We start from the raw sequence: 175,107 nt of genomic DNA, 5'->3' as shown, positions 1-175,107 counted from the left end.
GAAGCCCCCCTCAAGATGAGATTTCCCATTCCGCAAGGAAGTAAGATCCCTGAAAGATGATCAGGTTGATAGGTCTGAGGTGGAAGTGTGGCGACACATGGAGCTGACAGATACTAATCGATCGAGGGCTTAACCTAAATACTTTTGTGAATCGTCTGACCGTTATCTAGTTTTGAGAGAATAATTTCTCGAAAAATGCTCTTGCATTTTTTCAAATACATAGTATAATGATCTTTGTCACTAAATTGTCTGGTGATGATGGCGAAGAGGTCACACCCGTTCCCATGCCGAACACGGAAGTTAAGCTCTTCAGCGCCGATGGTAGTTGGGGGATTCCCCCTGCGAGAGTAGGACATCGCCAGGCAGGCATTATTCCGCAGTAGCTCAGTGGTAGAGCTATCGGCTGTTAACCGATCGGTCGCAGGTTCGAATCCTGCCTGCGGAGCCATTTATTGGAGAGCTGTCCGAGTGGTCGAAGGAGCACGATTGGAAATCGTGTAGGCGGCCAACGCCGTCTCAAGGGTTCGAATCCCTTGCTCTCCGCCACTTTAAATACATCTGGCCCGTTGGTCAAGTGGTTAAGACACCGCCCTTTCACGGCGGTAACACGGGTTCGAATCCCGTACGGGTCACCATTCTTTTTGGACAGCACGCTAAAAAGCATCAGGTTTACACCGAAGCTTTTTAAAGGAAGGCATGCTAAGATCGCAACGTCCTGTTGCAACGCATGCACTTGTACGTCCTGTACTTCGGAGGATTAGCTCAGCTGGGAGAGCATCTGCCTTACAAGCAGAGGGTCGGCGGTTCGATCCCGTCATCCTCCACCATTTCTATGAAAATCATATTATCGCGGGGTGGAGCAGTTCGGTAGCTCGTCGGGCTCATAACCCGAAGGTCGCAGGTTCAAATCCTGCCCCCGCAACCAAATTTAAATTCATTGCCAAAATGGTCCGGTAGTTCAGTTGGTTAGAATGCCTGCCTGTCACGCAGGAGGTCGCGGGTTCGAGTCCCGTCCGGACCGCCATTTAATAAAGGCTCGGTAGCTCAGTTGGTAGAGCAACGGACTGAAAATCCGTGTGTCGGCGGTTCGATTCCGTCCCGAGCCACCATTTGCCGGTCTAGCTCAATTGGTAGAGCAACTGACTTGTAATCAGTAGGTTGGGGGTTCAAGTCCTCTGGCCGGCACTGTTTTGGAGGGGTAGCGAAGTGGCTAAACGCGGCGGACTGTAAATCCGCTCCCTCAGGGTTCGGCGGTTCGAATCCGTCCCCCTCCACCATGTTTTTAGGGGCATAGTTTAACGGTAGAACAGAGGTCTCCAAAACCTCCGGTGTGGGTTCGATTCCTACTGCCCCTGCCAATTTCAATTCACAATTTATGGCGGTTGTGGCGAAGTGGTTAACGCACCAGATTGTGGCTCTGGCACTCGTGGGTTCGATTCCCATCAATCGCCCTTCATATTGGGCTATAGCCAAGCGGTAAGGCAACGGACTTTGACTCCGTCATGCGCTGGTTCGAATCCAGCTAGCCCAGTTTTCATCTTTCTTTATCATCCTGCATATGATAAGATGAATATTAGTTAAAATGCGGAAGTAGTTCAGTGGTAGAACACCACCTTGCCAAGGTGGGGGTCGCGGGTTCGAATCCCGTCTTCCGCTCCAATTCTTAAAATGATGGCGGCATAGCCAAGTGGTAAGGCAGAGGTCTGCAAAACCTTTATCCCCGGTTCGAATCCGGGTGTCGCCTTATTTGCCTCGTGCCGGGGTGGTGGAATTGGCAGACACACAGGACTTAAAATCCTGCGGTAGGTGACTACCGTGCCGGTTCAAGTCCGGCCCTCGGCACCATTGATCACACACATGCCGGTGTGGCGGAATTGGCAGACGCGCACGACTCAAAATCGTGTTCCTTCGGGAGTGTCGGTTCGACCCCGACCACCGGTATCCTTAGCTCTTTTTAAGAGCCGATAAGATTTTTCGAAACGCTCATAAACGTTGATATATCAACATTTATGGGCGTTTTGTGTTTTATAAGAACTGGATAGAAAACGGTACGTTTTGAAACTTTTTTGCACAAATTTTGCACAAGCACCTCCTCAATTTCCTATGCAATTTCAGCTTCCTCGATAGCCATTTCCTCAAAAATGTTTACAGTCTCATTTTCATCTCTTTCCCGAAGCTCTTTAATTAAGTGAGCATATGTGCTTGAGGTGGTTTCTATATCAGCGTGTCCTAACCTTGCACTTACATAATAAATTGACACCTTTCGATAAAGCAGCACGCTTGCATGAGTGTGCCTTAATCCATGAACTGTAATCGGTTGAATATTCAATTCAGTTAAAACTTTTTTAAGTAGCTTATTTACATTTGTATTGCTGATGATTTTATATTTTGATGAGGGACTGTAAAAAACGAGTCCATGGATATTGTTTGGCGTTTTTTCGAATAAATTGCGAAAAGCCATCATTGTATGCTTGTCCATTTTTATTACTCGGTTTGATTGTTCATTCTTAGTTGGTCCGAATCCTGATTGATGCCTTTTCGCATAGCCCCATGTCTTATTGACAGTAATTGTGTTATTAAAAAAATTAAAATCTTTTCTTGTGAGGCCGACCAACTCCCCGAAGCGAAGGCCTGAGGTTAATCCTAATAATAAAAGGTAATAGCCCAGGCCGCTGTCTAATCTTTTATATAATTCCCTGGTTAGTCTTATTGAATCTGAATAATTCAAATATTTTTCTTCATCTTTTTTGGCTGGGACAGTCCATGTCTTTACAGCTTTTCGTGTAAAGTTTATTTTTATAATGCCTTCTTCAATGGCATCCTCAACACAGGCTTTAATGTGCGAATGTAGTTTTTCAACGCTTTCTTGTCCTTTTGTCGATCCATAATTATTCAAAAATTCCTGATAATCATGCCGCTTTATTTCCTGTATCGGCTTACTCCCGAAATAGTCTCTAATTTCTTGTAGGGTGTAGCCGTAATGTGATAGCGTAGGACCTTTTAAGTGTGATCTATAGAGATTTACCCATTTTTCAAAGTATTCATCAAATGGAATTGCTTTTTTAACAGTGGAATTGTCGCCTTTGCTTAATTTAGCCTCAACCTCAGCAGCAGCTATCATAGCTTCTTTTTTTGTTGCAAATCCGCCTTTACGGATTGGTTTCGGTTTTGCACTTACACAATACTGCCATGTCTTTCCTCTCTTTTGGAAACTTGCCATAAAACTTTCTCTCCTTATCCAACACGAAGGGGGTCAAAAAATAAGCGGTATCCATTAACGAAAGTGTAAATTCCATACTTCTCTTTATAACGCTCAAGAGCATTTTGAAGAAAATCCTCTGTAACCCCAAGATATTCAGCAAGTTCAAACCGGTTTGTTATTCCTTCTCTTTGTGCTTGTACTATTTTATTTAGGGGAACAAGCCGTTCATAAGCCCACCAGCGTGCCCTTAATTCTTGTTTTTTCTTGGGAAGATCAGATTGATCCAATATGTCTCCGAAGGTAGTATGGTGGTGTCCTAGTTCTTCAGCTAAAATACAGCTTTTTTCAGCCTGATTTCTTAGCCTTTTGTTAATCCATATCACATTATTTGAATAGAGGCCCTTTATTGACCCTTTTATAAATTTTTCTTCTACAATGATTCTCTCTCTGTTGCATTCATTAAGAAGAGCCTCGTACATTAATCACTTCTCCTTATTTCTAATTGATCTTACATAGGCTTTAAATTTTTCTATGTCCTTAAGTTCTTCTTCTGTCCAATCTTCATCATCATGGTGTGCTGCAATTGTGATAGGTTCTTGTTTAACTTCATGACCAATTAAATAATCAAGAGAAACATTAAAAAATAAAGCAAGGTAACGAGCAGATTCAAGGCTAGGGTCACCTAACTCGTTTTCCCATTTTGAAATCATCCCTTTATTTAAATTAGTTTTAAATTTTTTGTTCATTCTTTCGGCTAGTTCGGATTGCGAAAGTTTTTCCTTATCTCTCAGCTCTCTTATTTTTTTTCCTATTCCTTTACCCATCTTTTTTTCCTCCGATTATATTTTAGATATGACTAAATTCTAACCTATTGGTTTCTATTTCGCAACTTTTTTATGAATTTCTAACAAAATGTTATTGACTTTGAAACCTAAGGTGCTATACTGAAGTTAAGTTTCAAAAACGAAACCACAAAAAGAAGGTGAAAAGCTGTGAAAGACATCAAACGTAGACACACGCCGTATTCTAAGTTCAAAGCTTTCCTTGTTGAAAACAATATCCATCAAAGAGAAGTGGCTGAAATGCTAGGTAAATCAGTATCTGCATTAAATCAGAATTTAAATGGAACGGGTGGAGATTTCTCTTTAGACGAATTAAGAGTATTGTGTAGAAATTTCAATATTAGTGCAGATGATTATTTTTTATATCCTGGGGTTTCTAAAAAGAAACCTTATAAACTTTGATAAGGGAGGAATCAAAGTGCAACAACTCAATGTTAGCTTGAGTATTCCAGTTCCGGAAAATATGGTTCTTGTTCATAAAGTGGAATTGGAGGAATTAAAAGCGAATGAACTAAAGGGCGTTTACTGGAGCATGAAAGACTTGGAAGAGAAGATAGCAAAAAAGAGCGAGTGGATAAAAGAAAATATCTTGTATCCAAGCCGTTTCCGTAGGCTGCTTGATACTGAAAATGGCGGGTTTGTATTTTATCCAAAATGCAAAGGGCAAACATGGAGCTTTCAAGCAACGAAGATGGCTGACTTCTTAGATAAGCACTTTGCTGATATTTTTAACAAGTGAAAATTGGAGGTCTTACCAATGGAAAACCAATTAGTTTTCAATAAAGAAAATATTGCTGTCACAGACAGTTTGATAATCGCTGAAACGTTTGATAAACAGCATAAAGACGTTTTGAGAGATATCCGTATTCAAATGGACTATGCAGGTGAAGAGTTTTCACAGCGCAATTTTGCGCCGTCAAATTATGAAGTACGTGGTAAACAATATCCAAAATATGACCTAACCGAAGAGGCATTCACATTGGTTGTGTTCGGTTACAACACGAAAGAAGCTGTTCAAACCAAAATTAAATTCATTCAAGAATTTAAGAGGATGAAAGAATACATCCAGAAACAGCAGCAACCAAAAGCGATGAACGCAAAAGAAAGCATTATCGCTAATATGAAACTAACCATCCAGCTCAACGAAGATGTTGGCGAAATGAAAGAAGACATAAAGCAACTTCGGCATGATCTTGATAAAAAATTAACGCTCGATTACTCTCAGCAGCAAGCTATGAGGAACGCAGTGAACAAACGTGTGCATAAGCTCTGGAATGAAAATAAGGTCGACAAAACATTCTATGAAACGACCAGAAGAGTTTATGCAGCATTATGGAAGAACCTAAAAGATGCGTACAGAGTCAATGCCTATCCGAACATTCTGCAAAAAGACTTTGAAGAAGCGATGAGCTTCATTGAAGGATGGAGACCGATTTTTAACGGAAGTCAATCGGCATAAGTGCCGCGGATTCCCCAAAGGCGGGGAAAGGAAGTCGATAAAACTGGACACTCATGGGAGGTAATAAAATGGAAAACAAAATAACTCAACCTCTGCTGCAACAGAGGTTGAAAAAGTTCGGAGGTGATCCTATGAACGATAGAAAATTTCATTTAATTGGAATAATCCTTAGCATCATTTGTGTCATTCTGTCTGTTACAGCATTAATTCTGTCGCTTTTATAAAATCGCTTCTTCTCGCTTTTACAGGAATTGTATAGTCTTTTCTTGATGTTTTAATTGTTAATTCTCCATCAATTTCGTTCGTTGTATTACTCAAGTAAGGAATGGTTAAAAAGATTATTAGTCCATATTCAGAAGAGTAAGGGCTCAAATTTACAGGTGGTTTTAAATTTTTAAACTCAGCTATTTCAATTGATGCTTCTTCATCACCAATTTGAGAAATAATATATTTTTCTCCCGGTCTATGATGTCCTTTGTAAAAGACAGGGTTCTCAAATTCTGAAGAGGTAAATTGGTATTCGTAAATGGATATAGGTTGTTCACTTTTATTCACGAGACTAAGTTCAAGTATTAATCTGTAAGGTTTCCCATAGCGGTCGTTACCTTTGATGACTTTAAATAAAAAAGCATCTAACACATTTATTTCTAGTTTCGGAAAAGTAGAGAAGTATTTTAGTAAGTGAACAGCCAATGTAAATAAGGAAATGACTACTGCAAATATTGAAAGAATTGTTGAGATCTCCAAATGAATACACTCCTATCTTAGATGATAGGAACATTATACCAAAAAGGAGGGACAAGCATGTTTTTTGTCAGCTATGTATGGCTACATAACCAAATTCATGCTGTAATCAGTGAATCTGTCAAGACACACAATCAGGCTTTGAACAAACTAAAACAGCAGGGCGGAGCAATCATTAAAGGTGAATGCAAAAACAATGTTTTCGGCTCTGTGATCGTGAACGGAAAAAAATCAGTTTGGCCTTTGACTAAGTCGGAAGGGCTGAAAGCAAATGGCTGAGGTTAAGTGGATTAAGCTAAGTACCCAGATGTTTGAAGACGAGAAAATTAAACTGATCGAGCAGATGCCGGAGGCCGACACCATTTTAATTATATGGGTCAAGTTGCTGGCACAGGCCGGTAAAACGAATGCCTCAGGCTATATCTACCTGAGTCAAAATATCCCGTATACGGATGAAATGCTGGCGACGATTTTCAATCGGCCGTTACCGATCGTAAGAATGGCCTTACAGACATTTCAGCGGTTCGGCATGATTGAGATAGATGAACACAATTTCATTAGTATTTTGAACTGGGAAAAGCATCAAAATGTCGAAGGCATGGACCGGGTGCGAAAACTCAACGCCGAACGAAACAAGAGATACAGAGAAAGAAAAAAGCAATTGCAGCTTTCTTCTCCACAAAACGAAAGTGACGTTAGCGTGACGTCACGTGACGGTACAGATATAGATAAAGAATTAGATAAAGATATAGATAAAGAAAATAATATATTGTCCGGCAAGCCCGACGATGCAGCTTCTAAAAAAGATACCGATGAAATTCCTTACAAACTAATCATTGACCTTTTAAACAAAGTCGCTGGAACAAAGTACCGTCATACTACACCAAAAACCAAGACCTTAATAAAGGCGCGATGGAACGAAGGTTTTAGATTTGATGATTTCAAACATGTCATTCTAGTCAAATGCGAAGAATGGCGCGGTACTGATCTGGACAAGTATTTAAGACCTGAAACGCTGTTCGGTACTAAGTTTGAGAACTATCGTAATCAAAAGCCAAAAGGGGGAAGCCGCATTGATCCAAGAACAGAAGACCAATACTCGGGCCTCTTTTAAAACGATTAGCCCTAAGTTTAAAAGCCTGGCTCATTTTATTCCCGAGAAGATCGGCACGCGCATATGCCCTGATTGCGGGACTGAAGTTCCTATTTACCGCAAGGGAGAAAAAGAAATCAGCCATTGTTTGACCTGTGATAACAAAGGGCTTGAAAAAGAAATGAATGAGTTCAAGCGGCAATCCGAGGCGGAAGCTTTCTTCTGGAATAACAGTCTAATCCCGCCGGACACAAGAGATAAAACATTCGAAAATTACCCTTTAAAAACTGCTACGGAATCACAAATTGCCGCCTTTTCTAAAATCAAATGGTATGCGGAGAATTTTGGACAATGGGAGGGCTTTGATTCTCTCATGCTACAGGGGTCTTACGGAGTCGGCAAAAGCCATTTAGCCCACAGCGCTGCCATGCATATAAAATCTCTCGGTAAAAAGGTGGCATTCATCAATACGAAAATGCTGCTGCGCCGGATACGAAACGCTTACGGCGAACGATCAAAAGAAACAGAGGAAGGCATTTTGCAAAACATTGAAAAAGCGGATTTTCTCGTCATTGATGATTTGGGCGCGGAGTATGTCAAAAAGGACAAAGGCGGCGAGGAATCCTGGGGTGCTGATCTGATGCTGTCTATTGTGGAATCACGGGAACACGCGCCGACGATCATCACAACCAACTACAACAGCCAGGATTTAAAAAATAAGTATGGGCAGCACGGCGGGCGAATTGTTTCACGCTCTTTAACCGGCGCCAAAGTCATTAAAATTCAAGGACCAGATAATCGTTTGGAGGTGGCGACAAGTGGATGGTAAGGAATTAAAACCGATCATGCCTGGGGTGTGGGGGCATCTTGAAACCAACAAAACACCAGAGGAACTTAAACAAGGATTGAAGGAGCTTGAAACAAAGCTCGAAAATCTACTGGCCTATTGGTCAAATGTACGGAGGGATAAAGCATGAAACACGGAAAGCGGCCAACACGCGCGCAAAAGAAAATCATCAAAAAGAACGGTTTAAACCCTGAGAACTGGCTTATATCAAAGAATCTACAGCATGAAAAAAGATTAGTAGTTGTTCACCGTCATACCGGGACCGTGCGGGAGTGTTGGGCGTGAAAATGGCTGTCCGCACTGATCGTTTAGAAATTGCCCTGGATAACTTGAATTATGAATGGTCATATGTCCAGCTTTGTAAATTGATAGATTACTGGTATGACGGCAAATCGTTATATGACGCTGCCGATCTTCTGAGAAGAAAACCGGACGAGCTTTTGATTCTGATTGTGGACCTTGCAAAAAGAAGGATTCTGCCTCACAGGCCTTACGGTATAGCCGCGAATCCGAGAATATGGATCGGTCCCCAAAGGATGACTACTAAAAAGAACGGAGTAAGACAGCTATTCTGTGAAAGCCCTGTTTATATCCCGTTCCTTGAAAATAATTTTATTTGGTATGAGCAGGAGCTTTATAAGTTTAAAGATTTGTGGAATCGGGGTCAGTCCATTATCAAAATCGCAAAATCCTTCAAAAGAGAAATAGAAGAATTATTATTTCTCGTCATTGATCAGGGAAACAAGGGAATGATTCAGCCACGAAATGGGGGACTTTTAGGTGAGGAAGCATCTGAACAAGAAAAAAGGCGGTTCAAGATTATCGTTTGAAAAAGCATCCTTACAGCAGCTTTTAGTGATTATCAGGTTTGAACATTGTCCAAAGCGTTACAAAAATGCCGCTTTGAAAAATCTTTTAAAGAGGTGAAATCTTTATGACAGAACAAGAGCGAATGGAAAAAATCGAATGGATCAATTTGATTGAAAGATACGGGAAGGAGTCGCTTAAAAGCAAAAGTGATGAAGAAATTGAAAAGCTTTATAACCTGGCCATGCTCAGGCAGACGGATGAAATCTTTGCATAAAAAAACCAGAGCTATTAAAAGCCCCGGAAATAAAAACTCGACATTTTTATTTTAACACGGGGGTGCGGCTGGTGAACAGTCCTAAAGAAATCAAAGACAAACAAGATTTATTAAGCAAAATTCAAGACGGGAAGGTCACTGTCATTGTTTTAGATGGCCTAAATGGAAAGGCTTATGAAGCACAGGCCCCGGAACACGGCAGAACGATCATCGAAACATTTAAAGGTGAATTTTCACGGATTAATCTTGAATCATCACACAAATTCAATTAATTTGCAGGGGCTTTCCCCTGCGGAGGAGGAACGGAATGTTTAAAGCAAAGTCAATAACCTTTAATTCTGAAACTTATATGCTTGGTCAAAAATATAAGCCGCCAGGCTTCACAAGGATGGCGACTGTCACAAATATTGTAGATAATCGGAATACTTTTTCACATAACGAGGGCGGTTTTGAGGTCCGCTTTGATTCAGGGGATTTCTTACGGATTTATTCAAACGATGTTGTCATCCATTGGGAACAGACGAGCGGTGATGCGAAATGAAAGTATGGCATACTTCTTCAACGGACAGAAAGCCATGTGCTATGTGTAACCGAAAAACAGGGACTTATAAAACCTATGAGCAAGCAAACATGAATATAAAAATTCCGTTGTGCGATACCGACGAAAGGGATTGTTACCGGAAAGTGGACGTCAAAAAAATCGCAGATCAAGCGTTGCGATCTATCAAAAAATCCATTCAGGAGGTATAGGGATGAGCGGCTTTAAATATGCAGTATTCGACACAGTCTGGAACGAAATGGAGTTTTACAAAGATGAAGAAGCAGCAAAACGAGACTACGAGAGAGGTAAAAAGGCCGTTCAGAACGTAATACGGGCGAACCCGAGATAATTTATCTACTTGAGATTGTCAAAAAGGAGGAAATCAAATAATGAAAACAATTCCAGTGATAGCATTTAAAGCGAAAGGCAAAGAAAAAAGGTATTTGTGTGATGGGCCAGATTGCGGCGACTGGTCAGATGAAAACTTGGACGTTACAAACATAGAGGACGCCTTATGTTTGGTGAGAAAAGACAAAGAAAGGCCGACAGATGATGACGTAGATAGCTTTTTTCATATGCTGCAGTTTTTAGATTGGGTAGATGCTATGGACATCAAAGAACATTATGAGTCTGTTCATATCGACCTGACCGAAGCGCAATACAACGTCATGAAAGAGCGGAATAAATGGGAGGCGGCGGAATGACACTTTTGCAATCTACTTTTCTTCACACAATCAAGGCACAGCGGGACAATATGATGACCATTGAAGAGCTGGCAGAGAAGTACGAACTTCACCCGGATTACGTGAGATCAATTATAGAGCGCACTGAAGGGCTGGCGATTAAGGGCAACGTTGCCTATGTACCGAAACAGCCCTTCCTGCTGCCGATGCTTGGGGTTGTCGGGCTGTTCTTTGCAATTGTTATCCTGCCGCAGTTGATAAATTAAAATTTATAGGCGCGACGGGCGCCGCAAGGAGAATGAAGGATGAAAAAATTCGGTGGTAATAAAAAACTAGATGATGTTGTATTAAAGGCAAAAATGCAAGGATGGGTAGTCGATACAGAAAAGTTTGATAAAACGGGAAGCGATTGGATTTATTTAAGAGATATGTATGGTCAAGTCGAAAGTAATGACGGCATGCCTAGACAAATTGCTTATAACACAACAAACGGGCACTTCTTTGTATATGAACCGTTATCAGAAGAACCAGTAGCAACTCATTTATCAACAGATTTTGATAACGAATATTGGTATAACGAAATACTGAATATGGTGTATGAGCCAATCACTAATTAAAACAGCGGCCGGAGCCGGGAAGGAGATATACATGCTTAAAAAATTCACAGAAGACGGACTTCAAAATAAATCAAGAAATGCTCTTATCAAGTTACTTGATCTGATCAACTTTAGTGATTCTGATTATGCGAAGTCTCTTAGGGATACCTGGACTTTCCGCCATGCGGAAGAAGTCGTTAAACAAGAAGCAGGGGAAGTTGTTTACCACATAAGGGAAGAGCAGAGGGGGGAGACGGCGGAATGATTAACCACATGGCAGATGTAATAGAATGCCCTCACTGCAAATGGAAAATATTAAACATTCACGATTATTTAGAGGTTGGCGATGAGGCCGGAGAGTTTGAAATGAAATGCGAAAGTTGCAAAAAGCCTTTTAAAGTTGATTTTTATAGTGTGTTTTATTTTGCAACCGAAAAAATATGATTGGTCGGCGCCAGGAAGGGGGAAACGCTATGAAACAGGATTACAAGGCTGTTTTGCAGCAAGCCATTGATATTTTTGATCGAAAGTATGGGGAGAACGGCAGATTATACCTCATGTTCTGGCTGCAAGACAATTTGATGAAAACCGTCGGCGGACGGAAATAAAGAAAGGGGAATAAACGATGAAATACTATGAAATCCATGAACCATATTACGCGTTGCTTGCGGCAGAGGAGGAGAAGAAGGCGTTGGAGGTATATGTTGAAGTGGTCGCCGATGATGATGGAACATTAAAAGATAGCATCAAAGAAGTCAGTCGACAATATGCGCTTGGATGCGTTGGGGATTTAGCTTTAAAAAATAAGCCTGAACTAAGTGTCGACAAGCTTGTGAGAGACTTTAACAAAAGAGAAAATGATTGGCTAATAATTGACGGGGCTTTGGCATGATTATAGCAGTTGGGAAGAAAAATAACTGAATATGTCCTAGATGGAATACCTGCGGACACTGAACTTACAGCTTTTACGCTGTTGGTTTGGTGTCCGTTTTTTATTTGTCCCGGCTGCAGTCTAGCGAAAGGAGAAATAGACATGAAACCTACTAAAAGAAAACTCCGTGAAAAAGCGCAGGAGTACTCTGAGCGTTTTTGGCGAGAGATTATGGGGCAAAACAAGCAGATTCTTAAACGAGGCAAAGGCGGCGCTTATAAGCGAAAATAAAAGGAGGAATAAACTATGCTGTTTCAATTACCCGAAATCGATAGAGAAGCGACGAAAAAGAAAATTGAAGCCATACTGGACAATTACAGGGTGGTTCTCTTGCAAGTCCCGGATGATCTGCTGCCAAAGGTTACGGCAGGATTTAATCTCGTCCCGCCGTCAAATACAAACGCGTTTCATTCATCTACCGAGGATACGGCCATCAAAAGAATTGAAATGGAACAGGAACGACATGCCTTTCTTTTAAAAATTCAAAAGGCTGTGAATCGATTGCCGGCCAATGAACGGCAGATCATCATCATGAGGTATATGTCACAGGATCACCGTTTTGATTATGAGGTTTACAACGAAATCGGGTTAAGCCCGCGCACATACTTCCGGATAAAATCGCGCGCTTTTTACAATCTGGCTTTTGCATTGAAAGAAGAAGTGTATGTGAAGGGAAGTGCTTCATAATGAATTTTGTGCAGCCTATCCGGGATATGGACCAGATTTATTATATAAAGAAATTCCTGAGAGAACGGAGTGAAAGAAACTATCTGCTTTTCGTCACCGGTATAAACTCAGGCTTGCGTATATCCGATTTACTTCGTTTAAGAGTCCGCGACGCCAAACGAATGTACATCGATTTACGCGAGAAGAAAACCGGCAAGCAGAAACGGATCAAAATAAATAAGGCCCTAAAAAAAGCCCTGGCTGATTACATTAAAGACAAGGATGACCAGGAATTTTTGTTTAAGAGCCGTGAAGGGCTTAACAAACCAATCAGCAGAAGCACGGCATACAACATATTGAAAGAGGCGGCGGAATACGTCGGGCTTGATGGTATCGGTACCCACACCATGAGGAAAACGTTTGGTTACTGGCATTATAAAAAATTTAAAGATGTGGCTCTGCTGCAAGAGATATTCAACCATTCCAGCCCTGACGTCACGCTTCGATATATCGGGATCACTCAAGACACAATGGATCAAACAATGGACGCATTCAGCTTATAAGCTCATCTGTCTTCAAAACGGATGAGTCTTTTTCTACCTATTTTAACGAACTAACCATAACGAGAAAGTGTCCAACTCATTTTGACAAAATGGCTTAAAACTATGCAGGACAAAGGGTTCAGCGATTATGTGAATTGGACACAATATAAGATATGGTTAATTCGTGGATAATGTGGATAAATAAAAACTTTTGCATGGTATAATGTAGAAAAAAACAAAGGAGCCAATCAAATATGTCTGACTTCTTAACTGAAAAAGAAATGGATTCTATTAGAAAAATTCAGCTTTCAGGCAGCCAGTACAAGCTTTATTCAGGTTTAAAAAAGGAATTGAAACTTGCTGATCATCAGGTCATGAATTTGACATGGGGCGAATTAAAAGAGAATTTGCAGAGGAGACAAAGCAGAGGCATGACAGCAAAATGATTTTGGCACAATTTTGGCGCAACGTTGGCACTCTGTTTTTGTTTAGATCGAGTATTATGGTATTAAGCGAGTAGACAAGTTTATTTTTTGTGATTTATTGCATAAAATAAAATACATCGAGAATTACCCCTTTTTTCAAGAGGTATCCTGAAGGATGCTTCTTGTTTTTTTGAATGAATTCGAATAGACAAGCTGCAAATATGGATCGAAATCATAATAATAAATATATTTACTTCTCTCCTTTCAGTTTAAGTATCCTTAAAAAAATTTTGAGGATACTTTTTTTGGTTTTAGGCTGTGGATAGTACGTGATCGGACAAATATGGGTGATTGTAATGGTACATGTATACACTGTTTATCATAGTTTGATAATGAATATGATAAATGAATGAAAGGGGAGCTTAGTCATGTTTCATTGCAAACCAAATGTGATGTCGCCAATTGTACACCCGACTAATTGTTGTCAAACTCATACTTTTTCAAAAACAATTGTGCCGCATATTCATCCGCAGCATATAACAAATGTGCATCATAAGCATTTCCAGCATGTGCATCAATATCCACACACTTATTCTAGTTACGATCCTGTTACACACTCTCATACTCATTGTGGTAAACCATGTTGTAACTAGTGGGATTAAACAATGTCTGTATAGTTTACAGTGCATCATATATAGCACCCAAATGAAGGGTGCTTTTTTATGTTCTCTGTAAACCGGGTCCAGTAAATCTCAGAATAAACGATTGGCGGCTAATGAGAGCCTCTGAGTGTGGGTCCGGTTTAGAAAGAATATATTTTTAATTGTTCGACAAAATTCGTAATGTGTTCTATCATTTTCCTTGATAATAACGTGTTGCAAAAAAGAAGGGAGGTTTATTGGTGTTTTGTTTGAATCTATTCTAGGTGAGGTAAAAAACTTCATTCTTAGTGAATCTAAAAACTTTGCTTTGGTTTTACTTTCACTTTGTACGGTGTTATATGCAAGAAAAACATATCTTGCTACTAACACACCAAGAATTGTAGTGAAAAAAATAAAACATATCTGGTCAAGAGGTAAAGACCCAATTTTTGAATGCAATATTAAGAATTACGGAAAAGGTATAGCTGTGAAGACTTTTTTGGTTCTTGAATTTAAAGAAGGTTTGTTTAAAACAACTAGTTTTTTATCAAAACCTGAGGTTACAATTGCAACTGATGAAGAGAGAGTAATACGTATTATCTTTAATACAGCGAAGGTAAATTTGAGAGAATTATCTGGTTTTATAATTTCACAAGATTTTTCTGGTGGATATTACTATGTAAAGCTGAAATCGAATAAAAAAATTAACAATCAACATCTCATAGAATTTGATAAACCTGTTCGACCTATTAACCCTTTTTTAAATCCTTTTAAATTTATTAAAATGAAATATTCGATTAGACGAGCTGTTAAACAAGGAAATACTTATATAGATTCGAAAGGAAAAAAACATCGTCAATTGCTTGAAGCATTAAATGATGAAAAAATTTTAGAGCAATTAGAACAATTGGAAAAGAAAAGCCAAAATACATGAAATGTTAAAAATAAACTATTTAAAAGTCCCCCGTAATTATCAGTGGGACTTTTTTATTTTCAGGAGATGAATCAGATGGAATCAAAATGCGAGCATTGCGGCGAGGTTCACGGGGTTTTATTGCGGGAGGAGAAAAGGGAGAATGGCGTTGAAATTGGGTATGTTCAATGCCCCGCCTGCCAGCATAGGGCCGTGTTTTCTGTGACTACCCCACAAATTAGAGTCCTACAAAAGCGTATTAGAGGTGTAAAGAACCAATATGCGAAAGCCAAGAGGCTAAAGAAATCCGAGCGCCTTTTGACAGAGTATTTCAATTTAAAAGAGCGTATAGGTCTACTTATGCAGCCTTTAGTAGAGCAAGCAAATGAAGAGCTGAACCAATAAGTGTTTGGCACTGAAGGAGGATTATAATGCCGCCTAAGCCATTAAGGGAGTGTAAGGCCCACGGGTGTAAGGCTCTTACCCGAGAGGGCTACTGCCCTGACCATAAGCACGTCAAGCAGGAGGAAACGAAACATTACAACAAACATTCAAGAAACAAAACAATAACAAGTTTTTATAAATCAACTGAATGGAAACGAACAAGAGAACTTGTTTTGCTTCGAGACAATCGTCTTTGCCAGCGATGCTTGAGAGAACATCGATTCACGCCGGCCGACATGGTCCATCATATTGTGGAAGTAAAACAGGACTGGTCCAAGCGTTTAGACCTTTCTAATCTCGAAAGTCTTTGCAATGCTTGCCATAACAAGGTTCACGGCAACCGGAGTGAGCCGATCAAGTAGGGATACCCCCCTATGAAAATCTTTGGAAAGCAACCGCCGCGGGAACGGCGCCCCCTCTTCTGCAAACAAACACCGCTTTTCAAAGTTCCCGAAAACAAAAAGAACCCTCCCGGCAAATTCGCCGAGAGGGCTTGATATGACTGGTTTTGTTGTTGCTTTCATCATAGCATGAGACTGAGAAAAAACAAGCACAAAATTGCAATTCTTTTAAAGAAATGAGGTGAGAAAACATGCCGAGACCTGCAAAATCCGCAGCCCTTCAATTAATACAGGGCAATCCAAATAAAAAGAATACGAAAGAGCTTGCAGCCAGGGCCAAACATGAAAAAAAGTTGAAAATGCGCTCTGAAAATATCAAACCGCCTACCTGGCTGGATAAGGTGGCTAAAAAAGAATTTAAGCGGATTGCTGCTTTATTATCTGAGGTGGAAATTATGACGGAGGCGGATATCAGCATGTTAGCCGCCTATTGTAACGCCTATTCTCAGTACATCTCTATTACCAAAATTATTGAAGAAGACGGCATCATGATTCATACAGAGGGTCAAGGTGAAAACGGGGAGCCGGTCAAGTTGATTGGAGAAGAACATCCCCTCCTGAAACGGCAGAAAAACTTCTATGATCAAATGAAATCGGCTGCTAATGATTTCGGACTCACACCGTCTGCACGTGCCAAGCTCGCGATTACCAAGACCCAAGAAGAACGCGAAAAAACAGCAGCGGAAAAGGAGTTCAATAATGTATGAATACAATTAAACAGTTTATGATTGACTACTCGCGCGATGTGGTATCGGGCGAGATTGTTGCGTGTCAAAAGCATATTTGGGCTTGTGAGCGATTCTTAAAAGACATCAAAAGGGAAGGGACAAGAGAATTTCCCTACGTATTCGATGACGAGAAGGCTCGACGTTTTCTCTTTTGGATGACTCAATTTAAACATACCAAGGGGCCGTTACAAGGACAAAATATTGTACCTGAACCAATACAGATTTTTATTTTCGGTAATGTTTACGGATGGGTTCACAAAGATACGGGATTCCGCCGTTTCAGGAAAGTGTATTGGCAGGTTGGCCGTAAAAATGCAAAAACTCAGAGTTTGGCCTGTGTCGCTTCATATGAGGCTATGGCAAGCGGTGAAAACATGTCAGAGGTATACATTGGAGCCACAAAAACTGAACAGGCTCAAATATGTTGGAAGGAGATAAAAGCCCAGATAGAAGGGTGCGAACTTTTAAACAAACCGGAGCAAAAATACAGGATTGCATACAGTACCATTGAGCACCCAAAAACAAATTCAATTATCAAAGCTTTATCTAAGGATGCTGGTAAAACAGGGGACGGTTTCAACCCTCAATGTGGCATTATTGACGAATATCACGCGCATAAAACATCCGAAATTTATGACGTCCTTGCTTCTGGAATGGGAGCAAGAAACCAGCCATTGATGATTATTATCACGACTGCTGGCTTTGAGTTAAACAATCCAGCTTACCGGGTGGAATATGATTACGTCTCTCGGATTTTAGACCCAAACAAAGTAGAAACCAATGAACAGTATTTTGTGATGATCAATGAACTGGATAAGGGCGATGACATCAAGGATGAGCGTAACTGGATAAAAGCAAACCCTATTGTGGCTGCTAATGAACACGGGTTAGAGTATTTGCGCGGCGAGCTTGAAGTAGCTCTCGCGGTTCCTGAAAAAATGCGTAATTTCCTCACTAAAAATATGAATATCTGGGTCAATATGCGCGAAAACGGCTATATGGATATGCAGGCCTGGAAAGATTGCGGATCTGATCAATTCCCTAATCTAACCGGCCGCGAGTGTTATGTTGGGATTGACTTATCAAAACGAATTGACCTGACAGCTGTATCCTTTATTTTTCCGTTGGATAACGGGAGCTTTGCTGTAGAGAGTCACGGTTTTATGCCAGAAGATACATTTTATGAGCGCATGAAGACAGATAATGTACCTTATGATTTGTGGAGGAAAAAGAATTGGTTAACCGTCACCGATGGCGCTGTTGTCGATTATGACTATATCAGAACCTACATTAAAAAAATGGAGAAAGAGAAAGGGTGGCGAATCAAAGAAATTGGTTACGATCCGTATAATGCTACTCAATTTGCCCAACAGATGGAGGCGGACGGATATGTCATGATTGAAATTCGGCAGGGTGTTGCCACATTATCTGAACCAACGAAAGACTTCCGTGAAAAAGTAAAAGCGAAAAAGATCATTCACAATAAAAATGATCTGCTGACATGGGCCATGGGGAATGCCGTTACAAAAGTAGATGCCCAAGAAAACATAATGCTGGACAAGTCAAAGTCAACACAACGGATTGACCCGGCGGCTGCGCTTATCAATGCACACGTGCGGGCATCTCAAATTGATACGGCCGTTGACTTAAACGCTTATATACAATCCGGATCGTTCAGCCTGTAGGGGGTGGGAATGCTGAAGTTTTTAAGATTCTTGCAGTTGATTTTAGAGGATATCTTGCTCATCGCAGGCATGGTATTCATTTCAATAGCCATATATCGGATGAACGTAAACGCGGGTTTAATTGCAACCGGTGTTTTTTTATTTTCTCTTGCCAGCTTGGCAGGATTTGTTCGTCAAAAAAATAAGGATGAGGGAGGGAAATAGATGCTATTAAGCAGTTTAAAGAGCGGAATAAAAAATGAAATTGCTGAAGAGGATAGCGGATCCCTTCTCCATCCGGCCAATTGGTTTAGAAATATTTTTGCTGGGACAGAGAGTTCATCTGGTGAAAGAGTATCAACAAAAACGGCCGTTTTGCATCCGGATGTATATGCTTGCGTGATTGTTTTGGCTGATGATATTGCGAAACTACCGATTAAACTTTTTCAGAATCAAAACGGAAACATACAACAGATTCAAAATGAAGTAAGCGACATTATTCTGAACAAAGTCAATGACTACATGACAAGCTTTGTGTGGAAACGGTTGTTGGTTACGAGACTTTGCACATGGGGAAACAGCTATAATCTTTTGCTTTTTGATAAAGACGGGAATGTGGCTGGGATCAGACCATTAGATCCTGAAGCGACAAATACGAATATTGATCCAAATAACGGCCGGGTATGGTATTCAACCACACTTGACGGCAAGTACCGTGAATTTTTTTACGAAGAGGTACTGCATTTTAAAAACCTGTCTCTTGACGGATTTGTAGGTCAAACCCCGATTTCAGTTATTCGGGACAATATAGGGTCAAATAGAGCTGCCACAAAGTTTAACGCGAAATTTTACAAGAATGGCGGCGCACCGTTTGGCGTTGTAAAAGCGCCGACCCTTTTAGACCGAAAAAGTAAACAAATTCTTAGGGAAGATTGGGAGCGGGTGAATGCGGGGCAGTCTATTGCAGTTTTAGACGCCGGACTTGATTATTCACAAGTAACAATGCCCATGAAAGATGCACAGTTTATTGAGTCAATGAAATGGAACCGCCAACAGATTGCATCGATTTACAAGGTGCCACCTCATAAAATAGGGGAACTTGATCGGGCGACATTTTCAAATATAGAGCAACAATCCTTAGATTATGTCAAAACCACTTTACAGCCAATCGTCACAAATATTGAACAAGAGTTAAACGATAAGGTTTTGACAGAGAAGCAGCGGGGAGCTGGCTATTACTTTAAATTTAACCTGGAATCAGAGCTGCGTGGGGATAGTAAATCACGTGCTGAATTTTATAAAACGATGCAAAGCGTAGGCGCCTTTAGCGTCAATACTATTCTTCAAAAAGAGGACATGACAGGTATCGGGGAGATCGGCGATGAGCATTATGGAAACTTAAACCTTGTTCCCCTTTCAATTATGAAAGAGTATCAACTTAGCAAGGTCAAACGGTCTTCAAATCGCCTGAAAGGGGGTGATGGCAACGGAACAGAAGAAGAAAAACAAGTATTGGAACATGAAGGTTCTGGATGATTCGTCCGCTGAAATCACGCTTTACGGTTCGATAACTGGCGAAGGCTGGTTCAGTGAAAGTTCATCTAAAGCCTTTCAGTCTGAATTGAAAAGTTTAGGTGATGTGAGCTTTATTGATTTGTACATCAATTCGCCTGGTGGGGATGTTTTTGAGGGGCAGGCTATTCATTCGATGCTTCAGCGTCACAAGGCAAAAATCAATGTCTATGTGGATGCACTGGCTGGAAGTATTGCTTCTGTCATTGCAATGGCCGGCGATAAAATTACCATGCCAAGTAACGCCATGATGATGATTCACAACCCATACATGGGGATGGTCGGGAATGCCGCGGAATTCCGGAAGGCTGCCGATGATCTGGACAAAATTACTGAAAGTATCGTTTCCACATATCTTGCGAAAGCAGGAGACAAACTGGACGACGGGACTTTACGCCAGCTTCTGGATGAGGAAACCTGGCTCACCGCCGATGAAGCTTTAAATTATGGCTTGATCGATATGGTTTCAGAATCAAAGGATGTAGCAGCCTGCATTGATCATCAGGTACTGGCACATTTTAAACATGTTCCAGGCAAAATTGTTGCTCAATCCGCTGCTGGAAGTCCGGCTGAAGAAACTAAACCGGATGAATTATTAAAACAAAAGATCAATATGAAACTTGAACTCTTAAATCTTTAAGGGTTCTTTTTTTATGCCATTTTTAAGGAGGACAAGCATTTGAAACAGAAAAAGTTATTGAGACTTGATATTCAATTTTTTGCCGGGGGCGGGATGTCCAAAAAAGAACGAGAATTGCGCCAGACCTTGGCGGAAAAACGTACAAAAATTGAAGCGCTGACCGATGAAGGGAAAATGGACGAAGCCAAAAAACTGCTTGCTGAGGCTCAACAAATTAAAGATCAAATTCAAACATATGAGGATTTACGAAACATGCAGGTTTCATATGCACAAGAAGAGCCGCAGCATGATCCAGAGACAAAGACACCGCAACAGGCAACGGATGATATCGCTGAAACAGAAGTGAAGAATCATGTTCAACTTTTTGCTCACGCTCTTAGAACAGGCAAAGTACCGCAGCCTCTTGCCGCGATGAAAGAAGGTGTGGATGAGGATGGTGGGCTTATTGTACCGCAGGATATCTCCACGAAAATTAATGAAAAACGTCGCCAATTTGATACCCTGGCAAATCTCGTCGATGTCATTCCGGTATCAACAAACAAAGGTTCACGGGTTCTTGAAAAATTATCAGATATCACCCCGTTGGCAAATCTTGAGGAATTAGAAAATATTGAAGAGTTAGAGAACCCTAAATTTGAAAACATTAAATATAACATCAAAGACTATGCCGGGATTTTGGTTCTTTCAAACGATTTGCTTGCAGATACAAAGGAAGCGCTCTTGCAGTATCTAACGACTTGGTTGGCGAAAAAATCAGCCGTAACCCGCAATACGTTGATTCTTAATCAATTAGGAACCCTTGCAAAAACAACGGTTTCAAAACAGGACGACATTAAAGACATTCTTAATGTCAAACTCGATCCAGCTATTAATGCGACAACTAAAGTTGTCACAAACCAATCCGGCTTTAATATGTTGGATAAACTGAAAGACGCGTTCGGCCGCTACCTACTTCAGCCGAATCATACAGACCCGACGAAAAAGTTGTTGTTTGGAAAGCCGGTTTCTGTGATTTCTGATAAATATTTGCCGAGCAGCGGCACAAAAACTCCAAAACATCCGTTGATCATCGGAGACCTTAAAGAAGCCGTTAAACTGTTTGACCGCCAGCAGTATTCCATTTTAACGACAAATGTCGGTGGTAAAGCATTCTACCGTAACTCTACAGATGTGCGAATCATTGAACGTGAGGACGTTGTACTTTGGGACACGGATGCGGTGGTTTACGCGGAATTTACATCTATTAAAGACGCTGTTCCCGACAATGAAACTCCAAGTACTGGCGACACAGAAGATAAATCAGTTGACGTAGGAAAATAAAAAATAGTAAAGGATGATGAAAAATGACAAAACAATATCTGAACGAAGATGACGGAATATTTACTTCCTCAAGAGACAATGGACAAGGTGAACCTATTACAGATGTTTTTCTTGCAGGCATGGCTGGAGGCCTCATTCCTCCCCGGGTTATTTCAGAAACCTACCTTGAAAATACAACTGTAAAAGCTGGAGAATCGGTTTATTTGAATTTAGACGCCAAAGGGAGCGGCCTAGGGATCGGCATTTATACTAATGAAAAGGGCAACCTTACAGTCAAGCTCACTTATATTATTCCTGGAACAAGCAATTTCACAATTAAAGAATATGAAGACGTTTTGACACTTGAAAACAATGATCGGGGTCTTAAAAAGGTAGATGTTCTCTCTTCATCACCGCGTATCATGCTCACAAACAGCGGAGATGCTGATGTGAGCATTAAGAGCCTCGTTATCACGCATTTTTCATAAGATGGTGCTGTCAAATGACTGAAACCGAACAAAAAGAGCTTGAAGAAGCAAAAAAATTCCTCCGGATCGATGGCGATCTGGAGGATGATTTAATTCTTAGCTTTATTGCATCTGCAAAAGAATACATTACGACCGCAACTGGCCTGAAATTCCCTAATAATTCAGCTCGCGCGGACCTGTGTGTAAAGGCTTTTGTAACTCACTGGTATGAAAACCGTGAAATAGCTGGCACAACTTCAAACCTTGATGGAGTTTTGACAACGTTGATCAATCAATTAAAATACACAGTTCCGGAGACTGATGCCGATGCTGAATGACATGCGATATCGAATCAAGTTTCAAAAGAAAAAAGAAGGCGGCCGTCTCCCTGTGGAAGGTGAATATGAAACTATCGTTGAATGCTGGGCAAAAGCTGAAGGATTAAAAGGACGGGAATACTATGCAGCGGCGGCTGTACAAAAAGAACATACAGTAAAATTTACGATCCGACACCGAGAGGATATCGACAAACATATGCGGATTCTGTTTCAGAACCAATCATATGAGATCGAATCAATTCTTCCGAACTATTCCCGAAGAAATTTCACCACAATCAGGGCAAAGGCGGTGGAATAATGAAAATCGAAATGGAAATGCAGGGCTTTAAAGAATTAGATTCATATTTATCTTCACTTGCAAGAAAGGACGAAAAAATAAATAAAGCCACTGTGAAAGCCGGCGGCGCGATTCTTGCGAAGGAAATTAACAAGAATGCTCCCCGTTCCAATATTGGGGGGAGCCATCCTCACATTGATGAAGATATCATAGTCGGTAATCGTACGAGAAAGGACCCCGATGGTGAGATATATGCAGTGGTCGGCCCCACAAAAGATACAAAATACCGTGTCCACTTACCGGAGTTCGGTACGATCCATCAACCGGCTAACCCGTTTATTCAGCAGAGTATGAAAAGTGCAAATGATCGAATGCTTGAAGCGATGGTAGCCGTTATCAGGAAAGGGTACAAGCTATGAATGTGGCAGAGAGAGCATTACAACTAAAAAACAGAGTATTTGAAGCGCTGGAAACTGATCCGGCGCTTTTATTATTGGCTGATCCTGCAAACATTTTTGAACTTGCGGTACCGATTGGTATCAAAAGCAAACCGCCTTATATTGTCGTACAGGAATTGGACTACAGAACAACCAAATGGGCTGATGGAAAGCCGATCAAGGACAGTGCTGTATATCAAATCGATGTATACAACGCTTCTTCCTGCGATCAGATTTTGGCTGCAGTAGTTGGGGTCATGAATCGATTAGATTTTCAAACAGGAATTTTAATCAATGACTTTTTAAAAGATGAGGGCCTTATCCGGAAAGGCTACCGGTTTGAGTCCAATATTTTACTATAATTGGAGGTTTTAGAATGCCTGAATTTAGTTCCGTTACCGGGTTGGAAGGCGTTAGATTTGCGCCTTTAAAAAAGGTGAATGGTCTTTATGTAGCTTCAAAAATTATTGAATATCCCTATGCAATCAACGCGAAGGTTAATACGGAAACATCAACCGAAAAACAATATGCAGACAACAAATTAGTTGATATGGCCGTCACAACAGGTTCCACAAAGTTGGAGCTTGAAATGCGAGATTTACCTATGGAAATCTTGGCCGAACTGTTAGGAATTGAGGAAACAGACGGCCTCTATTTATTTAAGAAAAATATAATTCCGCCGTGGGTTGCTATGTCCTTCTTTGGGCCAAAGGCAAACGGTAAGAATCGTCATGTGGGACTTGTAAAAGGGCGTTTTTCTTTGCCGGATGATGAATGGAAAACAAAAGAAGAAAAGACAGATTTTCAGACGGTCAAACTTTCTGCTGAATTTATGGAGCGCGAACAAGACAACGCCTATAAAGTATTGGCTGATGAGGACGCACCGAATTTCAATTTGGACAAGTTTTATGAAAAAGTGTTTGGCAATGCTTATAAAAATCCGGACTCAGGCTCTGATAATAAATCCAGCGTAGACATTGGAAAGACGGTATAAAGGGAAGCTCCGTGCTTCCTTTTTAAATCTAGAAAAATAAAGGAGGAGTCAACATGGCTCAAAAACATATATCGGTAAAATTGTGGTTTGAAAAAGAAGAAAAATATAAAACGTTTATTGCACCTCGTACAAATACAAAAACTTTGTATGAAGCTCTGGAGCTAGATGAGGCAGCCGCTAAAAATACCAACAGTATTAAGGCAGTGCTTAAAAGCCTTGAAGATCGTATGAAATTCATTGTGCGTGTATTCCATAATCAATTTACTTTAGAGGAATTTCAAGAAGGCCTACAGTCCTTTGAAGTTTCAGACGAAGTAAGGCGAATCATGGGCGAAATTATGGGTTATGAGGAAGTTAAGGAGGAAGAAGATTTTTTGTCGGCAGCGGAAGCGGAAGCCTTTCAGCAGAAAAAGGAATAGAACAGCTCAATGATATATATGCGGCCCTTTTAAAACAGGGATGGACCATGACAGAAATTGACGAGATGGATATTTACCATTACTTAGAAGTTTTGGCTCATGAAAATAAACCAAAAGTTGTTCCAATTGATCAAGTGTTTTTCTAAGACTGGCTTTATCGCCGGTCTTTTTTCGTTGAGTTTATGCCAGGGAAGCGGGGTGGATACATATGGCGCAACCTATCGGAAATATGATTGTTAAAGTAGGCCTTGATGATACCGGCTTTAATCGTGGAATCGAAGGTTTAAAGCGGCAAATGCGTTTAGCGAATTCGGAAATGAAAGCATCCGGTGCAGTTTATAAAGCTGCGGGAAATCAGTCAAAGTTTCTTCAATCGCAAGTAGAAGGACTCAATAACAAATACCGCATACAAGGCCGTTTAGTAGATGAGCATCGAACAAAATACAATAAGTTAGTCAGAGAAAAAGGGCTGGACAACCGAGAAACGCAGATACAAGGTCGCCGGCTGAATGATGCCATTGCCGTTCATCAAAGCCTTGGAAATGAACTGCAACGAGTAACAAAACTATTTGAAAATACCACAAACAGCACCCGGCGAGCAGCGGGTGTTTTTTCTGTGTTTAAGCGCAATTCAGGAGAAGTATCTAAAGAGCTAAACGCGGTGTATCAATCAGCCACAACCGCCGGAAAGGCTCTTTCTGCAATCGGTGCAGCGGGATCGTTTGGGATTGGAATGACTGTTAAAGCTGCCGCTGATTTTGAGAAAGCGATGAGCCGTGTCGGTGCTTTGGCAAATGCGACAAATGATCAAATGGGTGAGCTTACAAAAACAGCCCGTCATTTGGGTGCAACAACTCAATATACAGATGGGCAAGTAGCAGAAGGTATGCAGTACCTTGCGATGGCCGGATATAAAACAAATCAAATTATCGGGGCTATGCCTGGCCTTCTCGCGACTGCCGCAGCTGGTCAAACAGACCTTGGAGTTACGGCCGATATCGTTTCTGACATTTTGACTGAATTTCATATCAAGGCTGAAGATACAAACCGTGTTGCGGATGCAATGACATATACTTTTACGAATTCAAACGCCACCCTGCAAGAAATCGGGCAAACAATGAAATATGCAGCGCCGGCCGCAAAAACAGCGGGAGTCAGTATGGAGGAATTGGCGGCGGCAACCGGTATCATGGCAAACAGCGGGATTAAAGCCGATATGGCAGGAACGGCTTTAAGGTCTACCTTGACGCGACTCTCTGCACCACCAAAACCAGCTGCATCAGCGATTGAAGAGTTGGGTCTAAAAGTTACAGATTCAACCGGTAGAATGCGTCCGCTTGCTGATATTATCGGACAAATCAATGAGAAAACAAAAGATTATACCGAAACTGAGCAAATTCGTATTGCCAAACAGCTGGCGGGGCAACATGCGCTTTCCGGGTTTATTACCTTAATGCACGCCGGGAAAGATAAGCTTCAAGAATTCACAAAAGAAGTTGAAGGAAGCGGCGGTACAGCTGAAAGAGTAGCCAAAAAGCAAATGGACAACCTGGCTGGATCTATTGAGTATCTAAAATCTGCTACAAACAATGCTGTTATCACTTTTGGAAATCAGTTCTTGCCTGTTATCCGGGCTACAGCTGACGGACTAACAAAGCTTGTAACCTGGTTTGATTCATTGCCCCCTTCTGTGGCGAGTACCATTGCGATTACTGGCGGTGCAGTCACTGTATTTTCCCTCTTAGGCGGCGCGTTCTTACTGTTGTTGGGCTCTTTGCCAAAAGTAGCAGCAGGCTGGAATATGCTTCGGACCGCGGGCGGCTATTTAACGCGGAATGTAAATCAAGCATCGGTCAGTCTTGGCGTTTATTCTACGGAAGCCATTGCAGCGGGCGCAGCTTCCAGGACAGCGGCTGCAGGAATGACAACAACATCTGCGGCAGCGGCAGCAGCATCCACACGAATGGGGCGTTTTCATCAGTCAGCCAATCTGGCAACAACCAGAGTCGGGAGGCTTGAACAATCATCCAGCAGAAGTGCTAAAGCCATGCGAGGTCTAGGCGGTGCTTCACGTGTTGCCGGCGTTGGTCTTGGATTGTTTGGTGGGCCAGTTGGTTCAATTGCCGGGCTAATTCTTTCATTTGCTCCTGAGCTCTTAAAATTCGGTGGGAATATTTTAAAGGTTGGAGCCAATGCAATTAAAGGCGCTGGCGGCTTTATGAAATTAGCAAAAAGCGGTTTTGGTCTATTCAACATTCTCAAAAAAGGAGCAGGAGTCGTCGGCCTTTTACGTGGCGGATTGAGCTTGTTAGGTGGTCCTGTTGGTCTTGCCGTGACAGGAGTGACACTTTTAACGGAAGCCGGTACAAAGTATTATGACAATCTGAAGAAAAGGGTTCTTCCATCGACTATTGACTTTGGTGAGGGCGTATCGAAGTCAACGGCAAAAGCTGTGAATGCTTATGAAGATATGAATATCAAAGTTACGGCAAAGCTCAATACCCTTCGAGCGACAAATACAAAGATCACCAAGGATATTGCTAATGATGTGACAAAACAGTTCACTGAAATGGGAGACTCGTTGAAAAAGGGATTTCAAACAAGTGCCGATTCAGCCACCAAAGTGTTACAGGATTTTTATGCTTCAAATGATAAAACCTCAGATAAAGAAGCAGCTAAAATCCTCAATAAAATCAAAAGTGGAAATGATAAGAAACAGAAGGAAATACAAGGTTATGTGGATCGGGTAAATGAAATTTACAGAACCGCGGCTGAAGAAAATCGAAAAACAACAGCGAAGGAAAACAGAGAAATAGCAGAGATACAGGGGAAAATGTTGGCTCAAATGGAGACGGCTCTTACTCGAAGCAAGGACGAACAAATTAAAATTTCAAGGAAGCTGAAGGAAGAATCCTCTAACTTATCTGCTAAACAGGCTGCTGCTGTTGTGAAAAATAGTAATAAAGCAAAAGAAAAAACAATAAAAGCAGCCGAAAAGCAACGCGATTCCGTTATTGCTGCTGCTGATGATCAGTATTATGTAAAAGGCACAATTTCAAAGGAAGAGCACGATGACACTGTTGGAAAAGCAAAAAGCCAAGCCAAAAAAACAATCAAACAAGCAGAAAAGACGCATCAAGGTGTAGTCAAGGAGGCAAAGCTTCAAGCTTATGGACATCTTGATCAAGTTGATTTTGAGACAGGCGAAGTCCTTGGAAAATGGGATATTTTTGTTCTCGATTTAGCTGGTGTTGTTAATAAGATTACCGGTGGAATTAACACGGTTCTTGAATTTATGCATATCCCAACCATTCCAGAGTGGAAGCCTAAAGGTTACAATGGCCGGTCTGAAAAAATGCAAATGGCGCCAGGAGCTGCATATGCGAAAGGTACAGACTTTCACCCTGGAGGAAAAGCGCTTGTTGGTGAAGAAGGATGGGAACTGGCCCATACACCAGGCATCGGAACGTATGTTGTCGGGATGGGCGGCCCGCAAGTTTGGGATCTGCCGCGTGGCACATCTGTGCTCCCCCATGATCAATCAAAAGAGTTAGCGGCTTCAGGTCTTCCTGGATATGCCGGCGGTGTCGGAGACTTTTTTAAAAAAGCCGCTGAAGGCTCTAAGAAAATGGTCAACGGAGCTATTTCGTTCGGAAAAGGTGTCGTTGATAAAGTCGGGGATGTTAGTTCAAGCGCTATGGATTTGATAATCAACGGCCCAGGAAAATTAATTAAAAAACTGTTTAGTGGGCTGATCCCGTATAAATCGGGAAAAGGCATTGATTCGTTTGGTACCGGCATACTCAAGACTTTAAAAAATGGTGCAGCTCAATTTTTGAAAGGAGTCATGCCAGAGCCGTCCACATTTAAAGGGACTGGCGGAACGAAAGCCGTAAACCAATGGGTTACAGAGGCTGTTGGTATAGCGGGGGTGCCTCTTTCATGGATTCCAGGGCTTGTGACCATCGCCATGAAGGAAAGCGGCGGAAATCCAAATGCTATCAACTTATGGGATTCCAATGCGAAAGCAGGCCATCCCTCACAGGGGTTAATGCAGACGATCCCGGGTACTTTTAACGCCAACAAGTTTCCTGGACATAATAACATTTTGAATCCAATAGATAATACGTTGGCTGCAATTAACTATATCAAGCGCAGATATGGCGACATTAGCAATCATCCAGGTTTAAAATCAATGGCCCGGGGTGGCGGCTATGTTGGTTATGCAAAAGGCGGTATCTCACCTGGTCAAGGCGGTTCAAAATGGGCCATTTTAAATGAACGAGGGTATGATGAAACAACGATCACGGAAGACCCTTCATACAGGGAGCGTAATATTGGACTATGGGCTCGTATCGGTAGCAAGCTTGGCGTACTTCCGGATTTGCAGGATGGGATGATTTCAAAAGCACTTCTCCTGCTTCAAAAAGTTTCGGCAAAGCCTGAACAGGAGCTGCCACCCCCTAATGATCTTTCTGTAGACATCAGCCGTGTTGTAAAGAATCAAGAAAAACAAATCAGTATGATGGCAAAGCAGATTGATTTTCTAAATAAAAATGTGCAGCTCTTGCAGCAGCTTTTACTAAAAGACAGCAACACATATCTTGATGGCAGGAAAATTGACCAATCAGCCGGTGATCGGTTTAATCGAACTTCATTCATAAACGGGGTGAGATAGTGAAATTATTCCTAGATTACGATAATGGACTTGGGGAGCAGAGTTTAAAAAGCCTGCTTCCTTTTTTTGAACCTTTAAGCTTCACACCTGAAGCACCTGGGATTGATCGTGAAACGGTTAGCATACCCAGAATAAACGGAGTTATCCTTCCGCAGCATCCTCGGGATGTCACATATACAGAACGAAAAATAACCGTTGAATTTTATTTGAATTCAGTCATCGCTGAAAACTTTTATCAATTTAGGCGGGAACTTTACGCGCTTTTAGTCAAGCCGTTTCCCTATTATATCTCGACCGATTTATTGCCGAATCTCCGTTTTCGTGTAACTTGTGATGGGAAATTTAGTATTCCAAAAGAAAAGGAGAAAAACTTTGTAACGTTCACAGTTGAATTTAACAACATCACTGGACTGGCAGAATCCAAATTCACTTCTTTGACAAAGCAGAATTTTGATGGAGAACATTGGAGTCCGGGAATGAATATTCACATGCGTGACGATCTGGAATACAGGTTCAAAAATCGAAAGAGGTTTCAGGTTTATAACACCGGTGATGCCTATATCAATCCTCTGGAACATGCCTATAATGTGACCTTATGGGCGGCCGGAAAAAATGTGACGATCATCAACCATACAAATGGTGAGAAACTGAAAATTGAACAGGAATTAAAAAAATCACAGCGCGTTTCTTTTATCAAGCAATACACGGTGATCAATAAAACACCTATCAAAACATCCGGCAGGCTCCCGGGACTCGATATAGGAATGAATGATTTTGAAATCCAGAATACCAATGATTTTGAAATCATATTCGATACCCGTTTCTACTACGCGTAAGGAGCATGCAATATGGCAAATACAGATTTTATAAAGGAAATTGCACCGGACGCCCAAAGGGTCTATAAAAAGTATGATATTCTCGCGTCTCTCATTATTGCTCAAGCCTGTTTAGAGAGCGGATGGGGTACAAGTGAGCTGGCGCAGAAAGGAAAAAACTTATTCGGCATCAAGGGGACTTATAACGGTCAATATGTTCTTATGTGGACGACTGAATATGATAAGAACGAGAATCCAACTCGTGTACAAGCCAAGTTTCGGAAATATCCATCTTGGACTGAATCAATTCAAGACCTAGCTAATTTGTATGTGAACGGAACGAGCTGGAACCCGAATCAGTATAAAGCTGTGGTCGGGGAAAAAGACTACAAAAAAGCAACAGCAGCACTTATTAAAGCTGGTTATGCTTCCGATCCCAACTATGCAACAAAGTTGAATAACCTCATCCAAACCTACAATCTAACACAATATGACACTGTGGATGGGGTGCCAGATGGACCTGACGAGCCTACAAACCCGAATCCTACCCCGGGGTATCCAAGCAAGGAATATGACGGGAAAGATATAACACTCAATCAGAATCTGCCGACAGATGTTGATTTTCCACAGTTGCATGTCTCAACGAAAGACGGAAAGAGCGTTGTGGAAATAACGGGCGTTTCCGTCGATCTGATGGACGATACGACTGGCAAAAAGAGTTTTACCTTTACGATCACAAAAACGCAGGAAAACGGTACAGAATTTGATTTATTGGTGGATGACAATATTCTTTATTTGGACGAGAAAAAATTCAATCACCAAAAATATTACATTACGGGTGTCCAACTTCATCAAGAGAAAAATGTCATAAGGAAAACCGTTACAGCAAGCCACATATTCACTGTGCTGCTTATTAACAACAGGATTCATGAAACTGTATCAAAGAAATTAAGATTGAGAGATGCGCTTGATTTTGCTCTGAAGAATACAGACTTCAAATATATTTTTAAGACGCCGGAGAGTGAATTTGAATCAGCAGATCAAGAAAATTTCGGTGATAAAAACTCGACAGAGCTAATGGATGAAATCATTGAGGATTATGGGATTGAAATAGACGTGGATAATTACAAAATTTATATCTACAAAAAGATGGGGAAACGGATTAATTTCACCCTAGATTCGCGCTATAATATGCCCGGCATTTCAATTACAACAAACTCGCAAAACAGTACAACACGTGCCTGGGGATACGGGGCCTTAAAAAAGGGGAGCAGTACTGATGACAAAAACCCTCAGTACGAGTTTGAGCCTATTTTATACATTCATCCAGACGAAAAGAAATTCTTGATTGAAGGGAAGCCACGCTGGGCTGAACCGATCAGGGATGAGCGCTATAAAAAAGCCAGCAGTATGATTTCTGCATTAAAAAGGCATGTGAATCCATATCCGGAAATGACGGTAGAAGCAGATTTCCAAAAAATCTATGAGCCGAAGCTTTTAGAGATCGAGCAAGATTTCTGGAAAGGCGACACCATCCATGTCTTGGCTGTTACAGCATCAGGGATCATGTTTGAAGACGATGTTCGGCTGATTTCAATTCAGTACAATCCGTTGAACCCATACAGCAGCCCAAAATTGACGTTTGCGAACTTCCGCAAAGATATCCAAAGCATAAATGTGGATCAAGCGAAAAGGCTTAGAGATCAAAAACGATATATTGACCAGCTTTTTAAAACGCTCAGGTAGGCGTTTTTTTATTTTGCCAAAAAGGGAGTGATGGACATGTTGCGGCTGATTAAGCACTACAATAAAACTCGTAATTCACTTTATGAATCCCAGCTAAGTGAAGATATGCAATCCATAGAAAATGCCTTGAATGATCACGATTATAATTTGAAAAGACATGAGTCTTCCAGAGCCGCCCACACGTCGGAACAAATCGACCACGGCGGCTTTACTGTTGGAAACCGTCTGAAAAATTTATCAGCACGCTTTGCCAACCTAGTCACAAATCACGACGGTTCAGATGTCAAAGAAGTAGTGGACGCCCGGGTGACAACTGACGGAGAAATTGCTCAAACATTGAAAGATCGCCTGGACTTAGAATTTAATAGACTCGCACAAAAAATAAAGCGCACTGTGTATGTAGATGACTTTGGGGCCGTTCCGGACGGAAAAACCGACAGCACTGAGGCTTTCAAACAGGCTTTAGGAAATGGCCGGGTGCGAATTGAGTTAAGTGCCGGTACTTATATTGTGAAAGGCATCAAGCTCCCATCTTGGACCTACTTGAATGGAAAGGGAAAAGGTATCACCACCATCAAGCTTCATGAGGATACGCCCGCAAGTGAATGGGTGATTACAAATGCAGACTATGAGAAGGGAAACAGAAATATTTTTGTACAGGGGATGTCGCTTGATTGGAACCCGAATAGACAAGGCGGAGTTCGGGCGACTGGCGGGCAACATTCCAGCTGCTTAACACTTGCCAATGTGAAATATGGCTGGGTGAAAGATGTTGAGGCGATAAACCCAGGGCTGCACGGTTTTGATATTACAGCTCCTACTTATGATCATTTGCCAACAACCGATTATACGAAGAACGGGAGCCGTTATATATGGCTTGATAATTGTGTTGCCTATGGATATGGGGATGACGGGATTACCACACATTACAGTGAATATATTTTCATCTCCAATTCACATTGTGTTTATCCAAGCGGCAAAGCTCATAAACAGGGGGAGTCCAATTCCAACGGTATTGAAATTGACGACGGTTCAAAGCACGCCTGGATACTGAATTGCTATTCTGAGGGAAATGTCAGGGGCGTGGAGGTTAAAGCTCATGCCAAATGGCCGGCTGCTCAAAATGTCCATGTTATCGGTCATGTGTCTTATCGTGATGTGCGGTCATACGATATCCGTCATATCGGCCATCATTTAGCATCTGACCCTGAAAGCACGACAGCTTACGGTGTCACATTAACAGATTGCACGGCGATTGAACCGGTATTTAATTCCTTGTATAAGGACCTTTCACCGCGTGCGCTTGTCATTTCTGCCTATAAAAATGTCGTGGTAAGCGGCTTTACAGCCATCGGTGATCCTTCATACGATTATAAAAATTATCCCGCTATCGCACTGCAATATCGCAGCCGAAACATCTCACTCAATGGAATTCAAGTGCGTGGGTTTAAGAAAGCTGAAGCGGATATCCGTCTTTTTGGTGGCAACCAGCGGACTGACAATGTTAATATCTCGAACTTCACTTTTTATAAATCGGCCAAAAGCGGCATCGTGATTGGCGGGGGAGTATATAACGTTAACATCAACAATGGGATCATGACAGGGGACAAGGGTGCTTATGGCATCACCTCACCAAACAGCCAAGCCAATATTGTGGGTGTTTATGCAGAGGGTTATGATTACTCGGCGATGATTAAAGGCCAAAAGTATAACTATGTGCCAAACAACTTAAAAGGCGGAACGAGGGTTGCCACAACTTCAGGATATGCGACATCAGAGACTGGTTTTCTTGCGGCTTCTTCCGGTGATCCTGTCGCTTCCGGAGAGGCTTCAGCTGTCATCGGATCAACCGGCGGATGTAAGGCACAGGGTACGCGGAATGTGGTGATCGGTTCTTCTGAAAGATCGACCGCAACAAAAGACGGAAGCCGGTCTGTCATCGGATCATCAAATAATGTCAGGATTGAGGGGGACGGAGTATCCCGGACAATTTTATCCTCACAAGCTGTCATAAATAATAAGAGCTATACAGTGGCGCTTGGATATGGCACCGGGAGCCCATCGGCTTCAAATAAAAAAGTAGAGCTAAACGCAAAGGCTGGCAATGTTTTAGGAACCGGTCGTATTGAAAGTGTTTCCGACTTAAAGGACTTGGCTGAATACTTTGAATCCAAAGACGGCAGCAAGATTGATTCCGGTTACCTGGTAACGTTGGACGGCGATAAAATTAGGAAAGCAGAAAAAGGTGAAAAGGTTTTAGGCGTTATTTCAGAGACGGCTGGCGTCATTATGGGCGGCGCAGCTTTTTATTGGAATGATCGCTATTTAAGAAATGAGTTCGGCGGGATCATCTATGAAGAAATCGACGTTGAATCAGAAGACAAAGACGGTAATGTGGTGATTCAAAAAGAACTCGTTCCGAAAGAAAACCCACATTACGATCCGGATGTAGAATATATTCCGCGAGAAGAGCGGGACGAGTGGCATGTTGTAGGGCTGGTCGGCCAGGTCTATGTCAGGATTGATGATACGGTCCAGGCAGGGGACAGCATCGTTCCTTCAGGCGGCATTGGCACTAAATCAGAAGACGGAACAGGCTTTTATGTGATGCGTATCAAGCAGCCTTACTCTCATCATAAAGGATATGGTGTTGCCCTGGTCTTTATGTATCCGCAGCTGTAAAGGAGGCTCATTGATGATTTATAAACAAGGTGGTATATCACTTGATATAAACGCGCGGAAATCGAACGCGCAATCAACCAATATCCAATTTTTCACCCAGGATACGGGCAGCGCAAAGCTGTCCTTTTCTTTTACAAAAGACGGCGTTCCATTGCCCCTTTCGGCCGTAGACGCCAAAATTGTCCTTCTGTATGCGGATGACTCGTTTTATAAACGCAGCCTGACGCTGACGGACAAGGTAAACGGGAAAGCAGAATATGTGTTGTCTGACGAAGAACTCAAGCATTACGGCCAAGTTAAGGCCGAAATCAAGCTTTATTATACGAATGGTCAGGCGCTTGCGACGGTCTTTTTTACCTTCCACATTGAGAAAACTCTTGAAGATCAAAACATCGTGCCTGTTGCGGAGTATTATATTGATGATTTTGAAACGCTCCGGGCTGGCATTAACAAAACGGTGGCGGAGATCAGCCAAACTCTTGATGAGATCAAAGCAAAATTTGCGGAGTTTGAAAATATTGAAACAAAAGACGGGGCGACGGAAAAGGCGAATAAGGCTGAAGCGAGCGCGAAAGAATACACTGACAAAGCGGCAGTAAGCGCAAAGGAATACACAGACATTCATGCTAAAAATACGGATATTCATATCACGGCAGCGGAGCGGGATAAATGGAATGAGGCGGAGTCCCGGGCAAAGTCTCATATCAATAATCAGTCGAACCCTCATCAAGTAACGACAAAGCAGGTTACACTCATTAATGATTCAGCATTTCAAGATGCTTCTTATGAGGGAGATAATTATCCTGATGGAATCTCAACTTTTCCGCTTTTAGCTAATGAAGCCACAGGATACCCGAGTTCATATGGCGGTATTTTAAATGTGAAATCAACTCAATATCGGTTTGCCCAAGTTTTCTTTCCAGCAGGAAATTCGAAGGACCCGAGAATCTACATTCGTCATTGGTATCATAGTCTAGGTTGGACAGACTTTAGCATGATTCCAACTTCAAATGATCTAAAGCCTGCCTGGACTGAGGTTCCTTTGAAAAACGGCGCGAAACATGGGGCTAGAAAAGTTATGTGTGCGGTGGTTGGCGGTTTTCTGTGTTTAAAAGGCGAGATTATCACCAATAGAGGCGTGATTTTTGGGACGCTACCAGCTTCATATAGACCTGACCAGCTCCGCAGCAGACTTGTTCCTATATTCGGTACAACAGGGATGACTAAATTGTATATCGAAACAAACGGAAATATGAGGTTGGAGGGGCAAATCGCTGATAAATCCGAGAACATAACTTCTTATGGTTTGGACGAAATTATTCCCCTGTAGGAGAGATAAGTCATGAAAAACATTTTTAAATATGACAAAGAGACGTTCTTGTTGATTGATAATGATATCATTCAGCCTGATGATCAAGGGAACTATGAAATTCCGGATGGATGGACAGATATTCCATTTGACCCGGGTTTATATCTTCCGAAGTTTTTTCCGGACGAAAAGGTGTGGAAGGAGACGGCTACAAAAGATTACATTGAAAGCTTGCAGCCTCCGGAGCCTGAGCCAGACATAACTGATCTATTGAAAAAACAAAATGCCTTGCTCTCATTGCAAATTGCACGCCTTCAGGCCGATGTTGAAGCATTAAAAGGGGGCGGGGCATCATGAAGTATCCCACGCTTGCGGATATAAAACAATTCTATGATTGGGGGTGTTACACGGATGATGAGATGAGAGAGTATGTAAAAATCGACTGGATCACCCCGGCAGAGTATGAACAGATAACGGGGAGGAGCTATGATAAGCCCGCCGTCTGTGTGGATTTAGGAATGCCAAGCGCCCAATAAGGGTGTTTTTATTTTGCCTCAAAGGAGGTGAAAACGATGTGAGAACAGGAGGATTTCAGGACATGCCACAACCGAATGATTATGATGTTTTACAAAAAGAAATCGCAGAAATTAAAGCAGATCAAAAAACACAAGATCAGCGGATCACTACCCTCGAAAGAACGACTGACCGACATGATCAGCAGATCATTTCAATTAATGAAAAACTGAACAAGATCGAGGAAAACACAACTTGGATCAAGCGCAGCATCACCGGCGCGATCATTACAGCGGTTAGCACCGGCATCATCGGCGGCGCAATCGCTATCTTTTATAATCTATTGCAGAAATAAGGAGGAAAACACGAAATGAAAAACTTAGACAAAGGCACGGTCGTCCGGACGGTGCTTCTTTTTATTGCATTGGTAAACCAGACTTTGATTATGTTTGGAAAGGCAGCTTTGCCGATCAGCGAGGACCAGGTCAATACGCTGGCCGACGCCTTGTATTTGGCCGGCTCTGCGGCATTCACCATCATTACGTCTTTGGTCGCTTGGTATAAAAACAACTATGTCACCGGTAAAGGTAAGCAGCAAAAAGAAGTTCTGAAACAAAAAGGATTAACAAAATGAGGTTGCCGGCTGGCAGCCTTTTAATAATTTAAAGGAGGATTTTAATAATGGGAATCAAAGGAATCGACGTATCACACTGGCAAGGTAATATCAATTGGAAGAAAGTTGCGGGGGACGGTATTAAATTCGCTTTTATCAAAGCAACAGAAGGGACAACATTAAAGGACAATAAATTTGAAACGAATGTTTCAGGTGCTAACGCTGTGGGGATTAAAACGGGAGCCTACCACTTTGCAAGATTCGGTTCCAAGTCAGAAGCATTGGCAGAAGCCAAGTTTTTTCTGTCAGTTGTTAATAAGGTCCGTCTCACATATCCGCTTGTGCTTGATCTTGAAGTCAATCAGCGGAATGTCAGTAAATCAGTTTTGACAGATGCAGCAATTGCCTTCTTACGAGAGATTGAAAAGGCCGGCTATTTCACTATGATTTACAGCGGCAAATCCTTCCTTGAGAACTGTCTTTATGAATCTAAACTGAAGCCTTTTGCATTATGGGTTGCTCGTTACAGCAGCAAACTTGGCCGGGATGCAGATATCTGGCAGTATTCTGATCGTGGAAGGGTCGCCGGTATTTCTGGGAATGTTGATATGAATATTTGTTATCGTGACGGGTTACGGGCACAGGTGGCCGTGACAACAGAAAAAGCTGCTACTGTAAAACCTGTTTCAAACAAAAAGCCAGTTAAAACGGAGACAGTTTACACTGTTAAAAAAGGGGATGCACTTTCAGTTATCGCGAAGAAATACAACACGACTGTCAAAGCTCTTCAGAGTTTGAATAATATTAAAGATCCTAATAAAATTTATGTTGGCCAAAAATTAAAGATTAGCAGCAGTGCTTCAACAGCATCGAATAAAAAACAGTATTACACAATCAAATCCGGCGATACTTTATCCGGAATCTCCAAAAGATTCAACACATCAATAAAGACGCTGCAGAATTGGAATGGCATCAAGAATGCAAACAAGATTTATGCTGGACAAAAGATCCGTGTTAAATAAGACTGTTTGCCGACGGTATTTACGGGCCGAAGACAAAGGCGAAACTTGAAGCGTTGTTGAAGTAATATAAAAAGGCCCTCTATAAAAAGAGGGCTAACTGTTATTCGTTACTGTCCAATTCCCATACTGTCTGACCATCTACTAAAATTTTATTTGGAGGATCATCATAAAGGGAGATTTCAACCAAGGAGCTTTCCCCTTGCCTTAACCAATCATATACACTGCCTTCGTTATTAGTAGGGTGGGATATAATGTTATTCACTCTAAACGCAACTGCATAATATTCTGTGTAATTGATATCGTCATCTTCTAATCCATTATCTGTTTCGTAAAGTGTGTCTGGATTTCCGATAATTTTTAATCCATTTTTCCATTCTAATCGCAGTTCTTTACCACCATATTCATCTAATGTTTTTATTAAAGAGTTATATTCCATGAGTATCAATCCTTTTCTTATGGTTCTAATGGTTTTGCAGGAACTATATGAGCACCGTCTTTTGAATAATGTATTGTTCCTCTGGTAGTTTCAATATATTTACCAGTTTTCATGTCATATGCTTTACCTATTTTTTGGCCGAAGTCAACAACTTCCCTTCCCTTCCTTGGGAATTCTCCCGTGCCAGCATATTTATCAAGCAACTCTTGAGCTTTTTTATTATCCCCATAGAAGATACTCTTGGTTCTGCCATTTGCAATTTCTTGTTTATAATTTGGTGTTCCAGGAATATGTTTTTCTTGAGCTCCTGGTTTAACTTTTGCAGGGAAACCATTTACTTCACGGTACGGACCTTTTGGTACGGATTGTTTGCCGTAGGAAGGTGTTTTATCTACCTTCGCAACTTTCTTTCCAGCTTCTTCACCTTTAAATAACTTGAAGCCGCGCTTTCCGTACTTAAATGCCTTTCCGAAAGGGGTGACACTCAATCCGGCCATCAAACGATCACCATTATCTTTAACGATTTCGCCTGTCGCAAGGTCGTATCCAAACGCTGCTCTTACTGCATCATACACACCTGTAAATTCCATCGCCGTATCGAAATATTTAGCAAAGTCGCTTTTTTCCACATTCTCTGGAAGGGTGTAGGCGGGTTCTATCTTGACGATTGTATCACCATCTATGTATGCCCGGTAAAGCGTATCGTTAAATACCCTATAATCTTTTTTCAGTTCATTCAATTCCTCTTGAGTGTACTCTTTTTTGGAAACCTTTTGTGTCGCCAATTTTTTAAAACGATCTGGATCGGCGAGAGTGTTTACGTCAGCATCTTCTTTGTCTCCGACTTTTTTCAGCATGGCACCCATGGCTGTTTCTTGATTTCCACTCAAGGTATCCATCTCATCCGGCTTTAAAATCGCGCCTTTTTGATAACTGGTGATTTCAATTTTGGGCCCGGTATACATCTTTTCGAGCCGCGCGATGTATTTTTGCATCGTCTCAAGATCGTTTTCAGCCGTTTTGAGGGCGTTGGTTTGCTCACGGTCAAACGCATGCAGCTTTTCAAGAGTCGTGCTGATTTCCTTTAACGCTTTCTGATTTTGTTCATGAAAACCGCTGTCATTCAAATCCGGTAAATCAACGATATGACTGACTTTTGCGATCGTGGCGTTGGTTTTAGAAACCAAATGTTTCGTTGTGCGATCAGCGGCATTTAAGCCGTTCTCCAACTCGTGTTCGAGAAAGGCCTGTGAAATAAATCCGTTATGGTTGGGTTCCAGAGAATTTAGCGCGCTTTTCATTTTCTTCAGCGTGGAACTGTATTCCTCTATGAAAGCATCATAGAACTGTAGAAAAGGGGTGTGACATTCCTCGTAAAAGGCGCGGATCGCGTCGCCGCCTTTTCCTTTTAAAGCATCATCAAGTGATGTGATCCCTTCAACGGCCTTTTTGACCTTGGCGAATTCGTCTGATTGTTGTTTTAATTGTTCGAGCGTTTGATCAATTGCATGGTGCAGCGCTTGAACATCCAGCGTCTTCATGGCATTCTCCTCTAATCCTTTTCGTTAAATCAGTATAAAGTTTACCACTATACGGAAACCAATTGGGGAAAAAATCCTGTGGATCTCTGAAAATGAATCATAATGATTAGGTCAAAAAAACCAAAAGATAGTGTCGTTAGATTGTTGTTGTCAAGAATTGATGTTTTCTGTAAAATGATTACCATGAAGAAAAAGGAAATAACCTTGATTGATTTTTCTGAAAAATTACAATCTTGAGAGAAAGGAAGAGGATATGTGAGCGTCATACCTTATGATTTGGTTGCGACAAAAATGAATTTTTGGTACACCGCTTTAAAAAACAATTGGCCTGGTCAGGCAGAAGATACTAGAAAAGAAGTTGAAAAAGAAATAGCTCAAATGGAAGAGAACCAAGACGTGCTTGTCTATTATAACTTATTGAAGTTTCGGCATGATCTTCAGTTTGATTACATGTACTCTGATCCAGGTGCGAATTTAGATGCACGCTTTGATGAATTTAAGAAAATTAGGGATCAGAATAATCTAGAAGGAATGTTGGAGTATTATTATCAATTCTTTGCAGGGATGTACCATTTCAGACAAAAGGAATTGATACTAGCACTGAATTTTTATAGAAATGCTGAGAAACAACTTGATTCTTTTGAGTGCGACGAATTGGAGAAAGCCGAATTTTATTTCAAAGCATCAGAAGTGTATTATCATATGAAACAAACGTTTTTTTCGATGAATTATGCCACCCGTGCATATAATATATACAAAAAATATGACACATACGGAGAACGTAGAGTCCAATGTCAGTTCATTTTAACGGGGAATTTAATTGACAAAATGTATCCAGAAAAAGCATTAATCAATTTACATAAAGCGCTTGAGGAATCAAATGATATCGGTGCTGATCATTTAATTGGCTCATCGCATTTGAATCTTGGAATATGTTATAATCAGCTTGAAGAACTTGAAAAGTCATCCAATCATCTCAAAAAAGCCCTGGAAGTGTATAAAGAGGGAAATCACAGCTTTATACCGAAAACTTTGTTTAACCTTGCCCATGTTAAAGCAAAGCAGGCTGAATGGAGAGCAGTCGATGACCTTTATTTTGAGGGGAAAGAATTGGCTGAAAAAAATCGCAACACATACGATCTTGCAAAACTTGAAATGCTAAAGGGGCTTTATTTGATTCATGATGTAGACTTAATCAGGGAGTCCTTTAAGTTCTTCAAAGACAATGGTCTGTATGCTGATATGGAAGACTATGGTATCATCGCTGCAGAAGTTTTAGAGGGTAAAGAAAAAGTTCGCGATGCCTGTGAGTTCTACCGAATTGCATACGACGGAAGAAGACAAATTCAAAGGAGTGGGATTGTAGATGAAATCTAAGTTATTGATTTGTGCCGTTCTTTTATTAAGTGCAGTTGGCGCGATTGGTTCCTCATACGTCCAAGCTGACTATGCTTCTTATAAAGTTGCGGAGAGGTTAGCATCCTAATAACATAAATATTAAGTAGCTATTGAAGGAATAATTAATTTGATATACATTCAGTGCACGTTTCATCACATCAATGATACAGAAGAAAAGCCCTTCACATTTTTCAGAAGGGCTTATTTCATTTCTACGCCAACAATATCCTTAAATTTAATAAGGTTGGTGTCTCCTTTAGAATCCACAACATGGAAAGTGTTGTGCAGCTGGTTTATGTAATGGATATGGCCCTCTATTTGAACAATCTCCCCGGTTTCCGGTCCGTTAAGCATTGGCAGCGGCTTAAATACAGAAAACTGAACTGGATAATTAAACTCCATTGCTTCACTTATGACCATTTCCATATCCTCGATCTGAGACATGTCAAGAACCGGCCTTTTTACTTTGTCCTGGCTGCTTTCTAACTCGCGAAGCAGGCCGACATGCTCTGGTAGCATCATGGCCGTCCATTTGATTGATCCCCGATCTTTCAAGTTGTCATCTCTCATGGTGTTCATCTCCTTGAGATGATTATAAGGGAACGTTTGTTCTGCTTTCAACAAGAAATAAAACCCATCCTTTCGAATGGGGTCATAATTTAATTTAAGAGTTGAGAATAATTTTTTTCACTGGTCACCATTTTTTCACCAGATCTTTTATAAGAGAATTTGGCTAAAGTTTCGTCTTCATCTATATAGGGTGCTTTCCAAAATACAGAAAGTTCACTAATACTTCTGTCTTCCTCAGCAAGGCGAGCAGCCAAATCTTCACTATACAGTTCAATCATCTTTTTTGTTGTTGCTGATGAGTTTTTAAGATCAAATGATAAGTGAACTAACGCAATGTATTGATCTTTTTTATCATTTCCAAAATCTTGATTGACTTCAATGTCTTCAACAGAAACGTTCTTTAAATGTTCATCGACCAAACCTTCGATTTTATTTCTAATATGGCTTGTCTCATTCTCAGAAGATGCGTCATTTAATTCTGATTGATCACTTTTAGTAATTAACCCATATTCACTTTTGACACTTAATTTATCAGCAACAAAATGAAGGGATACAGCTGCATGACTTTCTAAGCCATCCTCTCCGTCGAAATCATAATCTGTTGATGAGTAGTCACCAATTTTTTCTTCAGATTTTGCTTTGCCCCCAACAATTTTTTTGACTTCATCATAAGTCATGCCTTCTTTTATTTTTTTATATTCTTCTGGAGTAATGGTGGCAACTGGTTCGTTTTCGTACTTTAGAAAAAGTTTATTAATTAGTGCTATTGAAAGTAAAGTAATAATACAAAAAAGAGCCAGTCGAAGTCCAGCTTTTCTTGTTTTACCTAGGATTAGCATTAATACACCTATAAGTGTTCCTATAATCATAAAAGCAGCAAATAATGAAATAAATAAAGCCATAATAACCCCCCACTTGTTTTAAAACGACCATTTACATTTTAAAACAAGTGAGGGGGATTTTCTATATAGACTCGTTCGAACTGCTTGATTAATGGTTGTTTTTCAGGAGCTCTTCTCACTCTCACTACGCTTTCTTCTAATTATACGAAAGTATGTTCTTATTTTGATAAGTGTTTGGTATAATTGTCATAGGTAAAACAAACCAATGAAGGGGGATACTATGAAAAAATCCGAACAAATATTAGAAGCTATAGACGAATTAACTAAAGAAAAAGGATTTCCGCCCTCTGTTAGGGAAATAGGCGAAAGGGTTGGTTTAAAATCTTCAAGCACAACAAAAGGTCACCTTGACCGGTTGCGAAAAAAGGGGCTTGTTGATTGGGAAGAAGGTAAGACAAGAACGTTACATTTATTATATAAAGAAAAAGCCACCATTTAGATATGCAATGTGTAAAGCCCAACTCTAATGAGAAGGGCTTTTCTCTTTAAATTCTTCGTAAATATGTATCACACCGGATGAGCTTGTATAAATTGTAGTTTTTTCGAAATTTGTTTTCATCTTACGTGTGATAAATTTCTTGATTTCTGCTTTTCTCACAGGTCTTTCACGATTTGATACACTTCCGTGTTGTCCTTTTGAATGAGTCTGAAGAATAAACATAGTATCTGTTCCCTGAATCATATACACTTTTATGTCGCTTTCATCATTTGTGTTTTGTGTCATTTTCATTTTTGCTACAACTTCTGGATGGTCAAGAGTAACGTCTATAAATTTCAAGTTATCGCCTCCTCTGTAAACCAATCATAAGGAACGTGTGTTCTCTTGTCAATTCTAAAAAGACCCACCAAATGGCGGGCTACTTGAATAGTTTACCTAATAATTTTCCAGTCGTTTTCCCGGCAGCACGTCGGGCTATACACTTTCCGATAGTTCCGTTTTTCACCGCGTTAACATCCCTAAAAATCTTTTCCGGTTTGTATAAAGTTGATCTGATTTTACTCATTTTCTTCTTCCCTTTTGTGTTGGTGATTTTATTATAAAAAAATTTGATATACGGCTGTCCGTAATACAGAAAAAACCTCCGAAAATTTTTTTGCACAAATTTTGCACAAAGGTAAACAAAAACCTTGATAAATCAATAGTTTAAAGGGTATGTTCGACCCCGACCACCGGTATCCTAGAACGCAAAAGCGACGGTATTTCGGCGTATTATTCGCTGATTTATCGTCGCTTTTTTGCGTTAAACGTCACGGCAAATGGTCGTGTGCCTATCGCTTTCCTTTAAACAGAAGGGAGGCGATTTTTTTTATGTCTAAACGAAGAAGTAATCGTTTAAATGCCCGCGAGGTGGATATCGCGGTTGAGCCGATCGAATACAACACTTTAACAATAGACGGTGCGATTAGGCTTTTCTTGGCTGACGCAAAGCGGAAGAGTTTGCGTAAGGATACGATCACATATTACCATCGCGAGAATAATCATTTTCGTAATTGGATTATGCAGCAGGAAAAGGGTGACTTAATTTCGGGGATCGTGCGCGCTGATATCGATGAGTACGTTGATTATTTGAAAGAATCCGGTAGGCAAAATGGGTCTATAAATACACGTTTGCGATCTATGAGAGCCTTATTTGGGTATCTGGAAGAGAATAAATATATCGCGAATAATCCAATGAAGAAATATCCGCTACTAAGGGAACGGAAGGGCAATATAGAGACGTTTTCTTTAAAACAGCTTCGGCAGCTATTGAACGCTCCTGACAAACGTACTTTTACCGGTCTTCGTGATTACACATATATGCTGTTGTTATTGGAAACAGGAATACGACTAAGTGAAGCTGCGGGGATTTTGCTTGAAGATGTAAAGCTAAGTGAAGGAACCATCTTTATTAGAGAGACAAAAAACCACTTTCATAGGTATGTACCTATACAAGCAAGGATGAAGGAGCAATTAAGAAGGTATTTAAAGATACGTGGAACATGTGAAACAGATCATTTATTTGTAACAATCGATGGGACTCCAATGAAGAGGGGCGCTTTACAAAAGTTAGTTGGGAAATACGGTAAGAAGGCGAAAATTAAAGGCGTAAGATGCAGCCCGCATACTTTGAGGCATACATTCGCTAAAATGTCAGTTATGAATGGAGCTGGCGTGTTTGAACTACAGAAGATACTCGGGCACTCAACGATGGAAATGGTTCGAGTATACGTTAATCTTTATGCTTCTGATGTTTACGATCGTCACAAAGAATTTTCGCCGCTCAACAACTTATAAAAACAAAAAAAAAGACGACCACCCGTCGGAAATAAATCCGATAGATAGCACGCCACACCCTACGTCTATCCTATCGAAAAAAAGCGTTCTAGTCAACGTTTATTTGAGTGCGCCTAATTTTCCGATATGGGTCGGTATGTCTCCGAGGAGAGAAAACCGAATGTACACGAAAGAATCCGCTAAAATGGCGTCTTTCCGTTCTGTGGACGAGCTTAACGACGCCATCCGCACGCATATCTACCGCAATAAATCCGACCTAACACCGGCCGCAATCGAGGTTCTCAAGGTGCTGTCGCGTCATGCCTGCAAAACGCCGGGTGTGGCGTATTTGAAGCTGCAATCGATCGCGGACTTGATCGGCCGGCACCGCGTCACAGTCATCCGGGCAATTAAACGACTAATAGACTGCGGCATCATCCGCAAGGAAACGAAATTCCGGCCGGTTTCCGGCGGCAACGGCGCCAATATGTACGTGATTTTGCCGGCTGATAATAGCGCTGTGAACCCGAATAAACCCGCTGACAACAACGATGCTACTCTGCAAATGCAACCCCGTTCGACATCGGACAAGCCAACGGAGACAACGGCCGCCGCGCCGAAAAACGCAAGCGAAACTGTTATTCCTAAAAGCGTAAATAAATTACTACGTAATACGTATAGTGCGTTCAAAGCTGTGGTCGAATCGTTTGTAAGCGATCGGAAGCTGACGAACCGGCTATACGGTATTTACCTTGCGCATACGTCGTATTTAAAGGGCGCATATGATTCCGAGACGCTAGAAGAAATTGGGCGGGAAGCCGTGCGTCAGACGTTCGTTGCGACAAAGCGCAAGCACATTCGGAATCTTGCCGGCTATTATAACGGCGTTCTGGACCGGATGTTAGATCGGTTATATGAAATGCGATTCGAGACGCTTTAATTACCGAAATTTGCGGTGAATCAGAAGGACAGAGTGTATCTCTGTAGGCGTTAGTGAGACGGGAAGGTCTTCGAGGAGAGACGCTTGTTCGTCGCAATTTGCGACAATCAATTCGTACCGTTGTATTAGTCGGTAGACGTTCCTCGAGGTGTAATTTAATCGCCCCAAATTGGGGCGATTGCTGGAAGACGCGGATTTTAAAAGGCGTTGACATACCGTTTAAGGAGATCGTTTGGGTGGCGTTGGAGGACGTTTAATTACGACAATTTGTCGCAAACAAAAAAAGAGGCGGAGGTTGATCCTATTGTCCACTTTGTGGACGATTGGCGGTGCGCACGATTTTTATTTTGATTGTCCGAATTTCGGAGGAACACAATCGCGTCTTCTTCTCGTCACAATTTGTGACGACTACCTATACGCTAGCTTCCGTCAAGCCGCATGGACGGTAAAAGCCCGTGAAAATCGTGGACTATTGGCGGAGTTCGAATCGTTCCTACAAGCGGAATAGATTGAACGTCGCAATTTGCGAAGACCAAACAGTACACACCAGCTGAAACCCCCTTGCGCGCGACCCCTCAAACACTTTACGATTCTTGACGTTTTGACCGCGTTGTAACATCGAAAGGGCCGCAGACAATATAATAGAAGAAAAGCGGAATAATTACGATTTATCATGTATCGAAATGTTACGCGTGTAAAGTTTCGGTAGCTTTCGCGTTCACGACGGACAGCCCGTCAAAACTCCGACCTATCAAACGAATGTACGTTTTTAGATATTTTCGTACATTCAAAACGTTGATTTTAAAGAACCGATGTGATAACGTATAAATGAAGATACGTTTTCGTACATTGGAGGTATTAAAATGGATGAAAAGAACGTGCAGCCACTACGCACGATCGGCGAAATAAACGATATGAAATGGGCGCTTAGAAGGTTCGGAAAAGAGCGAGATCGATTCCTTTTTGTATTTGGCATTAATACGGGATTGAGGGCGAGTGATATTGTATCGCGAAAAGTTGGGGATGTCCGCGGGAAACAGCATGTTATAATTCGTGAGAAGAAGACCGGAAAAATAAAAAGGTTCTATTTAAATAAGGCGTTGCAGGACGAGATAAACGAATATACATACGGCATGGAAGATGATGATTTCCTATTTCCTAGCCGCAAGGGTAACAGCCATATAACAACAACACAGGCATATCGATTACTGACAAAGGCTGCGTCAATGCTAGGTCGGGATGATGTTGGTACGCACACGATGCGCAAGACGTTTGGATACCACCATTACAAGCGCAACAAAGATGTCGCAACACTTCAGACTCTATTCAATCACTCCGCGCCATCTATAACGCTCAAATATATCGGAATAACAGACGATGAGGTACAAGCGACATTAGAAGACTTCTCATTATAGTCGGTCATATGGCCGGCTTTTTTTGTTGCGTTATGAGGGCGGGGGTGAATCGAAAGGGAAAGCGCCTCCGGACTACCGATCATTTCTTGCAAAATTTTAAAGTCGGGGGATAAAAAAGAGGGGCGGGGGAGGTCAGAGCCAAGCCGGCGCTCCAGGCACATTTTAAACGCACATATCAAAAAATCACTTTGGCTTTTGATATAACGGGATAAAATTCGGAGGGTCATGACGGTTTAGGACGTCAAAATCAACGTTTGAATATGAATATAGTGGCACCTTCGATTCTGCATGTTAAAAGCCCGTTAAATCAGCGTTTCCGGGTGTTTAAATCGTCACGGAGTCCGTGCTGTTGCGCAAAAAGAAAGACGCCTATTTTGGCGCCTCTATCTCGTCTCGACGAAGACGAGGTAAGTAAAGTTTACCTCACCGATTCATTAGGGCGTCATTTGAAATGACACACCCTCAATCACCGACATCGTGACGCCCTTATCCAGACTGGATGATGATGAAAAGGGTGTGTCACCTGTGACTACCCCTGGCGGATCGCAACAAATGACTGTAGTGAATGAGTCGGGGCTGTACTCTCTTTTGTTCACTATGCAACCACAGAAAAAATCACATATGACGGAAGAAAAATTCCAACACCGCGTGGAAACACTTAAAAATTTAAAACGCTGGATCACTCACGAAGTCATCCCGACAATCAGAAAAACGGGCGGCTATGTTGCGAATGACGATCTATTCATTCAAACGTATCTGCCGTTTGCAGACGACCAAACAAAACTTTTTGATGAAGTTATCTATCGTATCCATTTACTACACTCCTATAGCTTTAGCCATCTTGCCAGCATCTTGTCCTTTGATTTGAAATCTTTTGCGATTTGCCCGAGATAGCCGCTGATTTCCTCTAAATCTGAAATCGTGTCCTGTAGTGATGCGATATAGGCCGCTTCGGCATCAACATCGTAAAACAGCGGATTTCCTTTTTTATCAAACGACTGCGCCAAATCATTCAGCGTATTGTTCACATCCTCAAGTGAAAGCTGATCGTATAAGCCGTGGCCGACCTGGCGATAGGTATCGTATTTCAGATCGTTTATCGCGGCATCATGTTCCTGATAGGCGTTTTCCGCTTCTCGTTTCATCGTGCGAAGGTCGTTTATGATCGCATTTACTTTTTCCGCAAGCTGTTTAGCGACTTCGGGCGTAACTTTGATCGCACCGCTTCCGGAAGCAACCTCCGGCGGCAGCATCGCTTTTAAATTTTTGTCGTAGACGAGCTTATCGCCTTCTATATTTTGAACGTTGCCGTCTTCATCGAAAGAGAAATTATTGCTGCCGACCCAATGCGTATCAGGCATCCCTAAGATCGCTGTCTGAAAGAAGTACGCAGCGTTTTGCCCGATTTGTTGGAATACATCGCCCTGCATTCTCGCCTCGCGCACCGCATTTGATAATTCGGGGTCCTTCGTATAAATTGTCGTTCCATTGTGCCGGTCATACTCGTTCCACCAGCCGGCCCCGACCATATCATCCGGATTGATAATTGATTTTATGGACCGGTCATATTCACCGTTATTAATTTTCTTTTGCTGCTCCTCAGAGTGCAGGTGAACGATGGAAGGGCTGTTAAACGCTACGGCATAGATATTGTTGTTGACCGCGCTATATTCAGCCTCTGCGCCGCCAAGCGAGTGCCCGGTTGTTGAAATAACCGTCGAGGTGCCTTTATACTTTTGTTTAACTTCCCGTACCAGATCGTTCGCTTGACCGATTTGGGACGTTTTCGTAATTAATTTGTAGTTACCGGTGCTAAGCATCGAGTCTTGTGACGGAGTTCCGTTATATTTTCCGAGTGTTTTAGAAGTACCTTTCGCATCTTTTTCGACTATGTAGTGTTCCTTCTTTTTCGGGTCAATTCCCATCACAACGTTTCCGCCGTCAGCATCAATGACATCCTGGAAGAATTGGCTTTTAGGATCAGTTCCCGCGAAGGCTATGACAACGTTTTCGGGGGAATCGGATCTAACCCAATCTCCGTTTTTAGTCTTTTTTCCTTGAGATACAACAACCGCGTCGAGTCCTGTATCGTTATCCCTTTTAATTTTTTCTACGTACCAATACGAATTCTTTTCGGTTTGTATTGGTTTTCCAGACTTCATTAGATCGTCCAACCGTTTGCGGTCGTAGGCCTCTCTATTAAGAATGAAATAAGTTTTATCTGATACATTTGGCACTTTTATGTCGTTGGTCATATACATCGCCTCTTTATTTTTGTAAAATTAGGATATGAAAGGGTTGGTTTCTTTGAAAAAGAAAAAGTACATAATTATCCTTATTTTAATAATTATAGCAGTTGGAGGATTTATTATGAAGTATCAGCATGATCAAAAAGAAAAAGAGATTGCTTTTGTTAAAGAAGCTCAAGAACATATGGAGAAGTTTTTGTATGAAAATTACAGAGGAGTTAAAGATGTTAGTTTTTCTAATGACTATTACATAAGTCCGATGGGGGGTATCAGGGTAGAAGGATATTTAAACGGAGATAAGGAAAGCAAATTCCAAGGAATATATGATCCTCCTAATAAGGAGATACAGTCCTATACCATCTATGATGATGAGATCGAAAAAACTAAAATTAAAAAATAGACAGCCCGCTCAATCGAGTCGGGCTTTTGTTTTCTTCTAATGTTGTGTATTTATTTTTTATTAATGCCCTCATAGCTTCCACAATAGTCGACCATTTTTCAAGGCCGCGATCTGTGTATGTACTTTTTCCGATAATCGATGCATGCACCTCATATGTAGAATTAACCTTGAATACTCGGACATTTAACTTCCTTTCTTTAAAAAGAAGCCACTCTTGTTTTTCTTCTTCAAACATCATTTGAACTTAATCCTGTATATCCGACTTGTAAAGAATGATGTCGTCTATTGTGTATGTCTTAGTTTGTGAGAAGTCATTTAATACATTTAAGATCTTCTCAATTGTTTCAAGTTCTAATCTTTTGGTTTTCCCCTCACAAAGATCCCCGATAGTTGCTGGCCGCACTTTTGCCTCAACAGCTAATTTATTCTTAGTAATTCCTAACTCGTCCAGTATATCGTTCAAATTAAATCTAAAACCCATTTTAACTAATCCTCCATAAATTTGATTCTAATCGTATTATACAAGTAAAACGACAGTAGTAAAACATTTTTTGAAAACATCGAGAAAAACTCTTGACGTTTTACTCCTGAAGTAATATTATTAACTCGACAGGTTTTACTACAGAAGTAAGATAGAGGTGGAAGAATTGAATAATCAAATTACCGACAACCGTCATTGTGAATTACTAACCGTGGATTTCGTCCTGTACGATCCGAAAACGGGGGCCGTCGATTATCGAGAGCCTACCGAAGTGCTTCACCTTGGATCTGATATCGCGTTCGAAGTGAACGAAGCATATCTCACGCTTTATAGGATGCGCGGCAAAGAGGGCGAATGGGAAATCGGCGAAAAGTGCGAAGTCCTGTACGATCTGCCGCTCGAATTTCCTGTCGGATTTAATTTCGGCTTAACAACGGAGGAGATCGCGAAAATGCCTGTACTCGATTTCATGCTATTTTTGGCGCAAAAAAAGGAGGAGACGCTATGAGCGAATTAACATGGATTGACGCAGGGGAACAACCGAAGAAAATGACCGTAGATTTCGTTGTCATATATTCGGACACCGGTGAGGAAAGCCGCGAACAGGTTGAGGTCTTAAACGTAGGTCGCGACTATGTACTTTATATAGACGAGGAGTGGCTACATCTTTATCGACTATATCACGGTCCTTACGGCTCAGAAATCGGCAAGCGTACGGAACTGATTTACGATCTAACATACGTCTCTGATTCGGAAATGGACCTCGAATCTGTTGCGAATATGAATACGGTCGAACTGTTGGCTCATCTTGGCGGACAATTAAAGGAGGTAGTCGGAGAATGAACGTTTACTATAGAAAAACAATTATGGGTTGGTGGAACATCTACCCCGCAGGCTCAGACGAATTTGTAAACCTAAACCCGGAAGAATTTTTCGAACTCCTGCCGCAAGTGTCCCGGAGAGCATTCGCAGGCTGTGCCGAAATTGGCGTCACGGTAGCACGAGAGCTTTTCGGTGAGGAGGTGCGGCCGGCATGACGGGAAAATTTCAACCGCAGGCAGTGAAGTTGCATTATCATGGAATCGCGTTTGATACAAAACAAGAAGTACACGAAATCTCGGACGCCTGGTTAATCAGCGCCGATATCATTGGAATGTATTCGGATGACGGGCTGGTGTTTTATGAAACTAACCGATTAGAAAAAAAGAGCGATGGATACCATCTTTACGAAAACAACTACCCTCGGTTTTTTATGGTAGACACGTCAAAGGTCGACGCAGACCTCCGTAAAATCGATGTTTCTGAGCTCGCAAATATATCGTTTACTGATTTCGTTCGGATTGGATTTAAATTGGGGAGGGTTCACGATGATGCAGTATACAGTTTCTAAAGCGGCAGTTAAAAAAGCAACGGCGCGCCTCGGCCTTTCAAAAGCGCAGGCACAAAACGTATTACAGAAGTATGCTCAAGGCGCTTCGTTCGTCTGGTCGCTCGAATCAACAAACGGCAGCCAGTCCGTTTATGATAATCCTCGCGAACAGGTGCGCCTGGTCATTGCGGAAAATGGCACGATCTTAGACGTTTTCCCGGCGGACTATGCGCTTCAGTCTCCGCACGCTTTGTCTGATGACGTCCTGCAAACGTTGAAAGAAGCGACACGTAACGCCTTAATTGCGGAAAGAGACGCAGTTCATCGCAAATGGTGCGAGATTGAGGTGGACTTCCACGCAAACAGTTACGAGATTGCTAGGCGGCGGCTGGCTTTAATAGAGGCCACCGGTGACGAAGAGCTGCGAATAAAAAGACGCCTGGCCCAGCTCTGCCCCGAAAACAAACGGCTGCACAACGAAAGGTCTGCGTTGAGGAAGGAAAGGACCGAGTTGGAGCGCGCACTTGTGCCTTATATCTAAAATGTGCCAATCCGGAAGTGTATTTGTAGTTAATAATGAGGGGGTAATTGCCGATGTTTAGAGTAGGCGAAAAAGTACGTTATTGGGGAACGCGATCTGACGGATTGACGTGGCTTTCGTCAAAGGCGATGGTTGGCCGGATTAAAGGACGCAGCCGAAACGACTACATTATAGAAGGGCGATCCGGGGCTACGCATGTAGTTCCGGTTAGTCTTATCGATGGTATGACGCTGAGAAGTAAGGCCTAGCGTCCAACTTCGCCACTTAAACCGTGGCTCCGTTGTCCGCGGATATTCATTTATTTTCTATCGCGATTAATATCTTTTAAAAAATAATGGCGCGTCCAAATGAGCGTAAGCGAATGAGGGCGCTAGGGTTTGAATTTCTATCCGTATCCTCTTGTTGCGATTTAGTTTTAAAGATATGATATGACTGATATATATATCCTAGATCAAACAAAAATGGCTGAAATCGTTGGCGCTCTAAGGATTCTGAATGGTTATGTCCACACCGAAAAAGCAGGGTAAATAGCAAAAAAAACACCGAAAAAGCAGGGCATTTAAGAGGGGGAATAAAATGTCGGAGTTCATAAATAAAATCAGAGTATTTCAAAGTTCAGATGATAAGAGAATTATCCAAGATATTTTAGATAAATTCGATACAAACTTCATGGAAGATCCGAGCCGTCATAGAGTTAAGGACGGTACACCGTCTGGAGGAATACGAATCAATTTAAAAGATCCGGAATCCTATATAGCTTACTCAATAAAAGCAATATACACCTTAATATCGCGGCATATTAAGTCTGAAAAACCGATTACCAAGAACGAAACAGATTCTTTTAATCGATTTTTATCGATACTAAAATATGATGTCTGCATAGATTTCGAAGCGAATGTAGAGTCGGGCGGCGATTCATATGTAAGCTATTTTGAAATAACGGAGAGTCTTTTTCTACAACTAGAACCTCTTCTTGATGAAATTCTTTTACGCTTAGAGGAATTTTGTAGTTTATCAGATAGGTTGTATTTCGAAGAATTATACCACAAGCATAAACAAGCGACAGCCGATATCGAGCCTCAAAAAGAACAATTGAAAAAAGAAATTCTTGAGGTTGCAGCGAAAGCTATTGAGTATGCATTGGTAAGGGTTGATACTTCTCGAAGCGAACGCGAAATAGTTAAGTATATTAACAGAGCTATTCGTAGTAAATTGATTGATGCCGAAATAAAAAGGAATGGTATGCGGCGCATACGTAGGAAAATCAACGGAGATCTTGAGAGTTTTAGTTTAAAACCATACTTTCCAGATGATGAGTATCTCATAGAGACAATATTAGGTTTAGATTTTAGTGATTGCAGAGATCAACTAACAAAAGGTGAAAATGAGTTTATCGATCAGATTTTGGAGGTAGTCAAAGAAGATAAAGCAGTGGGGAATGTCGCCCCATATACGTGTAACATCTATGGAGAGATCAGGATAATAAAAAAATATATAGCAGAAAAACTGGATGTAAGCCATGAAGTTGTTAGAAAAAGATTATCGAGAATAAGAAAAAAGGTCACAAAGTGACAGTATTTATAAAAGAGTGAGGAGGTATTTATCCTCTATTATTAGATGTCTATTATATAACATTTGTATTTTCATGTGAAGGAAACACGGCACAAAAGAGAGCAAGGGGGATGTTCGAAGATGGGAAGTCTGTTGGATGAACAAAGAGCGTGGAAAGGACTAACACCGAGGTCAAAAAAACGCTTTTTTGACTTGAAAGAGAACGGAAAGCTCGAAGATGGGAGAATTTACGACAGAGAAGGGAACGACGTCTCGGATTATTTTGAGGTGGCCCCTAAAACATCAGGACGCTCGAATGAGGGCTATAGAATTACAAGGAATGCGGGAGGGCATGACGCTGAGAATGGCGGCTTTACGTGGGCTTTTTACAAAACGTGCAAATCGTTCCTAGACGATTATACAACTGTCAAAGAACCGGACCTTGCGCGCCTGATGTTCATCGCTACATTTGTCGGGTTTGAGAATCAGCAACTTTCTCATGACAACGGACGTAAGATCGATAAGTCCGGCCTCCGAAAGATTCTCGGCTTGAGCGCTAATAATTTTCGGGATTTTTATAAGAGGATGACGGCGGCCGAGATTCTTATAGAAAACGAAGAAGGCGTTATCGAGTTAACTCCTTTTCTATTCCATCGCGGAAAAGTCCGAGGAAAACCTGCCGAAACTTCCCGAATAAAGATGTACCGAAAGACAATCCGAGAGCTGTACGAGAATTATAGCGGCCGGGCGGCAAAAAAGTTATCTATTGTCTATATGGTTCTTCCGTTTTTGAATCTGAAAACAAATATCGTATGTTTTAATCCAGATGAGACGGACACGGAACGACTTAACAAAATGCACTTAGATAAACTATCCGCCTTACTTGATTATAAAGATTCCAATAAACTAAGACAGACCTTAGAGAGTGTTAATCTGAATGGTAAGCCGGTTTTTTGGTTGCCGCCCGATCCTAACGACAAAAGAAAAAAGATTGTGGTTGTAAATCCTAACGTTGTTTTTGGTGGCCCAGCTAAAGAGCTAGACTCCATAAAGGTACTGTTCAAATAAAATCTTGCATTAGTCACTTTGGCTAATGCTTTTTTTATGCCTTTTTTTCGGCGCCTTTAATTCTACCCATAAACGGAGGTTGTAAAATGAATCAGCGAAAGATTAACTCGACACGAAGCAAACTCGGCCGTCTAGCCCGAAATCATTGCGCCAACTATAAAATCGGCGGTTCCTGCGATCTTCAGCGTTGCGGTTTGTGTACCGTTGAAATTAAAACGGATTCAATGCCGGGGAATATCTGTCCGTACTTTATGCGAAACGTTCTGCCCGCAGAGCCGGCTTTAATGCGGGAGTATCTCGAATGCTTACCGGCAGATCATCCGTTACGGAACAAGTCGAACCGGTCGGGAAAATGCAAACGTTGCGGCCATCGATTCGATCGCAAGAGTAACCGACAACAATACTGCGCCGGATGTGCGGTTGAAAATGAAAAGGAAAATAGGCGGCGAAGGAATCGTGATTATCGTGATAGACAAAGAAAAAGAATGACGATTTAGACGTCTGTAAACGTTGATATGACGGGCTTTATAAATGCAAAAAACGGCATCCGGCTATATTATTATTAGAATTCGATTTTTGCATCGGAAGGGGAGTTAGTTTTGTATGACGTTCTGATATACGTTAAGCCTACCGAAGCTCTTACGGTAGACACTGAAACGGGAGAAATCATCCGCCGATCGTCCGGCTGCACCCGTGACCTAAACGTCTCGCGGGCGGTGCTAGAATGTCGGACGTACGAAGAAGAAGCGAAAATCGTATACGAAAAGGGGGAACCGGCATGTTCTGCGTCTTAAAAATGTTCAATCATTACGGAGACTACGGCACCGCAGAAACGACATATATTCGCGAGCCAAAAGGCGGCGGCTTCACGGACCTGTTGCCCGGTGGTGTTACTTTTATCGAACTGAACCTAGAAAAAGGCACATATAAGGTGAAGGATCGTGACGGCTGTTTGATCGTGTTTTCTACCGTAAGCCGGGGTGACGAGTTGACCGACCTTGAATTTCGCCGGGAGTTGTTCAATTCGGCGACAGATTCGGCCTATCATTACGGGGCAAAGGACGCGTTTGTAATAGAGGGGCCGGTAAAAACATCGGTTGACGAATATGAGGCCGAACTATTGAAAGAAGAAAGAGCGATCAGAAATGAGGGGGATTTCGAATGAGTGAATGGAAAGAAAAAAGGGCAGAGCTGGAAAGGCAGCTAATTAATGCGAAACAAACGGTGATCAAATACGAAGGGACGCTAAAACCTTCTCGTACAGTTACCGAATCCGAGTACCGGGAAGCCAAGCGAGCCGTCATAGACCTAGCTTCACAGATTTCAAACGGCGACTACGAGGCCGGCCGACCTTCAGATCCATACGAAGGAATGTCCGCGCAGGAACTCCGGAGTCTGTATGAGGAGAAGAAAGCGAATTACAGGGGATACGCCGGATCAGGCCGTGAGGCGGCGGAATTGATGCGAATTGACACACGTATCCAGGCGTTAGAAAGCAGGGAAGCCGAATGAACTACACGCTTTATTTAACACAGGTCAGCGACGGCCGTGAGACGGTCTTTTCCTATACGCTTCACAACTTCGAAGGCCAGAAGGCTGCCGGCACATTTGTCGTCTTAGGGAAACGACGTAACGACATGTCTTACTGCGGACATATCGCGCTTCAAAGGGCGCTGAGATCGGCAGCTAAGATCGAGGGTATAATATCACTAAAGGTAATCGTCGACCATCCTTTGTTACAGCCGATTGTCTTTGAAACGATGGGAATCGATGATTCGTTGCACCCGACATTATGTCAGACGACAAACAGGATGCTAAAACGGTTCGCATCCCACGAGCTGGCCTCTGCGGATTTCAGCGGTGGTGACGCGACGTGGCAGGAAGTATCAACATTGGACAATGCGTTAGATTCACTCGAACAAAATAAGACGGTCAAAGGGAGATGGCAGATATTTCGCGATCTCTTTTTTAATTCTCAAAAAATCATTCGATAAGGAGACGGTTAGGTGAAATTTTCTAAGAAGCTACAGGAAAAAATAACAGAATTGAAGGCGCTAGAAGAAAAGGCGGCAAGCGGCTCGGAGAGAATTCGCGGACATAATGCAAAAGTGGCGGACGAATTGGCGGAGGCTGAGGCTGAGCTAAAGGTAGCTATTGCGGAACTGGCGGACAATCCTTCTGATTCGAACAGGACGAAAGAAAGAGAAGCACGTCGGAGGGTTGCCGAGTTACAGCTAGAGTTAAACGGGGCTAAAGAGCGCGAGAATGTCGTTTTCGGATTGAATAGTGGTAAAACAAGCAGCCTTAAACTTGAAATTTTAGAGATGGCCCGAGATGAAATTCGAGCAAACAGAGACGCTAATGAGGAAAAGGTGCTGAAACGTATTGCAAAGGCGAAGCAAGAATATCTCGAGGCGGCCAAGTCGTACTATGACCTTTTAATTACCGACGGTCAGAAAAAATATTATGACCTTGTACAGGAGATAGATGTACCCGACCGCATTGCGCAGCAAAATGAACCGGGCCTATCAGTACATCATCCGATCTATACTTATCGAGATAACGGGCCAAATAAATATGGAATTTTTGAGGATGAAGTAAAACGAGCATGGGAACGCGGGAGAATCGAATAATGCACGAAGCACCTCTAACCAGGGTGCTTTTTTTATTTAGAAGGGGGAATCGGGTAAATGAATAATCTTCGTCAGGCGAATTTGATACTGCTATGCGAAAAGCTGGCGCAATTGCCGGGGCTACCGGAAGCGATTTTCAGAAAATGCGGGATGCGGCGTTAGAGTTAGGTTCTACAACTACGATGACATCATCGCAGGTTGCGGGAGCTATGACGGAACTTGCCGCAAAAGGATTTGACGCCAATAAGATCATTGGAGCCATGCCCGGAATTATAGCCGCCGCGGAGGCTTCGGGTGAGGATCTTGCTTTAACAAGTGACACTATCACATCGGCATTAAACGCTTTCAACATGAAAGCAAGCGAATCTGGGAGAGTTGCTGATGTCTTGGCGATGACCGCGAATAAGTCAGCTGCGGGTATGACATCACTACAGTACGCTTTCAAATACGCAGCGGGACCGGCGGCGCAGCTCGGCATATCATTGGAGGAACTTGCGGCCGCTACGGGGATAATGGTCGATGCTGGACTCGCGGGCGAGCAGGCGGGTACGACGCTACGATCTGCTTTACTTCGGCTAGTTGATCCACCAAAGCGGGCGGCTAATACCTTAGAGGATCTCGGCGTAACAACTGTTGACCAAAACGGTAATTTCCGGTCATTAAAAGACATTATCGGCCAGCTACAAAAAGGTATGGCGGGCATGACCGACGCTCAGAAATCAGCGGCTCTCGCAAGCATATTCGGTACTGAAGCAGTTACCGGAATGATGGCGGTTGTTTCGAAGGGACCCGACGCGTTGGGCGAGTTTACGAAAGAGCTAGAAAACTCCGGTGGCGCAGCAGCGAAAGCCGCAAAGCAAATGAAAGAAGGTATCGGCGGTTCTCTTGAACATTTGAGCGGGGCGTTCGAATCATTCGCGATAACAATAGGGGATCAGCTTGCTCCCTACGTTTCGGCTGCGGCTGACAAGATCGCTGATTTAACTGAGCGCTTCAACAAACTGAGTGATGGTACGAAGAAATTTATCGCAGTAACTGCGGCCATTGTTACTGGATTAGTAGCCTTTATAGCGATTTCGGCAGCAACAGTAACAGCAGTCGCTTCCTTCTCGTCCAGTCTCGGTACACTCGCCTTCGCACTTAACACAACCCGAAAAGCGCTTTTACTAACAATGTTTCAGTTCACGCTGGGAATAGGCGCCGTTATCGCATTAGCAGCCGCATTCGCCTACGTCTACGAGAATAGCGACACGGTCCGCGAAAAACTTCAGGATTTAGGAAACAAACTGGGGCAGAAGGTAACTCCGGTAGTAAAAAACTTGACCGCGCTGTTCAAAGGACTCGCGGAAACGCTAACTGGCGACTTCACGAAAGGCTCAATCGCTTTACACAATCTTTTGCCGCCTTCTGTTGCGAATGTCGTCGTCAAAGGGGTCGCAATTATCCGAGGCGCATTCGAGGATTTGAAAAAGGCAATATCTGACGCCTTTAACGGAGATTTCTCAGGGTTCGCGGAATTCATTCCGAATATCATCGGAATCATAGTCGGCGGTATTCCGGGATTGATCGTTGCGGGTTCGAAATACCTCCCGGCAATAGCGCAAGGCATTCAGCAGAACATGCCGACCATTCTCAATACTGCGGTTAATATTGTGAATTCTTTCGTCAATATGATCGTCACGAATCTACCTATAATTTTACAAGCGGGCATTCAGATCATCCAAGGTTTGTTGAACGGATTTACTCAAGCGTTGCCGAGTATTCTAACGGCGGTAACTCAGATTATCAATTCGTTAGTTCAAGCGATCGTTACGTTATTACCTGCGCTGATCGGCGCCGGTATTTTGATCCTGACTTCACTGATCCAAGGAATAGTCGAGGCGCTACCGCAGATCATCCAAGCGGCCACAACGATGCTGACGACGCTGATTAATACGATCGTAACGCTTATGCCAATGATTATCCAGGCCGGAATACAAATTTTAAATGCGTTAATTTCTGGAATTATCCAGGTTCTTCCGCAATTAATAGAAGCGGCGTTGCAGCTAATACTCGCGCTTGCAAACGCAATTATTGAGAATTTGCCGACGATTATTGACGCCGGTATCCAGATTCTAAATAGCTTGATTGACGGCATCATTCAAATTCTTCCGCAGCTCATCGAAATGGCGATTTATCTAGTCATTACTATAGCGCAAGCGTTAATCGAAAATTTGCCGAAAATCATTGATGCCGGGATTCAGTTACTGCTTGCTCTTATTGACGGGATTCTCCAAAACCTACCGCAATTAATTGAGGCAGCGATAGAGCTCATCTTTGCTATTGCGCAGGCTTTGATAGACCATCTTCCTGAAATACTGGATGCCGGGATGCAAATTCTCATGGCGGTAGTTGACGGGATTATGCAGTTGTTACCGGAATTATTTTCAGTGGGTATGGAAATTGTCGGTGAAATTGCGGGCGCAATTATAGACAACAGTGGCGAAATTTTCAACGCCGGAGCAGACCTAATGCATGGTTTATGGGACGGAATTTGGTCCATGAAAGATTGGATCGGACAAAAAATAGGCGACTTTATGGGCGGAATCACAAAGGATATTAAAGATACCTTCGGAATTCACTCACCATCCCGCGTATTCCGTGACGAAATCGGTAAGTTCCTTCCGATGGGTCTTGCGGTAGGTATCGAGCGCAATATCGGCGTAGTCAAAGCGGCGGCTAACGAAATGGCAAACGCGGCTCTGTTTGACGCACAGGACTACTCGTATACGGTTGACGCAGCGTATAACCGAAGCGTACCGTTAAGTTTTTCTAGAGACGATTATGCTTCCGGAAATAACTCCGTTTCTCCGATTAATATTACGCTTAATTATAGCGGAAGTGGGTCGAGAGAAGATGCGGAGAAGATGTACGATCTGATCCAAAGCAAATTCAACGAAGATTTCCGCATTCAGCAACGAATTAGCGGCGTCAAAGGTGGGTGATTAACGAATGGATTTAACAATCGAAAGACTAAACGGAGATAAATACGTCCTGTCCGAACACGGAATAGTTACGCGTGATTTCGCCATTTTATGAATAAGAACGCTTGTCATTCCGCAGAAGTTTAGGTATCATAGGCGATAAGGAAAGTGATAGTGCGCCAAACTATCGCCTAAACGTTCGGAATAAATGACCGTGTGCCTTTCGGAGGAACTATGAGGTTTTTGCACGACTCAAAATCGTGTTCCTTCGGGAGTGTCGGTTCGACCCCGACCACCGGTATCCTAAGCTCTTTTTGAGAGCCGATGAGTTTATTCGAAACGCCCATAAATGTTGATATATCAACATTTATGGGCGTTTTGTGTTTTATAAGAACTGGCTAGAAACCGGTATGTTTTTAAATTTTTTTGCGCAAATTTTGCACAAGCACCTATTCAATTTCCTATGCAATTTCGGCCTCCACGACGGCCATTTCTTCAAAAATGTTTGCAGTTTCATTTTCATCTCTTTCTCGTAGCTCTTTAATTAAGTGAGCATATGTGCTTGAAGTGGTTTCTATGTCAACTTTTAATAACATGATTTATTGGTTGTTTTTTTCTGTTTATCTAGTGTTTTATACATGTTTAAATCGGACATATCAGAAAACCTGGTTCAGGACACTCAAATTAAGAGGAACACTCTGAGCCGGATCGCGCTAGGCTAGCGGCTTTGGCTACCTCCCGGAGTATCTGTAAGGCGCAAATTTTAACAAGCTTTTTGTGTAAGGAGGAATCGTTCGACAAATTTCGCGATACATTCACTTTGGATAGTAATCAGCCGATATCTATATATAGGTGATTTTGAGTGAACAGATCGTTTGAAAATGCAAAAAGTGTTATAAAATATCTTGAAACAATTGAATATAGGGAAAACCCAACTTTTTTCAAAAAGAAGAAAAGCGGCGGGGTTTTCGGAAAATCATTTAAAAATCAAAAGAAATTTAAAGAAAAAATAAAAACAATTCACAATAAATCTGATTTGGTTTTAATGAGAGAAAGCTTGGATGTTGAAATTGAAACGAGTAAAGATACAAGCTTTTTTAATAACCAATTAATTACTATCCTTATTTCAACTGTAACAATAATGTTTTCCTTAGTTGGAAGTTCAATAGTTGTTTTAGGACAAGTCTTAAATTCTTCCTCAAATGTTGCAATAAACTTAAAAATCAAAGAAAAAATGAGTGATGATGAAAAACTTAAAATAGTGAAAGATACTTTTATCTCTATAATAGATGACGTTTATAGAGGGATTTTTAACTTGCTATCCTCATTGCTATTTAAAAGTATTATTATTCTAATTTTAGGTTCAGTAGCTTTAGGTTATCTTTATATAAGAAGAGTACGAAAATTGCGGTTTTATTCAAACTTGATTAAACAATGTATTTCTGATGATAAGGTAGAGAAAAAAAGTTGATGTAGAAAACAGTTACTCTAATTTTCTTCGACAAAGTTCGAGTAGAGTTTCATTTAAAAGACCCTTGGTGATAATATGACAGGAGGTGAAAAGATTATGAAATTTGAAGTTCTTTTTTGGTTTGACAATGATAATACTAGAACAGCTAAAGTAATTGCGGAGTCTAATAGAGCACTTATAAAAGAATTGCAAGAATGTGAATGGTATGAATTTGAAGATGATAAGCGTATTGTAAATGTTAATATGCGACTTGTAACGCACTTTGTTGTGAAATAAAATTTATTTTTAAGCATCCTTGGGGGTGCTTTTTTATTTTGGGTAAAACACTCACTTTTGTCCGGTTATCCGAGTGTATCCGATACTCTTCCACGATCAGGGCAACCGGGTCCAGTGAATCTCAGGTTAAACTATTGGCGACAAAGGGTGCCTCCGAGTGTGGCCCGGTTTAGTAACTTCTAAAAGACAATCGTTCGACAAATTTCGCAGTTGATTTCTTTTCGCTTTTAAATATCCGATAAATAAAGTGATATCAATGAAATTTGAATAGGAGCGAGGAGTTTGAGTAATAAAGATAAATCTTGTTTTATTGTAACACCAATTGGAGGAGATGACTCAGAGGTAAGAAGATCAGCAGAAGGAGCAATTGATGCAGCTATTGTCCCAACTTTAATTGAGATGGGGTTTGTAGAGGACAACATCAATGTTGCTCATCGTATGGATCAATCAGGGTCTATTAATAAGCAAGTTATTTCTAGAATTTTAGAAGATGAATTAGTGATTGTAAATTTAACAGGCTTAAATCCTAATGTAATGTATGAGTTGGCTGTACGACATGCGGCAAGAAAACCAGTTTTACAGATATGTGAACATGGTACTGATTTACCTTTTGATATTACAGATGAAAGAACAATTTTTTATTCTAATGATATGAAAGGAGTATTAGAGCTTAGAAGCAAATTGGAGCCGGCAATTGTCAATGCACTTGAAGAAGAAGATATAGATAACCCAATTTATCGGGTAATTTCAAGTAAGACCATACTACAAGATGTTAAAATTGATAGTTCAGAAAAATATTTAGTTCATCGACTTGATCAATTCGAGAAAAGAGTTATGAACAATTTGTTTGAAAAAAAACAAATTTTAAAAACACAAACAGTTAGCGATGAACGATATATAAAATACTCAATCAGTTTAAGAATTAATGATAGAGATAATTTTTCGCCAAAAGAATTTAGAATGCGTTTAAAAGAAATAAATAGTAGTATTAAATTGGTTAAATTAACAGGAGTTAACGACTTTATTAAACTTCGAATTCAATCAGACAATTATATTTCAAAGCAAAAATTAATAGAAGATGTTTATGAAGCAGCTGAAGCAAAAGTTGAAATAATATAATAATAAAGTAAAACAATAATTTTAGTACTCTTATTATTAAGATGTTAATAGTAAGTTGCTTTCCCATCCGGGAAGGCGTTTTTTATTTGGAGGGGGGAATGATATGCAAAAACCATTAAAATCCTGCAATGAACCAGGCTGCCCTACTCTCACCCGGAAAGGCTACTGCGAACAGCACAAGAGAGAAAAGCCAGTCTATGATCAATACCGTGAGTCAGCTGCCCGCCGGGGTATGACAGCAAATGGCGGAAAGCAAGACAGGGGTACCTGTCAAAGCATCCTTTCTGTGTTTCCTGCATGAAGGAAGGCAGACGGGTTCCCGCAACAGTCGTTGACCATATCGTTCCGCATAAAGGAGGTAAAAAACTATTTTGGGACTCTTCCAACTGGCAGCCGCTGTATGCGCCCTGCCACAGCAGGAAGACCGCAAAGGAGGATGGAGGCTTTGGCAACAGAACATCAAACCTACGTATGTGATCACTGTGGAACCAAGTTTCATATCAAAGGATGTTCGAAAGTTAGGAAGCATGACAACGGGGTGCGGCAGCATTACATCAAGTGTCCGCGGTGTCAGACTGAATACACGTCCTACTACACGAACGAGACGATCAGGCGCATGCAACAGAAGGTAAAGAAGCTGACTGTACTACGTCTCAAAGCACAAGCTCAAAAGGGAATTGACGTATACAAGCAGAAATACACGCGAGCTCGAGAGGAATTGGAAACGGCCATGCTGTAGCTACGGGAGGAAATGGAGACCCCCCGCCCTTAAATCTCTGGAAAGGATTCGCGGGAGACCGCGCTCCCCTCCACATTTTGAAAAATTCCCTAAATGAAATTTCGGAAGGAGGTGAGGGAATGGCAAGACTAAGGCAACCGGTTGATTTATTGCTTGTGAAAGGTAAGAAAAAACTGACAAAACAGGAGATTGAGGAACGAAGAAAGGAGGAGATCAAGGCGCCTTCTTATTTGCTGAAAGACTTAAAAAGAGAGTTCAAAAAAATAGCGGACGAGCTGAAAAACATCGGAATTATGACGAATTTAGATGTTGATGCGCTCGCCCGTTTTTTATATTCGCGGAAGCTTTACCTTCAGGTGACGGACCAGCTGCTTGAGCAGGGGCCAATGAAAACAATAGTCGTCAGAGATGTGGACGAACAGGGAAATATCGTGGGGGAAAAAGAAAAAACGGTAGTCAATGAAGCGTATTCGGACTTGCTTATCAATCAAGATAAACTATTCAAACAATGCCGGCAGGCTTCCAGTGATTTGGGCTTCACCATTTCCTCGCGCTGCAAGCTCGTTATTCCTAAAAAGGATGACGACAAGCCGAAATCAAAAGAGGAAGAGCGGTTCGGGGGCCGGATGTAATGCAAGAGGTTCCAGCTGATGCACGGGGTGTCTGCTGACGGTATTTATGGACAAAAGACAAAGGCGAAAATTGAAGCTTTATTGAAGTAATCAAAAAGGCCCTCTTTCAAGAAGGCTTAGATTTTATAAACTCCAATTGTTATTTCTCACTATCCATTTCCCATATTTTCTGACCGTCTGCTAAATATACTGCATTTGGTGTATCTTCATAAAGTGAAATTTCAATTGGAACTTTCTCCTTGTCTCAACCAATCATATATACTACAGTCGTTATTAGTGGGTTGGGATAAAATATTATTTACTTGAAATGCGACTGCGTCATATTCTATATAATTGACAGTATCATCGTCCAATCCGTTGTCTGTTTCATAGAGTGTGTCAGGTTCTCCAATCACCTTTAATCCACTTTTCCATTCTATTATCAAATCGTTATTTTTATACTTTCTTAATGCTGAAATTAAAGGATCATATCCCATTTATATCCTCCTTTGTTATGGTTTTAAAGGTTCTGAAGGTACTATATGAGCCCCGTTTTGGCTGGGTTGCCGTGGTGTCGAAGTAAAAAAGAAAGACGCCTGTTTAGCGTCTTTTAATTTAATTAGCAAAAATCTTCGTCTATTTCTTTTTTTCGTCCTAAAAATACTTTTAACGCATCGTTTTCTCGCTCCATTAAACCATCGAAATGGCTTTCATCCATCACCAACTCTTTATAACCCCACACTGCGGAAATATCATTATCCCTATCGAAATTAAAATACCATTCTAGTGGCAACTGTTTCTCCGTAACTTCAAATAATTCCGACGGATACCAAGATGGAAAATTGTCTTCTTCACCTTTGATTAAAAAGTGTAAAGAAGAATTCCATTCACAAATACCATAAACGCTATATTGTTCGTCTTTTTTTAAATCGAAGATGGTTTCAGGGCTGTAACCAATTTCATAAGTTTTTTCTAATAACTCTAAGCCTGTATTCATCTTGCATTTAACTTTCATATATTGTCACCTTCATTTATTTAAATTTAAAATCATCGAACTGGCCTGTTTTAGTGTTTTTTAAGTAATGAACTTCGATTCCATTCACATTCTTAGACATTTTAACCCAGCCTTCATCTTTAGGCCAACGAGAGTCTGTCATCCCTTTTCTTAACGGTATAGGTTTGCCGGTATTAGGGTTTGAGAGCACTTCCTTCATAGCTAATTGTTCATTTAAATTATTTGGTTTTGTTCTGCCTGTAGTTCCTTTTCCTAAAGACACACTCTTATAAAGTTTATCAAGGTCTCCAGATCCTTTAAACTTGCTCTCGATAGGGTTTTTAAGAACATCATTCGTAGTTTTAGAAGTTTTCTTCTCAACTTTTCCAACATCCTTAGCTACCTCTGATCCTTTATCTACCTTCGCAACTTTCTTTCCCGCTTCTTCACCTTTAAATAACTTGAAGCCGCGCTTTCCGTACTTAAATGCCTTTCCGAAAGGGGTGACACTCAATGCGGCCAACAAACGATCACCATTATCTTTAACGATTTCGCCGGTCGCAAGGTCGTATCCAAACGCTGCTCTTACTGCATCATACACACCTGTAAATTCCATCGCCGTATCGAAATATTTATCAAAATCACTTTTTTCCACATTCTCTGGAAGGGTGTAGGCGGGTTCTATCTTAACGATTGTATCACCATCTATGTATGCACGGTAAAGCGTATCGTTAAATACTCTATAATCTTTTTTAAGTTCATTCAATTCCTCTTGAGTGTACTCTTTCTTGGAAACCTTTTGTGTTGCCAACTTTTTTAATCGATCTGGATCGGCAAGAGTGTTAATGTCAGCATCTTCTTTGTCTCCGAGTTTTTTCAACATGGCACCCATCGCTGTTTCTTGATTTCCACTCAAGGTATCCATCTCATCCGGCTTTAAAATCGCACCTTTTTGATAACTGGTGATTTCAATTTTGGGCCCGGTATACATCCTTTCGAGCCGCGCAATGTATTTCTGCATAGTTTCAAGGTCATTTTCAGCCGTTTTGAGGGCGTTGGTTTGCTCGCGGTCAAACGCATGCAGCTTTTCAAGGGTTGTGCTGATTTCCTTTAATGCTTTCTGATTCTGTTCGTGAAAACCGCTATCATTCAAATCCGGTAAATCTACGATATGGCTGACTTTTGCGATCGTGGCGTTGGTCTTGGAAACCAAATGTTTTGTTGTTCGATCAGCAGCGTTTAAGCCATTCTCCAGCTCGTGTTCGAGAAAGGACTGTGAAATAAATCCGTTGTGGTTTGGTTCCAGGGAATTCAGCGCGCTTTTCATTTTCTTCAGCGTGGAACTGTATTCCTCTATAAAGGTATCATAGAATTGTATAAAAGGGGTGTGACATTCCTCGTAAAAGGCGCGGATTGCGTCGCCGCCTTTTCCTTTTAAAGCATCATCAAGTGATGTGATGCCCTCAACGGCTTTTTTGACTTTAGAAAATTCGTCTGATTGTTGTTTTAATTGTTCCAGCGTTTGATCTATTGCATTGTGTAACGCCTGAACATCAAGAGTCTTCATGGCATTCTCCTCTAATACTTTTCATTACAATCAGTATATAGTTTACCACTTTATAGAAAGGACTTGGTGAATATATCCTGTTCAACCATGAAAATGAATCATTAGGCTTAGGTCATTATTTCTATTAATTCATTTCGATTATCGTAAACAAGTTTGTTGTAGCATTCTTTAGGCTCTGTGACTAAACCAAAAAGCCATTTGTTTTAAATTTGTCTTTCGGTATCACGAAAATTTCATTTGATGCATATGTGATTCGAAGAATCAATTGTCTATTCGTTGTTGCTGGGAATTACATTGATTTATCAACGAATGATCAAGCTTTACCGTATCTTTTAAGCGCTAAGGAATCCGCGGAAGACATTCAAAACAAGGCGATTGTTGCAAAGGCTCTTTTAAATGTCGCATATTGTTATAATGCAATGGAGAGACCAACAAAAGTATTGAATACTTTCATAAGGCGATTGATGTAGCAAAGGAAATAAAGGCAAAAGAACTGACTCAGGCTTATTATGATTTGGCTTTAATTACTTTCGAAGTAACGAAAATATTGAAGGACGAAAATTTTATGAAAAGGCGCTTGAAAGTGCGCGGGTATTTGAAGATGAATTATTCCTGTGTCTGTTGGATGTTTTAGAAGTACTGTTTATAAAATCAGCTAATAAGTCAGAGGTACTAGAAACAATGAAACCATTACGGGATAGTCGTGGTTACCCCTATCTTGAGGAACTGGCATTAGAAGCAGCTCTATTCTATACTAGGAATGAGCAGCCAAATGATTCCATATTTTTTTATGATCAGATGGTGCAGGCTCAGAAACAAATCAAAAGGGGCGACTTTCTGTATGAAATCTAAGCTGTTTCTTTCGTTGACCCTTGCTTTGGGCTTGTTGGTCGTGTCGAGCGCTTCCATTCACACATCTGTTGAACAACAACACGCAGAATTTTCTGTAGCATCTAGGCTCGCAACATAATTGTGTTTGGGCAGGTCATTTGATGGCCTGCCTTTTTGATGAAAAAATTATTTGAATTTGAAAACGAACCTATGCCAAAATCTTGGACGACTTGTATAAAGCAGAACGATAGTGTTGATACTCATTTTTCTTCGTCCTTTGTGTTGGAATTTTCATTACAATTTTTCGTTCGAATTTTATACAAAGGTAGACAAAAAACTTGATTATCAATGGTTCTCTGGGTATATTTGACCTCGCCCACCGGTATCACTAAACACCGTATTGCCAAACGATGAAAAAGCGTTCCCTTTGTAAGGAACGCTCTTTTTGTTTATTCCTCATCAACGCGGAGAGCCGCCAACATAAACGCAATGACCAACTGTTGTCCGTACTCTTCATTTATCGCACCGTGAAATGAAGCACCTTGTCATCAGCAAGGTGCTTTTCTTTATGCAATGATATGTTCCAATTCTCCGATCGCCTTTTTACGTTTTGTTTACAAGTTGATCAAACTTTAGCGACATCCGCCAGCTATATTGAATACAGCAAGATCTCATCCAAATATAGACAAAGGAACATTTTGAGGAGGAATACAGTTGTCAATTAGCATTAAATTGCCTGACGGGTCCGTCAGAGAGTTTGAGGAGGAAGCGAGCATTGAAGATGTCGCTGCTTCTATTAGCTGCGGTCTGGAACATGCGGTTGCCGGTAAATTAAACGGAAAGCTTGTAGATTTATCAACCCCGCTTCAGGACGGTGCGCTCGTTGAAATTGTTACCCGGGACTCGGCTGAAGGGCAGAAGATCGCGCGTGAAAAATCGCGGGGGACAGGGCGTATTGTGGCACTTGATGCAGCTCGGGGGCTGGCGGTCATCGGGATGTATTTGCAGCACTTCGCCTTGAACGAAACGAACGGTTCGATCGTTTCCGGGAATACGACGCTTCTATTTGTGCTTTGCGGCGGCATTTCCTATTCGATCATGGCCGGGCGCATGATGGATCGAGGAATGGAGCCGGCTGCATTTCGGACGCGGATGCTTGCCCGCGCGGTATTTATCGACATGATAGGATATCTGCTCATTATGCTGAATACTCCGTTCGGGGTGATATTGCCCGCTTATGCTGCACTGTTTGTGCTGGCGTTGGTGCTGATTCGTCGTTCGACACGTGTGCTCGTTACAACAGCAGCTGTTTTGCTTGCAGTGAGCCCGCCGCTGATGATTCTCGGAGGCAGCGTCCTGTCGGAAGCATACTTGCTTGGTGATATGGCAGGCGGTCCGATGTCCGCGCTCGCACTTGCACCCGCTTTCGTCGCCGGTATGGCAATCGGGCGCTTTGATCTGACCAAGATGCGTACCGCACTTTCGCTAGTAAGCAGCGGCGCAATCATGCTTATCGTCTCTAAAGTTTTGGGTACTTTCGTTCTTCCAGGGCTGAGCCGTTCCTTCGAAGAGTGGCTCGTAAGTGTTCAAGGCACGGCCGGCGCCGAACCGGATCAGTATTGCAATCTGGCCGCACAACGTGGCGCCGCCGCTGTGGCACAATCTTCTTTCGATCGCTCCGCACAGTGCGTCAACTTTTCAGACGATGCTGGGGCTTGGGGTTGCCTTTCTGGTGCTTGGATTGGTATGTCTCGTGCCGCAGAAGACTTCTGCCGTGTTAAAGCCGTTCGCGGGAGTCGGACGTGTAGCGTTGACGATGTATGCAGCACAGTTTGTTGTCATATGGGCTCTTGAAATCTCGGGAGCCAAGTATGATATCGGGGCCATTCCATTCGGTGATCTGTTCGTCGCGTTCGTGGCGACGGTGACAGGGTGGCTGATTGCCCGGCTTCCTGCCGGTCCGCTCGAGACAGTGATGCGCCGCTTTGACCGGGCATTCAGCACCTTGGGACCCGTCACGGGACCGACGACACTGAGGTAGGCGGTCTTCAACATGTTGCCTGAAGGAACCGTCTGAGCAGGCAGCTCCTTCAGGCTGTTAGCCTATCGGGAATTCCGGAAGATATCGGAGAACAATGGATGAGTGCATGCTGAATCAGAGTGCGAGGCAGGCTCTTGTTCATGAAATGCAGCCCCCTCATCCTTGTATTGGCTTTTCTCTGATCAAATTTGCAATTTGAAAAAATCACGAAATGGGGATGGCATTTTTCTATGTTTAAGAAATTGTTCACAAAGTGTTATCTGATCTTGGTTTTATCGCTTATGATGCTGCTTGGAGCGATAACCCCAGGCGTTGCTATGGCGCAGACTGCCAAGGGGACGGCGTCCGGTCAGCAGACAAAAACAAAGACTAAAAAATCTCAGAAGTTAAAACTGGACAACAATGTTGCTTCGATGACAGAAAAACGAACGCTTCATGCTACATTCAAGCTTCCGCAAGGTGTTGATATGAAAAGCATAAACTGGACGTATGACGGCAAACCGCTGTCTCAATGGAAAAAATATAAGGTCCGTGATTACACCGGTGCACCTTTCATTACTGTTAGACATGTAAAAGTAACCAACGGCAAAGTTCATGCTAACATCAACTTCGATCTTCCATACGATACAGACAACCTGTCAGAGCCGCGACTGCAGCGGCCGCTATACGCGTCTCTGATGGGCACATATGATTTGGCGGCAACAATGAACGGACGAGTGGTTGCCCATGCTCCCGTAAAATTGACACCATATGACAGCTTCCGCACTTACGACGAGCTGAAGCCGGAGATCGATGCTGTTACAGCAAAAGCTGCGCAAAAAAACAACAGATATATTAAAACGACTTCCATCGGTAAATCGGTCGAAGGCCGTGATATCTATTTGACAGTGCTTGCCAAAGATAAAGCCGCTGTCGATAAGTATCAGAAGGTGACTCACCCTGCCATGCTGAATGATCCGAAGAAATTGCAGGCCGACATTAAATCCGGCGCATTTGGCGACTATCAGGTGCCGATCTGGTTGAACAATATTCATCCGAATGAAGCGCCTGGAGTCGACGCGATCATGAATTACTTTAAGTCAATGGCGTTGGATAAGAGCATAACGTATGATACAGTCCTGCCGAATGGCAAGAAAAGCAAGACAACGTTGAATATAGATGATGCCTTGAAACATGTTTTCTTCCTGTTCGTTTATACGGACAATCCGGATGGCCGGGTTCATACGACACGTTCTAATGCTGAGGATTTCGATTTGAACCGGGATAATTCATATCAAACCCAGCCTGAGACGCGCAGCGTAACAGAACAAATCGCGAAGTGGTCGCCGCTGTCTTTTCTGGATATGCACGGGTTCGATTCCAATTTCCTGATTGAGCCCTCTACTCCGCCTCATAACCCGAACGTTGAGTATGATCTTTTAATTGATCACATGGTGGAACAGGCAAAGGCTATGGGTGAGGCCGGGATTGCAAATACGAAGTACGACTACTATCACATCCCTTATGAAGAACATCGGAAAACTGCGGAAGATCCGAATTATGTGTCAAAAGGCACGGCTTCGGGATGGGATGATGCATCTGCAGCATATACCGCTGCATTCGCCATGTATCACGGTGCGATGGGGCACACGCTGGAAACGCCCGAGTCGAATGAAGAGTCTACCAAAGCTCTGTATTACAGTTCTGCGGCAGCTGCAAAATATGTAGCCGGAAAGAAAGAAGAACTGTTCCTGAACCAATTAAAAATATTCGAGCGCGGGGTAGACAATATCGATGATCACGCTGTCGATCATTACTTGGTCAACGCCAAAAACGAAGAGATCGGCCGTCCGCGGCAGGGCAACCAAAACTTCTTCCCGGAATACTACGTACTCCCGGTCGATAAAAACATTCAAAAGAATGTGTTGGAAACCTATAAGGTGGTTGAGTACTTCCTTCGCAACGGCGTAAAGGTTGAACGATCAACAAAAGCGGTAACCGTTAACGGAAAAACATATCCGGTAGGATCATTTATTGTAAACATGCACCAGGCAAACCGCGGCCTCGCGAACTTGGTCTTGTATGATGGAATAGATGTATCTGATTATGAAATGATATCCGGTGAGATGATTCAAAATTTCCATGATATGCGAGGTTTTGACCGTTATGTCATTCGCGATACCGGGGTGTTCAAAGGCAAGACTTCTCCCATCACATCCGTATCGTTTCCGGGGACTAAAATGCCAAAACGCTCAGCTTATGTGCTGATCCAAAACACAAACAATGATGCGATAAAGGCGGTCAACGAGTTACTGGCAGCCGGCAAGACCGTTACAATGCTCACCAAGAGCGGATCAGGCTATCAAGCGGGCGATTTCGCGGTTGCCTACAAGGACCTGTCCCCATTGGCTTCCAAGTACTATCTTGATGTGAGCGCATTCGGCCATAAGAAACCAAGCGGCAAAGTTCTCAAGGCTTCTACTGTAGGAGCATTGGGTGAAGCGGCATATGTACTGAAAAATCTGGGTTTTAACGTCACCTCAGAACAGGCTGGTGCAGATGTACTTGTCAATACGTTCGACTCTTCTAAATATGTTAATAAAGGAAAGCCTTACATTGCATTTGGAAACATGGGGATGACGAATGTTCAGAAGTGGGTACCCGGATTTTCTTTTAAAGGTCCTGAATGGGAGAGATACGAAGGCGTCTTCTTGGCAAATGTCATGCAAGATCATGCTATTACAGCCCCTTACAATAAACAGGAATACTTCTACACAGTCACTGGTTCTTATATTACCGCTGTTCCTAAAACGGCAAAAGTGCTTGCGATGATTGCTGATGAAGATCACTTCTTTAAGGCAGGCTGGTGGCCGGGACATGATGCTGCCAAAGGAAAGATAATGGCCTTCACGTATAAAGATCACAACAAGAACTTAACTGTTTTCGCTAACGATTTAACCAATGACGATCATCCGCAGCATCAATATCGGCTGCTGGCAAATTCGATTTTCAATGCAGCTCCTAGAAGAACTGACAATGCTTCATCATCAAAACGATGAGAGGCTGGAAAGCTGAAGTGCAAGCGGGCTGCCGCAGTGGAGGCGTCTCGTCTAAACAGCCGGATAGACAAGCTTTGAAACGAACATTGAATCATCGTTAGCAGTGCCATGATTTATAGATCAGACTGCCTTTCTTTTGAAGGGCAGTTTTTTCGCGTCTGACGGGTCTTCGTCGTTTGCTTTGCTTCTGGTCAAAGGGCCGGAGTTTTCCGCAAGTGCCTGCTTTTCATGGGCGGCCATATGCTTCCAGCCTTTCTTGAATCCTTCCCATTTTTTTATGCAGAAACTTAAGGTTAAAAAAGACGATAAGTGTTCCGGTTATGGCTGATAAGATCATTGCAGGAAAACTGAATTTTTCTATCTCTGCGGCAGCGGTTAGCAAATAGCAACAAAATGGCAGCATAAAGATCGACGTTAATATGCCGGGTACATAATGTTTAAATTTCAACCACAGGACGATGTGAAAAAGGAAATGAACAGTAAAAGCAAAAAAGAAACCAAACCAGACGATATATTGATTAAAATAAATACTGATGACAGTTACACCAACAGCTAGTAAAAATTCTTCGAGCACAGCGCAAACAAAAGAAGCGGTTTTGGCATGTCCGAATGGAGCTTTTTTCAGTTGTTTCAGTTTGCTTCGATATCTTTTGCCCCATGCCTCGACCATCACCATCTCTTCAAAATCATGCAGTATAAATAAGATCGGCAGCATCCAAGCGATAAATTGCATGTTTTCCATTTACATTCCCCCTCTTATGTGCCACAATTGTGACATTTCATAGAGAACAAAGTCAATAAGGCAACGAAAAGTGCTACATTGCCATAAAAAGTGCGACAGGAGCGAGAATATGAAGCAAATGCCCTCAAAAACAGCTCAGCAATCTAAAAGCTGGCTGACGCTATCATTGTTGGAGCTTATGAAGGAAAAAAGCTTTTCAGACATTACCATTACAGAGATAGCGGAAAAAGCGCAGCTTGACAGAAGAACATTTTATCGGCATTTCCATTCAAAAAAAGATATATTAGACCGCTATTTTGAGCAGCTTTGTAGTGAGTATTCCAATTACATTGTTCAGGAAAAACATATTGACTTATCCAGTCTTGGACATGCGTATTTCAACTTTTGGAGCCGACATGCCGATTTTTTACAAGCCCTTCATCAGAATCAATTATTTTATTTGGTTGTTGAGAAATATAATGAACTACTTCCAGATCTTCACAAAAAATTTAAAGAAGAAACCTTTCATTTTAAAAGCGAAATCGACTTGGAGTACGGGCTTTCATTCAGCGCAGGGGGCTTTTGGAACATCCTTTCAAAATGGTTTGAGAGAGGCCGGAAGGAAACTCCTGAAGAAATGAGTCGTATTCTGCAAGGAATAGTAGATTCATTTTTAAATAAGCAAGCTTTCGAAAGGTGATCTCATCTTGGTATATGAGTGCTTGAAGCGTTTAGCCTTCTTTCTTAATTTCTGCTTGTGCTTACGGTCAATCTTCGGTACCGTTAATGCAAAGACCCTTGTAATATAGAGAACAGGAGTGAGGCCGTTGGTGAATACGGTGAAGATACGAGGGGTGGCCATCGGAGAAGGAGCCCCGAAAATTTGCGTGCCGCTCATCGGAAAAACGCATGAACAATTGAAAGAAGAAGCTGCTTTTCTTCTATCCATTAATCCGGATCTTGCCGAATGGCGGGCGGATTTTTTTGAAGATGTCGAAGACGTTGACAAAGTGAAAGAGGTATTGGCTGACATCCGGGAGATCTTAAAGGATATCCCGTTGATATTTACATTTCGCAGCGCGGAGGAAGGCGGCGAAAAAGAAGTCGGTAAGGAATTTTACTTTGCCTTGAATCATGCCGTAGTCAAAACAGGGCTGGCAGATGTGATTGATGTCGAGCTGTTCAATGAAGAGCATAATGTGGAAAAACTGGTTCAAGCGGCTCATATGCAACATGTCTTTGTCATTATATCCAACCACGATTTCGGGAAGACGCCGAGAGCGGAAGAGATCGTTTCCCGTCTCCGAAAAGCCCAGGATCTTGGCGCCGATTTCCCTAAGATCGCGGTGATGCCTGAAACACCGGCAGATGTGCTGGTGTTGCTTGAGGCGACTCATATGATGCATGAGCAGTATGCGAAGCGGCCGATTATCACGATGTCGATGGCCGGAAAAGGCTTGATCAGCCGGCTCGCCGGAGAGGTATTTGGCTCGGCCGTGACGTTCGGCGCAGCTAAAAAAGCATCCGCACCTGGCCAAATTGAGGCGGCGGATTTGAAACATATACTCGATGTGCTTCATCGCAATTTATAATCATTGGGTGCGCCGCTAAGGTCCCTTTTATAGTTAAAAAGATTCATATATTTTTCCAACCTTTTCACTTGCTAAATCGGTGTGTTACGATAAAAAATGAATTGAATAGCTTTACTAGGGGTGCCCGAATGCGGGCTGAGAGAGAAACACGTGTTTCTTAACCCTTTGGACCTGATCTGGTTCGTACCAGCGTGGGGAAGTAAAAAGGATTCGGGAGAAGATGGGGAATGGGTATGGTCCGTCTGTCTTCCAGTGATTTTACTGACTGTAAAACCAGGTTCATCATATGAGCCTGGTTTTTTTGTGCTGGTGCTGTTCCGGAGTTTCGTCCTGATCAATTTTTTAGAGGGGAAGGATTTTTACATGAAACAGGAGTCAGTACAGCAAAAAAACATCTCGATCATGTCAAGTTTTTCAGGGAGCCGCAAAGTGTATGTCGAAGGGGCGCGGCCTGACATTCAAGTGCCGATGAGAGAAATTTCGCTAAGTCCGACGACGGGTTCGTTTGGCGCCGAAGAAAATCAGCCTGTCCGCGTTTACGACACAAGCGGTCCTTATACGGACGCGAATGCGGAGGTTGATATTCTTAAAGGGCTGAAACCTTTGCGGGCGACCTGGATCAGGGAGCGCGGCGATACCGAAGAATATGAAGGCAGAGAAATCAGACCGGAGGATAACGGCTATAAAAGCAAAGAGAAAGCGAGCCACAGCTATCCAGGGTTGAAACGAAAACCGCTGCGCGCGAAAAAAGGTCAAAACGTCACGCAGCTGCATTACGCAAGAAAGGGGATCATTACGCCCGAGATGGAATTTATCGCGATCCGAGAGCACGTATCTCCCGAATTTGTTCGTGATGAAGTGGCAAGCGGACGGGCGATTATTCCGTCAAACATCAACCATCCGGAAAGCGAACCGATGATTATCGGCCGCAACTTCCACGTCAAAATCAATGCCAACATCGGCAATTCCGCTGTCACCTCTTCGATTGAAGAAGAAGTGGAAAAAATGACATGGGCCATCCGCTGGGGCGCCGATACGATGATGGACTTGTCCACAGGTAAAGATATTCATACAACGAGGGAGTGGATCATCCGTAATTGTCCAGTTCCTGTAGGAACCGTGCCGATTTATCAGGCGCTTGAAAAAGTAAACGGCGTCGCGGAAGACCTCACTTGGGAGATTTACCGCGATACATTAATCGAACAGGCTGAACAAGGCGTTGATTATTTTACGATTCATGCCGGCGTCCTTCTTCGGTATGTGCCGCTGACGGCAAAGCGCGTCACCGGAATCGTATCCCGCGGCGGGGCAATTATGGCGCAATGGTGTTTGGCTCATCATGAGGAAAGCTTTCTGTACACCCATTTTGAAGAGATTTGCGAGATTATGAAAACATACGATATCGCATTTTCGCTCGGGGACGGCCTCCGGCCCGGCTCGATTGCCGATGCGAATGATGAAGCCCAATTTGCCGAATTGGAGACGCTCGGCGAGCTGACGAAAATCGCCTGGAAGCATGATGTTCAAGTGATGATCGAAGGCCCGGGACACGTGCCGATGCATAAAATCAAAGAGAATGTCGACAAGCAGATGGAGATTTGCAAAGAGGCGCCGTTTTACACGCTCGGCCCGCTGACGACCGATATTGCACCGGGCTACGACCATATTACATCGGCGATCGGAGCGGCGATGATCGGCTGGTACGGTACGGCCATGCTTTGCTATGTGACGCCGAAGGAGCATTTGGGACTGCCGAACAAAGACGATGTCCGCGAAGGCGTCATAACATACAAAATCGCGGCCCATGCGGCTGACCTTGCCAAAGGGCACCCCGGCGCGCAAATCCGCGATGACGCGCTTTCCAAGGCGCGCTTTGAATTCCGCTGGCGGGACCAGTTCAATTTGTCGCTCGATCCGGAAAGAGCGCTTGAATACCATGACGAAACCCTTCCTGCGGAAGGCGCCAAAACGGCACACTTTTGTTCAATGTGCGGGCCTAAATTTTGCAGTATGAGGATTTCCCAGGATATTCGCGACTATGCCAAGGAAAACGACCTTGATGAAGAAAAGGCAATTCAAAAAGGATTGGAAGAGAAGGCGAAGGAATTTAAAAAAGCAGGCGGCAGCATTTACAGGTAAAGACGGGCAATACAGCAGATGAAAGGGGAACCTTTCATCTGTTTTTTTATAATATGGGGTTGACAGGTCGGAATAATATGAATTAGTATGTTGTTTAATATTTCGGAAAATTCCATCATCGCTGATCGGTCAACCGAAGGCTCTTATCTCAATTGGGATAAGAGTTTTTTATTTTCAGTTTAGAAAAGAAAGGGGAACAAGATGTCTTTATCAATTCGTGTAAATGAAAAAGCATTTGGAAACGGCAGCCTTAAAACAAGCGTGCTTCAAGACGTGAAACTGACGGTCGAAAACGGCGAATTTCTGACTGTCATCGGTCCAAGCGGGTGCGGGAAAAGCACGCTCTTAAAAATCGCTGCCGGTCTTGACGGGGATTATGAAGGGCGAATCAGCATGAACGGAAGAGAAATCAAGGGCCCGGGGATTCAGCAAGGCTTCATCTTTCAAGAGCATCGGCTTTTTCCATGGCTGACGGTTGAGCAAAATATCGCCGCAGATTTAAGCCTGAAAGAACCGGCGGTGCGAAAAAAAGTCGATGAATTGATTGAAACGGTACGGCTGAAAGGCGCGGAGAAACAGTACCCGCGCGAGCTGTCCGGCGGAATGTCGCAGCGGGTCGCGATTGCCAGAGCTTTGCTCAGGGAGCCCGAGATTTTGCTGCTTGATGAACCCTTCGGCGCCTTGGACGCCTTTACGAGAAAGCATCTGCAGGATGTACTGACAGACATTTGGCGAGAAAAGAAGATGACGATGATCCTCGTGACGCACGATATTGACGAGTCGGTGTATTTAGCTGAGCGGGTCGCGATTCTTACCGCAAAGCCGGGGAGAATCCATAAGCTGATTCCGGTCGATCTGCCATTTCCGCGCAGCAGAACATCGCCCGTTTTTCAATCAATCAGACAAAAAGTGCTGAAAGAATTCGAGACAACGGAAACATTCAGCTTTCAGGAAGGTTCAGGGATTTGAGCAGAAAGGAGCGGAAAAACGTGGAAAAATGGCCGTTGTATATGCTGGGCTGCCTGATGCTTCTTGCGGGTTGTACAGCAGCCCAATCAAGCGGAGGGGGCGGAGATTTAAAAGAGATCAACATCGGAGTGCAGCAAAGCTTAAGCCCGTTGCTCCTTGCGAAAGAAAAAGGCTGGTTTGAAAAAGAGTTCGCAAAAGAAGGGATTCAAGTGAAATGGACAGAGTTTCAAAGCGGTCCGCCGCAGTTTGAAGGTCTTGCCGCAGGTAAACTTGATTTTTCCCAAGTCGGAAATTCACCGGTGATCGCAGGGCAGGCGGCCGGCATTGATTTTAAAGAAATCGGTCTTTCGCAAGACGGTTTAAAGGCGAACGGCATTCTTGTGAAAAAAGGGAGCGGCATCGATGACATAAAAGATTTGAAAGGAAAGAAGGTGGCGGTGGCAAAAGGCAGCAGCGGGTTCGATTTTCTGTATAAAGTGATCGATAAAGCAGGTCTGGAGCCAACAGACGTCAACATCATTCAGCTTCAGCCTGACGAAGCCATGCCGGCATTTGATAGCGGCGCGATTGATGCATGGTCGATTTGGGAGCCGTTTTTGTCCCTTAAAACGATCAAAAGTGACGCGGCAATATTGGTTGACGGGGAACAAATCGACAAGTATTCCCCGGGTTTTACGCTTGTACGAAGCGAATTTGCCGAGAAGTATCCGGATGAGGTGACCCGTTTTCTCAAGGTGTATGACAAGGCCGTGAAATGGCATAAAAACCATAAGAAGGAAGCGGTTGAAGTGTATGCGAAAATTAAAAATCTCGACAAAAAGGTCGTTGAAAACGTGCTGAATAACACCGAACCGTTAAATGAGCCGATCACAGACCGCATTATTGAAACGCAGCAAGAGACGGCCGATTTTCAATACAAATTAAAAGCGATTAACAAAGAGATTGATGTAAAAGAAGTCGTTGACAATTCATTTATTAAAAAAGCGCTGAAAGGGGGAGATGACAAATGAGGGCTGTTTCATCAAGCACTCCCTCGATCCAGCCGAAAACAGGCGCAAAACTGAGACCGGCCGCTTTTCGGCTGGCATGGGGGAAGGGAATTGTATTACCTGTGATATTGATTTTATTATGGCAGCTTGTCGGGTCATTTGAGCTCATATCAAAAACCGCACTTCCAGCTCCTTTAGATATATTGATTACATGTCGGGATCTTACCGTATCAGGAGAGCTTTTTACTCATTTAGGCATCAGCATTCAGCGCGCCGCACTCGGCTTTTGCCTGGGGGCCGGACTCGGGTTCCTGCTGGGGCTAGTGATCGGGTTTTCAAAAATCGCCGAGGATTATCTCGATCCCTCTCTGCAAATGCTGAGAACCGTTCCGCATCTCGCCGTCACGCCGCTGTTTATTTTATGGTTCGGTTTCGATGAGCTGTCAAAGGTGCTCTTGATCGCGCTCGGCGCCTTCTTCCCGGTATATATCAACACATTTTCAGGGATCAGGGGCGTCGATTCGAAACTGTTCGATGTGGCGAGAGTATTGGAGTTCCATTGGCTGAAGCAGGTGACAAAGCTGATTCTTCCCGCATCGCTCCCGAACATCCTCTTAGGCATCCGCCTGTCGCTCGGTGTTTCGTGGCTGGGCCTTGTTGTTGCCGAGCTGATGGGATCAAGCGCCGGAGTCGGCTATATGATTATGGATGCCAGACAGTTTTCACAAACCGATAAGGTGTTTGTCGGGATTTTGATTTTCGCAGCCGTCGGCAAGCTGACGGATTCATTCGTCAGAATTCTGGAAAAAAAGTGCCTTGGCTGGAGAAACAGCTATCAAGGTAATCAAAAGTAAAGGGGAGATTTTTTTGGACATTTTATGGTTTATTCCTACTCATGGCGATGGACGTTATCTTGGCACAGACACGGGAGGAAGAGCCGCAGACCACACCTATTTTCAGCAGGTAGCGCAAGCGGCTGACCGGCTTGGGTATACAGGGGTTCTTCTGCCGACGGGAAGATCGTGCGAAGATCCGTGGATTACCGCCGCCGCTCTGGCGCCAGTCACGAAAAATCTGAAGTTTTTAGTCGCTGTAAGACCCGGTTTGATGCAGCCGTCGGTTGCGGCGCGGATGGCTTCCACATTCGACCGGCTTGCAGAGGGCAGACTCCTCATCAATGTGGTCGCCGGCGGGGATCCGTATGAATTAGCCGGCGACGGCCTGTTTATCAGCCATGATGAACGGTATGAAGCGACAAATGAGTTTCTCGACATCTGGCGGTCGCTTTTAAAAGGCGAGACTGTCAGCTATTCGGGGAAACACTTGAAGACCGAAAACGGCCGCTTGCTCTTCCCGCCCGCCCAACACCCTCATCCGCCGATTTATTTTGGCGGTTCGTCAAAGGCGGGGCAGGAGACTGCCGCCAAACACGCGGATGTTTATTTAACATGGGGAGAGCCGCCCCATCTCGTTAAAGAAAAAATCCAATCTGTCAAAAGACAGGCTGAAAAAGAAGGGAGAACCGTCCGGTTTGGAATCAGACTGCACGTCATCGTCAGAGAAACGGAAGAAGAGGCGTGGCAGGCGGCAAATAGACTGATCAGCCACTTGGATGATGAAACGATTGCCGCAGCCCAAAACGCGATGAAACGGACGGATTCATCAGGGCAAAAGAGGATGGTCCAGCTTCATCAGGGAAACAGAACCGATCTTGAGATCAGCCCGAATCTTTGGGCGGGCATCGGACTGGTCAGAGGCGGAGCGGGGACAGCGCTCGTCGGTGATCCGGAAACGGTGGCCAGCCGGATAAAAGAATATGCTGACCTCGGCATCGAATCCTTTATCTTCTCAGGTTATCCTCATCTTGAAGAAGCGTACCATTTTGCCGAAAAGGTTTTTCCGCTCCTTCCGTTTCGCCCGAAACTTCAAAGAAAAGCGTCAGGCGAAGTCATCGGAAATGACCATTTTCCGACGAGGCAAAAGGAAAGGACGATTTAAATAAAAAACTCCAGAATGTCTGGAGTTTTTTATCTGTTTTTATAAAATGAAAACATATACGAAAGATGCTGAATAATGATCAGCACAAAGATGACGATGATCGGAAAATACGGGATCCTGACTTGGAAAAACGGATAAAAGATCAATAGAAGCGCTGCGACTGGCATCGCCACATACAGCACGATATAAGATGTTCTGCATGCTTTTGCGGTAATCATCTGTTCTCTTTCATCCTGTTCTTTAAATTCGTCAGGGACGAGCATAAAGCGCTGCTTGCGTGAACCGCTTTTTTTCTCCAAGTATGTGTAAATCGAGAGGACGAGCCCAAAGAGAAGGATGGGAATCAGATTAAAAACAAAATGGAGCTCTGAAGCGTTTGTTTTCAGGCTTTTGGCGATTTGTTCCGATGTGTGAAAAAAGGTTATAAACGTCCAGCATGCGAGTCCGAACAGAAGGATGTGAAAGAAAGTTCGTGTTATCATATTCATTTGTGTTTGCCTCCCTCTAACCAAAATACGTCTTCCATTTTTAATTGAAATTCCTCGCAAATTTTCAAAGCCAAAAGAAGTGACGGGATGTAATTGCCTTTTTCAATGGCTGCAACTGTCTGCCTTGTAACCCCGATCGCATTTGCAAGGGCTTCCTGTGAATACCCGTACCTTGCTCTCAATTCTCTAACCCTGTTGTTCATCCTACCACCTGCAATTCTTCGTTTATATAGTATATTTGACATATTGTTAAATGGGTTTGACATAATGTTAACTTGATTTTACAATACAATCAACATCTTTTGATCTAGGATCGGCAGGTTGTTAACTGTAACATTTAAATTTATACATAAAATTAACAGAAATGGAATAGGTAAAATAGAATCATCTCGCTTTTTAAAAAAAGGGGACTTTGAGAGTGTTTTGGGATTTGGATTTCAGGATAATGAGAGTCTCATTAACCGGTTCTTTTTTCTTAACATCCTTGAAAGACACGAGATTTATAAAAAGAAAAAATGAGAGAGAAAGAAGGAGGGGAAATAAGACAAAAAGATTATAAAGACATCATAAAGGGGAAATGGGGCTTTCATCTTCTCTGCCAAGCCGAAAAGCGTGGGCCATTAGGTTGAAAAACCGAGAGATCCTTAAATAAATAGTTGGAACGTAGTGTTTATGAAATAGGAAAATTCATAGATTTCAGTATGATTTTGGATATGTTACTCTTTGGTTACTTGATAGAAAGGAGGGGGAAAAATGACATACGCAGCACCTCAGGTTGACTATTCTGTCAATCCGTCGATCGAAGATCAGGCTTGGTTCTTGGTGTTTGTTGCAGTGCTTTTGGCACTTGGCGCAACTGTTGTTCTTGGCGCCGCTGTATGGTGTGTAGTTAACGGAAACGGCAGCTTCACAGGATCCGTCCAATGGGTCAGCGGTTTGAAAGTCAACATTGAATGTAGGAAATAGCCATACTTAAAGTATCTGTTCACAACAAGAGACATATTTGATGAGGCTTAACCGTCTGTGGGGGACGGTTAAGCTCTCCCTGACATTAATCATACCCTGGAGGCATTATGTTTATAATAGATAACCTATCTAAAACATATAAAAACAATGTGACTGCCGTTAGCGGGTTTCAAATAAAGATTGAAAGAAATCAGATTGTCGCGATAGCGGGTCCGAACGGTTCAGGAAAGACGTCGATCATTAATTCCATTTTAGGAATCATTACGCCTGGCGAAGGAACCATTCTTTTGGATGACCTGCCGAACACGACGGCGGAATTCAAGCAAAAGCTGGCGTATGTTCCCGATGAACTGCTTTTGCCTGATGCCCTTTCAGCTGCCGAATATTTGGATTTTGTTTCTTCTATGTATAATTGTACATCAAATGAAAAGCGGAGACAATTAATTGAGCTTTTCGATATGAAAGAGGCTTTGCAGGAGCCGATTGAAACGTACTCACACGGAATGAAAAAAAAGACGCAGCTGATTGCTGCTTTTATGCTGGAGAGCGAATTTGTCATTATGGATGAGCCGTTTCGCGGGCTTGATATTGAAGCGGTCATCAATACAAAAAAGCTGATGAAGCGCTATGCGGCCACACAAGGGTCGATATTGCTTGCGACTCATGACATGCTTTCTGCGGAAGAATTGTGCGATAAAATTGCGATTATTTCCAAAGGCGTCAAAATGGATGAAGGAAAAGTCAAAGAATTAAAGGCTAAATACAACAGTAATTCGCTTGAAGAAGTATTCTTGAAAGCTTCGATGCTGAGTGATAGGGGTGCGCATTTTGATCAAATCATTCGAAATTTCTAAAATGATGCTGAAAATGTGGCAGAAGGAAATGGGCAAGCTCTTAAATACCGGCACCAAAAAAATGATCGCCGCTCTTTTTTTAATTTTGGCGGTTGCGATGGGGAGCATCATTGGCTACAGCTTTACGGGAATGTTTTTAAGCGCTTTTCTGAATGGAGAAATTCACTCACTCGGGTTGTTCGTGATTTCAATGTTCATGAACGTCTCGATTTTTACGTTTGTTTTCTTCATTTTATTTAAAGTAAGGACGCCGGAACAGAACAGCTTCTCCATGCAGCTGAGCTGGTTCCCGCTGACGGCTTTCGAGAGGAGTCTCGGATATTTTATTCCGTTTGCCGGTGCGGTTTCATTCCTTGTCCTGTTTATCATGTCCATTCTGCTGATTCCGAATTTTGTCGCCAGCGGTGTAGGCTTTTGGTTTGCTTTTACGTTTTTTGCCCTGCTTTTTGTGCAGATCATTTTTTTCTTTTCGCTTCTCAACCTTGTTTATAACCTGGTGTATATGGTGATCTTGAAATTCGGTTTTCCGCTGCAAAAATTTTTTTCAATGTTTGTTCTTGTCGTATTAGCTGTGATTTACGGATTCACCTCTTTTGATCTGGGGAAGATTCAGAACGCTTATTCAACCTTTGATTATAATCTGACGTATTTTGCAGCGCCGCTGTTTCTCGTGCTGAACGGTCAGTCGGCAGGCGCCGGAATCATACTGGTGGTGCTGATCTTGGCAGCCGCAGTAACTGCTTCGTTTATGTCGCTGAATGTTGTGCCGATCCTCACTGAAAAAAAATCATCCAAACTGTTTTCATTTATTAAAATCCCGTCGTCAAAACCGCTGTCTTTGGCGGTGAAAGAAATAAAATCACAGGCCAGAAATGAAGAAAATATTTTAAACTTCATTTTTTTACTTTTGGCTCTCTGCTTTTTAAAATACAAATTTCAGTTCGGATTTACCGGGGAGAGCTATTTGGTGCTTGGAGGCTTGACAGGCATCATCGCATTCAATTCATATGGGAATGATCTGCGGATGATGCAGGTGTACAAGGCGATGCACTTGAAAATCACAACGGTTTTGTGGTCAAAGTATCTCGGGCTGTGTGCGCTTGGTCTCATTCAACTCTGCTTGTTTTCCGTGTTGACGTGGACTTTTCCGGAGAGCTTTGCGGTCTTTGTCAAGACGATTGCCGTGCTGTTAAACGCGATTGCGATGTTCTATTTAGCGGGCATTATTTTTCCGCTTGACCGCAACAACCCTTATATGGGGATCTTCTCTTTCGGAATGCTCCTCATCTTTATGATTCCGCTGTTTTTCATCGTGAATTATGCGGTCGATAAAGTCACGGGCGAAGCGCTGCTGTTTTTCATACCGTGTCTCGAATTACTGCTGATCCTGCTGTTATACGGAGGGTTTAAATGGAGGTACCATTATGATCATTAGGATGTTGAAAGCACTGGTCGGAATCAAAAAAATCCCCTATTTTCCAGAGCATGTGAAGCTGGATCGGAAGCATATTTCAGATCGCGATCTCGATGCGGATTTTCCCATCAATCCGACAGCCTATCAAATGCTGAAAGAAGTTGACGGAAAAAAAGACGAACTGGAGATAGCCGGGGATCTTGCCGGCGTCTTTCGCGTCAGTGAAGAGGTGTTGCTAAAGGATTTGCACCAATTGCTGACAGGGCTCAACCGCAATTATTTAATCAATTGGAAGTATGGCGAACGCCCGTCTTTCCTCGGTTTTCTCTATCAGTTTTTCGGCCAGTACCATATTCGCTACAAGGAAAGGTTCTCAAGCGATTCTGATTCATTTCTGTTTTTGTACATGAAATTTCTTCATGTGATTTCTAAAAAAATCATTGTTTTCTGGCTCGTCTTTTTGCTGTTGTCGCTTTCGGCTTACATTTTCGTTCCGGACGGTTCAATCATCAGCATCGCCGCTTATTTTTCCGTCATCTATTTCGGGTTGATCACCGGCACAGCGCTTCATGAAGTGGTGCACGGCATCGCGCACCGGAAATTTGTCGGAAAAAACGGGCCTCAAGGGTTTTTAGCGGCTGATATGATGTCCGTCAAATTTATCAGGCCTGTCATATCGCCGTATGATAAAAAGTCGATTTGGATTACGGCGTTGGGGCCGCTTATACCAGGGGTGCTCGGAATAGCCGGCGTGCTGTTTACGATCTTTTTTCTTCAGGAAAACGCGGTCTCGGTCGGCATGCTTCTGTTCTTTTCCACTTATGCTCTGCATATGATGTATCTGCTTCCGTTTATGGGTGACGGAAAGTCGATTATGAAACAGTTGATGATCAGAGGAATTGGAGGTAAATCATCATGAATACAAACTCTTTAAAGCAGGGGCTGATCTTTGCCAGTTTCTCAAGCTTTCTCGCATTTCCGATGCTTGCGGCTGCGCTTTTGTTTTATCATCTTTTTTCAAATCAAACGAGCAACGATATCCTGTTTAACAGTTTGTCGTTTGTCATGGAGAGCGAATCGGCTTTTTCATTCCAGGTGAAGCCAAACTTTTTCTTCATTATGATCGGGCTGTTTATCGGCATTTTTATGATAACGGCCGCAATTTCATCAATTTATCAGAAAAAAAAGGGTGAATCTTAAAAGCTTGCTTGTTGAGGCAGGCTTTTTTTATTTGCATCGGCAGTCAGGTTGTGATAAATTTAAATCGTAATTATTACGTTTTATCGAGAGGGAGGATACTCAGAGTGGCCAAGAAATCAAAAATTGCTAAAGAAAAAAAGCGTCAAAAGCTTGTTGAACAATATGCGGAACTCAGAAAAGAACTAAAAGAAAAAGGCGATTACAGAGCTTTGAGCAAGCTTCCGCGCGACTCGGCGCCTTCAAGGCTGCATAACCGCTGCGAAGTGACCGGAAGGCCGAGAGGATATATGAGAAAGTTTAAAATGTCGCGGATCGCGTTCAGAGAGTTAGCATATAAAGGCCAGGTACCAGGTGTGAAGAAATCCAGCTGGTAATCTGTCAATGTCCGGAAAAAAGCTGCCGATGTTCATATCGGCGGCTTTTTTTCGACAAATTTTTAATATACCCTTGACGAAATTTTAATAAACGTGTAACATAATAAAAGTCAAAACGATGATGTTGTTTTTAGAGACCATATGCGGGTGTAGTTTAGTGGTAAAACCTCAGCCTTCCAAGCTGATGTCGTGGGTTCGATTCCCATCACCCGCTCCATACATACTGTTTATAACGCAGTGTTTCGTTTCTTAGATTAAACGAAGCATTGCGTTTTTTCATGTATGAAATCATCGTAAAAAACCTGCTCTCTTTAAAGAACAGGTTTTTAAGGAAAGACGGCTGAGATATGTTCGCCGCCGTGAATTTGTTCGAACATTTTTGTCAAAGACTCGAGCAGGCGGCGGGATTCTTCTATAGATAATGAGGGCCTGAAAAAGACGAGCTGCAAGGCATCTTTTGTTTCCGTTCCTGCATGATGAAGGCTGATGTTTTCGGTGATCGTGCCGAATGTTCCCGCATCATCGGAGAATGTGATGATCTCGCCCGGACTTCCGGATTCGATTTTGATCGGACCGTTTAATTTCCGGGCATCATATATATGAACCGGTATCAAATATTTGAGAGAGAAAAAACGGCTCAGATCGACCGCTGAATTTTCCGGCTCGACAAAGCGCTGTTCTTTGATGTCTTCCAGCATCCGTTCGAGTCCGCTTTCCCGGCCTGAAAAAGACGGGTTCTGCTCCCGGAAGGCATCATGCCATTCTTTTACGGCCGATTCATCTTCGGGACTGCGATCGGCATAGTCGAAAAACAGCGATTCCTGAAAAAGGCGGAGCCGGCCTTTGAGCATTTGCGGGGAGCCGGTGATCTCAATATTTTGATATAACACAGCGCCAACCTTAAATGAAGGAATGCGGTTTAAAATAGCCGGCGCGATTTGCAAACGAAGTTCCAATTTAAATTCATCTCCCGTGTCATGGTACACTCTATTATACAGAGAGCGAAAACGAAAACAAAGAAAGGAGGCTCTGCACGATGGATGTGAAAAAACTGAAACAGGATGTCATCGAATTCGCACAGGAAATCGGCATCGATAAAATCCGGTTCGCCAGTGCAGATACATTTGAAACATTAAAAGAACGATTGATTGAGAACCGGGCCCTCGGCTATGAATCAGGCTTTGAAGAACCCGATCTTGAAAAGCGGACGAACCCGGACCTGCTTTTGCCGAAGGCGAAATCGATCATCGCCATCGCTCTTGCTTACCCTTCAAAAATGAAAGATGCGCCGAGAAGCAAGAAAGGCGAACGGAGGGGCATCTTTTGCAGAGCTTCCTGGGGAAAGGATTATCATCATGTCCTGCGGGAAAAGCTTGATCAGCTGGAAGAATTTTTGAAAGCGCAGCGCAGCGATATCAGAACGAAATCGATGGTTGACACCGGTGAGCTCTCGGACAGAGCTGTCGCAGAGCGCGCGGGCATCGGCTGGAGCGGAAAGAACTGCATGATCATTACGCCTGAATTCGGGTCTTACGTTTACTTGGCGGAAATGATTACGAATATTCCGTTCGAGCCTGATGAGAGAATCGAAGATCAATGCGGCTCATGCAACAAATGTATCGAGGCATGCCCGACCGGCGCGCTCGTCAACCCCGGGCAGCTCAACTCCCAGCGCTGCATCGCTTTTCAGACGCAGACAAAAGGTTTTCTGCCCGACGAGTTTCGTACGAAAATCGGGAACAGGATCTACGGCTGTGATACGTGCCAGATGGTATGCCCGAAAAATAAAGGGGTCGATTTTCACCTGCATCCTGAAATGGAGCCGGACCCTGAGATTGCCAAGCCGCTTTTAAAACCGCTTCTGACAATGTCGAATCGCGAATTCAAAGAAAAATTCGGCCACGTGGCCGGCTCATGGAGAGGCAAAAAGCCGATTCAGAGAAATGCGATTATCGCACTTGCCCATTTTAAAGAAACGGACGCTCTCCCTGAACTGATTGAGCTGATGCACAAAGATCCGCGGCCGGTCATCAGGGGAACCGCCGCATGGGCGGTCGGAAAGATCGGCGGAGCGGATGTGATGGGTGAATTGGAGCGCGCGCTCGCGCACGAGCAGGATGAAGAAGCAAAAGCTGAAATCCAAAAAGGCATCGGTCTTTTAAAAGAAACGAGTGCGACTAATTGAGGGCTGTCCTGACATATGTTTAATGATGAGAAATGAATTAACAAACATATGGTGGTGTAGCCCTTGAAACAGATCATCGAGCAGCTCCTGAAAGCCAGACTTCATTACTTAATCAACGGCAATGATGAAACAAACTGGCGGGATGCCGGGGGTTTTGAAGTCATTGAACGGAAGCGGAGGCTTTTTCAAAAGCGCGGCGTGCAGATCGTGAAGGCCAATATAAAAGCAGCTGTAAAAGAGCTTTGGCTTGATGAAGACGGCGCGTCACATGTGAACTATCAAACCCATACCGCATACTTGTGCAAAGACGGGGATGATATGTATATGGAAGAACATATGGAAGACAGAAACGCCCTTTTGTACGATCAGATGGTCATCAAAGACTCCGAGACCCCGCGTCCGCGTCCGGCCGCACAGTCTTATCCTGAGCCTGAAAGCGGCGATGATGAGATGCGCGAATTGCTGGGAAGGGCGTTCCGCTATGACCGGCTGGCCGCGGTGCGCTATGCAGAAACGTATTGGAATAAACGAAATCCCGCTTACAAAAACTTTGAAGACAATTGCACAAACTTTATTTCCCAGTGCATAAGGGCGGGAGATGCGCCGATGCGCGGCTATCCGAACAGAGGAAAAGGCTGGTGGATGCAAAACCATTCCTGGAGTTACAGCTGGACTGTCGCTCATTCGCTCAGAACCTTTTTGAAGCAGTCAAAAGCCGGCCTCCGAGCGGTTCAAAAGCGGGCCGCGAAAGAGCTGATCGAAGGCGATGTCATCTGCTATGATTTTAACGGAGACGGAAGATTTGACCACGTGGCTCTTGTGACGGCAAAGGATAAAAGCAATATGCCGCTGGTGAACGCGCAAACGCACGACTGCCGGATGAGGTACTGGTCTTACGAGGATTCGCCTGCTTATACTTCATCGATTCGATATGCGTTTTTTCATATATCAGATGATACGACAAAATCGTAATGAGTGGTATAATAAACAGCGGATCAGAAAAACAGAGGTGAATACTTTGGCATTGCATGTCGTACTATATCAACCAGAAATTCCTGCAAACACAGGAAATATCGCACGGACTTGTGCAGCAACAGATACAACGCTTCATTTAATCAGACCGCTCGGCTTTTCAACCGACGATAAAATGCTCAAGCGGGCAGGTCTTGATTATTGGGAATTCGTCAATGTCGTCTACCACGACTCATTGGACGAATTGTTTAATGCCCATCCTGACGGCCGTTTTTTCTTCATTACAAAATTCGGTCAAAAACCGCACACTTCATTTGATTATTCAGATCAAAACGAAGATCACTTCTTTGTCTTCGGAAGAGAGACGAACGGCTTGCCGAAAGAGCTGATCGAACAAAACATGGATTGCTGTCTGCGCCTGCCGATGACAGAGCATGTCAGATCACTGAACTTATCAAATACTGCAGCAATCCTCGTGTACGAGGCGCTTCGCCAGCAGAATTACAGAGATTTGACTTAAGCTTTATCAGGAAAAGAGCCCTTTTTAACAGAGGGTTCTTTTTTTTACTTTCTAATGTAACAATGTTATGTTACAATGTGTGTAAAGGAGCTGAAACAGATGGTTCAGGATGATTTAATTTCAAAAAAAGAGCTGCTGGATTTGACTTCGATCTCATACGGGCAGCTCTATAGATGGAAACGGAAAAATTTAATACCGGAAGAGTGGTTTATCCGGAAATCGACGTTCACCGGACAAGAAACGTTTTTTCCGAAGGAAGATATTTTAAAAAGAATCGAAACCATTCAAAGCATGAAAGAAAATCTTTCCCTTGATGAAATGGCGGAAATGTTCTCGCCCGGTCTGACCGAACTAAACGCGAGCCGCGGGGAACTGCTTGAAAAAGGCATCGTTTCACAAGCGGTCATGACGTTTTTTGAAGAATGCACCGGAAAGCGCGATGATCCATTTCATCTGACAGAAGCGCTTGCGGCTTATGTGCTGGAAGGCCTGCTCCAATCCGGCGACATCAGCCTGGATGAAGGAAAAATGGTGCTGGATGTCATCATGTCGCACGAGGCGGAGAACAAAGGGAGGCTGATTGTGCTTCGGAAGCTCGGCATTGCAACATGTCTGATCACCGAGGGCAGCATCGTGTTGGAAAAAGGAGTCAAGGTCGCCGCTGACATCAATCTGGCAGCGAGCAGCGAAGAATTGAAAACAAAATTCATGTAAATGGAGGATCAAAAGATGGAGAATTTATTGATAAACGGATTTGGCAGTTCAGGCGGAGGCACGTATCAAACGGTTGAATTAAACGGCAAAGGAACGATTAACGGCGATATTGACTGCGAAAGGTTCAGCTGCAGCGGCACCGGGACTGTAAACGGAGACGTGAAAGCGGATGAGTTGAGAATCAGCGGCCACGCCAAACTAAACGGCGCAATCGCAGCTTCCAAGGTCAGAATCGACGGTTCTGCAAAGGTGGATGGCGATGTTGAAGCAGAACAGCTTAAAGTCTTAGGCTATGCCGGCATTAGCGGACATGTGAAAGGCGACGAAGCAATCGTTCGCGGAAAAACGTCAATCGGCAAAGACTGCGAAGTGGAACATTTTACTGCGGAAGGCTATTTTACAATCGACGGGCTTTTAAACGCGGAACAAATTGAGATTAAGGTTCACGGCGGTGAAAGTAAAGTGAAAGAAATCGGGTGCCGGCGGATCGTCTGCACTGCACATCAATCGAAGCTGTTCTCGTTTTTAACGCCGCTTATTTCTCCTCCGAGACTGTCTGCCGAGCTGATTGAAGGGGATCAAATTGAACTCGCCAATACGGCCGCGAAAGTTGTCCGGGGCAATTCGGTTATCATCGGCGAAAATTGCGACATCGGCCTGATTGAGTATAAGGAAGATATCCGGGTGGCGGAAACGGCAAAAGTCGGAGAGAAGAGGAAAATATAGCGGAGGGATAGGACATGAAGAAACACGACTTGAAAATACACGGCTCCGGAAATGCCGGAGGCGGATCATTCCATCATGTTCTCATCAGAGGTGAAGGAACGATCACAGGAAACATTGAATGTGAAAAATTCAGTACACACGGCACAAGCGAATTGTCAGGCGATGCGACAATCAAAAGCTTTAGTGTACACGGGGAAACAGAGATCCGGGGGAGGCTGAAAGCTGACAAAGCCAGAGTGTACGGGACGGCGGATGTTTCTGAGGACGCCGACATCAGCGATGCAGCCGTAAAAGGCATTATCAATATCGGGGGTAATATGGCGGCTGAAACGTGCGATGTCAAAGGCGCACTGAACGTAAGAGGCGATTGTGAGGCAGAGGATTTTACACTGACGGGCAGCTTGGACGTAAAGGGTCTGCTGAACGCCGGCGCGATTGACATCGGCTTAAAATTCGGAAACAGTTCGATTGGCGATATCGGCGGCACGCATATTAAGATTGGCAAAAAACGCGGGCTCTTGTTTAATAGAAACGGAGGTTTTCTCTCAGCAGGGACAATCGAAGGAGATGATATTTACCTGGAAAACACGGAGGCCCGCATGGTCAGGGGAAACCGCGTGCATATAGGGCCCGGATGCAAGATTGAGAAAGTTGAATACAAAAGCAGCTGCCGGGTATCTCCTAAGTCTGAAGTGAATGAAGATCAACAGGAATGAAACAGTGTTATGTTACGAAAAAAGGATGGCTTCAAAAGTGAGCCATCCTTTTTCCTTTGAATTTTATTTGCCGGGTTTGCTTTCGTATCCGGCAGTAAAAATGGATACGAGGAACGCGAGGATGACCCCCATCATGATCAACGTTCTCATTAAAATCCCTCCTCATCCTTATTCCCTTGTTGTCATCTGCACCGATGCCATCAGCCGTACCGCAGGAGCACTTGCGGACGGAACTTTTCTGCTCTTATTATGAATGGTTTGCTCCATCCTTGTCAATTCGAGGAAAGTACATTTCATTTTTTATATGAAAAGCATCTAAAGGGACATCTCCGCATAGATTGAATGTAACAGTGATTCACTTGGCACCTTGCATTTATCATCATATAGGAGGTTCTTATGGATATATTAAAAAAGATTGAACAGTATAGAGAGGAAGAGCAGCGTCTGAAATGGGAAGGAACCTTCGCTGAATATTTGGAAATCGTAAAGGAAAATCCGACTGTCGCGCAATCTGCTCATTCCCGCGTTTACAATATGATTAAAGACAGCGGCATTGAAGAGAAAGACGGGAAAAAAGTATACAGCTTCTTTGACAAAGAGCTGTTTGGTCTTGAAGAGCCTTTGGAACGCCTTGTTGAAGAATACTTTCATCCGGCCGCGAAGCGCCTTGATGTCAGAAAAAGAATCCTGCTTTTGATGGGGCCTGTCAGCGGGGGAAAGTCGACTTTGGTCACCATGCTGAAAAGGGGGCTTGAAGCATACTCTCTTACAGATGAAGGGGCTGTCTACGCCATTCAGGGCTGTCCAATGCACGAAGATCCGCTTCATCTAATTCCTCAGCATCTGCGGGACGATTTTTACAATGAATACGGCATCCGTATTCAAGGCAACCTGTCCCCTTTGAACATGATGAGGCTGGAACAGGAATACGGCGGAAGAATAGAAGACGTGAAGGTTGAAAGAATCTTTTTTTCAGAGGATAAACGGACGGGGATCGGCACGTTCAGTCCGTCGGACCCTAAATCGCAGGATATCGCTGATCTGACGGGAAGCATTGATTTTTCGACGATTGCCGAATACGGATCGGAATCCGATCCGCGCGCATACCGGTTCGACGGAGAATTAAACAAAGCGAACAGAGGAATGATGGAATTTCAGGAGATGCTGAAATGCGATGAAAAATTCCTCTGGCATCTTTTATCGCTTACACAGGAAGGGAATTTCAAGGCGGGCCGGTTCGCGCTCATCTCAGCGGATGAATTGATCGTAGCCCACACGAATGAAACCGAATACCGTTCATTTATATCCAATAAGAAAAACGAAGCGCTCCATTCGCGGATTATCGTCATGCCGATTCCATATAATTTAAAAGTATCAGAAGAAGAAAGAATTTATGAAAAAATGATCGCTGAAAGCGATGTGTCTGATGTTCATATTGCGCCGCACACGCTAAAAGTGGCTGCGATGTTTTCGATTTTGACGAGGCTGAAAGAGCCGAAGCGGTCAGACATTGATCTTGTCAAAAAAATGAGGCTGTATGACGGAGAGAGTGTTGAAGGCTACAATTCTGTCGATGTCGAGGATTTGAAAAAAGAATACACTGACGAAGGAATGAGCGGAATCGATCCGCGCTATGTCATCAACCGGATCTCGTCGACGATCATCCGCAAAAACATGGAATCGATCAATGCGCTTGATGTCCTCCGTTCTTTAAAAGAAGGGCTTAGCCAGCATCCATCGATTTCGGCAGAAGACCGCGAGCGTTATTTGAACTTTATTTCCGCCGCCAGAAAAGAATACGACGAAATGGCGAAGAAAGAAGTCCAAAAAGCGTTTGTGTACTCTTATGAGGAATCTGCGAAAACGCTGATGGACAATTATCTTGATAATGTCGAAGCGTACTGCAATAAAATTAAGCTTCGCGATCCGCTGACTGGAGAAGAAATGAATCCGGATGAAAAGCTGATGAGGTCAATAGAAGAACAAATCGGCATTTCCGAAAATGCGAAAAAGGCATTCCGCGAAGAAATTCTCATTCGCATTTCTGCCTATGCAAGAAAAGGGAAACGGTTTGACTATAATTCGCATGAGCGGCTCAGAGAAGCCATTCAGAAAAAGCTGTTCGCAGACTTGAAAGATGTCGTCAAAATCACGACATCGACAAAAACGCCGGACGAACAGCAGCTCAAGAAAATCAACGAGGTCGTCGCCCGTCTCATTGATGAGCACGGCTACAACTCGACTAGCGCAAACGAACTCTTAAAATATGTAGGAAGCTTATTAAACCGGTAACTTGAAGACCCGTCCGGAGAAGGGCGGGTCCTTTTGTCCCATTTTCAAAATTGTTTGTCAAAAGTTATTTGCACCTGCATAAGATAACAATAAACATTTTAGACTTGCATCCGCAGGGCTATAAACCGAAGCCATTTAAGGGGATTATCAATAAGGAGGGGAATTCATGTCCCATAAAGACAATGGCCATTTTATTATTTCTCAGGAAGACTGGTCCCTCCACCGAAAAGGGTATGATGACCAACAGCGTCACCAGAAAAAGGTGCAGGACGCAATCAAAAACAATCTGCCTGACCTGATTACAGAAGAAAGCATTATTATGTCCAACGGCAAAGATATTGTCAAAATTCCGATTCGATCGTTAGATGAGTATAAAATCCGCTATAACTATGATAAAAATAAACATGCCGGCCAAGGAGACGGCGACAGCGAGGTAGGAGATATCGTCGCAAGGGACGGTTCGGATAAACGGGGCGCCGGCAAAGGCCAGGGAGCGGGCGATCAGGCCGGTGAAGATTATTATGAAGCTGAAGTTTCGTTAATCGATTTGGAAGAGGCGCTCTTCAGCGAAATGGAACTGCCGAATTTAGAACAAAAAGAACGGGATGATATCGTTGTCGAAGATATTGAGTTCAACGATATCCGCAAAACGGGTTTGACCGGTAATATCGATAAGAAAAGAACGATGCTCAGCGCTTTTAAGCGAAATGCAATGACGGGAAAACCTTCATTTTATCCGATCTACCCCGAAGACTTAAAATTTAAAACGTGGAATGACTCCGTAAAGCCGGAATCAAAAGCCGTTGTGCTCGCAATGATGGATACGAGCGGATCGATGGGCGTTTGGGAAAAATATATGGCGCGAAGCTTTTTCTTTTGGATGACACGTTTTTTACGGACAAAGTATGAAACGGTCGATATTGAGTTTATCGCCCATCACACTGAAGCCAAAGTGGTATCAGAAGAAGATTTCTTTTCGAAAGGGGAAAGCGGGGGCACGATTTGTTCATCTGTATACCGCAAATCCCTCGAACTGATTGAAGACAAATACCATCCGACACGCTATAACATTTATCCGTTTCATTTTTCGGACGGCGATAATTTGACATCCGACAATGCGCGTTGCGTTAAGCTTGTCGGAGAGATTATGGAGAAAGCGAATATCTTTTGCTATGGCGAAGTCAACCAGTACAACAGACATTCAACGTTAATGTCAGCCTACAAAAATATTAAAAACGAAAAATTCAAGTATTATGTGCTGAAACAGAAAGCCGATGTTTTTCAGGCTCTGAAGAGCTTCTTCAGCAATGAAGAACGGCATCAATATACATGAAAAAACGCGATTGAAACCTCCGGCAGCGGAGGTTTTTTGTTTGGAAAATATTTAAATCAAAATTTTAAGTGCAAGGTTATTGACATTCTTTATTACTTTAACTAATATTTAATCTTGTTAACTATTTATTTTGTTGTGCAGAGGTAAAAACAAATTTACCGCTTCCGATCTTTCTTGCTCAGTTTTGAACAACTTTTTCAGTACACGTCCCGCAAGTTGCTGGGCAGGAAATAGGAAAACGCAAAACCGCGGAAGCCGATCAAACCGGCTTCATCCAAAATATAAGGATATGAAAGGAGAAATAAACATGAGCAAAGGACGTTTAATTGCGACGAACATTATCGGACTCATCATCGTGCTTGCCATCTTAGCAGGAGGTGCGTATTTCTATTATGACAGCATCAGCTATGTGAAAACCGACGAAGCACACGTGACAGGCGAGATGGCCGACATTACGGCGCCTGCATCAGGGAAGCTCTCAGATTGGGATTTGAAAGAAGGATCAAAAGTTTCAAAGGACGAAAAAGCAGCGAAAATCAAAGGGGAACAAACGGTTGACGTGAAGTCGATCATGGACGGAACGATTGTCAAAAACGAAGCGAAAGAAGGCCAGATCGTACAAGCCGGTCAAACGCTTGCGAAAACCATTGACATGGATCATCTGTACATTACAGCTAACATTGAAGAAAACGACCTGAAAGACATCGAAAAAGGGGACAAAGTCGATATCGTCGTTGACGGTGATTCAGGCACTACATTTGAAGGAAATGTCGAAGAAATCGGCTATGCGACAAACTCAACATTTGACTTGCTTTCTCAAAGCAATTCAAGCGGAAACTACACGAAAGTGACGCAGAAAGTACCTGTGAAAATTTCAATTAAAAACCCGTCTGACAAAGTGCTGCCGGGAATGAACGCATCCGTGAAAATTTCAAAATAACCGGGGGAAATAAAAACGAGCGAAAGGAGGATGTCATAAGTGGCTTCTCAGAAAAAAGGAAATATGTCACTGCTCATCATTTTAATGGGCGGCTTGTTTCTGGCCATTTTAAACCAAACGCTACTGAATGTGGCGATGCCTCATCTCATGACAGAGTTCAATGTGAGCGCCACAACGATTCAATGGCTGACAACCGGATATATGCTTGTCAACGGCGTTTTGATTCCTTTATCAGCCTTCCTGATTATGCGGTTCGGCGGACGGAGCTTGTTTTTAACGGCGATGCTGCTGTTTACGGTCGGAACGCTGATATGCGGAATTGCGCCTAACTTCTCGACGATGTTAACCGGACGCCTCATTCAGGCAGTCGGCGGAGGCATACTTCAGCCTTTGGTCATGACCACGATTCTCTTTATCTTTCCTCCGGAAAGCCGCGGGAAAGGAATGGGAATCTTCGGGCTTGCGATGATGTTTGCTCCTGCTGTCGGTCCGACGCTATCCGGCTGGGTCATTGAAAACTACAGCTGGCGGATCATGTTTTACGGCCTTGTGCCGGTTGGTTTGATCGTCATCATTTTCGGTTTTTTCCTATTTAAAAATATGACGGAACCTAAAAAAATCAAATTGGACACAGCGGGCGCGATTCTTTCAATTGTCGGATTTGCGGCGTTGCTGTATGGTGTGAGCGAAGCCGGCTCAGACGGCTGGGATGATCCGCTCGTACTTTCCACAGTTGTGATCGGTGTGATCGGCATTGCCGCTTTTATCATCCAGCAGTTGAAATCGAAAGAGCCGATGCTTGACTTCAGAGTGTTCAAATACGATATGTTTTCACTGTCAAGCGTGATCAACGCCATCATTACAGTTGCTTTGTATGCAGGAATGTTCCTGATTCCGATTTACTTGCAAAACCTGGTCGGTTTTACAGCGCTTCAATCGGGGCTTTTGATGCTGCCGGGCGCACTTGTCATGCTTGTGATGTCGCCGATCTCAGGAATTTTATTTGATAAAGTCGGCCCAAGGCCGCTAGCGATTGTCGGATTATTGATCACTGTTGTGACGACCTACGAATTTACGACGCTTACGATCGATACACCGTATATGCACATCGTGTTGATCTATGCGATTCGGGCGTTTGGGATGTCCATGTTGATGATGCCGATCATGACTGCCGGCATGAACCAGCTTCCGCAGCATTTAAACAGCCACGGAACGGCGATGTCGAATACGCTTCGCCAAATCAGCGGTTCGATCGGAACGAGCTTGATCACGACGATTTATACAAATCGCACGACATTCCACTATGCATCAATGGCCGATCAGACAAATACGGCTGATCCGTCATTTATGAGCACATTGCAGTCAACCATTCAGTCAACAGCGCAATCGATGCATATATCTCTTGAACAAGCACAACAATATGTCGTGAAATATTTGACCGGACAGGCTCAGCTCAACTCGAATGTCATGGGCATCAATGACGCATTTATGTGGGCGGCCGGGTTCTGTGTCATCGGCCTCGTTCTCAGCCTGTTTTTGAGGGATGTCAGAAAAGACAAGCTGCGCAGGAAGAACAAGGCGGAGGAGCTGACATTGCTTCCGGCTCCTAAAGAAGCGAAAGAATCTTAAAATGAGGAGGTTCTGACATGAAAATTTATGTTGTTTACGACAGTGAAGGCGAGCATACGAAAAAGCTGGCTGAAGCCATTGCGGAAGGCGCAGGGGAACATGAGGCTGCAGACGTGCTGATCGATCATGTCAGCCAGGCGGATATTAGAAAGCTCGAAGAAATGGATGCTATCATCTGGGGCTGCCCAGGTCATTTCGGTACAATCAGCTCCGGATTAAAAACTTGGATCGACAGGCTGGGCTACCTTTGGGCGGAAGGGAAGCTGATCAATAAGATCGGCGCAGTCTTCTGCACAACAGCGACAACTCACGGCGGTCTTGAGGCGACAATGCTCAACTTAATAACACCGATGCTTCATCAAGGCATGATGGTCGTCGGCTTGCCTGGAAATGTACCTGAAAATGCTTTATACGGGTCTTATTACGGTGCAGGCATCACGTGTCCTGTCGACAGTGACGAACTGATCGGCGAAGAAGGCCTGGAGCTGGGCCGGGCTTTAGGCAGACGCGTCGCCCAAGTGACAGACCGCTTTACAGCAGGACAGTGAGGAGCGATTTGACATGACCATTATATTGACCATCATCGCTGCTGTCCTCGTCATTATCGGTCTGGTGGTATTTAATGTACGGTCGGCGTCTTCACAGGATAAACCCGAACATGAGGATAACGCGGCAGCTGAAGCTGGCATTCCTCATGTTCAGGAAGAAGAAGCGCCTGAGCAAGTTGAAGCCGATCAGCAAGATCCGTTCGAAATGAATGATCAAACCTATCGGGCGATTCTGCAAAAACTTCAACATCCAAAAGAGGAAAAAAAACATTCCGAGAAAACGGAAATGGACGATATGGATTACCGAAAAGCATTAAAATCCATGAAAAAACGGGAACAGGATTAAAGGCAAATTCGCTGGGAACCAGCGGGTTTGCTTTTTTTATTTGCGCTTTTTTGCAATATTACTTGTGATTTCCCTCGTACTACTGATGCAGTACTCTGATACAGCTCGGTCTGGAAGGAAAGACGCAGCTTTGGTTATATAATCCGAACAACAGTGCGTTATTGCTGTTGTATACCAATTGATTTCCCGCGCTAGTTTATTCATTTTCGGGCTGATTGTCAGAAGCGTTCTGCTCTCAAGCAGCAACAGCCTGTTTTCCGCGTCATTTGCTTCTTGTCAATATCGCTGTCTTTTTAGGCTCCGTGTTTTTTCCACATGAGGTGATGTTCTTTCGAACGATAGATGAAGCGCTCAGAAAATATTCGGCTATCAAAAATTCATCCGGGACATTTCCTTGTTGATCTACAATGCTTATGGATTATTCGAGGCGCTGTTCATCAAGTGCAGAGATTCTGGAGCATTTCTTTAAAAGCTGATTCAGCCAGAAAGGAGATGAAGAACATTGCCTATTTAACAGAGCTTGATATGTTCTACGATCCATTTCGCGTCAAGGATATGATTCACTTTTATGAAACCCAGTTTTCCGATTTCCGTATAAATAAAGCGTGGGACCTGTTAAAGGACATGAAAATCGACAGGGATAAAAAAATCGGCAAGCTTTCCAAAGGCAACCGGGGCAGGCTGAAGCTCGCGCTCACATTGGCGCGCGATGCAGCGGTCGTACTGCTTGATGAGCCATTTTCCGGTCTTGACCCGATGGTGAGAGAGTCGATCGTCAAAAGCCTTCTTACATATTTGGAGCTTGATAAGCAGACGATCGTCATCGCCACCCATGAGATTCATGAAATTGAACAAATTTTGGATGAGGTCGTCGTCGTCTTAAATGGCCGAATTGAAGAAAAAAAGGATGTCGAACAGCTGCGCGAGGAATCCGGAATGTCGCTTTTGGAATGGCTGAAACGGTTTATCGAAGAAAAAGATTGAAAAGGCGGGAGGAGAAACAGTGGAAACACTTTTAGAATTAAAAAATGTATCAAAAACGATCAGGGGGAAAAAGATCATCGACGGCTTGAGCTTTGACGTGCAGGCAGGCGAGATTTTCGGCTTCTTGGGTCCGAACGGCGCCGGAAAAACGACGACGATCCGGATAATTGTCGGGCATATGAACATCACCGCCGGTGAAATCGCCGTGTGCGGTGTCAGCGTAAAAGAAAATTTTGAAAAGGCTGCACGGCATATCGGAGCGATCGTTGAAAATCCGGAACTGTATAAATTTTTAACGGGCTACCAAAACCTTCAGCAATACGCGCGCATGACGAAAGGCGTAACGAAACAGAAAATTGACGAAATCGTCGAGCTTGTCGGATTGAAAAACAGGATCAACGATAAGGTCAAAACGTATTCTTTAGGAATGAGACAAAGGCTTGGCCTGGCCCAAAGCCTTTTGCACGATCCGAAGCTCTTGATTCTCGATGAGCCGACGAACGGGCTTGATCCGGCCGGTATCCGGGAAATCCGCGATCATTTAAGAAAGCTGACGAGAGAAAGAGGTATGGCGGTCATCGTTTCAAGCCACCTGCTTTCAGAAATGGAGCTGATGTGCGACAGGATCGCCATTATCCAGAACGGAAAGCTCCGGGATATTCAGCATGTGCACGGACCCGCTCGGGATGAAAAGAAGCGCTATTATCTTCAAGCGGATGACAATCAGGCTCTGATGCGGGAAGCGGCTGCTTTCAGAAAGATGAAGGTTGACGAAGCGGAAGGCGGGATAGAGCTCAGCCTTCAAAAGGATGAAGTGCCTGATTTGATCAAACACTTGTCAGACAGCGGTGTCCGCCTATATGAAGTGAAGGCTGTGAACAAGTCGCTGGAAGACCGGTTCCTGGAAATCACCGCAGATAAGGAGGAAGCTCAGCATGTTTAATCTCATCGTAAATGAATGGATCAAAATTTTTAATCGAAAAGGCACATACGTCATGATCGCGATTTTGCTGTTATCTGCCATCGGGCTGGGCGTTCTCACAAAGACGATCGGAGAGACAGACCACAACCCGGACTGGAAAAAAGAATTAATGCAGGAAAATAAAGATATGAAAGAACAACTTAAAGGGGTCAATAATCCGGCACTTGAAAAAAGCTATGAACGGTCGACCGCCATTAATGAGTATCGAATCAAGCACGATTTGCCGGAAGACGGGGACTATTCGGCCCTGTCGTTCATCAGCGACGCGAGCAGCATCATTCCCCTCCTCGGTCTGTTTGTGATCACGGTGGCTGCGGGAATCGTTGCGAATGAATTCAACTGGGGAACGGTGAAGCTGCTTGTCATCAGGCCGATCAGCCGCTTTAAAATTTTGCTTGCAAAATATTTTACAGTTCTGCTTTTTGCATTGGCTTTGCTTTTCATTCTGTTCGCAAGCGCGGGTATCACAGGCATTGCTTTATTCGGGGCAGGCGACGGCAGCCAGGTTCACTTGGCGTACGCCGATGGAACAGTTGAAGAAAAGAGCCTGCTGCTGCACTTGGCCGGCAGCTATTTGCTGAATTCAATCTCGCTTTTGATGATGGCGACAATGGCCTTTATGATTTCAGCTGTTTTCAGAAACAGCTCGCTTGCCGTAGGTATTTCAATTTTCCTTTTGGCAATGGGCGGAACGGTGACAAACTTGCTCGCAACGAAATTTGATTGGGTGAAATACATCTTATTTGCCAACACTGATCTCACTCAATACTTTGACGGATCTCCGCTTGTTTCAGACATGACGCTGGGATTCTCGATTGTGGTGCTGGCTGTCTATTTTATCGTTTTTCATGTGCTCGCCTTTGGTGCATTCACAAAAAGAGACATCGCTTCATAAGCGGTTTTCGCAAAAAAAGCCTGACGCCGGTTTTCCGGGCGTCAGGCTTTTTTTAAATATAAAAAGACTGCTGACATTCGGTCAGCAGTCCTGTATGAAGATCAGCGGTTCACAGCTTACGCTTTTGTTACGTTAGCAGCTTGTGGTCCGCGGTTTCCTTCAACGATTTCGAAAGATACAGATTGGCCTTCTTCCAAAGTTTTGAAGCCTTCGCCTTGAATAGCAGAGAAATGAACGAATACATCGTCTTGTCCTTCAACTTCGATGAATCCGAAACCTTTTTCAGAGTTAAACCATTTTACTTTACCTTCTAGCATGAAATTTCCTCCTAAAGCGATAACGCTTAAATTCACTATTCTTGCTCTAAAACAAACTTCCAAGACGAAAACTCTTACAAAACTTTCTTCTTAAAGATAGTTCGAACAAAAATAATTACCTTTACTTTACCAGTGTTTAAGCGAAATTACAACTGCTAAACACAATTTTTTTAAAAAAAGTGAAATTTAATAATCAGGGCGAAAAATAAAGCATTGAAAAGCGGGTTTTTGAAATTTTCACAATTCTGATTGACAACATTTCAAAGAAGCTGTAAAGTTAGGTAAAACTTCATGCATCAACACTTCTTATTTAGAGAGGCGGAGGGAATTGGCCCTATGAAGCCTCGGCAGCGGGTTCTGCATACAGCAGAATACTGTGCCACATCCAACAAGCCGTACGGGCTTGGAAGATAAGAAGAGAGCGGACCACTCTATTTACTTCGTGTCGTCTAAGGCTTCTTCTTATTTTTTAAGAGGGAGCCTTTTTTGTTAGCCAAAAAGAGGAGGAAGATCATCATGATTACATTTGAAGGCGTTGAAAAGGTCTATGAAAGCGGCGGACAGAAGGTTCATGCGCTCAATGGAATCGACCTTCATGTAGATAAAGGGGAAATATACGGCGTCATCGGATTCAGCGGCGCAGGGAAAAGCACGCTGATCCGCTGTGTGAACTTCCTTGAAAAACCGACGGCCGGAAAGGTATTCGTCGGCGGAAGAGACTTAATGTCTCTGTCGAAAGCTGAGATTCGAGCTGTTAAAAGGAAGATCGGCATGGTATTTCAGCATTTTAACCTGTTAAATTCAAAGACGATTTTCGCTAATGTCGCTGAGCCGCTCGCGCTTGTCAAAACACCGAAAGCCGAAATCAAGCAAAAAGTGACGGAACTGCTCCATTTTGTCGGACTTGAGGATAAAGCCCGCGATTATCCGGATCAGCTGTCGGGCGGCCAAAAGCAGCGCGTCGGCATTGCCCGGGCGCTGGCGACAAATCCGGAGGTTCTGCTCTGTGATGAAGCGACATCCGCGCTTGACCCGCAGACGACCGGCGATATTTTGAAGCTGCTGAAGCGCGTCAACGAACAATATAACATCACGATTTTGTTGATCACTCATGAAATGAATGTGGCAAAAGAAATCTGCGACAAAGTCGCGGTCATTGAAAAAGGAAGGATCATTGAATCAGGCAGCGTGTTTGACGTGTTTTCCGCGCCGGAAACCGAAACGGCCAAAAGCTTTGTCAAATCAGCCATCGACCACGAGATACCTGAATCGATTCAAAAATTAAATGTGAAGCATCTCTACCAGCTTCAATTTGTCGGCGAATCTTCCGGGAAGCCATTTCTTTCGCAAGTGGCAAAGCGGTTTGACGTAGAAGTCAACATTCTGCACGGAACGATTACAGAGCTTCAGGGAATTCCGTTTGGCAGTATGACGGTTGAACTGCAGGGGGAAGACGGTGAAATCGGGCGGGCGCTCGAATATATCTGCAGAGAAAACATTCGCATCAGGGAGGTATAAGCATGCTTGTTACATATGACCAAATCATTGACGCACTGGTTCAGACGATTCAAATGACGGTTTTCTCGCTTTTATTTTCAAGCGTGATCGGCATTCCGCTCGGCATTTTGCTGGTTGTCACAAGGAAGGGGCATCTGCTTGAAAATCCGGCAGTTTTTACGGTTGTCAATATGATCATTAACATTTTCCGTTCCGTTCCGTTTATCATCTTGATGGTTGCTTTAATTCCGGTGACAAGGCTGATTGTGGGGACGTCCATCGGCACATCGGCAGCGATTGTTCCCCTGACTTTTTATGCGGGGCCTTACATCGCAAGGCTCGTCGAGAACTCTCTGCTTGAAGTCGATCCGGGAGTCATTGAAGCCGCTGAAGCAATGGGAGCGACTCCGCGGCAGATCATCTTCCGGTTTCTGATTCCGGAAGCGCTCGGTTCGCTTGTGCTGAGTTTTACGGTGGCAACGGTCGGATTGGTCGGAGCGTCGGCGATGGCTGGTGCGATAGGCGCCGGCGGTCTTGGGGATTTGGCGATCACATACGGCTACCAAAGGTTTGACACGCTGACGATGATCATCACGGTTGCAATTCTCGTCATCGTTGTGCAGGGATTGCAGACATCCGGAAACGTTCTGTCCAAAAAATTGAGAAGAAGATAAACAGAGAGGGAGACAGCTATGATGAAAAAGTTCACATTTGTTATCATTTTACTGCTGCTTGCGGGAGTGATCGCGGGGTGTGCGGCAGACTCTGATGCGAAAACCATTAAAATCGGCATCAGCGGAACGGATACAAGAATCTGGGACTTTGTGAAGAAAAAAGCCGAGAAAGAAGGCTTAAAGCTTGAAATCGTCAAATATTCTGATTATGTTCAGCCGAACCAGGCTTTGGCGGGCGGTGACATTGACGCCAATGCATTTCAGACGATATCTTACTTTAATGCATTCAAAAAGGAACGCAATCTTGAACTTTCGCCGATCGGCACAACGATCATCGCTCCGATGGGCATTTATTCCGAGAAGTATGATTCGCCTGACGATATACCAAACGGCGCGGAAATCGCTGTTCCAAGCGAAGCGACGAACATGGGCAGAGCCTTGCTCCTGTTGGAGTCCGCCGGCCTGCTTCAATTAAAGGACGGATTTGACGGAAACGGAACGCTTGATGCGATTAAAGAAAATCCTAAAAAACTCAAAATCACAACGGTGGCCGCAGAGCAAACGCCGCGCGTGCTTCCCGACGTCGCTGCATCTGTTATCAACAACGGCATAGCGGTTGACGCCGGCTTCCATCCTGTCAAAGATTCGATTAAACTGGAAGACGAAACAGCGACACCGTACATCAACATTATTGGGGCCAGAACAGAAGACCGGGACCGTGAAGATTTGAAAAAGATCGTTGAGCTGTACCAATCAGACGATACCGCTGAATTGATCAAAAAAGAGTTTGACGGTGCACAGCTGCCGACTTTTGTTCCACTGAAAGACATCGGCGAATAAAATGTCAGTCGCGCAATTGATTCCCGGGTCATATATTGAAATACATCGATAATTCCTACTTGACCAATCAGGTTTGTTGTACTATAGTTTTTAAATGTAAAAAATTCTGGGGGTGCTTTTGTTACCATGACATTATTTGTTGTTATTAATATTATCGTCATGCTCGGCCTGATGGCGCTCCTTTATATGATGCAAAAAAAACATGTTTCTTTTTCTAAGCGGGTATTTACCGCTCTGGGAATCGGCATTGTTTTTGGATTCGCTTTGCATTTTATATATGGTTCGTCTTCAGAAACGATTACGCAGACATCTAATTGGTTTAATATTGCAGGCGGCGGCTATGTGAAGCTTTTGCAGATGATCGTTATGCCGCTTGTATTCATCTCGATTTTGGGTGCTTTTACAAAGCTTAAACTGACGCACAATATCGGAAAAATCAGCGGATTGATCATCGGCCTCTTGATCGCGACGACAGCTGTCGCTGCTGCGGTGGGAATCGCGTCCGCACTTGCTTTCGACCTGCAGGCTGTCCATGTGGATCAAGGCCAGGCAGAGTCAATGAGAGGGGCGGAACTCGAACAGAAATCGCAGGACATGGAAGCCAAAACACTTCCACAGCAAATTGTCGAGCTTCTTCCGGGGAATCCGTTTTTAGATTTTACGGGAGCAAGACCGACATCAACGATCGCCGTTGTTATTTTTGCGGCTTTCCTTGGAATCGCGTATCTCGGGGTCAATCGAAAACAGCCTGAACAAGCTGAGCTTTTCAAAAAGATGGTTGATGCCGTGTATGCGATCATTATGCGTGTAGTGACGTTGATTCTGAGGCTGACGCCTTACGGTGTATTGGCGATCATGACAAAAACGATTGCAACGAGCGATCTCGACAGCATTGCCAAGCTCGGCAAATTTGTCATCGCTTCATATGTGGCGCTGATCGTCATGTTCATCATTCACCTGCTGCTCATTACATTCAGCGGTTTAAATCCTGTCACATACTTGAAAAAGGCGTTTCCGGTCCTTGTATTCGCGTTTACATCTAGATCAAGCGCAGGCGCTTTGCCGCTGAACATTAAAACACAGCGCAGCCTCGGTGTTCCCGAAGGCATTGCAAACTTTGCCGGTTCCTTCGGACTGTCCATCGGACAAAACGGATGTGCCGGAATTTACCCTGCAATGCTCGCGATCATGATTGCGCCGACGGTCGGACAAAATCCGCTTGAGCCGTCATTTTTGTTCACGGTTATCGCTGTTGTTGCGATCAGCTCTTTCGGAGTGGCAGGCGTCGGCGGAGGTGCGACATTTGCAGCGCTTCTCGTCCTTTCGGCGTTAAATATGCCCGTAGCGCTTGCTGGACTGCTGATTTCGGTTGAGCCGCTCATCGACATGGGGCGTACGGCTCTTAATGTCAGCGGCAGCATGACGTCAGGACTTGTCACGAGCAAAGTAACAAATGAACTTGAAAAAAACACGTACGAAGACCGTACTAATATCATTGAAGCAGAAGTGTAAAAGAAGAACGGCCCGCACAGCTTGATCGCTCGTGCGGGCCGTTTTTTATGAATAGCTTTGATCGTTATCGAACATCGTCTGATTTGCAGTCTGATCGTTCATGACATTAACCGGGGCAGTCATATGGCTTGATTGATGCTGGTCGTTTGCCGTATGGCCTGACTGGTGATGTTCCTGTGATTGTCCTCCGGGATTGAAAGCCTGTTTGATCATGTCAGCCGGATTCATCATCATCTGGTTGCGGCCGTTACCTTGCTGCCGTCCTCCCATGCCCTTCGCGAACATGCCTGTCAATCTTTTGCGGATTTCGGGAGAAAAAGCCGCGGTTAATGCAGCTGATCCTAAAACCAATACAGCGGGATGGATGCCTGATCTTCTTCTAAACAAAGGGTCTACCTCCTTTTTACGTATACCATCCCCAGTCAGAATCGGTTTTATTCTTCAAGCTGTGCCGCGAGATATAAGCGGTGTTTTTCTAAAAATTCGAAAATTTCACGGTAAGCTTTCACTTTATTTTCTTTCTTAGAAAAACCGTGCCCTTCATTTTCCAAAACAAGATACTCGATTTTCCGCCCCATGTCCTTCAACCGATCGACGACTTGATCGGACTCTTCCTTTACGACGCGCGGATCGTTTGCGCCTTGGATGATCAGCATCGGCTGAGTCATACTCTCCAGGTATGTAACAGGAGAATCGGCTTTCATTTTTTCATAATCCCGCTCCGGGTTACCGACCCATTTTTCCATCATCGGCTGCCAGAAATCCGGTACGGATTTGACAAACGAAAACAGATTGCTGACTCCGCATATATCGACGACGGCGCGGAAATACTCTGGATGTCTCCCGTGAAGCAATAGCGACATATATCCTCCGTAGCTGCCGCCCATTAAAAAAAGTTTTTCGCGGTCCGCAAGTTTTTGATCGATAAGCCAGTCGATGCCTGCGGTCATATCGAGACGCGGTCCGTCTCCCCAATCTTGTTCAACCATTTTAAAGAAGGAATAGCCGTAATTCGCAGATCCCCTGAAATTAGGGGCGAATAACTGGTAGCCCATTTTCGCAGCGAGTTGAAAGATATCATAGAACATAAAGGTTTCTGCATCTTGCGGTCCGCCGTGCGGCCAAATAATCGTCCAGCCGTTCGCTTCTTCTGGGAGGGGCTTAAACAGCAGCCCTTCTATTACGAGACCGTCAAAAGAAGGATATGTCACAACCTCCGGATATGACAGCTCCTGTTCGGAGAAACCCGGAACCGAATGTTTCGTTAATTGCCGCCATTTCGCCTGTCCTTTCGTTAATACATAGAGATTAGCAGGCCTTGTCGGCGTTGAGCCGAGAATGTACAGCGCGCCCGAAGAGGCGCAGTGTATTTTCGAAATGGATGTGCAAGGGCAATCGATCTGCCGGCTTTCTCCTGTTGCTGTGTTGTACTCATACATCACATCTTTGACACCTTTTTTTCCAATCAGATAAAGGAAAGTTCCACTCGGATCAGCGTGGATGGCTGTTAAATCGGTTTTGTCAATCGAAAGCACCGGCGTAAAAATACCGGATGAAACGGTGTACAAGGCAAGGTATGAGAACTCGGCTTCGTAGTTTGTCGTGACGAATAACCGATCATCAGATGCAAAGCGGGAAGAATAAACGATATGAGGCAGCGTCTCATCGGGGACGATTCCTGTCGTCACGCCTTCAGCTGTATGGATCATGCAGACAGTGTGGCTGTTGACATAGTAGACATGGATGCTGACGGCTTTCTCGCCCGGGCTTACATCAGCCAGCATTGAAGTTCCGTCTTTTCCTTCAAAAATAAGCTCTTCTTTTTCAGTGAGACAATCGTATCTGTATGTATTTAAAAATGTCGGATTGTCCTTTGTAGAGGAGTAGTAAACGGCGTTTTGGACAGGGACGGGCTCGAAGTGGCGGTCTGTTTGATTTCCGTTTAATGAATGGAACGACCCGTTTTTTGAAGAAAGCTTGTACAGTCCGCTTTGTTCGTTTCCGTCATGGTCAAAACCGGCATAGAGAATAGAGCCGTCGGGATTGTAGGCGATTCCTTTTGCATCCTGATTCAAGAATGACAGCTGGTACGGGTATGTCTCGGGAAGATCCATCGCCCACAGGTTTGATGTTCCGTTGAGATTTGTATCAAAAACAAGCTGTGTCTCATCGGGATGGACCGCAAAGTCTTTAATTCGCAGCACATGCAAAATGCTTTTTGCTTTTTCCATTTCATATACACCTCCGGATTTATTTGGGAATTTTTACATTCAATAAGATCATAACAAAAGTCGCGTATAAAAAATATCCTTTAGACAAATAAATAACACGAAAAAGAAAAAAACTATACGTAAATCATTATAGGAGGTAATTTTAATGTTCAATATGAAAAAAAGCGCGATTGCTGCTTTGCTCCTTCCGTTTTTGTTCACAGCCGGATGCGGCATGGCAAACCAGGGGGCGGATAACAACCGTCGCAACCAGGACAATGCGCTTCAAAATGTAACAAACAGAGATAACGACCGCACGAATGTCAATGACGGCAGAAACGTCAACGACCAAATGAATGTGACAGACAACCGCGATGCCAATCGGAACAATAATAATATGGAAGTGGCGGATAAAGCTGCAGACAAAGTGACGGAACTGAAAGAAGTCAGAAGTGCAAACGTCATTACGACAAACCGCAACGCTTATGTAGCGGTCGTTTTGAAAGGCAATCCGAAAGGCGACGTAACGAATGAGCTGAAAGGGAAAATCTCGAAAAAGGTTAAAGAAGCAGACAATAACATCAACAATGTATTCGTTTCGGCAAATCCTGATTTTGTTGACCGGATGAGAAATTATGGCGACAGAATCCAAAATGGCGAACCGATCGAGGGCATGTTTGAAGAATTCGGTGAAACGATCAACAGAATTTTCCCGAATCAAAGATAATGAAAAGCCGCAATGAGCGGCTTTTTTTGTTGGCTGCTTTTCATACAGGCCACTTCCTGAACCTTTCCGCATAGTGTGTAGTACAGAGAAGCACATCGCGGAGGAGGGATGATATGTGACGGGAGAGATGAAAGCAGCCTTTATTTTAATTATGGCGGGCACTCTATCCGCTTTGTTATTGGCCGTTTTTGTCGTGTTCAGCCAAAAGAGCCCTGAGGCGGCTGTTCTTTCGGGGAAAAAAGAAAAACTGAAAGAATCGCTGAAAATGCTTAAATATGAAAGTGTCAGCATTTATTACGCTGAAGAAGATAGGACGATTCTGGAGCTGACAAAGGAGACGCTTCGGGATGCCGCTGACATGAATCGGGAACTGTTTGCCAGCCCTCTTCAAGACAGCGTTGATTTGATCTTTTTTTCAAACCGCGATAATATGGAGTCATTTTCAAAATTAAAGGATATCACCGGATTTTACTCAAATGATATGCGGATGATCGGACTTTTGCCCGAGGAGAGAAAGCATCTGAATAGCGGCGAGGGATTCGCCGTCTTCCTGTACAAACGGGTGCTGATACATGAGTATACCCACTATGCTTTTCACGTCAAGCTGAGAGAACTGAAAGCCGACCCGGCAGCTTACCCGCTCTGGTTTCACGAAGGAGTGGCGGAATGGGCTTCTGCTCATGACGCTATTGAGATCCGGACTTTGCCGTCAGCCGTTCCTTTGAGTAAGCTGAAGACCGACAGGCAATGGCAAAAAGCCCGCACTGGATATGAAACCGATATTTATTTGCAAAGTTATTATTTGATCGAAGAGCTCGCGGAGAAAAAAGGAAGGGGTGTCATCCTCGACATCATCGAGGAAACGGCTGAGCGGGGAAGTTTTGAAGACGGATTTAAGGCCGCCGTCGGTCAGTCGTTATCCGCCTTTGAAAAAGAATTCAAGCGGAAATATGAAGCGAAAAAAACGGCACGGAAGTTTCGTTCTTCTGTGCCGTTTTCATCATCAATGAATGGGTCTCTGCTGCCCGTTTGGTGGCATTTGCGGCTGACCTTGCACCGGAGCGAATGCTGATGTCATCTTCTGCATGTCTTGCGGTGCAAGCTGAGGAACTTGATAGTATCCGTGCTTGTTCTGATAAAGGAAAATTTCATAAGCCATTTCGATATAGTGAGGAATCTGGTCTGCCAGAACCCTTCTGCAAACAGGGTTTGTCACCTCGGGAGCCGCCATGGCCAATGCCGAACAATTGGTTTTCATCAAGCCGAGCATAAAGCTGCTGATACAGGCGTCATCAATCGCCTGCACGGATTGCTTCGGCTGTTTCGGCTGAGCGTCTTTTAACCCGTAGACAAATTGACGATCCTCTTTCATCATATATGTTGCCGTTTCCTGGCTCGGCTTTTGCCCTGTTCTGAAGCATTCTGTTGTGATGTTGTACTGAGACGAAATAAACCGGTGCTGCCTGTCCAAAATATCGAGCAGCTCCGGATCTTTGACATGCTCTCTGAACATCATATATTGCTCAAGAACGCCGATCATACCGGACAACACTTCATGCATGTCAAACACTTCGTGGCCCCCGTGATTCATATGCTGCATTCCTTCATTGCCTTGATTGATTTGCATTTGCGGCTGGTTTTGCTGTTCCACTCTAACGTATCCTCCTTAAATGTAATTCAACTATTATATTTCGTTTTTGCCGTCATGTTTATTCAAAAAAGGAATAATCGATAAACTGGATTTAAAGGGATTTTATTCTAACCGTCGAATAGTTTAGTTCAGAGAAAATATTATGGGGGTCTTGTGTTCAAGACAATATATCATCTCATTGGTCGAAAGTGGAAGTGAGGTCATTTTGGCGTCAAACTGAAAAAAACTGATGATCAGGAGAGGAAATTAAGCCGGTTTAGAGATCCCTCGTACCTTTGTAAACGGAGCACATATCTGCCGGGCGGTGATGAGAAATGTTCATGCATGCTTCCGGCAGTTAAGGAATTCGGTGAGTGGACGGATGTCTGATATCCGAAAAAACAAATGAGCCGAAACAGGTCGGATTCAAATAAAAGCTGCCGGAAGAAAGAATAAAAGACGATATCGGTCTTGTGTTCACGCACTTTGTTTAAATATGGACTGAAAAACAATCGATTTGCAATGCCCGGGTGGATATCGGCATGAAGAACTTTGGCATTTTAAGAAGGTGCCTGCAAACTTTTTATTGCCCCTGCGCGATCTGTAAAGGATTCTCCCTCCGTAAATGATTTCAGCTGCCAATCATCATGAAAATGCAAAAAAGGTGTTTTCCTTTTTGATTTTGCACTTAGAAAAGGAGGAGTTTTGTAATGCTGGGCTCAAGTGAGACGGTTGGAAAAATGTCAGGTTTATTTGGTAATGATTCTGTGTATCCGAAGGTGCAAACAGAAGTATATAAAAAAATCAATGAACTGAGTGGTTTTCATAGGCTGGATGATATTTATCTTTCCTTGATCGACCAGTATATGTTTCCTTGTCTGATCCTGAATGACCGGGGAGAAATTGTCGCGTCCTCAGAAAGTGCCGATCAATATTTGAAAAGTTCAAAAGGCAACATTCATCAAGCTTTTCCCGCGAGCTTATCCGTGCAGGTCAATGCCGCTTTACAGCGGGCAAAAAAAGAGAAAAAAGTGTCGTTTAAAAACGTTCCGATTTATTTAAGCGGAGAACTATCCTTTGTTCATTTGACATTAAAAAGTTTCTTCCGCCAGTATCACAAGCTTTATGTGCTGTTTATCGAAAAAGCAAAAGAAGAGGCTGCCCGCGCGCCGGTATCCGGCGGAGAGGACGGCCAGCTTCATCTCCAACATCTGTACCGGACGGTAAAAGAGCTCGAAGCGTCCAACGACGCTTTGGTGTCCGCCAATCAAAAGCTTCAGGAAGAAAACAAAAAATTAACGGCGCTAAACAGGGCGTTTGAAAAGAAAGTGAATGAGCTGAACACCCTTAAAAATGATCTGAACAATCTGCTGACGAGCACGAACATCGCCGCCGTTTTTTTGGATCAGGAATTGAAATTGAAATTATTTACGCCAGAAGCCGCCAATATGTTCGACCTGAAAAAGGATGACCTTTCAAGGCCTGCCGATAAGCTGACAGAGAGGTTCAACTATGAGGAGTATGCCGATGACTTAAAGCGGACACTTTATGAAAACAAGACGGTCGTAAAAGAGTTCGAAATGCCAAACGGCGGCTGGTATGCCGTGAAAATGATGCCTTATTATGCGTCGGGGAAAAAGATTGAAGGCATTGTTGTCACGTTCACGAATGTCACTGAACTGAAAAAGACAAACGAGGCCCTGCACATCAGCTCACAGGCTATTGATCAAAGTCCGGCCAACATATTGCTCACTTCGGTCGACGGTTCGGTTACTTATGCAAACAAACGCTTCTGCCGGATGCTCAGAAAACAACAGGATGACATCATCGGCAGGGATGTATTTGACATTTACCGCAAGCATTTTCACTGTGATGATCTCCATCGCTACTGGAAGCACGTCCTTGATAAGAAACCATGGTCAGGGGATCTTCATTACCAGGATGGGGAGCAGCAGGACAGGTGGGAGCAAACCTCCCTTGTTCCTGTGGAGGACAGCGCAGGGAACGTGCATCAGGTGATGCTGATATCCGAGGACATTACAAACCAAAAGCGGTCTGAAAAAATGCTTTTGAAATCGGAAATGCTGTCAGCGGTCGGGCAGCTCGCTGCCGGGATCGCTCATGAAATACGGAATCCCCTCACATCTCTGAAAGGGTTCCTCCAGCTGATGATCCAGTCTAAAAAATATCAAAAAGACTATGCGGAAGTAATGATGTCCGAATTCATCAGGCTTGAAGCGATTATCAACGAATTTCTCGTATTGGCCAAAACAAAATCGACTACATTTGATCCGGTTCAGGTCAACTCGATTGTTGAAGATGTCTGCATGGTATTGGAGTCGCAGGCCGTGCTGAACAATGTGCGGATCGAGAAACAGCTGAGCGGAGATCTCCCTGAGATTCTTGCTGTATCAAATGAACTGAAACAGGTTTTCCTCAACATATTAAAAAATGCGATCGAGGCGATGGAGGATGCTGAAGGCTTTATCACAATACGTTCCTACTTTGAAAAAGACAGCGTATTCATCACCTTTGAAGATCAGGGAAAGGGCATCTCAAAAGATGTGCTTGAAAAGCTTGGGGAGCCATTTTATACAACGAAGGAAAAAGGAACCGGGCTCGGATTAATGGTTACATTTAAAATTATTGAAAATCACGGCGGAAGCATTCATTTTGAAAGCGAGGAAGGAAAAGGAACGACCGTAAAATTGAAGCTTCCGATTAAAGAATGAGAATGCGGTCATCCCTGTTCTCATTCTTTTTTGAAAATTTTACAAAAAAATTATATGTTCTTTATCATCATCAGATAAACTTGACAGGAAGCAAAAAACGGGAGGCGAATATATGGTCAATGTTCTAAAGTGTCGTTTTTTAGCTGGTTTGACGATCACCCTTATGATGATTGCGTCTTTTTTAGCGCCGTTTGCGGACGTATCGCGCGCTTCAGAAACGATTACCGTAGAAGAAGCGATTAAGCACAACGAAGGGCATGCAGCCGTTGAAGGGTATGTCGTCGGGCATACTGTGTCGAGCGGCCATTATCGTTTCAGCGGAAATTTCGCCAACGATTATAACATCGCAATCGCAGATAAAAAAGAGGAAACATCACCTGAAAACATACTCCCCGTGCAGATACCCGCATCTTTCAGAGACCAGTTCGGTTTAAAGACAAACCCTCATCTCATCGGAAAAAAACTCATCATTGAAGGCGAACGCTCTACATATTTTAATTCCCCCGGTTTGAAATCCGTTCAATCCATCACATTTTCCGGAGGCGATGCGCCGCCAGTCCAGCCGGAGATCAAAACGATAGCCGAGGCGCGCAAGCTTTTAAATGAAACGGTCAAAATCAAAGGAATCGTCACTGCGGATCAAGCAGCTGTCGGAGGAGGAAAACTGTCCACATTTATTCAGGACGAAACGGCGGGCATCAATATCTATTCCGCTGCACAAGGCGATTTTCCGGAGCTGAAAGAGGGAATGTCCGTTTCGGTCACGGGGAAGATCACGACATACAAAGGATTGACAGAAATCGTTCCCGTACCGTCAGGCATTGAAGTAACCGGAGAAGGAGCGGTACTGCCCGACCCTGTTCCGCTGACCATTAAAGATGTGCTCGATCAGGGAACGGCAGTTAAATACGAAGGCCGGCTAGTGAAGATGAAAGGATTTATTGAAACAAAGCCGGATGCGCCGGCAGGCGGCGGCTATAATATCACGATGATCGATGAAAACTATCATCCGCTCACACTAAGGGTGATGGAACAAACGAATGCCGCCGATTCGATAGAACAAGGACAATGGTACGAAATTACCGGCATATTAAGCCGTTATGATACGGTGCAGCTTCTGCCGAGAAAACAGGAAGATCTTCAGATATTAGACGGCATTGCGCATCCTCCCCCCGCTGCTGAAGGGGAATACGAAAGCGTTGTCGAACGAGTTGTCGACGGGGATACGATCCACTTAAAAGAGCCGGTTCTCGGATCTACAAAAGTCCGCTATGTCAACATAGATACAGCCGAAACTTACCATAAGCCGAAAAATGAATTAGATGAAAACCAGCTGAAACACGGCAACAAAGCGAAGGAATATTTGCAGTCTATATTGGCTCCGGGAGACAAAGTCACTGTGAAAGTGGGCAAGGAAGCAAAAGACAGCTACGGCCGCCTGCTTGCCCAAGTCATCACTGAAGACGGCGTCAACACGAATTTGCAGCTTGTTCAAAAGGGGATGGCCGTCACCTATTTCATTTGGCCGGTTGGAAGTGATGAAGACTATCAATTGTTTCAAAGCGCCGTCAAAAAGGCGAAAGATGAGAAAATCGGCATTTGGAATCCCGCTGATCCGCTCCTCGAAATGCCGTTTGAATTTCGTGCCAGGGAGCAGGGCAAAGGGCTGACGCGGCATGTCGGTGACTCTGCGGAAAAAACGTATGTCGCGCCTGAGAAGTGGCGAGAGATTCCGGTGGAAAGACGAATTTTCTTTGCGTCGGCTGAAGAAGCGGAAGCTGCAGGCTATTCGAAAAAAGAGCAAAGCGGCAATATTCCGCTGCGCCTGTTAAGCATGAATGATCTGCACGGAAAGATCGATCAACAATATGAGCTCGATCTAAACGGCGATGGCCGGACGGATGGAACATTCGGCAGGATGGATTATGCAGCAGCATTGATCAAAGAGAAAAAAGCCGAGCGGGAAAATACGCTGATCGTCCACGCAGGTGATATGATCGGCGGAAGCTCGCCGGTTTCTTCCCTGCTTCAGGACGAACCGACAGTTGAAGTCATGGAGGAAATCGGATTTGATGTGGGAACCGTCGGGAACCACGAGTTTGATGAAGGAACCGAAGAGCTGCTGCGCATGTTGAACGGCGGCGAACACCCTGAAGGGAAAGGGACAAAAGGCTATGACGGACAGGATTTCCCGCTTGTCTGCGCCAATTGCAAGTTGAAAACAAACGGGGAAAGCTTTCTTCCTCCATATGAAATCATTGAAGTTGAAGGGGTGCCTGTCGCTTTTATCGGTGTTGTGACACAAGCGGCCGCCAATATGGTTATGCCCGAAGGAATTCGCTCAATTGAATTTACAGATGAAACAAAGGCCGTCAACCAGGCTGCAAAAGAACTGAAAGCGAAAGGGGTCCGGGCGATAGCGGTGCTCGCCCATATGACAGCTTCCCAGGACGGCGGAGTTGTGACCGGTGAATCAGCCGAACTTGCTAAAAAAGCAGATCCTGAGATCGATGTCATCTTTGCCGGCCACAATCATGAAGTGGTCAACGGCCAAGTCAATGATATTTTAATCGTCCAAGCATACGAATACGGGAAGGCAATCGGTATCGTCGATCTTGAAATCGACCGGGAAACGAAAGACATCGTACAAAAGAAAGCGGAAATCGAATATGTGAATCAGGAAAAGCTCAAGCCTGATCCGGCAGTCGGTCAGATACTGGATAAATATGAGCGGATGGTTGCGCCGATCATCGGCGAGAAAGTTGGTGAAGCAGCACACGATATGGCAGGAGGCTATTCAAACGACGGAGACACCCCTCTCGGGAATCTGATTGCTGACGGGATGCGGAGCGCAATGAATTCAGATTTCGCATTAATGAACGGGGGCGGCATCCGTCAAGATTTAAAAAAAGGAACGATTACATGGGGAGACTTGTTCAATATCCAGCCTTTCGGCAATGTACTCGTCCGGCTTGAAATAAAAGGCAGGGATTTATACGATATTATAGACGCGCAAATATCCCCATCATACGGCCCGGATTACTCGATCAGCGGCTTTACCTACACGTGGGACCCGAAAACAAACAAAACCGCGGATATTTTTCTTGAGGACGGAACGCCGATTGATGTAGACCGGACATATACGCTGACCGTAAACAACTTTATGGCATCTGCTTCAGGCAGCAAGTATTTGCCGATTTCCCGGCTTGGAAAAAATCCGGTCACAGGTCCGGAAGATATCGAAGCTACAGTAGAATTTGTCAAAAGCTTTAAAGAACCGATCGCTTATGCTGCCGAAGGACGAATCAAAAAATTAGCAGAAGATGATTCACGTCCGGGAGAAGAACCCGGACGCGGGGCAGATCCTGATGACGAAGAAAAACCGGGAAGCGGAGGCGCTGATCCGAATGACGAAGAAAAACCGGCTGGAGATAAGGGCGATGGAGAAAAGCCCGGCAATGACAGCGGAGAAAAGTCGGTTCATGGCAATACCGGCGATACGTCAAAGAGCGGTGCTGTTCCTGTTGCAGGCGTGACGATCGGTGAAGGGGCGGATGCGCCGGAGGAGAAGATGGACGGTCTGTCAAATGATGCGTTTCTGTCAGATTCGCGTGAAGAGCACAAGCTGCCCGACACGGCGGCTTCTTACGGCGGTTTCCTTTTGTACGGCTTCCTGACGTTTATGTTCGGAGCGATTCTTTATATGCGGAAAAGGGGTATTGCAAAACTATGAAAGTGAAGATGTTATCGTTTCTGCTGATGACGGCGGGGCTTGCCATTTTTGCATATGGCGGCTGGAAAATATTCGATATGAACAGACAGACCGATATTTCTTTAACTGAAGCAAAAGAAGCCATTGCATCGAGTCAATCCGTCCGTTCGGCAAAGCACCCCTCAGCGCCAGCATCGTTTAAGCCCGCCAACGGCGAAGCGGCAGGCATCCTCCATATACCCAGACTGGGCGCTCAGCTTCCCATCGTTGAAGGAACAAGTCCCGATGATTTGGAAAAAGGCGTCGGTCATTATAAAGACAGCTATTATCCAAAACAAAACGGGCAAATTGTTCTTTCAGGGCACAGGGATACGGTTTTTCGCAGAACAGGGGAGCTGGAAATCGGAGATAAGCTGAAAATCGAGCTTCCATACGGAAGCTTCGAATATGAAATCACACACACGAAAATTGTTGATCAAGATGATACATCCATCATCACGCTGCAGCACGAAAAAGAAGAATTGCTGTTAACGACATGCTATCCGTTTTCTTATGTCGGAAATGCGCCTGAGCGCTATATTATGTATGCAAAACCGCTTTAAGGCTGTCCTTAATGGACAGCCTTTTTATGGTTAATCAATCGTGCCGAACAGTCGTCCGATTTCGTCTTTCAAGTCATCCGGCAGCGGTGCTGTGACAGTGACGCGTTCTTTTGTGATCGGATGGGTGACATTGATTTCGATCGCGTGAAGAGCCTGCCTCGGAAAAAGCCCTTCTGAACCGCCGTATAAAGTGTCGCCTGACAAAGGATGACCGATGCTTGCAAGGTGAACACGTATTTGGTGGGTTCGGCCTGTCTCCAGCTGCAGCCTGCATAGTGTAACATCGTGCCGGCTGTCATACCCTAACGATTCAAAATGGGTCACGGCGGGCTGTCCGGAATTGGACACCCTTCTTCTGACGGGATGGTACCTGTCTCTGCCGATCGGCGCCGAAATAGTTCCCGTTTTTTTTCTGAATTTCCCTTCCGCTACAGCTAGATATGTCCGCGCCAGTTCTTTTCTTTGCAGCTGTTCGTCTAAAAGGGCGTGGGCGAGGCGGTGCTTTGCAAAAACGACAGCGCCGCTCGTATCCTTGTCAAGACGGTGGACGTGCCGGACTTTTCGCTCCTCCCCGTTCATTTGAAAATAAAACGCCACAAGGTTGCTCAGCGTGCCGGTCTGGCCAGCTTCATTCGGATGTGTCGCCATTCCCGCCGGCTTATTGACAATGAGCATATGATCATCTTCAAACAGAACGGGAAGTTCTCCGTATTCAGGGACGATACCGCTTTCTTCTTCCTCTCTGAGATCGATCATTACGCTGTCTCCGCACTCAAGCTGAACGTTATGATCCACGGGTTTATGATTCACTTTAATTTTCTCATTTGCGATCCAGTATTGAATGACAGGCTTCGATGCTTTCGCTTCTCTTTTTAAATATGCAAATAAATGTTCGCCGTGATGCCGGCTGCCTGCGCTGAAGATTAAGCCGTGATTTTTTTGGTTCATTTTTACTGCTCCTTTCTGTAAAAAGCGTTGAGCCATTAGGAAACACTTACCTTCACAGCCCATTGTTTATGTATGCTATTCTGTTTGAAGAGATTTGAACAAGGGATGAAGGGTGATCAATTTGCGAATTGTAAAGGCAGCAACTGAAGAACAAGAAATTTATATAGAAGAGCTTGTATCAGAGCTGTATCAAATATTTCCATTGTACTTGAATAAACAAAAAATAAAAGAACTCAAAAAGCAGGGCGTGCTTGAATTGAAAGAGGATGAATACAAAGGAACGCTCGATGAAGCGTTTCAGATTATGACAAGCCTGCAATTGATTCATGCCTTATTAACTAAGGCGAAGCGCCGGTGGGTGCTGAAAGATCGTGATTTGTTCGATAAAAACTGCCGCAAGCTGAATGACTGCGGTCTGTACTTCCCTCTGACATCTGCCGACTTTCATATCGTGAATACCGACAATAAAATGCTGATGTAAAGCCGGGTTTGTCTGAATTGAAAGAGCTTGTTCCGTTTTCGGAAAAGCTCTTCTTTTTATGAAAAGATGATATAAGAAATAAGCGGAAAACACAATGAAATGGTGCCAACTTCCTTTTTAGCATGTGCATGACCTGTACATACTAACAATCGAAAGGGGTGCAGTCTATTGACGACAATCAGCAATGCGATGTCTAGACAAGTGGCAACAATTTCTTCCAATCAAACGGTTCAAGAAGCGGCTGAGTTGATGAGCCGCCATAATATAGGGGCGATCCCGGTCGTGGATCAAGGCGTGTTAAAAGGAATGATCACAGACCGTGATATCACGCTCAGAACGACAGCGGAAGGCCAGGATGGGCAGACACCTGTTTCAAACGTGATGACAACAAATGTTGTGTCAGGGAACCCGAACATGAGCCTTGAAGAAGCATCACAGATGATGGCTCAGAGTCAAATCCGCCGTCTGCCGATCGTCGAAAACAACCATTTAGTCGGGATTTTGGCGCTCGGGGATCTGGCGGTAAACGAAATGTCCAATGAATCTGCCGGACAGGCGCTTACGAACATTTCCACTCCGGCACGGACTCAGTAAGAACGGAAGAGCTTGCCTCTTACAGCAGGCTCTTCTTCATTTATACATACCGGTTTTTAGTGTCTTCTCTTTTCAAGGGGCGGCAAGAAGGATACAATGAATGGTGCAAACAGTCAAAAGGAGTTGGGCTAAAGCGCGATGATTAAAGCAGTGATATTTGATTTTGACGGTCTTATTTTAGATACAGAAACGCACGAATATGAAGTGCTCCAGGAAATTTTTGAAGAGCACGGCTCAGAGCTGCCAATGTCGGTTTGGGGAAATGTCATCGGCACGGCCGCCGGATTCCGGCCGTTCTCTTATTTGGAGGAACAGCTGCAAAAAAAGCTGGACCATGAGCAATTGACGAAATTGAGGCAAGAGCGTTTTACGAAAAGAATGGAAAGCGAAAAAGCGCGTCCCGGTGTGGAAGCTTATTTGTCCGCGGCGAAAGAGCTCGGTTTAAAAATCGGCCTGGCGTCAAGCTCGGATTATAAATGGGTGTCTCAGCATTTGAAACAAATCGGCCTGTACGATGATTTCGAGTGCATCAGAACGGCCGATGATGTTGAGGAAGTCAAACCGAACCCGGAACTCTATTTAAAAGCGGCGGAATGTCTCGGTGTGAAGCCTGAAGAGTGCATTGCGTTCGAAGATTCTGTCAACGGATCAATCGCCGCGAAAAGAGCCGGAATGAAATGTGTCATTGTACCGAATAAAGTAACGAAAAGCCTGCTGTTCGAGCATTATGACCACCGTTTGGAATCAATGGCGGAAATGGAGCTGGAACAGCTGATCGAAAAAATTTCCGACCCATCATAAAGAAGGCAGAGGAGGAATGGGACGTGTCTGAAAAACTGGATCTTTCCCGCTTTGAAAAAAAGATTGTCATCCGCAATATTGAAGAAAAAGATATCGACAGCATCATCGGGCTTCAAGAGCTATGTTTTCCGGGAATGATCCCATGGAAACGGGAACATCTGGAAAGCCATTTGGAACACTTCCCGGAAGGCCAGTTTTGCGCAGAGCTTGACGGAGAAGTGATCGGTTCCTGTTCAAGCCTGTTGATCAACTTTGATGAATATGATGACAGACATACATGGCAGGATATTACAGACGACGGGTATATTACGAATCATAATCCCGACGGCTTAAACATGTACGGGATCGAGGTTATGGTTCATCCTGAATACAGACGGATGAAGATCGGCCACCGTCTCTATGAAGCGCGTAAAGATCTGGCAAGGCGCTTAAATTTAAAGAGCATTATCATCGGCGGCAGGATTCCGAACTATCATAAGTACGCTTCCGAGATGACGCCGAGGGAGTATGTCGAACAAGTCATCCACCACCAGATCTATGATCCGGTCCTTTCGTTTCAACTGTTGAACGGATTTACGATGATGAGGATCAACCCGAACTATCTCCCGGATGACAGAGCATCAAGCAAATATGCGACATTGATGGAGTGGAATAATGTCGACTACTTGCCGCAGACGAAGCGCTATTACAAATCAGCTTTTCCGGTGAGAATCTGTGTGATTCAATATGAGATGAAGCAGATTCATTCCTTCGAGGAGTTTGCCAACCAAGTCGAATACTATGCAGATGTAGCTTCAGACGCGGGAGCGGATTTTGCCGTCTATCCCGAAATCTTTACGACGCAGCTGATGTCGTTTCTTGAAGAGCGCTCACCGAGCCTGGCCGTTCAGCGGATTACCGAATATACAGAAGACTATATCAGCCTGTTCACAGATCTTGCCGTTAAATACAATGTCAACATTATCGGCGGTTCCCACTTCGTTGAAGAAGAAGGGAAGATCTACAATATCGCTTACTTGTTCAGAAGAGACGGAACGATCGAAAAGCAATATAAGCTTCATATTACCCCGAATGAACGAAAATGGTGGGGCATCAGCAGGGGGGACGAAGTGCGCGTCTTTGACACAGACTGCGGCAAAATCGCGATCCAGATCTGCTATGACATCGAGTTCCCGGAACTCGGCAGAATCGCAACCGAAAAAGGGGCCAAGATTATTTTTACCCCTTTCTGCACGGAAGACCGCCAAGGCTACTTGCGAGTCAGATACTGCGCTCAAGCAAGAGCGGTTGAAAATCAGGTGTACACGGTTATTTCCGGTACGGTCGGCAATCTGCCGCAAACCGAAAATATGGATATCCAATATGCGCAATCCGCGATTTTCGCTCCTTCAGATTTTGAATTCGCAAGGGACGGAATCGTCGGCGAATGCAATCCGAACATTGAAATGGTGGTCATCGGCGATGTCGACCTGGAAATTCTCAGAAGGCAGCGGCAGGACGGAACGGTCCGGCAGCTCAAAGACAGACGCCATGACATCTACCGGATTCATTATCAAAAATAGCAGATTCGTGTGCCGGCCGCTTGAGGCCGGCTTTTCATGTTGACTTTTCTCTCTATTTTTCATATATTGTAACTATTAAAAGGAGGTGGAAAAGATGAATCAAACTGGTAAGCGCATGACGGATATGCAAGCTCATCTGTATATTTGTCGCGCGATTTTTTCCGGGGAATGCGTATTACGGGATCAGTCTGCCCTTTTTTACACATTCAATTGGAAAAAATACCAGTGAGAGACATCTGCCCACAATCGGATTTTCTGATGCTGACGGCGGGGTGTAAGCTCTGCCGTCTTTTTTATGCTCAGTGTCTCTTCACGGGATGCGGAGGAAAGATAGATGATAATATGCAGTTTGCAACGTGTCGGGCAAACATACGGAGGACATACGATTTTCAGCGGGCTGTCATGGGACCTGCACCAAGGGGAGCGAATCGGTCTGATCGGACGAAACGGGGAAGGGAAAACGACGTTGTTAAAGCTGATCGGCGGCCAAATGAAACCTGATGAAGGCCTTGTGACTTGGAAAAAAGGATTATCAACGGGGCTCTTGGAGCAAAATCCCGCATGGGACGGCAGGAAAACGGTAAAAGAGCTGCTCTATGACGTTTTTTCATCATTATGGGACACACAGCAGAAGCTTTCCCGGATTGAACGGCAATTGGCGGTTGAAAAGGACGCGGAAAAACTCAGTCTTCTTTTGGAAAAGTACGGGGCTTTGCAAGATGAATTTCAGCGAAAAGGCGGCTACGGCATCAGTGCGCAAATCGAACGGGTGGCGCACGGTTTGAATATTGAGCGGCTACTCGATGCCGAGTGGCGGGAGTTAAGCGGAGGAGAACGGACGAAAGCGGGTCTTGCCAGGCTTCTCTTGGCAGCTCCGGATCTGCTTTTGCTGGATGAACCGACAAACCATTTGGATTTGACAGCGATCGAATGGCTGACATCTTTTTTAAAGCAGTACAAAGGCACAGCAGTCATCGTATCGCATGATCGCTATTTCCTGGATGAAGCGGTCACCTCAATTCTTGAAATCGACCAGGGAGAGCTTCACTTTTCCAAAGGCGGCTATACACATTATGCCGATGAACGGGAAGAGCGCCTCATGAGAGAATTTCATGACTATCAGGATCAGCAGAAGAAAATCAAAAAAATGAAGGAAACGATCAAGCGGCTGAAGGAATGGGCGAATCGCGCCAATCCTCCGAATGACGGCCTGCACCGGCGAGCGAAAAGCATGGAAAAAGCTTTGGAACGCATGGGGAAGGTGAAAAAACCCGTACTGGAACGCAAAAAGATCGATTTAGCTTTCAGCATGGATGAACGAAGCGGAAAAGATGTCGTCAGGCTTGAGGATGTCTGCAAAAGCTTCGGTGAGCGGTTGCTTTTTGACAATCTCAATATGCATGTCCGTTTTCAGGAGCGCGCCGCCATCGTCGGAGAGAACGGCAGCGGCAAAACGACGCTGCTCAACATCATTAGCGGGAAGGAAACGCCGGACAGCGGTGACGTGCAGCTTGGCAGCAATTTATCGGCCGCATATCTGACGCAGCATGTCGGCGAAATGGAGGAAGAGCGCACGGTTTTAGCCGAATTCCGTGAACATGTTTCTGCATCAGAAGGCGAAGCCAGAATGTTGCTTGCAAAGTTTTTGTTTTTCGGCCAATCCGTCTTTCAAAAAGTGAAAAATTTAAGCGGAGGCGAACGGATGCGGCTCCGCTTGGCCCAGCTCGTTCACCAAAACCATAATGTGCTGATCCTCGATGAGCCGACAAACCATTTGGATATCGAATCGAAGGAGATGCTTGAAGAAGCATTAAGCCAATTTCAAGGGACGATTATTGCGGTTTCGCACGACAGATACTTTCTTGACCGGCTTTTCAATGTTACCTGGTGGCTTGACGGCAAGAAACTCGTCAAGTATGAAGGGAACTATACATTCGCAAGAGAGAAACGGCGGCAGGGTTGACACATTTTTATCACATTTGATAGGATATTGCTACAGTTATAGAAGGCAAAAGCAATGGAATGTATGCACGGACTGTATATATTCTCTTTCGATATCTTAATACTGCTTGATTTTGTTGTATGGGTATGCATACAAGTTAGGCAGCATTCAAACGCCTGGTTGACACAGGTTATTTGAGTGCTGCCTTTTTTTATTGTCTTTCTGCCATAACTGTGAGAAAAGAAGAAATCATGGAGGGGTTTAGTATGGCTTTTCGAAAACCGGATGAAATAGCGGATGCGGCAATTGAAGCAGGAATGAAAAAAGTACAGCTCCCGCTGCCGGCTCTGCTTGTATTGGGGTTTTTAGGCGGCGCATTTATCGCGCTTGGGTACTTGCTTGATATCAGGGTAATCGGCGACCTGCCGAAAGAATGGGGAAGCCTGTCCAGCCTGATCGGAGCTGCCGTATTTCCTGTCGGTCTGATACTTGTGGTGCTCGCTGGCGCTGAATTGATCACAGGGAATATGATGTCCGTTGCGATGGCTTTATTTTCAAGAAAAATATCACTGAAACAATTGGCGGTTAACTGGGGAATCGTTACGATGATGAACTTAATCGGCGCACTGTTTGTTGCTTACTTTTTCGGACATTTGGTTGGATTGACTGAAACAGGCCCTTATTTAGAAAAAACGATCGCCGTTGCACAAGGAAAACTGGATATGAGCTTCGGCAAGGTTCTCATTTCCGGCATCGGCTGTAACTGGCTTGTATGTCTTGCGGTATGGCTTTCTTTCGGCGCCCAAGACGGAGCAGGAAAAATCCTTGGCATCTGGTTCCCAATTATGGCTTTTGTGGCCATCGGATTTCAGCACGTTGTCGCCAACATGTTTGTGATTCCCGCAGCCATTTTTGCAGGCTCGTTCACATGGGGGCAGTTTATCGGAAACATCATTCCGGCTTTTATCGGCAATGTCATTGGCGGAGCCGTGTTTGTCGGTCTCATTTATTTTATTGGATACCACAAGAAAGACCGCTCCAGACAAGAAATAAAGCGGGTATCATAAACAAAGGGCAAATCCATCCGATGAAACATACAAATGCCGTCCGTTTTTGGAAAAAGATGATGATGAAATGGGATTAGGCGGGTGTGCTTACAAAGTAAGAAAAAAGCAACGGAGCTGAACGACAATGAGACAGCAACGTCAACCTGAATGTGATACACAAGGAAAAGCTCATGGCTCATTCATCCTGCGGAAGAGTTCGTGTCCTTCCTTAACCAATGCTTATCGCACTCATTAAAATCGGAATAGACGGACATCCGCAACTCCCCGCAGACAGTAGAGGCATCGGTTGTCTTCTTTTGTCTGCGGTTTTTATTTGCCCGCGGAAAGGGGGGGGAGTGATATATGGAAGTTTCATGATGACAGTGAAAAAGGCAGTTACATTTGCCCAAACCAGCAAGACCGAAAAGGCTGCCGGTCATATAAAAATCCTGAAACATGCCGATTGCTTGAGCACTGCCAAGATCAAAGAACCGCCAGAAAGTCATCACCCGGCATATATGGGAGGCCCACAAAATCGTTTGTCTGTTTCAGGGAAAACAGAATGTGAGTGAACAAGTTCCCTCACAGCCGCATCCCAGAACATGAAGAAGATTGCCGCACACCTAGCCAAGCAGGGCCGGGTATACGGGAGCTCTTTTTCTGCAAACGGGCTGGAAACCCCGTTGAAAACAAACGGAATTTTCTATATGATTGATAGTATTAATGAGAACGGTTATACATAAAAAGAAGGTGCATCATGGAGTTTGTGCTTGTTTTACTGCCGGTTTTCGGGATATTTGCGATCGGGTTCATCGGACAAAAGCTGCTTCATTTTGATATTCAGAACCTATCTAAAATGTCCCTGTATTTAATGTCTCCGTTTTTAGCGTTTGATACGTTTTATGAGAACAAGCTGACGATGGATTATATCTATATGTCTGTCTATTGTCTCGGCCTCTGTTTCATTTTGATTCTATTTGTCTACCTCATTTCATATGTTCACGGGTATTCCAATCAGGAGCGATGCGCTCTCGTTTTATCATCCGCTTTCATGAATAACGGAAACTACGGCACTCCCGTCGTCCTGCTTGTCTACGGCACGGCCGGGCTTGATATCGCCGTTGTGCTGATGGTGCTTCAGCAGCTTGTCATGAGCACGATCGGCATATATTATGCAGCGAAAGGAAGCCCTGAAGCGGGCGGATTTAAAATTGTGATGACAAGGGTTATCCGGATGCCGGTCGCATACGGTGCGCTGCTCGGCATATGCTTTCAGCTGGGGCATATTTCGATTCCCGAACAGTTAATGACAGGAATTAAATTGGTAGGGGACGCCGCGATTCCGACGATCATGATTATTCTCGGCATGCAGCTTGCGGTGATCTCCTTTCAACATATCGAATACCGGAAAATTTCCTACTCGCTCTTGCTGAAATTATTCGTGTCTCCGCTCATTGCCTTGGGGTTTGCGCTGATTCTTCCCGTCGACGGACTGGTCAAACAGATCATGGTGTTGGCGGCCGCCATGCCGACGGCGGCGAATACAACTTTGATGGCGGTGCAGTTTGAAACAAAGCCGGAAATCGTTTCAAGCGCGACTTTTATCAGTACAATGCTCAGCATCGTCACCCTACCGGTCGTGCTGTGGCTGCTTTCATTATGGGGCTGACCTGAATCTTTCAGGCGGCCTTTTTTTCCGGCGAAACCAAAAAGGCAGCTTGAAACGGCGGCTGATGACATGGCAAGCCGCCGTTCCCCAGAGGTTACCCGCCTATTTGCAATGCGATATTTCCAAACTGCTCTCCGTCTTTCATCCGTTTAAAGGCTGCAACCGCTTCTGATAAAGGAAACACTTGATCAAGCACCGGCTTAAGGGAATGGCGTTCGATAAAATCAATCATTTGCCGAAATTCTTCGAGGCTGCCCATCGAAGTGCCGATGATGCTGATCTGCGGGAAAAAGAGCGAGCGCAGCGGAAGCTGGATGCTGTCTCCCGAGCTGGCGCCGAAATTGATGATCCTTCCGTTCGGCTTGATGACATCGAAATAATTCGCAAAAGTTGCCGGACCGATGCTGTCGAGGATTAAATCAACCCGTTCCCCGCCCAAGCTTTCTTTCCACAGACCGCGGCTTTCAATTGCGAGATCCGCCCCATAGCGGAGCGCTTCTTTTCTTTTTTCTTCGCTTCGGGAGGTTACAGTCACCCGCGCGCCCGCTGCCTTTGCCATGAGCACTGCATTTGTGGCGACGCCTCCGCCGACTCCCGGTATTAAGATGTGTTCGCCTTTTTTTAAATGTCCTTTCGTAAATAAAGCCCTGTAAGCGGTCAGAGCGGATAAAGGCAAGACGCCTGCTTCCTCCCAGGAAAGGTGCGCCGGTTTTTTCAACACGTGCTTCGCCGGGACGATGACATGCTCTGCGAAGGTTCCGTCAGATGGGCCGCCGAGAATGTCGGGTACTTGCGGAACAGAATCCGTATATTCCCAGCCGATGCTCGGATTAATGATCACCTCTGTATGAACGGCGAGGCCCTGAACGCCTTCGCCTGTCTCTTCGATCGTGCCTGCTCCGTCGGAGCCGGGTATAAATGGGGCATCACCCGCCTCCCTGGATTGAAAGAGGAACAAGTCACGGTGGTTCAGTCCGGCCGCTTTCAGTCTGATTTTGACTTCACCCGGACCGGGCGTTTTGTCGGAAACATCTGTATATTTCAGCCCTGAAAGGCCCTTGATTCCTTCATGGATGATCGCTTTCATAAAAAATTCCCTCCATTCGAGTTGGTTGTGTTAAATTATGGACATGAATGAAGGTAAATGTAAAATGATTTGCCCGGGGACCGCGAGCGGCTTCTGTTTATAAAGGATTGCAATGAGGCGGAAATTCCATTAGTGTAATACAGAAGCAAGATAGCAAGTGAAGGAGATGGAACATGAGTTTTCACGATCAAAAAATTTTACCTGCGGTACGCAATATGAAGCAGTTTGATACATTCCTGGACAGCCCATTTTCATACGGGGTTCTGCTTGACATCCACCTTGGACAGCTGGGGGGTGTCATCAGCGCGGCCAGATCCCATGGGAAAAAAATGTTTGTGCACGTCGATTTGATCCAAGGAATTAAGCATGATGAATACGGTGCGGAATTCATTTGCCAGGAAATGAAGCCGGCGGGGATTCTTTCTACAAGATCAAGCGTTATTGCCAAAGCAAAGCAGAAGAAAGTGTATGCGATCCAGCGCATGTTTTTAATCGACACAAGCGCCATGAAGAAGAGTATTGAATTGGTGAAAAAGCACAGACCCGACTATATAGAAGTGCTTCCCGGAGTGGTGCCGGAACTGATCAAGGAAGTCAAAGAAAAAACCGGCATTCCGATCTTTGCGGGCGGGTTTATCCGTACTGAAAAAGACGTCGAGCAGGCGCTTGCAGCAGGGGCTTCCGCAGTCACCACCTCAGACACTGATTTATGGAAAAAATACTGGAAGTAAAAATTTAAAATGTGAAAAATTATTGACAACGCTTTCACTATACGATACGATTTTACTAAGTTAATACATTGTGACGGAGACCCGGAGACCACAGCAGTTCTTTACTCAATGATGTAAAGAAAGTTTGCTGTGTTTTTTTATGGTCTTATAGACACAGTGGAAAAGGTGAGCCTATGGTGTTCATCTTTAAAATAACACTTCATAATAGATTTTAGGAGGGATAGCCTTGACAGCATTTTGGGGGGAAGTTATCGGAACGATGCTGCTCATCGTCTTTGGAGCAGGAGTTTGTGCAGGAGTTAATTTGAAAAAATCGCTGTCCCATCAATCCGGATGGATTGTGATCGTCTTCGGCTGGGGGCTTGGCGTGGCCATGGCGGTATATGCCGTCGGCGGCATCAGCGGAGCGCATTTAAATCCCGCCGTTACATTGGGGCTGGCATTTGTCGGAGATTTTCCTTGGAAAGAAGTGCCTTCCTATATTTTGGGACAGATGATCGGCGCATTTTTAGGAGCGGTGCTCGTTTTTCTTCACTACTTGCCGCACTGGAAAGAAACCGAGGATCAAGGCGCGAAACTGGGAGTATTTTCGACAGGTCCGGCGATTCCAAATACATTTGCAAACCTGTTCAGTGAAACATTGGGGACTTTTGTTCTCGTTCTCGGACTTTTAGCGATCGGTGCAAACAAGTTTACTGACGGACTGAATCCGCTTGTTGTCGGATTTCTGATCGTGGCGATCGGGATCTCGCTCGGCGGAACAACAGGCTATGCGATTAATCCTGCCCGCGATCTGGGGCCGAGAATTGCCCACTTTGTCCTTCCGATTGCAGGCAAAGGGAGTTCAAATTGGAAGTACGCGTGGATTCCTGTTTTAGGACCGGCGCTCGGCGGTTCATTTGCAGGTGTTTTTTACAACGCCGCATTCAAAGGGCACATCACCAACACATTTTGGATTGTAAGCGTTATATTAGTTGTGATATTGTTAGGTTTCTATATTCATATGAAAAAACAGTCGGTTGATCAATCGGTCAACATTTAAAAAAAACGCAATCTTAACAGACATATAAGGGGGAGTTTTAAAAAATGGAAAAATACATTTTGTCTCTTGATCAAGGCACCACAAGCACAAGGGCGATTGTTTTCAACAAAGCAGGCGAAATCGTCCATATTGCGCAAAAAGAATTTCAACAATATTTTCCAAACCCCGGCTGGGTTGAACATAATGCAAATGAAATCTGGGGCTCGGTTCTGTCGGTGATCGCTTCTGCGCTTTCAGAATCGGGGATCGAAGCCGGACAAATTGCCGGAATCGGGATCACAAACCAGCGGGAAACGACCGTGGTTTGGGATAAACATACCGGCAAACCGGTCTACAACGCGATTGTGTGGCAGTCCCGCCAATCGGCGGAAATATGCCAGGAATTGAGAGAGAAAGGCTATGAAGAGACGATCAGAGAAAAAACAGGTCTTTTAATTGATCCTTATTTCTCAGGCACGAAGGTGAAATGGATTTTGGATCATGTGGAAGGGGCACGGGAGAAAGCTGAAAACGGCGACCTTCTCTTCGGTACGATCGATTCTTGGCTCATCTGGAAAATGTCCGGCGGAAAAGCGCATGTGACAGATTATTCAAACGCCTCAAGAACATTGATGTTCAACATCTATGACCTAAAATGGGATGATGAACTTCTCGATATTCTCGGCGTGCCGAAATCGATGCTTCCGGAAGTCAAGCCTTCATCGCATGTATACGCTGAAACGGTCGATTATCATTTCTTCGGCAAAAACATTCCGATTGCAGGTGCAGCCGGCGACCAGCAGGCAGCATTGTTCGGGCAGGCTTGCTTTGAAGAGGGAATGGTTAAGAACACGTATGGAACAGGCTGCTTTATGCTGATGAACACCGGCGAAAAAGCGATCAAATCAGAGCACGGCCTGCTGACGACAATCGCCTGGGGCATCGACGGAAAGGTGGAATATGCGCTGGAAGGCAGCGTCTTCGTCGCAGGTTCCGCTATTCAATGGCTCCGTGATGGGCTGAGAATGTTTAAAGACGCCAAAGAAAGTGAAAAATACGCTGTAAGAGCAGAATCTGCCGATGGTGTTTATGTGGTCCCTGCATTTGTAGGTTTAGGCACGCCTTATTGGGACAGCGATGTCCGCGGCGCTGTATTCGGACTGACCCGGGGTACGACGAAAGAGCATTTTGTCAGAGCAACGCTTGAAGCGCTTGCCTATCAAACGAAAGACGTGCTTGACGCAATGAAGGAAGACTCCGGGATCTCGGTGAAAACGCTGAGAGTCGACGGCGGAGCTGTCAAAAACAACTTCCTGATGGATTTTCAGGGCGACATTTTGGATGTCCCTGTAGAACGTCCTGAAATCAATGAAACAACAGCGCTCGGTTCAGCCTATTTAGCGGGCCTTGCCGTCGGCTTCTGGAGCGATCGTTCCGAGATTAAAGACCAATGGCAGCTTGACAAACGTTTTGAACCGAAAATGGAAGAAAAAGAGCGTGAGAGTCTGTACAGCGGGTGGAAGAAAGCTGTAAATGCAGCTAGGGCTTTTAAATAAGCCGCATGTATGTTACAATCTAATTAAGTTAATAGAAACGGTTGGAGAAGAGGAGAGACCGCAGGCACCAAAGCAGTATCAGCGCTTTGGATGTTTGTGGTCTCTTTTTCTATTTTTTACCGTGACAACAAGGGAGGACATGAACATGGAATCATTATTTTCAAGCCGTAAACGGGACGATATTTTACAGAATATGACGAAGCAGAAGTATGACGTGTTTATTATCGGCGGAGGGATTACAGGTGCAGGGACGGCATTGGACGCCGCATCGCGCGGAATGAAAACGGCGCTTTGCGAAATGCAGGACTTTGCGGCCGGAACGTCAAGCCGCTCCACGAAACTCGTACACGGCGGACTTCGCTATTTAAAGCAATTTGAAGTGAAAATGGTAGCTGAGGTCGGCAAAGAGCGGGCGATCGTCTATGAAAACGGGCCGCATGTGACAACGCCCGAATGGATGCTGCTTCCGATGCATAAGGGAGGCACTTTCGGCAAATTCAGCACGTCAATCGGACTGAGGGTGTACGACTTTTTAGCAGGCGTCAAAAAAGCTGAGCGGAGGAGCATGCTGAATGCCGAAGAAACGCTTCAAAAAGAGCCGCTCGTGAAAAAGAACGGTCTGAAAGGCGGCGGCTATTATGTCGAATACCGGACGGATGACGCCAGGCTGACGATCGAAGTCATGAAAGAAGCAGTTAAATTCGGAGCCGAGGCTGTCAATTATGCGAAAGTAAGCGATTTTATTTATGAAAACGGCAAGGTCACCGGCGTGGTCATTGAAGACGTCTTCACGAAAAAAACATACCGCGTCCACGCGAAAAAAATCGTCAATGCCGCGGGTCCGTGGGTTGACCGTCTGCGGGAAAAAGACCATTCAAAAGAAGGCAAACACCTTCAGCATACAAAAGGCGTGCATCTTGTTTTTGATCAATCGGTCTTTCCTTTAAAACAAGCCGTTTATTTTGATACACCCGACGGCCGCATGGTGTTCGCGATTCCGAGAGACGGTAAGGCATATGTCGGCACAACGGACACCGTCTACAACGAGGATCTGGAACATCCTCGAATGACGACTGCAGACAGGGATTATGTCATTAATGCCATCAACTATATGTTCCCTGAACTGGGAATCAAGGCCGAGGATGTCGAATCAAGCTGGGCTGGGCTCAGACCGCTGATTCATGAAGAAGGAAAAGACCCATCCGAGATTTCCCGGAAAGATGAGATCTGGACTTCTGAATCCGGACTGATCACGATTGCCGGCGGAAAGCTGACCGGCTACAGAAAAATGGCTGAGCATATCGTTGATCTTGTCAGAGACCGATTAAAAGAAGAGGGCGGCAGAGACTTCGGTCCTTGCAGAACAAAAACGATGCCGATCTCAGGCGGCCATATCGGCGGCTCCAAAAATCTCGAGGATTTTATTCGAGCGAAAGCAGCCGAAGGGATCAAGGCTGGACTGTCCGAAGAGACGGCCAGACAGATCGCCGCACGATACGGTTCGAACGCAGACCGCCTGTTTGATCGTGTTCCATCCCTAAAAGATGAAGCAGCAGAACGCCGCATTCCTGTCCATGTACTGGCAGAAATGGATTACGGGATCGAGGAAGAAATGGCTGCCGTCCCGGCAGACTTCTTCGTGCGCAGAACGGGTGCGCTGTTCTTTGACATCAATTGGGTCCGCACTTACAAAGACAGCCTTACGGACTACATGAGCGAGAAGCTGAACTGGGATGGCGAAACGAAGGCCCGGCATGTCCAGGTCTTGGAAGGACTTCTTCACGACGCTGTTGTCCCGCTGGAAAGCAGATAATTGATCGGGTCAAATGACCTTGATGAAATTTCGTTAAAAATCAATCGAATGGCCTAACGTGAGGCTGTCTTGATCAGGCAGCCTCATTTTTGTCGTTCGGCATGCTAAATTTGGACAAAGCGGCTGTTTGTCGATATGATAAAAGAAAAGCTGCAATTATTTAGCTGGAATATTGGAGGTAATCATGAGCTGGAGAACGAGCTATGAACGCTGGAGAAACAGAGAAAACTTAGATTCCGAATTAAAATCGCTTCTTCTGGAAGCTGAAGGAAATGAAAAAGAATTAGAGGATTGCTTTTATAAAAAACTTGAGTTTGGTACAGCCGGCATGCGCGGAGAGATCGGACCCGGTCCGAACCGCATGAACGTTTATACGGTTCGCAAAGCATCGGCGGGCCTTGCCGCATACATAGGAGCGAACGGCGAAGAAGCAAAAAAGCGCGGCGTTGTGATCGCGTACGATTCCCGCCACAAATCGCCTGAATTCGCAATGGAAGCTGCTAAAACGCTCGCAGAAAACGGCGTTCAAACGTACGTGTTTGACGAACTGTGCCCGACACCTGAACTTTCCTTTGCGGTAAGAGAACTGAATGCGTTTGCAGGTATTGTCATCACGGCGAGCCATAACCCGCCTGAATACAACGGCTATAAAGTCTACGGAGAGGACGGCGCGCAGCTTCCGCCTGCTGATGCCGACAAACTCATCGGCTATGTCAATGCGATTGAAAACGAACTGGAGATCGAAGCCGGCGATGAAGCTGCTTTAACCGAAAAAGGGCTGATCAAAATAATCGGCGAGGAAATCGATCAAGCGTATCTTGATAAACTGACATCGATTTCTGTCAATCCTGATCTGGCAAAGGAAACTGAAGTCAAAGTCATTTTCACCCCGCTGCACGGCACGGCAAACAAATCCGTAAGACGCGGCTTGAAAGCTCTCGGATATGAACATGTCACAGTCGTCCCTGAACAGGAGCTGCCTGACCCTGACTTTTCGACCGTGTCTTCTCCTAATCCGGAAGAGCACGCCGCTTTTGAATATGCGATCAGGCTCGGAGAAGAAAAAGGAGCCGATATTCTGATCGGAACCGATCCCGACGCGGACCGCCTCGGCGTCGCTGTAAAGGATCAAGAAGGCCGCTACACGGTGCTGACAGGAAATCAAACCGGCGCGCTGCTTTTGCATTATCTGCTATCGCAAAAACAGCAGAAAGGCACGCTGCCTGATAACGGAGTCGTTCTGAAAACGATTGTGACGAGCGAAATGGGGCGCGACATCGCCGCTTCTTTCGGACTTGACACGATCGACACGCTGACCGGCTTTAAATTCATCGGAGAAAAAATCAAACAATTTGAAGCATCGGGCGAATACGCTTTCCAATTCGGTTATGAGGAAAGCTACGGCTACTTGATCGGCGATTTCGCAAGAGACAAGGATGCCGTCCAGGCCGCACTGCTCGCCGTTGAAGTATGCGCCTTCTATAAAAAGCAGGGAAAATCGCTGTATGACGGGCTCCTCGAATTGTATAAATCGTTCGGCTTCTATAGAGAAGGCTTGAAGTCCCTGACCTTAAAAGGAAAAGAGGGAGCGGAGCAAATCGCAGCCATCCTCAGCACATTCAGAGAACAGCCGCCTCTTTCCATCGCCGGAAAAGACGTTGTATCCGCAGAAGACTATTTGACAGGGAAGCGGACGCTGCTGAAGGAAAACAAAACAGAAACGATCGATCTGCCGACATCCAATGTTTTGAAATATTTCCTTGAAGACGGCTCATGGTTCTGCCTCCGTCCATCTGGCACAGAGCCTAAAGTGAAATTTTATTTCGCGGTCAAAGGCCGAACAAATGAAGACAGTGAAGCGCTTCTCCATCAATTGACAGATGAAGTGATGAAAAAAATCGATGATATTGTAAAAGCGACTTCAAATTGATAATTGCTGAAAACCCGCCTTGCTACACGGCGGGTTTTCAATTTTTATTGATAAGCGGCAATACATGATGTAATATATACTTAACAATAAGTCAGATATAAATTGCATCTTGAAAGGGGAAAATGGCTGACATGAAATGGATCAAAACCGGGGATGAATACGTAGAAAAGAAAATGACGCAATTTTTTAGCGAAGCCGGTACGATCGTCGCTGCTATATTATTTTTGGATGTGATCATCCGGGGCTTCATTTTAGGAAGACCGTCATCCGAATACATTATCAGCGCCATCGGTTTTGCAGTCTATGCAGGCTGGATATTGTTTCGCTATCTTTTGTCGGGGTTTGAATATCCGGAGATCGCAAGTCAAGCAGCGTACAGGAAAAAAAGAAAAGAAATCACAGCCCTCAGCCTCGCTTCCGGCCTCATATTTGCCATTTTAGCGCTTATCTTTACCGGCATACCGGAACATCTCGGCAGTTGGGTTGACTTTATTGTCATGGTGATGTTGTTTGTATTTATTCATTTTCTGATCAACTTTATCTCGTTGCGCAAATCCTTTCGGAAAAATCAAGATCTATTAGATGATTAAATGAAAACGGCGGGTGAGCATATGGTTAACCGGGTCAAACTCGCCCGGATCGAAAAGTCTTTGACACAAGCCCAGCTTGCCGAGCGGGTCAATGTGACAAGGCAGACGATCGGGCTGATCGAAAAAAATAAATACAATCCGACATTGCACCTTTGCATCGCGATTGCAAAGGCGCTGGATAAAACGCTTGATGAATTGTTTTGGGAAAAAGAAGCTTAACGATTCGCTTTGTCCCTTCTCGGTCAAAAGTCTTAGAAAAGTTCATCTCATGAGAGCGGCTTTTTTTTAGCAAATATCGATATAATAAAAGAAACTCCGGTTTAAGGGGATGAAGCTTTTGCGGGAAGACACGCAGTTTGAAAAATTGAAAACGCTCAAAGAAATAGCGGAAACGTTAAACGAAGGGAACTATCTAAAAGAAACGCTTCATGCTGTTTTAAAAAAGCTGCTCCGCTTAACAGGGCTCAAAACGGCGTGGCTGTTTCTGATCGATGAAAAGGGGAACTTTGAACTGGCCGCTTCGGTCCGCCTGCCCCAGGCGCTTTCTTACCGGCACAACCGTTTATTATGCGAAGGAAGCTGCTACTGTCTTGAACAATATAGGGACGAAAAGCTGGACAGGGCGAAAAATATCATCCATTGCCGGCGGATTACGACGGCTATGAAACAGAAAACTGGAGATCCGGAAGGTATCACACACCATGCAACCGTCCCGCTCAGCGACCAGAAGAAACGGTTCGGTTTACTGAACGTTGCGGCTCCGGGCAAAATTCATTTCAGCCGCGGAGAACTGGCGCTTCTCGAAGCTGTAGCTCTGCAAATCGGAATGGCGATCAAACGGATGCGGCTTGCTGAACAACAGCAAAAACACATGCTGCTGACCGAAAGAAACAGATTGGCTCAGGACTTGCATGATTCCGTCAATCAAATGCTTTTTTCGCTTAGCTTGACCGCTAAAGCGGCGGGTGAAATGACAGACCAGCCTGAGATCAGGGAAATGCTCGAGTTTATGCAACATCTTTCTCATGAAGCGCTGCTTGAGATGCGGGCGTTAATTTGGCAGCTCAGGCCCCAGGGCTTGGAAGAAGGGTTGGCGGCGGCACTTGAAAAATATGCGGAAGTGCTCGGCCTTCAGGTGATGTTCAAGCTCAGCGGTGTGCTCCGTCTACCGCCTTCTGTTGAGGAATTGATGTGGCGGCTGAGCCAGGAAGCTCTCAACAATTGCAAAAAGCATGCCGGTGCAAGCCGCATACAAGTGAAAATCGATGTATTCCAGTCGTCTGCCGTCTTGGAAATCGAAGATGACGGCAAAGGGTTTCAGTACGATCCTGACGCGGGGCTTCCGACGCTTGGGCTGAAAGGAATGAAGGAGCGGACGGAAAAAGCGGGCGGCACGTTTTTGATCAACTCCGCAATCGGTAAGGGGACGAAAATCCGGGCGGTTTTGCCTTTGAAGGAGAAGGGGGAGGCAGGATGGAACAGGTGAAAATCATCATTGCCGATGATCATCATATTGTCAGAAAAGGCCTCTTGTTTTTTTTCAAAACAAAAAGCGATTTTGACGTTGTCGGAGAGGCATCGACAGGAATCGAGGCGCTCGATGTCTTGCGAAAACGGGAAGCAGACATCGTATTAATGGATTTATCAATGCCTGAAATGGACGGAATTGAGGCGACTAAGCGAATAAAAAAAGAATATCCGTCTGTCAAAATCATAGCGCTGACAAGCTATGCGGACGAAAGCTATGTGATTCCCGCCATCCAGGCGGGAGCCTCTGCCTATCAGCTGAAAGACGCCGAGCCTGATGAACTTGTCGAGACGATACGCGCTGTTTATGGAGGGAAATACTCCTTGGATCCAAGCATCATGTCCCACGTCTTTCACCATGTGTCACAGGCTGATGAGAAAGAAAAAATACATCAATTGACAAATAGAGAAAAAGATGTTTTATTGGAAATTACAAAAGGGAAAAGCAACAAGGAAATTGCCACATCTTTATTTATCAGCGAAAAAACAGTGAAAACCCATGTATCCAATCTGCTGTCAAAGCTAGGCTTATCCGATCGCACGCAAGCCGCGCTCTTTGCAGTAAAACACGGACTACAACAAAATGACGGGAGATGAGCAAATGAAAATAACCGTAATCAGCGGAACCGCGAGAAAACAAGGCAGAACGCGGATCGCCGCTTCCTATATCGCCCGCACGTATCAGGCGGAGCTTATCGATTTAAGCGAGTTCATCCTACCGATTTTCAACGGAGATGAAGAGCAGAGCTCGCTGGAAAATGTCCAAAAACTGAAAGCTTCGGTCAAAGAAGCAGATGCTGTCGTTTTATTATCTCCCGAATACCACAGCGGTATGAGCGGCGCTTTGAAAAATGCGCTCGATTTTTTAAGCAATGAACAGTTCTCGGGCAAACCGGTGGCGCTTTTTGCTTGTGCAGGAGGCGGCAAAGGCGGGATGAACGCGCTCGCCAATATGCGCATTGTCGCGCGCGGCGTTTATGCGAACGTCATCACAAAGCAGCTTGTGCTCGATCCGATTCATATTGATGAGGAACACCAAACGGTTACTGAAGCAGCCAAAGCCAATATCAAAAATGTAATGGAAGAGCTTCTGCTCTTTGCCGAATTTCAAAAAGCCTGACGCCGATTAGAGCGCCAGGCTTATTTTACGTAAAAACAAGCACGCCGTTTTCGTGTTCGTGTCCCGAAAATGAGGCGTGATCAATGTACTGCAGCAGATCATAAAGCCTTTTCTCAACAATGGCGTCATCTCTTTCAAAATTGTAGGCGTGTAAAAAATGTTCGATCCGCTTTGATAATAAATCGTCTTCTGTCCGCACCATCAGGATCAGCAGGTTGTCCCACTGCGAGCGGTGCGTATAGTACAAAGCTTTGTCATAATCAGCGTAATTCAATTTCGCCACTCTCCCTTCTTTCTGAGGAGTCATGATTATTTTATGTGGCGGGTTGTTTTTTTCTCCGGGCAAAACTTGGTCTCCTTTGTTTGGCGGCCTAGAAATATGAGGATGGTATACGCTAGACCGCGAAAAATGTCTGCATGACATTCGCCATTTCCGGTCAAGCTAACGTATGTACAATACATGCGGAGCGAATGGAAATGAAAAAACGATATTGCACGTACTTTTTTTGCATACTAACGCTTTTATCATTCCCGGCGAAAAGCCACTTTCAAGCAGGTGTTTCCGATGCGCCTGAACGGTGGGAGAGAATCGCCTGGAGCGCGCTTGAAGAAAAATACGAAGGCGCAAAGTTCGAGGATTATGAATATTTAGGGCGCACACAAGTCAATGATGAAGAGACAAAAGATGTCTTCAGGGTAACCGTCAATCAGGAAGGCAAATCATTTTCGGCGCACGCCGAGGTGTATTTTCACCCGGTGACCAATGCGATCATCAATGTGAATATTTTTACCTTATAGCAAAAAAAAAACGAAGGAAGCGGCTTCCTTCGTTAACTCAATAATTTACGTATATGGTCCTGATTAATGATAATATCCTGCAGAGTGTATTGATCCAATACGTCCAAATAGGCGGAAAGGGCTTTGTTTAAAACATGCTTTAATCCGCAGATCGGAGAAAGTATACAATGGTTTTTTTCACCGTTAAAACACTCGACAAGGTTAAAATCATCTTCTGTATGTCTTATGACTTCACCGATATTAATCAGTTCAGGCGCTTTTCCGAGACGAATCCCGCCGTTGCGGCCCCGAATCGTTTCAACGTAGCCAAGCTTGCCAAGCTCGTAAATCACCTTCATAAGGTGGTTTTTTGAAATGGAATAAGAATCGGCGATGTCTTTAATATTGACAAGCTCGTTTGAGTTTTTGGTTGCTAGAAAAATCAGTACCCTCAATGAGTAATCCGTATAATTTGTTAATTTCATCGCATGACCTCAATCAAACAAGTTTCCATTATCTTATCACATTTGCCTTCGGTTATGAGGGTGGAGCGGAAATTGTTACAAAAATATAAAACATTCCTTGAAAATATTGCTTTAATTCCATTAAAAGTCTAGTATAAAGATGTATCTTAAATACATCTTTAATCAAAAGTAACAGTCCCATTTAAAAAAGATCTTATTGCACCTTTAAAGATGTATTTCAAATACATTTTTAAAGTGACTGGAGAGGAGAAAGCGTTATGCTATCTGAAAAAACCATGCAAATTGTCAAATCGACCGCCCCTGTTTTAAAAGAAAAGGGAACAGAGATCACCACTTGTTTTTACAAGCGGATGTTTAATGCGCACCCTGAATTGAAAAATATCTTCAACATGTCCCGCCAGCAAACCGGCGGACAGCCGAAAGCTTTGGCTTTTACTGTTTTGCAGGCGGCTGAGAACATCGACCGGCTCGGAGACCTGCTGCCGGTTGTCAAACAAATCGGACATAAACACAAAAGTTTGCATGTGAAACCAGAGCACTATCCTATTGTCGGTCAGCACCTATTGGAAGCCATTGAAATCGTGCTCGGCGAAGCTGCGACAGAGGACATTCTCCAGGCATGGGCAGAAGCCTATGAAGAGATCGCCCGCGTATTTATTGAAGTCGAAAAACAAATGTATGAAGAAGACAAAAAGCAGGATGGAAACTGGGAAGGATTTAAACCGTTTGTCATCATGGATAAGCGGGTCGAATCCGCTACGATTACTTCCTTTTATTTGAAGCCTGCCGATGGAACGGATTTGCCCGCTTTCAGTCCCGGACAGTACGTATCTGTCCGCATTAAAATTCCCGGCGAACCATATTTCTTAACAAGGCAGTACAGCTTGTCAGATGCCTGGAATAAAGACTACTACCGCATTTCAGTCAAACTGGAAGCGGAGGAAGGGCAACCGGTCGGAAGGGTATCAAGCTATCTGCATGAGAACATGGAAATCGGGGGCAGCTTGGAAGTGAGCGCTCCGGCCGGAGACTTCACCCTTTCCGAAGGAACGGATCGTCCGGTTTACTTCATCAGCGCCGGATCAGGCATCACGCCTGTCATGAGCATGGTGCAAACATTGGCTCAAAAAGAAAGCAGCCGCGAGATCACATTCGTGCACGCTGCAAAATCTGAACAGCATCACGCTTTCAAGGAAGAAACGGAAAAGCTGCTCGGCGCCAATTCGGCGAACCGTCTCCTGTTTGTCTACAGCAGGGATGCTGAAGCGACGGAAGATCATACTGTAAAAGGCCGGGTGAATGAAGAGCTTTTGAAATCGATCGTGAAAGATCCAAATGGCGAATTTTATGTATGCGGCCCGCTTTCATTTATGAAAAGCGTGATTGAAGGATTGCAAAATCTGGGCGTTTCGATGGAAAACATCCGCTATGAGAGCTTTGCTTCATCCCTTGACATGCAAATAGCGAACTGACCAAAGAGGCAGCTGTCAAACCGACAGCTGCCTTTCATCTTTTCAAAACCCGGCTCATACAATAAAGAGAAGTCCAACCGGGGGGGATTTGAGTATTGAGCATACGGGAGCAAAAAGAGCTGCAGCGGGCGATAGCAGAAATTACGGAGATCGCGGAAGGATTCGGCCTGGATTTTTATCCGATGAGATATGAAATTTGTCCGGCTGAAATCATTTATACATTCGGCGCATACGGGATGCCGACAAGATACAGCCACTGGAGTTTCGGCAAGCAATTTCACAAAATGAAGCTTCACTATGACTTTGGCTTGAGCAAAATATATGAGCTTGTCATTAATTCAAATCCGTGTTACGCGTTTTTGCTGGACAGCAATTCATTGATTCAAAATAAGCTGATTGTCGCACACGTCCTGGCTCATTGTGATTTCTTTAAAAATAACTGTCGTTTTCAAAATACGAAGCGCGATATGGTTGAAAGCATGTCGGCGACAGCAGAGCGGATTAAACATTATGAGACGGTCCACGGTTCAAAAGAAGTCGAAGCATTTCTCGATGCGGTGCTGGCGATTGAAGAACACATTGACCCTTCGCTCGTAAGGCCGAAGCTGTCGTGGAGCATAGATGACGAAGAGGAAGAAGAAACAGACGCGCCGCCCACTCTTTATGACGACCTCTGGGAACTGGATCACAAAGGATCGAAAGAGAAGAAGAAAAGGACGAAAAAAAAGTTTCCGCCGAAGCCGGAAAAAGACATTCTGCTGTTCATTGAAGAACATTCGCGGGAGCTGGAACCTTGGCAGCGCGACATCTTAACGATGATGAGAGAGGAAATGCTGTATTTCTGGCCGCAGCTTGAAACGAAAATCATGAATGAAGGATGGGCGTCCTATTGGCATCAGCGAATCATCCGCGAGCTTGAGCTGACATCAAGTGAAGCGATCGAATTCGCCAAGCTCAACGCGGGAGTGGTTCAGCCGTCCAAAACGGGCATCAATCCTTATTATCTCGGATTGAAAATATTTGAGGACATAGAGGAGCGCTACAACAACCCGACAGAAGATATGAAGAAGATGGGTGTAAAGCCGAACTCGGGGAGAGAAAAAATATTTGAAGTCAGGGAGATCGAATCAGACATTTCATTTATCAGAAACTATTTAACGAAAGATCTCGTGATGCGGGAAGATCTCTACTTGTTTCAAAAACAGGGAAGGGATTATAAAATCGTTGACAAGGATTGGGAGGCTGTGCGCGATCAGCTTGTCAGCATGAGAGTCAACGGAGGATTTCCTTATTTGACAGTTGAGGACGGAGATTACTTAAAGAACAATGAATTATACATTAAGCATTGGTATGAAGGGATCGAACTCGATTTAAAGTATCTTGAAAAAGTTCTGCCTTACCTTCACCAGCTATGGGGAAGAAGCGTGCATGTCGAAACCGTGCTCGAAGATAAGCCCGTCATGTTTTCCTATGATGGAAAGGCTGTCCATCGCAGATATTTATAAAAAGTTTCAGGCTGCATTCGGGCAGCCTTTTTTATTTTAAAGCGCAACGACGACCGTCACTATGCCAAATAAAAGAATGTTTGTCCAGTTTTATAAGTTAATCATAAAAATGTAAAATAAAGGATTTAATACTCTTTCTAAAATTGTAATTTTGGCTCCCGGAAAGTGCGAAAATGTAGTATTTAAGTTACCTTTGAAATGTAAATGAAATATTATCTACCCTTAAAAACTTTTTTTAAAAACGAATAATTAAGGAATTTGACATAGTAAGTCAAGACTATACCTGATGGAATTCCCTCCTTATAATAGAAACAGAGGAAGGGCTGAAGCAGCCGTTCTCAAAAAAAATGAAACTGCTAATTTTCGCCTTTAAAAATATAAAATATTCTGCTATTGGGAGGACAACATGAAAAAACAAGTCATAACAGCAGCATCAGCGGTTGTTTTAGGATCAACTTTATTTGCGGGAGCGGCTTCCGCACAAACCATAACGGTGAAAAAAGGGGATACGTTATGGGGATTTTCGAAGAAGTACGGCACAAGTGTCAGCAAGATTAAACAGGAAAACAAGCTGAAATCCGATATCATTTACATAGGGCAGAGGCTGTCGATCAATGGAAGCAGCTCTTCGTCTGCAAAAGCGTCGCAAGCTTCATCAGCTACGCATAAAGTGGTCAAAGGAGACAGCCTTTGGAAAATTTCTCGGACATACGGCATGACCGTCAATGAACTGAAGTCTCTGAATGGTTTAAAAACAGATTTAATCCGGATCGGACAAGTATTAAAAGTTAAAGGGACGAAAAGCGTAAAAGCTGCATCAACGACAAAGCCTTCTGCATCAAGCGGGACAAGCAAGGCGCCTGCGCAAACCTCTTCAGCGCTGAATACGTCAAAACTAGTTTCAGATGCAAAAGCCCTTATCGGAACGCCTTATAAATGGGGCGGAACATCTGCATCAGGATTTGACTGCAGCGGATTTGTCTGGTACATCCTCAACAAACAGACGAATGTGGCGAGAACGAACACAGCCGGTTACTGGAATTCGATGAAGAGCGTATCAAGCCCTGCAGTAGGTGATTTCGTATTCTTCACGACATATCAGCCGGGACCTTCGCATATGGGGGTTTACATCGGAAACAATCAATTCGTTCATGCCGGTTCTGACGGCGTAACGATCAGCGATATGACAAACAGCTATTGGAAGCCCCGCTATCTTGGAGCAAAACGCTTCTAATGTTGCAGGGACAAGCCCGTTCATCATGATGAACGGGTTTTTTTCCGTTTAGAAACGGAACTCGGCTAAAAACGCCAAAAAGTGCTCGACCTTCTCATTATCTTTCAGACTAATCGCATATCCCCCTGCAACAGGAAGCTTCATGAAATCGCACGGCACCTCTATTAATCTTCCTTCCATCAGCTCGCGGCGCACAGTTGACAGCGGCAAAAATGATATACCGAGTCCTTCTGAAATAAATCGTTTCGTAATATGCGTCTGGCTTACGAGCATCGTTCTAACAAACGGAAATTTGATCCTCAGCTGCCTGACGAGGTCGTCCCAGTATTCGGGGTGATTATGGGTCAACAGCAAATATTCTTCAAGCAAATCTTCGACATCGAGCGGCGGCACTTGTTCTGAAACGCGGCCGTCATGAGGGGCGACCAAAATCACGGGATCGCTGTACATGGAATAGCAGTTCAGGTTTGACGATTGCACGTTTAAGCAGCTTAATCCGATATCTGCATGGCCGGCTGAAATCAGGGGAGCGATTTCAGCTGATTCGGCGATCTTTACTTTGATCTCCGAATTCGGATGCAGCGCCGTGTATTTTTTCAATACAAATGGGAGAATCGTATCGGCGATAAGCGGTGAAACCGCTAGATTCAATGTCTGTGAATAGCCTTGTCTGATTTTGTGAAGCTCTGCCATGCTCGATTCATAGTCTTCCAGCAGGCGAAGGGCGAAAGGAAGGTAAGCGCGGCCTTCTTTCGTTAAATGAATGCTTCTTCCTTTGCGGGTGAACAGCTGGCACCCGAGTTCTTCCTCAAGCAGTTTAATTTGGACGGTGACGGTCGGCTGAGAAATAAATAAGGTTTCCGCCGTCTTTCTGAAATTTTCGTATTTTGCGGCAGTAACAAAGGTATGAAGCCATTTAAAATCCATTGCAGTCCTCCTGATTAATTTTTTTAATCAAAGATATCAATATAATTCAATATTTTTTAAATATTATATCAACTATAATGATATTTACAAAGGAAAAAGGAGGAATTGATATGGTTTATCATGGATTGAAAGGGATTACTTGTGTTGAAACAGCCATCAGCCGCATTGACGGTGAAGAGGGAAAGCTGATCTACAGAGGGTACAATGCTGATGAACTGGCGCTTACATCCACATTTGAAGAAGTCGCTTATCTGATTCTCAACGGGGCATTTCCGACGGAAACGGAACTCAGCCGATTCAATGAGATGCTCGCTTCATTCCGTGTGCTGCCAGAAGCATGCAAGCGATTGATCCGCTGCCTTCCGGCCGAATTAGACGATATGGCGGTTCTTCGCACGGTCGTCTCTTCATTCGGGGACAAATCGTTTGCGTTCAAGCCGACAATGGAGCAGGCTCTCAGACTGATTGCAGCCGCCCCGTCGATTATCGCGTTCAGAAAAAGGCTGACTGACGGAGAAGAGCCTGTTCAGCCGCTGGATGAGCTTGGCTTTGTGGAACATTATTTTTACATGCTGAAAGGAAAGCGCCCGACAGAAGCTCAGAAAAAAGCGCTCGAAACATACATGATTCTTGCGATGGAACACGGCATGAACGCTTCAACCTTTTCGGCAAGAGTTACGGTGTCTACGGAATCCGATCTTGTTTCTGCCGTCACATCTGCACTTGGCACGATGAAAGGACCTTTGCACGGCGGAGCGCCGTCTGCGGTGACGGATATGCTGGAAGGCATCGGGGAAAAACAGCACGCAGAAAGCTATATAAGAGAAAAGCTTGAAAAAGGCGAGAGACTGATGGGATTTGGACACCGCGTCTATAAAACGCATGATCCGAGAGCGAAGGCTTTAAGGGTGAAAGCTGAGGAAATTGCCGGGGGCGACCGGGATATCGACCTTGCTCTTCATGTTGAAAATACGGCGATCCGCCTTTTGGAAGAATACAAGCCGGGCCGCAAGCTTTATACGAATGTCGAATTTTACGCAGCCGCTGTCATGAAGGCGATCGATTTTGATGCCGCATTGTTTACCCCTACTTTTTCGGCGGCGAGAATGGTCGGCTGGTGCGCCCATGTGCTGGAGCAGGCTGACAACAACATGATTTTCAGGCCGTCGGCTAAATATATCGGAGAATTGGTTTCTCAGTAATGCGGACACACGCCTTCTCAGCGAAGCGCGTGTTTTTTTAATAGATTTTAGAATGTTTAAGTAGGGAATTATGCCGGTGTTCTTGAATGTATTCATCAAGAAAGTCCTTTAAGGGGGAGACGATGAAAAAAGGATTCCTGATGTTGATCATGCTGTTTTTTCTAGGTGCATGCTCGGAAGGCCGGGATTTTGATGCTGAACATGAAGCGGCGGCGACGAAAGAAGGCGGAAGCGGTGCCGAAGTCATCGCAGAGCGTCTGGATGTGCCTTGGACGATCGCTCACACTGGCGAGATTTTTTACGTGACCGAAAGAAACGGGGGAATCGTGTCCATTGCCGAAGGCAAAAAGGAGCGCATGCAGCTTCAGCTGAAAAAGCCCGTTCATCAAGAAGGGGAAGGCGGACTGCTCGGATTTGTGCTCCATCCTGATTTCAAAAACAATCAGGAGGCATACGTTTACCATACATACAAAGACGGGGGCCATCTGAAAAACCGGATCGTAAAATTGACGCTTGACCGCCTCACTTGGACGGAAACGGAGGAGCTGCTTGCCGATTTGCCCGGAGGTGTGATTCATAACGGCGGCCGGATGGCGATCGGGCCTGATCAAAAGCTGTACATCACGACAGGTGATGCGGGGGAAAGGGAATGGGCCCAGCAGCCTGAAAAGCTGGCGGGGGTGATTTTAAGAATGGAGCTTGATGGTGCGATCCCTGCTGATCAGCCTTTTCGCTCGTCTTATGTATACAGCTTTGGACACCGGAATCCGCAAGGCCTCGCATGGATCGTCCGGCAGCTTTACAGCTCCGAACACGGGCAGTCTGGACATGATGAAGTGAACAAAATAGAAGCCGGAGCCAATTATGGCTGGCCGGTGATTGAAGGAAGCGATAAGAAGCGGGGAATGAAAGCGCCGCTCATCCATTCGGGAGAAGAAACGTGGGCCCCATCCGGTTTAGCGCAGAAAGGGGATGTCCTCTATATGGCCGGGCTGCGGGGAGAGGGGGTTTTCGTGGGTCGATCCTGCGGAAGCCAAAGCGGTCAAATGGCTTGGCGGATACGGCAGAATCAGAGATGTAAAAGTAATCGGAGATGATCTGTATTTCATTACGAACAATGGCGACGGAAGAGGCGAAAAAAAACAGACAGATGACCGGCTCATCCGCGTGCCTCTGCCTGACCAGTAAACATGTCTCGCTGAGTTCTTGCGTTTAAGGATGCCGGTATCGTGGTAACTGTGCACTAAACAATGGTGAAGAGGTGAGACGAATGAATCCGGCAAACAGACAGACGGATGGACAGAAAGCGCAAAAACAAGAAAAACAACCCGGGGCTGAGCACAAGATGGTGCCCCTTCCGCTCTCGGAAGATCGCGACTACAAAGGAAGCGGCAAATTAAAAGGAAAAACCGCCATTATTACCGGAGGAGACAGCGGAATCGGCAGAGCGGCCGCCATTGCATACGCCAAAGAAGGTGCCGACATTGCCGTCATGTACTTGGACGAACACAAGGATGCCGAGGAAACGAAAGAACGAATCGAACAGGAAGGCGCAAAATGCCTCTTGATTCCCGGAGATGTCGGGGATGAAGCACATTGCAAAACATCTGTCGAAAAAGCGGTGAATCACTTTGGCGGACTCGACATTCTTGTCAACAACGCTGCCGAACAGCATCCGCAAAAAGGGATCGAAGATATTTCGACCGAACAGCTTGAACAAACGTTCAGAACGAATATTTTCTCCATGTTTCACATGACAAAAGCCGCGCTCCCGCATTTAGGGGAAGGAAGCGCGATTATCAATACCGCATCGATCACAGCTTATGAGGGCAGTCCGGCGCTGATTGACTATTCGAGCACAAAGGGTGCGATTGTCGCGTTTACCCGTTCGATGGCTGCATCCCTTGTCAAAAAAGGAATACGCGTCAACGCGGTAGCGCCGGGGCCCATTTGGACGCCGCTCATTCCGGCTACTTTTTCGCCGGAAAAAACGGAAAAACACGGTACAAATACGCCGATGGGAAGGCCCGGACAGCCTTCTGAACACGCTGCGGTGTATGTTCTGCTCGCTTCAGACGATTCTTCTTATATGACAGGACAGACGATCCACATCAACGGCGGAAGATATGTGACGACATAACCTTTCAACCGGCTGCTATTGTAAGGCAGTCGGTTTTTTCTGTTTGTTTTTTTCGGAAAAATAAGAATTTGAAAGATCACTTTCAAAAAAGCTGCCCCGTAAGAGATAATAGAAACAGAAAGAGAAAGGATGTGTATGAATGAGCGATCGCAGAATGACAGCAAAATGGGCATCCAAACTTGGATTTGTTCTCGCTGCAGGGGGATCCGCCATCGGCCTGGGGGCGATTTGGAAGTTTCCCTATGTGGCTGGAACGAGCGGAGGAGGCGCATTTTTCCTTGTATTTGTCCTATTTACGATCCTGCTGGGATACCCCTTGCTTTTGGGGGAATTTATATTAGGTCGAAAAAGCCAATCGGATGCTATCGGCACCTATCAAAAAATAGCGCCGGGGACGCCTTGGGTGATCACAGGCTGGATCGGAATCGCCGCCTGCTTCCTTGTTCTGTCGTTTTACAGTGTGATCGGCGGCTGGATTTTGCTTTATATCATCAAAGCAGTAACCGGTTCATTGTCGGGTCTCACGCAGGACGGATACGGGGAGCTCTTCGGTTCGATCATCCAAGATCCGCTGCAGACACTGGCAGCGCAGCTTGCGTTTATCATCATGACGATCCTCGTCGTGGCGAAGGGTGTGCAAAAAGGAATCGAGCGCGTCAGTTCGATTATGATGCCGCTATTATTTATTTTATTTATTGCGCTCGTTTTAAGGGCTCTGACGCTTGAGCATGCGATCGACGGCGTGCGTTTTCTGCTTGTGCCCGATTTTGGCAGCCTGACGCCGCAGGCGATTCTTTTTGCGCTCGGACAAGCTTTCTTTACGTTGACGCTTGGCGTATCTGTGATGGTAACGTACAGCTCCTATTTGTCAAAGTCACAAAACCTTCCGAAGTCGGCGGTCTCGATCGTGATCATGAACCTTGCCGTCACGCTGCTTGCCGGTTTGGCGATTTTTCCGGCCGTCTTTTCATTTGGGCTTCAGCCCGATCAGGGTCCGACTTTATTATTTACGGTTCTGCCGGCAGTTTTTGACCGGCTTCCATTCGGGATGCTGTTTTTTATCGGATTTTTGACGGCCTTTTTATTTGCTGCGCTGACTTCGGCTTTTTCGATGATTGAGATCATTGTTGCCGCTATTACAAAAGGCGATCAAACAAAAAGGGGAAAATGGACGTGGGCGATCGGCCTTTTGATTTTTGCCGTCGGCATTCCTTCCTGCTTGTCTTACGGAGTGCTCGATGAGCCGTTCATTTTTAAGAAGACGTTTTTTGATGCGGCGGATTATGTCGTCAGCAATATTTTGCTGCCGCTTGGCGCGCTTTTTATTTCGATTTTTATTCCGCTGAAATTGTCCAAACACGATCTATATGAAGAAATGAAGAGCGGATCAAAAGCGGGGAAAGGCTTTTTTATCGTGTGGTTTTATCTTCTCCGTTTCCTTGTGCCGCTTGCAATTGTACTTGTCTTTTTAAATTTAATCGGAGTGTTTTCATTTTAAAAGATCAGGAGATGGGTGAATATGGTGTTAGACTTTCAACAGATGTTTCCGAGCGAGGATGGCAATCACGAGGCGCGGTATCAGCTGCTGGCATTGCTTGAAGCGGTATTGGCCGGAATGGACAGGCTGAAGGATCCCGCCCGGATGACGCTTGGCCGCGAGTCTGAAGTTTCCTCTGACTACTATCAAAGCGTCATTGAAGAGGCCGCCTTGCCGGAAAAAGGCTTCGGGGCGGAAAAAAGCGTTGAAGAGCTATTGAAATTGCTTGACGGCCACCGTTTTTTAAACAGGCATTATGTGGCCAACGCGACACCTTTGCCGAACACCGCCAGCATCGCCGGGAATCTTTTAATGGTTCTTTTAAACGGAAACAATTTATGGGATGTCGACGGCACCGCTGCAGCCAAGGCGGAAGTGCAGATCACGGCGATGCTTTCGGACATTGTCGGCTATGACAGGCACAAGAGCGGCGGTTTTACCACATGGGGCGGGCAGGGAGCTGTTTTTCAGTCGCTCAGGCTGGCGATCGCAAGCGCGTATCCTGAAGCGAATCAGCAAGGAACGCCGCATCACCTGTACGCGTTCTGTTCAGAGCTTTCGCATTTCAGTCTTTACAAATCGATGGAAGCTTCCGGAATCGGGACGGACCATTTGATCAAGGTCAAGACGAATCGCGATCATTCGATGGATCTGGCCGATTTGCGGGAAAAAATGCAAGCCGTGATTGAAAAAGGCGGACATCCGATCTATGTATTGGCAACGCTTGGCACAACTGACTCATTTGGCATCGATGATTTGGCCGGTATCAAAAAAGTGACTGAGGAAATAGAGGCCGCCTACGGTTTGCCTCCTGTCTATATTCATGCCGATACGGCGATGGGTGGGATGTACGGTTTTTTTAACGGATACGATTTCATCGGAAACCCGCTTCATCTTGAAGATGAGGTGCTTGAGACGCTTGCCCGCTACAAAAAACATTTTCAGCATTTGCACCTGGCGGACAGCTTGGTCTTTGATTTTCATAAACTTGGACAAACGCCTTATATCACAAGCCTTTTCTTGGTGAAAAACCGTGAGGCACTGAAAGTCGTTGATTTGGATCCGGATGAGACGCCTTATGTCGGTAACAGAGGGTTTGGCAGCTATCATACGAGCTATACGCTAGAGTGTTCGCGAATGGGAAGCAGCATACCGATTTATGCTTCTCTGCTCGCATTCGGAATCGAAGGCTACCAGGAGATCTTGGCCAATTACATTAGAGTTAACCTGGCATTTCGAAAAAAACTCCTGCAGGCTTTTCCGAATGCAGCCGTCACCAATGATGTATCACCTGTAACGACATTCCGCTTCTATCCGGGAAATGTCCGCTATCACGAAGAAATCAGCGGCGCCATCACGGAGGAAGAAGTGCGGAATATTAACAAATTCAATGAAAAAATCGCCGAAACATTGGGAAGGCACCGCAGTCACACCTATTTTGGCAGCACGAAAAAGCAAACATACGTTTATCCTGCTGACAGCCGTTTGCCCGTGCCGCTTTATGTCCAGAAATTCTACAGTGTCTCGCCTTACACGACGGTTGATACAATTGACCATTATATCGCCTTTTTAAAAGCGCATGTTGAACCGTCCGATGTAGCAGCCGGATAAAGTTTGAAAATGAAGCCGCATACCATGCACATCATAAAAAATGTTCAGTTGATATGTGAGTTTCCTTAAACCGAACGCCAATGCAAAGTCTATCAGCGTCGAAACGTGTGTCGAAAAAGACGGCAAGATTCACGGTGAAACGGTTCAGAATGCCGCTGAATTGATCGCCGATCTGTGCTACAGACAAGATCGCGCGGCATGATGATGTGACAAATAAAAGCTGCCCGACTCCCTGGGTTAGGGATTCAAGCCAGTTGGCGACATTCAGAAAAAAGTTGATGCCCTGCTTGAAAATAAAACTGTGTCAAAGACAACATCATCCACGAGACAGTCAAGCAAAACCATAGGAACAACCCTGAAAAAAGGGTCGTCCTGTTCCAAGGGCAAGGCGCTGCAGAAACGTTTGATTGCCGCGGGCTTACACTGCCGAAATACGGGGCTGGTGAGTCTTACGGAGATGAAACGGTGCAAGCTGTTAAAGCTCAGCAAAAGAAAGCGGGTAGCGCGGTGGATGAAATCTACGGACCGGCTACCGAAAAGGCGCTCGCAGCTATTGAAGCGAAAAAGAAAAAGCCTTCCTCAAACGGCAAAAAATCATCCTACCCGCTGCCGTCTGGCATCTATAAGGTAAAAAGCCCATTGATGGAAGGGACAGGCGTCCGACAGATTCAAGAGGCTCTAGCTGCCCTCTATTTCTATCCAGACAAAGGAGCAAAGAATAACGGCATAGATGGTTATTACGGGCCGAAAACGGCGAACGCAGTCAAACGGTTCCAGCTTATGCACGGGCTTTCTGCGGATGGTATTTACGGTCCTAAGACTAAAGCGAAAATTGAAAAGCTAATGAAATAATGAAAAGGCCCTCTGACAGAGGGCCGCTCAATAAGTATTGGAATCCATGGAGTGATTTACTATTAAAAGATACCGGCGACCATTACAATCCAAGCTATAGCAAGGATAATGATAAAAAGTTTTTCTTCCCGTTTCAAAAAGCCAGAAATAATGAATCCAGTAGTTAACAAAAGAAAACTAATAATCTTTATAATCCCTTTAATAGCTTCTGGTGAAAATGCCCACACGAATAAAGAAGCAATAACCAGTCCATATACAATTTTTTCGAAAATATTTAATTTATCTTCATTCATCAGAAACCCTCCATTTTGTTAAGATTCTGTAAATTCAATTGATGGAATTTACAAATTTGGTATAATCGCCCTGTCAACTCAGATAATTACATAACAAATATAACATGAAAGGATGCATGAAAAAATGAAAAAAATTGTTGGGACTGCGTTGGCTGCTGGATTAATTGCCTCTTCATTAATTCCGCAAACATCACATGCAGCTGAGGAAGAAAGTGATTCATTTAGATCGACAGTTGTTAAAACTGAATTGCAGCAAATGGCTGATTTATCTAGCGTTTCCGTCATGGATGAAAATGGGAAGGTACATATTCAAGCTGTACCACCTTCGAGTAAATGGAAAATAGTTGACCATTTTAGGGGAAGTTCAAAAAACATGGATACGGCTTCTGAATTAGCTGCTAGATTTGTCGCATCACTTCCAGCACTTTGGAATAAGTGGGCTGCAATAGCTGCAAACACATTCTTTCCAACATTCTTTGAGAAAAAGCCAACACGATATTTTTCGACCACCCAGTATTTAGCTTATGATAAAAAATATAGATATACGATCATTGAATTGTATGTATACAAAGACAGTAAGTATTCAAAACAAGTCGGATATGATTATAAGTGGTTTAGGACGCCAAGATAATTTTAAAATCTGTTAAGACCTTCTAAAAGGCGAAACTTGAATCGTTGCTGAAGTAATAAAGAAAAGGCCCTCTGTTGAGGGCCGATTTCATTTTTTTACTTTAAATTCTCATGGCTTTATCAGGTATTATTAATCCGACAGATTATCGTCATATTCCTGTATTTGTTCTGCTATCAGTCTGTCTCTGTCGATCAAGTTCTTAATAATATTAGAGTCTATAACTCTACTTGAATTCCGGATTTTTTGTATTATTTCCAACTTGGCTCCTTTTTGTTCTAATGCTTCGATGACACTTAACAGAGAGGTTAGTTTATTCGGATCATCAACATAATAACAAGTTAATATAGAATGGCCTTCGCTTATATTCTTTTTTATCTCGCTAATCGGCTCTCCACCGTATTTTCTAATTATTGATATAAGGCTATTTATATTTTCAGCATTAAGTATTTTTACATCAATTCTATTTGAGCTCATAAATTTTCACTCCATTCCTTAGAAATCTTTAATAGATTTTATCGGTTCACCAGGTTTACTGTTTTTCCAGTTACCGCCAAAACGGGTCAATTTTTAAAAAGACAGTATTAAGAATCATCACTGGAAGCATGAAGAGTGTTGCAATCCACCATATAAACTCATATTTTTTATCACTCTGTTCTTGACTTCTTTTAGATAGGGATTCAAAAAATCATAGGAGACTATACAAACGGGTGTGAAATTGTTGAGGAAGCGAACCGTCAATATGAATGTGCTTGGTTGTTTCTTATATTAACGGTTCGATTTTTTATTATTATTTTGTTTCTGGAGTATTAGCCAGATGAACAGAGTAATTCCCACCATCATTAATCCGATTAAGAATAGGAGCTTTCATCTCTTCATCGTTTTTCAAAGTTTTGCTCTACTTTATTGTACGCCTGTGCAAATTCTTCAAGGCTGAAATTCAAATGTTATCTGGGTATTTTACGTCATTTTCTTCAATGTTATATCGTCACTCTCAGCGTCATTGTCTCTTTTTCTTCTGAAGCGATATTTTGACTGCTGCACGCGGTGGAAAAGTGAAGCATAAAAGAACTGATATCTTGAGCTTTTGTTTTTTTTCTTTAATCCTTACATGCTGTTCTTTTTTGAACCGGTATCCATATTTCGCTTTTAAACGTTGGGGAGCTGATATCCTGATCCTGATTCCAGAGGATTTCCGGCCCTTTCGTTTGCTCGTAATGTGAAGCCGGGAACCATTCAGCATAAATGCGTCCCCAGACATTTTGAAGGGTGTCCGGAAACGGACCGGCCGATTCAAAGACAGCCCATGTCGAGGCGGGAACTTCAAGCTGTTCATATCGGTCCGGGCATTCCTTCGTTGTCGCTGCACCGATATAATGGTCAAGCTCTCCCTGCTCTTCCATCCGGCCTTCGGAAAAGTTCGCTGATGCTTGAATCAGTCCAAGCGGCTCGACATTTGACAGCTCTTTTAATTCAGCGATGTTTTCACTGCTTAAAGCTTTCCACATCGAGACGATTTCCGGATTGATTCCGTGAAAGACGACAGGGACCCTTTTTTTGATTCCGACGATCCGAAATGCCTTCTTTTCTACAATACGGTAGTTCATTTCGTTTCCTCCTCTAATTGTTAACTGGAAGGTCATCGGAGGATATGCTTTCAGTGTGCTGATATCGTGCCTCGCCTCTGTCGGCGTAATGCCGTGCAGCTTTTGAAATGCGCGCGTAAAAGCATCCGGCGAGTGATAGCCGTATTTCATAGCGATATCAATTACTTTTTGATTTGTGTTTTTCAATTCAAACGCTGCAAGGGTAAGCCGCCTGCGGCGAATGTATTCGGACAGCGAAATCCCTGCAAGAAAAGAAAACATCCTTTTAAAATGATATTCAGAGCAGTAAGAAAGCTTCGCAAGCGTTTGAAAGTCGATTCTGTCCGTCAGGTGTTCTTCAATATACGCCATGGCTTGATTCATGTTCTTCAGCACATCCATTTGATGACCTCCTCTGTTTACAAAAATAGCAGAATCAGAATCCCGGGATCCGACTTTCCGTGCCCGATTGTGCAGGATCATTCCCGAGACTGCCCGCCGTTCAACCATGCTGTCTTCAGCTTTTTGATGCCGTCTGCGATGCTTTTTTCAGAAAGTCCGCCAAATCCGAGGAGCACCGCGTGTGTTTCAGGAGGAGTCACATACGAGACAGAGGCTGGATATACTTTGACGTCTTTCTCCAGTGCTTTTTGAGTCAGCCACTCTTCACTCGGAGCGCTTTTCACCTCAAGGATGATGTGAAGACCGGCGTTCTCTCCTCTGACTGCGGCATGAGCGCCAAATTCACGCTTGATGGCATCAAGGAGCGTTTTTCGCTTTTTTCGGTAGAGTGTTCTCATTCGGTTCAAGTGCCTTTGATAATCCCCGTTTTTCATAAAAAAAGCAATGGCATGCTGTACATGGCGGGAAACCGTTTGTTTAAATAAGGATGCCATGTTGAGCCCCTCTTTGACGAGCGGAAAGGGGAGAACCATATAGCTGATCCTGAGGGAGGGAATCAGCGATTTTGAAAAAGTCCCTAAATAGATGACCCGGTGGTTCCGGTCGAGTCCCTGAAGGGAAGGAATCGGCTGTCCCGCATAGCGGAATTCCCCGTCATAATCGTCTTCAATGATATAAGCTCCGGTCGATGCTGCCCAGTCAAGCAACTGCAGCCTGCGGCCGATCGGCATGATCATTCCGAGCGGAAACTGATGGGACGGGGTGGTGTATGCGAGCTGCGGCTGATATTGTTCAAGGTCTTGCACGGAAATCCCGCTCTCGTCGACTGCAATTGGCACCACATTGAAGCCGCCGGTTTTCAGGACCGTTTTCGATCGATGAAATCCGGGATTTTCAAATCCGGCGGTTGTGCCTTTAGGAAACAGATGGCACAGCAACTGCAGCAAAACCGGTGTGCCGGCTCCGATAATGATTTGCTCGGGTGAACAGACCACGCCGCGCGATTCTCTGAGGTAAACCGCAATCATTTTCCGCAGCGGAAGATCTCCGGCCGTGGGGCCGCTTTGAAAAAGTCCGTGCCCTGATTCATCAAAGGTTTTGGCGAGCGTTTTTTTCCATAGGGAAACGGGAAATGACGCGAGGTCTACATGGCCGTGGTGAAAATCGATCATGTCCGCCGCCGTCTCATGTTCTTCCATTTCTTTTTCGGCAGGAGGAGGTGCAGCCTGTGCAAAGTCTCCTTCCGCTTCGGCCGCATACCAGCCCTTTCTAGGCTTGCTGAGCAAATATCCTTCTGCAGCCAGCTGTTCATACGCGTGTTCAACGGTTGTCAGGCTGATATTTAAATGTTTGGCAAGCATTCGTTTGGAGGGAAGCTTTGTTCCAGGCTTTATGTACCCCGAATGAATGCTTCGTTTGAAAAACGCGTACAGCTGCTGATAAAGCGGCTCGCTGCCGCTGCGGTTTAAAAAAGGGGTTATATCCATTCGATCAGCCCTTTCAATTCATCTGGTATGTTTTATTTTATCAAAACTGGTCATTTTAAAAAGGTCAGTTTTCGGGTTAAAGTAGTTTCATAACCAACAGAAGGGAATGACGATGTTGCTTGATTATAGGGAATTGCATTGTGAAACAGAGCTCAAGGAAGTCTATCCGATCATGAAACAGCTCCGGCCCCATTTGGATGAAACGTCTTTTTTGGAGCTCGTCAAAGAAGCTCGGGAGGCTGAAAGCTACACGTTATTTGCGCTGTACGACGGTGATATTCCGGTGGCTTTGGCCGGCTTTTTGCCGAGGGTTTCTTTGAACCAAGGCCGTCATGTTTGGGTAGCGGACCTGGTGACGTGTGAAAAACACCGTTCAAAAGGCTATGGAAAGAAGCTTTTAGGCGCTGTTGAAGAGTGGGCCAAAGGGAACGGATTGGCTTCAATCGCTTTATCATCAGGCTTACAGCGGGCAGACGCTCACCGTTTTTACGAAGAGAAAATGGGGTATGAAAAAGCGAGCTACCTATTTCGCAAGGCTCTGAAATGAAAAACTCCCCGGTATAACCGGGGAGTTATTAAAAGCCGAGCTGCAGATTCGTATCGATGGAGACGATGGTCCATACGCAAACGAGAATGAAAATGTTCAGGACGACGCCGAGAAATCCGAGACCGGTCCGTCCTTTTTTTATGAACAGCTCGATAATTCCGAGCGGAACGGCGGCCATCGCAAAAGGAAGCATCTTATACGAATATGCGATCGTGTCGCTTAAAATGGCCAAGTTTAAGACGAACAGGGACAGAATGGCCGTGCCGACAGACACCCATCCAAATACGTTGTGCTCCTTAAAGATTCTTACCAGTTCCATAATTCCACCTCACCTACTTTAGCTGCTTTGACAGGCCCTTTTTTGATCAGCCGTTCAACCTCTTTTGACGGTCCGGTAATAACGGCTCCATACACGTTCACACCGTTTTGTTCCACATAGTCAAGCCGTTTGGAAAGCTTCAGGTTTTTCCTGCCTGAAATCGTTTCAGCCCATTTATTGTGCTTGATCATGTAGGAAAGTGCCGCTTTAAACTGCTCGTCATCGTTTTCGGCAGGATGCTGAATTTCAAAAATCCGGTTTGAATCTTTTCCGGGAAAACCGATTGGCTCTGCGTATGGATGATCTTTTAAATCGCCTTCTGTCTCAATCGCATTCCACAGAACGCGAACATCATAGCCTTTTAATTTTTCATACAGCTCTTTTGTCGGATATGCTCTTTCAAAGGAAAGGAAAGCTTCGGTTACGGTTCCGTCAGGCAGCTGTTTTAAAATCGACTCGGCTTTGGACACTGATTTTTCTTTGATGCCGTCAGGGTAGACAAAATGACGTTCTTCTTTTGAAAGCTCCTGATTGTATTGATGAATCTGCGGAGACTTCAGCTGATCGAAGAACATTTCCACTTCTTCATTTCCAACTACTTTTGTGACGTTTCCGATTTGCTTCTTTAACGGGAACTGTGTTTCGATTCCAAAGAGTTTTACCTTGTTGACAAGGGCTTCGGTATCGACTTGAATATTCGGATTTGTGACGGCAACTGTCATTGAAGCGGTTTGCACCAGTTCATTCCCTTTGCTTTCATGCCCGCCCAACCCGTAGTATAGATAGCTGCCGAGTGTGCAGATCGGCAGAATAATAAGCGTAGAAATAACAGCAAGGGTGGAAATCCGCATATATGATTTATTTTTTCCGTATCTTAAAATCGCTTTTTGCTTTTCAGGACTGATCGCCAAATCCCAGTCTTCGTCTTTCATTTCCTGTTCCAGCATATCCTGGTATTCTTCAAGCTGTTCAAGCTCTTCTTCGACCCGGAGCATTTCCGATTCGGAAAGCTCGCCGTTTTTATATTTTTCCCAACGTTTTTTAAAATCTTCATTCATCGTTAACACCTCTGTTGTAAAGTGCTTTCAGCCGCTGTCTGGCACGAAATAAAACACTTTTAAAATTAGCCTCTGAGATATTCATCAAGCTTGACGCTTCCTTGTAGTTCAATTCTTTTAAATAGTACAGCGTAAGCGCTTCCCGGTAGTTATCGGGGAGCTGGTTCATATATAAGGTTAACACTTCCTTGATTTCGACCTGGTGAGCAGGGCTTTGCACCGCGTTTTGAAACAGGTTTCCGATCATGTCGTCAGAAATCGTCACTTCCTTTTTATGCTTTCTGACATAGTCGATAAACGCATTGCGTGCCACTTGAAAAAGCCATGGCTTCACTTTGCTGTGGTCGTAAGAATGGATGTGTATGTAAGCTCTCATAAAGGTTTCCTGAAGCAAATCCTCTGCTAGATGTTTATCTTTCGTCATGGAGAGCAGGAACCTGTAAACATCATTCATATACATTTGGTAAATTTCGTCGATAGTCACTGCCTTTTCTCCCCTCTATGTTATAAACGCATAAGAAAGGTTTGAAGTTGCACTAAATATGCCCACGGCTCATTTTTCCTCCAATTTCTTACCTTTAAAATCATCTATCCTATATAATAACTGAACACGTTCAAAAAAACTAATCTTCATCGCGATTTTAACGACTGAACGGCCGAAATATAAAGCACAGCAGCAAAATAAGCCTTTAAGCATATCAGATCTTTATTATATGCTAAAAGGCTATTTGATTAGAGGATATCCTTCATTATCAGCTGTTTTTATCGTCTGTCAAAGATATTGGCCGTGACCGCGGCGGTCTTCTGCGGCCAGCGCATCGGCTTTCGTTCGATGGACGGTGCCGAATGGGTGGTTGGGCGGAGCATAGATTGAATAGAGTTTCAGCGGAGTATGGCCTGTATTGGTGAGATTGTGCCATGTTCCGGCAGGAATGACGATAGCGGTGTCATCAAAAACATTTCTTTTAAATTGCAAATGATGTTTGCTCGGCCCCATTTGCACGATTCCCCTGCCTTGTTCAACACGAAGGAACTGGTCAACGTGAGGGTGCATTTCCAATCCGATGTCTTCGCCGGGGTTGAGGCTCATCAGGGTAACTTGCAAATGTCTTCCTGTCCATAAAGCGGTCCGAAACGTTTTGTTCTGTTTGGCCGCTTCGTTGATGTTAGCGGCAAACGGCTTTTGTCCATAATCTCTTAATACGATGCGTTCTTCGCTGCCGGGTGTTCGAAAAGCGCCTGCATAGTCTGATTCGTGAAACCAAACCGGGTTATAAGAAAAAGGAATATAATATGGGTATTGATTTGGATGCATTTGTTCTAGGTCCCTTCATTAGTTTATTGGGATCATCATATGCAATAGGCATATGAAGTGTCCCGCTGTAAGATGATTTTTAGTCAAAACACGTTTTTAAAAAAAAGCTTCCGGGAAAATATGATATCAGACTCACAACAGGAGGGAGAGGAGCATGGAATACATCAACATATCCGGTACATCGATCGAATCGTCGCGCATCGGTCTCGGAACATGGGCCATCGGAGGTTTTATGTGGGGCGGAAGCGATGAAAAAGAAGCGATTCAGACGATTCATGCTGCGTTTGATGAAGGAATCAACCTGATTGATACCGCTCCGGCATACGGTTTCGGGCAGTCGGAAGAAATCGTCGGTAAAGCCGTACAGCAATACGGAGAGCGCGACCGAGTCATTCTCGCGACAAAATCAGGACTTGATTGGAAGCAGGAACAGCTGTACCGCGACGGATCGAGGGAGCGGATCATCAAGGAAGTTGACGATTCGCTGAAAAGGCTCAATACGGATTACATCGACCTGTATCAAGTGCATTGGCCCGATCCGCTCGTCCTGATCGAAGAAACGGCGGAAGCGATGAAAGACTTGTATGATGCGGGGAAAATCAGAGCGGTCGGCGTCAGCAATTTTTCCCCGGAGCAGATGGACACATTCAGAGCTGCGGCGCCGCTTCAAACCGTACAGCCGCCGTACAACATGTTTGAAAGGGAAATCGAGCAAGACATTCTTCCGTATGCGCAAGATCAAGGGCTGACGACGCTATTATACGGAAGCTTGTGCAGGGGGCTCCTGTCAGGAAAAATGAATGAGGACTACACGTTCAAAGGGGACGACCTTCGAAAGCGGGACCCTAAGTTTCAAAAGCCGCGCTTTAAAGAATATCTTGAGGCCGTCAGGAAACTTGATGAGTTTGCAAACGAGCGGTTCGGCAAATCGGTTCTCCATCTGGCAGCAAGATGGGTGCTTGATCAGCCTGGCGCAAGCATTGCTTTATGGGGGGCAAGACGCCCTGATCAAATCCGTCCCGTCAGCGAAATCACCGGCTGGAGTTTAACGGAAAGTGATCAAAAAGCAATTGACGACATATTGGACAATACGATTTCAGAACAGATCGGGCCTGAATTCATGGCGCCGCCGACAAAAGAAAAAGTCTGAAAACCGGGGAGAAAATTCCTCGGTTTTTTTGTGAAAAATCATTTTTTAGTACCAGGTAATAAAAAAAATTGTTATAATAATAAAGGGAAACCTCATACGACTACATCAATAAAGGAAGTGCCATATGTATAAATTTACTGGTTATGCTGCAAAAGCGATTCTTTCTTTGCGCGGCGGAATTAAAGTATACAATAAAGAAAATCTTCCTAAAGACACAGGTTTCGTTATTGCGTGCACACATGCAGGATGGGTGGATGTCGTCGCACTGGGTGTCGGCATTTTGCCTATGGAAATTCATTACATGGCGAAAAAAGAGCTTTTTGAAAATAAATTAAGCGGTTCTTTTCTTTCAAGCATCAACGCATTTCCCGTCGACAGGGAAAATCCCGGGCCAAGCAGCATCAAAACCCCGATCAAGCTGTTGAAAGAAGGAAAAATCGTCGGCATTTTCCCAAGCGGAACGAGATCATCTGAAGATGTTCCATTGAAAAGAGGGGCTGTCACGATCGCCCAGATGGGAAGAGCGCCGCTTGTGCCCGCCGCATACAGCGGTCCTTCCAACGAAAAAGAGCTTTTCAAGAGAGGCAAAATGAAACTGGTCATCGGCGAACCGCTCAATCAGGAAGATTTCGCTCAATATTCGTCAAAAGAAAAGCTGGTCAAGATGACGGAGGCTTTGAATGACAGTATTAAAGCTTTAGAGAAAAAGCTGGAGCAGCTATAATTCAAACATATGCAAGGAAAAACAGCTTCTCACGCACAGAAGCTGTTTTTTAATTTTTTGGGCAGTATTTTAGAACGATATTTATTGGTGAGGAGCTTATATATGAAATGGTATTTGAAAGCAATAAAAAACTATGCAGGATTTACAGGAAGGGCGAGACGAAAGGAATTTTGGCTGTTTTGCTTTTTCTCATACATGATTTTGGTCCTCTACGGTTTTTTTAAAGCCATTCTGCATCTTCCGGAATATGAAATAGAGACATTTTTAGGGATGGTTTATTTGCTTGCCATTCTTGTGCCGGGCTTGGCTGTCACGATCCGCAGATTGCATGATACGGGTAAAAGCGGCTGCTGGATCTGCATCGGTCTGATCCCTCTCATTGGGCAATTTACTTTGCTGATCATGCTTTGTCAAAACAGTGTAAAAGAGGAAAATCAATACGGGCCGAACCCGAAGGGAGCTATCTAAGCGAAAACCGCCTGTCCCCAGGCGGTTTTTTAGTTGTTTGGGGCAGTTGATTTTTCTAAAAACAAAAGCAGTTCCCGCCAAAATGTTTGAGCTGCAATGGCATCGGCTTCAGTTTTTCCCCCATAGGCTATTTTTCGGCTTTTCCGCCCGGATGTCGGAAAGTATGGAGGCCTGATATTATGGCCGGCATCTTCGAAATATAGATGTTTAACAGAATAGGGAAATCTCTTCTTTTTCAGCCGTTCAACGATTTTCTCGTTCATAGAGGCGGAGGGCCATACCAAATCATCCGTACCTGAAGTTAACAGAATAGGCCCATTAATATGTTCCGCTTTTATAATTGCTGGATGATCCTCTTTCACTTTCCGTAAAGCTTTTTTGTAAAGATCAGTAAAAGCATGAGGCTGTCTTGTGAGCTTATGTGTCACCATATTCCACAGCTGAGAAAGCGAAAACAATGGCAGCGGGGCAAAGGCGAGCGGTGCGCCGTCCAGACTCCAGGAAGATGTCTGCCGAAATTTTTTTAATCCAACGCCTTGAAAGACGACCCCGCCGCCTACATGAGAAACCGCAAAACGGATTTCAGGAAAATGGGAACCTATCAGCAGCGCCAGTTCGCCGCCTTTTGACCTTCCGCATATTCCGATCTGACGATGATGAAGTCCTTCTTGGCGTCCGAGCCAATCGATCGCTTTCCGGAAATATTCAAGCGGGATTTCAACCAGTTTTTTAGGAAGCTGTTTGTATTGAAAATAAGGGATTGCAAATGTTGCATATCCGTAATTTGCTAACATGCCTGCCATTGTTTCATCAAGACCGCCGTCAGATCCCCCTAATACGATGACTGCGGGAGGCCGGTTGACAGCAAGCGGACGAAAAAATGTGCCGGACAACCCATTTTCGCTTACTTCCTGTCTCTCTACTGTTTCAGAAAGCAGCACTCGTTTTATTTCTTTACTCAGGATCGTGCGTTCTTTTTGCTTCACCTCAATCCTGTAAACGGAGGAATTAACCGATTTTTTATGGAACGAGCAGGAGGATTCAACCGCCTGCATTGACCAAAAAAGCCCCATTTGATCTTTAGACTGGTAGGTTCCTTTTATTGGGGCTGCTGCTGCAGGGTCGACTTCTCCCAATCGATTCGCTTGAAAAACAGCATGTGATCTCCACTCTGCGTCAGCTTCATCTTTCACAGTCAAGATGATTTCAATGATGTCAAACGGTCGGAGTCCGCTTATCTTCAGGTTTATTTTTTCATCCCATTTGGAAACTGCAGGTATGTGCAAAACCGGTTGCAGAGTAATCAAGACGGCACTTCCTTTTCAAGTTTTGTATAAAATAAATCGACGCACTCCTCAACATAGTCATCAATACGATCATCGAACGACTCCTTGAATGCGGGCAAATGTTGAAACATAATGTATTGATTCAGCAAACCGAAAAACATTTGGCTTAAAATTTGAAAATTGCCGCCTGAAATTTTTTTTTCGGCATAGAGGTTCGCAAAATAAGTCTCTAAAAAGCGATTGAGACGGCGGGGAATATCCATGATTAATTCGCAAACTTCCTTATCCTGTACTGCATCATTAAAGTAAAGTAAAAAAACAGTACCTTTTTCCAGGTTTTCTTTTAGATATGCTTTCGCAATGAATGAGAGGTCTTGTCGTAAATCGCCGCTCAGTATTCCTTCAAGTTCTCCAATAAAATCTCCCGATGACACATGTTGAATAACACTTTCCCGAAATAAATTCTGTTTATTTCCGAAGTGTCTAAAAAGGGTCAAATGATTGACGCCTGCTTTTTGGGCAATTTCTCTGGTGGATGCGGCTTGATATCCTTTTTCTTTGAAAAGGGCAAGCGCCGCTTCGATTAATCGATCCCTTGTAGATTGTGCTGACATAAGTCCCTCCTGAAATGTAATCACTTGATTACATGATAATTGAATTTTGCTCTGTAATCAAGTGGTTACATATTTTGAATGCAAAAAAAGAGGATACAAATTCATTGTATCCCCCGGTTTGTTCACAATGTTATTCCGCTTCCTCAAGCAGCGGCGTTTCCGCAGCTTTTTTCACCTCAACGTATGAAACGTGGTGGCCGTCGATTTCGTTGATCGTGAATTCAAATCCCTGATCGGTGATCATGTCGCCTTTTTGGACGTCATATTTTTGCGTCAGGAACCATCCGCCGATCGTGTCAATTTCCTCATTGTCGAGCTGAATGCCGAGCAGATCGTTGACTTGGTTGACGAGCACTTTACCGTCGAGAATGTAATGGTTTTCGCCAATCTTGCGGATTTCATTAATTTCATCGATATCGAATTCGTCACGGATTTCGCCGACGATTTCTTCAATGATGTCTTCGACCGTCACGAGTCCGGCCGTTCCGCCGTATTCATCAGAAAGGATCGCCATATGAACGCGTTCTTTCTGCATTTTCAGAAGCAGATCGTGGATCGGAACAGTCTCGATCACATGAATGATCGGATTGATAAACTGTTCAATCGTGTCTTCTTTGGAGCATTCTCCGCTGATGCAGGCCGTTAGTATTTCCTTGACATTGATGACGCCGACGATGTTGTCCTTATCTCCGTCTTCGACGGGATAGCGGGTATAGCCTTCGACCTTCGTGATGTCGATCATCTCGGCGATTTTCATATCATTTGGAAAGCTGACGACTTCTGTTCTCGGGATCATGATTTCCTTGGCAAGACGGTCATCGAATTCAAAAATTTTGTTGACATATTTGAACTCAGATTGATTGATTTCGCCGCTTTTGTAGCTTTCTGACAGAATAATTCGCAGCTCTTCCTCTGAGTGCGCCATTTCATTTTCAGAAACCGCTTCAAGGCCAAACGCTTTCGTCAGCAGCCTTGCCGATCCGTTCAGCGCCCAGATGAATGGGAACATGATGCGGTAGAACCAGATCAACGGTTTTGCAAAAAGGAAGGAAACGGCTTCCGCTTTTTGGATCGCAAGCGTCTTCGGAGCGAGCTCGCCGACAACCACATGCAAAAACGTAATCAAGCTGAAGGCGATCACGACTGAAACGATGTGTGATACAGAGCTCGGAATGTTCCACTTCACAAATAGCGGTTCAAGCAGCCGGGCAACTGTCGGCTCCCCGAGCCAACCGAGACCGAGAGCCGTCAAAGTGATGCCGAGCTGACAGGCCGATAAATATTCGTCTAAATGCGTAATGACTTTTTTCACCGAAACCGCTGTTTTGTTTCCTTCAGCAATCAATTGATCAACCCGCGAGCTTCTGATTCTGATAATCGCAAACTCAGACGCTACGAAAAATGCTGTTAAAGCAATTAATACAGCAACAAAAACCAAATTAACTATTTCCAATTAGGACCTTCACTCTAGCGTGAGAATGAAGGTAACACCTCCTGTTTAGTAAAAGATTAACTAAAGCAGCAGTAAAAAGGACTGGATGACCGTCATTTTTTCAGGAGAAAGCCGGCTTTTCAGAATCTTCCGTTCATCGGGATTCAACCGTTTCAATCTGTTTATGAGCACGGAAATATTGTCATTGACATGATCAATTTCCGTTGTCAGGCTTCCAATTTCATCATCATTCACAGTTGAAGAGGGAAACTGGTTTTCCAGCCTTACTTTAATGTCGGACAGGGCCAATCTCTGCTGCTTGCAGTCCATAATAAACTTCAGCCGTTTGAGAGCGGCTTCATCGTAATAACGGTAGTTTGAACATGATCTGTCAGGCGTTAACAGCCCGAGATTCGTATAATAATCGACAGTCCGTTTTGTTACGCCTGCAGCAGCTGCTAATTCGCCAATGCGATATTTCTCTGCCCCATCTGCATCCCTCCTCAACCATCACGTTATAGTTATAAAACATTTTAATATATTAGAAGCTGTTTATACAAGTTAATTGATCAAAAAAAGGCGTAAAATTGATGCGAAAACCTTTATTTATCTAAATATTCGAGAAAATATTGTTAGATTTAAAGTTTAGACATTTGACTGACTCTTTTTTAATAAAGTAAGATAATAGTATATATTTGGCTTGGAGGTGGTTAGATGGGGCCCTCTGCATAGTCATTTTTACAGAACGCACATCAGCCTTATTAAGGGAATTTGAATTCATCAGGAGGTGACTCCTTGTCCTTTGTGAAGGATAAGGTTAAATGGACGATATTGTTAGTCTGATAATCATCGGGATTCTGATTGCATTAACCGCTTTTTTCGTGGCATCGGAATTTGCGATTGTCAGAGTCAGAAGCTCCCGCATTGATCAGCTGATTGCTGAAGGAAACAAAAAGGCGGTTCGCGCAAAACAAGTGGTGTCGGATTTGGATGAATACCTTTCAGCTTGCCAGCTCGGCATTACGATTACAGCACTCGGACTCGGCTGGATGGGGGAGCCTACGGTTAAAAAGGTGCTGCATCCGGTCTTTGAAAGCTTGCATGTTTCTGGCGCTGTATCGCACGCTCTTTCAGTTGCCATTGCATTTTTAGTGATTACATTCCTGAACGTCGTGGTTGGAGAACTTGCCCCAAAAACCATCGCGATTCAAAAAGCCGAACAGATGACACTGTGGCTGGCGGGACCCCTGCACTTTTTCAATGTTGTGATGTTCCCGTTCATTTGGACGCTGAATGCCTCAGCCAGAGTGCTGACCGGGTTATTCGGTTTGAAGCCTGCTTCGGAAAAGGATGAATCCCATTCGGAGGAAGAGCTGCGAATCCTGTTATCAGAAAGCTACAAAAGCGGAGAAATCAATCCGTCTGAATATAGATACGTTAATAAAATCTTTGAATTCGACAATCGGATCGCCAAAGAAATTATGGTGCCGCGCACTGAAATCGCCTCTGTCCCGGTGGATATGCCGATCGATGAGGCCATTTCGGTCATGCTGCAGGAAAAGTATACGCGCTGGCCTGTCTATAAAGGCGATAAGGATCATGTCATCGGCATGATCAATACGAAACAGCTGTTTACGGATATGCTCATGATGTCAGAGGCTGAGAAAAAGCGATTGTCCCTTGAATCCTATGTCCGTCCGGTTATTGAAGTCATTGAAACCGTACCTGTTCAAAAGCTGCTGATCAAAATGCAGCGGGAGCGGATTCACATGGCGATCTTAACGGATGAGTACGGCGGGACATCTGGTCTTGTGACGGCCGAGGATATTCTTGAAGAAATCGTCGGGGAAATCAGGGACGAATTCGATGAAGACGAAAAACCGCTTATCGAAAAAGTCTCCGATCATGAATACATCATGGACGGCAAAGTGAGAATCGATCAGGTCAATGAGCTGTTTGAAGACGATCTCGAGGAAGAGGAAGTCGAAACAGTCGGCGGACTTGTGCTGAAAGAAAACATAGATATCGCGGAAGGCCAGGCGGTGCATATCGGCTCCTACACGATAACGGTTCTCGAAATGGAAGGGCGTCTGATTAAGCACGTCGAAGTTAAGCGGGAACAAACAACAGAACATGTAGAGCTGGCACCGGCAAATCCGGTCGTCGTTAACGAAGTCACCTTGAGCGAAAAATAGCTCAAGGTGATTTTTGATTTTAAGAAAAAAGTCATTTGAACAGGAACTTTTGTTCGTATATAATGGGAACAAATGTTCTGTTTGAGAGGTGATTGATTTGCTGTGGTACGAAATCATTTCGGAGGAAGAGAGGAAAACGTATATTAAGCGGATCGAATTTCATTTGCGGAATTGGAAAAATTACAAAGCCGCCGTGCTCAATTTAGAAAGGAGGATGGAGAAGGAGCAAAAGAACGGGCTCACCGTCAAAGAAAGAAACGCTGAATATCAGATCGACGCGGAAAAAAGGCTCTATCAATTTTTGCTTGATTCGATGGAAACGGCTGTCTCCGAATTGGATGAGCTCGAGCGGAAGTTGGTGGAATGCCGGTATATTCATAATTGGAGCATGGGAAAATGCGCGATGGAAATCGGCTACAGCGAAAAAACGCTGTTTTTAATGAAGAAATCGCTGCTGGACAAGCTGCTTGTCAGCTTGGCGGCGATCACGAATATTTAACGGATGCGAGGGCTTGTCTCAAACAAGCCCTTCTTTTCTGCGCCGCTTCAGTTTTTTTTCAGGTTCTTGACGCGATGATGACACGGGAGAGGGCAGCTTTTCTTTTATGATAAAGACAAGCTTTAAACAGCGGGGAGGTTTGACACATGTAATGAAACAAATGCCGGTCATTTTTTGAGACAAACGCTTCAGGAAAGGAGAGGAAGAACATGGATTTTTCTGAAATTGCGCTCGTTCCGCTGATTACGGGATTGGTGCATACGGTAAAGCTTGTCGGCATTCAGAAACGATTTCTCCCCATCTGTGCAATTGTCTTCGGCATCTCGATTTCTCTCTTGTTTACCGCAGGGGACTGGAAGGAAGATATGATGATCGGAACTTGGCTTGGCTTGTCATCAGTTGGATTTTACTCCGGCTCAAAAAACGTCTTGAAACCATTATCAAAGGAGGAGATTGAACATGAAGATTTATTTGGATCCGGGACACGGCGGAAGTGATCCGGGAGCATCGGGAAACGGTTTGCAGGAAAAGGACGTGACGCTTGCGATTGCTCTCAAAATGAATGACATTCTATTAAAAGAGTATGATAACGCAGAGACGAGGCTGAGCAGAACAACAGACAAAACGGTCACGCTTCAGGAGCGCACAGATGATGCCAATTCGTGGGGGGCCGATTTATTTGTCTCCATTCATACAAACGCTTTTGACGGTACAGCGTACGGGTATGAAGATTATATCTACAGCGGCTTGACCGATGAATCAGTTACTGCTCTTTATCAACGGATCATTCACGGCGAAGTGATTAAACAGAACGGACTCAGGGACAGGGGAATGAAGAAGGCGAACTTTCATGTTCTTCGGGAAACAGCGATGCACGCCATATTGACGGAGAACGGCTTTATCGATCATCCCGAAGATTCGGCAAAAATGAAAAGCGCCGCCTGGATCGAACAGACGGCGCGGGGACATGCAGCCGGCATCGCACTCTGCCTCGGTCTGACACACAATGAGTTTCCCCTGTATAAAGTGACGATGGACGGGGGACAAATTGGAGCTTACCAAGAAAAAGACGATGTTTTGAACGTTATTTCTGCGAATTGGGACAGCTTTCAAACAGCGGCCATTGAAAAAGGATAAAAAGGGAAGAATCCATTTTGAAGCATTCAAAATGGATTCTTTAATGTGTTTGTATCTTTTTTAGTTGTCCGTGGTGTTCCTTTCTGAACAATGCCATTCAAATCAGGGCACAGCTTTTGCGACGGCGGGCGCAAAAAAAATGACAACCGGAAGTACATGTGCAAGCGCCTGTTCATAGCCGAACAAGCATCATTGTTTCATCATCTTCACAAAATCAGCATGCTGCCGGCCCAGAACCCCCCGAGTGAGCATGCCATTGTAAGCAGCATGTAAACCGCTGAATCCTTTACACGTTTTGCAGCCAAAAGCTGAACCGCTTCGACGCTGAATGTGGAAAATGTTGTGAAGCCTCCGAAAAATCCAGTTCCGACCAAGATAGAGACCGTTTGATTGTCAATGCCGAGGCTGACGAATATGCCGAGGGCGAATGAGCCGACAATATTGACCACCATCACGCTGACAGGAATGCGCGGGCGCGGAAACATCGCCATGAGCATATTGCCGAGCCAAAATCTTAAAACGGAGCCGAATCCTCCGGCGATCATAAATCCAACTGCCATCATGATTGATACCGCTCCTTTTCTTTCCCTGACGCTCCGCTCATCCTTTTGCCGATCATGATGCCCAAAAATGCGGAGCACACCCCACAGGCAAGCGACACGATCAAGTACAGAACCCCGATGTGCGGAGCGGCCGATTGCAGCAAAAATACGGTCTCTTTAGAAAAAGCGGACATTGTCGTATATCCTCCGCAAAACCCCGTTCCTAAACATAACTGGACGAGCGGCTTTTTTGCCCGAGCCGCAAAAAAACCTGTCAAAAGGCCGAGGAGAAGGCTTCCAGACGCATTTTCAATAAAAGTCGGCCAAGGAAAACCGGCGGTGCCGCCATGCAGATTGACGAAGTAGCGCAGCAGCGAGCCGAGGGCTCCTCCGATAAAAACGGCAACAGATGATTTCATACTCTTCCTTCTTTCTCAAAAATAATCCGGGTAGTCGGTAATGATCCCGTCGATTTTCCAGCTTTTCAGGCGGCGTCCCGTTTTCTCCCCGTTGACCGTCCAGGCCAGCGCCTTCAAATCACAGCTGTGAATCGATTTGATCAGAAAAGGGCTGACCATCGTAGCTTTCAGGCTGACGTACCGGGCAAACTCCGCGATTTGCCGCAGCCGGGCGCGCGTCAGCATTCCGAATCGCGGCCTGATCAAAACGGCGGTCGGAATCGAAGGATACATGTGATGAAGCGCCCTCATGGCGCCTGCGTCAAACGACTGGACAATCGTGTTCATCGAATGGCCGAACCGGCTGATCAGTTGTCCGGCCGCTTTTTCGATTCCGGGCTGGGTTTTGGACGACTTGATTTCGATGAGAAGGCCCGTCTCGTTGTGATATTTCCCCAGAACAGCTTCAAGTGAAGGGATTTTTTCGCCCTGAAATTCCGGGCTGAACCAGCTTCCCGCATCAAGCTTTTCGAGCTCATTCATCGTATACTCGCGAACGAAACCGGTACCGTTCGTCGTTCTGTCAACTTTGTCATCGTGGATGACGGCAAGTCTGCCGTCTTTTGTCAGCTGTACATCGAGTTCGATAAAATCAGCCCCGAGCTCCACCGCTTTTTCAAAAGCGGCAAACGTATTTTCAGGGGCGTAAGCCGAGGCTCCGCGATGTGCGATAATATGCAAGCATGTCAGCTCCTCTTGATAAAATCTTTCCATCACAAGGATACCCGATTTTAGCGATGCAAGTAAATCATTTGACTGAAGCGGACAAAAGGCAGGGAGAAGAGACAAGCGACAAATTTCGGCAAAATGGTACAAAAGGATCATTTACTAAAGATTCTGATATTTTATAATGGACAAAAGGAGGCGAGATGATGGGTAAAGGGAGAATTAAAGTGGAAGAACGGATTAAGATCGAAACCGATGCTGAAATGTTTAAAGCGACTCTCCTTGATCAAACACAGTCTCAGAAGAAGAAATAGCGGTGTTGGCCCGAATCACGTTGTCTCTGGAACAATAAAATATGATGATCATCAGGCTGCCGAAGTGTTCGGCAGCCTTTTATGCGTGTCGACGGTTATTTTTGGTGCACAATAAAGTGAGAAATTTTTTTCTCGTTTTAGTATAATTAAAGCTTGATGAGTGAAATAAGGGAGAGAAAGCAATGTTCGAAAAGTATATGACAATGGATTTCGCTGTCGATATCGGAATCAGCATCGGTATCCTTCTTTTATTTTTCGCGTTTCGAAAAATATTTACGAAGTACTTGTTCAACTTAATACTGAAATTGACGAATAAGACGAAAACAGACTTTTTTAATCAGGTGGCGCTGGCGTTTGAAAAGCCGGCCCGGTGGTTTTTTGCGATACTCGGTATTTATCTGGCTATCATTTATTCCCCGTTTTTTGATGGGCATATGGCGATCGTTCATAAACTGTACAGAGTGTCCGTGATTTTGGTCATTGTAAGCGGCCTATACAACTTAACGGCGGCTTCGTCGGTTTTATTCGATAAAATCAATAAGCGGCTTGAGCTTGATATGGATGATATTCTCGCGCCGTTTTTGTCCAAGATTCTCCGCTTTATCATTGTAGCGCTCGGAATCAGCGTCATCGCCGGAGAGTTCAATTATGATGTCAACGGATTTGTTGCCGGACTCGGGCTCGGCGGCTTCGCTTTTGCTCTTGCGGCAAAAGACACTGTCGGCAACTTTTTCGGCGGAATTGTCATTATTATGGAGAAGCCCTTTACAATCGGCGATTGGATTGAAACAAATATTGTCACCGGATCTGTTGAAGATATATCGTTCAGAAGCACGAAAGTCCGCACGGCTGGAGAAGCTCTTGTGACCGTCCCCAACTCGGTGCTGGCTAACGAAGCGATCATGAACTGGACGAAAATGCGAAAGCGTCAGGTTACCTTTACGCTCGAAATCGATCCATCCACCCCGCGCGAGAAAGTCGAACGATGTGTGGAGCGTTTCAAAGAAATGCTCAAGTCGCACGAAGGGGTCAACCCGGATGTGATTATGGTCAATTTCGACGTCCTGAAGGATACGCATTTAAGCATCTTCTTCAACTACTATACCAATACGACGGTCTGGGCCGAAAACTTGGACGTCAGACAGGATGTCAACTACCGCATTCTTGATATTATGAAAGAGGAGCAGGTTGATTTTGTTTCTCCGGGTCACAGCCTCTTTGAGTTGAAGAAAATGAAAGATCAGCAAGGAGATGCTTAGGTAACGCTTTTGGAAGGGAGACAAGCCAAATGGAGGAAAAAGCCCTGAGATTTGTGAAGATGATCGAAAATGCCGAGCGCATTACCGTTTTGACAGGCGCCGGTATGAGCACGGAATCAGGTATTCCCGATTTTCGTTCAGCCGGCGGCATATGGACGGAAGATCTGTCAAGAATGGAAGCGATGAGTCGTGATTATTACGAACGATATCCAAAATTGTTTTGGCCGAAGTTTAAAGAGCTTTTTCAAATGAAAATGACCGGAACTTATCAGCCGAATGACGGGCACCTTTATTTAGCCGATCTCGAGAAAAGCGGTAAGGATGTCAAGGTATTCACGCAAAATATCGACGGACTGCATCTCAAGGCGGGAAGCCGGCATGTATATGAACTGCACGGTTCGATTCAAACAGCCGCATGCCCAAAATGCGGGGCGCGCTATGGTCTTGACCAGATTCTTCAAGAAGAAGTGCCAAGATGCCATCGCGTCAATGGCAAGGGGAGAGAATGCGGATTCATATTAAAAACGGATGTCGTGCTGTTCGGCGATGCCGTTCAGCATTTCGACACGCTTTTTGAAGCCCTCAACGAATCCGACCTGCTTTTGGTGATCGGCACTTCACTTGAAGTGGCGCCTGTCAGGTTTGTTCCTGAAGAAGCGCACCTGATCCCAGGCTTGAAGAAAGCGATGATCAATCTCGATGAGACACCTTACGATCATTTATTTGATATTGTTATCCATCAAAAAATCGCCGAGTTTGTTCGGAATCTTAATTGTTAAAAAGGCGCTCCAGACCGGAGCGCCTCAGCTTGTCGACAAAGTCACAAAAAATGGCTTCATCGACAAGCTTTTTTTGTTAAAATGTGAGTGAAATCTAGTTTTTGGAGGTTTTTCCATGTTGTCTAAGCACTCTAAAGATCAGCGCGAACAGCTTGAAGTCTTTGCCTTAAGTGAACTTGTCCCGG

Annotated in this window: 193 protein-coding genes, 17 tRNA genes, 2 rRNA genes, 7 pseudogenes and 2 riboswitches; of the genes and pseudogenes, 176 read left to right on the top strand and 43 right to left on the bottom strand. The window is 44.3% G+C overall.

The window, feature by feature from the left end; genetic code table 11:
- The 18 genes from KI350_RS15870 to KI350_RS15785 all read left to right on the top strand — a co-directional run.
- A 23S ribosomal RNA gene (locus KI350_RS15870) occupies positions 1-137 on the top strand; the annotation flags it as partial.
- Positions 138-248: 111 nt separating this feature from the next.
- A 5S ribosomal RNA gene (gene rrf / locus KI350_RS15865) occupies positions 249-364 on the top strand.
- 9 nt (positions 365-373) lie between these two features.
- Positions 374-448, top strand: a tRNA-Asn gene (locus KI350_RS15860).
- Between the two features lie 6 nt (positions 449-454).
- A tRNA-Ser gene (locus KI350_RS15855) sits at positions 455-546 on the top strand.
- 14 nt (positions 547-560) lie between these two features.
- A tRNA-Glu gene (locus KI350_RS15850) sits at positions 561-635 on the top strand.
- A gap of 116 nt (positions 636-751) precedes the next feature.
- Positions 752-827: transfer RNA gene (locus tag KI350_RS15845), tRNA-Val, on the top strand.
- Positions 828-848: 21 nt separating this feature from the next.
- Positions 849-925, top strand: a tRNA-Met gene (locus tag KI350_RS15840).
- A gap of 22 nt (positions 926-947) precedes the next feature.
- Positions 948-1,024 (top strand) — tRNA-Asp (locus KI350_RS15835).
- Between the two features lie 9 nt (positions 1,025-1,033).
- A tRNA-Phe gene (locus KI350_RS15830) sits at positions 1,034-1,109 on the top strand.
- Positions 1,110-1,112: 3 nt separating this feature from the next.
- Positions 1,113-1,185: transfer RNA gene (locus KI350_RS15825), tRNA-Thr, on the top strand.
- Between the two features lie 7 nt (positions 1,186-1,192).
- A tRNA-Tyr gene (locus KI350_RS15820) sits at positions 1,193-1,277 on the top strand.
- 7 nt (positions 1,278-1,284) lie between these two features.
- Positions 1,285-1,358: transfer RNA gene (locus KI350_RS15815), tRNA-Trp, on the top strand.
- A gap of 20 nt (positions 1,359-1,378) precedes the next feature.
- Positions 1,379-1,451 (top strand) — tRNA-His (locus tag KI350_RS15810).
- Between the two features lie 8 nt (positions 1,452-1,459).
- A tRNA-Gln gene (locus KI350_RS15805) sits at positions 1,460-1,531 on the top strand.
- Positions 1,532-1,584: 53 nt separating this feature from the next.
- Positions 1,585-1,659, top strand: a tRNA-Gly gene (locus tag KI350_RS15800).
- Between the two features lie 14 nt (positions 1,660-1,673).
- A tRNA-Cys gene (locus KI350_RS15795) sits at positions 1,674-1,744 on the top strand.
- 12 nt (positions 1,745-1,756) lie between these two features.
- A tRNA-Leu gene (locus tag KI350_RS15790) sits at positions 1,757-1,845 on the top strand.
- A gap of 14 nt (positions 1,846-1,859) precedes the next feature.
- Positions 1,860-1,941, top strand: a tRNA-Leu gene (locus KI350_RS15785).
- 160 nt (positions 1,942-2,101) lie between these two features.
- Here the strand turns inward: KI350_RS15785 and KI350_RS15780 are convergent.
- From KI350_RS15780 to KI350_RS15770, 3 genes are read right to left on the bottom strand one after another with little or no spacing between them, the layout of a single operon-like run.
- On the bottom strand, positions 2,102-3,220 hold the full coding sequence (locus KI350_RS15780; protein ID WP_043054197.1) for a tyrosine-type recombinase/integrase: 1,119 nt from the start codon (positions 3,218-3,220) through the stop codon (positions 2,102-2,104).
- Between the two features lie 14 nt (positions 3,221-3,234).
- Positions 3,235-3,681, bottom strand: a complete 447-nt coding sequence (locus tag KI350_RS15775; protein ID WP_043054198.1) for an ImmA/IrrE family metallo-endopeptidase — start codon at positions 3,679-3,681, stop codon at positions 3,235-3,237.
- 3 nt (positions 3,682-3,684) lie between these two features.
- Positions 3,685-4,026 carry a helix-turn-helix domain-containing protein gene (locus tag KI350_RS15770; RefSeq protein WP_043054199.1) on the bottom strand — a complete coding sequence of 114 codons (342 nt, stop codon included), beginning with the start codon at positions 4,024-4,026 and terminating at the stop codon, positions 3,685-3,687.
- Between the two features lie 168 nt (positions 4,027-4,194).
- Here KI350_RS15770 and KI350_RS15765 point away from each other — a divergent pair, with 168 nt between their 5' ends.
- The 3 genes from KI350_RS15765 to KI350_RS15755 are packed head-to-tail and all read left to right on the top strand — an operon-like array spanning position 4,195 to position 5,503.
- Positions 4,195-4,446: a helix-turn-helix domain-containing protein gene (locus KI350_RS15765; protein ID WP_052500258.1), complete on the top strand. Its 252-nt coding sequence runs from the start codon at positions 4,195-4,197 to the stop codon at positions 4,444-4,446.
- Positions 4,447-4,462: 16 nt separating this feature from the next.
- A complete protein-coding gene (locus tag KI350_RS15760; protein ID WP_043054200.1) occupies positions 4,463-4,783 on the top strand; it encodes a DUF771 domain-containing protein in 321 nt (106 codons plus the stop codon).
- 18 nt (positions 4,784-4,801) lie between these two features.
- Positions 4,802-5,503 (top strand): Rha family transcriptional regulator, encoded by a 702-nt coding sequence (locus KI350_RS15755; RefSeq protein WP_043054201.1) that lies wholly within the window; start codon positions 4,802-4,804, stop codon positions 5,501-5,503.
- A gap of 195 nt (positions 5,504-5,698) precedes the next feature.
- Here the strand turns inward: KI350_RS15755 and KI350_RS15750 are convergent, their stop codons facing one another.
- Positions 5,699-6,250, bottom strand: coding sequence for a hypothetical protein (locus tag KI350_RS15750; RefSeq protein ID WP_043054202.1), 552 nt, complete (start codon positions 6,248-6,250; stop codon positions 5,699-5,701).
- Between the two features lie 57 nt (positions 6,251-6,307).
- Between KI350_RS15750 and KI350_RS15745 the strand changes: the two genes are divergently transcribed.
- The 48 genes from KI350_RS15745 to KI350_RS15525 all read left to right on the top strand — a co-directional run bounded on the left by KI350_RS15745 (position 6,308) and on the right by KI350_RS15525 (position 38,267).
- Positions 6,308-6,526: a hypothetical protein gene (locus KI350_RS15745; protein WP_043054203.1), complete on the top strand. Its 219-nt coding sequence runs from the start codon at positions 6,308-6,310 to the stop codon at positions 6,524-6,526.
- Positions 6,519-7,361 (top strand): phage replisome organizer N-terminal domain-containing protein, encoded by an 843-nt coding sequence (locus KI350_RS15740; protein ID WP_043054204.1) that lies wholly within the window; start codon positions 6,519-6,521, stop codon positions 7,359-7,361. The genes KI350_RS15745 and KI350_RS15740 overlap by 8 nt, the downstream gene beginning before the upstream one ends.
- Positions 7,321-8,169 carry an ATP-binding protein gene (locus tag KI350_RS15735; protein WP_043054205.1) on the top strand — a complete coding sequence of 283 codons (849 nt, stop codon included), beginning with the start codon at positions 7,321-7,323 and terminating at the stop codon, positions 8,167-8,169. The genes KI350_RS15740 and KI350_RS15735 overlap by 41 nt, the downstream gene beginning before the upstream one ends.
- A complete protein-coding gene (locus KI350_RS15730) occupies positions 8,159-8,317 on the top strand; it encodes a hypothetical protein (protein WP_155392279.1) in 159 nt (52 codons plus the stop codon). The genes KI350_RS15735 and KI350_RS15730 overlap by 11 nt, the downstream gene beginning before the upstream one ends.
- Positions 8,314-8,472 carry a DUF6906 family protein gene (locus KI350_RS23425; RefSeq protein ID WP_161513247.1) on the top strand — a complete coding sequence of 53 codons (159 nt, stop codon included), beginning with the start codon at positions 8,314-8,316 and terminating at the stop codon, positions 8,470-8,472. Before KI350_RS15730 ends, KI350_RS23425 begins: the two co-directional genes overlap by 4 nt.
- A 2-nt stretch (positions 8,473-8,474) precedes the next feature.
- The gene (locus tag KI350_RS15725; RefSeq protein ID WP_043054564.1) at positions 8,475-9,017 is read left to right on the top strand and encodes a hypothetical protein; all 543 of its coding nucleotides are present in this window, start codon (positions 8,475-8,477) and stop codon (positions 9,015-9,017) included.
- A gap of 104 nt (positions 9,018-9,121) precedes the next feature.
- A complete protein-coding gene (locus KI350_RS15720) occupies positions 9,122-9,271 on the top strand; it encodes a BH0509 family protein (protein WP_113742868.1) in 150 nt (49 codons plus the stop codon).
- A 71-nt stretch (positions 9,272-9,342) separates the two neighbouring features.
- Positions 9,343-9,543, top strand: coding sequence for an XtrA/YqaO family protein (locus KI350_RS15715; protein WP_043054206.1), 201 nt, complete (start codon positions 9,343-9,345; stop codon positions 9,541-9,543).
- Between the two features lie 35 nt (positions 9,544-9,578).
- Positions 9,579-9,812 (top strand): hypothetical protein, encoded by a 234-nt coding sequence (locus KI350_RS15710; protein ID WP_043054207.1) that lies wholly within the window; start codon positions 9,579-9,581, stop codon positions 9,810-9,812.
- Positions 9,813-10,023: 211 nt separating this feature from the next.
- Positions 10,024-10,161 (top strand): hypothetical protein, encoded by a 138-nt coding sequence (locus KI350_RS15705; RefSeq protein WP_155392280.1) that lies wholly within the window; start codon positions 10,024-10,026, stop codon positions 10,159-10,161.
- Between the two features lie 40 nt (positions 10,162-10,201).
- Complete coding sequence (locus tag KI350_RS15700; protein ID WP_043054209.1) at positions 10,202-10,516, top strand: hypothetical protein; 315 nt, start codon at positions 10,202-10,204, stop codon at positions 10,514-10,516.
- The gene (locus tag KI350_RS15695; protein ID WP_043054210.1) at positions 10,513-10,761 is read left to right on the top strand and encodes a hypothetical protein; all 249 of its coding nucleotides are present in this window, start codon (positions 10,513-10,515) and stop codon (positions 10,759-10,761) included. Before KI350_RS15700 ends, KI350_RS15695 begins: the two co-directional genes overlap by 4 nt.
- Before the next feature lie 39 nt (positions 10,762-10,800).
- The gene (locus tag KI350_RS15690) at positions 10,801-11,112 is read left to right on the top strand and encodes a hypothetical protein (RefSeq protein ID WP_043054211.1); all 312 of its coding nucleotides are present in this window, start codon (positions 10,801-10,803) and stop codon (positions 11,110-11,112) included.
- A 31-nt stretch (positions 11,113-11,143) separates the two neighbouring features.
- Positions 11,144-11,356, top strand: coding sequence for a hypothetical protein (locus KI350_RS15685; protein ID WP_043054212.1), 213 nt, complete (start codon positions 11,144-11,146; stop codon positions 11,354-11,356).
- Positions 11,353-11,535 carry a hypothetical protein gene (locus KI350_RS15680; protein ID WP_043054213.1) on the top strand — a complete coding sequence of 61 codons (183 nt, stop codon included), beginning with the start codon at positions 11,353-11,355 and terminating at the stop codon, positions 11,533-11,535. The genes KI350_RS15685 and KI350_RS15680 overlap by 4 nt, the downstream gene beginning before the upstream one ends.
- Positions 11,536-11,564: 29 nt before the next feature.
- The gene (locus tag KI350_RS23255) at positions 11,565-11,699 is read left to right on the top strand and encodes a hypothetical protein (RefSeq protein WP_256220715.1); all 135 of its coding nucleotides are present in this window, start codon (positions 11,565-11,567) and stop codon (positions 11,697-11,699) included.
- A gap of 17 nt (positions 11,700-11,716) precedes the next feature.
- Positions 11,717-11,983, top strand: a complete 267-nt coding sequence (locus KI350_RS15675) for a hypothetical protein (RefSeq protein WP_043054214.1) — start codon at positions 11,717-11,719, stop codon at positions 11,981-11,983.
- A gap of 141 nt (positions 11,984-12,124) precedes the next feature.
- Positions 12,125-12,253: a hypothetical protein gene (locus KI350_RS23250; RefSeq protein WP_095325395.1), complete on the top strand. Its 129-nt coding sequence runs from the start codon at positions 12,125-12,127 to the stop codon at positions 12,251-12,253.
- Between the two features lie 15 nt (positions 12,254-12,268).
- Positions 12,269-12,709, top strand: coding sequence for an ArpU family phage packaging/lysis transcriptional regulator (locus KI350_RS15670; RefSeq protein WP_043054215.1), 441 nt, complete (start codon positions 12,269-12,271; stop codon positions 12,707-12,709).
- Positions 12,709-13,251, top strand: coding sequence for a site-specific integrase (locus tag KI350_RS15665; protein ID WP_043054216.1), 543 nt, complete (start codon positions 12,709-12,711; stop codon positions 13,249-13,251). Before KI350_RS15670 ends, KI350_RS15665 begins: the two co-directional genes overlap by 1 nt.
- A gap of 233 nt (positions 13,252-13,484) precedes the next feature.
- A complete protein-coding gene (locus KI350_RS15660) occupies positions 13,485-13,676 on the top strand; it encodes a hypothetical protein (RefSeq protein ID WP_043054217.1) in 192 nt (63 codons plus the stop codon).
- A 407-nt stretch (positions 13,677-14,083) separates the two neighbouring features.
- Positions 14,084-14,308: a spore coat protein CotD gene (gene cotD / locus KI350_RS15655; RefSeq protein WP_075213432.1), complete on the top strand. Its 225-nt coding sequence runs from the start codon at positions 14,084-14,086 to the stop codon at positions 14,306-14,308.
- A gap of 253 nt (positions 14,309-14,561) precedes the next feature.
- Positions 14,562-15,230 (top strand): hypothetical protein, encoded by a 669-nt coding sequence (locus KI350_RS15650; RefSeq protein ID WP_043054218.1) that lies wholly within the window; start codon positions 14,562-14,564, stop codon positions 15,228-15,230.
- Positions 15,231-15,305: 75 nt separating this feature from the next.
- A complete protein-coding gene (locus KI350_RS15645; RefSeq protein ID WP_080624192.1) occupies positions 15,306-15,614 on the top strand; it encodes a hypothetical protein in 309 nt (102 codons plus the stop codon).
- A 26-nt stretch (positions 15,615-15,640) separates the two neighbouring features.
- The gene (locus tag KI350_RS15640) at positions 15,641-16,015 is read left to right on the top strand and encodes an HNH endonuclease (RefSeq protein WP_043054219.1); all 375 of its coding nucleotides are present in this window, start codon (positions 15,641-15,643) and stop codon (positions 16,013-16,015) included.
- 230 nt (positions 16,016-16,245) lie between these two features.
- Positions 16,246-16,761: a phage terminase small subunit P27 family gene (locus KI350_RS15635; RefSeq protein WP_043054220.1), complete on the top strand. Its 516-nt coding sequence runs from the start codon at positions 16,246-16,248 to the stop codon at positions 16,759-16,761.
- On the top strand, positions 16,758-18,467 hold the full coding sequence (locus tag KI350_RS15630; protein WP_043054221.1) for a terminase large subunit: 1,710 nt from the start codon (positions 16,758-16,760) through the stop codon (positions 18,465-18,467). The genes KI350_RS15635 and KI350_RS15630 overlap by 4 nt, the downstream gene beginning before the upstream one ends.
- A gap of 9 nt (positions 18,468-18,476) precedes the next feature.
- Complete coding sequence (locus tag KI350_RS15625; protein WP_016886545.1) at positions 18,477-18,671, top strand: DUF1056 family protein; 195 nt, start codon at positions 18,477-18,479, stop codon at positions 18,669-18,671.
- Positions 18,672-19,982: a phage portal protein gene (locus tag KI350_RS15620; RefSeq protein WP_043054222.1), complete on the top strand. Its 1,311-nt coding sequence runs from the start codon at positions 18,672-18,674 to the stop codon at positions 19,980-19,982. It abuts the gene before it with no gap.
- A complete protein-coding gene (locus tag KI350_RS15615) occupies positions 19,927-20,658 on the top strand; it encodes a head maturation protease, ClpP-related (protein ID WP_035338281.1) in 732 nt (243 codons plus the stop codon). The genes KI350_RS15620 and KI350_RS15615 overlap by 56 nt, the downstream gene beginning before the upstream one ends.
- A 39-nt stretch (positions 20,659-20,697) precedes the next feature.
- Positions 20,698-21,978, top strand: coding sequence for a phage major capsid protein (locus KI350_RS15610; RefSeq protein WP_043054223.1), 1,281 nt, complete (start codon positions 20,698-20,700; stop codon positions 21,976-21,978).
- A gap of 23 nt (positions 21,979-22,001) precedes the next feature.
- Positions 22,002-22,445, top strand: coding sequence for a hypothetical protein (locus KI350_RS15605; RefSeq protein ID WP_052500260.1), 444 nt, complete (start codon positions 22,002-22,004; stop codon positions 22,443-22,445).
- A gap of 14 nt (positions 22,446-22,459) precedes the next feature.
- Positions 22,460-22,762, top strand: coding sequence for a head-tail connector protein (locus KI350_RS15600; RefSeq protein WP_043054224.1), 303 nt, complete (start codon positions 22,460-22,462; stop codon positions 22,760-22,762).
- Positions 22,752-23,060: a phage head closure protein gene (locus tag KI350_RS15595; protein ID WP_043054225.1), complete on the top strand. Its 309-nt coding sequence runs from the start codon at positions 22,752-22,754 to the stop codon at positions 23,058-23,060. The genes KI350_RS15600 and KI350_RS15595 overlap by 11 nt, the downstream gene beginning before the upstream one ends.
- Complete coding sequence (locus tag KI350_RS15590; protein WP_043054226.1) at positions 23,060-23,458, top strand: HK97-gp10 family putative phage morphogenesis protein; 399 nt, start codon at positions 23,060-23,062, stop codon at positions 23,456-23,458. The genes KI350_RS15595 and KI350_RS15590 overlap by 1 nt, the downstream gene beginning before the upstream one ends.
- The gene (gene gp17 / locus KI350_RS15585; protein WP_043054227.1) at positions 23,455-23,838 is read left to right on the top strand and encodes a tail completion protein gp17; all 384 of its coding nucleotides are present in this window, start codon (positions 23,455-23,457) and stop codon (positions 23,836-23,838) included. The genes KI350_RS15590 and gp17 overlap by 4 nt, the downstream gene beginning before the upstream one ends.
- A gap of 14 nt (positions 23,839-23,852) precedes the next feature.
- Entirely contained in the window at positions 23,853-24,470 is a 618-nt protein-coding gene (locus tag KI350_RS15580) for a major tail protein (RefSeq protein ID WP_043054228.1), read from the top strand.
- Positions 24,471-24,523: 53 nt separating this feature from the next.
- Positions 24,524-24,889 carry a phage tail assembly chaperone G gene (gene gpG, locus KI350_RS15575; protein ID WP_043054229.1) on the top strand — a complete coding sequence of 122 codons (366 nt, stop codon included), beginning with the start codon at positions 24,524-24,526 and terminating at the stop codon, positions 24,887-24,889.
- Positions 24,890-25,097: 208 nt separating this feature from the next.
- The gene (locus KI350_RS15570; protein ID WP_043054230.1) at positions 25,098-29,567 is read left to right on the top strand and encodes a phage tail tape measure protein; all 4,470 of its coding nucleotides are present in this window, start codon (positions 25,098-25,100) and stop codon (positions 29,565-29,567) included.
- Complete coding sequence (locus KI350_RS15565) at positions 29,567-30,403, top strand: phage tail family protein (protein ID WP_075213433.1); 837 nt, start codon at positions 29,567-29,569, stop codon at positions 30,401-30,403. The genes KI350_RS15570 and KI350_RS15565 overlap by 1 nt, the downstream gene beginning before the upstream one ends.
- Positions 30,404-30,415: 12 nt before the next feature.
- Entirely contained in the window at positions 30,416-32,128 is a 1,713-nt protein-coding gene (locus KI350_RS15560) for a phage tail protein (RefSeq protein WP_075213434.1), read from the top strand.
- 36 nt (positions 32,129-32,164) lie between these two features.
- Positions 32,165-34,810, top strand: coding sequence for a peptidase G2 autoproteolytic cleavage domain-containing protein (locus KI350_RS15555; protein ID WP_075213875.1), 2,646 nt, complete (start codon positions 32,165-32,167; stop codon positions 34,808-34,810).
- A gap of 13 nt (positions 34,811-34,823) precedes the next feature.
- Positions 34,824-36,140 carry a phage baseplate upper protein gene (locus tag KI350_RS15550; RefSeq protein WP_075213436.1) on the top strand — a complete coding sequence of 439 codons (1,317 nt, stop codon included), beginning with the start codon at positions 34,824-34,826 and terminating at the stop codon, positions 36,138-36,140.
- A gap of 12 nt (positions 36,141-36,152) precedes the next feature.
- A complete protein-coding gene (locus tag KI350_RS15545; protein ID WP_075213437.1) occupies positions 36,153-36,476 on the top strand; it encodes a hypothetical protein in 324 nt (107 codons plus the stop codon).
- Positions 36,473-36,655 carry an XkdX family protein gene (locus KI350_RS15540; RefSeq protein ID WP_075213438.1) on the top strand — a complete coding sequence of 61 codons (183 nt, stop codon included), beginning with the start codon at positions 36,473-36,475 and terminating at the stop codon, positions 36,653-36,655. Before KI350_RS15545 ends, KI350_RS15540 begins: the two co-directional genes overlap by 4 nt.
- Before the next feature lie 62 nt (positions 36,656-36,717).
- Positions 36,718-36,987 carry a hemolysin XhlA family protein gene (locus tag KI350_RS15535; protein WP_075213459.1) on the top strand — a complete coding sequence of 90 codons (270 nt, stop codon included), beginning with the start codon at positions 36,718-36,720 and terminating at the stop codon, positions 36,985-36,987.
- A 15-nt stretch (positions 36,988-37,002) separates the two neighbouring features.
- A complete protein-coding gene (locus KI350_RS15530) occupies positions 37,003-37,266 on the top strand; it encodes a phage holin (RefSeq protein ID WP_003185319.1) in 264 nt (87 codons plus the stop codon).
- A gap of 47 nt (positions 37,267-37,313) precedes the next feature.
- Positions 37,314-38,267 carry a glycoside hydrolase family 25 protein gene (locus KI350_RS15525; RefSeq protein ID WP_065644215.1) on the top strand — a complete coding sequence of 318 codons (954 nt, stop codon included), beginning with the start codon at positions 37,314-37,316 and terminating at the stop codon, positions 38,265-38,267.
- 100 nt (positions 38,268-38,367) lie between these two features.
- Here the strand turns inward: KI350_RS15525 and KI350_RS15520 are convergent, their stop codons facing one another.
- Entirely contained in the window at positions 38,368-38,703 is a 336-nt protein-coding gene (locus KI350_RS15520; RefSeq protein WP_016886588.1) for a hypothetical protein, read from the bottom strand.
- 17 nt (positions 38,704-38,720) lie between these two features.
- Positions 38,721-40,244, bottom strand: a complete 1,524-nt coding sequence (locus KI350_RS15515) for a T7SS effector LXG polymorphic toxin (protein WP_065644214.1) — start codon at positions 40,242-40,244, stop codon at positions 38,721-38,723.
- A 255-nt stretch (positions 40,245-40,499) separates the two neighbouring features.
- Here KI350_RS15515 and KI350_RS15510 point away from each other — a divergent pair, with 255 nt between their 5' ends.
- Positions 40,500-41,621, top strand: coding sequence for a Rap family tetratricopeptide repeat protein (locus KI350_RS15510; protein ID WP_071583847.1), 1,122 nt, complete (start codon positions 40,500-40,502; stop codon positions 41,619-41,621).
- Between the two features lie 222 nt (positions 41,622-41,843).
- Here KI350_RS15510 and KI350_RS15505 read toward each other — a convergent pair whose 3' ends face one another.
- Both KI350_RS15505 and KI350_RS15500 read right to left on the bottom strand, forming a co-directional pair.
- Complete coding sequence (locus KI350_RS15505; RefSeq protein ID WP_080618531.1) at positions 41,844-42,212, bottom strand: YolD-like family protein; 369 nt, start codon at positions 42,210-42,212, stop codon at positions 41,844-41,846.
- Positions 42,213-42,301: 89 nt separating this feature from the next.
- The gene (locus tag KI350_RS15500; protein ID WP_075213440.1) at positions 42,302-43,114 is read right to left on the bottom strand and encodes a hypothetical protein; all 813 of its coding nucleotides are present in this window, start codon (positions 43,112-43,114) and stop codon (positions 42,302-42,304) included.
- A 220-nt stretch (positions 43,115-43,334) separates the two neighbouring features.
- Between KI350_RS15500 and KI350_RS15495 the strand changes: the two genes are divergently transcribed.
- The gene (locus KI350_RS15495; RefSeq protein WP_031305060.1) at positions 43,335-43,553 is read left to right on the top strand and encodes a LexA family protein; all 219 of its coding nucleotides are present in this window, start codon (positions 43,335-43,337) and stop codon (positions 43,551-43,553) included.
- 24 nt (positions 43,554-43,577) lie between these two features.
- Here KI350_RS15495 and KI350_RS15490 read toward each other — a convergent pair whose 3' ends face one another.
- Entirely contained in the window at positions 43,578-43,892 is a 315-nt protein-coding gene (locus KI350_RS15490) for a DUF1827 family protein (protein WP_075213783.1), read from the bottom strand.
- A gap of 531 nt (positions 43,893-44,423) precedes the next feature.
- Between KI350_RS15490 and KI350_RS15485 the strand changes: the two genes are divergently transcribed.
- The 3 genes from KI350_RS15485 (at position 44,424) to KI350_RS15475 (ending at position 47,723) form a co-directional block, all read left to right on the top strand.
- Complete coding sequence (locus tag KI350_RS15485) at positions 44,424-45,389, top strand: tyrosine-type recombinase/integrase (RefSeq protein ID WP_006640647.1); 966 nt, start codon at positions 44,424-44,426, stop codon at positions 45,387-45,389.
- A 160-nt stretch (positions 45,390-45,549) separates the two neighbouring features.
- The gene (locus tag KI350_RS15480; RefSeq protein ID WP_212930532.1) at positions 45,550-46,308 is read left to right on the top strand and encodes a helix-turn-helix domain-containing protein; all 759 of its coding nucleotides are present in this window, start codon (positions 45,550-45,552) and stop codon (positions 46,306-46,308) included.
- Between the two features lie 863 nt (positions 46,309-47,171).
- Positions 47,172-47,723, top strand: coding sequence for a site-specific integrase (locus KI350_RS15475; RefSeq protein ID WP_096748043.1), 552 nt, complete (start codon positions 47,172-47,174; stop codon positions 47,721-47,723).
- Positions 47,724-48,547: 824 nt separating this feature from the next.
- On the opposite strand, the gene KI350_RS15465 is transcribed toward KI350_RS15475, so the two are convergent.
- Positions 48,548-49,978 carry a lipase gene (locus KI350_RS15465; RefSeq protein ID WP_212930531.1) on the bottom strand — a complete coding sequence of 477 codons (1,431 nt, stop codon included), beginning with the start codon at positions 49,976-49,978 and terminating at the stop codon, positions 48,548-48,550.
- Positions 49,979-50,030: 52 nt separating this feature from the next.
- On the opposite strand from KI350_RS15465, the gene KI350_RS15460 reads away from it, so the two are divergent.
- On the top strand, positions 50,031-50,372 hold the full coding sequence (locus tag KI350_RS15460) for a DUF1433 domain-containing protein (protein ID WP_212930530.1): 342 nt from the start codon (positions 50,031-50,033) through the stop codon (positions 50,370-50,372).
- Here KI350_RS15460 and KI350_RS15455 read toward each other — a convergent pair.
- Together KI350_RS15455 and KI350_RS15450 are read right to left on the bottom strand one after the other, a co-directional pair.
- Positions 50,362-50,610, bottom strand: a complete 249-nt coding sequence (locus KI350_RS15455) for a hypothetical protein (protein WP_212930529.1) — start codon at positions 50,608-50,610, stop codon at positions 50,362-50,364. The genes KI350_RS15460 and KI350_RS15455 overlap by 11 nt on opposite strands.
- 6 nt (positions 50,611-50,616) lie before the next feature.
- A complete protein-coding gene (locus KI350_RS15450; protein ID WP_212930528.1) occupies positions 50,617-50,853 on the bottom strand; it encodes a helix-turn-helix domain-containing protein in 237 nt (78 codons plus the stop codon).
- 166 nt (positions 50,854-51,019) lie between these two features.
- Here KI350_RS15450 and KI350_RS15445 point away from each other — a divergent pair, with 166 nt between their 5' ends.
- The 19 genes and pseudogenes from KI350_RS15445 to KI350_RS23320 form a co-directional block, all read left to right on the top strand.
- Positions 51,020-51,361, top strand: a complete 342-nt coding sequence (locus KI350_RS15445; protein ID WP_212930527.1) for a hypothetical protein — start codon at positions 51,020-51,022, stop codon at positions 51,359-51,361.
- A complete protein-coding gene (locus tag KI350_RS15440; RefSeq protein ID WP_212930526.1) occupies positions 51,358-51,696 on the top strand; it encodes a hypothetical protein in 339 nt (112 codons plus the stop codon). Before KI350_RS15445 ends, KI350_RS15440 begins: the two co-directional genes overlap by 4 nt.
- Positions 51,693-51,890: a hypothetical protein gene (locus KI350_RS15435; RefSeq protein WP_212930525.1), complete on the top strand. Its 198-nt coding sequence runs from the start codon at positions 51,693-51,695 to the stop codon at positions 51,888-51,890. Before KI350_RS15440 ends, KI350_RS15435 begins: the two co-directional genes overlap by 4 nt.
- The gene (locus KI350_RS15430) at positions 51,887-52,243 is read left to right on the top strand and encodes a hypothetical protein (protein WP_212930524.1); all 357 of its coding nucleotides are present in this window, start codon (positions 51,887-51,889) and stop codon (positions 52,241-52,243) included. Before KI350_RS15435 ends, KI350_RS15430 begins: the two co-directional genes overlap by 4 nt.
- Entirely contained in the window at positions 52,221-52,763 is a 543-nt protein-coding gene (locus KI350_RS15425; protein ID WP_212930523.1) for a hypothetical protein, read from the top strand. Before KI350_RS15430 ends, KI350_RS15425 begins: the two co-directional genes overlap by 23 nt.
- 53 nt (positions 52,764-52,816) lie before the next feature.
- Entirely contained in the window at positions 52,817-53,011 is a 195-nt protein-coding gene (locus KI350_RS15420) for a hypothetical protein (protein WP_006640660.1), read from the top strand.
- Between the two features lie 328 nt (positions 53,012-53,339).
- A complete protein-coding gene (locus KI350_RS15415; protein ID WP_006640661.1) occupies positions 53,340-54,335 on the top strand; it encodes a hypothetical protein in 996 nt (331 codons plus the stop codon).
- Positions 54,336-54,455: 120 nt separating this feature from the next.
- Entirely contained in the window at positions 54,456-55,382 is a 927-nt protein-coding gene (locus KI350_RS15410; protein WP_212930522.1) for a hypothetical protein, read from the top strand.
- 778 nt (positions 55,383-56,160) lie between these two features.
- Positions 56,161-56,547: a hypothetical protein gene (locus KI350_RS15405; RefSeq protein ID WP_212930521.1), complete on the top strand. Its 387-nt coding sequence runs from the start codon at positions 56,161-56,163 to the stop codon at positions 56,545-56,547.
- Positions 56,544-56,894, top strand: coding sequence for a hypothetical protein (locus KI350_RS15400; protein ID WP_006640665.1), 351 nt, complete (start codon positions 56,544-56,546; stop codon positions 56,892-56,894). The genes KI350_RS15405 and KI350_RS15400 overlap by 4 nt, the downstream gene beginning before the upstream one ends.
- Positions 56,891-57,376, top strand: a complete 486-nt coding sequence (locus tag KI350_RS15395; protein WP_212930520.1) for a hypothetical protein — start codon at positions 56,891-56,893, stop codon at positions 57,374-57,376. The genes KI350_RS15400 and KI350_RS15395 overlap by 4 nt, the downstream gene beginning before the upstream one ends.
- A gap of 12 nt (positions 57,377-57,388) precedes the next feature.
- Entirely contained in the window at positions 57,389-58,015 is a 627-nt protein-coding gene (locus KI350_RS15390) for a hypothetical protein (RefSeq protein WP_212930519.1), read from the top strand.
- Positions 58,016-58,104: 89 nt separating this feature from the next.
- Positions 58,105-60,999: pseudogene (locus tag KI350_RS15385) on the top strand (phage tail tape measure protein); the annotation flags it as partial.
- An 841-nt stretch (positions 61,000-61,840) separates the two neighbouring features.
- Positions 61,841-62,449 carry a hypothetical protein gene (locus KI350_RS15380; protein WP_065643551.1) on the top strand — a complete coding sequence of 203 codons (609 nt, stop codon included), beginning with the start codon at positions 61,841-61,843 and terminating at the stop codon, positions 62,447-62,449.
- A 96-nt stretch (positions 62,450-62,545) separates the two neighbouring features.
- Positions 62,546-62,725 carry a hypothetical protein gene (locus KI350_RS15375; RefSeq protein ID WP_065643550.1) on the top strand — a complete coding sequence of 60 codons (180 nt, stop codon included), beginning with the start codon at positions 62,546-62,548 and terminating at the stop codon, positions 62,723-62,725.
- A 282-nt stretch (positions 62,726-63,007) separates the two neighbouring features.
- Positions 63,008-63,844, top strand: coding sequence for a hypothetical protein (locus KI350_RS15370; protein WP_065643549.1), 837 nt, complete (start codon positions 63,008-63,010; stop codon positions 63,842-63,844).
- A gap of 103 nt (positions 63,845-63,947) precedes the next feature.
- Positions 63,948-64,321: pseudogene (locus KI350_RS15365) on the top strand (HNH endonuclease signature motif containing protein).
- Between the two features lie 381 nt (positions 64,322-64,702).
- Complete coding sequence (locus tag KI350_RS15360; RefSeq protein WP_065643547.1) at positions 64,703-65,215, top strand: phage terminase small subunit P27 family; 513 nt, start codon at positions 64,703-64,705, stop codon at positions 65,213-65,215.
- Positions 65,216-65,218: 3 nt separating this feature from the next.
- Positions 65,219-65,305: pseudogene (locus KI350_RS23320) on the top strand (peptidoglycan-binding domain-containing protein); the annotation flags it as partial.
- Positions 65,306-65,354: 49 nt separating this feature from the next.
- Here KI350_RS23320 and KI350_RS15350 read toward each other — a convergent pair.
- The 3 genes and pseudogenes from KI350_RS15350 to KI350_RS15340 form a co-directional block, all read right to left on the bottom strand.
- Positions 65,355-65,691, bottom strand: a pseudogene (locus tag KI350_RS15350) (hypothetical protein).
- Positions 65,692-65,813: 122 nt separating this feature from the next.
- Complete coding sequence (locus KI350_RS15345) at positions 65,814-66,209, bottom strand: phosphoribosylaminoimidazole synthetase (RefSeq protein ID WP_065643546.1); 396 nt, start codon at positions 66,207-66,209, stop codon at positions 65,814-65,816.
- A 16-nt stretch (positions 66,210-66,225) separates the two neighbouring features.
- Positions 66,226-67,755, bottom strand: a complete 1,530-nt coding sequence (locus KI350_RS15340; RefSeq protein WP_171866280.1) for a ribonuclease YeeF family protein — start codon at positions 67,753-67,755, stop codon at positions 66,226-66,228.
- A 1,545-nt stretch (positions 67,756-69,300) separates the two neighbouring features.
- On the opposite strand from KI350_RS15340, the pseudogene KI350_RS15335 reads away from it, so the two are divergent.
- Positions 69,301-70,627, top strand: a pseudogene (locus KI350_RS15335) (TGS domain-containing protein).
- A 230-nt stretch (positions 70,628-70,857) separates the two neighbouring features.
- A complete protein-coding gene (locus KI350_RS15330) occupies positions 70,858-73,665 on the top strand; it encodes a M14 family metallopeptidase (RefSeq protein WP_065643545.1) in 2,808 nt (935 codons plus the stop codon).
- 226 nt (positions 73,666-73,891) lie between these two features.
- Here KI350_RS15330 and KI350_RS15325 read toward each other — a convergent pair whose 3' ends face one another.
- Complete coding sequence (locus KI350_RS15325; RefSeq protein WP_065643544.1) at positions 73,892-74,407, bottom strand: HXXEE domain-containing protein; 516 nt, start codon at positions 74,405-74,407, stop codon at positions 73,892-73,894.
- Between the two features lie 109 nt (positions 74,408-74,516).
- Between KI350_RS15325 and KI350_RS15320 the strand changes: the two genes are divergently transcribed.
- The 7 genes from KI350_RS15320 to ssuD all read left to right on the top strand — a co-directional run bounded on the left by KI350_RS15320 (position 74,517) and on the right by ssuD (position 82,073).
- Entirely contained in the window at positions 74,517-75,086 is a 570-nt protein-coding gene (locus KI350_RS15320; protein ID WP_065643543.1) for a TetR/AcrR family transcriptional regulator, read from the top strand.
- Positions 75,087-75,213: 127 nt separating this feature from the next.
- Positions 75,214-75,978, top strand: a complete 765-nt coding sequence (aroD, locus tag KI350_RS15315) for a type I 3-dehydroquinate dehydratase (RefSeq protein WP_065643542.1) — start codon at positions 75,214-75,216, stop codon at positions 75,976-75,978.
- Between the two features lie 106 nt (positions 75,979-76,084).
- A riboswitch (TPP riboswitch) is annotated at positions 76,085-76,193 on the top strand.
- 148 nt (positions 76,194-76,341) lie between these two features.
- On the top strand, positions 76,342-78,117 hold the full coding sequence (gene thiC / locus KI350_RS15310; RefSeq protein WP_065643564.1) for a phosphomethylpyrimidine synthase ThiC: 1,776 nt from the start codon (positions 76,342-76,344) through the stop codon (positions 78,115-78,117).
- A gap of 201 nt (positions 78,118-78,318) precedes the next feature.
- On the top strand, positions 78,319-79,086 hold the full coding sequence (locus KI350_RS15305; RefSeq protein ID WP_065643541.1) for an ABC transporter ATP-binding protein: 768 nt from the start codon (positions 78,319-78,321) through the stop codon (positions 79,084-79,086).
- 41 nt (positions 79,087-79,127) lie between these two features.
- Positions 79,128-80,096, top strand: a complete 969-nt coding sequence (locus KI350_RS15300) for an aliphatic sulfonate ABC transporter substrate-binding protein (protein ID WP_171866282.1) — start codon at positions 79,128-79,130, stop codon at positions 80,094-80,096.
- Positions 80,093-80,929, top strand: coding sequence for an ABC transporter permease (locus KI350_RS15295; protein WP_065643540.1), 837 nt, complete (start codon positions 80,093-80,095; stop codon positions 80,927-80,929). The genes KI350_RS15300 and KI350_RS15295 overlap by 4 nt, the downstream gene beginning before the upstream one ends.
- 13 nt (positions 80,930-80,942) lie before the next feature.
- A complete protein-coding gene (ssuD, locus tag KI350_RS15290; RefSeq protein ID WP_065643539.1) occupies positions 80,943-82,073 on the top strand; it encodes an FMNH2-dependent alkanesulfonate monooxygenase in 1,131 nt (376 codons plus the stop codon).
- Positions 82,074-82,102: 29 nt separating this feature from the next.
- Here ssuD and KI350_RS15285 read toward each other — a convergent pair whose 3' ends face one another.
- Both KI350_RS15285 and KI350_RS15280 read right to left on the bottom strand, forming a co-directional pair.
- Positions 82,103-82,561, bottom strand: a complete 459-nt coding sequence (locus tag KI350_RS15285) for a hypothetical protein (protein WP_065643538.1) — start codon at positions 82,559-82,561, stop codon at positions 82,103-82,105.
- Positions 82,558-82,764, bottom strand: a complete 207-nt coding sequence (locus KI350_RS15280; RefSeq protein ID WP_065643537.1) for a helix-turn-helix transcriptional regulator — start codon at positions 82,762-82,764, stop codon at positions 82,558-82,560. The genes KI350_RS15285 and KI350_RS15280 overlap by 4 nt, the downstream gene beginning before the upstream one ends.
- Before the next feature lie 550 nt (positions 82,765-83,314).
- On the opposite strand from KI350_RS15280, the gene KI350_RS15275 reads away from it, so the two are divergent.
- The 7 genes from KI350_RS15275 to KI350_RS15245 all read left to right on the top strand — a co-directional run bounded on the left by KI350_RS15275 (position 83,315) and on the right by KI350_RS15245 (position 87,586).
- A complete protein-coding gene (locus tag KI350_RS15275) occupies positions 83,315-83,527 on the top strand; it encodes a hypothetical protein (protein ID WP_020450662.1) in 213 nt (70 codons plus the stop codon).
- Positions 83,528-83,634: 107 nt separating this feature from the next.
- A complete protein-coding gene (locus KI350_RS15270; RefSeq protein ID WP_065643535.1) occupies positions 83,635-84,381 on the top strand; it encodes an ABC transporter ATP-binding protein in 747 nt (248 codons plus the stop codon).
- Complete coding sequence (locus KI350_RS15265) at positions 84,347-85,816, top strand: hypothetical protein (RefSeq protein ID WP_081303464.1); 1,470 nt, start codon at positions 84,347-84,349, stop codon at positions 85,814-85,816. Before KI350_RS15270 ends, KI350_RS15265 begins: the two co-directional genes overlap by 35 nt.
- On the top strand, positions 85,806-86,714 hold the full coding sequence (locus KI350_RS15260; RefSeq protein WP_065643534.1) for a PqqD family protein: 909 nt from the start codon (positions 85,806-85,808) through the stop codon (positions 86,712-86,714). Before KI350_RS15265 ends, KI350_RS15260 begins: the two co-directional genes overlap by 11 nt.
- Complete coding sequence (locus tag KI350_RS15255) at positions 86,711-86,995, top strand: hypothetical protein (RefSeq protein ID WP_065643533.1); 285 nt, start codon at positions 86,711-86,713, stop codon at positions 86,993-86,995. Before KI350_RS15260 ends, KI350_RS15255 begins: the two co-directional genes overlap by 4 nt.
- A 104-nt stretch (positions 86,996-87,099) precedes the next feature.
- Positions 87,100-87,369 (top strand): 30S ribosomal protein S14, encoded by a 270-nt coding sequence (rpsN, locus tag KI350_RS15250; protein ID WP_023856470.1) that lies wholly within the window; start codon positions 87,100-87,102, stop codon positions 87,367-87,369.
- Positions 87,370-87,512: 143 nt separating this feature from the next.
- Positions 87,513-87,586: transfer RNA gene (locus KI350_RS15245), tRNA-Gly, on the top strand.
- 109 nt (positions 87,587-87,695) lie between these two features.
- Here the strand turns inward: KI350_RS15245 and KI350_RS15240 are convergent.
- A complete protein-coding gene (locus tag KI350_RS15240; protein WP_065643532.1) occupies positions 87,696-88,325 on the bottom strand; it encodes a phenylalanine--tRNA ligase beta subunit-related protein in 630 nt (209 codons plus the stop codon).
- 80 nt (positions 88,326-88,405) lie between these two features.
- On the opposite strand from KI350_RS15240, the gene queG reads away from it, so the two are divergent.
- The 16 genes from queG to KI350_RS15160 all read left to right on the top strand — a co-directional run bounded on the left by queG (position 88,406) and on the right by KI350_RS15160 (position 103,151).
- On the top strand, positions 88,406-89,554 hold the full coding sequence (gene queG / locus KI350_RS15235) for a tRNA epoxyqueuosine(34) reductase QueG (RefSeq protein WP_059231797.1): 1,149 nt from the start codon (positions 88,406-88,408) through the stop codon (positions 89,552-89,554).
- Between the two features lie 63 nt (positions 89,555-89,617).
- Complete coding sequence (locus KI350_RS15230; RefSeq protein ID WP_059231799.1) at positions 89,618-90,526, top strand: amidase domain-containing protein; 909 nt, start codon at positions 89,618-89,620, stop codon at positions 90,524-90,526.
- Positions 90,527-90,563: 37 nt separating this feature from the next.
- Positions 90,564-91,046 carry a tRNA (uridine(34)/cytosine(34)/5-carboxymethylaminomethyluridine(34)-2'-O)-methyltransferase TrmL gene (trmL, locus tag KI350_RS15225; RefSeq protein WP_095323679.1) on the top strand — a complete coding sequence of 161 codons (483 nt, stop codon included), beginning with the start codon at positions 90,564-90,566 and terminating at the stop codon, positions 91,044-91,046.
- A 99-nt stretch (positions 91,047-91,145) separates the two neighbouring features.
- Entirely contained in the window at positions 91,146-91,760 is a 615-nt protein-coding gene (locus KI350_RS15220) for a YhbD family protein (RefSeq protein ID WP_025811862.1), read from the top strand.
- Positions 91,761-91,775: 15 nt separating this feature from the next.
- Positions 91,776-92,486, top strand: coding sequence for a polymer-forming cytoskeletal protein (locus KI350_RS15215; protein ID WP_035339146.1), 711 nt, complete (start codon positions 91,776-91,778; stop codon positions 92,484-92,486).
- Positions 92,487-92,500: 14 nt separating this feature from the next.
- Positions 92,501-93,202: a hypothetical protein gene (locus KI350_RS15210; RefSeq protein ID WP_035339144.1), complete on the top strand. Its 702-nt coding sequence runs from the start codon at positions 92,501-92,503 to the stop codon at positions 93,200-93,202.
- A 37-nt stretch (positions 93,203-93,239) separates the two neighbouring features.
- Complete coding sequence (locus KI350_RS15205; protein ID WP_125897635.1) at positions 93,240-93,455, top strand: hypothetical protein; 216 nt, start codon at positions 93,240-93,242, stop codon at positions 93,453-93,455.
- 143 nt (positions 93,456-93,598) lie between these two features.
- Positions 93,599-95,494: a serine/threonine protein kinase PrkA gene (gene prkA, locus KI350_RS15200; RefSeq protein WP_020450674.1), complete on the top strand. Its 1,896-nt coding sequence runs from the start codon at positions 93,599-93,601 to the stop codon at positions 95,492-95,494.
- A gap of 166 nt (positions 95,495-95,660) precedes the next feature.
- Positions 95,661-96,827 (top strand): sporulation protein YhbH, encoded by a 1,167-nt coding sequence (gene yhbH, locus KI350_RS15195; protein WP_035339142.1) that lies wholly within the window; start codon positions 95,661-95,663, stop codon positions 96,825-96,827.
- Positions 96,828-97,134: 307 nt separating this feature from the next.
- On the top strand, positions 97,135-97,767 hold the full coding sequence (locus KI350_RS15190; protein WP_020450676.1) for an HlyD family secretion protein: 633 nt from the start codon (positions 97,135-97,137) through the stop codon (positions 97,765-97,767).
- 63 nt (positions 97,768-97,830) lie between these two features.
- Complete coding sequence (locus KI350_RS15185) at positions 97,831-99,396, top strand: DHA2 family efflux MFS transporter permease subunit (RefSeq protein WP_217626294.1); 1,566 nt, start codon at positions 97,831-97,833, stop codon at positions 99,394-99,396.
- Between the two features lie 17 nt (positions 99,397-99,413).
- Positions 99,414-99,944, top strand: a complete 531-nt coding sequence (locus KI350_RS15180; protein ID WP_020450678.1) for an NAD(P)H-dependent oxidoreductase — start codon at positions 99,414-99,416, stop codon at positions 99,942-99,944.
- A 13-nt stretch (positions 99,945-99,957) separates the two neighbouring features.
- Complete coding sequence (locus KI350_RS15175) at positions 99,958-100,290, top strand: hypothetical protein (protein ID WP_025811853.1); 333 nt, start codon at positions 99,958-99,960, stop codon at positions 100,288-100,290.
- Positions 100,291-100,731: 441 nt separating this feature from the next.
- The gene (locus tag KI350_RS15170; RefSeq protein WP_230459163.1) at positions 100,732-101,274 is read left to right on the top strand and encodes an ATP-binding cassette domain-containing protein; all 543 of its coding nucleotides are present in this window, start codon (positions 100,732-100,734) and stop codon (positions 101,272-101,274) included.
- A 19-nt stretch (positions 101,275-101,293) separates the two neighbouring features.
- A complete protein-coding gene (locus KI350_RS15165) occupies positions 101,294-102,217 on the top strand; it encodes an ABC transporter ATP-binding protein (protein WP_020450682.1) in 924 nt (307 codons plus the stop codon).
- A complete protein-coding gene (locus KI350_RS15160; protein WP_035339140.1) occupies positions 102,210-103,151 on the top strand; it encodes an ABC transporter permease in 942 nt (313 codons plus the stop codon). Before KI350_RS15165 ends, KI350_RS15160 begins: the two co-directional genes overlap by 8 nt.
- Positions 103,152-103,267: 116 nt before the next feature.
- Here the strand turns inward: KI350_RS15160 and cspB are convergent, their stop codons facing one another.
- Positions 103,268-103,468, bottom strand: a complete 201-nt coding sequence (gene cspB, locus KI350_RS15155) for a cold shock-like protein CspB (RefSeq protein ID WP_003155376.1) — start codon at positions 103,466-103,468, stop codon at positions 103,268-103,270.
- A 303-nt stretch (positions 103,469-103,771) separates the two neighbouring features.
- Positions 103,772-103,885: riboswitch (SAM riboswitch) on the top strand.
- A gap of 99 nt (positions 103,886-103,984) precedes the next feature.
- Here cspB and KI350_RS15150 point away from each other — a divergent pair.
- The 4 genes from KI350_RS15150 (at position 103,985) to KI350_RS15135 (ending at position 107,991) form a co-directional block, all read left to right on the top strand.
- A complete protein-coding gene (locus KI350_RS15150) occupies positions 103,985-104,986 on the top strand; it encodes a methionine ABC transporter ATP-binding protein (protein ID WP_035339139.1) in 1,002 nt (333 codons plus the stop codon).
- A 2-nt stretch (positions 104,987-104,988) separates the two neighbouring features.
- Entirely contained in the window at positions 104,989-105,639 is a 651-nt protein-coding gene (locus KI350_RS15145; protein WP_020450685.1) for a methionine ABC transporter permease, read from the top strand.
- Positions 105,640-105,660: 21 nt separating this feature from the next.
- Positions 105,661-106,479, top strand: a complete 819-nt coding sequence (locus KI350_RS15140; protein WP_035339137.1) for a MetQ/NlpA family ABC transporter substrate-binding protein — start codon at positions 105,661-105,663, stop codon at positions 106,477-106,479.
- 126 nt (positions 106,480-106,605) lie between these two features.
- On the top strand, positions 106,606-107,991 hold the full coding sequence (locus KI350_RS15135; RefSeq protein WP_212930517.1) for an L-cystine transporter: 1,386 nt from the start codon (positions 106,606-106,608) through the stop codon (positions 107,989-107,991).
- Between the two features lie 45 nt (positions 107,992-108,036).
- Here KI350_RS15135 and KI350_RS15130 read toward each other — a convergent pair whose 3' ends face one another.
- Together KI350_RS15130 and KI350_RS15125 are read right to left on the bottom strand one after the other, a co-directional pair.
- Entirely contained in the window at positions 108,037-108,378 is a 342-nt protein-coding gene (locus KI350_RS15130; protein WP_212930516.1) for a hypothetical protein, read from the bottom strand.
- Between the two features lie 47 nt (positions 108,379-108,425).
- On the bottom strand, positions 108,426-110,222 hold the full coding sequence (locus KI350_RS15125; protein WP_059231829.1) for a S9 family peptidase: 1,797 nt from the start codon (positions 110,220-110,222) through the stop codon (positions 108,426-108,428).
- Positions 110,223-110,367: 145 nt separating this feature from the next.
- Here KI350_RS15125 and KI350_RS15120 point away from each other — a divergent pair, with 145 nt between their 5' ends.
- Together KI350_RS15120 and KI350_RS15115 are read left to right on the top strand one after the other, a co-directional pair.
- Complete coding sequence (locus KI350_RS15120; protein WP_212930515.1) at positions 110,368-110,928, top strand: YhcN/YlaJ family sporulation lipoprotein; 561 nt, start codon at positions 110,368-110,370, stop codon at positions 110,926-110,928.
- A gap of 115 nt (positions 110,929-111,043) precedes the next feature.
- Positions 111,044-112,000 carry a hypothetical protein gene (locus KI350_RS15115; protein ID WP_223254810.1) on the top strand — a complete coding sequence of 319 codons (957 nt, stop codon included), beginning with the start codon at positions 111,044-111,046 and terminating at the stop codon, positions 111,998-112,000.
- Here the strand turns inward: KI350_RS15115 and KI350_RS15110 are convergent.
- Positions 111,932-112,579 (bottom strand): spore coat protein, encoded by a 648-nt coding sequence (locus KI350_RS15110; RefSeq protein WP_020450692.1) that lies wholly within the window; start codon positions 112,577-112,579, stop codon positions 111,932-111,934. The genes KI350_RS15115 and KI350_RS15110 overlap by 69 nt on opposite strands.
- Positions 112,580-113,268: 689 nt before the next feature.
- On the opposite strand from KI350_RS15110, the gene KI350_RS15105 reads away from it, so the two are divergent.
- From KI350_RS15105 to KI350_RS15095, 3 genes are all read left to right on the top strand, one after another.
- Positions 113,269-115,290: an ATP-binding protein gene (locus KI350_RS15105; protein ID WP_212930514.1), complete on the top strand. Its 2,022-nt coding sequence runs from the start codon at positions 113,269-113,271 to the stop codon at positions 115,288-115,290.
- A gap of 112 nt (positions 115,291-115,402) precedes the next feature.
- Positions 115,403-119,023, top strand: a complete 3,621-nt coding sequence (locus KI350_RS15100; protein ID WP_212930513.1) for a DUF6359 domain-containing protein — start codon at positions 115,403-115,405, stop codon at positions 119,021-119,023.
- The gene (locus tag KI350_RS15095) at positions 119,020-119,604 is read left to right on the top strand and encodes a class D sortase (protein WP_020450696.1); all 585 of its coding nucleotides are present in this window, start codon (positions 119,020-119,022) and stop codon (positions 119,602-119,604) included. The genes KI350_RS15100 and KI350_RS15095 overlap by 4 nt, the downstream gene beginning before the upstream one ends.
- A gap of 30 nt (positions 119,605-119,634) precedes the next feature.
- Here the strand turns inward: KI350_RS15095 and KI350_RS15090 are convergent, their stop codons facing one another.
- Positions 119,635-120,552 carry an RluA family pseudouridine synthase gene (locus KI350_RS15090; RefSeq protein ID WP_020450697.1) on the bottom strand — a complete coding sequence of 306 codons (918 nt, stop codon included), beginning with the start codon at positions 120,550-120,552 and terminating at the stop codon, positions 119,635-119,637.
- Between the two features lie 112 nt (positions 120,553-120,664).
- Here KI350_RS15090 and KI350_RS15085 point away from each other — a divergent pair, with 112 nt between their 5' ends.
- The 8 genes from KI350_RS15085 (at position 120,665) to KI350_RS15050 (ending at position 128,647) form a co-directional block, all read left to right on the top strand.
- A complete protein-coding gene (locus KI350_RS15085) occupies positions 120,665-121,033 on the top strand; it encodes a YhcU family protein (RefSeq protein ID WP_020450698.1) in 369 nt (122 codons plus the stop codon).
- A 189-nt stretch (positions 121,034-121,222) separates the two neighbouring features.
- Positions 121,223-121,627, top strand: coding sequence for a CBS domain-containing protein (locus KI350_RS15080; RefSeq protein WP_373368040.1), 405 nt, complete (start codon positions 121,223-121,225; stop codon positions 121,625-121,627).
- Between the two features lie 138 nt (positions 121,628-121,765).
- Positions 121,766-122,428 (top strand): HAD family hydrolase, encoded by a 663-nt coding sequence (locus tag KI350_RS15075; protein WP_020450700.1) that lies wholly within the window; start codon positions 121,766-121,768, stop codon positions 122,426-122,428.
- Positions 122,429-122,451: 23 nt separating this feature from the next.
- Positions 122,452-123,990: a bifunctional GNAT family N-acetyltransferase/carbon-nitrogen hydrolase family protein gene (locus KI350_RS15070; protein WP_020450701.1), complete on the top strand. Its 1,539-nt coding sequence runs from the start codon at positions 122,452-122,454 to the stop codon at positions 123,988-123,990.
- A 334-nt stretch (positions 123,991-124,324) separates the two neighbouring features.
- Positions 124,325-125,953 (top strand): ribosomal protection-like ABC-F family protein, encoded by a 1,629-nt coding sequence (abc-f, locus tag KI350_RS15065; protein ID WP_020450702.1) that lies wholly within the window; start codon positions 124,325-124,327, stop codon positions 125,951-125,953.
- Positions 125,954-126,198: 245 nt separating this feature from the next.
- Positions 126,199-126,999, top strand: a complete 801-nt coding sequence (locus tag KI350_RS15060) for a formate/nitrite transporter family protein (RefSeq protein WP_020450704.1) — start codon at positions 126,199-126,201, stop codon at positions 126,997-126,999.
- A gap of 353 nt (positions 127,000-127,352) precedes the next feature.
- Positions 127,353-127,550 (top strand): hypothetical protein, encoded by a 198-nt coding sequence (locus tag KI350_RS15055; protein ID WP_048350328.1) that lies wholly within the window; start codon positions 127,353-127,355, stop codon positions 127,548-127,550.
- A gap of 185 nt (positions 127,551-127,735) precedes the next feature.
- On the top strand, positions 127,736-128,647 hold the full coding sequence (locus KI350_RS15050) for an AEC family transporter (RefSeq protein WP_020450706.1): 912 nt from the start codon (positions 127,736-127,738) through the stop codon (positions 128,645-128,647).
- A gap of 94 nt (positions 128,648-128,741) precedes the next feature.
- Here KI350_RS15050 and KI350_RS15045 read toward each other — a convergent pair whose 3' ends face one another.
- Positions 128,742-129,734 carry a quinone oxidoreductase family protein gene (locus tag KI350_RS15045; protein WP_025811830.1) on the bottom strand — a complete coding sequence of 331 codons (993 nt, stop codon included), beginning with the start codon at positions 129,732-129,734 and terminating at the stop codon, positions 128,742-128,744.
- Positions 129,735-129,907: 173 nt separating this feature from the next.
- Between KI350_RS15045 and KI350_RS15040 the strand changes: the two genes are divergently transcribed.
- The 10 genes from KI350_RS15040 (at position 129,908) to KI350_RS14995 (ending at position 140,022) form a co-directional block, all read left to right on the top strand.
- Positions 129,908-130,465, top strand: coding sequence for a glycerol-3-phosphate responsive antiterminator (locus tag KI350_RS15040; protein ID WP_020450708.1), 558 nt, complete (start codon positions 129,908-129,910; stop codon positions 130,463-130,465).
- 226 nt (positions 130,466-130,691) lie between these two features.
- A complete protein-coding gene (locus tag KI350_RS15035) occupies positions 130,692-131,507 on the top strand; it encodes an MIP/aquaporin family protein (protein ID WP_023856503.1) in 816 nt (271 codons plus the stop codon).
- A gap of 44 nt (positions 131,508-131,551) precedes the next feature.
- A complete protein-coding gene (gene glpK, locus KI350_RS15030) occupies positions 131,552-133,042 on the top strand; it encodes a glycerol kinase GlpK (protein WP_023856504.1) in 1,491 nt (496 codons plus the stop codon).
- A gap of 145 nt (positions 133,043-133,187) precedes the next feature.
- Positions 133,188-134,855 (top strand): glycerol-3-phosphate dehydrogenase, encoded by a 1,668-nt coding sequence (gene glpD / locus KI350_RS15025; protein WP_023856505.1) that lies wholly within the window; start codon positions 133,188-133,190, stop codon positions 134,853-134,855.
- A gap of 184 nt (positions 134,856-135,039) precedes the next feature.
- On the top strand, positions 135,040-136,785 hold the full coding sequence (locus KI350_RS15020; protein ID WP_020450712.1) for a phospho-sugar mutase: 1,746 nt from the start codon (positions 135,040-135,042) through the stop codon (positions 136,783-136,785).
- Positions 136,786-136,916: 131 nt separating this feature from the next.
- Entirely contained in the window at positions 136,917-137,375 is a 459-nt protein-coding gene (locus KI350_RS15015) for a DUF6773 family protein (RefSeq protein WP_020450713.1), read from the top strand.
- A gap of 21 nt (positions 137,376-137,396) precedes the next feature.
- Positions 137,397-137,594, top strand: a complete 198-nt coding sequence (locus tag KI350_RS15010) for a helix-turn-helix transcriptional regulator (protein WP_020450714.1) — start codon at positions 137,397-137,399, stop codon at positions 137,592-137,594.
- 118 nt (positions 137,595-137,712) lie between these two features.
- Positions 137,713-138,861 (top strand): GAF domain-containing sensor histidine kinase, encoded by a 1,149-nt coding sequence (locus KI350_RS15005; RefSeq protein ID WP_020450715.1) that lies wholly within the window; start codon positions 137,713-137,715, stop codon positions 138,859-138,861.
- Positions 138,849-139,499 carry a response regulator transcription factor gene (locus KI350_RS15000; RefSeq protein ID WP_020450716.1) on the top strand — a complete coding sequence of 217 codons (651 nt, stop codon included), beginning with the start codon at positions 138,849-138,851 and terminating at the stop codon, positions 139,497-139,499. Before KI350_RS15005 ends, KI350_RS15000 begins: the two co-directional genes overlap by 13 nt.
- Before the next feature lie 4 nt (positions 139,500-139,503).
- Positions 139,504-140,022, top strand: a complete 519-nt coding sequence (locus tag KI350_RS14995) for an NADPH-dependent FMN reductase (RefSeq protein ID WP_020450717.1) — start codon at positions 139,504-139,506, stop codon at positions 140,020-140,022.
- 25 nt (positions 140,023-140,047) lie between these two features.
- Here the strand turns inward: KI350_RS14995 and KI350_RS14990 are convergent, their stop codons facing one another.
- Positions 140,048-140,296, bottom strand: coding sequence for a YhdB family protein (locus tag KI350_RS14990; protein WP_003180102.1), 249 nt, complete (start codon positions 140,294-140,296; stop codon positions 140,048-140,050).
- A 197-nt stretch (positions 140,297-140,493) separates the two neighbouring features.
- On the opposite strand from KI350_RS14990, the gene KI350_RS14985 reads away from it, so the two are divergent.
- Positions 140,494-140,820, top strand: coding sequence for a YqzG/YhdC family protein (locus KI350_RS14985; protein ID WP_373367313.1), 327 nt, complete (start codon positions 140,494-140,496; stop codon positions 140,818-140,820).
- Positions 140,821-140,852: 32 nt separating this feature from the next.
- Here the strand turns inward: KI350_RS14985 and nsrR are convergent, their stop codons facing one another.
- Entirely contained in the window at positions 140,853-141,284 is a 432-nt protein-coding gene (gene nsrR, locus KI350_RS14980; RefSeq protein WP_020450720.1) for a nitric oxide-sensing transcriptional repressor NsrR, read from the bottom strand.
- A gap of 257 nt (positions 141,285-141,541) precedes the next feature.
- On the opposite strand from nsrR, the gene hmpA reads away from it, so the two are divergent.
- The 3 genes from hmpA to KI350_RS14965 all read left to right on the top strand — a co-directional run bounded on the left by hmpA (position 141,542) and on the right by KI350_RS14965 (position 145,495).
- Complete coding sequence (hmpA, locus tag KI350_RS14975; protein ID WP_020450721.1) at positions 141,542-142,756, top strand: NO-inducible flavohemoprotein; 1,215 nt, start codon at positions 141,542-141,544, stop codon at positions 142,754-142,756.
- Between the two features lie 95 nt (positions 142,757-142,851).
- Positions 142,852-144,261: a SpoVR family protein gene (locus KI350_RS14970; protein WP_020450722.1), complete on the top strand. Its 1,410-nt coding sequence runs from the start codon at positions 142,852-142,854 to the stop codon at positions 144,259-144,261.
- Between the two features lie 406 nt (positions 144,262-144,667).
- A complete protein-coding gene (locus KI350_RS14965; protein WP_020450723.1) occupies positions 144,668-145,495 on the top strand; it encodes a C40 family peptidase in 828 nt (275 codons plus the stop codon).
- 48 nt (positions 145,496-145,543) lie between these two features.
- Here the strand turns inward: KI350_RS14965 and KI350_RS14960 are convergent, their stop codons facing one another.
- Positions 145,544-146,422 (bottom strand): LysR family transcriptional regulator, encoded by an 879-nt coding sequence (locus tag KI350_RS14960; protein WP_020450724.1) that lies wholly within the window; start codon positions 146,420-146,422, stop codon positions 145,544-145,546.
- Between the two features lie 110 nt (positions 146,423-146,532).
- Here KI350_RS14960 and KI350_RS14955 point away from each other — a divergent pair, with 110 nt between their 5' ends.
- The 7 genes and pseudogenes from KI350_RS14955 to KI350_RS23415 all read left to right on the top strand — a co-directional run.
- On the top strand, positions 146,533-147,624 hold the full coding sequence (locus tag KI350_RS14955; RefSeq protein WP_020450725.1) for a citrate synthase/methylcitrate synthase: 1,092 nt from the start codon (positions 146,533-146,535) through the stop codon (positions 147,622-147,624).
- Positions 147,625-147,746: 122 nt separating this feature from the next.
- A pseudogene (locus KI350_RS14950) lies at positions 147,747-148,812 on the top strand (PQQ-dependent sugar dehydrogenase).
- Positions 148,813-148,894: 82 nt separating this feature from the next.
- Complete coding sequence (locus tag KI350_RS14945; protein ID WP_020450727.1) at positions 148,895-149,764, top strand: SDR family oxidoreductase; 870 nt, start codon at positions 148,895-148,897, stop codon at positions 149,762-149,764.
- Positions 149,765-149,903: 139 nt separating this feature from the next.
- Positions 149,904-151,262, top strand: a complete 1,359-nt coding sequence (locus tag KI350_RS14940; protein WP_020450728.1) for a sodium-dependent transporter — start codon at positions 149,904-149,906, stop codon at positions 151,260-151,262.
- 21 nt (positions 151,263-151,283) lie between these two features.
- Entirely contained in the window at positions 151,284-152,912 is a 1,629-nt protein-coding gene (locus KI350_RS14935) for a pyridoxal phosphate-dependent decarboxylase family protein (protein WP_212930512.1), read from the top strand.
- A 55-nt stretch (positions 152,913-152,967) separates the two neighbouring features.
- Positions 152,968-153,114, top strand: coding sequence for a hypothetical protein (locus tag KI350_RS23420; RefSeq protein WP_228119599.1), 147 nt, complete (start codon positions 152,968-152,970; stop codon positions 153,112-153,114).
- 389 nt (positions 153,115-153,503) lie between these two features.
- Positions 153,504-153,764: pseudogene (locus KI350_RS23415) on the top strand (peptidoglycan-binding domain-containing protein); the annotation flags it as partial.
- A 62-nt stretch (positions 153,765-153,826) separates the two neighbouring features.
- On the opposite strand, the gene KI350_RS14920 reads toward KI350_RS23415, so the two are convergent.
- The gene (locus KI350_RS14920) at positions 153,827-154,057 is read right to left on the bottom strand and encodes a hypothetical protein (protein ID WP_020450730.1); all 231 of its coding nucleotides are present in this window, start codon (positions 154,055-154,057) and stop codon (positions 153,827-153,829) included.
- A gap of 124 nt (positions 154,058-154,181) precedes the next feature.
- Between KI350_RS14920 and KI350_RS14915 the strand changes: the two genes are divergently transcribed.
- Entirely contained in the window at positions 154,182-154,688 is a 507-nt protein-coding gene (locus KI350_RS14915) for a hypothetical protein (protein ID WP_020450731.1), read from the top strand.
- 129 nt (positions 154,689-154,817) lie between these two features.
- On the opposite strand, the gene KI350_RS14910 is transcribed toward KI350_RS14915, so the two are convergent.
- From KI350_RS14910 to pdxR, 3 genes are all read right to left on the bottom strand, one after another.
- Positions 154,818-155,162, bottom strand: a complete 345-nt coding sequence (locus KI350_RS14910) for a hypothetical protein (protein WP_020450732.1) — start codon at positions 155,160-155,162, stop codon at positions 154,818-154,820.
- Positions 155,163-155,785: 623 nt separating this feature from the next.
- On the bottom strand, positions 155,786-156,673 hold the full coding sequence (locus tag KI350_RS14905; RefSeq protein ID WP_059232052.1) for an AraC family transcriptional regulator: 888 nt from the start codon (positions 156,671-156,673) through the stop codon (positions 155,786-155,788).
- Positions 156,674-156,750: 77 nt separating this feature from the next.
- A complete protein-coding gene (gene pdxR, locus KI350_RS14900; protein ID WP_212930511.1) occupies positions 156,751-158,160 on the bottom strand; it encodes a MocR-like pyridoxine biosynthesis transcription factor PdxR in 1,410 nt (469 codons plus the stop codon).
- Positions 158,161-158,272: 112 nt separating this feature from the next.
- Here pdxR and KI350_RS14895 point away from each other — a divergent pair, with 112 nt between their 5' ends.
- Positions 158,273-158,707, top strand: a complete 435-nt coding sequence (locus KI350_RS14895; RefSeq protein ID WP_025808232.1) for a GNAT family N-acetyltransferase — start codon at positions 158,273-158,275, stop codon at positions 158,705-158,707.
- Between the two features lie 28 nt (positions 158,708-158,735).
- Here KI350_RS14895 and KI350_RS14890 read toward each other — a convergent pair whose 3' ends face one another.
- From KI350_RS14890 to KI350_RS14875, 4 genes are all read right to left on the bottom strand, one after another.
- A complete protein-coding gene (locus KI350_RS14890) occupies positions 158,736-159,026 on the bottom strand; it encodes a hypothetical protein (RefSeq protein ID WP_003180123.1) in 291 nt (96 codons plus the stop codon).
- A complete protein-coding gene (locus tag KI350_RS14885) occupies positions 159,014-160,084 on the bottom strand; it encodes an anti-sigma factor (protein ID WP_059232058.1) in 1,071 nt (356 codons plus the stop codon). The genes KI350_RS14890 and KI350_RS14885 overlap by 13 nt, the downstream gene beginning before the upstream one ends.
- Complete coding sequence (sigM, locus tag KI350_RS14880; RefSeq protein ID WP_011197692.1) at positions 160,077-160,568, bottom strand: RNA polymerase sigma factor SigM; 492 nt, start codon at positions 160,566-160,568, stop codon at positions 160,077-160,079. Before sigM ends, KI350_RS14885 begins: the two co-directional genes overlap by 8 nt.
- Before the next feature lie 288 nt (positions 160,569-160,856).
- Complete coding sequence (locus KI350_RS14875) at positions 160,857-161,399, bottom strand: cupin domain-containing protein (protein WP_212930510.1); 543 nt, start codon at positions 161,397-161,399, stop codon at positions 160,857-160,859.
- Positions 161,400-161,553: 154 nt separating this feature from the next.
- On the opposite strand from KI350_RS14875, the gene KI350_RS14870 reads away from it, so the two are divergent.
- The 3 genes from KI350_RS14870 (at position 161,554) to KI350_RS14860 (ending at position 163,741) form a co-directional block, all read left to right on the top strand.
- Positions 161,554-162,549 carry an aldo/keto reductase gene (locus tag KI350_RS14870; RefSeq protein WP_212930509.1) on the top strand — a complete coding sequence of 332 codons (996 nt, stop codon included), beginning with the start codon at positions 161,554-161,556 and terminating at the stop codon, positions 162,547-162,549.
- 124 nt (positions 162,550-162,673) lie between these two features.
- Positions 162,674-163,273 carry a lysophospholipid acyltransferase family protein gene (locus tag KI350_RS14865; RefSeq protein WP_020450740.1) on the top strand — a complete coding sequence of 200 codons (600 nt, stop codon included), beginning with the start codon at positions 162,674-162,676 and terminating at the stop codon, positions 163,271-163,273.
- Positions 163,274-163,375: 102 nt separating this feature from the next.
- Positions 163,376-163,741 carry a DUF805 domain-containing protein gene (locus tag KI350_RS14860; RefSeq protein ID WP_195536122.1) on the top strand — a complete coding sequence of 122 codons (366 nt, stop codon included), beginning with the start codon at positions 163,376-163,378 and terminating at the stop codon, positions 163,739-163,741.
- Positions 163,742-163,770: 29 nt separating this feature from the next.
- Here KI350_RS14860 and KI350_RS14855 read toward each other — a convergent pair whose 3' ends face one another.
- The 4 genes from KI350_RS14855 to cueR form a co-directional block, all read right to left on the bottom strand.
- Positions 163,771-165,048 carry an acyl-CoA thioesterase/bile acid-CoA:amino acid N-acyltransferase family protein gene (locus tag KI350_RS14855; protein WP_026579981.1) on the bottom strand — a complete coding sequence of 426 codons (1,278 nt, stop codon included), beginning with the start codon at positions 165,046-165,048 and terminating at the stop codon, positions 163,771-163,773.
- Positions 165,045-165,641, bottom strand: a complete 597-nt coding sequence (locus tag KI350_RS14850) for a TetR/AcrR family transcriptional regulator (protein WP_020450743.1) — start codon at positions 165,639-165,641, stop codon at positions 165,045-165,047. Before KI350_RS14850 ends, KI350_RS14855 begins: the two co-directional genes overlap by 4 nt.
- Positions 165,642-165,771: 130 nt before the next feature.
- On the bottom strand, positions 165,772-167,094 hold the full coding sequence (locus KI350_RS14845) for a hemolysin family protein (RefSeq protein WP_020450744.1): 1,323 nt from the start codon (positions 167,092-167,094) through the stop codon (positions 165,772-165,774).
- Positions 167,095-167,154: 60 nt separating this feature from the next.
- Positions 167,155-167,580, bottom strand: a complete 426-nt coding sequence (gene cueR, locus KI350_RS14840) for a Cu(I)-responsive transcriptional regulator (RefSeq protein WP_020450745.1) — start codon at positions 167,578-167,580, stop codon at positions 167,155-167,157.
- Positions 167,581-167,894: 314 nt separating this feature from the next.
- On the opposite strand from cueR, the gene KI350_RS14835 reads away from it, so the two are divergent.
- The 4 genes from KI350_RS14835 (at position 167,895) to KI350_RS14820 (ending at position 170,904) form a co-directional block, all read left to right on the top strand.
- Positions 167,895-169,268 (top strand): hemolysin family protein, encoded by a 1,374-nt coding sequence (locus KI350_RS14835; protein WP_212930508.1) that lies wholly within the window; start codon positions 167,895-167,897, stop codon positions 169,266-169,268.
- A gap of 97 nt (positions 169,269-169,365) precedes the next feature.
- Entirely contained in the window at positions 169,366-169,767 is a 402-nt protein-coding gene (locus KI350_RS14830; RefSeq protein ID WP_003180147.1) for a hypothetical protein, read from the top strand.
- 209 nt (positions 169,768-169,976) lie between these two features.
- Complete coding sequence (locus tag KI350_RS14825) at positions 169,977-170,264, top strand: hypothetical protein (protein WP_003180149.1); 288 nt, start codon at positions 169,977-169,979, stop codon at positions 170,262-170,264.
- Positions 170,227-170,904: an N-acetylmuramoyl-L-alanine amidase family protein gene (locus tag KI350_RS14820; RefSeq protein ID WP_009328972.1), complete on the top strand. Its 678-nt coding sequence runs from the start codon at positions 170,227-170,229 to the stop codon at positions 170,902-170,904. Before KI350_RS14825 ends, KI350_RS14820 begins: the two co-directional genes overlap by 38 nt.
- Positions 170,905-171,110: 206 nt before the next feature.
- Here the strand turns inward: KI350_RS14820 and crcB are convergent, their stop codons facing one another.
- Genes crcB through KI350_RS14805 form a run of 3 tightly spaced genes read right to left on the bottom strand, consistent with a single transcriptional unit; the run spans position 171,111 to position 172,585 of the window.
- Complete coding sequence (crcB, locus tag KI350_RS14815) at positions 171,111-171,467, bottom strand: fluoride efflux transporter CrcB (protein ID WP_039072566.1); 357 nt, start codon at positions 171,465-171,467, stop codon at positions 171,111-171,113.
- Positions 171,464-171,865, bottom strand: coding sequence for a fluoride efflux transporter FluC (locus tag KI350_RS14810; RefSeq protein WP_023856526.1), 402 nt, complete (start codon positions 171,863-171,865; stop codon positions 171,464-171,466). Before KI350_RS14810 ends, crcB begins: the two co-directional genes overlap by 4 nt.
- 15 nt (positions 171,866-171,880) lie before the next feature.
- A complete protein-coding gene (locus tag KI350_RS14805) occupies positions 171,881-172,585 on the bottom strand; it encodes a glycerophosphodiester phosphodiesterase (protein ID WP_236808538.1) in 705 nt (234 codons plus the stop codon).
- Positions 172,586-172,776: 191 nt separating this feature from the next.
- Between KI350_RS14805 and KI350_RS14800 the strand changes: the two genes are divergently transcribed.
- From KI350_RS14800 to KI350_RS14790, 3 genes are all read left to right on the top strand, one after another.
- Entirely contained in the window at positions 172,777-172,884 is a 108-nt protein-coding gene (locus tag KI350_RS14800) for a YhdX family protein (RefSeq protein WP_003180159.1), read from the top strand.
- Positions 172,885-173,066: 182 nt separating this feature from the next.
- Complete coding sequence (locus KI350_RS14795) at positions 173,067-174,143, top strand: mechanosensitive ion channel family protein (RefSeq protein WP_039072568.1); 1,077 nt, start codon at positions 173,067-173,069, stop codon at positions 174,141-174,143.
- 29 nt (positions 174,144-174,172) lie between these two features.
- On the top strand, positions 174,173-174,922 hold the full coding sequence (locus KI350_RS14790) for an NAD-dependent protein deacylase (protein WP_059232087.1): 750 nt from the start codon (positions 174,173-174,175) through the stop codon (positions 174,920-174,922).
- Positions 174,923-175,107 lie beyond the last annotated feature (185 nt).

This window comes from Bacillus sp. J41TS8 (assembly GCF_018333035.1).
In the GTDB taxonomy this organism is placed as follows: Bacteria; Bacillota; Bacilli; order Bacillales; family Bacillaceae; genus Bacillus; species Bacillus paralicheniformis.
The sequence above is the reverse complement of the archived record's forward strand: the minus strand, read 5'-3'. Positions and strand labels throughout refer to the sequence as shown.

Excerpts from the sequence above, each read along its gene's own strand:
- KI350_RS15780 (WP_043054197.1), bottom strand. The coding sequence starts at position 3,220 with ATGGCAAGTTTCCAAAAGAGAGGAAAGACATGGCAGTATTGTGTAAGT.
- KI350_RS15775 (WP_043054198.1), bottom strand. The coding sequence starts at position 3,681 with ATGTACGAGGCTCTTCTTAATGAATGCAACAGAGAGAGAATCATTGTA.
- KI350_RS15770 (WP_043054199.1), bottom strand. The coding sequence starts at position 4,026 with ATGGGTAAAGGAATAGGAAAAAAAATAAGAGAGCTGAGAGATAAGGAA.
- KI350_RS15755 (WP_043054201.1), top strand. The coding sequence starts at position 4,802 with ATGGAAAACCAATTAGTTTTCAATAAAGAAAATATTGCTGTCACAGAC.
- KI350_RS15745 (WP_043054203.1), top strand. The coding sequence starts at position 6,308 with ATGTTTTTTGTCAGCTATGTATGGCTACATAACCAAATTCATGCTGTA.
- KI350_RS15740 (WP_043054204.1), top strand. The coding sequence starts at position 6,519 with ATGGCTGAGGTTAAGTGGATTAAGCTAAGTACCCAGATGTTTGAAGAC.
- KI350_RS23425 (WP_161513247.1), top strand. The coding sequence starts at position 8,314 with ATGAAACACGGAAAGCGGCCAACACGCGCGCAAAAGAAAATCATCAAA.
- KI350_RS15725 (WP_043054564.1), top strand. The coding sequence starts at position 8,475 with ATGGCTGTCCGCACTGATCGTTTAGAAATTGCCCTGGATAACTTGAAT.
- KI350_RS15720 (WP_113742868.1), top strand. The coding sequence starts at position 9,122 with ATGACAGAACAAGAGCGAATGGAAAAAATCGAATGGATCAATTTGATT.
- KI350_RS15710 (WP_043054207.1), top strand. The coding sequence starts at position 9,579 with ATGTTTAAAGCAAAGTCAATAACCTTTAATTCTGAAACTTATATGCTT.
- KI350_RS15705 (WP_155392280.1), top strand. The coding sequence starts at position 10,024 with ATGAGCGGCTTTAAATATGCAGTATTCGACACAGTCTGGAACGAAATG.
- KI350_RS15700 (WP_043054209.1), top strand. The coding sequence starts at position 10,202 with ATGAAAACAATTCCAGTGATAGCATTTAAAGCGAAAGGCAAAGAAAAA.
- KI350_RS15695 (WP_043054210.1), top strand. The coding sequence starts at position 10,513 with ATGACACTTTTGCAATCTACTTTTCTTCACACAATCAAGGCACAGCGG.
- KI350_RS15690 (WP_043054211.1), top strand. The coding sequence starts at position 10,801 with ATGAAAAAATTCGGTGGTAATAAAAAACTAGATGATGTTGTATTAAAG.
- KI350_RS15685 (WP_043054212.1), top strand. The coding sequence starts at position 11,144 with ATGCTTAAAAAATTCACAGAAGACGGACTTCAAAATAAATCAAGAAAT.
- KI350_RS15680 (WP_043054213.1), top strand. The coding sequence starts at position 11,353 with ATGATTAACCACATGGCAGATGTAATAGAATGCCCTCACTGCAAATGG.
- KI350_RS23255 (WP_256220715.1), top strand. The coding sequence starts at position 11,565 with ATGAAACAGGATTACAAGGCTGTTTTGCAGCAAGCCATTGATATTTTT.
- KI350_RS15675 (WP_043054214.1), top strand. The coding sequence starts at position 11,717 with ATGAAATACTATGAAATCCATGAACCATATTACGCGTTGCTTGCGGCA.
- KI350_RS23250 (WP_095325395.1), top strand. The coding sequence starts at position 12,125 with ATGAAACCTACTAAAAGAAAACTCCGTGAAAAAGCGCAGGAGTACTCT.
- KI350_RS15670 (WP_043054215.1), top strand. The coding sequence starts at position 12,269 with ATGCTGTTTCAATTACCCGAAATCGATAGAGAAGCGACGAAAAAGAAA.
- KI350_RS15665 (WP_043054216.1), top strand. The coding sequence starts at position 12,709 with ATGAATTTTGTGCAGCCTATCCGGGATATGGACCAGATTTATTATATA.
- KI350_RS15660 (WP_043054217.1), top strand. The coding sequence starts at position 13,485 with ATGTCTGACTTCTTAACTGAAAAAGAAATGGATTCTATTAGAAAAATT.
- cotD (WP_075213432.1), top strand. The coding sequence starts at position 14,084 with ATGTTTCATTGCAAACCAAATGTGATGTCGCCAATTGTACACCCGACT.
- KI350_RS15645 (WP_080624192.1), top strand. The coding sequence starts at position 15,306 with ATGGAATCAAAATGCGAGCATTGCGGCGAGGTTCACGGGGTTTTATTG.
- KI350_RS15640 (WP_043054219.1), top strand. The coding sequence starts at position 15,641 with ATGCCGCCTAAGCCATTAAGGGAGTGTAAGGCCCACGGGTGTAAGGCT.
- KI350_RS15635 (WP_043054220.1), top strand. The coding sequence starts at position 16,246 with ATGCCGAGACCTGCAAAATCCGCAGCCCTTCAATTAATACAGGGCAAT.
- KI350_RS15630 (WP_043054221.1), top strand. The coding sequence starts at position 16,758 with ATGAATACAATTAAACAGTTTATGATTGACTACTCGCGCGATGTGGTA.
- KI350_RS15625 (WP_016886545.1), top strand. The coding sequence starts at position 18,477 with ATGCTGAAGTTTTTAAGATTCTTGCAGTTGATTTTAGAGGATATCTTG.
- KI350_RS15620 (WP_043054222.1), top strand. The coding sequence starts at position 18,672 with ATGCTATTAAGCAGTTTAAAGAGCGGAATAAAAAATGAAATTGCTGAA.
- KI350_RS15615 (WP_035338281.1), top strand. The coding sequence starts at position 19,927 with ATGGCAACGGAACAGAAGAAGAAAAACAAGTATTGGAACATGAAGGTT.
- KI350_RS15605 (WP_052500260.1), top strand. The coding sequence starts at position 22,002 with ATGACAAAACAATATCTGAACGAAGATGACGGAATATTTACTTCCTCA.
- KI350_RS15600 (WP_043054224.1), top strand. The coding sequence starts at position 22,460 with ATGACTGAAACCGAACAAAAAGAGCTTGAAGAAGCAAAAAAATTCCTC.
- KI350_RS15595 (WP_043054225.1), top strand. The coding sequence starts at position 22,752 with ATGCTGAATGACATGCGATATCGAATCAAGTTTCAAAAGAAAAAAGAA.
- KI350_RS15590 (WP_043054226.1), top strand. The coding sequence starts at position 23,060 with ATGAAAATCGAAATGGAAATGCAGGGCTTTAAAGAATTAGATTCATAT.
- gp17 (WP_043054227.1), top strand. The coding sequence starts at position 23,455 with ATGAATGTGGCAGAGAGAGCATTACAACTAAAAAACAGAGTATTTGAA.
- KI350_RS15580 (WP_043054228.1), top strand. The coding sequence starts at position 23,853 with ATGCCTGAATTTAGTTCCGTTACCGGGTTGGAAGGCGTTAGATTTGCG.
- gpG (WP_043054229.1), top strand. The coding sequence starts at position 24,524 with ATGGCTCAAAAACATATATCGGTAAAATTGTGGTTTGAAAAAGAAGAA.
- KI350_RS15570 (WP_043054230.1), top strand. The coding sequence starts at position 25,098 with ATGGCGCAACCTATCGGAAATATGATTGTTAAAGTAGGCCTTGATGAT.
- KI350_RS15560 (WP_075213434.1), top strand. The coding sequence starts at position 30,416 with ATGGCAAATACAGATTTTATAAAGGAAATTGCACCGGACGCCCAAAGG.
- KI350_RS15555 (WP_075213875.1), top strand. The coding sequence starts at position 32,165 with ATGTTGCGGCTGATTAAGCACTACAATAAAACTCGTAATTCACTTTAT.
- KI350_RS15550 (WP_075213436.1), top strand. The coding sequence starts at position 34,824 with ATGATTTATAAACAAGGTGGTATATCACTTGATATAAACGCGCGGAAA.
- KI350_RS15545 (WP_075213437.1), top strand. The coding sequence starts at position 36,153 with ATGAAAAACATTTTTAAATATGACAAAGAGACGTTCTTGTTGATTGAT.
- KI350_RS15540 (WP_075213438.1), top strand. The coding sequence starts at position 36,473 with ATGAAGTATCCCACGCTTGCGGATATAAAACAATTCTATGATTGGGGG.
- KI350_RS15535 (WP_075213459.1), top strand. The coding sequence starts at position 36,718 with ATGCCACAACCGAATGATTATGATGTTTTACAAAAAGAAATCGCAGAA.
- KI350_RS15530 (WP_003185319.1), top strand. The coding sequence starts at position 37,003 with ATGAAAAACTTAGACAAAGGCACGGTCGTCCGGACGGTGCTTCTTTTT.
- KI350_RS15525 (WP_065644215.1), top strand. The coding sequence starts at position 37,314 with ATGGGAATCAAAGGAATCGACGTATCACACTGGCAAGGTAATATCAAT.
- KI350_RS15520 (WP_016886588.1), bottom strand. The coding sequence starts at position 38,703 with ATGGAATATAACTCTTTAATAAAAACATTAGATGAATATGGTGGTAAA.
- KI350_RS15515 (WP_065644214.1), bottom strand. The coding sequence starts at position 40,244 with ATGAAGACGCTGGATGTTCAAGCGCTGCACCATGCAATTGATCAAACG.
- KI350_RS15505 (WP_080618531.1), bottom strand. The coding sequence starts at position 42,212 with ATGAGAGATGACAACTTGAAAGATCGGGGATCAATCAAATGGACGGCC.
- KI350_RS15500 (WP_075213440.1), bottom strand. The coding sequence starts at position 43,114 with ATGGCTTTATTTATTTCATTATTTGCTGCTTTTATGATTATAGGAACA.
- KI350_RS15495 (WP_031305060.1), top strand. The coding sequence starts at position 43,335 with ATGAAAAAATCCGAACAAATATTAGAAGCTATAGACGAATTAACTAAA.
- KI350_RS15485 (WP_006640647.1), top strand. The coding sequence starts at position 44,424 with ATGTCTAAACGAAGAAGTAATCGTTTAAATGCCCGCGAGGTGGATATC.
- KI350_RS15480 (WP_212930532.1), top strand. The coding sequence starts at position 45,550 with ATGTACACGAAAGAATCCGCTAAAATGGCGTCTTTCCGTTCTGTGGAC.
- KI350_RS15475 (WP_096748043.1), top strand. The coding sequence starts at position 47,172 with ATGGATGAAAAGAACGTGCAGCCACTACGCACGATCGGCGAAATAAAC.
- KI350_RS15465 (WP_212930531.1), bottom strand. The coding sequence starts at position 49,978 with ATGACCAACGACATAAAAGTGCCAAATGTATCAGATAAAACTTATTTC.
- KI350_RS15455 (WP_212930529.1), bottom strand. The coding sequence starts at position 50,610 with ATGATGTTTGAAGAAGAAAAACAAGAGTGGCTTCTTTTTAAAGAAAGG.
- KI350_RS15450 (WP_212930528.1), bottom strand. The coding sequence starts at position 50,853 with ATGGGTTTTAGATTTAATTTGAACGATATACTGGACGAGTTAGGAATT.
- KI350_RS15440 (WP_212930526.1), top strand. The coding sequence starts at position 51,358 with ATGAGCGAATTAACATGGATTGACGCAGGGGAACAACCGAAGAAAATG.
- KI350_RS15435 (WP_212930525.1), top strand. The coding sequence starts at position 51,693 with ATGAACGTTTACTATAGAAAAACAATTATGGGTTGGTGGAACATCTAC.
- KI350_RS15430 (WP_212930524.1), top strand. The coding sequence starts at position 51,887 with ATGACGGGAAAATTTCAACCGCAGGCAGTGAAGTTGCATTATCATGGA.
- KI350_RS15425 (WP_212930523.1), top strand. The coding sequence starts at position 52,221 with ATGATGCAGTATACAGTTTCTAAAGCGGCAGTTAAAAAAGCAACGGCG.
- KI350_RS15420 (WP_006640660.1), top strand. The coding sequence starts at position 52,817 with ATGTTTAGAGTAGGCGAAAAAGTACGTTATTGGGGAACGCGATCTGAC.
- KI350_RS15415 (WP_006640661.1), top strand. The coding sequence starts at position 53,340 with ATGTCGGAGTTCATAAATAAAATCAGAGTATTTCAAAGTTCAGATGAT.
- KI350_RS15410 (WP_212930522.1), top strand. The coding sequence starts at position 54,456 with ATGGGAAGTCTGTTGGATGAACAAAGAGCGTGGAAAGGACTAACACCG.
- KI350_RS15405 (WP_212930521.1), top strand. The coding sequence starts at position 56,161 with ATGTTCTGCGTCTTAAAAATGTTCAATCATTACGGAGACTACGGCACC.
- KI350_RS15400 (WP_006640665.1), top strand. The coding sequence starts at position 56,544 with ATGAGTGAATGGAAAGAAAAAAGGGCAGAGCTGGAAAGGCAGCTAATT.
- KI350_RS15395 (WP_212930520.1), top strand. The coding sequence starts at position 56,891 with ATGAACTACACGCTTTATTTAACACAGGTCAGCGACGGCCGTGAGACG.
- KI350_RS15375 (WP_065643550.1), top strand. The coding sequence starts at position 62,546 with ATGAAATTTGAAGTTCTTTTTTGGTTTGACAATGATAATACTAGAACA.
- KI350_RS15360 (WP_065643547.1), top strand. The coding sequence starts at position 64,703 with ATGGCAAGACTAAGGCAACCGGTTGATTTATTGCTTGTGAAAGGTAAG.
- KI350_RS15345 (WP_065643546.1), bottom strand. The coding sequence starts at position 66,209 with ATGAAAGTTAAATGCAAGATGAATACAGGCTTAGAGTTATTAGAAAAA.
- KI350_RS15340 (WP_171866280.1), bottom strand. The coding sequence starts at position 67,755 with ATGAAGACTCTTGATGTTCAGGCGTTACACAATGCAATAGATCAAACG.
- KI350_RS15330 (WP_065643545.1), top strand. The coding sequence starts at position 70,858 with ATGTTTAAGAAATTGTTCACAAAGTGTTATCTGATCTTGGTTTTATCG.
- KI350_RS15325 (WP_065643544.1), bottom strand. The coding sequence starts at position 74,407 with ATGGAAAACATGCAATTTATCGCTTGGATGCTGCCGATCTTATTTATA.
- KI350_RS15320 (WP_065643543.1), top strand. The coding sequence starts at position 74,517 with ATGAAGCAAATGCCCTCAAAAACAGCTCAGCAATCTAAAAGCTGGCTG.
- thiC (WP_065643564.1), top strand. The coding sequence starts at position 76,342 with ATGAAACAGGAGTCAGTACAGCAAAAAAACATCTCGATCATGTCAAGT.
- KI350_RS15305 (WP_065643541.1), top strand. The coding sequence starts at position 78,319 with ATGTCTTTATCAATTCGTGTAAATGAAAAAGCATTTGGAAACGGCAGC.
- KI350_RS15300 (WP_171866282.1), top strand. The coding sequence starts at position 79,128 with ATGCTGGGCTGCCTGATGCTTCTTGCGGGTTGTACAGCAGCCCAATCA.
- KI350_RS15295 (WP_065643540.1), top strand. The coding sequence starts at position 80,093 with ATGAGGGCTGTTTCATCAAGCACTCCCTCGATCCAGCCGAAAACAGGC.
- KI350_RS15285 (WP_065643538.1), bottom strand. The coding sequence starts at position 82,561 with ATGAATATGATAACACGAACTTTCTTTCACATCCTTCTGTTCGGACTC.
- KI350_RS15280 (WP_065643537.1), bottom strand. The coding sequence starts at position 82,764 with ATGAACAACAGGGTTAGAGAATTGAGAGCAAGGTACGGGTATTCACAG.
- KI350_RS15275 (WP_020450662.1), top strand. The coding sequence starts at position 83,315 with ATGACATACGCAGCACCTCAGGTTGACTATTCTGTCAATCCGTCGATC.
- KI350_RS15270 (WP_065643535.1), top strand. The coding sequence starts at position 83,635 with ATGTTTATAATAGATAACCTATCTAAAACATATAAAAACAATGTGACT.
- KI350_RS15260 (WP_065643534.1), top strand. The coding sequence starts at position 85,806 with ATGATCATTAGGATGTTGAAAGCACTGGTCGGAATCAAAAAAATCCCC.
- KI350_RS15255 (WP_065643533.1), top strand. The coding sequence starts at position 86,711 with ATGAATACAAACTCTTTAAAGCAGGGGCTGATCTTTGCCAGTTTCTCA.
- queG (WP_059231797.1), top strand. The coding sequence starts at position 88,406 with ATGGATGTGAAAAAACTGAAACAGGATGTCATCGAATTCGCACAGGAA.
- KI350_RS15220 (WP_025811862.1), top strand. The coding sequence starts at position 91,146 with ATGGTTCAGGATGATTTAATTTCAAAAAAAGAGCTGCTGGATTTGACT.
- KI350_RS15215 (WP_035339146.1), top strand. The coding sequence starts at position 91,776 with ATGGAGAATTTATTGATAAACGGATTTGGCAGTTCAGGCGGAGGCACG.
- KI350_RS15210 (WP_035339144.1), top strand. The coding sequence starts at position 92,501 with ATGAAGAAACACGACTTGAAAATACACGGCTCCGGAAATGCCGGAGGC.
- prkA (WP_020450674.1), top strand. The coding sequence starts at position 93,599 with ATGGATATATTAAAAAAGATTGAACAGTATAGAGAGGAAGAGCAGCGT.
- yhbH (WP_035339142.1), top strand. The coding sequence starts at position 95,661 with ATGTCCCATAAAGACAATGGCCATTTTATTATTTCTCAGGAAGACTGG.
- KI350_RS15190 (WP_020450676.1), top strand. The coding sequence starts at position 97,135 with ATGAGCAAAGGACGTTTAATTGCGACGAACATTATCGGACTCATCATC.
- KI350_RS15185 (WP_217626294.1), top strand. The coding sequence starts at position 97,831 with ATGTCACTGCTCATCATTTTAATGGGCGGCTTGTTTCTGGCCATTTTA.
- KI350_RS15180 (WP_020450678.1), top strand. The coding sequence starts at position 99,414 with ATGAAAATTTATGTTGTTTACGACAGTGAAGGCGAGCATACGAAAAAG.
- KI350_RS15175 (WP_025811853.1), top strand. The coding sequence starts at position 99,958 with ATGACCATTATATTGACCATCATCGCTGCTGTCCTCGTCATTATCGGT.
- KI350_RS15160 (WP_035339140.1), top strand. The coding sequence starts at position 102,210 with ATGTTTAATCTCATCGTAAATGAATGGATCAAAATTTTTAATCGAAAA.
- cspB (WP_003155376.1), bottom strand. The coding sequence starts at position 103,468 with ATGCTAGAAGGTAAAGTAAAATGGTTTAACTCTGAAAAAGGTTTCGGA.
- KI350_RS15150 (WP_035339139.1), top strand. The coding sequence starts at position 103,985 with ATGATTACATTTGAAGGCGTTGAAAAGGTCTATGAAAGCGGCGGACAG.
- KI350_RS15145 (WP_020450685.1), top strand. The coding sequence starts at position 104,989 with ATGCTTGTTACATATGACCAAATCATTGACGCACTGGTTCAGACGATT.
- KI350_RS15140 (WP_035339137.1), top strand. The coding sequence starts at position 105,661 with ATGAAAAAGTTCACATTTGTTATCATTTTACTGCTGCTTGCGGGAGTG.
- KI350_RS15135 (WP_212930517.1), top strand. The coding sequence starts at position 106,606 with ATGACATTATTTGTTGTTATTAATATTATCGTCATGCTCGGCCTGATG.
- KI350_RS15125 (WP_059231829.1), bottom strand. The coding sequence starts at position 110,222 with ATGGAAAAAGCAAAAAGCATTTTGCATGTGCTGCGAATTAAAGACTTT.
- KI350_RS15120 (WP_212930515.1), top strand. The coding sequence starts at position 110,368 with ATGTTCAATATGAAAAAAAGCGCGATTGCTGCTTTGCTCCTTCCGTTT.
- KI350_RS15105 (WP_212930514.1), top strand. The coding sequence starts at position 113,269 with ATGCTGGGCTCAAGTGAGACGGTTGGAAAAATGTCAGGTTTATTTGGT.
- KI350_RS15100 (WP_212930513.1), top strand. The coding sequence starts at position 115,403 with ATGGTCAATGTTCTAAAGTGTCGTTTTTTAGCTGGTTTGACGATCACC.
- KI350_RS15095 (WP_020450696.1), top strand. The coding sequence starts at position 119,020 with ATGAAAGTGAAGATGTTATCGTTTCTGCTGATGACGGCGGGGCTTGCC.
- KI350_RS15090 (WP_020450697.1), bottom strand. The coding sequence starts at position 120,552 with ATGAACCAAAAAAATCACGGCTTAATCTTCAGCGCAGGCAGCCGGCAT.
- KI350_RS15080 (WP_373368040.1), top strand. The coding sequence starts at position 121,223 with ATGTCTAGACAAGTGGCAACAATTTCTTCCAATCAAACGGTTCAAGAA.
- KI350_RS15075 (WP_020450700.1), top strand. The coding sequence starts at position 121,766 with ATGATTAAAGCAGTGATATTTGATTTTGACGGTCTTATTTTAGATACA.
- abc-f (WP_020450702.1), top strand. The coding sequence starts at position 124,325 with ATGATAATATGCAGTTTGCAACGTGTCGGGCAAACATACGGAGGACAT.
- KI350_RS15060 (WP_020450704.1), top strand. The coding sequence starts at position 126,199 with ATGGCTTTTCGAAAACCGGATGAAATAGCGGATGCGGCAATTGAAGCA.
- KI350_RS15055 (WP_048350328.1), top strand. The coding sequence starts at position 127,353 with ATGATGACAGTGAAAAAGGCAGTTACATTTGCCCAAACCAGCAAGACC.
- KI350_RS15050 (WP_020450706.1), top strand. The coding sequence starts at position 127,736 with ATGGAGTTTGTGCTTGTTTTACTGCCGGTTTTCGGGATATTTGCGATC.
- KI350_RS15045 (WP_025811830.1), bottom strand. The coding sequence starts at position 129,734 with ATGAAAGCGATCATCCATGAAGGAATCAAGGGCCTTTCAGGGCTGAAA.
- KI350_RS15040 (WP_020450708.1), top strand. The coding sequence starts at position 129,908 with ATGAGTTTTCACGATCAAAAAATTTTACCTGCGGTACGCAATATGAAG.
- glpK (WP_023856504.1), top strand. The coding sequence starts at position 131,552 with ATGGAAAAATACATTTTGTCTCTTGATCAAGGCACCACAAGCACAAGG.
- glpD (WP_023856505.1), top strand. The coding sequence starts at position 133,188 with ATGGAATCATTATTTTCAAGCCGTAAACGGGACGATATTTTACAGAAT.
- KI350_RS15020 (WP_020450712.1), top strand. The coding sequence starts at position 135,040 with ATGAGCTGGAGAACGAGCTATGAACGCTGGAGAAACAGAGAAAACTTA.
- KI350_RS15015 (WP_020450713.1), top strand. The coding sequence starts at position 136,917 with ATGAAATGGATCAAAACCGGGGATGAATACGTAGAAAAGAAAATGACG.
- KI350_RS15010 (WP_020450714.1), top strand. The coding sequence starts at position 137,397 with ATGGTTAACCGGGTCAAACTCGCCCGGATCGAAAAGTCTTTGACACAA.
- KI350_RS15000 (WP_020450716.1), top strand. The coding sequence starts at position 138,849 with ATGGAACAGGTGAAAATCATCATTGCCGATGATCATCATATTGTCAGA.
- KI350_RS14995 (WP_020450717.1), top strand. The coding sequence starts at position 139,504 with ATGAAAATAACCGTAATCAGCGGAACCGCGAGAAAACAAGGCAGAACG.
- KI350_RS14985 (WP_373367313.1), top strand. The coding sequence starts at position 140,494 with ATGGAAATGAAAAAACGATATTGCACGTACTTTTTTTGCATACTAACG.
- nsrR (WP_020450720.1), bottom strand. The coding sequence starts at position 141,284 with ATGAAATTAACAAATTATACGGATTACTCATTGAGGGTACTGATTTTT.
- hmpA (WP_020450721.1), top strand. The coding sequence starts at position 141,542 with ATGCTATCTGAAAAAACCATGCAAATTGTCAAATCGACCGCCCCTGTT.
- KI350_RS14965 (WP_020450723.1), top strand. The coding sequence starts at position 144,668 with ATGAAAAAACAAGTCATAACAGCAGCATCAGCGGTTGTTTTAGGATCA.
- KI350_RS14960 (WP_020450724.1), bottom strand. The coding sequence starts at position 146,422 with ATGGATTTTAAATGGCTTCATACCTTTGTTACTGCCGCAAAATACGAA.
- KI350_RS14955 (WP_020450725.1), top strand. The coding sequence starts at position 146,533 with ATGGTTTATCATGGATTGAAAGGGATTACTTGTGTTGAAACAGCCATC.
- KI350_RS14945 (WP_020450727.1), top strand. The coding sequence starts at position 148,895 with ATGAATCCGGCAAACAGACAGACGGATGGACAGAAAGCGCAAAAACAA.
- KI350_RS14940 (WP_020450728.1), top strand. The coding sequence starts at position 149,904 with ATGAGCGATCGCAGAATGACAGCAAAATGGGCATCCAAACTTGGATTT.
- KI350_RS14935 (WP_212930512.1), top strand. The coding sequence starts at position 151,284 with ATGGTGTTAGACTTTCAACAGATGTTTCCGAGCGAGGATGGCAATCAC.
- KI350_RS14920 (WP_020450730.1), bottom strand. The coding sequence starts at position 154,057 with ATGAATGAAGATAAATTAAATATTTTCGAAAAAATTGTATATGGACTG.
- KI350_RS14915 (WP_020450731.1), top strand. The coding sequence starts at position 154,182 with ATGAAAAAAATTGTTGGGACTGCGTTGGCTGCTGGATTAATTGCCTCT.
- KI350_RS14910 (WP_020450732.1), bottom strand. The coding sequence starts at position 155,162 with ATGAGCTCAAATAGAATTGATGTAAAAATACTTAATGCTGAAAATATA.
- KI350_RS14905 (WP_059232052.1), bottom strand. The coding sequence starts at position 156,673 with ATGGATGTGCTGAAGAACATGAATCAAGCCATGGCGTATATTGAAGAA.
- pdxR (WP_212930511.1), bottom strand. The coding sequence starts at position 158,160 with ATGGATATAACCCCTTTTTTAAACCGCAGCGGCAGCGAGCCGCTTTAT.
- KI350_RS14895 (WP_025808232.1), top strand. The coding sequence starts at position 158,273 with ATGTTGCTTGATTATAGGGAATTGCATTGTGAAACAGAGCTCAAGGAA.
- KI350_RS14890 (WP_003180123.1), bottom strand. The coding sequence starts at position 159,026 with ATGGAACTGGTAAGAATCTTTAAGGAGCACAACGTATTTGGATGGGTG.
- KI350_RS14885 (WP_059232058.1), bottom strand. The coding sequence starts at position 160,084 with ATGAATGAAGATTTTAAAAAACGTTGGGAAAAATATAAAAACGGCGAG.
- KI350_RS14875 (WP_212930510.1), bottom strand. The coding sequence starts at position 161,399 with ATGCATCCAAATCAATACCCATATTATATTCCTTTTTCTTATAACCCG.
- KI350_RS14870 (WP_212930509.1), top strand. The coding sequence starts at position 161,554 with ATGGAATACATCAACATATCCGGTACATCGATCGAATCGTCGCGCATC.
- KI350_RS14865 (WP_020450740.1), top strand. The coding sequence starts at position 162,674 with ATGTATAAATTTACTGGTTATGCTGCAAAAGCGATTCTTTCTTTGCGC.
- KI350_RS14860 (WP_195536122.1), top strand. The coding sequence starts at position 163,376 with ATGAAATGGTATTTGAAAGCAATAAAAAACTATGCAGGATTTACAGGA.
- KI350_RS14850 (WP_020450743.1), bottom strand. The coding sequence starts at position 165,641 with ATGTCAGCACAATCTACAAGGGATCGATTAATCGAAGCGGCGCTTGCC.
- KI350_RS14835 (WP_212930508.1), top strand. The coding sequence starts at position 167,895 with ATGGACGATATTGTTAGTCTGATAATCATCGGGATTCTGATTGCATTA.
- KI350_RS14825 (WP_003180149.1), top strand. The coding sequence starts at position 169,977 with ATGGATTTTTCTGAAATTGCGCTCGTTCCGCTGATTACGGGATTGGTG.
- KI350_RS14820 (WP_009328972.1), top strand. The coding sequence starts at position 170,227 with ATGAAGATTTATTTGGATCCGGGACACGGCGGAAGTGATCCGGGAGCA.
- crcB (WP_039072566.1), bottom strand. The coding sequence starts at position 171,467 with ATGATGGCAGTTGGATTTATGATCGCCGGAGGATTCGGCTCCGTTTTA.
- KI350_RS14810 (WP_023856526.1), bottom strand. The coding sequence starts at position 171,865 with ATGAAATCATCTGTTGCCGTTTTTATCGGAGGAGCCCTCGGCTCGCTG.
- KI350_RS14800 (WP_003180159.1), top strand. The coding sequence starts at position 172,777 with ATGGGTAAAGGGAGAATTAAAGTGGAAGAACGGATTAAGATCGAAACC.
- KI350_RS14795 (WP_039072568.1), top strand. The coding sequence starts at position 173,067 with ATGTTCGAAAAGTATATGACAATGGATTTCGCTGTCGATATCGGAATC.
- KI350_RS14790 (WP_059232087.1), top strand. The coding sequence starts at position 174,173 with ATGGAGGAAAAAGCCCTGAGATTTGTGAAGATGATCGAAAATGCCGAG.